This is a genomic window from Janthinobacterium foliorum (assembly GCF_978021625.1).
On the sequence record NZ_CDXDQE010000010.1, the window covers coordinates 55,627 to 267,611 of the forward strand.

The 211,985-nt window shown below is 60.7% G+C and carries 196 protein-coding genes, 1 tRNA gene and 1 rRNA gene (1 of these 198 running past the window's edge); 139 read left to right on the forward strand and 59 right to left on the reverse strand.

Annotated elements, in window-relative coordinates; genetic code table 11:
* Positions 1–314, reverse strand: the beginning of a protein-coding gene (locus tag ACZ92H_RS19630; protein ID WP_465050705.1) for a DODA-type extradiol aromatic ring-opening family dioxygenase. It extends 490 nt beyond the left edge of the window; only the first 314 of its 804 coding nucleotides appear in the window; its start codon is at positions 312–314; its stop codon lies beyond the left edge, outside the window.
* A 114-nt stretch (positions 315–428) separates the two neighbouring features.
* Here ACZ92H_RS19630 and ACZ92H_RS19635 point away from each other — a divergent pair, with 114 nt between their 5' ends.
* From ACZ92H_RS19635 to ACZ92H_RS19655, 5 genes are all read left to right on the forward strand, one after another.
* Entirely contained in the window at positions 429–1,319 is an 891-nt protein-coding gene (locus tag ACZ92H_RS19635) for a LysR family transcriptional regulator (RefSeq protein WP_465050706.1), read from the forward strand.
* Between the two features lie 151 nt (positions 1,320–1,470).
* Positions 1,471–3,039, forward strand: coding sequence for a TonB-dependent receptor domain-containing protein (locus ACZ92H_RS19640; protein WP_465050707.1), 1,569 nt, complete (start codon positions 1,471–1,473; stop codon positions 3,037–3,039).
* A 180-nt stretch (positions 3,040–3,219) separates the two neighbouring features.
* On the forward strand, positions 3,220–3,891 hold the full coding sequence (locus ACZ92H_RS19645; RefSeq protein WP_465050708.1) for a thiol:disulfide interchange protein DsbA/DsbL: 672 nt from the start codon (positions 3,220–3,222) through the stop codon (positions 3,889–3,891).
* A gap of 13 nt (positions 3,892–3,904) precedes the next feature.
* Entirely contained in the window at positions 3,905–4,129 is a 225-nt protein-coding gene (locus tag ACZ92H_RS19650; RefSeq protein WP_465050709.1) for a hypothetical protein, read from the forward strand.
* Positions 4,130–4,211: 82 nt separating this feature from the next.
* A complete protein-coding gene (locus ACZ92H_RS19655; protein WP_131373847.1) occupies positions 4,212–4,958 on the forward strand; it encodes an SDR family oxidoreductase in 747 nt (248 codons plus the stop codon).
* 11 nt (positions 4,959–4,969) lie between these two features.
* Here ACZ92H_RS19655 and ACZ92H_RS19660 read toward each other — a convergent pair whose 3' ends face one another.
* The 6 genes from ACZ92H_RS19660 to ACZ92H_RS19685 all read right to left on the reverse strand — a co-directional run bounded on the left by ACZ92H_RS19660 (position 4,970) and on the right by ACZ92H_RS19685 (position 10,708).
* Complete coding sequence (locus tag ACZ92H_RS19660) at positions 4,970–5,860, reverse strand: efflux RND transporter periplasmic adaptor subunit (RefSeq protein ID WP_465050710.1); 891 nt, start codon at positions 5,858–5,860, stop codon at positions 4,970–4,972.
* Between the two features lie 41 nt (positions 5,861–5,901).
* A complete protein-coding gene (locus ACZ92H_RS19665) occupies positions 5,902–6,102 on the reverse strand; it encodes a DUF1656 domain-containing protein (RefSeq protein WP_070224633.1) in 201 nt (66 codons plus the stop codon).
* Positions 6,092–8,236 carry an FUSC family protein gene (locus tag ACZ92H_RS19670; protein ID WP_465050711.1) on the reverse strand — a complete coding sequence of 715 codons (2,145 nt, stop codon included), beginning with the start codon at positions 8,234–8,236 and terminating at the stop codon, positions 6,092–6,094. Before ACZ92H_RS19670 ends, ACZ92H_RS19665 begins: the two co-directional genes overlap by 11 nt.
* 10 nt (positions 8,237–8,246) lie before the next feature.
* On the reverse strand, positions 8,247–8,753 hold the full coding sequence (locus ACZ92H_RS19675) for a MarR family winged helix-turn-helix transcriptional regulator (protein WP_131373844.1): 507 nt from the start codon (positions 8,751–8,753) through the stop codon (positions 8,247–8,249).
* A gap of 73 nt (positions 8,754–8,826) precedes the next feature.
* A complete protein-coding gene (locus ACZ92H_RS19680; RefSeq protein WP_465050712.1) occupies positions 8,827–10,239 on the reverse strand; it encodes an efflux transporter outer membrane subunit in 1,413 nt (470 codons plus the stop codon).
* Between the two features lie 154 nt (positions 10,240–10,393).
* On the reverse strand, positions 10,394–10,708 hold the full coding sequence (locus tag ACZ92H_RS19685; protein WP_465050713.1) for a DUF4148 domain-containing protein: 315 nt from the start codon (positions 10,706–10,708) through the stop codon (positions 10,394–10,396).
* Positions 10,709–10,994: 286 nt separating this feature from the next.
* On the opposite strand from ACZ92H_RS19685, the gene ACZ92H_RS19690 reads away from it, so the two are divergent.
* From ACZ92H_RS19690 to ACZ92H_RS19700, 3 genes are all read left to right on the forward strand, one after another.
* Positions 10,995–11,324: a hypothetical protein gene (locus ACZ92H_RS19690; RefSeq protein WP_465050714.1), complete on the forward strand. Its 330-nt coding sequence runs from the start codon at positions 10,995–10,997 to the stop codon at positions 11,322–11,324.
* Positions 11,325–11,464: 140 nt separating this feature from the next.
* Positions 11,465–11,770 carry a hypothetical protein gene (locus ACZ92H_RS19695; protein ID WP_465050715.1) on the forward strand — a complete coding sequence of 102 codons (306 nt, stop codon included), beginning with the start codon at positions 11,465–11,467 and terminating at the stop codon, positions 11,768–11,770.
* Positions 11,771–11,849: 79 nt separating this feature from the next.
* The gene (locus ACZ92H_RS19700; RefSeq protein WP_131373839.1) at positions 11,850–12,320 is read left to right on the forward strand and encodes a DUF2244 domain-containing protein; all 471 of its coding nucleotides are present in this window, start codon (positions 11,850–11,852) and stop codon (positions 12,318–12,320) included.
* Between the two features lie 9 nt (positions 12,321–12,329).
* On the opposite strand, the gene mgrA is transcribed toward ACZ92H_RS19700, so the two are convergent.
* Complete coding sequence (gene mgrA / locus ACZ92H_RS19705) at positions 12,330–13,370, reverse strand: L-glyceraldehyde 3-phosphate reductase (RefSeq protein ID WP_131373838.1); 1,041 nt, start codon at positions 13,368–13,370, stop codon at positions 12,330–12,332.
* Between the two features lie 141 nt (positions 13,371–13,511).
* Here mgrA and ACZ92H_RS19710 point away from each other — a divergent pair, with 141 nt between their 5' ends.
* Positions 13,512–15,083, forward strand: a complete 1,572-nt coding sequence (locus ACZ92H_RS19710) for a CYTH and CHAD domain-containing protein (protein ID WP_465050716.1) — start codon at positions 13,512–13,514, stop codon at positions 15,081–15,083.
* Positions 15,084–15,122: 39 nt separating this feature from the next.
* Here the strand turns inward: ACZ92H_RS19710 and ACZ92H_RS19715 are convergent, their stop codons facing one another.
* The 5 genes from ACZ92H_RS19715 to ACZ92H_RS19735 form a co-directional block, all read right to left on the reverse strand.
* The gene (locus ACZ92H_RS19715) at positions 15,123–15,989 is read right to left on the reverse strand and encodes a Kdo hydroxylase KdoO (protein WP_465050717.1); all 867 of its coding nucleotides are present in this window, start codon (positions 15,987–15,989) and stop codon (positions 15,123–15,125) included.
* A gap of 80 nt (positions 15,990–16,069) precedes the next feature.
* Positions 16,070–16,441, reverse strand: a complete 372-nt coding sequence (locus ACZ92H_RS19720; RefSeq protein WP_465050718.1) for a lysozyme inhibitor LprI family protein — start codon at positions 16,439–16,441, stop codon at positions 16,070–16,072.
* A 114-nt stretch (positions 16,442–16,555) separates the two neighbouring features.
* Positions 16,556–19,498, reverse strand: coding sequence for a sensor histidine kinase (locus tag ACZ92H_RS19725; RefSeq protein WP_465050848.1), 2,943 nt, complete (start codon positions 19,496–19,498; stop codon positions 16,556–16,558).
* Between the two features lie 150 nt (positions 19,499–19,648).
* The gene (gene sodB, locus ACZ92H_RS19730) at positions 19,649–20,227 is read right to left on the reverse strand and encodes a superoxide dismutase [Fe] (protein WP_071078930.1); all 579 of its coding nucleotides are present in this window, start codon (positions 20,225–20,227) and stop codon (positions 19,649–19,651) included.
* 185 nt (positions 20,228–20,412) lie between these two features.
* Positions 20,413–21,432: a LacI family DNA-binding transcriptional regulator gene (locus ACZ92H_RS19735; RefSeq protein ID WP_131373833.1), complete on the reverse strand. Its 1,020-nt coding sequence runs from the start codon at positions 21,430–21,432 to the stop codon at positions 20,413–20,415.
* Between the two features lie 588 nt (positions 21,433–22,020).
* Here ACZ92H_RS19735 and ACZ92H_RS19740 point away from each other — a divergent pair.
* The 6 genes from ACZ92H_RS19740 (at position 22,021) to ACZ92H_RS19765 (ending at position 30,261) form a co-directional block, all read left to right on the forward strand.
* On the forward strand, positions 22,021–23,352 hold the full coding sequence (locus ACZ92H_RS19740; protein WP_465050719.1) for an extracellular solute-binding protein: 1,332 nt from the start codon (positions 22,021–22,023) through the stop codon (positions 23,350–23,352).
* Positions 23,353–23,395: 43 nt separating this feature from the next.
* Entirely contained in the window at positions 23,396–24,391 is a 996-nt protein-coding gene (locus ACZ92H_RS19745) for a carbohydrate ABC transporter permease (protein ID WP_131373832.1), read from the forward strand.
* A complete protein-coding gene (locus ACZ92H_RS19750) occupies positions 24,388–25,236 on the forward strand; it encodes a carbohydrate ABC transporter permease (protein ID WP_465050720.1) in 849 nt (282 codons plus the stop codon). The genes ACZ92H_RS19745 and ACZ92H_RS19750 overlap by 4 nt, the downstream gene beginning before the upstream one ends.
* A gap of 37 nt (positions 25,237–25,273) precedes the next feature.
* Complete coding sequence (locus tag ACZ92H_RS19755; protein ID WP_465050721.1) at positions 25,274–26,638, forward strand: GH1 family beta-glucosidase; 1,365 nt, start codon at positions 25,274–25,276, stop codon at positions 26,636–26,638.
* Position 26,639: 1 nt separating this feature from the next.
* Positions 26,640–27,692 carry an ABC transporter ATP-binding protein gene (locus ACZ92H_RS19760; protein ID WP_465050722.1) on the forward strand — a complete coding sequence of 351 codons (1,053 nt, stop codon included), beginning with the start codon at positions 26,640–26,642 and terminating at the stop codon, positions 27,690–27,692.
* Between the two features lie 106 nt (positions 27,693–27,798).
* Positions 27,799–30,261, forward strand: a complete 2,463-nt coding sequence (locus tag ACZ92H_RS19765; protein ID WP_465050723.1) for a TonB-dependent receptor — start codon at positions 27,799–27,801, stop codon at positions 30,259–30,261.
* Positions 30,262–30,381: 120 nt separating this feature from the next.
* Here the strand turns inward: ACZ92H_RS19765 and xseA are convergent, their stop codons facing one another.
* Positions 30,382–31,743 (reverse strand): exodeoxyribonuclease VII large subunit, encoded by a 1,362-nt coding sequence (gene xseA, locus ACZ92H_RS19770; RefSeq protein WP_465050724.1) that lies wholly within the window; start codon positions 31,741–31,743, stop codon positions 30,382–30,384.
* A gap of 314 nt (positions 31,744–32,057) precedes the next feature.
* Entirely contained in the window at positions 32,058–32,189 is a 132-nt protein-coding gene (locus ACZ92H_RS19775; RefSeq protein WP_465050725.1) for a hypothetical protein, read from the reverse strand.
* A 902-nt stretch (positions 32,190–33,091) separates the two neighbouring features.
* On the opposite strand from ACZ92H_RS19775, the gene ACZ92H_RS19780 reads away from it, so the two are divergent.
* The 9 genes from ACZ92H_RS19780 to ACZ92H_RS19820 all read left to right on the forward strand — a co-directional run bounded on the left by ACZ92H_RS19780 (position 33,092) and on the right by ACZ92H_RS19820 (position 40,580).
* Positions 33,092–33,697, forward strand: coding sequence for a MotA/TolQ/ExbB proton channel family protein (locus ACZ92H_RS19780; protein WP_131373826.1), 606 nt, complete (start codon positions 33,092–33,094; stop codon positions 33,695–33,697).
* Positions 33,694–34,137, forward strand: coding sequence for an ExbD/TolR family protein (locus tag ACZ92H_RS19785; protein WP_465050726.1), 444 nt, complete (start codon positions 33,694–33,696; stop codon positions 34,135–34,137). Before ACZ92H_RS19780 ends, ACZ92H_RS19785 begins: the two co-directional genes overlap by 4 nt.
* 112 nt (positions 34,138–34,249) lie before the next feature.
* Positions 34,250–35,305, forward strand: a complete 1,056-nt coding sequence (gene lpxK, locus ACZ92H_RS19790; protein ID WP_465050727.1) for a tetraacyldisaccharide 4'-kinase — start codon at positions 34,250–34,252, stop codon at positions 35,303–35,305.
* Positions 35,286–35,462, forward strand: a complete 177-nt coding sequence (locus ACZ92H_RS19795) for a Trm112 family protein (protein ID WP_092798445.1) — start codon at positions 35,286–35,288, stop codon at positions 35,460–35,462. The genes lpxK and ACZ92H_RS19795 overlap by 20 nt, the downstream gene beginning before the upstream one ends.
* A 2-nt stretch (positions 35,463–35,464) precedes the next feature.
* Positions 35,465–36,220 carry a 3-deoxy-manno-octulosonate cytidylyltransferase gene (gene kdsB / locus ACZ92H_RS19800; protein ID WP_465050728.1) on the forward strand — a complete coding sequence of 252 codons (756 nt, stop codon included), beginning with the start codon at positions 35,465–35,467 and terminating at the stop codon, positions 36,218–36,220.
* A gap of 242 nt (positions 36,221–36,462) precedes the next feature.
* Positions 36,463–37,119, forward strand: coding sequence for an adenylate kinase (adk, locus tag ACZ92H_RS19805; protein ID WP_102298947.1), 657 nt, complete (start codon positions 36,463–36,465; stop codon positions 37,117–37,119).
* Between the two features lie 184 nt (positions 37,120–37,303).
* Positions 37,304–39,427, forward strand: a complete 2,124-nt coding sequence (locus ACZ92H_RS19810; RefSeq protein ID WP_131373822.1) for a sodium-translocating pyrophosphatase — start codon at positions 37,304–37,306, stop codon at positions 39,425–39,427.
* 201 nt (positions 39,428–39,628) lie between these two features.
* The gene (locus ACZ92H_RS19815) at positions 39,629–40,063 is read left to right on the forward strand and encodes a hypothetical protein (protein ID WP_465050729.1); all 435 of its coding nucleotides are present in this window, start codon (positions 39,629–39,631) and stop codon (positions 40,061–40,063) included.
* A 16-nt stretch (positions 40,064–40,079) separates the two neighbouring features.
* Positions 40,080–40,580 (forward strand): glycine zipper family protein, encoded by a 501-nt coding sequence (locus ACZ92H_RS19820; RefSeq protein WP_131374365.1) that lies wholly within the window; start codon positions 40,080–40,082, stop codon positions 40,578–40,580.
* Between the two features lie 3 nt (positions 40,581–40,583).
* On the opposite strand, the gene ACZ92H_RS19825 is transcribed toward ACZ92H_RS19820, so the two are convergent.
* Positions 40,584–42,644: a TonB-dependent receptor domain-containing protein gene (locus ACZ92H_RS19825; RefSeq protein WP_465050730.1), complete on the reverse strand. Its 2,061-nt coding sequence runs from the start codon at positions 42,642–42,644 to the stop codon at positions 40,584–40,586.
* Between the two features lie 271 nt (positions 42,645–42,915).
* Between ACZ92H_RS19825 and ACZ92H_RS19830 the strand changes: the two genes are divergently transcribed.
* The 27 genes from ACZ92H_RS19830 (at position 42,916) to ACZ92H_RS19960 (ending at position 76,709) form a co-directional block, all read left to right on the forward strand.
* Positions 42,916–43,356: a hypothetical protein gene (locus ACZ92H_RS19830; protein ID WP_465050731.1), complete on the forward strand. Its 441-nt coding sequence runs from the start codon at positions 42,916–42,918 to the stop codon at positions 43,354–43,356.
* 167 nt (positions 43,357–43,523) lie between these two features.
* Positions 43,524–44,282 (forward strand): 3-hydroxyacyl-CoA dehydrogenase, encoded by a 759-nt coding sequence (locus ACZ92H_RS19835; RefSeq protein WP_465050732.1) that lies wholly within the window; start codon positions 43,524–43,526, stop codon positions 44,280–44,282.
* Positions 44,283–44,492: 210 nt separating this feature from the next.
* Positions 44,493–46,277 carry a gamma-glutamyltransferase gene (gene ggt / locus ACZ92H_RS19840; RefSeq protein WP_465050733.1) on the forward strand — a complete coding sequence of 595 codons (1,785 nt, stop codon included), beginning with the start codon at positions 44,493–44,495 and terminating at the stop codon, positions 46,275–46,277.
* 41 nt (positions 46,278–46,318) lie between these two features.
* Positions 46,319–47,488, forward strand: coding sequence for a patatin-like phospholipase family protein (locus tag ACZ92H_RS19845; protein ID WP_131373817.1), 1,170 nt, complete (start codon positions 46,319–46,321; stop codon positions 47,486–47,488).
* Between the two features lie 106 nt (positions 47,489–47,594).
* On the forward strand, positions 47,595–51,806 hold the full coding sequence (locus tag ACZ92H_RS19850; protein WP_465050734.1) for a hybrid sensor histidine kinase/response regulator: 4,212 nt from the start codon (positions 47,595–47,597) through the stop codon (positions 51,804–51,806).
* 86 nt (positions 51,807–51,892) lie between these two features.
* A complete protein-coding gene (locus tag ACZ92H_RS19855; RefSeq protein ID WP_131373815.1) occupies positions 51,893–52,603 on the forward strand; it encodes a response regulator in 711 nt (236 codons plus the stop codon).
* Positions 52,604–52,696: 93 nt separating this feature from the next.
* Positions 52,697–54,316 carry an AMP-binding protein gene (locus ACZ92H_RS19860; protein WP_465050735.1) on the forward strand — a complete coding sequence of 540 codons (1,620 nt, stop codon included), beginning with the start codon at positions 52,697–52,699 and terminating at the stop codon, positions 54,314–54,316.
* Entirely contained in the window at positions 54,313–56,688 is a 2,376-nt protein-coding gene (locus ACZ92H_RS19865) for a bifunctional salicylyl-CoA 5-hydroxylase/oxidoreductase (protein WP_465050736.1), read from the forward strand. The genes ACZ92H_RS19860 and ACZ92H_RS19865 overlap by 4 nt, the downstream gene beginning before the upstream one ends.
* Position 56,689: 1 nt before the next feature.
* On the forward strand, positions 56,690–57,493 hold the full coding sequence (locus tag ACZ92H_RS19870; RefSeq protein ID WP_131373812.1) for an SDR family NAD(P)-dependent oxidoreductase: 804 nt from the start codon (positions 56,690–56,692) through the stop codon (positions 57,491–57,493).
* Between the two features lie 25 nt (positions 57,494–57,518).
* Complete coding sequence (locus ACZ92H_RS19875) at positions 57,519–58,034, forward strand: MarR family winged helix-turn-helix transcriptional regulator (protein WP_131373811.1); 516 nt, start codon at positions 57,519–57,521, stop codon at positions 58,032–58,034.
* 10 nt (positions 58,035–58,044) lie between these two features.
* Positions 58,045–58,899, forward strand: coding sequence for an enoyl-CoA hydratase family protein (locus ACZ92H_RS19880; RefSeq protein ID WP_465050737.1), 855 nt, complete (start codon positions 58,045–58,047; stop codon positions 58,897–58,899).
* Position 58,900: 1 nt separating this feature from the next.
* On the forward strand, positions 58,901–60,052 hold the full coding sequence (locus ACZ92H_RS19885) for an acyl-CoA dehydrogenase family protein (protein WP_465050738.1): 1,152 nt from the start codon (positions 58,901–58,903) through the stop codon (positions 60,050–60,052).
* 17 nt (positions 60,053–60,069) lie between these two features.
* Positions 60,070–60,462, forward strand: a complete 393-nt coding sequence (locus ACZ92H_RS19890) for a RidA family protein (protein WP_131373808.1) — start codon at positions 60,070–60,072, stop codon at positions 60,460–60,462.
* Positions 60,463–60,584: 122 nt separating this feature from the next.
* A complete protein-coding gene (locus tag ACZ92H_RS19895; protein WP_465050739.1) occupies positions 60,585–61,319 on the forward strand; it encodes a PEP_CTERM-anchored TLD domain-containing protein in 735 nt (244 codons plus the stop codon).
* 70 nt (positions 61,320–61,389) lie between these two features.
* Positions 61,390–61,464, forward strand: a tRNA-Arg gene (locus tag ACZ92H_RS19900).
* 172 nt (positions 61,465–61,636) lie between these two features.
* Positions 61,637–63,529 carry an ATP-binding cassette domain-containing protein gene (locus ACZ92H_RS19905; RefSeq protein ID WP_131373806.1) on the forward strand — a complete coding sequence of 631 codons (1,893 nt, stop codon included), beginning with the start codon at positions 61,637–61,639 and terminating at the stop codon, positions 63,527–63,529.
* 176 nt (positions 63,530–63,705) lie between these two features.
* Entirely contained in the window at positions 63,706–64,368 is a 663-nt protein-coding gene (locus ACZ92H_RS19910) for a CAAX prenyl protease-related protein (protein WP_465050740.1), read from the forward strand.
* 40 nt (positions 64,369–64,408) lie between these two features.
* The gene (gene epsL / locus ACZ92H_RS19915; protein ID WP_465050741.1) at positions 64,409–65,680 is read left to right on the forward strand and encodes an XrtB/PEP-CTERM-associated polysaccharide biosynthesis outer membrane protein EpsL; all 1,272 of its coding nucleotides are present in this window, start codon (positions 64,409–64,411) and stop codon (positions 65,678–65,680) included.
* An 8-nt stretch (positions 65,681–65,688) separates the two neighbouring features.
* Positions 65,689–67,071 (forward strand): undecaprenyl-phosphate glucose phosphotransferase, encoded by a 1,383-nt coding sequence (locus tag ACZ92H_RS19920; RefSeq protein WP_131373804.1) that lies wholly within the window; start codon positions 65,689–65,691, stop codon positions 67,069–67,071.
* Positions 67,072–67,690: 619 nt separating this feature from the next.
* Positions 67,691–68,695, forward strand: a complete 1,005-nt coding sequence (locus ACZ92H_RS19925; RefSeq protein ID WP_465050742.1) for an EpsD family peptidyl-prolyl cis-trans isomerase — start codon at positions 67,691–67,693, stop codon at positions 68,693–68,695.
* A 42-nt stretch (positions 68,696–68,737) separates the two neighbouring features.
* On the forward strand, positions 68,738–69,526 hold the full coding sequence (epsE, locus tag ACZ92H_RS19930; protein ID WP_465050743.1) for a polysaccharide export protein EpsE: 789 nt from the start codon (positions 68,738–68,740) through the stop codon (positions 69,524–69,526).
* A gap of 65 nt (positions 69,527–69,591) precedes the next feature.
* Complete coding sequence (epsF, locus tag ACZ92H_RS19935; protein ID WP_131373803.1) at positions 69,592–71,007, forward strand: chain length determinant protein EpsF; 1,416 nt, start codon at positions 69,592–69,594, stop codon at positions 71,005–71,007.
* Positions 71,008–71,026: 19 nt separating this feature from the next.
* Positions 71,027–71,902: a chain length determinant protein tyrosine kinase EpsG gene (epsG, locus tag ACZ92H_RS19940; protein ID WP_131373802.1), complete on the forward strand. Its 876-nt coding sequence runs from the start codon at positions 71,027–71,029 to the stop codon at positions 71,900–71,902.
* A gap of 11 nt (positions 71,903–71,913) precedes the next feature.
* On the forward strand, positions 71,914–72,810 hold the full coding sequence (gene xrtB / locus ACZ92H_RS19945; protein ID WP_465050744.1) for an exosortase B: 897 nt from the start codon (positions 71,914–71,916) through the stop codon (positions 72,808–72,810).
* Positions 72,807–73,493, forward strand: a complete 687-nt coding sequence (gene epsI / locus ACZ92H_RS19950) for an exosortase-associated protein EpsI, B-type (protein ID WP_131373800.1) — start codon at positions 72,807–72,809, stop codon at positions 73,491–73,493. Before xrtB ends, epsI begins: the two co-directional genes overlap by 4 nt.
* 23 nt (positions 73,494–73,516) lie before the next feature.
* Positions 73,517–75,166 carry a hypothetical protein gene (locus tag ACZ92H_RS19955; RefSeq protein WP_131373799.1) on the forward strand — a complete coding sequence of 550 codons (1,650 nt, stop codon included), beginning with the start codon at positions 73,517–73,519 and terminating at the stop codon, positions 75,164–75,166.
* Positions 75,167–75,212: 46 nt separating this feature from the next.
* Positions 75,213–76,709 carry a hypothetical protein gene (locus ACZ92H_RS19960; protein WP_131373798.1) on the forward strand — a complete coding sequence of 499 codons (1,497 nt, stop codon included), beginning with the start codon at positions 75,213–75,215 and terminating at the stop codon, positions 76,707–76,709.
* 16 nt (positions 76,710–76,725) lie between these two features.
* Here ACZ92H_RS19960 and ACZ92H_RS19965 read toward each other — a convergent pair whose 3' ends face one another.
* On the reverse strand, positions 76,726–77,010 hold the full coding sequence (locus ACZ92H_RS19965) for a hypothetical protein (protein ID WP_465050745.1): 285 nt from the start codon (positions 77,008–77,010) through the stop codon (positions 76,726–76,728).
* Between ACZ92H_RS19965 and ACZ92H_RS19970 the strand changes: the two genes are divergently transcribed.
* From ACZ92H_RS19970 to ACZ92H_RS20030, 13 genes are all read left to right on the forward strand, one after another.
* Entirely contained in the window at positions 77,009–79,246 is a 2,238-nt protein-coding gene (locus ACZ92H_RS19970) for a heparinase II/III domain-containing protein (RefSeq protein ID WP_465050746.1), read from the forward strand. The two genes, ACZ92H_RS19965 and ACZ92H_RS19970, sit on opposite strands and share 2 nt — an antisense overlap.
* A 174-nt stretch (positions 79,247–79,420) precedes the next feature.
* The gene (locus ACZ92H_RS19975) at positions 79,421–80,596 is read left to right on the forward strand and encodes a glycosyltransferase (protein WP_131373795.1); all 1,176 of its coding nucleotides are present in this window, start codon (positions 79,421–79,423) and stop codon (positions 80,594–80,596) included.
* An 85-nt stretch (positions 80,597–80,681) separates the two neighbouring features.
* Positions 80,682–81,680 carry a glycosyltransferase family protein gene (locus tag ACZ92H_RS19980; protein ID WP_465050747.1) on the forward strand — a complete coding sequence of 333 codons (999 nt, stop codon included), beginning with the start codon at positions 80,682–80,684 and terminating at the stop codon, positions 81,678–81,680.
* Positions 81,681–81,726: 46 nt separating this feature from the next.
* A complete protein-coding gene (locus tag ACZ92H_RS19985; RefSeq protein ID WP_131373793.1) occupies positions 81,727–83,118 on the forward strand; it encodes a phenylacetate--CoA ligase family protein in 1,392 nt (463 codons plus the stop codon).
* Positions 83,119–83,124: 6 nt separating this feature from the next.
* Positions 83,125–84,195 carry a glycosyltransferase family 4 protein gene (locus ACZ92H_RS19990; protein WP_131373792.1) on the forward strand — a complete coding sequence of 357 codons (1,071 nt, stop codon included), beginning with the start codon at positions 83,125–83,127 and terminating at the stop codon, positions 84,193–84,195.
* Positions 84,192–86,195 (forward strand): heparinase II/III family protein, encoded by a 2,004-nt coding sequence (locus tag ACZ92H_RS19995; RefSeq protein WP_465050748.1) that lies wholly within the window; start codon positions 84,192–84,194, stop codon positions 86,193–86,195. Before ACZ92H_RS19990 ends, ACZ92H_RS19995 begins: the two co-directional genes overlap by 4 nt.
* A gap of 17 nt (positions 86,196–86,212) precedes the next feature.
* Positions 86,213–87,523 carry a nucleotide sugar dehydrogenase gene (locus tag ACZ92H_RS20000; protein ID WP_131373790.1) on the forward strand — a complete coding sequence of 437 codons (1,311 nt, stop codon included), beginning with the start codon at positions 86,213–86,215 and terminating at the stop codon, positions 87,521–87,523.
* Positions 87,504–88,766, forward strand: a complete 1,263-nt coding sequence (locus tag ACZ92H_RS20005) for a glycosyltransferase family 4 protein (protein WP_465050749.1) — start codon at positions 87,504–87,506, stop codon at positions 88,764–88,766. Before ACZ92H_RS20000 ends, ACZ92H_RS20005 begins: the two co-directional genes overlap by 20 nt.
* A 50-nt stretch (positions 88,767–88,816) precedes the next feature.
* Positions 88,817–89,971 (forward strand): nucleotidyltransferase family protein, encoded by a 1,155-nt coding sequence (locus ACZ92H_RS20010; protein ID WP_465050750.1) that lies wholly within the window; start codon positions 88,817–88,819, stop codon positions 89,969–89,971.
* A 20-nt stretch (positions 89,972–89,991) separates the two neighbouring features.
* On the forward strand, positions 89,992–91,446 hold the full coding sequence (locus ACZ92H_RS20015; protein ID WP_465050751.1) for a mannose-1-phosphate guanylyltransferase/mannose-6-phosphate isomerase: 1,455 nt from the start codon (positions 89,992–89,994) through the stop codon (positions 91,444–91,446).
* A gap of 181 nt (positions 91,447–91,627) precedes the next feature.
* A complete protein-coding gene (locus ACZ92H_RS20020) occupies positions 91,628–92,185 on the forward strand; it encodes an FxDxF family PEP-CTERM protein (protein ID WP_131373786.1) in 558 nt (185 codons plus the stop codon).
* An 84-nt stretch (positions 92,186–92,269) separates the two neighbouring features.
* On the forward strand, positions 92,270–92,848 hold the full coding sequence (locus tag ACZ92H_RS20025; protein ID WP_465050752.1) for an FxDxF family PEP-CTERM protein: 579 nt from the start codon (positions 92,270–92,272) through the stop codon (positions 92,846–92,848).
* A gap of 140 nt (positions 92,849–92,988) precedes the next feature.
* A complete protein-coding gene (locus ACZ92H_RS20030; RefSeq protein ID WP_465050753.1) occupies positions 92,989–94,011 on the forward strand; it encodes a TIGR03790 family protein in 1,023 nt (340 codons plus the stop codon).
* 55 nt (positions 94,012–94,066) lie between these two features.
* Here the strand turns inward: ACZ92H_RS20030 and ACZ92H_RS20035 are convergent, their stop codons facing one another.
* Positions 94,067–94,804, reverse strand: coding sequence for a PEP-CTERM sorting domain-containing protein (locus ACZ92H_RS20035; protein ID WP_465050754.1), 738 nt, complete (start codon positions 94,802–94,804; stop codon positions 94,067–94,069).
* 462 nt (positions 94,805–95,266) lie between these two features.
* Between ACZ92H_RS20035 and ACZ92H_RS20040 the strand changes: the two genes are divergently transcribed.
* The 4 genes from ACZ92H_RS20040 to ACZ92H_RS20055 all read left to right on the forward strand — a co-directional run bounded on the left by ACZ92H_RS20040 (position 95,267) and on the right by ACZ92H_RS20055 (position 100,490).
* Positions 95,267–98,263, forward strand: a complete 2,997-nt coding sequence (locus tag ACZ92H_RS20040) for an ExeM/NucH family extracellular endonuclease (RefSeq protein WP_465050755.1) — start codon at positions 95,267–95,269, stop codon at positions 98,261–98,263.
* Positions 98,264–98,273: 10 nt separating this feature from the next.
* The gene (locus ACZ92H_RS20045; protein WP_465050756.1) at positions 98,274–98,912 is read left to right on the forward strand and encodes an NF038129 family PEP-CTERM protein; all 639 of its coding nucleotides are present in this window, start codon (positions 98,274–98,276) and stop codon (positions 98,910–98,912) included.
* A 193-nt stretch (positions 98,913–99,105) separates the two neighbouring features.
* The gene (locus tag ACZ92H_RS20050) at positions 99,106–99,819 is read left to right on the forward strand and encodes a winged helix-turn-helix domain-containing protein (protein WP_131373781.1); all 714 of its coding nucleotides are present in this window, start codon (positions 99,106–99,108) and stop codon (positions 99,817–99,819) included.
* Positions 99,816–100,490: a LuxR C-terminal-related transcriptional regulator gene (locus tag ACZ92H_RS20055; RefSeq protein WP_131373780.1), complete on the forward strand. Its 675-nt coding sequence runs from the start codon at positions 99,816–99,818 to the stop codon at positions 100,488–100,490. The genes ACZ92H_RS20050 and ACZ92H_RS20055 overlap by 4 nt, the downstream gene beginning before the upstream one ends.
* Here ACZ92H_RS20055 and ACZ92H_RS20060 read toward each other — a convergent pair.
* On the reverse strand, positions 100,481–100,927 hold the full coding sequence (locus tag ACZ92H_RS20060; protein WP_465050757.1) for a protease inhibitor I9 family protein: 447 nt from the start codon (positions 100,925–100,927) through the stop codon (positions 100,481–100,483). The genes ACZ92H_RS20055 and ACZ92H_RS20060 overlap by 10 nt on opposite strands.
* Positions 100,928–101,419: 492 nt before the next feature.
* On the opposite strand from ACZ92H_RS20060, the gene ACZ92H_RS20065 reads away from it, so the two are divergent.
* From ACZ92H_RS20065 to rdgC, 6 genes are all read left to right on the forward strand, one after another.
* Complete coding sequence (locus ACZ92H_RS20065; protein ID WP_465050758.1) at positions 101,420–101,704, forward strand: hypothetical protein; 285 nt, start codon at positions 101,420–101,422, stop codon at positions 101,702–101,704.
* 737 nt (positions 101,705–102,441) lie between these two features.
* Positions 102,442–102,750: a hypothetical protein gene (locus tag ACZ92H_RS20070; protein ID WP_465050759.1), complete on the forward strand. Its 309-nt coding sequence runs from the start codon at positions 102,442–102,444 to the stop codon at positions 102,748–102,750.
* 124 nt (positions 102,751–102,874) lie between these two features.
* Positions 102,875–103,138 (forward strand): hypothetical protein, encoded by a 264-nt coding sequence (locus tag ACZ92H_RS20075; RefSeq protein ID WP_465050760.1) that lies wholly within the window; start codon positions 102,875–102,877, stop codon positions 103,136–103,138.
* 12 nt (positions 103,139–103,150) lie between these two features.
* Positions 103,151–103,327 (forward strand): hypothetical protein, encoded by a 177-nt coding sequence (locus ACZ92H_RS20080; RefSeq protein WP_465050761.1) that lies wholly within the window; start codon positions 103,151–103,153, stop codon positions 103,325–103,327.
* Between the two features lie 50 nt (positions 103,328–103,377).
* The gene (locus tag ACZ92H_RS20085; protein ID WP_465050762.1) at positions 103,378–103,686 is read left to right on the forward strand and encodes a hypothetical protein; all 309 of its coding nucleotides are present in this window, start codon (positions 103,378–103,380) and stop codon (positions 103,684–103,686) included.
* 398 nt (positions 103,687–104,084) lie between these two features.
* Positions 104,085–104,303, forward strand: a complete 219-nt coding sequence (rdgC, locus tag ACZ92H_RS20090) for a recombination-associated protein RdgC (protein ID WP_465050763.1) — start codon at positions 104,085–104,087, stop codon at positions 104,301–104,303.
* Positions 104,304–104,393: 90 nt separating this feature from the next.
* On the opposite strand, the gene ACZ92H_RS20095 is transcribed toward rdgC, so the two are convergent.
* Genes ACZ92H_RS20095 through ACZ92H_RS20105 form a run of 3 tightly spaced genes read right to left on the reverse strand, consistent with a single transcriptional unit; the run spans position 104,394 to position 106,348 of the window.
* Complete coding sequence (locus ACZ92H_RS20095; protein WP_465050764.1) at positions 104,394–104,960, reverse strand: hypothetical protein; 567 nt, start codon at positions 104,958–104,960, stop codon at positions 104,394–104,396.
* 9 nt (positions 104,961–104,969) lie between these two features.
* Positions 104,970–105,323: a hypothetical protein gene (locus ACZ92H_RS20100; RefSeq protein ID WP_465050765.1), complete on the reverse strand. Its 354-nt coding sequence runs from the start codon at positions 105,321–105,323 to the stop codon at positions 104,970–104,972.
* Positions 105,324–105,331: 8 nt separating this feature from the next.
* Positions 105,332–106,348 carry a hypothetical protein gene (locus ACZ92H_RS20105; protein ID WP_465050766.1) on the reverse strand — a complete coding sequence of 339 codons (1,017 nt, stop codon included), beginning with the start codon at positions 106,346–106,348 and terminating at the stop codon, positions 105,332–105,334.
* 602 nt (positions 106,349–106,950) lie between these two features.
* Between ACZ92H_RS20105 and ACZ92H_RS20110 the strand changes: the two genes are divergently transcribed.
* From ACZ92H_RS20110 to ACZ92H_RS20125, 4 genes are all read left to right on the forward strand, one after another.
* Positions 106,951–108,180, forward strand: a complete 1,230-nt coding sequence (locus ACZ92H_RS20110; protein ID WP_465050767.1) for a TraI domain-containing protein — start codon at positions 106,951–106,953, stop codon at positions 108,178–108,180.
* 32 nt (positions 108,181–108,212) lie between these two features.
* Positions 108,213–110,090, forward strand: a complete 1,878-nt coding sequence (traD, locus tag ACZ92H_RS20115) for a conjugative transfer system coupling protein TraD (RefSeq protein WP_465050768.1) — start codon at positions 108,213–108,215, stop codon at positions 110,088–110,090.
* 105 nt (positions 110,091–110,195) lie between these two features.
* Positions 110,196–110,705, forward strand: a complete 510-nt coding sequence (locus ACZ92H_RS20120) for a hypothetical protein (protein ID WP_465050769.1) — start codon at positions 110,196–110,198, stop codon at positions 110,703–110,705.
* Between the two features lie 5 nt (positions 110,706–110,710).
* Positions 110,711–111,325, forward strand: coding sequence for an IncC plasmid conjugative DNA transfer DtrJ family protein (locus tag ACZ92H_RS20125; protein WP_465050770.1), 615 nt, complete (start codon positions 110,711–110,713; stop codon positions 111,323–111,325).
* 28 nt (positions 111,326–111,353) lie between these two features.
* Here the strand turns inward: ACZ92H_RS20125 and ACZ92H_RS20130 are convergent, their stop codons facing one another.
* Together ACZ92H_RS20130 and ACZ92H_RS20135 are read right to left on the reverse strand one after the other, a co-directional pair.
* A complete protein-coding gene (locus ACZ92H_RS20130) occupies positions 111,354–111,821 on the reverse strand; it encodes a hypothetical protein (protein ID WP_465050771.1) in 468 nt (155 codons plus the stop codon).
* A gap of 29 nt (positions 111,822–111,850) precedes the next feature.
* Positions 111,851–112,465 carry a hypothetical protein gene (locus ACZ92H_RS20135; RefSeq protein ID WP_465050772.1) on the reverse strand — a complete coding sequence of 205 codons (615 nt, stop codon included), beginning with the start codon at positions 112,463–112,465 and terminating at the stop codon, positions 111,851–111,853.
* Between the two features lie 1,314 nt (positions 112,466–113,779).
* Between ACZ92H_RS20135 and ACZ92H_RS20140 the strand changes: the two genes are divergently transcribed.
* Entirely contained in the window at positions 113,780–113,905 is a 126-nt protein-coding gene (locus ACZ92H_RS20140) for a hypothetical protein (RefSeq protein WP_465050773.1), read from the forward strand.
* Between the two features lie 285 nt (positions 113,906–114,190).
* Entirely contained in the window at positions 114,191–114,727 is a 537-nt protein-coding gene (locus ACZ92H_RS20145) for a hypothetical protein (RefSeq protein WP_465052367.1), read from the forward strand.
* Positions 114,728–115,227: 500 nt separating this feature from the next.
* Here the strand turns inward: ACZ92H_RS20145 and ACZ92H_RS20150 are convergent, their stop codons facing one another.
* Positions 115,228–115,425 carry a hypothetical protein gene (locus ACZ92H_RS20150; RefSeq protein ID WP_465050775.1) on the reverse strand — a complete coding sequence of 66 codons (198 nt, stop codon included), beginning with the start codon at positions 115,423–115,425 and terminating at the stop codon, positions 115,228–115,230.
* Complete coding sequence (locus ACZ92H_RS20155) at positions 115,418–115,576, reverse strand: hypothetical protein (protein WP_465052368.1); 159 nt, start codon at positions 115,574–115,576, stop codon at positions 115,418–115,420. The genes ACZ92H_RS20150 and ACZ92H_RS20155 overlap by 8 nt, the downstream gene beginning before the upstream one ends.
* Positions 115,577–115,630: 54 nt before the next feature.
* Here ACZ92H_RS20155 and ACZ92H_RS20160 point away from each other — a divergent pair, with 54 nt between their 5' ends.
* The 20 genes from ACZ92H_RS20160 (at position 115,631) to ACZ92H_RS20255 (ending at position 137,772) form a co-directional block, all read left to right on the forward strand.
* Positions 115,631–115,984, forward strand: a complete 354-nt coding sequence (locus tag ACZ92H_RS20160) for a hypothetical protein (RefSeq protein ID WP_465050777.1) — start codon at positions 115,631–115,633, stop codon at positions 115,982–115,984.
* 315 nt (positions 115,985–116,299) lie between these two features.
* Complete coding sequence (locus ACZ92H_RS20165; RefSeq protein ID WP_465050778.1) at positions 116,300–117,190, forward strand: hypothetical protein; 891 nt, start codon at positions 116,300–116,302, stop codon at positions 117,188–117,190.
* A 437-nt stretch (positions 117,191–117,627) separates the two neighbouring features.
* On the forward strand, positions 117,628–118,614 hold the full coding sequence (locus ACZ92H_RS20170; protein WP_465050779.1) for a TadA family conjugal transfer-associated ATPase: 987 nt from the start codon (positions 117,628–117,630) through the stop codon (positions 118,612–118,614).
* Positions 118,583–118,957, forward strand: a complete 375-nt coding sequence (locus ACZ92H_RS20175) for a TrbC/VirB2 family protein (protein ID WP_465050780.1) — start codon at positions 118,583–118,585, stop codon at positions 118,955–118,957. Before ACZ92H_RS20170 ends, ACZ92H_RS20175 begins: the two co-directional genes overlap by 32 nt.
* A 17-nt stretch (positions 118,958–118,974) precedes the next feature.
* Positions 118,975–119,283, forward strand: coding sequence for a hypothetical protein (locus ACZ92H_RS20180; RefSeq protein WP_465050781.1), 309 nt, complete (start codon positions 118,975–118,977; stop codon positions 119,281–119,283).
* Between the two features lie 2 nt (positions 119,284–119,285).
* Complete coding sequence (locus ACZ92H_RS20185) at positions 119,286–121,754, forward strand: VirB4 family type IV secretion/conjugal transfer ATPase (RefSeq protein WP_465050782.1); 2,469 nt, start codon at positions 119,286–119,288, stop codon at positions 121,752–121,754.
* Positions 121,755–121,766: 12 nt separating this feature from the next.
* Entirely contained in the window at positions 121,767–122,489 is a 723-nt protein-coding gene (locus ACZ92H_RS20190) for a hypothetical protein (RefSeq protein ID WP_465050783.1), read from the forward strand.
* Positions 122,490–122,536: 47 nt separating this feature from the next.
* Positions 122,537–123,661: a type IV secretion system protein gene (locus ACZ92H_RS20195; protein ID WP_465050784.1), complete on the forward strand. Its 1,125-nt coding sequence runs from the start codon at positions 122,537–122,539 to the stop codon at positions 123,659–123,661.
* 24 nt (positions 123,662–123,685) lie between these two features.
* Positions 123,686–124,543 (forward strand): OmpA family protein, encoded by an 858-nt coding sequence (locus tag ACZ92H_RS20200; RefSeq protein WP_465050785.1) that lies wholly within the window; start codon positions 123,686–123,688, stop codon positions 124,541–124,543.
* A 119-nt stretch (positions 124,544–124,662) separates the two neighbouring features.
* Positions 124,663–125,379: a VirB8/TrbF family protein gene (locus ACZ92H_RS20205; RefSeq protein ID WP_465050786.1), complete on the forward strand. Its 717-nt coding sequence runs from the start codon at positions 124,663–124,665 to the stop codon at positions 125,377–125,379.
* Entirely contained in the window at positions 125,376–126,206 is an 831-nt protein-coding gene (locus ACZ92H_RS20210; protein WP_465050787.1) for a TrbG/VirB9 family P-type conjugative transfer protein, read from the forward strand. The genes ACZ92H_RS20205 and ACZ92H_RS20210 overlap by 4 nt, the downstream gene beginning before the upstream one ends.
* 4 nt (positions 126,207–126,210) lie before the next feature.
* Positions 126,211–127,623 (forward strand): TraB/TrbI/VirB10 family type IV secretion system protein, encoded by a 1,413-nt coding sequence (locus ACZ92H_RS20215; protein ID WP_465050788.1) that lies wholly within the window; start codon positions 126,211–126,213, stop codon positions 127,621–127,623.
* Between the two features lie 391 nt (positions 127,624–128,014).
* Complete coding sequence (locus ACZ92H_RS20220) at positions 128,015–128,743, forward strand: TcpQ domain-containing protein (RefSeq protein ID WP_465050790.1); 729 nt, start codon at positions 128,015–128,017, stop codon at positions 128,741–128,743.
* 16 nt (positions 128,744–128,759) lie between these two features.
* Positions 128,760–130,511, forward strand: coding sequence for a type II secretion system protein GspD (locus tag ACZ92H_RS20225; protein WP_465050791.1), 1,752 nt, complete (start codon positions 128,760–128,762; stop codon positions 130,509–130,511).
* Positions 130,512–130,524: 13 nt separating this feature from the next.
* Complete coding sequence (locus ACZ92H_RS20230; RefSeq protein WP_465050792.1) at positions 130,525–131,817, forward strand: hypothetical protein; 1,293 nt, start codon at positions 130,525–130,527, stop codon at positions 131,815–131,817.
* The gene (locus ACZ92H_RS20235; RefSeq protein ID WP_465050794.1) at positions 131,807–132,493 is read left to right on the forward strand and encodes an NUDIX hydrolase; all 687 of its coding nucleotides are present in this window, start codon (positions 131,807–131,809) and stop codon (positions 132,491–132,493) included. Before ACZ92H_RS20230 ends, ACZ92H_RS20235 begins: the two co-directional genes overlap by 11 nt.
* Before the next feature lie 8 nt (positions 132,494–132,501).
* Positions 132,502–134,331: an ATPase, T2SS/T4P/T4SS family gene (locus ACZ92H_RS20240; protein ID WP_465050795.1), complete on the forward strand. Its 1,830-nt coding sequence runs from the start codon at positions 132,502–132,504 to the stop codon at positions 134,329–134,331.
* A 2-nt stretch (positions 134,332–134,333) separates the two neighbouring features.
* A complete protein-coding gene (locus ACZ92H_RS20245) occupies positions 134,334–135,542 on the forward strand; it encodes a type II secretion system F family protein (protein ID WP_465050796.1) in 1,209 nt (402 codons plus the stop codon).
* Position 135,543: 1 nt separating this feature from the next.
* Complete coding sequence (locus ACZ92H_RS20250; protein WP_465050797.1) at positions 135,544–136,125, forward strand: type 4 pilus major pilin; 582 nt, start codon at positions 135,544–135,546, stop codon at positions 136,123–136,125.
* Between the two features lie 105 nt (positions 136,126–136,230).
* Positions 136,231–137,772 carry a hypothetical protein gene (locus ACZ92H_RS20255; protein WP_465052369.1) on the forward strand — a complete coding sequence of 514 codons (1,542 nt, stop codon included), beginning with the start codon at positions 136,231–136,233 and terminating at the stop codon, positions 137,770–137,772.
* A gap of 658 nt (positions 137,773–138,430) precedes the next feature.
* Here the strand turns inward: ACZ92H_RS20255 and ACZ92H_RS20260 are convergent.
* The gene (locus ACZ92H_RS20260) at positions 138,431–139,507 is read right to left on the reverse strand and encodes a CAP domain-containing protein (protein ID WP_465050799.1); all 1,077 of its coding nucleotides are present in this window, start codon (positions 139,505–139,507) and stop codon (positions 138,431–138,433) included.
* Positions 139,508–139,702: 195 nt separating this feature from the next.
* On the opposite strand from ACZ92H_RS20260, the gene ACZ92H_RS20265 reads away from it, so the two are divergent.
* Positions 139,703–140,173, forward strand: a complete 471-nt coding sequence (locus ACZ92H_RS20265) for a lytic transglycosylase domain-containing protein (RefSeq protein WP_465050800.1) — start codon at positions 139,703–139,705, stop codon at positions 140,171–140,173.
* A gap of 225 nt (positions 140,174–140,398) precedes the next feature.
* Here the strand turns inward: ACZ92H_RS20265 and ACZ92H_RS20270 are convergent, their stop codons facing one another.
* The 3 genes from ACZ92H_RS20270 to ACZ92H_RS20280 all read right to left on the reverse strand — a co-directional run bounded on the left by ACZ92H_RS20270 (position 140,399) and on the right by ACZ92H_RS20280 (position 142,905).
* Positions 140,399–140,680 carry a hypothetical protein gene (locus ACZ92H_RS20270; protein ID WP_465050801.1) on the reverse strand — a complete coding sequence of 94 codons (282 nt, stop codon included), beginning with the start codon at positions 140,678–140,680 and terminating at the stop codon, positions 140,399–140,401.
* A gap of 804 nt (positions 140,681–141,484) precedes the next feature.
* Positions 141,485–141,853, reverse strand: a complete 369-nt coding sequence (locus ACZ92H_RS20275; RefSeq protein WP_465050802.1) for a hypothetical protein — start codon at positions 141,851–141,853, stop codon at positions 141,485–141,487.
* A gap of 869 nt (positions 141,854–142,722) precedes the next feature.
* Complete coding sequence (locus tag ACZ92H_RS20280) at positions 142,723–142,905, reverse strand: hypothetical protein (protein WP_465050803.1); 183 nt, start codon at positions 142,903–142,905, stop codon at positions 142,723–142,725.
* Positions 142,906–142,972: 67 nt separating this feature from the next.
* Here ACZ92H_RS20280 and ACZ92H_RS20285 point away from each other — a divergent pair, with 67 nt between their 5' ends.
* Entirely contained in the window at positions 142,973–143,527 is a 555-nt protein-coding gene (locus ACZ92H_RS20285; RefSeq protein WP_465050804.1) for a DsbC family protein, read from the forward strand.
* Here ACZ92H_RS20285 and ACZ92H_RS20290 read toward each other — a convergent pair.
* Complete coding sequence (locus tag ACZ92H_RS20290; protein ID WP_465050805.1) at positions 143,510–144,220, reverse strand: EAL domain-containing protein; 711 nt, start codon at positions 144,218–144,220, stop codon at positions 143,510–143,512. The genes ACZ92H_RS20285 and ACZ92H_RS20290 overlap by 18 nt on opposite strands.
* A 107-nt stretch (positions 144,221–144,327) precedes the next feature.
* On the opposite strand from ACZ92H_RS20290, the gene rnc reads away from it, so the two are divergent.
* Together rnc and ACZ92H_RS20300 are read left to right on the forward strand one after the other, a co-directional pair.
* Positions 144,328–144,996 (forward strand): ribonuclease III, encoded by a 669-nt coding sequence (gene rnc / locus ACZ92H_RS20295; protein ID WP_465050806.1) that lies wholly within the window; start codon positions 144,328–144,330, stop codon positions 144,994–144,996.
* Positions 144,993–145,583 carry a YcbK family protein gene (locus ACZ92H_RS20300; RefSeq protein WP_465050807.1) on the forward strand — a complete coding sequence of 197 codons (591 nt, stop codon included), beginning with the start codon at positions 144,993–144,995 and terminating at the stop codon, positions 145,581–145,583. Before rnc ends, ACZ92H_RS20300 begins: the two co-directional genes overlap by 4 nt.
* 715 nt (positions 145,584–146,298) lie before the next feature.
* Here the strand turns inward: ACZ92H_RS20300 and ACZ92H_RS20305 are convergent.
* On the reverse strand, positions 146,299–146,859 hold the full coding sequence (locus tag ACZ92H_RS20305; RefSeq protein WP_465050808.1) for a hypothetical protein: 561 nt from the start codon (positions 146,857–146,859) through the stop codon (positions 146,299–146,301).
* Positions 146,856–147,431 carry a hypothetical protein gene (locus tag ACZ92H_RS20310; protein ID WP_465050809.1) on the reverse strand — a complete coding sequence of 192 codons (576 nt, stop codon included), beginning with the start codon at positions 147,429–147,431 and terminating at the stop codon, positions 146,856–146,858. Before ACZ92H_RS20310 ends, ACZ92H_RS20305 begins: the two co-directional genes overlap by 4 nt.
* A gap of 458 nt (positions 147,432–147,889) precedes the next feature.
* Here ACZ92H_RS20310 and ACZ92H_RS20315 point away from each other — a divergent pair, with 458 nt between their 5' ends.
* The 5 genes from ACZ92H_RS20315 (at position 147,890) to ACZ92H_RS20335 (ending at position 150,843) form a co-directional block, all read left to right on the forward strand.
* A complete protein-coding gene (locus ACZ92H_RS20315; protein ID WP_465050810.1) occupies positions 147,890–148,282 on the forward strand; it encodes a hypothetical protein in 393 nt (130 codons plus the stop codon).
* Positions 148,239–148,673, forward strand: coding sequence for a hypothetical protein (locus ACZ92H_RS20320; RefSeq protein WP_465050811.1), 435 nt, complete (start codon positions 148,239–148,241; stop codon positions 148,671–148,673). The genes ACZ92H_RS20315 and ACZ92H_RS20320 overlap by 44 nt, the downstream gene beginning before the upstream one ends.
* 117 nt (positions 148,674–148,790) lie before the next feature.
* Positions 148,791–149,003: a hypothetical protein gene (locus tag ACZ92H_RS20325; RefSeq protein WP_465050812.1), complete on the forward strand. Its 213-nt coding sequence runs from the start codon at positions 148,791–148,793 to the stop codon at positions 149,001–149,003.
* Positions 149,004–150,136: 1,133 nt separating this feature from the next.
* Complete coding sequence (locus ACZ92H_RS20330) at positions 150,137–150,334, forward strand: hypothetical protein (RefSeq protein WP_465050813.1); 198 nt, start codon at positions 150,137–150,139, stop codon at positions 150,332–150,334.
* 62 nt (positions 150,335–150,396) lie between these two features.
* A complete protein-coding gene (locus tag ACZ92H_RS20335) occupies positions 150,397–150,843 on the forward strand; it encodes a hypothetical protein (protein WP_465050814.1) in 447 nt (148 codons plus the stop codon).
* A gap of 63 nt (positions 150,844–150,906) precedes the next feature.
* Here the strand turns inward: ACZ92H_RS20335 and ACZ92H_RS20340 are convergent, their stop codons facing one another.
* From ACZ92H_RS20340 to ACZ92H_RS20350, 3 genes are all read right to left on the reverse strand, one after another.
* Positions 150,907–151,197 (reverse strand): protease inhibitor I9 family protein, encoded by a 291-nt coding sequence (locus ACZ92H_RS20340; RefSeq protein ID WP_465050815.1) that lies wholly within the window; start codon positions 151,195–151,197, stop codon positions 150,907–150,909.
* Positions 151,198–151,331: 134 nt separating this feature from the next.
* Positions 151,332–154,496 carry a S8 family serine peptidase gene (locus tag ACZ92H_RS20345; RefSeq protein WP_465050816.1) on the reverse strand — a complete coding sequence of 1,055 codons (3,165 nt, stop codon included), beginning with the start codon at positions 154,494–154,496 and terminating at the stop codon, positions 151,332–151,334.
* Between the two features lie 43 nt (positions 154,497–154,539).
* Positions 154,540–155,295, reverse strand: a complete 756-nt coding sequence (locus ACZ92H_RS20350; protein WP_465050817.1) for an NF038120 family PEP-CTERM protein — start codon at positions 155,293–155,295, stop codon at positions 154,540–154,542.
* 473 nt (positions 155,296–155,768) lie between these two features.
* On the opposite strand from ACZ92H_RS20350, the gene gspG reads away from it, so the two are divergent.
* From gspG to ACZ92H_RS20410, 12 genes are all read left to right on the forward strand, one after another.
* The gene (gene gspG, locus ACZ92H_RS20355) at positions 155,769–156,212 is read left to right on the forward strand and encodes a type II secretion system major pseudopilin GspG (protein WP_131373776.1); all 444 of its coding nucleotides are present in this window, start codon (positions 155,769–155,771) and stop codon (positions 156,210–156,212) included.
* Positions 156,213–156,247: 35 nt separating this feature from the next.
* A complete protein-coding gene (locus ACZ92H_RS20360) occupies positions 156,248–157,453 on the forward strand; it encodes a type II secretion system F family protein (protein ID WP_465050818.1) in 1,206 nt (401 codons plus the stop codon).
* Entirely contained in the window at positions 157,450–159,156 is a 1,707-nt protein-coding gene (locus tag ACZ92H_RS20365; RefSeq protein ID WP_465050819.1) for a GspE/PulE family protein, read from the forward strand. The genes ACZ92H_RS20360 and ACZ92H_RS20365 overlap by 4 nt, the downstream gene beginning before the upstream one ends.
* On the forward strand, positions 159,149–159,985 hold the full coding sequence (locus ACZ92H_RS20370; protein WP_465050820.1) for a hypothetical protein: 837 nt from the start codon (positions 159,149–159,151) through the stop codon (positions 159,983–159,985). The genes ACZ92H_RS20365 and ACZ92H_RS20370 overlap by 8 nt, the downstream gene beginning before the upstream one ends.
* Positions 159,986–160,458: 473 nt before the next feature.
* Positions 160,459–161,007: a hypothetical protein gene (locus ACZ92H_RS20375; protein WP_465050821.1), complete on the forward strand. Its 549-nt coding sequence runs from the start codon at positions 160,459–160,461 to the stop codon at positions 161,005–161,007.
* A complete protein-coding gene (locus ACZ92H_RS20380; RefSeq protein WP_131373771.1) occupies positions 161,004–161,603 on the forward strand; it encodes a hypothetical protein in 600 nt (199 codons plus the stop codon). The genes ACZ92H_RS20375 and ACZ92H_RS20380 overlap by 4 nt, the downstream gene beginning before the upstream one ends.
* Positions 161,600–162,121 carry a hypothetical protein gene (locus tag ACZ92H_RS20385; RefSeq protein WP_131373770.1) on the forward strand — a complete coding sequence of 174 codons (522 nt, stop codon included), beginning with the start codon at positions 161,600–161,602 and terminating at the stop codon, positions 162,119–162,121. Before ACZ92H_RS20380 ends, ACZ92H_RS20385 begins: the two co-directional genes overlap by 4 nt.
* A complete protein-coding gene (locus ACZ92H_RS20390; RefSeq protein WP_465050849.1) occupies positions 162,121–164,154 on the forward strand; it encodes a secretin GspD/PilQ domain-containing protein in 2,034 nt (677 codons plus the stop codon). Before ACZ92H_RS20385 ends, ACZ92H_RS20390 begins: the two co-directional genes overlap by 1 nt.
* The gene (locus tag ACZ92H_RS20395; protein ID WP_465050822.1) at positions 164,151–164,642 is read left to right on the forward strand and encodes a type II secretion system protein; all 492 of its coding nucleotides are present in this window, start codon (positions 164,151–164,153) and stop codon (positions 164,640–164,642) included. Before ACZ92H_RS20390 ends, ACZ92H_RS20395 begins: the two co-directional genes overlap by 4 nt.
* Before the next feature lie 3 nt (positions 164,643–164,645).
* Complete coding sequence (locus tag ACZ92H_RS20400; protein WP_131373767.1) at positions 164,646–165,038, forward strand: type II secretion system protein; 393 nt, start codon at positions 164,646–164,648, stop codon at positions 165,036–165,038.
* A 5-nt stretch (positions 165,039–165,043) separates the two neighbouring features.
* Entirely contained in the window at positions 165,044–165,709 is a 666-nt protein-coding gene (locus ACZ92H_RS20405; protein ID WP_465050823.1) for a type II secretion system protein, read from the forward strand.
* A gap of 226 nt (positions 165,710–165,935) precedes the next feature.
* Positions 165,936–166,433: an FxDxF family PEP-CTERM protein gene (locus tag ACZ92H_RS20410; protein ID WP_131373765.1), complete on the forward strand. Its 498-nt coding sequence runs from the start codon at positions 165,936–165,938 to the stop codon at positions 166,431–166,433.
* A gap of 549 nt (positions 166,434–166,982) precedes the next feature.
* On the opposite strand, the gene murJ is transcribed toward ACZ92H_RS20410, so the two are convergent.
* Entirely contained in the window at positions 166,983–168,530 is a 1,548-nt protein-coding gene (gene murJ / locus ACZ92H_RS20415) for a murein biosynthesis integral membrane protein MurJ (RefSeq protein WP_465050824.1), read from the reverse strand.
* Between the two features lie 297 nt (positions 168,531–168,827).
* On the opposite strand from murJ, the gene rpsT reads away from it, so the two are divergent.
* On the forward strand, positions 168,828–169,094 hold the full coding sequence (gene rpsT / locus ACZ92H_RS20420) for a 30S ribosomal protein S20 (RefSeq protein WP_010395935.1): 267 nt from the start codon (positions 168,828–168,830) through the stop codon (positions 169,092–169,094).
* A gap of 152 nt (positions 169,095–169,246) precedes the next feature.
* Here rpsT and ACZ92H_RS20425 read toward each other — a convergent pair whose 3' ends face one another.
* The 3 genes from ACZ92H_RS20425 to ACZ92H_RS20435 all read right to left on the reverse strand — a co-directional run bounded on the left by ACZ92H_RS20425 (position 169,247) and on the right by ACZ92H_RS20435 (position 170,869).
* On the reverse strand, positions 169,247–169,690 hold the full coding sequence (locus ACZ92H_RS20425; protein WP_465050850.1) for a DUF192 domain-containing protein: 444 nt from the start codon (positions 169,688–169,690) through the stop codon (positions 169,247–169,249).
* 178 nt (positions 169,691–169,868) lie between these two features.
* Positions 169,869–170,195 carry a hypothetical protein gene (locus tag ACZ92H_RS20430; RefSeq protein ID WP_465050825.1) on the reverse strand — a complete coding sequence of 109 codons (327 nt, stop codon included), beginning with the start codon at positions 170,193–170,195 and terminating at the stop codon, positions 169,869–169,871.
* 110 nt (positions 170,196–170,305) lie between these two features.
* On the reverse strand, positions 170,306–170,869 hold the full coding sequence (locus ACZ92H_RS20435; protein ID WP_131373762.1) for a pseudouridine synthase: 564 nt from the start codon (positions 170,867–170,869) through the stop codon (positions 170,306–170,308).
* Between the two features lie 327 nt (positions 170,870–171,196).
* Here ACZ92H_RS20435 and icd point away from each other — a divergent pair, with 327 nt between their 5' ends.
* Complete coding sequence (gene icd / locus ACZ92H_RS20440) at positions 171,197–172,450, forward strand: NADP-dependent isocitrate dehydrogenase (RefSeq protein ID WP_465050826.1); 1,254 nt, start codon at positions 171,197–171,199, stop codon at positions 172,448–172,450.
* 89 nt (positions 172,451–172,539) lie between these two features.
* Here the strand turns inward: icd and cspE are convergent, their stop codons facing one another.
* On the reverse strand, positions 172,540–172,743 hold the full coding sequence (gene cspE / locus ACZ92H_RS20445) for a transcription antiterminator/RNA stability regulator CspE (protein WP_010395943.1): 204 nt from the start codon (positions 172,741–172,743) through the stop codon (positions 172,540–172,542).
* Positions 172,744–173,064: 321 nt separating this feature from the next.
* Here cspE and clpS point away from each other — a divergent pair, with 321 nt between their 5' ends.
* From clpS to ACZ92H_RS20460, 3 genes are all read left to right on the forward strand, one after another.
* The gene (gene clpS, locus ACZ92H_RS20450; RefSeq protein ID WP_034751577.1) at positions 173,065–173,367 is read left to right on the forward strand and encodes an ATP-dependent Clp protease adapter ClpS; all 303 of its coding nucleotides are present in this window, start codon (positions 173,065–173,067) and stop codon (positions 173,365–173,367) included.
* On the forward strand, positions 173,364–175,664 hold the full coding sequence (clpA, locus tag ACZ92H_RS20455; protein ID WP_092798507.1) for an ATP-dependent Clp protease ATP-binding subunit ClpA: 2,301 nt from the start codon (positions 173,364–173,366) through the stop codon (positions 175,662–175,664). The genes clpS and clpA overlap by 4 nt, the downstream gene beginning before the upstream one ends.
* A 232-nt stretch (positions 175,665–175,896) precedes the next feature.
* A complete protein-coding gene (locus tag ACZ92H_RS20460; RefSeq protein ID WP_465050827.1) occupies positions 175,897–179,253 on the forward strand; it encodes a S41 family peptidase in 3,357 nt (1,118 codons plus the stop codon).
* Positions 179,254–179,258: 5 nt separating this feature from the next.
* On the opposite strand, the gene ACZ92H_RS20465 is transcribed toward ACZ92H_RS20460, so the two are convergent.
* The 5 genes from ACZ92H_RS20465 to prpR form a co-directional block, all read right to left on the reverse strand.
* The gene (locus ACZ92H_RS20465) at positions 179,259–179,969 is read right to left on the reverse strand and encodes a LytR/AlgR family response regulator transcription factor (RefSeq protein WP_465050828.1); all 711 of its coding nucleotides are present in this window, start codon (positions 179,967–179,969) and stop codon (positions 179,259–179,261) included.
* A complete protein-coding gene (locus ACZ92H_RS20470; RefSeq protein ID WP_465050829.1) occupies positions 179,966–181,018 on the reverse strand; it encodes a sensor histidine kinase in 1,053 nt (350 codons plus the stop codon). The genes ACZ92H_RS20465 and ACZ92H_RS20470 overlap by 4 nt, the downstream gene beginning before the upstream one ends.
* A gap of 9 nt (positions 181,019–181,027) precedes the next feature.
* Positions 181,028–181,900: an alpha/beta fold hydrolase gene (locus ACZ92H_RS20475; protein WP_465050830.1), complete on the reverse strand. Its 873-nt coding sequence runs from the start codon at positions 181,898–181,900 to the stop codon at positions 181,028–181,030.
* A 90-nt stretch (positions 181,901–181,990) separates the two neighbouring features.
* Positions 181,991–182,917 (reverse strand): phytanoyl-CoA dioxygenase family protein, encoded by a 927-nt coding sequence (locus ACZ92H_RS20480; protein ID WP_465050831.1) that lies wholly within the window; start codon positions 182,915–182,917, stop codon positions 181,991–181,993.
* 27 nt (positions 182,918–182,944) lie between these two features.
* The gene (gene prpR, locus ACZ92H_RS20485; RefSeq protein ID WP_131373756.1) at positions 182,945–184,570 is read right to left on the reverse strand and encodes a propionate catabolism operon regulatory protein PrpR; all 1,626 of its coding nucleotides are present in this window, start codon (positions 184,568–184,570) and stop codon (positions 182,945–182,947) included.
* 211 nt (positions 184,571–184,781) lie between these two features.
* Between prpR and ACZ92H_RS20490 the strand changes: the two genes are divergently transcribed.
* Positions 184,782–188,444 carry a sensor domain-containing protein gene (locus ACZ92H_RS20490; RefSeq protein ID WP_465050851.1) on the forward strand — a complete coding sequence of 1,221 codons (3,663 nt, stop codon included), beginning with the start codon at positions 184,782–184,784 and terminating at the stop codon, positions 188,442–188,444.
* Here ACZ92H_RS20490 and xth read toward each other — a convergent pair.
* Complete coding sequence (gene xth / locus ACZ92H_RS20495) at positions 188,441–189,205, reverse strand: exodeoxyribonuclease III (RefSeq protein WP_465050832.1); 765 nt, start codon at positions 189,203–189,205, stop codon at positions 188,441–188,443. The genes ACZ92H_RS20490 and xth overlap by 4 nt on opposite strands.
* Before the next feature lie 605 nt (positions 189,206–189,810).
* Here xth and ACZ92H_RS20500 point away from each other — a divergent pair.
* The 4 genes from ACZ92H_RS20500 (at position 189,811) to ACZ92H_RS20515 (ending at position 191,475) form a co-directional block, all read left to right on the forward strand.
* Positions 189,811–190,182 carry a phiTE_015 family protein gene (locus tag ACZ92H_RS20500; RefSeq protein WP_131373754.1) on the forward strand — a complete coding sequence of 124 codons (372 nt, stop codon included), beginning with the start codon at positions 189,811–189,813 and terminating at the stop codon, positions 190,180–190,182.
* Between the two features lie 10 nt (positions 190,183–190,192).
* Positions 190,193–190,381 carry a DUF1653 domain-containing protein gene (locus ACZ92H_RS20505; protein WP_065306721.1) on the forward strand — a complete coding sequence of 63 codons (189 nt, stop codon included), beginning with the start codon at positions 190,193–190,195 and terminating at the stop codon, positions 190,379–190,381.
* A 69-nt stretch (positions 190,382–190,450) separates the two neighbouring features.
* Complete coding sequence (locus ACZ92H_RS20510; RefSeq protein WP_092798512.1) at positions 190,451–190,921, forward strand: CreA family protein; 471 nt, start codon at positions 190,451–190,453, stop codon at positions 190,919–190,921.
* 11 nt (positions 190,922–190,932) lie between these two features.
* Entirely contained in the window at positions 190,933–191,475 is a 543-nt protein-coding gene (locus ACZ92H_RS20515; RefSeq protein WP_465050834.1) for a hypothetical protein, read from the forward strand.
* Positions 191,476–191,682: 207 nt separating this feature from the next.
* On the opposite strand, the gene ACZ92H_RS20520 is transcribed toward ACZ92H_RS20515, so the two are convergent.
* Positions 191,683–193,176 (reverse strand): leucyl aminopeptidase, encoded by a 1,494-nt coding sequence (locus ACZ92H_RS20520; protein ID WP_465050835.1) that lies wholly within the window; start codon positions 193,174–193,176, stop codon positions 191,683–191,685.
* Positions 193,177–193,243: 67 nt separating this feature from the next.
* On the opposite strand from ACZ92H_RS20520, the gene lptF reads away from it, so the two are divergent.
* Genes lptF through ACZ92H_RS20540 form a run of 4 tightly spaced genes read left to right on the forward strand, consistent with a single transcriptional unit; the run spans position 193,244 to position 196,927 of the window.
* Positions 193,244–194,389, forward strand: a complete 1,146-nt coding sequence (gene lptF / locus ACZ92H_RS20525) for an LPS export ABC transporter permease LptF (RefSeq protein ID WP_131373752.1) — start codon at positions 193,244–193,246, stop codon at positions 194,387–194,389.
* On the forward strand, positions 194,386–195,555 hold the full coding sequence (lptG, locus tag ACZ92H_RS20530) for an LPS export ABC transporter permease LptG (RefSeq protein WP_131373751.1): 1,170 nt from the start codon (positions 194,386–194,388) through the stop codon (positions 195,553–195,555). Before lptF ends, lptG begins: the two co-directional genes overlap by 4 nt.
* Positions 195,555–195,962, forward strand: a complete 408-nt coding sequence (locus ACZ92H_RS20535; RefSeq protein WP_465050836.1) for a sirohydrochlorin chelatase — start codon at positions 195,555–195,557, stop codon at positions 195,960–195,962. The genes lptG and ACZ92H_RS20535 overlap by 1 nt, the downstream gene beginning before the upstream one ends.
* On the forward strand, positions 195,959–196,927 hold the full coding sequence (locus ACZ92H_RS20540; RefSeq protein ID WP_465050838.1) for a Stealth CR1 domain-containing protein: 969 nt from the start codon (positions 195,959–195,961) through the stop codon (positions 196,925–196,927). The genes ACZ92H_RS20535 and ACZ92H_RS20540 overlap by 4 nt, the downstream gene beginning before the upstream one ends.
* Here ACZ92H_RS20540 and ACZ92H_RS20545 read toward each other — a convergent pair.
* The 8 genes from ACZ92H_RS20545 to ACZ92H_RS20580 all read right to left on the reverse strand — a co-directional run bounded on the left by ACZ92H_RS20545 (position 196,924) and on the right by ACZ92H_RS20580 (position 204,694).
* Positions 196,924–197,571, reverse strand: coding sequence for a hypothetical protein (locus tag ACZ92H_RS20545; RefSeq protein WP_131373748.1), 648 nt, complete (start codon positions 197,569–197,571; stop codon positions 196,924–196,926). The genes ACZ92H_RS20540 and ACZ92H_RS20545 overlap by 4 nt on opposite strands.
* Positions 197,572–197,819: 248 nt before the next feature.
* Positions 197,820–198,587: a uroporphyrinogen-III C-methyltransferase gene (gene cobA, locus ACZ92H_RS20550; protein ID WP_465050840.1), complete on the reverse strand. Its 768-nt coding sequence runs from the start codon at positions 198,585–198,587 to the stop codon at positions 197,820–197,822.
* 28 nt (positions 198,588–198,615) lie between these two features.
* Positions 198,616–199,932, reverse strand: coding sequence for a sulfate adenylyltransferase subunit 1 (locus ACZ92H_RS20555; protein ID WP_465050841.1), 1,317 nt, complete (start codon positions 199,930–199,932; stop codon positions 198,616–198,618).
* Positions 199,932–200,843, reverse strand: a complete 912-nt coding sequence (cysD, locus tag ACZ92H_RS20560) for a sulfate adenylyltransferase subunit CysD (protein WP_071324787.1) — start codon at positions 200,841–200,843, stop codon at positions 199,932–199,934. The genes ACZ92H_RS20555 and cysD overlap by 1 nt, the downstream gene beginning before the upstream one ends.
* A gap of 40 nt (positions 200,844–200,883) precedes the next feature.
* A complete protein-coding gene (locus ACZ92H_RS20565) occupies positions 200,884–201,600 on the reverse strand; it encodes a phosphoadenylyl-sulfate reductase (RefSeq protein WP_465050842.1) in 717 nt (238 codons plus the stop codon).
* Positions 201,601–201,611: 11 nt separating this feature from the next.
* The gene (locus tag ACZ92H_RS20570) at positions 201,612–202,172 is read right to left on the reverse strand and encodes a DUF934 domain-containing protein (protein WP_465050843.1); all 561 of its coding nucleotides are present in this window, start codon (positions 202,170–202,172) and stop codon (positions 201,612–201,614) included.
* The gene (locus ACZ92H_RS20575) at positions 202,165–203,853 is read right to left on the reverse strand and encodes a nitrite/sulfite reductase (RefSeq protein WP_465050844.1); all 1,689 of its coding nucleotides are present in this window, start codon (positions 203,851–203,853) and stop codon (positions 202,165–202,167) included. The genes ACZ92H_RS20570 and ACZ92H_RS20575 overlap by 8 nt, the downstream gene beginning before the upstream one ends.
* A gap of 67 nt (positions 203,854–203,920) precedes the next feature.
* Complete coding sequence (locus ACZ92H_RS20580) at positions 203,921–204,694, reverse strand: sulfite exporter TauE/SafE family protein (protein WP_131373742.1); 774 nt, start codon at positions 204,692–204,694, stop codon at positions 203,921–203,923.
* Between the two features lie 159 nt (positions 204,695–204,853).
* Here ACZ92H_RS20580 and ACZ92H_RS20585 point away from each other — a divergent pair, with 159 nt between their 5' ends.
* The 3 genes from ACZ92H_RS20585 (at position 204,854) to ACZ92H_RS20595 (ending at position 207,704) form a co-directional block, all read left to right on the forward strand.
* Complete coding sequence (locus ACZ92H_RS20585; RefSeq protein WP_092798526.1) at positions 204,854–205,795, forward strand: CysB family HTH-type transcriptional regulator; 942 nt, start codon at positions 204,854–204,856, stop codon at positions 205,793–205,795.
* A gap of 60 nt (positions 205,796–205,855) precedes the next feature.
* Complete coding sequence (locus ACZ92H_RS20590) at positions 205,856–206,506, forward strand: class I SAM-dependent methyltransferase (RefSeq protein ID WP_131373741.1); 651 nt, start codon at positions 205,856–205,858, stop codon at positions 206,504–206,506.
* 199 nt (positions 206,507–206,705) lie between these two features.
* Positions 206,706–207,704, forward strand: a complete 999-nt coding sequence (locus ACZ92H_RS20595) for a porin (RefSeq protein ID WP_131373740.1) — start codon at positions 206,706–206,708, stop codon at positions 207,702–207,704.
* Positions 207,705–207,754: 50 nt separating this feature from the next.
* Here the strand turns inward: ACZ92H_RS20595 and ACZ92H_RS20600 are convergent, their stop codons facing one another.
* The 3 genes from ACZ92H_RS20600 to ACZ92H_RS20610 all read right to left on the reverse strand — a co-directional run bounded on the left by ACZ92H_RS20600 (position 207,755) and on the right by ACZ92H_RS20610 (position 211,241).
* Positions 207,755–208,936, reverse strand: a complete 1,182-nt coding sequence (locus ACZ92H_RS20600) for a PAS domain-containing sensor histidine kinase (protein ID WP_465050845.1) — start codon at positions 208,934–208,936, stop codon at positions 207,755–207,757.
* Positions 208,937–209,117: 181 nt separating this feature from the next.
* Positions 209,118–209,876 (reverse strand): LytR/AlgR family response regulator transcription factor, encoded by a 759-nt coding sequence (locus ACZ92H_RS20605; protein ID WP_071324779.1) that lies wholly within the window; start codon positions 209,874–209,876, stop codon positions 209,118–209,120.
* 63 nt (positions 209,877–209,939) lie between these two features.
* Positions 209,940–211,241 carry a sensor histidine kinase gene (locus tag ACZ92H_RS20610; RefSeq protein WP_131373738.1) on the reverse strand — a complete coding sequence of 434 codons (1,302 nt, stop codon included), beginning with the start codon at positions 211,239–211,241 and terminating at the stop codon, positions 209,940–209,942.
* Between the two features lie 627 nt (positions 211,242–211,868).
* On the opposite strand from ACZ92H_RS20610, the gene ACZ92H_RS20615 reads away from it, so the two are divergent.
* Positions 211,869–211,985 (forward strand): 16S ribosomal RNA (locus ACZ92H_RS20615); the annotation flags it as partial.

Below are 211,985 nucleotides of genomic sequence, written 5' to 3' on the forward strand. Positions count from 1 at the left end.
TCGAGCAATTGTTTGACTTGCGCCGCCAGTGCCGGCGCGCCCGGCGCCGGGTACCGGATCTGATAGGTGTGCGGCGGAAAGCCCGAATAGTCGTAGATCATGCCCGGCCGCGGGCTGGCCGAGACGAGAAATTGCGGGCCTTCCCAATGCGCCGTCACGACGAGCACGGCCTGGGGACGCGCGCCGATCTGGCGCGGGATATCCTGCAGCGACGCTTCGAGCACGTCGTAGCGGTCGCCGAACTGTTCCTTCATGAACGGCCAAGGGCCGCCGCCGTGCGACAGGAAATAAGTGGGAAAGGTGTGCTCTTGCATGGCGGCTCCTGGTGGAATGGCTGATGATGAAAGCCATGATAGTCATGCCCGCTCAGTTGATCAAGATCGCTATTATTGATATATCATTTCCATTTTGTTGATGATGGGGATGCCATGGATACCTTGCGCAGCATGCGCGTGTTTCGCGCCGTCGTGGAGCTGGACAGTTTCGTGCGCGCCAGCGAGCGGCTGGACCTGTCTCCGGCCATGGTCAGCAAGCACGTGATGCACCTGGAGCGCCACCTGGGGGCGCGCCTGCTGAACCGCAGCAGCCGCCACCTGAGCCTGACGGAAATCGGCAAGGTGTATTTCGAGCAGTGCCGCGACATGCTCGACAACCTCGACGAAGTGGAAGCGACGGTCGGCCGCACGACCGTGGTGCCGCGCGGCATGCTGCGCCTGAGCGCCCCCGTCTGGTTCGCCAACGCCATCTTCACGCGCACCCTGGTGGCTTACCGCGAACGCTTTCCCGAGGTCACGTTCGACATCGACTTGAGCGGGCGCGTCGTCAACCTGGTGGAAGAGGGCTTTGACCTGGCCCTGCGCGTGAGCCAGGCGCCGGCGCCCAGCCTGATCGCGCGGCCCATCGGCAGCATCGCATTCCACCTGGTGGCCGCGCCCGCCTATCTGGCCCGCGCGGGCCATCCGGCCGCGCCGCAGGACCTGGCGCAGCACGCCATGATCAGCTATTCATTGTTGCTTAATGGCAACGAATTGTTGTTCGACGGACAGCAGGGGCGCGAGACCGTGAAGTTTGCGCCCGTCCTGCAATGCAATAACGAAAGCCTGCTGCACGCGGCCGCCCTCGACGGCATGGGCATCGCGCTGCTGCCGTCGTGGCAGACGGAAGCGGACCTGGCGGCGGGGCGGCTGGTGCGCCTCTTCGACGATTATCAACTGGCGGGCGGCACGGTCTATGCCGTGTACACGAGCCGGCGCTACCTGTCGTCGAAGGTGCGCACCTTCATCGACTTTCTTGCCGACGAGGCGCGCCTGGGAAGCTGACGGCGCCGGCGCGCCGGTGGCGCGCGATGGCAGGCGGCCGGGGCTGTGCTTGCGGTGCCACCCGGCGTGCGTATAATGATTCGCTTTTGTCATCCCCATATTTCACCACGCCGTGCGCCCGCGCCGCGCCGCCGCACTCAAGCCAGCCGCCATGATGCCTGTTCCCTTCGCCCTGACCATTGCCACGCGCACCGTGCTGCTGTGCGCCCTGGCCATGCCGGCGTGCGCGCAGGAAGCGCAGACGGCGAGCGCTGGCGTGCCCGCCGCGCCGCCGGGCGTCCTGCATGGCGACCTGTCCAGCGAACTGGCGCAGGGCGGGCAGCACAGCGTGCGTGGCGCCCTGGCCTACGACCGCGACGGCATGGCGCTCGATGCCGCGATGGATGAATTGCGCAATGGCAATTACCGCGATGGCAGCGTCTTCCACCAGCGCGGCTTCAACGGCGGCGCGGAGTGGAAGCTGCGGCAGGGGCGTTTCGGCTTCACCGTTGACGAGTTGAAGCAGGATACGCGCTACCCGGCGCCCGAGGCGCCCTACCTGGCCATGCTGGCGTCACGCCCGGAAGACCTGTACCGGTACGAGGCACGGCGCGCCAGCGCCTTCGTGCAGCGCTACGTGGGCAACTTCGAGCTGGGCGTGGAGTTGTCGCAACGGGAAAAGCGCGCCGATGCCCTGTACGCGGGCGAGGAGGGCAGCGCCGAATCGTCGTACCGCAGCCGCTGGCGCCAGCTGTCGCCCCGCCTGCGCCATTACGGCAAGCTGGGCGGCGTCGGCACGGATACGGAAGTGGGGCTGGACCTGACGCAATGGGAACGCCGTTCGGGGCGCGCGGCGCTGGGCCGGGACGGCAATGCGCAGCGCCGCCAGAATGCGCGCGCGCTGCTGCTGCGCGAAGAGCTGGCCTTCGGCGGCGTGCTGGCACCGCGCTTGCTGCTGGGACTGCGGCATGAACAGATCCAGCTCGATGCGGCCGACATGCCCTTCGGCGGCAGCGACTGGGAAAACCAGAATGCCTGGGACGTACAGGGCAGCTTGCAGCTGCGCCCGCGGCTGAGCGCGTATGCCAAGGCGGCGCGCAGCTACCACATCGATGACGATGGCTACACGAGCGCCGGCTATCGTCCGCTGACGGGCCAGGAACGCCGCGAAACGGAGCTGGGGGTCACGTATGGCGACGCCGCGCGCAGCGCCTCCGTGCGAGTGTTCAGCGAGCGCCTGAGCAACCAGATCGTCTTCGACCAGAGCCTGGGCCAGCTGGGCTTTGTCGGCAACCTGGAACCGTCGCGGCGCGACGGCATCGCCGTCGAGGGCAGCGTGGCGCTGGCGCGCGACTGGCGCCTCGACGGGCAGGTGCGGCAAGTGCATGCGCGCTACGACGATTACGCCTACGATGGCCCGGATATCGCGCTGGTGCCGAAAACCCTGGCCAGTGCGCGCCTGTACTGGACGGGTCCGCGCGGCGCCAGCGCCGACCTTGGCGTGCAGTGGCTGCGCGCCTTGCGCTATGGCCCGGACTTCGGCAACAGCTGCCTGGCGCAGGTGCCCGCGTTCGCCACCGTGGACGGGCGCTACGTGCGCAAGCTGGGCGCCTGGGAACTGGAACTGGCCGGCAGCAACCTGGCCAACCGCCGCCATTACGGCGACGCGCCCGGCTGCCGTTCGAGCATTTACCAGAATGACAAACGCCGGCTGCGCGTGTCGGCGCGCTACCATTTCTGAGGCCGATGGGCGGCGCCGCCGCGCCTGTGGGCGACGTGGGCTCAAGTTGGGCTTAATCCGGGCTTAATCGGGCGCAAGGCGCGGCAATAAACGTGCCTTTTTTCCGCCCGGTGTACATTGGGGGGCGCAAAAAGTGGTAATCTCGCCCCGTTCTCGACCACTTTATGATGAAGGATTAATATGCGTTTTCTGCGTTTCTTGCGTCCCCTGCTCGCCGCTGTCACCCTGGTCGCGGCCACGGGCGGCGCCATAGCTGCCGATACCGGCTTTACCACGCTCCCGACGCCAGTGCGTTCGGAGACGGGCGGCAAGGTGGAAGTGGTGGAATACTTCATGTATTCCTGCCCGCATTGCTACGCGCTCGACCCGCTGATGCATGACTGGGTCAAGAAGCAGGGCGACAAGATCGCCTTCCGCCGCATCCACCTGGCCTTCTCCGGCCCGAAGGACCCGCAGGCGCATGCCTACGTCACCCTGGAGGCGATGGGCCAGCTGGACCAGTTCCATGACAAGATCTTCCGCGCCATCCACGTCGAACGCAACCGCCTGAACCGCGATGACGCCATCCTCGACCTGCTGGTGAAAAACGGCATCGACAAGGCGAAATACCTGGACATGTTCAATTCCTTCGGCGTGCAGACCAAGCTCAAACGCAATGAGCAGCTGATCGCGGCCAGCAAGATCGACAGCGCGCCGACCATCGTCATCGATGGCCGCTTCGTCACCTCGCCGGCGCAATTGTCGCGTCCCGGCCAGTCCGAGCGCCAGACGCAGGAGGCCACCCTGGTGATCATGGATGGCCTGGTGGCCCGCGCGCTGAAAGAGCGCGCACCGGCGCCAGCCAGGAAGTAAGCCGGAGATCGTCATGAAACAGCTGCCCTGGACCCTGTGCGTGCTGGCCGTCGCCCTCGTGGCCTGGCTGGCGCTGGCCGTCGTCAACGTGGAAAACCAGCGCAACGCGCTGGCCAGCAAGGCGTGCGTGGACCCCGCCTTCAAGAACGAGGTCGATGCGAAGTGCCTGGCCAGCGTGCAGACGCGCGATCACTGGTGGCAGCATCTGGGCTATGCCATGACGCATTTCCGGAACTGATGCACCTCCGCTCGAAAAACCCGCCTTGCGCGGGTTTTTTTTTCGTCCGCGTATCATGGGGCCACAACCACGGGGAGGGGCAATGAAGGAAGTGATCCTGATTACGGGCAGCAGCCGCGGCATCGGCGCGGCGACGGCCTTGCTGGCGGCGCGCCAGGGCTATGCCGTGTGCATCAACTATGTGCGCGATGCGCAGGCGGCCGACGCGCTGCGCGCGCGCATCGTCGCCGAAGGGGGCGAAGCCATCGCCGTGCAGGCCGACGCCGGCGACGCGCAAGACGTGGCGCGCCTGTTCGCCGAGACCGATGCGCGCCTGGGCAGCGTGACGGCGCTGGTCAACAACGTGGGCGTGCTGGAGCAGAAATGCCGGCTCGTCGACATCTCCGTGCCGCGCCTGGAGCGCGTGCTGCGCACCAACGTGATCAGTTACTTTTTGTGCTGCCAGCAGGCCGTGCGGCGCATGTCGACGGCGACGGGCGGGCAGGGCGGGCGCATCGTGAACGTCTCGTCGGCGGCGGCGCGCATCGGTTCGGCGGGCGAATACATCGATTATGCGGCTTCGAAGGGCGCCGTCGATACCTTGACCATCGGCCTGGCGAAGGAAGTGGCGGCCGAAGGCATCCGCGTGAATGGAGTGCGGCCCGGCATCATCTACACCGAGATTCACGCCTCGGGCGGCGAGCCGGGACGGGTGGCGCGCCTGGAGTCGGGCGTGCCCATGCAGCGCGGCGGCCAGCCGGAAGAGGTGGCGGACGCCATCCTGTACCTGCTGGGGCCGGGCGCCAGCTACGTCACGGGCAGCATTCTCGACGTGGCGGGCGGGCGCTAGCCCTTGTCGCTTTACGCCTTTGCCGGCGCCGTCCTGGCGGGCGCGGAATGGGGCGTCACCACCACGGTGCAGGTGGTGCCCGCCACCAGCAGCTGCCCCTTCGGCTGTTCATCGATATGGATGCGCACGGGCACGCGCTGCGCCAGGCGCACCCAGTTGAAGGTGGGGTTGACGTCGGCGAGCAGTTCGCGGCCCGTGGCGGCGTCGCGGTCGGTGATGCCGCGCGCGATGCTTTCGATGTGGCCGTGCAGGGTGCCGCCGCTCATCAAGTTCATTTCCGCCTTGTCGTCCTGCGCCAGCATGCCCAGCTTGGTTTCCTCGAAGTAGCCGACGACGTAGTACGAGGCGCTGTCGATGACGGCCAGCTTGGCCGCGCCGACGGCGGCAAAATCGCCCTTGTGCACGTTCAGGTTGGTGACGTAGCCGCTGACGGGCGCGCGCACGGTGGTGCGCTCCAGGTTCAATTGCGCCAGGGCGCGGGCGGCCAGCGCGGCCTGCACTTGCGCGTTGGCCGAGGTGGCGGCATACGCCGCGCTTTCGCGGCTTTCCGTGGAGATGATGCTGGCGTCTAGGCCGGCGCGGCGCTGCGCTTCCTTGCCGCGGCGGCCCAGTTCCGTCCTTTGCGCGGCCAGCACGGCATCGGCCTGAGCCAGCGCGCTGACATAGCGTTCCTTGTCGACGACGAACAGCACGTCGCCCTTCTGCACCACCTGGTTGTCGCGCACCAGCACCTCCGTGACAGTGCCGGCCACGTCGGCGCTGATGTTGACGATGTCGGCCTTGATGCGGCCGTCGCGCGTCCATGGCGATTCCATGTAGCGGTCCCAGACGGTCTTGCCGATCCACAGCGCCGCGGCCAGCAGCAGCAGGGTGATGGCATAGCGGGTCAGTTTGGTTACCATGTCGGTACCCCTTCCTAAAGATGGTTGAACAGTTTTTTTAATTATTTGTACAGCGACAGGGCCAGCGCGCCGAAGATGGCGATGAAGATGCACAGCCGCGCCAGCGACGGGTGCCACACCATGCGGTACACGCCCAGCCAGCCCAGCACGCGGTCGAGCAGGGTTTGCAGGCCGATGCTGAGGATGAACAGGGGCAGCAGGGTGGGAATCAGAATTCCGAACAGGGCGAATTCACGCGGCATGGTGGTCTCCGGCGCCAGGCGCCATTTGGTCGAGTAATGAGGTGTAGATCGAATGCAGGTCGGCCAGCGCCGTCTGCAGGCGCGCGCTGCGCTCCGGCGTGGCATCCGTCTCGGCTTGCGCGGCGCGCACCACGGCGCCCGCCTGCAGGGTGGCGGTAAGCGCCGCCTGCAATTGCGCGTCGGCGCGCGTGCGCAGCCAGGCGGCGATGTGGTCCACGCACTGCTGCAGGGCGTGGCGCGTGGCGCCGGGGCGGGCGCTGGCGATCAGTTCGCGCAGTTCGATCACCGAGTGGCCGATTTCCAGCAGATTCAATGCCTGGCGCACGACGGCGCGCGTGGCTTCGCCGGGCGCCGGCCCCGCCGCCGCGTTGAGCTGGCTGAGCAGGTCGCGCACGCGGTTGTCGAAGCGGTGCTTGACCCTGCGCACGGGCGCCGTGCAGGCATGCAGCGCCTCGCGCCACAGGGCCGGGCCCACATGGTCCCTGTGGCCCATGGTGTGCTCGGGCAGGAGCACGGCAAACACCAGGGCGGCCAGCATCAGGCCGACGATCAGCGCCATGCCCGTGTTGAGAAAGCCCGCGCCATCGACGCGCATGACGTTCAGCGGCGCCATCTGCGTGATGAAGGTCGATACGCCCAGGCCCACGCCCAGCTTGGCGGGATTGGTCATCAGGTACAGGCCGACGGCGAGGAAGGGCGCAAAGCTCAGCACCAGCATGGGAAAGCCGTCGCCGTGCAGCAGCACGAAGTACACGCACACGAGCGACAGCGGCATGGCGATCAGGAAGCCCGTCAGCACCTGGCGGATCATCATGATGGGGCGCGGCGAGGACGAGGCCAGCGCGCAGAACACGGCCGCCATCAGCATCGCCGTGCTGGCGTAGGGCCAGGCCAGGAAGTACGCGCCCAGGGCCAGCAGGGCCAGGCTGATGCCGGCGCGCGCGCCGCTGGCGATCACCAGCGCGGGCGGCGTTTTCGGCGCGTAGGCCTGCGGCGTGCTGATGTCCAGCGGGGTGTCGTGGGCCAGGCTGAAATACACTTCGTGGAAGCGGCTCATGTCGCGCGCGAAGCGTTCCAGCAGCTCGCAGACGGTGTCGAAATCGATGCGCTGCGCATGCGCGATGGCGGCGCCGTCGATCTCCGCGCGGGCCTGCGCGAGCGCCGTTTGCAGATGCTGCTGCATGGTGTCGAGCGAGTCTTGCGACGGCGTCGTCTGCAGCGCTTCGGCAACGATGGCGTACAGGGGCGCGCACGCCTGCATCACCTGGGTTTCGCCGTCGCGCTGCAATCGGTCGAACAGGCGGTGGAAGGTATAGAAGGTGGTCAGCGCCGTCATGAAGGTGGCATTGAAGGCGTGCAGCTTGCGGTTTTGCGCGCGTACGTGGCTCACTTTGCTGGTCACTTCAAACAGGGCGGCCGAGCGGCCCAGCTCCAGCGCCGCCACGTCGGCGGCAAATTGCAGGTGCGTCAGTTCCACCTGGGCCGGCGTGAGCTTTTGCTGCAGCACGTCCTGGCAGAAGGCGAGGAATTTGCCATAGCGCGCCTGCACCGTGCGCATCACCTGCGTGCCCTGATGGCGCGGCAGCAGCACGCTGGAGACGGCGGCCGAGCAGATGATGCCCAGGCCCACCTCGGCCACGCGCGTGACGGCCAGCGCGAACACCTGCGTCGGCTGTTCGATGGCGGGCAGCACGATCATGCAGGCCGTGTAGCCGGCCAGCACGTACACATAGGACTGGGCGTTGCGGTGCAGCGCCGAGCCGCTGGTGCACAGGCCCACCCACAGGGCCAGGCCGGCGAACAGCAGCACCGGCTGCTGCGGGAACAGGCCGATCAGGGTCAGCGCGGCCGTGCATCCCAGCAGGGTGCCGCACAGGCGGTAAAAGCTTTTTTCCAGCACCATGCCGCTGCTGGGCAGCGCCAGGATGATGGTGGTGGTCATGGCCGTGCTGGGCGAATCAAGGCCCAGGCGATAGGCCAGCCACAGCGCGCAGAACGAGGCGATGAGGGTCTTGCCGACGTAGATCCAGCGTTCGCCTTCCGTCGTGCGCCAGTCCTGCAGCGCCAGCGCCAGCCAGCGGGCCGCCCGCGTGAGGGGGCCGGGGAGTGATTTTGTTGCTGTGGCTGGCGTCATCGATAGGCTATCAGTTCTGGTTGTTGAGATTGTTCAAGTTGCGCAACTGGCGCACGTACAGCTTGTCGAGCACTTGCAGTTCTTCCGGCGTAAAGCCTTCGTACAGGGCCGAGGTTTCCTGGTACACGTCCGGCAGCGCCGTCTCGATCAGGGTGCGGCCCTTGTCCGTCAGCGAGATCATCACCGAGCGGCGGTCGCCGGGGCGCGTGCCGCGGTGGATCAGGCCACGCGTTTCCAGGTCGTTGCACACGCGCGTCAGGTTGGCCGGCTTTTCATGGCAGGCCATGCCCAGGGTGCAGGCGTTCGAGGTTTCATCGTCCGTGCCGTACAGCACGGCCAGCACCATGTAGCTGGCATCGACCAGGTCGTGCTTTTTCAGCGCGGCATTGGTGAGATCCTTCATGCCTTTTTGAATGTGGTACGTCATGCGCAACAGGCGCATCAGTTCCATGGGGAAGCCTGGCATGCGCGTGCGGATGTTTTGCAGCCGCTTGGCGGTAGCGTCAAAAGCGGTCATGTCGTGTTCCTTCATGTGTGAATAAAGTTCCGATTGTATCTTGTCGAGCTGCAGCAACGCGAACATTGGCAGCCTAGATCCCGCCTCCCAGTGCATTCATCAAGGAAACGTACAGATCGAGTTCGCGTGCCCCATTTTGCGCCTGCTGCTGTTCTTCCGCCAGCAGCGCCACTTGCGTGTTGAGCATGTTGATGGCGTCGCTCATGCCCGCCTTGTAGGCCTTTTCCGCCAGGTCGCGCGCGCGCTGCGCCGTGGCCAGCGCCTGCACGGTCAGGCGGCGCTGCTTGTCCAGCGACTGCGCCTTGGCGACGGCATTGGCCACGTCCGACATGGCGTTGATGACGGTGGCGTTGTACTGCTCCACGGCGCCGTCGTACTGCGCCGTCTGGCTGCCCAGCTGGGCGCGCAGGCGGGCGCCGGCAAAGATGGGCAGGCTCAGCGCGGGCGAGGCGCCGCGGATCTCCGAATTGGCATCGAGGAAATGGCTGAAGCCAAAGGCCTGGAAGCCGGCGAATGCCACCAGGTTGACGTTCGGGTAAAACTCGGCCTTGGCGGCGTCGATGCGCTGCGCCGCCGCTTCCACTCTCCAGCGCTGGGCGGCGATGTCGGGACGGCGGCCGATCAGGTCGGCCGGCAGGGCGGCGGGAATGGCCAGCGGCTGGTCCAGGCGCAGCACGGGGCGCGCGAGCGCCGCGCCGGCGCCCGGTCCCTTGCCCGCCAGGGCCGCCAGCTGGTTGCGCAGCAGGGCCAGCGATTCGGCCGACTGCTCCAGCTGGCGGCGTCCCGCGGGCAGGGTGGTTTCGATTTGTGCCACGTCAATGTCGGTGCCGATGCCGGCCGCCTTGCGCTGGCGCGTGATGTCGAGGATGCGGGCGCGCTGCGCCAGGCTGCGTTCAATCACGTCCTGCAGCTGGAATTCATACGACAGCTGGATGTAGGTGCGCACCAGCGCCGTTTCCAGCGCCAGGCGGGCCATCTGCGATTCCGCCGAGGCCATCTGCACGTCGCCCAGCGCGGCGGACAGGGCGGCGCGGTTGCGGCCCCACAGGTCCAGGTCGTACGAGGCCGTGACGGTGGCCTGGTTGCGCCAGGCATAGTTGCCCGCCAGCGGCGCCGGCGTGCTGCCGTGCAGCGAATACAGTTCGCGGTTGATCGAGACGGCCGCGTCGGCTTGCGGGCGGGTCTTGTCTTCTGCCGCGCCGGCCAGCGCCTCGGCCTGGCGCACGCGCGCCTGGGCGCCGCGCAGGGTGGGGCTGTCGGCCAGCGCCTGCTCCATCAAACGGTTCAATTGCGGGTCGTGCAAGTCTTGCCACCACTGCGTGCGCGGCCAGGCGATGGCGGCGCTGGCGGCGGCATCCATGGCCTTGCTGCCTTGCAGGGCATTGGCGTCGAGCATGGCCGATTGCGGCGCGATATGGCCCATGTCGGCGCAAGCGCTCAAGGCAAGGATCAGGCTGGCGGCAAGCAATCGGCGGTGCAGGGACATGCAGGAACTCCGGGAGTGGATAGTGTCGGGGGTGAGGCTGGAAAAAATCACGGCTCGCCGCGGTGAGCGCCGGGAGTGGCCCGGTCGGGGGTGGCCCGAATGCTGCGCCGCAACTGAGGTGTTACTAACTTACAGAAACCGGCTGACTGGTTTCTTATTTGACGACGTGCTTGGTCGTTTGCGCGACATCAAAGTCGGCTTCCGTTTGCGGGATCTGGCCGGCCTTGCGGGCCGCGTAGAACTCGGCCATGACTTGCTCGCGCGTGACCTTGCTGGCGGCGGTGGCCGGCGCTTTCGGGTAGTCGGCCACGCTGGTGGCGATTTCGCCGGCGTTGCGGGCACGGATGTATTCGGCCGTGGCATCGGCGCGCGTCAGTTGCTGGCTGGCAGCCGGTGCGGCGCTTTGTGCGAAAGCCGTGCTGGCGGTGGTAATGGCAAACAATGCTGCAATGAGTGATTTGGCTTGCATGGTAATACTCCAATAGATGCATGATGGCTGGGTGGATGGGCCGGATCGCCACGTACCGGTCGGTTTGACAGCGCGGCGCGGTGTAAGCGCGGTGCTGTCAATGAAGCATTTCTGGGTGAGAAGCTGCTTACTTGAATTAACTATAGCAATGAATAGTACATTTGTGAAGTAAATTCTGAAAATATTTGTGCGACGCCGCATTTTCTTGACGGAAATACACGTGCAGGCGTGCGCCGTTGGCACGGCGAGACGCGTACCATGGTTTTTTAATTAATGGGAGTCAGCCATGAGCAGCAGCAGCCTCGATCCGGATAATTTACCCGTCACCCCCGACCGCGTGCTCGGCAGCGGCCATGGCAAGGGCGCGCTCGGTCCCAGCGACAGTTCCGACAGCGGCAGCGACATGCAGGGCGTGCCGGGGCAGGACGCCGATGCCCTCGACAGCGACAGCGATGCGGCCGGCACGGGCGAGCGGGCCGGCGTGGAGCCGCAAAATGCGGCGCCCGATGGCGGCGACATCGACGTCGACCATGTGGAAAGCATGGCGCCCGTGCGGCCGGCCGACGGCGACGATGCGGAGTTCCGCGCTCCCCAGGCGCCAGTGCCGCATCCCTGATCCGGTTTGTCCGTCGCGAATTGCTGCCACGATTTACGCTCTCTCCTGCGCCATCAGCGTAAAATGCGGGCAAGGCGGCGTGCCCGCCGCCAGGGCCAGCCGGCCGGCACAGGATAGGATGTCAGAGGATGCAAACGCAGATGTCGGAAGATAAAGAAAAAGGCTTGATGTCGATGTACCGCGAGACGCGGCCGCGCGAGTTTGTCGCCGAAAAAAGCACCACCAATCACCTTGCGTGGAGCTTGCTGGTGATCTTGCTGGCATTGGCGTTCTGGGTGGCCGTGGCGCTGATCGCCGCGGAAAACCAGCGCTACGCCCTGGAAACGGGCATGTGCCAGGATCATGTGTTTCCAGCGGAAATCGACACTTCTTGTCTGAAGCAGGTCAGGTCGCGCGATCACTGGTGGCAGCACCTGGGCCATGCGCTCGTGCACCTGGGCAGTTGAGAAGGGCGGCTGAACTGAGCCGCTGAACGGCGGGCACCGGCTCCGTGAGGAGCGGTAGGAGGATATTGCGGGAGGCGCCATGCCACGCGATGATTCACGCGAGCAGCCGCACTGGCTGTTTGCGCGCCACAGGGCCTTGAGCACGCGCCAGTTGCTGCGCGCGTATGCGGTGCTGTGCCTGTTTTCCGCGACGATCGCCGCCGCCTTCGCGCTGCGCGGCGTGTGGTATATCCCCGTGTTTTCCTTTGCCGAACTGAGCCTGGTGGCGCTGGCCTTGCTGTATTACCTGCGCCACGCGCGCGATTACGAGCACATCGCCTTGCGCGACGGCGAATTGATCGTCGAGCAGGTGCGCGCCGGCCGTTGCCGGCGCCACCATTTTGCCCCCTGGCGCACGCGCATCGTGGTGCCGCAGGGTGCGCGCCAGCTGATCCGCATCTGCGACCTGCGCGCCGGCGGCACGCAGGTGGCGGTGGGCGCCTTGGCCACGCCAGAGCGGCGGCGCCAGGTGGCGCAGGAACTCAGCGCGCTGCTGCCGTCGCCGTTCTGAGCGGCGCGCTTACGTCGCCCGCGATGGTCCCGCCCACAGGTTGATATTGCCTTCGCGCGCCTGCACGTCGATGGCGGCCAGCTCGTCGGCCGTGAACGCCAGCTGCTGCAGCGCCGCCACGTTTTCGCGGATTTGCGCGCTGCTGCTGGCGCCGATCAGGGTCGAGGTGACCCGCGGATCGCGCAACACCCACGCCAGCGCCATCTGCGCCAGGGTCTGGCCCCGCCGTGCGGCGATCTCGTTGAGGGCGCGCACGCGGGCCAGGTTTTCCGCGCTCAGGTGTTTCTGCGTCAGCGAACCACCGCCTGGGCGGTTGACGCGCGCATCCTGCGGCACGCCGTCCAGGTATTTATCGCTGAGCAAACCCTGCGCCAGCGCCGTAAACGTGATGCAGCCGATGCCTTCGTCCTGCAAGGTATCGAGCAAGCCGTCTTCCTCGATCCAGCGGTTGAGCATATTGTAGGAAGGCTGGTGGATCAGGCACGGCACTTTCCACTCCTTCAGCAGCTTGGCCGCCTCGGCCGTCTTTTGCGGCGAATATGAAGACAGGCCCACGTACAGCGCCTTGCCCTGCTGCACGGCAGTGGCCAGCGCGCCCATGGTTTCTTCCAGCGGCGTCTCGGCGTCGTAGCGGTGCGAGTAGAAGATGTCGACGTAATCCAGGCCCAGGCGCCGCAGGCTCTGGTCGAGGCTGGCCAGCACGTATTTGCGCGAGCCGCCGCCCTGGCCGTACGGACCCGGCCACATGTCCCAGCCTGCCTTGGTGGAAATGATCAGTTCATCGCGGTAGGGCAGAAAATCGTCGCGCAGCAGCTTGCCGAAATTGCTTTCTGCGCTGCCATACGGCGGGCCATAGTTGTTGGCCAGGTCGAAATGCGTGATGCCCAGGTCGAAGGCCGTGCGCAGCATGTCGCGCTGCGCGGCCAGGTTGCTGCTGTCGCCAAAGTTGTGCCACAGTCCCAGGGACAGCAGCGGCAGTTTCAGCCCGCTGCGCCCGCACGTGCGGTATTGCATGCTGTCATAGCGGTTGTCGGCGGCGTGGTACGTCATGGCATCTCCTGATTATATGAATCGCTTATTTTCGCGCAAAATCAAGGACTGCGCGCGGAAGCGCGTCCGTGCCGCTTGCGCCATGCGTGGCGCGCCTTACAATACCTGTTCACGAGTGGGGGCTACGCGCAAGGAGCGGTCATGGAAATCGAATTGAAATTGTTGTTGGCGCCGGAAGACGCCGCCCGTCTGCGCGCCCATCCGCTGCTGGCGCAGTATGCGGACCAGCAGCAAGGGGCGCCGCAGGTGCTGGCCATGCAGGATATCTATGTCGATACGCCCGATCTGCAGCTGTGCCGCCACCAGGCGGGCTTGCGCGTGCGCCAGGTGGACGGGCGCTGGGTGCAGACGCTGAAGGCGGGCGGCAATGTCAGCGGCGGCTTGCACAGCCGTCACGAATGGGAGGGCGACGTTGCGGGTCCGCAGGCAGACCTCGATGCGCTCGACGCGGCCATCGGCCGCAAGCAGCCGATTCGTGCGCTGCTGCGCCAGGATGCCATCCGCGAGGGCTTGCAGCCCGTGTTTACCACGCGCATCGAGCGCACGGCCTGGCAGTTGCGCACGCCGCAGGGCGACCACATCGAATGCGTGCTGGACCAGGGCGTGATCGAGAGCGGCGAACCTGGCGCGGACGGCGCCGCGCGCAGCGTGCCTGTCAGCGAAATCGAACTGGAACTGAAGCAGGGGCAGGCGACCGGCCTGTTCGACGTGGCGCTGGCCCTGCTGCAAGACGTGCCGCTGCGGCTGGGCCACATGAGCAAGGCGGAGCGGGGCTACCGGCTGGCCGCCAGGCAAGCCGTGCATGCCGTCAAGGCGCAGCCCTTGCGGCTCGATGCCGGCATGACGGTGGAGCAGGTCTTCCTGGCCATCAGCGGCAATTGCCTGGAACAGGTCAGCGGCAACCAGGACGGCGTGGCGGCAGGCGACGACGTGGAAAGCGTGCACCAGATGCGCGTGGGGCTGCGCCGCCTGCGTTCCGCGCTGGGCATGTTCAAGTCCCTGCTGGTGCTGCCGGATGCCTTGAAAACGGAGCTCGACTGGCTGGGCGCGGCGCTGGGCGAGGCGCGCGACTGGGACGTGCTGGCCGGCCATACGCTGGCGCAGCTCGACGGCGAAGCGCAGGCCGATGCGGCGGCCCTGGTGCAGGCGGCCCAGGAGCAGGCGCGCCTCAAGCATGCGCAGGTGGCGCAGGCCGTCACCTCGACGCGCTACACAGCATGGATGCTGGGGCTGCAGCGCTGGCTGCAGGCGCGCGACTGGCGCGACGCGGCCACGGCGCGCCAGTTGCGGCAGCTCGATGCGCGCGTGTCGCCATTTGCCCGCGCCACCATCCGCAAGGACCAGCGGCGCCTGATGAAGCGCGGCAAGCGCCTGCCGCATGCGACGCCACAGCAGCGCCACCAGGTGCGCATCGCGGCCAAGAAGACGCGTTACGCCACGGAATTCTTTGCCTCGCTGTTTGCCGCGCGTGCCGTCAAGCCGTATGTGGGACGCCTGTCGGTACTGCAGGATGAACTGGGCTGGCTCAACGACGTGCGGGTGGCGGACCGGCTGCTGCAGCAATTGCCCGATGGCCAGCCTGACCACGCCGAATTGCGTTTGCACGCGGCCTTCCTGCGCGGCTACCTGGCGGCGCGCGCGCAATCGCAAGGCACGGATGGCAGCATGCACCGCGCCTGGCGGCGTTTCAAGGCGGCCCGCTTGCCCGCTTAGGCGGACAGGGCGAGCGTGTAGCGGCAGGAGAGCCGTCCGCTACACGAGCGGGCGGCCCAGCTGGCGCTCGAGGATGGCCAGCGGCGCTTTTACGGGATCGGCCATGGCGTGCACGGGCAGCAGCCAGGTTTGCTCCAGCGCATGCTGTCCGCGCAGGGCCGCATGCGATACCACGTCGCTGAAGACGATCCAGGTCTGGCCTGGCGCGAACGCATGGGTGTGCTGTTCCACTTGCGTCTGGTAAACGGGATCGGCCTTCATGGCGTCGTGCAGCTGCAGCATGTAGTGATCATAGGGCGTGCGGCGCGATTTGGTGACATTCAGCCACTGCAGCAGGGGGGCTACCCCCGGCCATGGCCGCCTCGCCGCTGGCAGGAAGCGCTGCGCCACCTGCTCGAAAGGGGGGCCGAGTTTCCACACGCGGGGCGCGTCGTGCGGGTGGATGTTGGTAAACACGCGCAGGATGCGCTTGCCCTGCGTGGGCGAGGCGGGGAAACTGTCGACATGCAGGCGCGTGTCGTCCTTGCGCCAGGACGTCACCCTGCCGGCGATTTCCACGGGGCGGAAGCTGCCCTTGCCCTGTTGCAAGTGGGGTTGATAGCGGGGTAGCAGGCTGGCCAGCAAGCGGTGCGTGTGCCGCGCATAGCGCTGCATCAGCGCGGCCAGCAGGGCCGCGTCATAGGCGTTGCCATGGCCGCGCACGCCGCGCGCGGCATCCCAGCTGATATTCTTGGCGCTGCCGCCCACGCCGTTGAGGAGCGGGAATTCTTCTGATTGCAAAGGAAAAGCCAGGCCGGGCAGCCGTACCAGCTGCCCGTCTTCGAGCGCCTGCAGGGCCGCCGTCTGCTGCGCCGGACTGGCGCTGGCGTTCCACTGGCTGAGAGAAATGTCGACAAGCTGGCTCATGGACATAAGGGGAGTAAAGAAGCGGAGCCGCCAGTCTAGGCGCTTGCCGGCCACGCCGTTTGCGCTGGCGCAGGAAGTCCTTACAGTTTGCTGTTCTGGCAGCCGGCGCTCGCGCATTCGCGCACGCGGTCCTGCAGGAACTGGGCCCGTTCGATGGTGGTCTGGGTGGCGCAATCGAGATTGACATAGAAGCCCGAGGATTCGCGCTTCGAACAGTTCTTGTTGCGCTTGTCGATCCACGCCAGCTGGCCCGATTTCAAGGTTTGCTTGCCATTGGCATCGAGCTTGGCGGCCAGGGCCTTGTAGTTGGCGTTCAATTCCTTGTCCGCTTCCTGGTACACCTTGTTCAGGCAATACAGGCCGTCGAAGTCGTTGCGCGGCGTGTCGCAGGCGGAGTTGGCGAAGGCGGACGTGCAGGCGGATACCAGCAGCGCAAGTATCAGTTTTTTCATGGCGTGCTTTCTGAAAGGGCGCAGTGAGATGGGCGAGCATGACGAGCTCCCGCACATCGTACGACATTTTCCATCCAGGGGGCGGACGCTTGCGCAGCCGCTCCGCCAGCGCCGTCAGTAGGCCAGGCGGCCCGGCACGCGCACTTCGATCTGCGTGCCGGCGCCGGGCCGGCTGTCGATGCGCAGGCTGGCCTCGATGCCGGCGGCGCGCTCGCGCATGCCGACCAGGCCCCAGTGGCCGGGCCGCTGGCCCGTTTGCGCGACGGCGTCAGCGAGGCCGCAGCCGTCGTCGCGCACGCGCAGCGTGAATGCCGGTTCCGCATAGTCCAGCTCCAGCACGATGTTTGCCGCCTCGGCATAGCGCGAGGCGTTGAATAGCGCTTCGCGCGCGATGGCATAGATCTCGTCGTGCACGCGCGGCTGCAGGCGCCGGCAGATGCCGCCGACATGCACCGTGAAGGCGTGCGCGCGGTGTTCGGCCAGCCCCTTGCCGAATTGCTGCAGCGCCAGCCGCAGTTCGTCCGGTTCGGCCGCAGTGCGCAAGTCCATGATTTGGTCGCGGCCCTCGATCAGCAGCTGGTCTGCCAGGTTGAGCGTGCCATCGAGGCGCGCCCGTTCGCGCGTGCCCTTGGGCAGCAGGTCCGCATGCGCATGAAAGGACAGGATCAGGCCTTGCACGCTTTGCAGCAGGGTGTCGTGCAGCGAACGGGCGATGCGCGAGCGTTCGGCCAGGCGCTCCTGCAAGCGCTCCTGCAGCCGCTCCTGCATGTTGTGCGTCAGCCGCCGGATGCGCAGCGCGTAACCGCCGTACAGCAGCAGCGCGCCGCCCAGCGCCAGCAGCAGCACGAACCACGGTGTCTGCACGAAGGTGGGCGAGATGACGATATCGAGCTGTGCTCCCTGCGTATTCCAGACGCCGTCTTCGTTGGCCGCCGTGACGTCGAAGCGGTAGCTGCCGGGGGCGAGATTGGTGTAGTACGCTTCGCGGCGTCCCACCGCCTCTTGCCAGCCGGCGTCCACGCCCGCCAGACGGTAGCGCAGGCGCACGCGTTCCGGCATCGACAGGCTTGGCGCCGTGAAGCCGATCTGCAGGTTCCGGCTGCCTTGCGGCAGGCGCAGCGCCTTGCCGTCATGCAGCGCGTAGTGCACGCCATCGGCCAGCAAGCTGTGGATTTGCACGGGCGGCGGCAGGCGGTTGCGGCGGATGTGCAGCGGATCGAGCATGGCGATGGTGGCCGAGGTGGAAAACCACAGCTTGCCATCGGGCGCATGGATCAGCGAGGGCACGGGGCGCAGCTGCGAGGCATGGCCCTGCAAGCCGTCGAGCGCATCGAAGCGTTCCGAATCGACTGCGCTGCCGTCATGCATCCACGCGGCCAGGCTGGCGGCGCCGATATGGTCGATGCCGTCCGCGCCATGCAGCCACAGGTCGCCATCGGGCAGGCGCACGATGCCCGACACGCCGCGAAACGCGGCGCCGCGCGCGCCGCGCAGCATCTGGAAGCGCCCGGCGCGGTACAGTGCCACGCCGTTTTCGCCGCCCGCCCACATCATGTCACCATCGCGGTACAGCTGCAGCACGGTGCCCACTTGCAGGCCGTCAGGCGCGCCGATACGCCTGACGGCGCCGGCGCGCTGGCCGTCGGCAACCAGGCTGAGTGTATTGTCGGCGTGGCCCAGCCAGACGGTGCCGGCGCCGTCGATCGCCATGGCCGTCGTCAGCGCCGTCGGCAAGCCGGACAGGCCGCCATTCGCCAGCCACTGTCCGTCGCTGAGGCGAAACAGGCCGCCGCCCGAGAAGGAGGCCCACAGGTCGCCTGCGCGGTCCTGCTGCAGCGCCTGCGGATCGAGTCCCAGCACGGGCGGCACCACGCGCGTCATCGCGCCGTTGCGCGCGCGGTGATGCAGCTCCCGCTCGTTGCCCAGCCATAGCGTGCCATCGGGCGCCCAGTGGCTGGCCGCCAGCGTCCCTTTCAGTACCACCTTTTTCACGCCGTCGGCGGTAAAGCTGCGCACGTCGCCCACGTAGTCGCCGATCCACACGTCGCCATCGGGTCCCGGCAGCATGCCGGGATGGTCGAAGGGCACGGCGACGGGCAAGGTCTGCAGGCGGTTCGGCCGCAGCCGGTCCAGGCCCGTCGAAGTGCCGAACCACAGATTGCCTTCGCGGTCCTGGAACGACGATTGCGGCAGCGGGCCGCTGATGCCGTTCTGGCGCGTCAGGCGCTGCGCCGGCAGGCCGGGGCCGGAAGGATCGAGCTTGCGTTCAATGCCGTCGGGCTGCATCAGCCATGTGGTGCCGGCGCGGTCGAAGCGGATGCTGTTGCCCCTGGCGTCGGGGCGGATGGGCGCATCGCCGCGCGGTGCGCTGGTGCGCACGCGGTAGTAATTGCTTTGCGTGTCGACCGCCCAGATGGCGCCATCGGGCGCCTCGTCCATGCTGGTGAGCATGGTGCGCGGCCAGGCCCGGGAAAAGCGCGCCTGGCCCGGCTTGCGGAAAAAGGCGCCATGCATGGTACCCATCCACTGCGTGCCGTCGCGTCCGAACAGGATCTGGTACACGCGCTTGTCCGGCAGGCCCACGTTGGCGGCCTGCGCTTCGAAGCGGTCGGCGCCCGGCGCCAGGCGCGCCGCGCCGTCGCGCGTGCCGACCCAGATGGCGCCGTCGGGCGCCGCCTCGATATGGAACACGGCGCCTGACGGCAAGCCGTCCGCTTCCCGGTAGGTGCGCGCGCCATCCGGGCGAAAGACGCTGACGCCCCCCAGCCGGTAGCCGACCCAGACGGCGCCGTCCGGCGGCGTGGCCAGCCCCAGCACATTGCTGGACGGCAGGCGGTGCCCGTACACGCTGTCGACGCGGTCGAAGCGCACGCCATCGTAGCGGTACAAGCCGGTGGCCGTGGCGATCCACAGCCATCCATCCTTGCCCTGGGCGAATTTCAGCACATCGACGGGCGCACCTTGCAAGGCGCCCCAGGCGTTGTGGGTATAGTCGGACAGCAGGGGAGAGAGAGTGGCCGGGCACGCGTGCAGGTGCAGCGCCAGCAGGGACAACATCAACAGGCGGCGCAACAGGCGAGCGGGCATCGGGGCAGGGCGAGGTGGGAAGATGCTGATTGTAGCGCAGCGCCCTGCCGTGCAGCGGACAAAAAAAAAGCCTGCGCGGTGTGGCGCAGGCTTCTTTTTGCCCTACGTTGTCAAGGTCGCTTACGCGAAGTTCTTGGCAACGAATTCCCAGTTGACCAGGCCCCAGAACGTCTCCACGTACTTGGCGCGCAGGTTGCGGTAGTCGATGTAGTAGGCGTGTTCCCACACGTCGCAGGTCAGCAGCGGCTTGTCGCCGGTGGTCAGCGGGCAGCCGGCGTTCGAAGTGTTGACGATGTCGACCGAGCCGTCGGCTTTTTGCACCAGCCAGGTCCAGCCCGAACCGAAGTTGCCCACGCACGACTTGGTGAATTCTTCCTTGAACTTGTCGAACGACGACCATTTCGCGTTGATCGCGTCAGCCACCGCACCGGTAGGCGCGCCGCCGCCGGCTGGCTTCATGCCGTTCCAGTAGAAGGTGTGATTCCACACCTGGGCCGCGTTGTTGAAGATGCCGCCCGACGATTTCTTGATGATCTCTTCCAGCGACAGGTTCTCGAACTCGGTACCCTTGATCAGGTTGTTCAAGTTGGTGACATACGCCTGGTGATGCTTGGCATAGTGGTATTCCAGGGTTTCTTTCGAAATATGCGGCGCCAGAGCGTCCATTTCATACGGCAGTGGTGGCAGAGTATGTTCCATGTGATGTCCCTTTGTGGTGAGTGTTCGGAGTCTTCCAGCCTGCGGCCGGAGGGTTGAGCCTTGCGTGCTTGAACCAAGCATTCTTGCTGAACGAGCCACTATTGTAAAGCGGATGCGCCATTGCTGCAGATTCCGGCATGCGTTGGCGGCGCGCTTCGCGTAGTGATTCTCGTTCAGCGCCGGCCCTAGCGAAAACGGCGCGTCGTTTCCCGGACGATCAGGGCCAACGGCGGAATGGCGGCCTGCACGGCTTCGCCATTGATCAGCCCCAGCAGTGCCTCCGTGGCGATGCGGCCGATGTCGTACAGGGGCTGGTGGATGGTGGTCAGCGGCGGCGTCGTGTAGGACGAGCCGGGCAAGTCATCGAAGCCCACCAGCGAGATGTCGTCGGGCACGCGGATGCCCTTGCGGTACAGGCACAGGCGCACGCCATAGGCAGACAAGTCGTTGGCGGCGAAGACGGCGCTGAACTGCTGATGCGTGTCAAACAACTGGTTCATGGCCAGCATTCCGCTTGCCTCGTGGAAATCGCCTTCCACCATCAGCTTTGGATCGATGGCGATGTCCGCCTCGCGCAGCGCGCGCCGGTAGCCTGTCAGGCGTTCGGCCGCATCCGTGTTGTTGGCGGGGCCGGCGACAAAGGCGATGCGCCGGTGCCCCAGTTCCACCAGGTGGCGCACGGCCAGGTAGGCGCCGTATTCGTTGTCGAGCTTGAAGCCGATGGCGCTTTTCGTCGCGAGCAGGCGGCCTGTCGAGACAATGGGCCGCTGCTGCGAGAATTCGAGCACGCTCGCGTCCGAAATGCGCCCCGACAGCAGGATGATGCCGTCGACCTTGCGCGCCAGCAGCAGGCGGATGCGGTCTTCCTCTTCCTGCGCGTTCCAGTGGCCGCTGACGATGACGGACGCATAGCCCGTGCCCTTCAATCCATCGTCCACGCCGCGCAGGCTTTCATCGAAGAAAGGGCTGGAAATATCCTGCACCACGATGCCGATGGTCATCGAGCGGCCCTTCTTCAGGCCCTGCGCCATCTGGTTGGGCGCGAATTTCATCTGCGCAATGGCTGCCAGCACGGCGTCGCGCTTGTCGTCGGACACCTTGGCCGTGCCGTTGAGGATGCGCGAGACGGTGCTGGGCGACACGCCGGCCTGGCGGGCGACGTCGAGCAGGGTGGAGGGAGGGGCGGCGTGGGCGCTATCGGTCAAGGCGGTTCCTGGGTATCGAGAGGACGGGCCTTCAGTGCTCTGAAAACCTTTTCAGTGAAAGATTACCATAAAAGGACGCTCCCGCCGCAGACCGGGCGAGGGCGGCGCTGGCGCAGATGGGGCGCGACCGCTGCAGGCATGCGTTGGCCGGCGTTGGTCGGCGTTGATCGGGATAGGCGTAGGTCGGCTTGGCCCGCAGGGCGTAAGCCGACATTGCGGCGCTGGCCCCTACGCCGCCCAGCCCAAGCCCAGCCGGCGCCGCATCGGCCGCGCCGCGCTACGCCGCAACAATGCGCCAGTCCCGAGCCCCTAGCCGCCAACAATGCGTCGGATTACGCGCGTAGCGTTAATCCGACCTACGCCGGCGCGCACGTGAAAACGTTTTCATAAAAAACAACAGCCTTCAGGGCAGCGCATTTTCGCGGCTTTTCATAGGAGAATCCGCGCACCGGCGCCCGTCGTGCCGCGATGACGTCGATAAAAATGACAACTTTTCTGATTGACTTCATTTTCGATGCGGTGTTAAATGGATACATGCTGTGAAAACGTTTTCAAGATAGAAGACGCTCAATAATCGGAGATGAATCAATGAAGTCAAGCACCCTTGGCGCAGCCTTGCCTGGCGCGTCCCTGCTGTCCGCGCTGACCCTGGCCACCGGCATGGCCTGCGCCGCATCAGCCGCCGCCGCCGCCGCCGCTCCCGCCACCGCGCCAGCCGCGCCGGCGTCCCCCGCACTGGCGCCCGCCACCATCACCGTCGCCTCGTTCCCCGACCTGGACCGCGCCGTGAAGACGGCCTTGCCCCTGTGGGAAAAGCTGTATCCGCAAGTGAAGGTCAAGCTGGTCAGCCTGCAGATCGACGACCACCATAACTCGATGACGACGGCGCTGGCCGCCGGCGCGCGCCTGCCCGACGTGATGGCCATCGACTTCCGCTATGTCGGCAGCTTCGCCGAATCGAAGGGCATGGAAGACCTCCTGCAGGCGCCGTACGGGGCAGGGCAGTACCGCGCCCAGTTCGTGCCGTTCACTTTCGTGCAGGCCACCAGTTCGCGCGGCACCCTGGGCGCCATGCCGGCCGACCTGGGGCCGGGCACCCTGTTCTACCGCAAGGATCTGATGGACAAGGCGGGCATCAAGGAGGCCGACCTGACGCAATCGTGGGAGTCCTACATCGCCGCCGGCAAGAAGCTCAAGGCCGCCACGGGCACCTATCTGCTGGCCGGCGCCAGCGACCTGGCCGACATCGTTATCCGCGCCAACCTGAAGGATGGCGAGGGCATATATTTTGGCGACAAGGGCCAGGTGCTGGTCGACTCGCCCCGCTTCGTGAAAGCGTTCGAACTGGCCAAGGCGGCGCGCGTGGCCGGCATCGATGCGCGCACCGTGGCGTGGACAGGCGAGTGGGCCGAAGGCTTCAAGCGCGACAAGGTAGCCAGCCAGATGATGGGCTCGTGGCTCAGCGGCCACCTGGCCAAGTGGCTGGCGCCCGATTCCAGGGGACAGTGGCGCGCGGCGAACCTGCCGGCCGGCGCGCTGGCGTCGTACGGCGGCTCCTTCTACGGCATCCCGAGAAAGGCGGCAAATAAAACCCAGGCGTGGGAATTCATCAAGTTCATGACGGTGAACAAGGACATCCAGCTGCATTCGCTGAAAGAAATCGGCGCCTTCCCGGCCCTCAAGGCGGCCTATGCGGACCCGATGATGGACGAGCCGCAAGCGTATTTCGGCGGCCAGAAGACGCGGCTGCTGGCGCGCGAGACGGCGGCAAGGATACCCGTCATCCGCGTCGACAAGTTCGATGCCGTGGCACGCGATATCGTCAACATGGAACTGGAGAGCGTACTGGCGCAAAACAAGGACATCAAGACGGCGCTGGCCGACGCCAAGGCCCTGATCACCCACCGCGCGCGGCGCTAGGAACCGGCATGAAACCTCATCAAACGCATGGCGGAGGCCGTCCATGAGCGCACCCTCCGCATCGCTGGCGCAAGGCGCGCCTGCCACGGCGCGGCCCGTCAAGAAGCGCTTCAACATGAAGAAGTGGGCGCCGTACATTTTCATCAGCCCTTTTTTCATCCTGTTCGCCGTCTTCAGCTTGTTCCCCCTGCTGTTTTCCATCTACCTGTCCTTCAACCAGTGGGAGGCGGCCAGCGGCGTGGAAGCCATGCAGTGGGTGGGGCTGGACAATTACAGGTACGCGCTGAGCGACCCGTGGTTTTTGCGCTCGCTGGGCAATACGCTGTGGCTGGCGCTGGCCTCGGGCGTGCCGCAGCACCTGGTGGCCATTCCGCTGGCGGCCTTCATCCACAACAGCTTCAAGCGTTCGCGCAACCTGGTGATCGGCATTTACTTTTTACCGTTCATCACCTCCAGCGTGGCCATCGCCATGGTCTTCAACACCCTGTTCTCGCGCGACTACGGGCAGATCAATGTGCTGCTCCAATGGTGCGCCAGCCTGCCGCTGGTCGGCGCTCTGTTCCCGGCCGAATCCATCGACTGGCTGGGCAGCTCGCTGTTCATCAAGCCGGCCGTCGCCTTCGTGATTTTCTGGCGCTACCTGGGCTGGAACCTGGTGCTGTATCTGTCTGCCTTGCAGGTGATACCGAAGGATCTGTACGAAGCGGCCACCATCGATGGCGCCTCGAAGCGCCAGCAGTTCTGGCACATCACGCTGCCGCAGCTGCGGCCCATGATCTACCTGGCCGTGACCCTCACCATCATGGGCAATTTGCAGCTGTTCGAGGAACCGTTCGTGCTGGTGGCCGAGTCGAGCGGCGTGAGCCAGTCCGTGATGACGACGGCCATCTTCGTCTACAAGACGGCGTTTTCCTCGGGCGACTTCGGCACGGCGTCGGCCATTTCCTGGCTGCTGTTCCTTATCATCGCCAGCACTACCTGGGTGAACAACCGCATCTTCAGCCGCAACGAACGGCAGGAACGCAAGGAGGCCAAATGAGCACATTGACCCACCACCATGCCGGCGCGGCCAGCACCCGCTGGACGGCCTACGCCATGGTGGCCGTCGGCGCCCTGATCATGGTCGCGCCGTTCTATTTCATGTTCGTCTTCGCCACGCACACGAGCGCCGAGATTTACAGCCTGCCGCCGCCGCGCTGGTTCGGCACGGCCCTGCTGCACAACCTGGAACTGCTGCAGGAGCGCCTGCCATTCTGGCGCAATATCGGCATCAGCCTGTACGTGGCCCTGATGACCACCGTCTTGACCTTGTTCTTCTGTTCGCTGGGCGGCTATGCCTTCGCCATGTACGAGTTCCGTTTCAAGCGGCCCCTGTTTACGCTGGTGATGGCGTCGATGATCATCCCCTCCTTCATGAACATGATTCCGACCTTCATGCTGATGGATTTCCTCGGATGGCTGGACCAGCCGCGCGCCCTGTACGTGCCGGGTGCGGCCGGCGCGCTGGGCATTTTCCTCATGCGCCAGTACATCGGCACGGCGATACCGAAGGATTTGATCGAGGCGGCGCGCATCGACGGCTGCGGCGAATTCGCCATCTACTGGAGAGTCGTGCTGCCGCTGATCGGCCCCGCCATGGGCACCCTGGGCCTGATCACCTTCATCAATTCCTGGAACAATTTCATCACGCCGCTGGTCGTCATGCGCTCGGTCGAGAACTACACGATCCCGCTGGCCCTGCGCAGCATGCAGGCGCCGAACAACACGGAGTGGGGCGCCTTGATGACGGGTGCCGCCATCGCCGTGCTGCCGCTGCTGCTGATGTTTTTTGTCGCCTCGAAGCGCCTGATCGAAGGCCTGACCCAGGGCGCCGTGAAGGGTTAAACCCATCTTTTAAACCACTGACACTACACAAACCACCATGCATAACGACGACATCGACACCAACTTTCCCGCCACCTTCACCTGGGGCGTGGCCACCAGCGCCTACCAGATCGAGGGCGCCGCCGCCATTGACGGCCGCGGCCCGTCCATCTGGGATACCTTCAGCCACACGGACGGCAAGATCATCGACGGCAGCAACGGCGACGTGGCCTGCGACCACTACCACCGCTACGCGGACGATGTGGAATTGATCGCCGCGCTGGGCGTGAACGCCTACCGCTTTTCCATGTCCTGGTCGAGGGTGCAGCCCGCGGGTTCCGGCGCCTGGAACGAAGCCGGCTTCGATTTCTATGCGCGCCTGCTCGACGCCCTGGCCGCCAAGGGGCTCGATGCGCACCTGACCCTGTACCACTGGGACTTGCCGCAAGCCCTGCAGGACGAGGGCGGCTGGCTCAATCGCGCCACCTGCTACCACTTCGCCGCCTATGCGGCCGAGGTGGCGCGCCGCTTCGGCCACAAGGTCGCCAGCATCGCCACGCACAACGAGCCATGGTGCACGGCCGTGCTGGGCCACGGCACGGGCCAGTTCGCGCCCGGCATGGCCGACCCCGCCGCCGCCGTGCAAGTGTCGCACCACTTGCTGCTGTCGCACGGCCTGGCCATGCAGGCCATGCGCGCCGTGAACGCGCCGGCCAAGCTGGGCATCGTGCTCAATCAGTGGACGGCCACGCCCGCCACCGACAGCGCCCAGGACCGCGAACTGGCCGAGCTCGAATATGCGCGCTCGGTGCAGTGGTACATGGACGCCATCTTCAAGGGCCGCTACCCGGCACTGGCCCTGAAACACGCCGACGCTTCAGCTTTGGCTATCTTTGAAAACGATTTCACAGATATCAAGCAGCCCATCGACTTCCTCGGCGTGAACTATTACACGCGCGCTTTCATGAGCGCCGAGACGCCGCCGCGCAAGCCGGAATGCAAGCTGGGCGTCAACGACATGGGCTGGGAAACCTATCCGCAAGGCTTGACGGAACTGCTGGTGGGCCTGCACCGCGAATACCGGCTGCCGCCCGTCTACATCACGGAAAACGGCATGGCCGTCAACGACAAGCTGGTCGACGGCAAGGTGCACGACGAGGCGCGCATCGAGTACGTGCAGCTGCACCTGGACGCCTTGCGCGCCGTGATCGCCCAGGGCATCGACGTGCGCGGCTATTTCTACTGGAGCCTGATGGACAACTTCGAATGGAACTCGGGTTACGCCAAGCGCTTCGGCATGCTGTACGTCGACTACGCCACGCAGCAGCGCAGCTTCAAGGACAGCGCCCTGTGGTACCGCGACTTCATCGCCGCGCAGCGCGCCGCGCATGCCGATGCGCCTGTCCTGGCAGGGGCGCGCTGACATGGCCGCCATCTCCCTGCGCGGCATCCGCAAGACCTACGGCGACGGCCCGGAAATCATCAAGGGCCTGGACCTCGACATCCTGGATGGCGAATTCATGGTCTTCGTCGGCCCTTCCGGCTGCGGCAAGTCGACCCTGCTGCGCATGATCGCGGGACTGGAAGACATCAGCGCGGGCCAGCTGCGCATCGGCGACCTGCTGGCCAACGACGTGGCGCCGGCCGAGCGGGGCATCGCCATGGTCTTCCAGAGCTACGCCCTGTACCCGCACATGTCGGCGCGCGACAACATGGGCTTTGCCTTGAAACTGGCGGGCAGGCCCGAAGCCGAAGTGCGCGCGGCCGTGGGCAAGGTGGCGGAGATCCTGCAGATCACGCACCTGCTCGACCGCAAGCCGAAAGCCCTGTCGGGCGGCGAACGCCAGCGCGTGGCCATCGGCCGCGCCATCGTGCGCCAGCCCAAGGTCTTCCTGTTCGACGAGCCGCTGTCCAACCTCGATGCCTCGCTGCGCGTGCAGACGCGCATCGAGCTGGCCAAGCTGCACCAGGAGCTGGGCACGACCATGATCTACGTCACCCACGACCAGGTGGAAGCCATGACCCTCGGTGACCGGGTCGCCGTCTTCCACGGCGGCCACCTGGAGCAGGTGGCCGCGCCTTTGGAGCTGTACCGCCATCCGGCCAGCCGGTTCGTCGCCGGTTTCATCGGCGCCCTGCGCATGAACTTTTTGCCGTGCGCCGCCGTGCCGGCCCTGGCGCGCCAGCTGGGCGGCGCAGCCGGCATGCTGGTCGGCATCCGCCCCGAGCACCTGCGCCTGGTGCCGCGCGGGGAGGGCTATGGCGCCACCGTCACCCTGATCGAGCAGCTGGGCGACGCGCAGATCATCCACGCCACGCTGGACGAGCGCATTGACGGCAGCGCGCACGCGGTGGCCATCAAGCTGCACGGCGAGGCGCGCCACAGCCTGGCGCAGGGCAGCGGCATCGGCTTCGCGCCGGAAGAGGGCCATGCCTATTTGTTCGACACGGGCGGGCGCGCCGTGGCCACCCACTGACCCGCACGGAGGCCCCATGACCCGAGCTTGACACCCAAAAAATGTGCAGCAGTAGCCACAGAGCTATGTGATCATCATTCAACCAGCGGTACAGGAGACAAAAAAAATGCAACAGCTTAAACGCAATACCATCGCCCTCAGCCTGGCGCATGCGACGTTCGCCCAGTTCATCCTGCTGGGCAGCGCCGCCGCGCTGGCGCAGCCAGCCGATACGGCCACGGCGCCTACCGAAACGGCGCAGTCCGGAGGCGAGCAGATGGACCGCATCGTCGTCACGGCCACGCGCCGCAACACCTTCGTGCAGGAGACGCCGCTGGCCGTCACCGCCTTCAACCAGGACACCCTGCAAAACAACCAAGTGAAAGACCTGGCGTCGCTGGCCACCATGGTGCCCAGCCTGGTCGTCGAGCAGCATGGCGATTCGGGCGGCGTGCACGTCTACATGCGCGGCGTGGGATCGGCCAACCACACGGAGCTGGGCGATCCGGCTGTCGCCTTCTATGTCGACGGCGTGTACTCGCCGCGCCCTCAGGGCGCCACGGCACTGATGTATGACCTTTCCCACGTGGAGGTGGCGCGCGGACCGCAGGGCACCCTGAATGGCCGCAATTCCACGGCGGGCGCCGTCAACCTGGTGTCGGCCGCGCCGAATACCTCCAAGTTCATGGGCTCGGCCGGCATCACCGTGGGCGACTACCGCCACCTGCAGACGCAGGGCATGATCAACATTCCGTTTTCCGACGACGTGGCGCTGCGCATCGCCGCCATCAAGGATAGCCACGACGGCACGGTGGACTTCCGCCGCGGCTCGAACGTGATGCCCGGCACGGCCAAGTATGGCGCCGGCGACCAGATGGGCGTGCGCGCCTCGCTGCTGTGGAAATTCACGCCGCAGCTGCGCGGCACTTTCATCGCCGATTACTTCCTCGACCAGGGCGCCGGCAATGTCTTCCTGGCGGCCGAACCGAAGCCCGGCGAAAAACTGCGCTCGGCCCTGATCGACACGCCGGGCACCCTCGACCAGTCGATTTTGACCTACAAGGGCAAGCTCAATTACAAGCCGACGGAGTCGCTGGACTTCACCTACCTGGGCAGCTGGAGCCGCTACAAGCGCCAGAACAGCAACGACGCGGACGCGGGCCTGTTCCCCGGCTTCAAGTCGGAAAACCGCACGGACTGGGCGCAGTTCGACAGCTATTCGCACGAGCTGCAGGCGCGCTCGGACGACGAGGCGCCATTCCAGTGGGTGGCGGGGCTGTTCCTCTTCAATGAGAAGAACAAGGTGCGCTTCGATATCGACCGCAGCCAGATTTCGCAGGCGGCCGTGCAGCAGGATATCGCCAACGGCGCCGTGATCTTCGTGCAGCCCACCGTGGGCCAGTATGCCTCGTCGATGTCCTTCATCCAGGGCGACCGCCAGCTGAAATCAAAGGCCGTGTTCGGCCAGGTCAGCCAGCAAGTGACGGACCAGGTCAAGCTGACGGCCGGTGCGCGCTACACGAAAGACCATAAATTCGACATCGGCGGGCAGAACTGGGCTTGCCCGAACTGGCCCGCAAATACGCCGCTGGGCACCACCGTGCTCACGCCGGACCAGATGGCGCAGCTGGTCACGCCAGGCACGGGCCTGGCCAACACGCACAATATCGGGCCGGGCGGCGCCATCACGGCGGCCACCTGCGGCAACACGCCGGGCGACAACACGGCGGACCTGAAGTATGGGCAAGCCACGTGGCTGGGCCGCATCGAATACAAGCTGCGCCCCGATATCCTGCTGTTCGGCTCCGTGACGACGGGTTTCCATTCGCCCGCCATGGGCGACGGCGGCGCCACCACCAAGCCGGAAAAACTGACCAGTTATGAAATCGGTTTCAAGTCGGACTTGCTGAACCGCGAACTGACCCTGAACCTCGATGCCTTCGTGATGAAGTACAAGGACAAGCTCGAATCGCAGGTGGTCAACAGCGTGCTGGCCAACTTCAACGCGGCCGGCGCCACCGTCAAGGGACTGGAAGCGGAATGGGTGTGGCGTCCGACGAAGGTCGACCGCCTGACGGGCAACGCCACCTGGCTCAAAGCCGTGTACGACGATTTCCTCTCGTGCGACGTGGATGCGGCGCGCGCGAATGGCCAGGCCTGCGGGTCGACGGCGCCGCTGGTGAACGTGGGCGGCAGCACCATGAAGCATGCGCCGAAGTTCTCCACCACGGTGCAGTACGAGCACGACTTCAACGTGGCCGGCGGCCAGCTCACGCCGCGCGCTTCCGTGCACTATGAAACCATGTCGTACGTGGGAGCGGGGGCTTTCAACGGCGACGTGCCGGGCCACGCCGGCGTCAAGCGCCAGGAGGCGTACACCACGCTGGACCTGAGCCTGCGCTTCCAGCCGGCCAACAAGGCCTACACGGTGGAAGCGTTCGTGCAGAACGCCACCGACAAGGCCGTGAAGCTCGACGTGCTGGAGCTGTGCACGGACGTGGGCATGCCATGCCAGCCCACGCAGCAGATCTACGGCGCCTTCTATAACGCGCCGCGCACGGTTGGCGCGCGCGTGTCGATGAAGTTCTGATGGCGTAGCGTGAAAGAGCAGTCGCAGTTGCAGTCCACTCAGTAGGGCAGGTGTTGGGCCGGGGGGCTTCCCCGGCCTTTTTTGCTATGTCAACGGTTATTCCAGCGCTTATTCCAGCGCTTATTCCAGCGTGGCCTGCACGCTGGCGATGCCGACCTGCGCGCTGCCTTCGGCCAGGCGCACGTTGACGTTCTGGCGCGCCTGCAGCTGCGCGGGCGAGCGCACGATATGGCCCTTTTCATCGCGCACGATGGCGTAGCCCCGCTCCAGGGTGCGCTGGGGATTCAATAGTTCCAGCTGCGCCGCCAGGCCATCGAGGCGGTGGCGCCGCTGCGTCAGCAGCTGGGCCATGGCCGCGCCGCTGCGCCGCTGCGCTTCCGCCAGGCGCGCGCGCGGCACCGTGACGTCGGGCCGCAGGTTGGCCCAGCGCGAGCGCAGGCGTTCCAGCGCGTAGTGCGACTGGTTCAGCGGCGCGCGCGCCGCGTGCGTCATGGCCGTGGACAGGGCCAGCAGCTGCAGGCGCTGCTGCTGCAGCTGCGCCTTGGGGTTGAGCAGGCGGCGGCTGTGGCGGTCCAGGGTCTGCGCCGCATCGTCGAGGCGGCGGCGCATGGCGCGGCGCAGGTCCGTGGCGTCCGCGCGCAGGGACGCGAGCCAGTCGGCGCGCGGCGTGGCCGCCAGTTCGGCCGCCGCCGTCGGCGTGGCCGCGCGCAGGTCGGCCGCGAAGTCGGCGATGGTGAAATCCGTCTCGTGGCCCACGCCGCTGATCACGGGCATGCTGCAGCCGGCGATGGCATGCGCGACGGCTTCATCGTTGAACGACCATAAGTCCTCGATGCTGCCGCCGCCACGGCATACCAGCAGCACGTCGCACTCGGCCCTGGCCGATGCCGTGCGGATGGCGTGCGCGATCTTTTCCGGCGCCTGCTGGCCCTGCACGGGCGTGGGGTACAGGATGATGGCCACGTGCGGCGCGCGGCGCTGCAAGGCCGTCAGCACGTCGCGCAGGGCCGCCGCCTGCGGGCTGGTGACGATGCCGATCGTGCGCGCGAACATGGGGATGGCGCGCTTGCGCTCGGGGTCGAACAGGCCTTGCGCGGCCAGCTTTTCCTTCAGGCGCTGGAACGCTTCATACAGGGCGCCCACGCCGGCGCGGCGGATGGCTTCCACGTTGATCTGGTAGTCGCCGCGCGCGCCGTACAGGGTGACGAGGGCGCGCACTTCCACCTTGTCGCCTTCGCGCGGCGTGAAGCCCGCGTACTGGGCGCGGCCGCGGAACATCACGGCGCGCACCTGGGCGCCATCGTCCTTGAGCGTGAAATACCAGTGGCCGGAGGCGGCCCGCGTGAAGTTGGAAATCTCGCCGGCGATCCAGGTCAGCGGGAACGAGCGTTCAAGCAGGCGCGCAACGGCCTGGTTCAGGGCGCTGACGGTCAGCACGGGCGGGGCGGCAAAGCCGCTGTCAGTCGGGTTGTCGGTCATCATGAAGCGGGAGAGGAAAGGATCTGTCCACAAATTATCGGCGAGGTAATGCTTATGTCATATATCCTGCAAAACAACAAGTTCTATTTCTAAGTATTTGATTTCATGATGAATTTCCAGATGCTTGATTTGCGTGCACAGGGAAAAAGTCCTTTAATATCAAGCACATCAGTGAAGCGCATGCCACTTACGCACAAAGTTATCCACAGAAAGTGTGCGGAACTTTTTGTCCTGTACAGGGCCGCTGGATTTCTGCCCTGCCGTGGATAAAAAATGCCCTGCTACATTTTTACGCATGGAAATAAAGCGCCTATGAATCAAGGGCTTAGTATCGCATGCATGCCCTTGCGCACAATCTTATCCACAAAAAATGTGCAGAACTCCGCCACGCCACCGCGTGTATCCACCGCCGGGCCGATGGCAAGGCTTGCCTGATTTTTGCGCAGCATAAATAAGTCCATATAAATCAATGACCTAGCGTGCAAGCGTGCGCCTTGCTCACAATCTTATCCACAGAATGTGTGTAAAACTGCATAAATCGTTTCGCTGTTTGGCCGGCTTTTCCACCGCCATGCCACGTCATCTGTCTGCCTTATTTTTCAGCATTGAAAAAAAGTCCTTTAAAATCAAGGATCTTGCAGGGAGTCAATCGGCTTGCTCACAATCTTATCCACACTTTATGTGTGGAACTGCATGGACGGTGGAAAACTGTCGTAATGGCCCCGTATTTGACCGCAAAGATCCCCCATTACGGCCCTTGCCACATTTTTATGCAGAGCAATAAAAACGATATAAATCAATGTACTTAGCGCTTATCTTTGCGCTTGCACACAATCTTGTCCACAGATTGTGTGCAGAACTTGATGGGTTGCCGTTGTCATGCGGAATGCCACGCTGCCACATTTTTACTCATCTAAATAATGCCATTGTAAATCAATGACTTATGTGAATTCCATGGCCTTGCGCACAATCTTGTCCACAGTAAATGTGCAGAACTTTTGTTTTGTTGATTTTGTGACATTGACTCCGCACGATTAGCTGCTATGCCTGTATTTTGCGCACTGCGATAATCTCGTTGTAAATCAATTGCTTAGCTTTGTATGTTCATGCTTGCTCACAATCTTATCCACATAAAATGTGCAAAACCGGGGTCTTCAAGCCGGGGCATGATGGCAGGCTGTGCATCAGGCGCGCGCGGGCGCCACTTGCCGACGGCGCGCCAACGCGCTACATTGCGCCATTCCGCCGCCGGTGCGCAATCGGGCGTCGGCACCCGGCACAACGCTGGGTACAATACACGCTGTTCCATACTGTTCCATATAGACCGCCTTTCCCTTACCAGGAGTTTCTTTTGCTCGCTATCTTCCAGGCCGCTGGCTGGCCCATCTGGCTGTTACTGATCGCTTCCATCGTGGCGCTGGCCCTGATCATCGAGCGCTTGCTGTATTTGCGCCGTGCCAAGATCCTGCCCCGCAAGCTGTTCGATGAAGTGGTGCAGGTGTATCGCAGCGGCAAGATCACCCCGGATACGGTGGCCAAGCTGGAAGCCAATTCGCCGCTGGGCGTGGTGCTGGCCGCCGCGCTGCGCAACGTGGACGCGCCGCGCGACGTGATGAAGGAATCGATCGAGGAGGCGGGCAGCGGCGTGGCCCACGTGCTGGAGCGCTACCTGACCACCCTGGGCACCATCGCCACCCTGGCACCCTTGATGGGCCTGTTTGGCACGGTGGTGGGCATGATCGAGATCTTCGGCTCGCAAAACGCCAGCGGTTCGAATCCGGCCCAGCTGGCCCACGGCATTTCCGTCGCCCTGTACAACACGGGATTCGGCCTGGCCATCGCCATGCCCACCCTGGTCTTCTACCGCCACTTCCGCGCCCTCGTCGACAGTTTTGTCATTGACATGGAGCAGCAAGCGGTCAAGTTCGTCGACATCGTCCACAGTGGCCGCAAATGAACTTTCGCAAAGGCAAGGGGCGCGAAGACCCCGAAATCAACCTGATCCCGTTTATCGACGTGCTGCTGGTGATCCTGATCTTTTTGATGGTCAGCACCACCTACAGCAAATTTACGGAACTGCAGATCACCTTGCCGACGGCCGACGCCGAGCAGGCCAAGGACAAGCCGCAGCAGATCGATGTCACCATCGATGCCAAGGGTAATTACACGGTCAACCGCGAAGCCGTCTCGTTCCGCGACGTGGCAGGCCTGGCCGATGCCTTGCAGGCGGCGGCGAAGGCGGCCAATGGCGGCAAGGCGCCCGCGCAGACGCCCGTGGTGGTGGTCAACGCCGACCAGTTCGCCATGCACCAGATGGTCATCCACGTCATGGAAGCGGCGCGCCTGGCCGGCTATGAAAAGCTGACGTTCGCGGCGCAGGCGGGCGGCAACAAGTAGGTCGGCTTAGCCGGAACGGCGTAAGCCGACACAAGCCGCAGCCGAGCATGTCGGATTACGCTGCGCCTGACGGCGCCGCTAATCCGACCTACACTATTTTACGTCTTCCTTCATGCCCACATCCTCCCCCGCCAAGCTTGAAACCACTCTCACCCGCGCCTGGCTGCGTCGCGGGCCGCTGGCGTGCGCCCTGTGGCCCGTCTCGCTGCTGTTCGGCGCCCTGAGCGCCGTGCGGCGCGGCCTGTACCGCGCCAACCTCCTGGCATCCGCGCGCCTGCCCGTGCCCGTCGTTGTCGTCGGTAATATTTTCATTGGCGGCACGGGCAAGACGCCGCTGACGATCTGGCTGGTGCAAGCCTTGCGCGACGCGGGCCTGCGTCCTGGCGTCATTTCGCGCGGCCACGGCAGCGCCGACCGGCTGCCGCGTGCCGTGACGGCCGAGTCCACGCCGCAGCAGGTGGGCGACGAGCCGCTGCTGATCTTCCAGCGCGGCGGCTGTCCCGTGATGGTGGGGCGCGACCGCGCGCAAGCGGGCAGGGCGCTGCTGGCCGCGCACCCCGACGTCGACGTGCTGGTGACGGACGACGGCTTGCAGCATTACGCCTTGCAGCGCGACGTGGAAATCGTGCTGTTCGATGGCCGCGGCGCCGGCAATGGCTGGCTGCTGCCGGCGGGCCCGCTGCGCGAATCGCCGCGCCGCCGGCGCGACGTGACGGTGATCAATGCGCCGGAGCTGTCGCCGGCGCTGGTGGCGCAGGTGGCGCCGCCCGGCGCCCTGGTGGTGCAGATGCGCCTCGATGGCGGCGTCGCCGAACGCCTGGCGGAGCGCGGCGAGCGCCTGCCCCTGGCGGCCCTGGCGGCCGGCGGCCGGCGCATCGTGGCGGCCGCCGGCATCGGCAATCCGCAGCGCTTTTTCAGCATGCTGCGGGGTGCCGGCTTGCAGTTTGCGGAGCTGCCGCTGCCCGACCATCACGACTTCCTCGACCAGCCTTTCGCCGCGCTCGACACGGATGTGATCTTGATCACCGAGAAGGATGCAGTAAAATGTGCGCAAATTGAACATCTCAAAGATGACCCGAGACTGTGGGTCGTCCCGGTCAGCGCGCGCATCGATAGCGCGCTGGCCCAACAAATTGTGGAGAAATGTCGTGGACGCTCGACTGCTTGATATCCTGGTCTGCCCTGTTTGCAAGGGCCCGCTTGAACACGATAAGAAGGCGCAGGAATTGATTTGCCGCGCCGACCGCCTGGCCTATCCGATCCGCGATGGCATCCCCATCATGTGGGCGGATGAAGCGCGCACCCTGCTCGACGCAGTGGAATAAGGATGGCGTTCATCGTCATCATCCCGGCCCGCCTGGCCTCGACGCGCCTGCCCAGCAAGCCGCTGGCTGACCTGGGCGGCAAGCCCATGGTGGTGCGCGTGGCCGAGCAGGCGGCCCTGTCGGGCGCGGCGCGCGTCATCGTCGCCACCGACCACGAAGACATCCGCGCCGCCTGCGCCGCGCATGGCGTGGAAGTGTGCATGACGCGCAGCGACCATCCGTCGGGCACGGACCGCATCGCCGAAGTGGCGCGCACGCTCGGCTTGCCGCCGGACGCCGTCGTCGTCAACCTGCAGGGCGACGAACCGCTGATCGACCCGGCCCTGCTGGCCGCCTGCGCCGCGCAGATCGGCAGTGCCGTGCCCATGGCCACGTGCGCCCATCCGCTGCATGACGTGGCCGACGCCTTCAACCCGAACGTCGTCAAGGTCGTGCTGGACAAGAACAGCCGCGCGCTGTATTTTTCGCGCGCCACCATCCCGTGGCACCGCGACGGCTTCGCGCAGTCGAAAGACAGCCTGCCGGCGGACTACGTGCCGCTGCGGCATATCGGCTTGTATGCCTACAGCAATGCGTTCTTGCAGGAATATCCGCAATTGTCCGCCTCGCCGCTGGAAGCCATCGAGGCGCTGGAGCAGCTGCGCGTGCTGTGGCACGGTGTTGCCATCGCCGTGCACGTGACCGATAGCGCCCCGGCCGCCGGCGTCGATACGCCGGAAGACCTGGCCAGGGTTCAGGCGCACTACCGCGCCCTGTAAGCGCTACCTGCAAAACGGCAGGCGTGCAAATAAAATTTGTGCGTCTGCAGCAAAAACCACATTTTGAAACGTCCGCTTCGATAATTGCTGGCTTTGATCAATCAGGGCATAGCAAATCGACAGCAAACTGGCGTTCCGGGGATTTTTTGTGGTAAGTTTCGTAGGGAAAGATAGCCATAGCAACACCATCTAAAAAAAATTACACATACCACCATCCAAAATCTGTTTTTTAGGAACTTTCAATGCGTCTGATACTTTTAGGAGCACCCGGTGCCGGCAAGGGCACCCAAGCTAATTTCATCAAAGAAAAATACAATATTCCACAAATCTCCACGGGCGACATGCTGCGCGCGGCGATCAAGGAAGGCACCGAACTGGGCCTGGCAGCGAAAAAAGTCATGGATGCGGGCGGCCTGGTGTCGGACGACATCATGATCGGCCTGGTCAAGAACCGCCTGCAGGAAGCCGATTGCGCCAATGGCTACCTGTTCGACGGTTTCCCGCGCACCATCGCGCAAGCGGACGCCATGAAAGACGCCGGCATCAATGTCGATTACGTGCTGGAAATCGACGTGCCCGATGAGTCGATCATCGAGCGCATGGATGGCCGCCGCAGCCACCCGGGTTCGGGCCGCGTCTACCACGTCAAATTCAATCCGCCGAAAGTCGAAGGCGTCGATGACATCACCGGCGAGCCGCTGATCCAGCGCGACGACGACAAGGCGGAAACCGTCAAGAAACGTCTGGACGTGTACCACAACCAGACGAAAGTCCTGTTGGGCTACTACAATGACTGGGCCAAGTCCGGCCTGCCAGGCGCGCCGAAATACCGCCGCATCGCCGGCGTCGGTCCGGTCGAGCAAATCCGCGACAGCGCATTTGCCGCCCTGGCGGAATAAGCAGTTTTTGAAAAGCGGACCTGAGTGTCCGCTTTTTTTGTGCCCGCTTTTCGCCGGCGGCGCCGTTTCGTTTCTTTTGGCGGTAGCAGTTTTTTGCAGGTCGTGTTTTCCTGGCTGCGCGTGCCTACCCGGTGCGGTCTGCGGCTGTTGGCAATGACGTCGGATAAAAACAGAAGGGGACGATATGGCAGCCAGTTTGTGGTTTGCGGTAGCCTGCGGCGTGGTCGCCGTGGTGTACGGTTTGGTGTCGCGTAGCTGGATCCTGCGCCAGGACCCCGGCAACGCGCGCATGCAGGAAATCGCCCTGGCCATCCAGCAGGGTGCGGCCGCCTACCTGGCGCGCCAGTACCGCACCATCGCCATCGTCGGCGTGGTGCTGCTGATCGCCATCTATGCCTTGCTCGGCCTGCACACGGCGCTGGGCTTCCTGATCGGCGCCGTGCTGTCGGGCGCCTGCGGCTTCATCGGCATGAACGTCTCCGTGCGGGCCAATGTGCGCACGGCGCAGGCGGCCACCCACGGCATCAACCAGGCCCTGAACGTGGCCTTCAAGGGCGGGGCCATCACGGGCATGCTGGTCGTCGGTCTGGGCCTGCTGGGCGTGACCCTGTTCTACTGGCTGCTGGTGACGACGGGCGCGCCCGGCCTGACCCAGCATGACCTGATCAAGCCTTTGATCGGCCTGGCCTTCGGCGCCTCGCTCATTTCCATCTTCGCGCGGCTGGGCGGCGGCATCTTCACCAAGGGCGCCGACGTGGGCGCGGACCTGGTGGGCAAGGTGGAGGCAGGCATTCCCGAGGACGATCCGCGCAACCCGGCCGTCATCGCCGACAACGTGGGCGACAACGTGGGCGACTGCGCCGGCATGGCGGCCGACCTGTTCGAGACCTATGTCGTGACCCTGATCGCCACCATGCTGCTGGGGGCCCTGCTGATGGCCGAGGCCAGCAGCGTGGCCATCATCTACCCGCTGCTGCTGGGCGCCGTCTCCATCCTCGCTTCCATCGTCGGCTGCTCGATGGTGAAAACGGCCCCCGGCAAGAAGATCATGTCGGCCCTGTACACGGGCCTGTGGTGGGCGGCCGGCCTGTCGCTGGTCGGCTTTGCGGTGGTGACGTGGCTGCTGTGGCCCGACGACGCCATGCGCTACAAGATGCTGGGCGCCACCGTCGTCGGCATCGTCCTCACGGGCCTGATGGTGTACATCACCGAGTACTACACGGGCACGGATTTCAAGCCCGTGCGCCACATCGCCGAAGCGTCGACGACGGGCCATGGCACCAACATCATCGCCGGCCTGGGCGTGTCGATGAAGTCCACCGCGTACCCGGTGCTGGCCGTCTGCATCGCCATCCTTGTCTCGTACCAGCTGGCGGGCCTGTACGGCATCGCCATTGCCGCCACGTCGATGCTGTCAATGGCGGGCATCATCGTCGCCCTCGACGCGTATGGCCCCATCACGGATAACGCGGGCGGCATCGCCGAGATGTCCGGCCTGCCCGATTCCGTGCGCGCCATTACCGACCCGCTCGACGCCGTCGGCAATACCACCAAGGCCGTCACCAAGGGCTATGCCATCGGCTCGGCGGGCCTGGCCGCGCTGGTGCTGTTCGCCGACTACACGCATGCGCTCGAATCCGTGGGCCAGCACATCACGTTTGATTTGTCGAACCCGATGGTCATCGTCGGCCTGTTCATCGGCGGCCTGATACCCTACCTGTTCGGCGCCATGGCGATGGAAGCCGTGGGCCGCGCGGCCGGCGCCGTGGTGGTCGAAGTGCGGCGCCAGTTCCGCGACATCAAGGGCATCATGGAAGGCACGGCGAAGCCGGAATACGACAAGGCCGTCGACATGCTGACGGCGTCGGCCATCCGCGAAATGATAGCTCCCTCGCTGCTGCCGGTGGTGGTGCCCATCGTCGTCGGCATGCTGCTGGGGCCCGCGGCCCTGGGCGGCCTGCTGATGGGAACCATCGTCACGGGCCTGTTCGTGGCCATTTCCATGACCACGGGCGGCGGCGCCTGGGACAACGCCAAGAAATACATCGAGGACGGGCATTTCGGCGGCAAGGGTTCCGATGCGCACAAGGCGGCCGTCACGGGCGACACCGTGGGCGACCCGTACAAGGATACGGCGGGCCCGGCCGTCAATCCCCTGATCAAGATCATCAATATCGTCGCCCTGCTGCTGGTGCCGCTGCTGCCGGCCACGGGCTGGCTGGCCGTGGCGGCGCCTGCCCCCATCCACGCGCCGCTGCCGCCGATCCTGGCGCCGGCCACGCCCGTGCAATCCTTGCCCGGCCAGTAAGCCGCCGGGCGCCAGCCCTTGTTCCTCGACAGCCCCGCGGTCCGCGCCCCGGGGCTGTTTTCTTTTGCGCGGGTGAAACTTTCCTGCCGTCCATATCCCCGGCGTATAAAAGGTGAGCAATTGTTACGGCAGCTAGGATTGTGCGGCCGGCCTGCCAATAATGAATCGAGCTTCACTGATGTTGTCGCGCGGGAGGATGTCATGGACGGCAATCGCAAGGGACGCGGCGCGCGGCTGGCGCTGCTGCTAATGGGGCTGGCGCTGGGAGCGGCCGGTAGCGTGGCCTGGGGCGCACCGGGCGGCCATGGCGGCCACGGCGGTTACCATGGAGGCCATGGCGGTTTTCACGGCGGCCACGGCCACTTCCATGGCCGGCCGCACGTGGGCGTCTGGCTGGGGTCTTCGTGGGGCTACGGCTACGGGCCGGGCTGGTATGGCGATCCCTGGTATGGCTACCCCTATGGCTACCCGTACGGGCGCACCGTCATCGTGCAACCGCCGCCCGTGTATATCGAACAGGGCGGCGTGCCGACGGCGCAGATGTGGTATTACTGCGCGCGGCCGCAGGGCTATTACCCGTACGTGAAGAACTGCGGCACGGCCTGGCGTGCCGTGCCGCCGAACAGCGTGCGGTGATGCGCGGGAGAACATGATGAATACGACAGCGTTATCCAGGCGTGCCGGCGTGCTGGCGTCCCTGCTGCTGGCCGCCTGCACGGTGATGCCGGACGGGCCGTCCGCCATGGTCTTGCCTGGTTCAGGCAAGAGTTTCGAACAGTTCCGCAGCGACGACCTGCAATGCCGCGGCTATGCGCAAGGCCAGCTGGGCGGCGGTTCCGCGCAGCAGGCCAGCGTCGACAGCGGCGTGCGCAGCGCGGCCCTGGGCACGGTGCTGGGGGCGGCGGCCGGCGCCGCCATCGATGGCGGCCATGGCGCCGGCGTGGGAGCGGGCACGGGCTTGCTGTTTGGCGCGCTGGCCGGCACGGGCGCGGCGGACACTTCGGCCTACGGCATGCAGCGCCGCTACGACTACGCCTACCAGCAATGCATGTACGCCAGCGGCCACAAGGTGCCCGTCGCGGGGCAGATGCTGGGCAGCGTGCCGGCGAACGCCGCCACGCCGCCGCCCGATACGCCGCCGCCCCGCTATTGACCCCTAGAAGCGCGACGTCAGGCCCACGAACATGCGCCGTCCCGGCACGTAGTAGTCGACCTTGCCATCGGCCAGCGGGCCTTTCTTGAACAGGTTTTCCACGCCGCCGCGCAGCGTCCACTGCGGCGTGACCTTGTACGAGACGACCGTGTCGACGATGGTGTAGGCCTGGTTGGCCGCCTGGCCCGCGTCGAGTTCCTTGCCCGTGTACTGGGCCGACACTTCGCCGAACAGCTGGTCGTTCACTTGCCAGCCCAGGGCCGAATACCATGACAGCTTCGGCGTCGACAGCAGGTTGGCGCCCGTGGTCAGGTTTTTTGCCTCGGCCATATAGGTGACGTTGTTACGCCAGTTCAGGTTTTTCGTCAGGGGCACGGTGGCCGTCGCTTCCACGCCGCTGGTGCGCGCTTTCTGGATATTCGTCATCTTGGTCCACCACTGCTTCTGGAAAAAGCCCAGCGGCGCGTAGTCGATCTTGTTCTTGAAATCCGTGTGGAACCAGGTCACGCCCACATCCCAGCCATTCTGTTCCCACGCCACGCCGATTTCGCCGGCCGTGCTGGTTTCCGGCTTCAGGTCCGCATTGCCGGCCATGTAGCAGCCGCCCGTGATGTAGCCCAGCGGTTTCAAACTGCCGCAACCGCGTCCGCCCGACTGCGTGGCCGCCGCCGGCGAATTTTCCTTCAGGCTGGGCGCGCGGAAGCCTTGCGACACGCCGCCCTTGATGGTCCAGGCAGGAAGCGGGTGGTACACCAGGTACAGGCGCGGGCTGTAGTGGTTGCCGAACTTGCTGTGGTGGTCCAGGCGCAGGCCCGCCGTGGCCGTCAGGTTGTCGCGCAGGAACAATTGATCTTCCGCGAACAGGGCCGAGGTGGTGCCGGACAGGGTGGCGCCGCTGACCGGGTTGCCCAGGTAATCGGTGGGGATGGTGCCGATGGTGTCCGTATTCGTCAGTTCCTGGTGTTTCCACTGGCCGCCCATCACCAGCATCTGTTCGATGCCGCCCCAGCCGATGCGTTTTTCCAGGCTGGCGTCAAGCGTGCTGTCCTTCGACTTGGCCACCGTGCCGACCACTTCATTGTCGAAATCGTTGTGGTACAAGTTGACGGTCGCCTTGCCGAAGTCCCAGCGGCCTTCATAGCCGAGGCTGACGCTCTTGCGCACCAGCTTGCTGGCGCCCCAGGCGCCGAACACGGGGTAGCCGTCGGCATCGAGGGTGGTCGAATCCGTGGCTTCCTGCTTGCCATAGCTGGCGTCCAGCGACAGGTTCTGCTTCTTGCCCACGGCCCAGTTCAGCTGGCCCGTGACAGTCTGGTTGCGCTCGCCGCCGATGCCGCCCGACTTGCCGATGACTTTTTCATCGGCATTCTGCCGCGTCTGGCCCACGCCCAGGCGCATGCCCACGCTGTCCGACAGGGGGCCGGCCAGGTTCACGCCCAGTTGGTGCGCCGTGCCGCGGCCGCTGTCCTGCGGCTGCGTGTAGTTGGCCGTGGCCGAACCGTTCCACTTGCCCGGCACCTTGCGCGTGATGATGTTGATCACGCCGCCCATGGCGTCCGAACCGTACAGCGAGGACATGGGGCCGCGCACCACCTCGATGCGCTCGATCATGTCGGGCGAGATCCAGTTCAAGTCCTGGCGGCCCAGGTCGGGGCGGTAAGCCGTGTCGGCCGAGCTGCCCACGCGCTTGCCGTCGACGAGGATCAGGGTGTATTTGTCGGGCAGGCCGCGCAGCTTGATCTTCGATTCCTCGCCCACGGGGCTGGTGCCGCCCGTCACGCCGGGGATGCGGCGCAGCAGGGTGTTCAGGTCATACACGGGCTGGCGCTCGATTTCCTCGCGCGTGATGACGCTGATGCTGGCCGGCGCATCCTTGATATCGATGGCCGTGCCCGACGCGGTGACGACCACCGTGTTCATGGTGGCGTCGGCAGCCACATTGCCTTCGGCCCAGGCGCTGCTGACGGCCAGCGACAGCAGGCAGGGCAGGAGCAACGTGGCGCGCAATGGATGGGTGGGGCGGGTGACGGAGGGTGTGGCGAAAACTGGACTGCGGTTGGACATGGTGAGCTTTCCCGAATGTTGTTATTTCCTGGCTGCCTGTCGGGTGGCTTGGGTATGAAGTAATAAACTGCAGGGTTGAATTTGTGAATGAGAATAAGAATCGTTCTTATTATAATGCCATCCTGGCAAGAAAGAAAGTGCTAGCCGGAAATAAAACGCCGTTCTCAGTGCGCCCGCCCCGCGCAAACGTGAAAAATTGTTACGCGCGCTGGTATCCTCGGCCGTCTGTGACAATAATGAAGCGGGCGTCTTTTCACCGGAGGAGGGCAGCATGCACACCGCGATAACAGGAATGTTTCGGGCCGGCGCCGCGCTGGCAGTTGCCGTGGCCGTCATGGCAAGCAGCCATGTCGGCGCCGCCGACCCCGCCGCGCCGGAAGACTTGCCCGTATGCCGCCTAGATCCGCACGACAGCAACAAGCTGGCCGTCGAACCGTGCCGCCCGGCGCCGCCCGTGCAGCCGCGCCGCGCCGTGGAGCAGGTGATCGGCCGCATGCCGGCGCAGCGCATGGCGCCGCCCGTCGTGGCCATGCGGCCCTTGCCGCCCACGCCCGCCGTCCCCATGCCCAGCCTGCCGCAAGCGCTTGGTTCCTGCGACACGGGCGGCTGCCGCGACACATCCGGCGCGCGCTACAACGGCGCGGGCAACGCCACCCTGGACGCCAACGGCCGCATCTGCCACCGCAACGGGGCATTCGTGCAATGTTTTTGAGTTTTCCCACGCCGGGCGGCTTCAGTTTTTGCTGAACCGTCCCAAAGTGGCTACAATTGCCGCTGATGTTACGTTTACGTAAACGTAAGTGGACGGCAGCTCTGTGGCATCATGCGACATCCAATTCATTCGGGCCGGGCACACGGCCATACCATTCAGGAGACTTCATGCAGATTCAGGACAATGTATTCATCATCACGGGCGGCGCATCGGGCCTGGGCGCGGCCACGGCGCGCATGCTGACGGCGGCGGGCGGCAAGGTCGTGCTGGCCGACGTGCAGACCGAGGCGGGCCAGGCGCTGGCCGCCGAACTGAACGGCGTGTTCGTGCAGTGCGACGTGACGTCCGAAGAAGATGGCATGGCCGTGGTGGCGGCAGCGGGCAAGCTGGGCACCCTGCGCGGCCTGGTCAACTGCGCCGGCGTGGCGCCGGCCGTGAAAACCGTGGGCAAGGATGGGCCGCACCCGCTGGCGCTGTTCCAGAAAGTCGTCAACATCAACCTGGTGGGCACCTTCAATATGTGCCGCCTGGCGGCCGACGCCATGGCCAAGCTGGACGCGACGGCCGAAGGCGAACGCGGCATCATCGTCAACACGGCGTCCGTGGCCGCGTATGACGGCCAGATCGGCCAGGCGGCGTATGCCTCGTCGAAGGCGGCCGTGGTGGGCCTGACCCTGCCGATGGCGCGCGATTTGTCGCGCAACGGCATCCGCGTCATGACGGTGGCGCCCGGCATTTTTGAAACCCCGATGCTGCTGGGCATGCCGGCCGAAGTGCAGGATGCGCTGGGCAAGATGGTGCCGTTCCCGTCGCGCCTGGGCAAGCCGGGCGAATACGCGCAGCTGGTGAAAGCCATCGTGGAAAACGTCATGCTCAACGGCGAGACCATCCGCCTGGACGGCGCCATCCGCATGCAGCCAAAATAAGAGCACCTGGACAATGCCCACGGCGTTGTTGCATGGCCCGGGCCTGCCATGTCCCGGGCTATTCGTACTGTCTCCGGCCGCGCGCCTGGCCCTGGACATCGCCAGGCACTCTGATGAGGGCAGCGCCCGAATGGGCATTTGATGTAGGATACCCCCGTATGGGGCGTACGGCCTTGCCTGGCTGTGCGCCCTTTTTTTATCGGAGAATCCATGAACACATTGAAGCCGCTGGCGCTGAGCCTGACCTTGCTGGGCGCCTTGCTCGCCAATCCCGCCACCTTCGCCTTTGCCGAAGTGCCCCAGAAGGCGCCGGAAATCGCCACCGCGTATGCGGAAAAAAGCGGCTGGACGTCGCAAAAGTTCATGGTGGCGGCCGCCAATCCGCTGGCTGCCGACGCCGGCTACCAGATGCTCAAGCGCGGCGGCAGCGCCATCGACGCGGCCATCGCCACGCAGCTGGTGCTGACCCTGGTCGAGCCGCAATCGTCGGGCATCGGCGGCGGGGCGTTTTTGCTGTACTCCACGGCCAAGGGTGTGCAAGCCTTCGATGGACGCGAAACGGCGCCCGCCGCCGCCGATGAACACCTGTTCCAGAATCCCGACGGCAGTCCCGTCTCGCGCGCCACGGGCGTGGTGGGCGGGCGCTCCGTGGGCGCGCCGGGCGTGCTGCGCATGCTTGAACTGGCGCACAAGGAGCACGGCAAGCTGCCGTGGGCGACCCTGTTCGGCCCCGCCATCAAGCTGGCGCAGGGCGGCTTTCCCGTCAGCCAGCGCCTCAACGGCTTGCTGAACTGGGACCAGGCCCTGAAGCGCGACCCCGTCGCCGCCGCGTATTTCTATGACGAGGACGGCAAGGCCTGGCCCGTCGGCCACGTGCTGAAGAACCCGCAGCTGGCGCGCACCCTGCGCGAGATCGCCCGCGGCGGCGCCGACGCCTTTTACCAGGGCCGCATCGCGCGCGATATCGCCGCCAAGGTGGCGTCGCACCCGACCAATCCGGGCAAGCTGACGGCGGCCGACATCGCCGGCTACCGCGCCAAGGTGCGCGAACCTGTCTGCAGCGACTACAAGGCCTGGACCGTGTGCGGCATGCCGCCGCCATCGTCGGGCGGCATCGCCATCGCGCAGATGCTGGGCATGCTGGAAGTGAAGGATATCCGCCCGTACCCGCCCGTCGACGGCGTGCTCGATGCGCACGCCATCCATTTGTTCTCGGAAGCGGGGCGCCTGGCCTACGCGGACCGCAACCGCTACGTGGCCGACACGGACTTCGTGCCGCTGCCCGGCAATGGCATCGCCTCGATGCTCGATAAAACCTATCTGGCGCAGCGCGCGTCGCTGATCGGCGACAGATCCATGGGCAAGGCCACGCCTGGCACGCCGCCCGGCATGCAGGTGGCGTGGGGCATGGACAACGCCTTGCAGCGGCCGTCGACGTCCCACCTGGTGGCCGTCGACGCCTTCGGCGGCGGCCTGTCGATGACCACCAGCGTGGAAGACGCCTTCGGCTCGCGCCAGATGGTCGATGGCTTCCTGCTGAATAACCAGCTGACGGATTTCTCCTTCGATTCGCGCGACGCCGATGGCCCCATCGCCAATCGGGTCGAAGCGGGCAAGCGTCCGCGCAGCGCCATGTCGCCCACCCTGGTATTTGAAAAGGGCACGCACAAGCTGGTGCTGGCGACGGGGTCGCCGGGCGGCTCGTCCATCATCAACTACGTCGCCAAGGTGCTGGTCGGGACCATGGACTGGGGCTTGAACGTGCAGCAAGCCATCAGCCTGCCGAACTTCGGCAGCCGCAACGGCCCGACGGAACTGGAGCAGGGGCGCGCGCCCGCCGCCCAGGTCGAGGCGCTGCAGGCGATGGGCCACGAAGTGCGCGTCATCGAGCAGAACTCGGGCTTGCAGGGCATCATGCGCCTGAATGCGCACGGCCAGGATTTCTGGTTTGGCGGTGCCGATCCGCGCCGTGAAGGCATGGTCAGGGGAGATTGAAACTTTTCCACAAAGCATCCAGACCCTGCTAATCTGCCGGCATGGGAATGCAAAATAAAACCGGCCTGATACTCACGGGAGGAGGCGCCCGTGCCGCCTACCAGGTGGGCGTGCTGCAGGCAATTTCGGCGATTCTGTGGGAAGCGGGCTGGGCGCCGGCGCGCAATCCCTTCGACATCATCTGCGGCACCTCGGCCGGCGCCATCAACGCCACGGCCCTGGCCTGCCGCGCCGATAACTTTGGCGAGGGCGTGCAAAAGCTGCTCGACGTGTGGCAGCACATCGAAGTCGAGCAAGTCTACCGCGCCGATTCGCTGGGCGTGATCCGCTCGGGCGCGCGCTGGCTGTCGCTGCTGTCGTTCGGCTGGCTGCTGCGCCAGTGGCATGCGGCGCCGCCCAATTCCCTGCTCGACAATACGCCGCTGGTGAGCCTGCTGCACCGCATGCTGGACTTGCCGCGCCTGGACGCCGCGCTGGCCGACGGCCTGCTGCATGCGCTGGCCGTGACGGCCTCGTCGTATTCGGGCAGCCGCCACATGACGTTTTACCAGACGGCCGAGGATATCGCGCCGTGGGTGCGCACGCAGCGCCTGGCCTTGCCGGACCAGATCGGCGTGGAGCACTTGCTGGCCTCGGCCGCCATTCCCTTCATCTTTCCCGCCGTGCCCCTGTATGTGGGCGGCCAGCGCGAATACTGCGGCGACGGTTCGATGCGCCAGCTGGCGCCGATCTCGCCGGCCATTCATTTGGGCGCCAACAAGGTGCTGGTGGTGGGCGCGGGGCGCATGACGGAGCCGGCGCCGGGCGCGGCCGAATCGGCGCGCTATCCCAGCCTGGCGCAGATTGCCGGCCACGCGCTGTCGTCGATCTTCCTCGATGGCCTGGCCGTCGACATCGAGCGCCTGAACCGCATCAACCTGACCTTGTCGATGCTGCCGCCCGAATTGCTGGGCAAGACGGCCCTGCGGCCCGTGGAGCTGCTGGTCATCGCGCCGTCCGAGCGGCTCGACGCCATCGCCAGCCGGCATATCGGCAGTTTGCCCCGGCCCATCCGCACCATGTTGTCGGGTATCGGCGCGGCCGAAGCCCGCGGGGCGGCGCTGGCATCGTATTTATTGTTCGAATCGACGTATACTAACGAGCTGATCCGTCTTGGACAGCGCGATACGCAGGCCCGCAAGGACGATGTACTGGCGTTTTTCGGTTCTTGAGACGGCCCTCCGGGAAGCGTTCCCGGAGTTTTCGCGTTTTTTTGACAGGACGATTGTGCTGGTATTCCGACGTGCTTGCGATGTGATGTTGTTATTCAGTCTACTGTTGAGTAGCTGGGCCGGGGCCGCGCCTGCGCCCACCCTGCGTTTCGACCAGCTCAGCGTCGAACAGGGCCTGGCGCAGGAATCGGTGCTGGCCATCGCGCAGGACCGGCAAGGCTTCATGTGGTTCGGCAGCCAGTCCGGTCTGAGCCGTTTCGATGGCTACCGCATGGTGGTCTACAAGAATATCGAGGGCGACAAGACCAGCCTGGCCGATAACTGGGTGGGCCAGCTGCATGTCGATAGCCAGGGCCAGCTGTGGATCGGCACGGACAATGGCCTGGACCGCTTCGATGCGGCCAGCCAGACTTTCATCCACTACGGACTGGCGGAAAAGAGCCGCCGCGGCAACGGCAACCGGCATATCCGCGCCATCCTCGACGATGGCGCACGCGGCTTCTGGATCGCCACGGCGGACGGCCTGCAGCATTTCGATCCCGCCACGGGCCGTTTCCGCACCTGGCACCATGAAGAGGGCAACCCGCACAGCCTGGGCGACAACGAGATCAAGGCCCTGGCGCTGGACGCGCAAAAGCGCCTGTGGATCGGCACCGTCACGGGTCTGGACATGCTGGCGCCGGGCAGCGAGCGCTTCGAGCATTTCGCCATCGATGCGGATGCCGCCTCGAAGTACAACGTGATCCAGTCGCTGCTGGTCGACCGCCAGCAGAATCTGTGGATCGGCACCATGGCCGGCGTCGAGCGCTGGCGTCTCGGCGGGGCGGACCAGCCGCCGCAGGCGCGCGTGCGCTTCGGCGAGAAGCATGGCTTTTCCGCCATCCGCGTGGCCAGCCTGTACCAGGATGTCGATGCCACCATCTGGCTGGGCAGCAATGCCGACGGCCTGTTCCGCTGGCTGCCCGAGAGCGACTCCTTCCTGCAGTACCGCCACCAGACGGGCGACAAGTTCAGCGTCGCCGACAACCAGCTGTCGTCGCTGTACCGCGACCGCGCAGGCACCTTCTGGGTCGGTTCCTGGTACAACGGCGTGAGCCGCGTCGACCTGGGCAGCGGCGGTTTTTCGCGCATGGCGCGCGCGCCGGGCGACGTGGGGGCGCTGGCGGACAAGAAGGTGCGGGCGGTGGCCGACGCGGGCAACGGCAAGCTGTGGCTGGCCACCAAGGGCGGCCTGAAACTGTATGACACGCGCGACGGCAGCTCGCAGCTGTTCGATCTGGGCAGCGCGCCCGGCATGTCGCGCGACGAGCAGGTGACGACCTTGTACAAGGCGCCGGACGGCACCTTGTGGGTGGGCGGCTCCACGGGCTTGCACCGCTTCGACCCGGCGCTGCGGCGCTTCTTTACCACGCGTTTCGCCGCCAGCGATCCGAACAGCGATACCATCCGCAATGTCGTCAGCGACCGCAGCGGCATGCTGTGGGTGTCCACGCGCGGCGGCGTGCATCACTTCGACCCGGTTAGCAAGCGTTTCACCACCTACCGCCACGATCCTGCCAATCCCAACAGCCTGTCCGACAACATGGTGCGTCCCGTGCTGGAAGACCGCAAGGGCCAGCTGTGGATCGGCTCCTTCCACGGCCTCGATTTGCTGGACCGCGCCACCGGCCATTTCCGCCACTACCGCCACGATCCGCAAAACCCGCATAGCCTGAGCCACGACGAGGTGCATTTCCTGCACGAGGACAAGCGCGGCGTGCTGTGGGTGGGCACGGCCAATGGCCTGAACCGCATGGACGTGGGGGCGAAGGGCGAGATCCGCTTCCGCCGCTACCTGCGCAAGGATGGCATGGCCGACGATGCCGTCGCCAGCATTCTCGGCGACGACAACGAGCAGCTATGGCTCAGTACCAACAGCGGCATCACGCGCCTCGACACGCGCAGCGGCTTGTTCCGCAATTACGACAGCGCCGACGGCACGGTGGAAGGCTCGTACTTCGACGGCGCGGCCCTGCGCGCGGCCGACGGCACCATGTATTTCGGCGGCTTTAACGGCATGACGGCATTCATGCCGCAGGATATCCACGACAACCGCGTGCCGCCGCTGGTGGCCATCACGGAACTGCAGATCTTTAACAAGCCGGTGGGCATCGGCCGCGGCGAATTCGCGCAGGTGCTCAAGACGGCCATCGACCATACGCGCACGCTGAGCCTGACCAGCCGCGAGAGCGTCTTTTCGCTGGAGTTCGCGGCCCTGCATTTCGCCGCGCCGCAACGCAATGTGTTCGCCTACCGGCTCGAAGGCTTCGACCAGGACTGGGTCATGACGAATGCGGGACGGCGCTTCGCCACCTACACCAACCTCGATCCGGGCAATTACGTGTTTCGCGTGAAGGCGGCCAACAAGGACGGCGTGTGGAACGAGAGCGGCGCCACCCTGGCCATCACCATCCTGCCGCCGTTCTGGAAAACCTGGTGGTTCCGCACCCTGGTGGCGGCGCTGCTGCTGGGCGCCGGCTATGGCATCTACCGCCAGCGCATGCGCGCCGTGCGGCAGCAGCAAAATGAGCTGGAAAAGCAGGTCAGTGAACGCACGGCCGAGGTGTCGCAAAAGAATGCCGAGCTGCAGATCAAGGAAATCGAGGTGCTGGCGCAGTCGGACGAGCTGGCGCAAGCCAACAGCAGCCTGAAAAAGAACGAGGAAAGCCTGCGCCAGGCCAAGCGCAAGGCAGAGGATGCGACGCGGCAGAAGTCGGAATTCCTCGCCAACATGAGCCATGAAATGCGCACGCCGCTGGCCGGCGTGATCGGCATGCTGGGCTTTGCCCTGCGCGACGAACAGCTGCACGACGCCACGCGCGAGCAGATCCTGCGCGGCCAGGCCAATGCCCAGTCGCTGCTGGTGATCATCAATGACTTGCTCGATTTTTCCAAGATCGAAGCGGGCAAGCTGAGTATTGAAAACATCGACTTCGCGCTCGGCGCGGCGATCGAGAATGTCGTCAGCCTGTTCGAGGAGCAGGCGGCCGCGCGCAGCATCGGTTTCGCCATCGATTTCGCGCCCGACCTGCCGCCCTTCGTGGTGGGCGACCCGACGCGCTTGCGCCAGGTGCTGGTCAACCTGGTTGGCAATGCCTTCAAGTTTACCCAGCGCGGCGCCGTCAGCGTCTGCGTCGAGCGCGCGGGCCTGGCCAGCAGCCATGGCGGACGCCAGGTCAACCTGATCCGCTTTACCGTCAGCGACAGCGGCATCGGCATCGACGCCGATGCGATGGTGCGCCTGTTCCAGAAGTTCGAGCAGGCCGACGCCAGCACCACGCGGCGCTACGGCGGCACGGGGCTGGGCCTGGCGATCTGCCGCCAGCTCGTCGAGCTGATGGAGGGCGAGATCGAAGTGGCCAGCACGCCGGGGCAGGGCAGCACGTTCAGTTTCACCTTGCCGCTGGCCGATGGCGTGGCGCCGCCGCTGGTGCCGCAGGTGGCGCTGGCGCCGCACAGCCACCAGCTGCGCGTGCTGTGCGCGGAAGATTTTCCGACCAACCAGATCATCATCCGCGTCATGCTGGAAGAACTGGGCCACCGCGTCGACGTGGTGGCCAATGGCATGCTGGCCGTGGCGGCTTGCGTGCATACGCGCTATGACCTGATCCTGATGGACGGGCGCATGCCGGAGATGGATGGCGCCACGGCGACGCGATTGATCCGCGTGGGCGGCTGGCCGGACCAGCCGGTGCGCGACCAGGAACTGATGATCGTGGCCCTGACGGCGAATGCCAGCGAAGAGGACCGCAGCCGCTACCTGGGCGTGGGCATGGATGATTTCCTCAGCAAGCCGGTGGACGAGGCGGCGCTGCATGGCTTGCTGGCGCGCGCCATCGAGCGCCAGCTGCAGCGCGGCTTCATGCTGCCGCGCATGCCGTCCAGCGTGCCGCGCAACGTGGCGCGCGGCCAGGCCGAACTCGATGCGCTGTTCGGCGTCGCGCCCAAGGCGCGCACGGTGCCGCTGTCGTCGTCACCAACCCAAGCCGGCCGCGGCGGCGACCTGCAACGCCGCATCCGCGTCGCCTTCGTCGCCGATCTGGAAGGACGCCTGCTCGAACTCGATGCCGCCCTGGCCGCGCAGGACCAGGATGGGGCGGGGCGCCTGCTGCACGGCTTGAAGGGCAGCGCCGCCTATCTCGACGAGACGGAACTGCACATGCTGTGCACGGAAATGGAGGAAGCGGCGGACGCCGGACGCTGGACGCAGGTGGCCTTGCACCTGCCGCACCTGCGCGCACTGCTGGCGCAAATCGCCATTCCCGGCAAGGAAATGTAAAATAGGCAAGTTCAGTCATGGGAAATGGCGGGAAACTGGGTAGAATACGCGGCAGGCATCCGATAGTGCCGGCAATGGAGACTGGAATGAAAGTACTGGTGGTTGACGATGATGTCGTTTCGCGCATGGTGCTGATGCACCTGATCGACAGCTGTGGCGTGCACGATATCGTGGAGGCCGAGGATGGCGCGGCCGCGTGGGAGCAGCTCGAAGGCGGCTTGCGCCCGGCGCTGTGCTTCTGCGACTTGCGCATGCCGCGCCTGTCGGGCATGGAGCTGCTGCAAAAGATCCGCTCCGACAGCGCCCTCGATGCCATGCCGCTGGTGCTGGTGTCGTCGGCGAACGATCACGATACGGTGCGTGACGCCGTGCAGGCCGGTGCCGCCGGCTACATCGTCAAGCCCTTCCAGCAGGAGCAGGTGCGCCAGCATATCGACGCCTGCTTCGACGTGGCGCCATTGCCGGCCGAGGCGCCACTGGCGACGGCGCAGCGCCTGGGCATCGACGGCGAGCGCCTGCTGGCCTATCTGACGGGCTTCCAGGGCCAGGTCGGCGTGGCCGAAGAACAGGTCGAAGCCTTGCTGTCGCGCGGCGAACCGGTGCTGGCGCGCCAGCAGCTGGAACGGCTGCACCTGGGCTGCCGCACCCTGGGGCTGCACGGCGCGGAGGCTGCCATGCTGGCCCTGCTGCAGGCGAAGGTGCTCGATGGCGGCCAGATGCAGATGGCGCTGGGGGCGGTGGCACGCAGCGTGGCGCAGCAAATGCGCCTGCTTGGCGAGCAGGACGGCGCTGACTGAATCCGCTGTTTTCCCCTTGCCGGAAAAATACTTTAGGTTTAAAGTATCTGCTTCCGGGCCGCTTGCACTCGCCCGCCACCAGCCAGGATGAGCATGAGCAGCGACCCTTCGCCTACCACCGCCACGCCCCAGGATGACTTTGCGCGCGCGCACCTGCCGCCGCGCGCGCTGTGGCCAGAGCTGTGCTTCGACCTGCCGCAGCTGCAGTACCCGCCGCGCCTCAATTGCGTCGCCGCGCTGCTCGACGCGGCGGTCGCCGGCGGTGGCGGCGAACGCACCGCCATCCATGCCGGTGGCCAGCGCTGGAGCTATGCCTGCCTGCTGCGCCAGGTCGACCGCATCGCCCACGTGCTGCGCACCGATCTGCGCCTGATCCCCGGCAACCGCGTGCTGCTGCGCGGCGCGAATACGCCCATGATGGCGGCTTGCCTGCTGGCCGTGCTGAAGGCCGGCTGCATCGCCGTGCCCACCATGCCGCTGCTGCGCGCGCGCGAATTGTCCACCATCCTGGCCAAGGCCGAAGTCAACGCCGTGCTGTGCGCGCAAGGCTTGCGCGCGGAACTCGATGGCTTGCCCGGCTTGCCGCCGATGCTGTGCTTTGGCGCCGATGGCGCGCCGCTGGAGCAGCGCATGGCGGCCCACGACACGCCCTTCACGGCGCACAACACGGCGGCCGACGACGTCTGCCTGATCAGCTTTACCTCGGGCACGACGGGCGTGCCAAAAGGCACGATGCACATGCACCGCGACCTGCTGGCCATCTGCGACTGCTTTCCCCGCTCCATCCTGCAGGTGCGCCCCGACGATATTTTCATCGGCACGCCGCCGCTGGCGTTCACTTTCGGCCTGGGCGGCTTGCTGTTGTTCCCCTTGCGCTTCGGCGCGGCCACGGTGCTCCTGGAAAAGCTCACGCCGGATACCCTGCTGCAGGCGATCGACGCGTACGCCGCCACGATCTGCTTCACGGCGCCCACTTTTTATCGCCAGATGGCGCCGCTGGCCGCGCAGCACGACTTGCGCAGCCTGCGCCTCTGCGTGTCGGCCGGCGAGGCGCTGCCGCTGGCCACGCGCGATGCCTGGCAGGCGGCGACGGGCCTGGCCATGACGGATGGCATCGGCGCCACCGAGATGCTGCACATTTTTATTTCCGCCACCGGCGACGGCATCCGCCGCGGCGCCATCGGCAAGGCCATTCCCGGCTATCAGGCTTGCATCGTCGACGATGATGGCGTGGCGCAGCCGCCTGGCGTGACGGGGCGCCTGGCCGTGAAGGGCCCGACCGGCTGCCGCTACCTGGCCGATGCGCGCCAGGGCGAGTACGTGCAGCATGGCTGGAACCTGACGGGCGACACCTTCGAGATGGATGGCGACGGCTATTTCTATTACCGGGCGCGCAGCGACGACATGATCGTCTCGGCCGGCTACAACATCGCCGGTCCGGAAGTGGAAGAGGCGCTGCTGCGCCATCCGGCCGTGGCCGAATGCGGCGTGGTCGGGCGCGCCGATGACGAGCGCGGCCAGATCGTCGAGGCGCACGTGGTGCTCAAGGATGGCTGCCGGGCCAGCGAGGCGCTGGCGGCCGAACTGCAGGCCTTCGCGCGCCAGCAGATCGCCCCGTATAAATATCCGCGCGCCATCCGCTTCCTGCCTGCGCTGCCGCGCACGGAAACGGGCAAGCTGCAGCGCTTCAAACTTCGCACGGATATCCCATGAATATTGTCTGCATCGGCGGCGGCCCCGCCGGCCTGTATTTCAGCCTGCTCATGAAAAAGCAGGACCCCGGCCACCGCATCACGGTCATCGAGCGCAACCGTCCATACGACACGTTTGGCTGGGGTGTGGTGTTTTCCGACCAGACCCTGGGCAACCTGGCCAATGCCGACGACGCGACGGCGCGCGCCATCCTGCAGGCGTTCAACCACTGGGACGATATCGAGATCCATTTCAAGGGCGAGACCGTGCGCTCGGGCGGCCATGGCTTTTGCGGCATCGGCCGCAAGCGCCTGCTCAACATCCTGCAGGCGCGCTGCGAGGAACTCGGCGTGCAGCTCGTCTTCGAGACGGAAGTGCAGGACGACCAGGCCATCGCGCGCGAATATGGCGCCGACCTGGTGATCGCCAGCGATGGCTTGAACAGCCGCATCCGCACGCGCTATGCGGCCAGCTACCAGCCCGAGATCGACCAGCGCCATTGCCGCTTCGTCTGGCTGGGCACGCGCAAGCGTTTCGACGCGTTCACGTTTGCCTTCCGCCAGACGCCATACGGCTGGTTCCAGGCGCATATCTACCAGTATGACGGCGACACCTCGACCTTCATCGTCGAGACGCCGGAACATGTGTGGCGCGCGGCGGGACTCGACACCATGAGCCAGGAAGCGGGCATCGCCTTTTGCGAGGCGCTGTTTGCCGAGGAGCTCGATGGCCACGGCTTGCTGAGCAACTCGCCGCACCTGCGCGGCTCGGCGCAGTGGATTACCTTCCCGCGCATCGTTTGCCGCCAGTGGGTGCACGTACACGATGGCGTGCCCGTGGTGCTGATGGGCGATGCGGCGCACACGGCGCATTACTCGATCGGCTCGGGCACCAAGCTGGCGCTGGAAGATGCCATCGAACTGGCGCGCTGCTTTGGCCGGCATGCCGGCACCGGCGATGCGCTGGCTGCCTACCAGCAGGCGCGCGCCGTGGAGGTGCTCAAGATCCAGAGCGCGGCGCGCAATTCCATGGAATGGTTTGAAAACGTGGAGCGCTACAGCGCCATGGAAGCGCCGCAATTTGCCTATTCCATGCTTACACGCAGCCAGCGCATCTCGCATGAAAACCTGCGCCTGCGCGACCCCCGCTACGTGGCCGGCTATGAGGGCTGGCTGGCGCGGCGCGCCGCCGAGCAGGCTGGCGTGGACCTGCCGCAGCAGCCCGTGCCGCCCATGCTCACGCCGTTCAAGCTGCGCGGCGTGCTGCTGAAAAACCGCATCGCCGTCTCGCCGATGGCGCAGTACAGTGCCGCCGACGGCGTGGCGGGCGATTACCATCTGATGCACCTGGGCGCACGCGCCATGGGCGGCGCCGGCCTGGTGTTCGCCGAGATGACGTGCGTCTCGGCCGATGCGCGCATCACGCCCGCCTGTCCCGGCATGTACAGCGAAGCGCACACGCAGGCGTGGCGGCGCATCGTCGATTTCGTGCATGCCGGCAGCGACGCGAAGATCGCCCTGCAGCTGGGCCACGCGGGCGCGAAAGGCTCGACGCGCCCCATGTGGGACGGCATCGACCTGCCGCTCAGGGAGGGCAACTGGCCGCTGCTGTCGGCGTCCGAACAGCAGTACCTGCCGGGCGTGTCGCAACTGGCGCGCGCGGCGACGGAAAGCGACCTGGCGCGCATCGAGCAGGACTTCGTGCGCGCCACCCTGGCCGCCGCCGTCGCCGGTTTCGACTGGCTGGAACTGCATTGCGCGCACGGCTATCTGCTGTCGAGCTTTATTTCGCCGCTGACCAACCGCCGCACGGACGATTACGGCGGCAGCCTGGAAAACCGCTGCCGCTATCCGCTGCGCGTGTTCCGCGCCATGCGCGCGGCCTGGCCGCAAGATAAACCCATGAGCGTGCGCATTTCGGCCCACGACTGGGTCGAGGGCGGCATCACGCCCGACGACGCGGTGCTTGTCGCGCGCCTGTTCAAGCAGGCCGGCGCGGACCTGATCGACTGTTCCTCGGGGCAGGTCAGCAAGCTGGAACAGCCCGTGTACGGACGCATGTTCCAGGCGCCGTTCGCCGACCGCGTGCGCAACGAGGCGGGTATCGCCAGCATGGCCGTCGGTTCCATTTTCGAGGCCGACCACGCCAACAGCATCATCGCCGCCGGGCGCGCCGACCTGTGCGCCGTGGGCCGGCCGCACCTGGCCAACCCGGCCTGGACTTTGACGGAAGCGGCGCGCATCGGCTACAGCGGCGCCGGGGCCGCCTGGCCAAAACAGTACCGGCCGGCGCAGCTGCAGCTGGAACGCAACCTGGCGCGCGAACGCCAGCTGGCCGCCGCCAGCACGGGATTGACCCCGCAACAGGTGGCCGCGCGGCTGCTGGAAGGATGAGATGAAGACGCAAGACAGGAAGACGCCGGCATTGATGGACCGGCACGCGCTGGTGACGGGCGCCGGCAGCGGCATCGGCCTCGCTTGCGCGCGCGCCTTGCTGGACGCGGGCGCCAGGGTTACGCTGGCCGGGCGCGATGGCGCGCGCCTGGCGCGGGCGCGCATCGCGCTGGAGGAGGAAGGACACGCGGGCAGGGTCGCCATCTGCGTGCTCGACGTGGCCGTGGAAGCGTCCGTGCAGGCGGGCTTTGCGCAGGCGGGGGCGCATTTCGGCCGCATCGATATCCTCGTCAATAATGCGGGCCAGGCGCATGCGGCGCCGTTCGGCAAGACGGATACGGCCATCTGGCAGCAGATGCTGGCCGTGAACCTGACAGGCGTGTTCCACTGCTGCCAGGCCGCCATGCCTGGCATGCTGGAAGCGGGCTGGGGACGCATCGTCAGCGTGGCGTCGACGGCGGGCCTGAAAGGCTATCGTTATGTCAGCGCCTATGTCGCCGCCAAGCATGGCGTGATCGGCCTGACGCGCGCGCTGGCGCTGGAAGTGGCGCCGCGCGGCGTGACCGTCAACGCCGTCTGTCCCGGCTACACGGAAACGGAGATGGTGGCGCAGGCCGTGCAGAACATCGTGCGCAAGACGGGCCGCAGCGAAGACGCGGCGCGCGCGGAACTGGCGGCCGCCAACCCGCAGCAGCGCCTGGTGCAGGCGCAAGAGGTGGCCGATGCGGTGGCGTGGCTATGCCTGCCCGCCTCGTCGGCCATGAACGGACAATCCGTCGCCGTCGCCGGCGGCGAAGTAATGTAACTGACTGAAGCAACAACGGAAGATCATGGATAAAGACAGCGCCAACGCGCAAGAACCACCGGTGCTGGACCTGGCCAGCCGGCTCACGCAAGACCATCACCAGTCGCTCAAGCTGTGGCTGCGCATGCTCTCGTGCACGGTGAAAATCGAGAACGAGGTGCGCACGCGCCTGCGCGCCACCTTTGGCATCACCTTGCCCCGCTTCGATCTGATGGCGCAGCTCGAGCGCTTTCCCGACGGCTTGCGCATGGGCGAACTGTCGAAGCGCATGATGGTCACGGGCGGCAATATCACGGGCATCACCGACCAGCTGGAGCAGGAAAAGCTGGTGGCGCGCGTGGTCGACCCGAAGGACCGGCGCTCGTACAGCGTCAAGCTGACCGCGGCCGGCCGGCGCGCCTTCGACGAGATGGCCAAGGTGCACGAAGGCTGGATCACGGAACTGCTGCAGGGCGTGGCGCCGGACGAGAAAAGCCAGCTGATCGAGCTGTTGTCGCACATGAAGCAGCAGCTCAATGACACCATCGATAAAGATAAATAAAGGAAGCACCATGCGTCATCTCCCCGGCCAGCCGCAAGACCTGCCAGGCAACCGAGCCAGTCTGGCCGGCTATGCGGCGCGGCATTTCCTGTTTTCCGTCGACGGCGGCGTTGCCACCTTGACCCTGCACCGGCCCGAGCGCAAGAATCCGCTCACCTTTGATTCGTACGCGGAATTGCGCGAGCTGTTCCGCGCGCTGGCCTGCGCCGACGACGTCAAGGCGGTGGTCATTACCGGCAGCGGCGGCAATTTCTGTTCGGGCGGCGACGTGCACGACATCATCGGCCCGCTGACGCAGCTCGACATGCCAGGCCTGCTGGCCTTTACGCGCATGACGGGCGACGTGGTGAAAGCCATGCGCGCCTGCCCGCAGCCCATCATCGCCGCCATCGACGGCATTTGCGCGGGCGCCGGCGCCATGCTGGCGCTGGCCTCCGACATCCGCCTCGGCACGGCGCGCAGCAAGACGGCCTTTTTGTTTACCCGCGTGGGCCTGGCCGGCTGCGACATGGGGGCGTGCGCCTTGCTGCCGCGCGTGATTGGCCAGGGCCGCGCCGCCGAACTGCTGTATACGGGCCGTTCGCTGGGCGGCCAGGAAGCCGAACGCTGGGGCTTCCTGAATCGCCTGGTCGAGCCGGAAGAACTGGCCGAGGCGGCTGGCGCGTTCGCCGCCGGCCTGGCCGGCGGACCCACCTTTGCGCATGGCATGACGAAGAAAATGCTGCAACAGGAGTGGAACATGGGCGTCGATGAAGCCATCGAGGCGGAAGCGCAGGCGCAGGCCATCTGCATGGCCACCAACGACTTCCACCGCGCCTATCACGCCTTCGTGGCGAAGCAAACACCGCAGTTCGAGGGCAACTGACATGCGCGATACCAGCTATCTGGACTGGCCGTTTTTCGCGGCGCACCATGGGGAACTTGAGCGCGAACTCGACGCCTGGGCAACGCAGCACCTGGGCGAGGGGCACGGCAGCGATGTCGATGCGGCGTGCCGCGCGCTGGTGGCGCAGCTGGGGCAGGGCGGCTGGCTGGCGCATGCCACGAGCGCCGATGGCCGCATCGACACGCGCGCCATTTGCCTGATCCGCGAAACGCTGGCGCGCCACGACGGCCTGGCCGATTTCGCCTTTGCCATGCAGGGCCTCGGTTCCGGCGCCATCGGCCTGTTCGGCAGCGCGGACAACAAGGCGCGCTACCTGCCCGACGTGGCCAGCGGCAAGCGCATCGCCGCGTTTGCCCTGTCCGAGCCGCAAGCCGGTTCCGACGTGGCGGCGATGCAGTGCGCCGCGCGCCTGGAGGGCGACGCGTATGTGCTCGATGGCGAAAAGACGTGGATCTCGAACGGCGGCATCGCCGACTTTTACGTGGTGTTTGCGCGCACGGGCGAAGCGCCGGGCGCGCGCGGCATCAGCGCCTTCATTGTCGACGCCGACAACCCTGGCCTGGAAATCGCCGAGCGCATCGCCGTCATCGCCCCGCATCCGCTGGCGCGCCTGCGTTTCAAGCAGTGTCGCGTGCCCGTTGCGCAGCGCCTGGGCGAGGCGGGACAGGGCTTCAAGGTGGCGATGGCGACCCTGGACGTCTTCCGCACCTCGGTGGCCGCCGCCGCTCTGGGCTTCGCGCGGCGCGCCCATGCCGAAGCGCTGCGCCACGCCATGGCGCGCCAGATGTTTGGCCAGACCCTGGCCGACTTTCAGCTGACGCAGGCCAAGCTGGCGCAGATGGCCACCGGCATCGACGCTTGCGCCTTGCTCACCTACCGCGCCGCCTGGCAGCGCGACCAGGGCCGCAAGGTGACGAAGGAAGCGGCCATGGCCAAGCTGACGGCCACCGAAACGGCGCAGCAGGTGATCGACGCGGCCGTGCAGCTGTTTGGCGGCATGGGCGTCGTCAGCGACCATCCGGTCGAACGCCTGTACCGCGAAATCCGCGCGCTGCGCATCTATGAAGGGGCCAGCGAGGTGCAGCAGCTGATCATCGCGCGCGAACTGCTGCGCGAGGCGGGCCGCGCATGAACAACCAGGAGAATACGATGCAAGTGCTGCAACCAGCAGGATGGGCCAGGCCGCGCGGCTATGCGAATGGCATCGCCGCCAGCGGGCGCACGGTGTACGTCAGCGGCATGATCGGCTGGGATGCGCAGGGACAATTCCACACGGATGATTTCGCGGGCCAGGTGCGCCAGGCGCTGCAAAACATCGTCGCCGTGCTGGCCGAGGCGGGCGCCTTGCCGGAACATATCGTGCGCATGAACTGGTACGTGCTGGACAAGAAGGAATATGTGGCGGCGTATCCACACATCGGCGTGGCGTACCGGGACATTATCGGCAAGCATTTTCCGGCCATGACGGCGGTGCAGGTGGCGGGCCTGATCGAGGACAGGGCACGGGTGGAGATCGAGGTGACGGCGGTGCTGCCCGACTGAATTTCAGCGATGAAATGTTGCATACTGGCATCCAAATAATAAATATAAAAACATTATCTATCGTGTTATATTTGGCAACCGGAACGTAGGCCGGTTTTAAATACTGACAGTCGAGGTAGAGGATGCAAAACAATTTCAGGGCAACAAGAAACTTGGCGCTGGCAGTGGCCGGCATATGCGTTTGCCTGGGCGCCCGGGCGGATGCGGGGCCATCGCTACTGACTTCCAGCCAACAGGCGCAACTGCAGACGTGGCTCGGCGAAGGGCCTCTCGCACTGACGAATATTTACACCAAGGCGGCGGGCGATACCTCGCTGGATTTTCACAAGGCGTCCGATGGCAAGGGGCGGACCTTTTCCATCATGGAAGCGACCAATGCTGCGGGACAAACCTGGCTGGTCGGCGGCTACAATCCGCAAAGCTGGAGCTCGACCGACGGCATGCATGTCACCATGGATGACAGCCAGCGCACGGCTTTTTTGTTCAATCTGACGGCGGGCTTCATGCTGCCGCAACTGAAGCAGTACTTCAACGGCGACGGCATCGGCAAGGACCAGACATACAACCGGGCCGACTTCGGCCCCACTTTCGGCTACGGGCATGACTTGTACGTGCCGCAGGATTTGACGAACGGCGGCAGTTCCTTCCTCTACACCTATAACTATCTTGGCCAGCCGTCGACGGGTGTCAGCCTGCTCGATGGCTCCATTTGGCAGGGTAACAACGTGACCTTTGGCGCGATCCAGGTTTTCACGATCAGCGCGGTGCCGGAACCGGCGACGTATGGCCTGCTGCTGGCCGGCATGGGCGTGCTGCTGGCGGTCCGGCGCCGCCAGCGTCCGGATACCCTCGCCTGAACTTCCCGCCGCGCGCCCGCTTGCCACGCTGTCAATGCCGGGCGCTTGCCTGTATAATGCCGCTGCGCGTGTCGCCATCGTACAATGGATAGTACAAGGTCCTCCTAAGACTTAAATGCAGGTTCGATTCCTGCTGGCGACACCACGTTTCCACGCAACGCGCGTCGGCGGCCTGTGATCATCCAGGCGGTAGTTACCGGTCGATGGCGATTGAAGTCCGAGTTATCGGTACAATGCGTGCTTCATTCATCCAATCGGCGGCTGTTTTGCGCACCACGCGGTGTGCAGGGGACGGCGCCCGAGCACTCTTACTCATTATGGCTGTCATTTCTCTTTCATCGGCGCAACTTGCGTTCGGTCACGTCGCGCTGCTCGATCACGCGGAATTTTCACTGGAAACCTCGGAACGGGTCGGCTTGATTGGCCGCAACGGCACGGGCAAATCGTCTTTGCTGAAAGTCATTTCGGGCAAGTTCAAGCTGGACGATGGCTTGCTGGTCATGCAGCAAGGCATCAAGATCGCCTATGTGGAGCAGGAACCGCAATTCGACCCGGACATGTCCGTGTTTGACGCCGTCGCGTCCGGCATGGGCGAATCGCAGGCGTGGCTGAAGGAATACGATGCGCTGACGGGCCAGTTTGGCCAGGGCAATGACGACGAACTGATGGAACGCATGCACGACATCCAGGTCAAACTCGATGCGGCCGACGCGTGGAGTTTGCCGAACAAGGTGGAAACCGTGCTCGACCGTCTGAATCTGACGGGCGACATGGCCATGAAAACCCTGTCGGGCGGCATGCAGAAGCGCGTGGCGCTGGCGCGCGCGCTGGTGTCGGCGCCGGACGTGCTGTTGCTCGATGAACCGACCAACCATCTGGATTTCAGCTCCATCCTGTGGCTGGAAGGCTTGCTGCGCGACTTCAAGGGCAGCGTGCTGTTCATTACCCATGACCGCTCCTTCCTCGACAACGTTGCCACGCGCATCATCGAACTGGACCGCGGCCGCTTGCTGTCGTATCCGGGCAACTTCACGGCGTATCAAGTGCGCAAGGCCGAGCAGCTGGAAATCGAGGAAGTGGAAAACGCCAAGTTCGACAAGTTCCTGGCGCAGGAAGAAGTGTGGATACGCAAGGGCGTCAAGGCGCGCCGCGTGCGCGACGAAGGCCGCGTGCGCCGCCTGGAAGCGTTGCGCCTGACGCGCAATGCCCGCCGCGAACAGCAGGGCCAAGTCAAGCTCGACGTGTCCGCCGGCGAACGCTCGGGCAAGATCGTGGCGGACCTGGAAAACGTCTCGAAGATCTACGGCGACAAGGTCATCGTCAAGGATTTCAGCGCCACCATCCTGCGCGGCGACAAGGTCGGCCTGATCGGCGCCAACGGCGCCGGCAAGACCACCTTGCTGAAGATGATCCTCGGCGAAGAACAGTCGGACACGGGCACCATCCGCCTGGGCACCAAGCTGCAGGTGGCGTACTTCGACCAGATGCGCACGCAGCTGAACGAAGAGGCGAACCTGATGGAAACCATCGCGCCAGGCAGCGACTGGGTCGAGATCAATGGCCAGCGCCGTCACGTGATGACGTACCTGAACGATTTCCTGTTCGCGCCGGAACGCGCCCGTTCGCCCGTCAAGTCGCTGTCCGGTGGCGAACGCAACCGTTTGCTGCTGGCGCGCCTGTTCGCCAAGCCGGCCAACGTGCTGGTGCTCGACGAGCCGACCAATGACTTGGATATCGATACCCTGGAATTGCTGGAAGAGTTGCTGGAAGAATACACCGGTACCGTGTTCCTGGTCAGCCATGACCGCACCTTCCTCGACAACGTCGTTACGCAAGTGATCGTGGCCGAAGGCGAAGGCAAGTGGCGTGAATTCGTCGGCGGCTACACGGACTGGGAGCGCGTGCGCACCTTGCCGATCGCCACGGCGCCGGCCAGCAAGCCTGCCGTGAAAGTCGAAGCGGCCGCGCCGGCCGCCAAGCAGAAAAAGCTCAGCTACAAGGAACAGCGCGAGCTGGAAGAGTTGCCGAAACTGATCGCCAAGCTGGAAGACGAGCAATCCGTGCTGGCGGCCGAGCTGTCGCACCCGGACTTCTACAAGAAGACGCCGGCCGAAGGCAAGCGCCTGAACGCCCGCGTGGCGGAGATCGAAAGCGAACTGCTGGAAGCGCTGGAAAAGTGGGAGCAGATCGAGGCACGCGCCAACGGTTGATTGTTTTCCCCCTCTCCTGTTGTAATTAAGTTAGGATTACTTGCCACGGCAACCGTCCAGCTTGATATAATTATATAATTATATTTTTTACATCGGGGGATGCATGTTTGTTATCATAAACACGCGATCCGGACCAAGGCGTCCGGCGCGCCAGTCCGTCCCGGGTGCGGCGCACGATGTTTGACCGTGCCGCCTTGCCCCGGGTAGCGCCATTCCTGGCCTACCTCTCCTTTATCGTTATCGCCGACATGCTGGGCCGGGCGGGCTTTGCCGCGCAGGAGCTGCGCTGGCTGTATGCCGTCAAGATCGGCGTCGTGCTCGGCATGCTGCTGTACTGGCGCCGCAGCTATACGGAACTGGCCCGGACGCCGCTCGGTGCGCGCGCGCTGGCCGTGGCGCTGGCCACGGGACTTGTTGTTTTTCTGTTGTGGATTAATCTCAGTGCCGACTGGATGACGATCGGCACTTCCGACGGCTTCGATCCCCGCAACGGCGGCCAGATCGAGTGGAGCCTGGTCGTGCTGCGCATTGCCGGCGCGGCCCTCGTGGTGCCCGTGATGGAAGAGCTGTTCTGGCGCTCTTTCCTGCTGCGCTGGATCGATGCCCCGGATTTCCTCACATTCAATCCACGCCTGGCCAGTGCCAAGGCTTTTGTTGTCAGCGTGGTATTGTTTGGCTTTGAACATAACCTGTGGCTGGCCGGCATCGTTGCCGGCGCTGCATATAGCTTGTTGTACATGCGCAGCCAAAACCTGTGGTCGCCCATCCTGGCGCACGGCGTGACGAATGGCGTGCTGGGTCTCTGGATTGTTTCCGGCGGCCATTGGACTTACTGGTAATATTGCCAATCAACTGTTTGCTCTCTCAAAGACAATGCCCATGTTGACTTCACCGTATCATTGCCAGGTCCGTACCGGCCAAGCCGGAATGCAGCGCAAGCGCCTGGCCTCGGCCCTGGCGCGCATCTTGCCTACATCGCTGTTGCTTGCCGGCGGGGTCGCATGCACTCTGCCAGCCAGCGCCGCCATCAGCGATACGATCTCGCCTTTCATCGCGACCTCATACTCCTATGATGACAATTTGTTCCGGCTCGATGACAAGGTCCCCGGTTTTGACGGGCAGCGCTCCGATACCTCGCGCCAGGTGCAGGCGGGATTCCTCATCAATCGCCCAATTGGCCGGCAACTGCTGACGGGTCAGGTAAAGTGGTCGCGCGTCTACTTCGATCATTTTGACCAGCTCGACTACACGGGCAAGGATTATCTGGCGGACCTGGAATGGCATATTGCCAATCACCTCGAAGGCCACGTGGGCGCCAGTTATTCGCAGACCCTGACACCATTCAGCGATCTGCAAAGCTCCGACCGTAACTTGCGCACGATACGCCGCGAATATGTGAATGGCGGCTGGCGCTTTCATCCCAGCTGGCGGGTGCGGGGTGGGTTCTCGCGCGACAAATATACCTATGATTCGATTGCGCAAAAAATTTCTGATCGGCAAGAGGATGCCACCGAGCTGGGGGTCGACTATTTGCCAGCCAGCGAAAGCCGGATCGGCATACAACTGCGCCATTTGAAAGGCACGTATCCGAACCGGGCCAACCTGGCCGCGTTTGGCATCGAACAGGGTTATGAGCAGGACGAGGTGAAGGCCAACATCTATTGGCGTTTCAGCGGCGTGACACAAGTGCAACTGCTTGGCGGCTGGGTGCGGCGCAAGAACGATCTGTTTTCCGGGCGCGACTCCAGTGGTGCCAATGGCCGGGTCACCGTGTACTGGGCACCGCTCGGCAAAGTGCGTTTTACGGGCAGCCTGTGGCATGAATTTGCCGCCGTGGAAAATTCCCTGATCACCAGCAGCTTGAACAATGGTGCCAGTCTGGCCGCGGCCTGGGATATTTCGGCCAAGGTGCGCATGGATGCCCAGGTGCGGCGTGAAAAACGCGATTTTTCCGCCGCCAGCGGCCTTGTGCTGCCAAACGACGTGAGCGATACGACGCGCACGGCCAGCATCGGCCTGACGTACGCGCCGCAGCCGAACATCCAGTTGGGCATCAATGCCTTCCAGGATACGCGCAAGGGCGCTCCGATTATCAATACAGGCAGCTACCGTGCCAAAGGCGCATCCCTTAGCGCCAGTATCCAGTTCTGAAGAGTATTATGACGGTCAATGATATACCCCTGATTTCGTTTTTCCAGCGCATCCTTGATCCCTTGATCATCATGGGCACGCTGTATCTGCTGTCAATCCTGTCCGGCTCGCCTTTCACCGGGTATTCGCTGGTGCTGATGATCCTGGCGTTTTTTATCTCGTCGTCGGTGTTCCAGTATGTCGACCCCTACCGTACATGGCGCAGCGGCCGCATGCTGGCCTATGCCCGCGATGTTTTCGTCAGCTGGAGCATCACCGCCCTGATCCTCGTCTTTCTCGGTTCGGCGACGGGGCTGGCGTTCCATTTTGACCGTGAACTGGTGCTGGCGTGGCTCCTGCTGACGCCATTCATCTTGTTGCTCAGTCATCTCGCCGCGCGGCGCATGGTGGCCGATCCCGGCCGGGATAGCGAAGTACGCTCCGTCGTCATCATTGGCGCCAATGATGCCAGCCTGAAATTTGCCGCGACCGTGGAGCGCAATCCGAATCTGTTCATGAGCGTGCGCGGTTTCTTTGACGACCGTACCGATGACCGCTGGCCGGAAAAAATGCGCGAGCCGATGTTGGGCAAGATGGCGGATATCGCTGCGTATGTGCGCGAACACAATATCAAGATGATATTCATCAGCCAGCCCATTTCCGCCCAGCCGCGCATCCGCAAGATGCTCGACGAATTGCAGGATACGACGGCGTCAGTGTACTTCCTGCCCGATATTTATATTTTCGACCTGATGCAGGCGCGCTTCGACAACGTGGGCGGCATGCCCGTCATTGCCATCCGCGAATCGCCGTTCACGGGCTTTAACAGCATGGTCAAGCGCGGCAGCGATATCGTGCTGGGCTTGTTGATCCAGATTATGCTGCTGCCAGTGATGCTGGTCATCGCCATCGCCGTCAAGATGACCTCGAAGGGCCCCGTGATTTTCCGCCAGCGCCGCTACGGCTTGTATGGCGAGGAGATTATTGTGTATAAATTCCGCTCCATGACGGTCAGCGAGGATGGCGACAAGGTCGTGCAGGCGAAGAAGAATGACCAGCGCGTCACGCGCATCGGCGGTTTCCTGCGCCGCAGTTCACTCGATGAGTTGCCACAGTTCATTAATGTGCTGCAGGGACGCATGAGCATCGTCGGGCCGCGTCCCCATGCGGTGGCGCACAATGAGCAGTATCGCAAGTTGATCAAAGGCTACATGCTGCGCCACAAGGTCAAGCCAGGCATCACGGGATGGGCGCAGGTGAACGGCCTGCGCGGCGAGACGGAGACTCTGGACAAGATGGAGGCGCGCATCCATTTTGACCTCGACTACCTGCGCAACTGGTCACTCTGGCTGGATCTGTGGATTATCATGCGCACGGTGAAAGTCGTGCTCAAGCGCGACAATGCCCACTGAATGCAGTGGACAAGCAACACTGTAGGGAATTTGTTTTGCGTCAGATCAATACGCGTTAAAATGAGGCAAGCATTCGAAGTACGGGTCCCAGGCCCGTGCCGGGCAAACCAGGCGGTAATGCAAAGTAGCATATGAGACAGGCGCGACAACATCATGTGACGGCGGGTGCGGCGCGTGCTTTGCGCCAGATGTCAGGCAGGATGCCCGCCGGCGTTGCCTTGCCCATGTGCTTGCCCATGCCGCGCTCCAGACTACGGCCCCATCCTCGCCGATCCTGCGCAGGCACGCGTCACGACAGCGTGCCCGCGTGGAAACTTCAATCGTACCCAGCACAAGAACTGCTATGTTGTTCAAGCTGCATGCAGAGGATTCATGGCATTGGCTGTAAGTTTTCTTGGAAACAGTTGTTTTTAAACCTTCTTAATGGATTTTTAAGCAAATACTTTCCGACTACTCTTGTACATTGTGTATCATATTTATAATATTGACAATTATGTGGTCAAGCAGCATAATTTCGCGGGAAATTTGTGTTTTTTGCCAATGTTTTTATGCGTAAATATTGCTTCAATGTTTATCGCTGGCGGCACCCGATTTCCTTACCTGAACTGAAGGAGCAATTTTGAACCATACGCCCATCGCACGTTTGATCGCGCCCATCTCCGTATTTTCCCCGCGTTTGCTGTGCGCGGGCCTGGTCTTGCTGACGGCGGTCAGCTTGTCTGCTTGCGGCGGCAAGGAAAAAAAACCTGGCCAGGCCCTGGCCAGTGTGAACGGTGAGGAAATTACCGTGTTGCAGCTCAATGAGGAGTTGCAGCGCGCCAACGTTCAAGCTGCTCAGCAGGAAACGGCCAGCAAGCAGTTGCTGGAGTCGCTGATCGACCGCCAGTTGCTGTTGAATGAAGCCGTCAAGGAAAAAGTGGACCGCGATCCGAAGGTGGTACAGGCCGTTGAACGCGCCAAGGCGCTGATCATTGCGCAAGCGTACATGCAAAAACGCATCGGCACCATCGCCCGGCCGACGAAAGAGGAAGTGGAAGACTACTATAACAAGAACCCGCAATTCTTTAGCCAGCGCAAGCAGTTCGACATGCGCGAACTGGTGATCGCCAGCGCCGACATGAATGACCAGTTGAAGGCAGCGATGGACGCCGCCAAGTCGCTGGACGACGTGGCCGCCTGGCTCGACAGCAACAAGGTCAAGTATGCTCGCACGCAATTGTCGCGCACCAGCGCCGACCTGGCGCCGGAATTGAGCGCGAAGCTGCTGACGATGCCGAAGGGGCAGCTGTTCATCATTCGCGAAGGCGACCGCACCTTGCTCATTTCATTGGCAGACATTCGCGACAATCCGGCCAGCCTGGCACAGGCGGCACCGCAGATCGAGCAGTTCCTGTTCAATAAGAGAACCAAGGATAGCGCCGATGCCGAGCTGAAGCGGCTGCGTGCCGCCGCCAAGATCGACTACCTGAACAAGGATGCCGGCGGCAAGCCTGCCGCCAGTGCTCCAGCGGCGGCGGCAGCGAGCGCTCCGGCGCCAGTCAGCGCGCCGGTCCCTGCGGCCCCTGTGCCGGCAGCGTCCAGCTCCTCGGAAGCGAATGATCGTGGTGTTGCGGGCTTGAAATAAACCGCGGCTTTTACTGAGTACTCTTTTGAAAATGAACCAATCATGAAACGACTGTCAATGTGGTGCATGGCCCTCCTGCTGACACTGAGCGCCGGCTTTGCCGGTGCTGCCGATGTGCTGCTGGGACCTGGCGACGTGCTGAAGATTTCCGTATACGGCAGTCCCGACCTGGCGCTGGAGACGCGCGTCAGCGAGGCGGGAGAAATTACTTTCCCGCTGGTGGGGAACGTCACCCTGGGCGGCCTGTCTGTCTCCGCGGCGGAAAAGAAACTTGGCGGCTTGCTGGAAGGCGGCGGTTTTCTGCGCAAGGCGCAGGTCAACATCATCGTGACTTCGCTGCAGAGCCAGCAAGTGTCCGTGCTGGGCCAGGTAAACCGTCCGGGACGCTACCCGCTGGAAGGCAAGCGCAGCGTGATGGATATCCTGGCGATGGCCGGCGGCATCGCTGGCGACGGCAGCGAGACGGTCAGCCTGATCCGCAAGCGCAACGGCCAGTCCACCAAGGAAGAGATCGACATCGTCGCCATGGTGCGCGATGCCAACCTGAACCGTGACTTCGATTTGGCGGGCAACGACGTGATTTATGTCGAACGCGCGCCGCGCTTCTATATTTATGGCGAAGTGCAGCGCCCTGGCGCGTTTCGCCTCGAACGTTCGATGACGGTATTGCAGGCCCTGTCCGTGGGCGGCGGCCTGACGGCGCGCGGCACGGAGCGCGCCATGCGCATCAAGCGCCGCGATGCCGATGGCAAGATCCAGGTAATTACCGCTAAGCATGATGATTTGCTGCAAGTGGATGACGTCGTGTATGTCCAGGAAAGTCTGTTTTAAGCAGCGCCTGTTTGCCAGCGTTGCCGTCAGCGTGTATGGCTATTTAATAGAATGAGAGTTTAAAGATGAATTTTTCACAATTTCTGCTTGTCCTGAGAGCGCGCCAGCGGATCGTCTTTATTACGCTCTTGCTGACGGTGGCCACCACGTTGATCGTCAGCTTGATCTTGCCGAAGACGTATAAAGCCACCAGTTCGCTGGTGTTGAACTACAAGGGCGTCGATCCGCTGACCGGGCTGACCATGCCGGGGCAGCTGTTGCCCGGCTATATGGCCACGCAGATCGACATCATCAGCAGCAAGAACGTGGCGCTGCGCGTCGTCGACCAGCTGCACCTCGCCGACAGCCCGGCCGTGATGGCCCAGTTTCGCGAAGCGGCCGACGGCCGCGGCACGATCCGCGACTGGCTGGCCGACCTGCTGCTGAAGAAGCTGGAAATCGTGCCGTCGCGCGAGAGCAGCGTCGTCGACATCAGTTTCAAGGGCGCGGACCCGCAATTCGTGGCGGCCGTCGCGAATGCTTTTGCCGATGAGTATCAAAAGATCAACGTGCAGTTGAAGGTCGAGCCGATGAAGAAGGCCGCGGCCTACTTCAGCGAACAGACCAAGCTGCTGCGCGACAATGTCGAGACGGCCCAGAGCCGCCTGTCGAAATACCAGCAGGACAATGGCATCGTCAGCCTCGACAACCGGCTGGACGTGGAATCGAACCGCCTCAACGACCTGTCGGCGCAACTGGTGGCGGCACAGGGCCAGTTGATGGAAGCGTCGTCGCGCCAGCGCATGGCGCAAAGCATCAACGGCGCGGAGTCGCCGGACGTGGCTTCCAATCCCCTGATTCAAAACCTGAAAATCGGCCTGGGCGCGGCGGAATCGAAATTTGCCGAAGTCTCGCAGCGCCTCAGTTCGAATCATCCGCAATACCAGAGCGCGAAAGCGGAAGTGGACAAGCTGCGCGCGGACTTGCGCGATCAGCTGCAGATAGCGTCGCGCAGCGTCGGCGGCAACGCGCAGATCTTTGCCCAGCGCGAAGCGTCGATCAAGTCGGCCCTGGCGGCGCAGAAAGCGAAAGTGCTGGAGCTGAACCGTACCCGGGACGAGATGAATGTGCTGAACAAGGACGTGGAAAGCGCCCAGCGCGCGTTCGATGTCGCGTCGCAGCGCTTCTCGCAGACGAAGATCGAAGGACAGTCGGACCAGTCTGATATTGCTGTTTTGAATCCGGCCGTGCCGCCGATCGAGCCGGCAGGGCCGAAAGTCCTGCTCAACACGGTACTGTCCGTTTTCCTGGGCGTGCTGCTGGGCCTTGGCCTGGCCATGCTGGCGGAAATGCTGGATCGCCGCGTGCGCTCCGAAAGCGACTTGTCCGATTCGGTGCAGATTCCCGTCCTGGGTTCGATCGCCTGGAATGCGACGAAACGTCCCCGCTCACGGTCGCGCCTGTTGCGCGCCATTCTTCCCCGCCGCCTGCGGTTGAATTAATTTTATTATGGATCTGACGATGAATCATCCCGCACTCCCCATCCCGCCGGCCGGCTTGCCGAAGCGTGGCGATTCGAGCATCGGCGGCCTGCTGCTTGAGTCAGGCAAGATCACGGCAGAAAACGCCGAGCGCGTGCTGCGCATGCAAAAGGAACTCGGTATCCGCTTTGGCGAGGCGGCCCTGCGCCTGGGGCTGATCACGGAAGCCGACATCCAGCAGGTGCTGGCGCAGCAGTTCGAATATCCCTACCTGCAGCCGGGCGAATCCAATTTTTCGCCGCGCCTGGTGGCCGCCTTCGATCCGTTCAGCCCGCAAGTGGAAACGCTGCGCGCCGTGCGGAGCCAGTTGATGCTGCGCTGGTTCGCCCGCGGGCGCAAGGGCCTGGCCATCGTCGCCGTCGATTCCGGCGATGGCGCCAGCCTGTTCGCGGCCAATCTGGCTGTGGTCTTTTCGCAGCTTGGCGAACAGACCCTGCTGGTCGACGCCAATTTGCGCCAGCCGCACCAGCAGGATATCTTCGATTTGAAAAGCCGGCAGGGCCTGTCGGACGTGCTGGCGGGCCGTGCCGACCTGTCCGTGGTCACGAAGATCGACTCCTTTGTCGATCTGTCCGTGCTGTCGTCCGGCACCTTGCCGCCGAATCCGCAGGAACTGCTCAGCCGCAGCTCGTTTGGCAACCTGAATGCGCAGCTCGAGTCGCGCTACGACGTGGTGCTGTACGATACGGCGGCCTTCGCCACGGCGGCCGATGCACTGGCGATCGCGGGCCGGGTCGGCGGCGTCCTGTTGGTCGTGCGCAAGAACAAGACCCATCTGGACGACATCATGACCATGTGCGACCAGGTCACCCACGCGGGTGCTGAAGTGGTGGGTTCCGTGCTTGTCGACTTTTGATGGACAGCACCATGAATTCGGCGATGCTGCAAAAAATTCCCGCTTTTCACAAAGTGGAGGAATGGTGGCCGATCGCGCTGGGCATGGCGATCCTGTTCGTGCCGACATTCTATGACTTGATGCATGGCATCTGGGCGACCGAGGAACAGGCGCACGGCCCGATCATCCTGGCGTTGTCGCTGTGGCTGCTGTATCGCCAGTGGCCGCGCATGACGCAGGACCCGGTGCGCGTCAAGAGCGCCTCTGGATGGGTCTTCGTTGCCATCGGCCTGCTGCTGTACGTCCTGGGACGCTCCCAGCAGGTGCTAGCGTTCGAGATTTCCTCCTTCATCATTCTGCTGATGGCCATCGTGCTGCTCAATTTCGGCTGGCGCGGCTTTGCCAAGGTGTGGTTTCCCTTCTTCTTCATGCTGTTCATGGTGCCGTTGCCAGGCCAGGTGGTGAGCCTGCTGACGATGCCGATGAAGATGGCCGTGTCGTACGTCACCGAGCACATTCTGTTCTGGGTCGGTTATCCGATCGCGCGCACGGGTGTCATCTTGCAAGTGGGCCAATACCAGTTGCTGGTGGCCGATGCCTGCGCCGGCCTGCAGACCTTGCTGACGCTGGAAGCGCTGGGCCTGTTTTATCTGAACGTCGTGCGCCATACGGCCGTGCTGCGCAATGTCGTGCTGGCGTTGCTGATCATCCCGATTTCCTTTACGGCCAATGTCATTCGCGTCATCGTGCTCACGCTCATCACGTATCACTTTGGCGATGCTGCCGGACAAGGATTCCTGCACGGCTTCGCCGGCATGGTGCTCTTCCTGACGGCGCTGTCGCTGATTCTGGCGACCGATAGCCTGCTGCAGTGGATCGTCCGCCGCCGTGCCCGCCGCGCCACCCCATTGAGTGAGGGTACACCATGAAAAAGCCATTGCTGACGAGTTTGATACTGGGTGTCCTGATGGCCGGCTCGGCGGTCCTGACCAAGGCCGTCACGCCTACGGTTAAGATTGCCGACCTGCAGGCGAAATTCAATCTCGAAACGATGATCCCGGAACGCTTCGGCGACTGGCAGGTCGACCGTTCGATCGCGCCGCTGCAGATCGATCCCGAGGTGCAGGCAAAGCTGGACAAGATCTACAACCAGACGCTGTCGCGCACATACATCGATAGCCAGGGACGGCGGGTGATGCTGTCGATGGCCTATGGCGGCGACCAGGGCGACAACATGGGCGTGCACAAGCCAGAAATCTGCTATGGTGCGCAAGGCTTTGAAATCACGAAGGAAAGCAATGAACGCCTGCAGACGACGTATGGCAGCTTGCCGATCAAGCGCCTGATGGCCGTCAATGGCAGCCGCAACGAGCCGATCACGTACTGGATCACGATCGGCGACAAGGCCACCAAGCCGGGCATGGAGCAGCGTCTGCAGCAATTGCGCTACGGTTTGAGCGGCACCGTTCCCGACGGCATGCTGGTGCGCGTGTCCAGCATCGATACGGACCGCAGCGCTGCCTATCAAATGCAGGACTTATTCGTCAATGAAATGTTGAGTAGCTTATCACCGGCATCCCGCACCAAACTGGTTGGCGTGTTCAGCGGCTAGTGGCTGCGTAGAAGAGAGTAATCATGAAGATGCCATTTTTCGCTGGCCGCGCCAGGGCAGGCGCCGCGCCTGCGCCTTTTGCCAAGCGCAAGGCGGACAACACGCGCCTGTCGCTGCTGTTGCTGTTTCCCCTGCTGTTCCTGGCCTTGCTGGTGGGCGCCGTTGCCGGCCTCGATTCGCCGGTGCTGCTGGTGATCGTCAGCGGCGCGATCTTTGCCATGTTGGCATTTTTCCTGGTTAACGCGAATCTCCTGCTGCATCTGTTGTTCCTGGTCACTTTTGTCATACAGGGTTCCGCGCTGTATTTCTTTGGCTTGCGCTCGGCCACCTGGATCGCCGTGGGGATGGCCGGCCTGTTCGGCATGCGCACCTTCATGGATCTGGTTGTCAAAAGCCGCCAGCAGCGCAGGGGCGCGGCGCGGGAGGGGCGGCCGGTGACGCTGGTCATGCTGCCTTTCTTTGCCTACCTGTTGTGCTACATGGTATCGATCGTCCTGAACCGCCCATCGGCCGGCCAGTTGATGTCGGCCCTGAAGTCGAACTTGCCGGTGTTTGGCGTGCTGCTGTCCTTCTACTGGTTTGCCTGGCGCCCGGTGACGCTGGAGCGGCTGTGGCAGTCGCTGATCTGGATTGGCGTACTGCAATTGCCCGTGGTGCTGTACCAGCATTTTTTCGTCTCCACAAAGCGCGACAATGGTTTTGACTCGGTCGTCGGGACGTTCGGCGGAACGCCGCTCGGCGGCGGACTCAGTTCGATGCTGGTATTGTTTATCGTTGCCGTCAGCGTATATGCGCTGGCGCGCTGGAACCGGGGTTTGATGTCGCGCCCGCTGGCATTGCTGGTGTTTGCGATAGGCCTGGCCGTGATCCTGCTGGGCGAGGTCAAAGCGGCGTTCATCTGGCTGCCGCTGGGCGTGTTCATCGTCTTGCGCCAGCGCATCATGAAGAACCTGTTCTCCGTCATCGCCTACGGCATCCTGGCGGTCGCCATGCTCGGCAGTATTTATTTCGTGTACAACGCGCTGTACTGGGGGCAGACGCTGAACCACAGCAAGGGGCTGGAAGGCAAGCTCGATGCGGGCGGCGGCTATTTTTTCGATACCCATAACGTCAACTACCTGACGGGGGAAATCAGCCGCGGCGCCTCGCTGGCGCTGTGGGCCAAGGATGCCACGGCAAGCATACCCAAGCGCCTGCTGGGTTATGGCCCGGGCGCGAGCAAGTCCAGCAGTTCCATCGGCGGCAGCGGCGTCATTGCCCGCCGCTTCGCGCCGCTGAACGTGGATGCCACCGCCCTGGCCGTGCTGCTCTGGGACGTGGGCGTGCTGGGGGCCGCCGCCTACAGCATGATGGCCGTGGGCGGCGTCATCCTCGGCTGGCGCTACATGCGGCGCGGGCAGGGCAGCGCGGCGCAAATGGCCATCGTCGAGGCCAGCGTGGCAGTGCTGGTGATTTATGTCTCGCTGCTGATCTATAACCGCACCATGCTCGATGAGCCGACCGTGCAACTGCTGTATCTGTTTTGCCTGGGCAGCGTCGTCCAGGCTTGCCGGTATGGCCAGGAGACAGCCGAGGAGCCCGCCGCTCAAGCGCAAGCGGACGCGCCCGCACAGCCGCGCAGGCGCGTGGCCGCCGCGGCTGGCGCCATGCGCTGGAGCACGCATGGGGAATAATCCATACGTTGCTTCCCGTATGGTTTCGCAAGCAAAATGGTTCGCCTTGGCAAAGGTTGGGGTTGCCATTGCTTCGCTGCTGACCCAGTTCGTGCTGGTGCGTAACCTGGGCGTGGATGATTACGCGGCCTATACGATTTTCGTCGCCGGCACCGCCGTGCTGGTCTTCGTGACCATGTTCGGCATGGACCGGGTCGTGTATCGCTTCATGCCGCCCCTGCGCGAAGCCGTCAAATGGCGCGAATTGCTGCTGCTGATGCTGGGCCTGATATCGGCGCGCCTGGCGCTCATGCTGTTGCTGCTGCTGGGCCTGTATTTCTTCTCGTCGCTGCTATTGCCGCAGCAGATCATCGAACAGTCTTCCTCCATTCCCCTGCAATACATCGCCTATGGGCTCAGCTCGGCCTGCAACGATAGCCTGCTGATCTTTTGTAACAGCCTGGGCTTGCAGAAGCGCCAGGCCATGCTGTTCATGCTGGCGGGCTGCGTGCGCTTGGCCGGTTTGTCCAGCCTGGTCTTCGTCCATGATCTCGGCGTGGTCGATGTCGCCAATGTCTTTGCCGGCACCGAATGCGTGCTGTCGCTGGCCTTGCTGCTGGTGCTGGCGCGTGAATTCGCCCACCTGCGGCACAATGCGCCGCCGCCGATGCCGCTCAGTTTTGGTTTTTCCTTCCGCACACTATGGCGCGACAGCCTGGGCACGCAGGCGGCATACATGCTGGGACTGCCGTTCCGTGGCGCGCTGCTCAAGCTGATCGTCGGCGCAGTGGCCACGCCCCTGGTCACGGCGTCATTCGGTTTCTTCCAGACCTTGTCGGACCGCGCCTACCAGTTCATGCCCATCTTCCTGGCCAAAGGCATTGTCGAGCCGGCGCTGGCCAGCGATTACAGCAAGCACCACGATATCGAGCGCATCCGCTCTGCCGTGTCGCTGCTGCTGCGTTTCAATTACGTAATCATCGGCCTCGGCATTGCCAGTCTGATCGGTTGCGGCGAACCCTTGATCAACTGGGTGACCCATGGCCGTTATGGCGGGGAGATGTTGCTGGCGGTGTTGATCGTGCTGCAGTTGGCAGGGATGAGCCTGGGCGAATCGCTGTTTCTCAGCTTGAACCCCATCGGTCGCATTTCGCACCATAACCGCCTGTGGCTGTGGTTTTCCTTGCCCTTCCTGGGCTTGCTCGGTCTGTGTGCCTATTTGCGCAGCCCCCTCCTGCTGGTGCTGGTGAGCACGATGCCGTACTACATCATCTACGGCTGGCTGCGCTGGGTGAACCGGGAACCGAGCCTGCAACAGGGACTGGGTATCGGTTTGCCAGTCTTGCTGCGCCTGGTCGCGGCCGTCGCTGGCGCGGCGCTGGCCGCTCGCCTGGTCCTGTTGCTGCCGGGCGGTAATGTCGTCATCGTCCCCGCGCTGCTGGCCTGCGTGGCGGCCTACCTGCTGGCCCTGCGTTTCGTCGGTTTGTTCAAGCGCACGGAACTCCCCGCTCTGGCGCGCATCTCGCCCCGTTTTGCCCGCCTGCTGGAACCAATTTCATCATAATAACATTATCCTAAGTTCATGTAATTTCTTCGATAATATTGTCAACTTCTTCAAAATCGGCGCCTAATGTCGTTACGCAACAAATCGCAAGGGTTTTGATTTTTTGTTTTTGATGATCATTCCCTTTCCTGTATAGTTGCTTCAACGCAGGAAGATTTGTGCTGCATCGTTCGCACCGAGCATGCCAGACGAAGCTTTTCCAGCTTTCCATTTTTGACTGATTTGCACGGCAATAGTTCAGGTATGGTGCAGCGTGCCGCCTGGTGCGCTTTTGGTTTTCCTTATTTGGAGCTACTTTCATGACGTTTCCTACAGCGACGCTGGTTCGCTTGCTCATCCTTGCCGGTTTGAGTGTCAGCGGCGGCAGCCGCGCAGACTGGGTCATCGCACCCGATATCGAGGCGGTCAAGCCTCTGCCCAGTGATAATCTGCGGCAGCCACAGAATCCCCCCAGCTTTTCCTGGTCCCAGCATAAAACGCGGCCGGCATCGTATGTGCTGGAAGTGAGCTTGAACGGCAACGTCGTGTATACCTACACGACGGCGCGCAACTGGTTCTTGCCGACGGCCGCATATGCGCCAGGCAGCTATTCCTGGCGCGTGCGCCCGGCCACGACGACGGAATGGTCGACGCCGCGCAATTTCACCATCGACAGTGCCTCCACCCTGTTCATCGTGCCTGACACCAAGGCGGTCAGCGACAGCGTCAAGCGGCATGCGCGGCCGCGCATGCTGGCGCCGGGCTTCCTGATGGCATCCCAGTGGCCGGCGGCCATGCGCGCCGAGCGCGCCACGCCACTGGCCAACATGGTCAGTGAAGTGACCTACAAGATGAGCAGCATGCGCGCAGTGCAGGACACCGATTGGCCGCTGATGAACACGGGCGTGGCGACGGCGGCACTGAGCGCGCAGAACGCGGATATCCGCACGCGCATCAACACGACGGGGCGCCAGCTGGAATCGGCGGCGTTGCTGTACCGCCTGACGGGCGAGGCGCGCTACCTGAACGAGGCATTCGTCCGCGGCGACCAGTTCGCCCGCCTCAATGCGGCCGGCCCGACCAGCTATGCAAACCAGGACCAGGGCACGCGCGTGATCGCGCTGTCGCTGATCAAGGCGATCGACTTCCTCTCCGCCGAAATCGATGCGCCGCGCCGCGCCGCGTGGCTGAACGCCGTCAACCTGCGCACGACGGATATCTACAACGATTTGAGCGGCAGTAACAACCGCCTGGACCAGTATCCGTATGACTCGCACGGCGGCACCAATCTGGGTTTCCTGGCGCTGATCTCGACTCTGGCGCTGGGCGAATTACCGCAGGCCGACACCTGGTTTGATTTCTCCTTCCGCTCGTATGTCAATACTGTGTATGCATGGAGCGGCCCGGAGGGCGGTTTCGCCAATGGCACAGCGTACGGGCAATATACGGCCGATTACGCCTTGCAGATATGGCAGCCATTGTCGGAGGCGACGGGCGTGAATATCTTCGCCAAGCCCTGGTCCACCGGCTTCCTGCAGTTCTTCGCCCATTTCGTGCCGCCGGGCGCCGTGACCCACGCCTTTGGCGATGAAAGCGAACTGGCGCCTGATTTCCGCTTCATGAAGGCGTATGCCTCGCGCTTCGCGACGCCGGCGGCAGCCTGGTATGCGCGCAATATCGTCGGCGACGAGGATTTTCTTACCCTGCTGCAAGCGCCGTATCCGCTGCCGTACACGCGGGCATCCACGTCGGCCGCGCCGCCGAATGCCGCCCTGTACCAGAGCATCGGCTGGGTTGCCATGCACAGCGATCTGGCGGATCGCGCCCGCACCTCCGTGTATTTCAAGTCCAGCCCGTTTGGCTCCTACAATCACAGCCATGGCGACCAGAACAGCCTGCTCCTGTCCAGCGGCGGGCGCCCCTTGCTGATCGAGTCCGGCTACATGGATTGGTACGGCTCGCCCCTGTTCAATTCCTGGTACCGCCAGACCCGGGCACATAACGCCATCACTTTCGATAGCGGCGTCGGCCAGTTGGTTGACGGCAATACCATCAATCTGGGACGCAATGGCAAGATTCTCAGTTTCGCCACGACGCCAGCCCTGGACTATACGGCCGGCGACGCGATCAACGCCTATGGTAGCGTGCTGAGCAAGGCGGTGCGCAAGGTCTGGTATTTCCGGCCCAAGAACGTGGTGGTGGTGCAAGACCTGCTGGCCGCACCGGCGCCGCACAAGTTCGAATGGAATCTGCACGCGGCCGCGCCTATCGTGCCGCAGGCAGATGGCTCCGTTTCCATCCTCAACGTGGACCGCAAATTGTGTGCGCGCTCCATCTCCACCGAGCCGGCGACCTATGAAGCGCGCAGCGGGCCGCCGCCGCAGGCGGGCAAGTTCGAAGCGCATGGCGCCTTCGTCAAGCCAGCCGCGACGAGCGGCGAATTCCTGGTGCTGCTCGACGTGGGTTGCAAGAATTTGCCCTACACGCTCAGTGCGCCGAGCGCCACCGGACGCACGCTGACGGTTGACGGACAGTCAATTGTGATTCCAAATAACTAATTTTTATTAACAGAAAACGGAGCCGCGGTTATCATAAGCGTGCTCCTCGCGAGCGATGGCTGATTTTCAGCCATCGCTTTTTCTTTTGTGCGCCCGTTTTGTGCGGGCCAGTCATGGTGTCTTATTTTGAAACCACACAGCGTATTTCGTTTGTTGCAATTGGTGCCAGAGCCGTTGCCGACTTTTCGTGCCGATGTCGCGACCCTGTTTGGGAAATATCTGCCGCGCCACGACGTGCTTTGCGACATCGTCGGCAAGGCCGGCGAAGGCGAACTGCTCGACGGTGCGTATGCGAGCCAGGCGCGGCCCCCCGCGCATGCTGGCCGGGCGCGCCGTGAATGGGCGTTTTTCAAGCTTTGCCTGCGGCGCGTGGCTGTCGCCCGCAAGCAGGATTGCGACTTGATCCAGGTGCGCGACATGGTGTCGATCGGCCTGTTCGCCATGCTGCTGGCGCGCTGCAAAGGCATTCCGTTTGCCTACTGGGTGTCATTCCTGATGAGCGAAGGGCGCATCGCGCGTGCGCGCGCCGAAATCGCGGCGGGCAGCGGCAGCCGCTACCGTATTGTCTTGCTCAAGGGCCTGGTCGAGCGTTTCCTGTTGTACAAGGTCGTGCTCAAGGGCGCGAACCATGTCTTCGTGCAAAGCGAGGCCATGAAGGCGCTGATGGTGGCGCGTGGCATTCCGGCGGCAAAGCTGACGGCCGTGCCGATGGGCGTCGACATGGAAATCCTGCGCGCCGATGCCATTGCCCCGCGCCGCCTGGCTGGCTGGGAAGCGGTTCCCGTGCTGGCTTATCTCGGCACGCTCGACAGTTCGCGCGAACTGGGCATGCTGCTCGACGCCTTGCTGCTGTTGCGCCGCAACCAGCCGGCTGCACGCCTGCTGCTGATCGGCGCCTCCCCGACCGCCGCCGACGTGCCGGCCTTGCTGCTCCATGCCAAGCGGCTGGGGCTGGAGGATGCCGTGCATGTGACGGGCTGGCTGCCATCGCTGCAGGCACTGGCGCTGTTGCGCGGCGCCGATGTGGCGTTGTCCTATGTGCCGCGCGGCGCGTTGTTTGATTACAGCTCGCCGACCAAGCTGCTTGAATACCTGGCGCTGGGCATGCCCTGCGTCGGCAACGATAGCCCGGACCAGGAAAACGTGCTGTGCGCCAGCGGCGCTGGATGGCTGAGTGCCAGCAGCGCCGAGGCGCTGGCCGAGCAGCTGGGCGCCATTCTTGCCGACTTGCCGGCGGCCCGGCTGCGCGCTGCCCATGGCCCGGCCTTCATCGAGGCGCACCGCAGCTACCGCGTCCTGGCGCAGCGCCTGGCCTCCACGTACATCGAAAAAATCGCAAAAAATTCATAATGGCTAATAATTCTGTGCACTGCAGCAAAACTGTGGACGATGTCGCTATGCTATGTGATAATGTTTTTTTGAAAATGTTTTTCTGATGATTCAAATAATCCTTTCACAAGCTGGCGGTTATCAGGATGTTGTTGCCTATCTGCAGCAGCAGGGCGCCAGCGTCTGCAACATGGGGCCTGAGCGGGGCCGCGGCTCATCGTTTCGAGGCAAGCTGTCGATCCTGGGGGCCATGGTCTCGCCCAAGCTGTGGGGCGTGCGCAAGCTGTGGAACAAGGATAGCCAGCATGCCGTGGTGCTGCTGATCGGCTGGCAGGCACTGCCGATCCTGGCGATGATACGCTGCGGCCTGGTCCGGCGCCCGCGCAAGTTGCTGGTGATGGCGTGTTTCGTCCATTCCATGCGGGCACGCCGCTGTATCAACCTGGTCTGGCGCGCCTTGCGCTTTCCCGGCATGGGCTTCATCGCTTTCTCGAAAGGGGAAGGCGAAAATCTGATCCGGGAGGTGGGCATGGCGGCGCAAGACGTGCATTTCCACCTGTGGCGGCAGGAGCTGTACGGTTTTGGCGGCGCTTCCGCCGCTGTCGAGGGCGATTACGTCTTTGCCGGCGGCTATTCCAACCGTGACTATGATTTGCTGCTGCAGGCCATGGCGGGTGTGGATGCGCCGCTGGTGGTGGTGGCTGCGGAGCGCAATCATGTGGTCGTGCCTGCGCAGGCCCGGGTGAGCCTGCAGCTGGATTTGCCCGAGGCGCAGTTCGAGAGCCTGCTTGCCGCCAGCCGCGTGGTCGCCATGCCCTTGAAAAGCCAGGGCGAAGCGTGCGGGCAAAGCGTGCTGTTGCGCGTATTGCGCAATCGCAAACCACTGGTGGCGACGCGCCACGAGGCGATCGAAGCCTATCTGGGCAGCGATTACCCGGGCTTCGTGCCGCATGATGATGTCGACGCCATGCGCGCCACGCTGCAGCGCGCCATCGCGGATGACGCGTTCCGGCAGCTACTTGGCGAGGCGATCGAGCAGGCAGAGCACCGTCTGGCCAAGAGCGGCAGCCCGGGCGAAGAAATTCACCGTTTCCTGCTGCTCTGATGTCTTGCCTCCCTTTCTTACCAGAAGTCCCGTTGTGGGAGCCACTGTGACTATGTCTTCGATCAAGCACGAATTACGTTTTGGCATGCGCGCCATGCTGCGCGATAATTTTCTGTTGCAGCGGGCGATGCGGCGCCTGGCATCGCATGAGCGCATGAGCGTGGATGAGCTGGCGCACGATTCACAGCTGCGCCTGCATGCCAGCATGCAGCATGCCATCCGCACGCTGCCTTATTATGCGGCCATGCCCGGTGGTTTTACGCCGGCGCAGGCGGCTCAGGTGCTGCGCGAGGACTTTCCCGTGATTGACAAGGCGACCCTGCTTGCCCAGCGCGGCGCGCTATATCCGAACCAGGGGCGCAAGCGGCCGTGGCAGGCGGCGGGACAGACCAGCGGCACCACCGGCACGCCGTTGACGATCTTTCGCAGCATGCAGTCGGTGCTGATGGAAAATGCCTTTATCCAGCGCCATTGGAGCTGGTCCGGCTACACGCCGCAGATGACGCGCGCCACATTGCGTGGCGACATGGTTGCCGGCATCAACCAGAACACGCCGCCGTTCTGGTTCTGGAACCGCTACAACCGCCAATTGCTGCTGTCGTCGCGCCACCTGACCGAGGCGCACGCCGATGCCATCATCGACCGCCTGGAGCAGGCGGCGCCGGCGATGTTGCAAGCCTATCCCTCGACGGCGTATACCCTGGCGGGATTCCTGCAGCGGCGCGGCCGGCGGCTGTCCATCCCCTACGTATTTACGGCATCGGAGCCGCTGTATCCGCACCAGCGGGCGCTGATCGTCGAGCAGCTGGGCGCCACCATCATGGACATGTACGGGATGGCCGAGCGCGTGGCCTTCGCCACGGAATGCGAACATGGCAACTTGCATGTGAACAGCGATTATTCCCATGTCGAAATCGTCGACGAGCATGGCGTCCCGACGGATGGCGAAGGATTCGTGGTCGGTACCACCTACCATAATCTGGCGATGCCGCTGCTGCGCTACAGGCTCAGCGACCGCAGCCGCTGGAAGCCGGGGCGCTGCGCTTGCGGCAGGCCATTTCCCATGATCGAACCCGTGACGGGGAAATTCGAGGACAGCATCACCGGCAGCGGTGGCGCCGTGATCAGCCCGTCGGTGCTGACGTTTGCGTTCAAGGGCGTCGACAATATCCTCAAATCGCAGGTGGCGCAGATCGGCGCGGCGCACTGGGAAGTGCGCCTGCTGCCGGGCGCCGCCTTTGCCGATGCCGACAAGTTCAAGCTGATTGAGAACATACGCACCATGGTCGACGCCGGCGTCAAGGTGGACGTGGTGCTGAAAGACGCCTTGCCGAATACGGCGGCGGGAAAATTCCGTTGGGTGGTCAACGAGACGCAGGCGCGGGCAAGCGGCCAGACAGCGCCCCGCCCTGTGGCGGCCGACGGACACATTAGCTGAGTCGAGATGAAAAAAATTCTGATGGTCGGTACCAGCCTGAACACCATGGGCGGCATTGCCGCCGTGGCGCGGGTCTACGAAAGCACGGGCCTGTTCGAACGCTTTCGCGTGCATTACCTGGCCACGCATTGCGATGGCGGCCCTCTGGCCAAGCTGCGCATCATGCTGTGCGCGTATGCGCGCTTCGCGGGCATGCTGCTGACGGGCCAGGTGGGCCTGATCCATGTGCATGTCGCTTCGCATGCCAGTTTCTGGCGCAAGTCGGGTTTTTTCCTGCTCGCTTTCCTGTGCCGCGTGCCCAGCATCCTGCACTTGCATGGCGGTGGCTTTGCCGTCTTTTATGGGCAGCAGTGCGGACCGCTGCGGCGCGCGTATATCCGCTACGTCTTCAATCACGCGTCGCGCGTGCTGGTGCTGTCGGGCGGCTGGCAGGCCTGGGTGCGCAGCATCAGCCGCAATCCGCACGTCGAGACCATGTTCAATCCCGTGGCGCTGCCGGACAGTATCGCGGCCTGGCCGTCGCGCGCGGCGGGGAGCGTCCTGTTCCTGGGGAAGCTGGGCAAGGCCAAGGGCGTCGATGACCTGTTGCTGGCGTGTGCCGAGCTGAGCGAGCGATGTCCTGCGCTGCACCTGGCGCTGGGCGGGGACGGTGACCGCGGTGCCGTGCAGCGCCAGGCCGATGCGCTTGGCGTAACGCGGCACGTCGAGTTGCTGGGCTGGGTGCAGGGTGAACAAAAGACGCGCTTGCTCAACAGCTGCCGCATCTACGTCCTGCCTTCGTATTTCGAGGGCTTGCCGATGAGCATACTGGAAGCGATGGCATGCGGCGTGCCGGTGATCGCCACGGCTATCGGCGGCATTCCGGAAGCCATCGAGGATGGCGTGGAGGGATATTTGCTCGCTCCCGGCGATGTGGCCGGACTCGCCGAACGGATCGAAAGGCTGTTGTCTGACGATGCGCTGGCGCAAAGAATGGGGGCGGCGGGGCGCCGCAAGGTGGAGCGCCAGTTTGCCACGGCGGCAGTCATGCCGCGTCTCGAAAAAATGTATGCCGACTTGGGAATGCCTGCTGTATGACAACTTTAGGGTGGAAAATCAATCGCTTGAAACTGATGGGCGCGCCGGAAATCAGCTGGCGCGTGCAGCAGTTGCTGCAGAAAAAGGCCAGCAAATTCGGTATCGGCTTGCTGCGTGGAGTGCCGGCGCCGCAGTGGAGCGGTCCCCGGCCCGCGTTTCTGGCGGGCGACGGCAGCGATACCGATGTGGCCGCCTTGCGCGCCGCCGCCGATGCCGTGCTGGCGGGCCGCTGGAACGTGTTTGCGCTGCGTGGCGTGGAACTGGGTTTTCCGCCGCAATGGAACCGCGATCCGAAGACGGGCACCGTGGCGCCGCTGACTTTGGGCAAGCAGATCGATTACCGCAGCGAACAAGTGGTGGGCGACATCAAGTACCTGTGGGAGCCGAACCGGCACCTGGAACTGGTGGCGCTGGCGCAGGCATGGCGGGTGACGGGCGAGCAGCGTTACGCGGACGGCGCGCGCACCTTGCTGCAATCGTGGTTTGAGCAGTGCCCGTATCCGCTGGGCGTGCATTGGACCAGTTCGCTTGAACTGGCGCTGCGCCTGCTGAACTGGGCTTGCGCCTGGGAATTGCTGGGCGGCCTGGCCTCGCCGCTGTTCCAGGGGGCGGCGGGCCAGCGCTTCCAGCGCCAGTGGCTAGATGCCATCTATCAGCATAGCCACTTTATCGCTGGCTACTTTTCGCGTCATTCGTCAGCGAACAACCATCTGTTTGGCGAGTACATGGGCTTGTTTGTCGCCAGTAGCGTATGGCCTTGCTGGCCCATCAGCAAGCAGTGGCAGGCACTGGCGCGCAAGGGCCTGGAAGAGGAAGCGCTCAAGCAGAACACGCCCGATGGCGTGAACCGCGAGCAAGCCGTCTACTACCAGCATGAAGTGATGGACATGATGCTGCTGTGCCAGCTGATCGGGCGCGCGCATGGCGCTGGCTTTTCCGCCGCCTACCTGGAGCGCCTGGAGCGCCTGGCCGATTTCATCGCCGCGCTCATGGACGTGGCGGGCAACGTGCCCATGACGGGAGATGCCGATGACGCACAGATGGTGCGCCTGGCGCACGACGCGGGCTGGCATCGCTACCGTTCGCTGCTGGCCAGTTGCGCCGTGCTGTTCGGCCGCGCCGATTTCAAGCGCAAGGCTGGCGAGTTTGACGACAAGAACCGCTGGCTGTTTGGTGTGGCAGGCTTGCAACAATGGCAGGCGCTCGATGCCAGCGGGGCGGAAGCGCCCGTGATGGCGTTTCCCGAAGGGGGATATTTCCTGCTTGGCAGCGATTTTGGCACGCCGGATGAAGTACGCATGGTCGTCGACTGCGCTCCGCTCGGCTATTTGTCGATCGCCGCGCACGGGCATGCCGATGCGCTGGCGTTCACCCTCTCGGCAGGCGGGGAAGAGCTGCTGACCGATCCCGGCACCTACGCCTACCACACGCAAAAAAAATGGCGCGACTACTTCCGCAGCACGCCGGCGCACAACAGCGTGTCCGTCGACGGGCTGGACCAGTCGGAGATCGGCGGTAATTTCATGTGGCTGAAAAAAGCCAACGCGCGCATGATTGCGCATGAAACGAATTCTGATGTGCAAGTTTTTGAGGGGCAGCACGACGGCTACGGCCGCCTGGCAGATCCCGTGCTGCACCGGCGTCGTATCGAGTTCAACTTTAATAATAAATGCATTGTTGTAAAAGACATATTACAATGTACAAATGTACATGATATTGCCGTGCATTGGCAGTTCGGCGACGACTGCGTGGTGACGGCCGCCGGCGGGCAATTGCTGGCACAGGGACAGCGCTCCGGCTTGCGCATGCGCTGTTCGCATGGTGCGCCGGACATATTGCGTGGCAGCGACACACCGCCCGGCGGCTGGATCTCGCGCCGCTTCGACGAGAAGGCGCCGATTGCCAGCGCCGCCTGGCGCGTGCAAGTACAGGGAACAACTGAAATCGTGACGCACATCGAGCTGATGCCGCTCGCATCGCCGGCTGATTCGCCAGCTTAATCATTAAGGAGCATATTTTGAAAATCAGTATTTTTGGCCTCGGCTACGTAGGTGCCGTCTCGGCCGGTTGCCTGGCGACGGATGGCCATGAAGTGATCGGCGTCGATCCCAACAAGACCAAGGTGGACCTGATCAACCAGGGCACCACGCCCATCATCGAGAAAGACATCGGCGAGATGATCGCCGCCACCGTGAAAAGCGGCCATTTGCGCGCCACGGCAGACGTGCGCGACGCCGTCTTCGGCTCGGACATGTCGCTCATCTGCGTGGGCACGCCGTCGCAGCTGAACGGCAACCTGGACTTGAGCCACGTGCGCAAGGTGTGCCAGGAGATTGGCGCGGCAATTGCCGAAAAAGATACCTTCCACGTCGTCGTGGCGCGCTCGACCATGCTGCCCGGTTCCATGCGTTCGCTGGTGATCCCCACCCTGGAAGCGGCCTCGGGCAAGGTGGCCGGCGTCGATTTCGGCGTCTGCAACAATCCGGAATTCCTGCGCGAAGGCACGGCCGTCTACGACTATTACAATCCGCCGAAGACGGTGATTGGCGAGTCGGACGAAAAGGCCGGCGCGCTGCTGGTGCAGCTGTATGAAAAGATGGACGCGCCGCTGGTGCGCACGGACGTCGAGACGGCCGAGATGGTCAAGTACACGGACAATACCTGGCATGCCGTGAAAGTGGCGTTCGCCAATGAAATCGGCAACATCTGCAAGGCGGTCGGCATCGACGGCCACAAGGTGATGGAGATCTTCTGCCAGGATACCAAGCTCAACCTGTCGCCGTACTACATGAAGCCGGGCTTCGCCTTTGGCGGCTCGTGCCTGCCGAAGGACGTGCGCGCGCTGACCTACAAGGCGCGCAGCCTGGACCTGGACTTGCCATTGCTCAATTCGATCCTGCCATCGAACCAGCGGCAGGTGGAAAAGGGCATCAAGATGATCTCCGACAAGGGCGCGCGCAAGGTGGGCATCCTGGGCTTCTCGTTCAAGGCCGGCACGGACGATCTGCGCGAGTCGCCGCTGGTCGATGTCATCGAGCACCTGCTGGGCAAGGGCTATGAACTCAAGCTGTACGACAAGAACGTCAACCTGGCGGCCTTGACGGGCGCCAACCAGGATTACATCCTGAACCACATTCCGCATATCTCCAAGCTGATGGTGACGAACATGCAGGACGTGCTGGACTTCGCCGACACCATCGTCATCGGCAACGGCGCGGCCGAATTCAAAAGCGTGCCAGGCAGCCTGAAGCCGCATCAGCACATCGTTGATCTGGTGCGCATCAGCAAGGAACAAAGTGGAGAGCAATATGACGGCATCTGCTGGTAAGAACGTGGCAGGCGCGCCGCGCCGCGTGCTGATCCTGGTGGAAAACCTGCCTTCGCCATTCGACCGGCGCGTATGGCAGGAAGCGACCACCCTGCATGCGAACGGCTACGAAGTGTCGATTATCTGTCCCACAGGCAAGGGTTACGAGTCGCGCTACGAAGCCATCGACGGCATCCACATCTACCGCTACAACCTGCCGCTGGAAGCGGAGGGCGCGAAGGGCTACCTGGTGGAGTATTCGCTGGCGCTGTTCCACACTTTCCGCCTGGCGTGGAAAGTGCATTGCGCGCGCGGTTTCGATGTCATCCATGCCTGCAATCCGCCCGATTTGCTGTTCCTTATCGGCGGCTTCTTCAAGCTGACGATGGGCAAGCGTTTCCTGTTCGACCATCATGACATCAATCCGGAACTGTACGAGGCCAAGTTTGGCCGGCGCGATTTCTTTTATAAACTGATGGTGCTGTTCGAGCGCTGGTCGTTCCAGAGCGCCGACGTGTCGATCGCCACCAACGAGTCGTACAAGAAAATCGCCATCGAGCGTGGCGGCATGGACCCGAACGACGTGTATGTGGTGCGCAGCGGTCCCAAGCTGGACCGCCTGCGCGTGCTGCCGCCCGTGCCTGAACTCAAGAAGGGCCGCACTTACCTGGTCGGCTATGTGGGCGTGATGGGCGCGCAGGAAGGCATCGACCTGCTGCTGCAGGCGGCGCAATACATCGTGCAGACCCTGGGGCGCCAGGACGTGCAGTTCGGCCTGGTCGGCGGCGGCACCTCGCTGGAGCAGATGAAGCAGATGGCGCAGGACATGGGCATCGCCGACTACGTGACCTTCACGGGGCGCGTGCCGGACCAGCAGTTGCTGGAAATGCTCAACACGTCCGATGTGTGCGTCAATCCCGACGTGGCCAACGACATGAACGACAAGTCGACCATGAACAAGATCATGGAATACATGGCGCTGGGCAAGCCGATCGTGCAGTTCGACCTGGTCGAAGGCAAGGTTTCGGCGCAGCAGGCATCGTTGTATGCCCTGAAAAACGATCCCGTCGACATGGCGCGCAAGATTGTCGAGCTGCTCGATGATCCTGTCCGGCGCGAACAGATGGGCGCGTTTGGCCGCCACCGCGTGATCAATGAACTGGAGTGGGAATATGAAGCGCCGAAGCTGCTGGCCGCGTATGCGCGCCTGTTTCCCGGTGCCGTGCCCGCCACGTCCGTGACCTTGAGCAAGGACGGCCGCTGAGATGCGCCGCCCGGCCCGCCATCCCCAACCCTGATGGAGCAAGCCCGACGATGAAAGCGATGATATTAGCGGCAGGCAAGGGCACGCGCGTGCGGCCCCTGACCTACGATTTGCCCAAACCCATGATCCCCATCCTGGGCAAGCCCGTGATGGCGTATCTGGTGGAGCACCTGGCCCGGCACGGCGTGACCGACATCATGGTCAACGTCAGCTATCTGCATGAAAAGATCGAGGAATACTTTGGCGAGGGCCACCAGTTTGGCGTGCAGATCGGCTATTCCTTCGAAGGCTATACGAATGATGCGGGCGAGGTCGTGCCGCAGCCGCTCGGTTCGGCCGGCGGCATGAAGAAGATCCAGGAATTTGGCGGCTTCTTCGATGAAACGACGATCGTGCTGTGCGGCGACGCCTTGATCGACCTGGACCTCGACGCGGCCCTGCGCGAGCATCGCCGTTCCGGCGCGCTGGCCTCCGTAATTACCCTGGAAGTGCCGTGGGACAAGGTATCGAGCTACGGCGTGGTGGTCAGCGATGGCGATGGACGCATCCTTGCTTTTCAGGAAAAACCCGCGCGGGCCGACGCCTTGTCCAATTGCGTCAGCACCGGCATCTATCTGTTCGAGCCGGAAGTGCTGGACCTGATACCCTGTGACCGCCCCTTCGATATCGGCGCGGAACTGTTTCCCCTGCTGGTAGAGAAGGGCTTGCCCTTCCATGCGCAAAAACGCCAGTACAGCTGGATCGACATCGGCAGCGTCAAGGATTACTGGGAAGTGCTGCAAGGCGTGCTGATGGGAGAAGTGGCCCAGCTGCACGTGCCTGGCACCCAGATCGCCGATGGCGTGTGGGCCGGCCTCAATACCAGCATCGACTGGGGCGGCGGCACGCGGATCGAAGGCCCCGTCTACATCGGCTCGGGCTGCCGCATTGAAGCGGGCGCCACCATCATCGGACCCACCTGGATCGGTCACGGCAGCCATGTCTGCAGCGGCGCCGAAGTGGTGCGCAGCGTGCTGTTCGAATACACGCGCGTGCTGCCTGATGTACTGCTCGATGAAATGATCGTCTTCAAGGATTACAGCGTCGACCGCGCCGGCGAGATGCGCCATGTCTCCGATTACGCCACCGATGCCTGGGGCAATGCGCGCGACCGGCGCAGCCTGCGCCGCACGGAAACGCCGCCGGCCCGGTACGCTACCCAATAAACTGTTTACGAAGTGAAACCATGAAAATTTATCCAGTGATCCTGTCCGGCGGTTCGGGCACCCGTCTGTGGCCGCTGTCGCGCGCCGTGTTGCCCAAGCAGCTGCTGCCGCTCGTGACAGACAAGACCATGTTGCAAGAGACGGCGCTGCGCGTGCACAGCCTGCCCAACCGCCGTGCCGGCGACAGTGCGCTGGCCGACTGCGAGATCATGGCGCCGCTGGTGGTATGCGGCAACGAGCACCGCTTCATGGTAGCCGAGCAGTTGCGCGAGATCGGCCTGGCGCCGCTGGGCATCCTGCTCGAGCCGGTCGGCCGCAATACGGCGCCGGCCGTGGCGGTGGCGGCGCACTACCTGCTGGCCATCGATCCGCAAGCGCTGATGCTGGTCTTGCCGGCAGACCACGTCATCACGGATGTCGCCGCGTTTCATGTTGCCATCGCCGAGGCGGCGGCGCTGGCCGGCGCTGGCGCCCTGGCCACCTTCGGCATCGTGCCGACGGCGCCGGAAACGGGCTATGGCTATATCCGCAGCGGCGCAGCCGTCGCAGGGGCAGGGCAGGGTCGCCGCGTCGAGCGCTTCGTGGAAAAGCCGGACCTGGCCACGGCGCAGTCGTTTGTCGCGGCAGGCAATTACTACTGGAACAGCGGCATGTTCCTGTTCCGCGCCGAGCGCTACCTGAGTGAGCTGGGGCAGTTCCAGCCAGCCATGCTGGCCGCTTGCGAGCTTGCCGTGCGCGACGGCTACCGTGACCTCGATTTTTGCCGCTTGGAAGAAAAGGCCTTTGCCGCCTGTCCGTCGGACTCGATCGACTATGCCGTCATGGAGCATACGGCGCATGCGGTGGTGGTGCCGGCCGCCATAGGCTGGAGCGATGTCGGTTCCTGGTCGGCCCTGTGGGAAGTGCAGCCAGGTGACGCCAGCGGCAACGTGGTGCGTGGCGATGTGTACCTCGATGGCGTCAGCAATTGCCTGGTGCGCGCCGAGAGCCGCATGGTTGCCGTGCTGGGCGTGCAAGACCTGGTGGTGGTGGAAACGGACGACGCGGTGCTGATCGCGCACAAGGACCAGGTGCAGCGCGTCAAGCAGGTGGTCGACCATTTGAAGCAGGCCGGCCGCAGCGAGCACCAGCAGCACCGCAAGGTGTACCGCCCGTGGGGCAGTTATGAAGGCATCGATATCGGCGAGCGCTTCCAGGTCAAGCGCATTACCGTCAATCCGGGCGGCAAGCTGTCCTTGCAGATGCACCACCACCGCGCCGAACACTGGGTGGTGGTCAGCGGCACGGCCAGTGTGACTTGCGGTGACAAGGTGACCTTGCTCACAGAAAATGAATCGACGTATATCCCCATCGGCATGACGCACCGGCTGGAAAATCCGGGCAAGCTGCCCCTGCATCTGATCGAGGTACAGTCGGGCAGCTATCTGGGCGAGGATGACATCGTCCGGCTGGAGGATGTCTACCAGCGCGTGTGATATCGGTTTTAGCCATGTTCCGGAAGGTGGAAACTATTGGTTCTTGGAATGATGCTATAAAGTAACTTTCCATTGGAAAATAGTTAACACTAAAGATTGCTTTATGCTATGATTCTGCCTGGTTTGATCAGATAAATCATGTGGATGCAAGCGCGTCCGCACTCACGCTCGGTGGAGTCGCATGAAGAAAAATACGTATTCGGCGCTGGCTGCGCTGGCCTTTGCCGGTTCAGTTTTATTTTCGCAGGCGGCGATGGCTGCGCCTGTCGACATCAGTTCCACGCCTGGCGCCGTCAATCTGGCCGCGGGCGGTTCGCTGACGTTCGGTGACAAGTTCAAGAACAATCAAAAAAGTAATTTTTTCAATGATCTGTTCACGTTCAATGTGGCGCAGGCCAGCGATCTGAGCGTGGTATTGAGCTCGCGCAGCAGCAGCGCCGCAAATGGCCTGAACTTGACGGGGTTCGGCCTGTACAGCAGCGTGGGCAATACCTTGCTGCTGGGCGGTGACCAACTGCTGACCGGCATCGATGACAAGTGGACCCTGTCGTATGCCAACCTGGCCGCCGGTTCCTACTACTTGAAAGTCAGCGGCAACGTGGTGTCGAACACGGGCGCAGCTTTCAGCGCGAATGGCAGCCTGGTATCGGCCGTGCCTGAGCCCGGCACCTATGCGATGTTGCTGGCGGGCCTGGGCCTGCTGGGCTTCATGGCACGCCGTCGCCAGAAGGCGGCTTGAGCCCGGCCTGGCTGATTGGCATCCTCGTTTGCGTTTCCATCCCGCAACCGGCCTGAGCCGGTTGCAGTCATCTTGGTGAAAAGTATGAAAAAATTCCTGAAATCCCTGTTTGTGGCCGCCATGTTTGCCGGCAGCAGCCTGGCAGCCCATGCTGCGCCGGTTGACATCAGTCACGCGACGGTGGATCTGACGCAAGACTTGCTCGATTATTCCAGCAGCGAGCTGCTGGGCTCGTTTTCGCTGGCACCGGGCCAGCTGGCTGGCGCGGGCAATAATTTTTTCAGCGACAAGTTCACGTTCAGCGTGACGGGTTTTAACGACCTGAGCGCATTGGCCACGTCGCTCAAGCCGAGCGCCAACTCCGGCCTGACCCTGACGGGCTTTAGCCTGGGTAATGCCAGCGGCATCCTGTTTCATGGCGCCCTTGACCTGATTAATTTCACGGCGCAAGACCAGGCGTGGTCGCTGCAGTCCGGTTCCACGCCTTTGGCTGCTGGCAATTACTTCCTGCAAATTGATGGTTACGTGGCCTCGCCAACTGGCGGCAGCTACAGCGGCATCCTGGCGGTCACGCCGGTACCGGAACCGGAAACCTACGGCATGCTGCTCGCAGGCCTGGGCCTGATCGGTTTCATGGCGCGCCGCCGCAAGCTGCAAGCCTGAAGACTCAAATTCTGTAGATGAAACGGAGGCTGCGGCCTCCGTTTTTTTTTGCCGCGTGCCGACATGGGGCTATAATCGGCCGGCACAGTGGGTGGCTGCGGCATGGCTGCCTGGATATTCCCCAACGACGATATTGACCATTGCATAAATCTCTCTGCTTTTCGCTGGCGCTGGCCGCCGGCATGGCGCACGCCGATGCGCCTTCCATGCCGCCAGGGGTACATGCCGCGCAATTGGCCATCGTGATCAATGATGCGGAGCCGAACAGCGTGGAAGTGGGGGAGTATTATCGCCAGGCGCATGGCGTCCCCGCCGCCAATGTCGTGCACGTGACGATACCGAACCGGCCGAAAAAGCTCAGCGCGGACCAGTTCGCGCAGCTGAAGTCGCGCATCGATGCCCAGCTCAAGCCGGAGATCCAGGCGGTGCTGATGGTGTGGAGCGCGCCTTATGCGGTCGAATGCAATTCCATCACGGCCGCGTATACTCTGGGCTACGACGCTGCGCAGTGCGCCAAGACCTGCAATGCCGGCAAGCCGAGCACCTATTTCAACAGCACTGTCCACCAGCCGTTTGCGCAGATGGGCATGCGCCTGTCGATGCTGCTCCCCGTGGATTTCGTGGACGAGGCCAAGGCGCTGGTGGACCGCGGCACGGTCAGCGGTTTTTCCGTGCCGGCCGCCAGCGCCTACTTCCTGACCACCAGTGAAGGCGCGCGCAATAGCCGTGCGCCCTTTTTTCCACCCGCCGGCGTGGTGCGCCAGCGCAAGCTCACCATTAAGAACATCAAGGCCGATTCCCTTGAGGGAGTGCAAGACATCATGATTTACCAGACGGGCATGGCCAAGGTGGCCAAGCTTGATACCCTGCGTTTTCTGCCGGGCGCCCTGGCGGATCACCTGACCTCGTTCGGCGGCGACTTGCAGGGGACGGCCCAGATGAGCAGCCAGCGCTGGCTCGAGGCGGGCGCCACGGCCAGCTATGGCACCGTCAGCGAACCGTGTAACTTCTGGCAGAAATTTCCCAATTCGACAGTCTTGCTGCGCCGCTATCTGGGCGGGATGACGGCGCTGGAAGCGTATTGGGGCAGTGTCGCGTGGCCGGCGCAAGGTTTGTTCATCGGCGATCCGTTGGCGGCGCCGTATCTGGCATACCGGCGCTGAAGCGCGGATGTAGGGATTTTGTGGACAAAAAAAAGGCTCTTGCGAGCCTTTTTTCTTATGCCTGGCGGCCGGCCTTGCGGCGCCTGGCCAAGGCCAGCAAGCCGAGCCCTGCCATCAGCATGGCCCAGGTTTCGGGTTCCGGCACGGCAGGCGTAATGGGAGGCACAATGGCTCCGCCGCCCGTGCCATTGCTGCCGCTGTCGATGCCGCCGCCCGCGCCGCCACCGCCCACGCCGCCGTTGCCTGCGGGAGCGCCCGTGTCAAAGCCAGACGACGTCAGCAGAGGTGCATAGACGCTATCGGCGCCAGCAAAGGCGCGGCCGGTGCCGCGGTAGCCAGCAGCATCGTCGATTACGGGCTGGTCTTGCGCGGCGATAAAGTCGCGCGTACCGAAGCTGTAACCGCCGCCCGCATTGCCAGTGCGCGCGCCGGCGCTGCTGCCAGCATCGTCTTGTTGTCCCAGCAAATTGGCCAGGCGGTGTCCCTGGTTGCCAAATTGCGGATGGCGTAATACCTGGCTCGATTCGCCTTCGCCAAATTCCGGCGTCTGGCTGCTGCCATCATTGGTGCGGGCGCCAAAGCCGATGAAGCCATTGACGAGGCTGCAGGCGCTGTAGGTGCCGTCGAGGTCGGCGTCGCTGGCCTTGCCATTCGTGCCAGTGGTGCTTGCCTGGCATTTGTTGTCATTCGCATTCGATGCCGGCGGCGCATTTTGCGCCTGGGCGGCGCTGCCGCACAGTGCTGCTGCAAGGATCAGGGCGCTCGCAGGGAGCCGTGGGAGGGGTGTAAACATGGCTGATCTCTTCGAATATATCCGGGCCTGGCGGATGCGCACAGACCTGCGGAATAGGATTTCTGCCGATATCGGGCGATGCGGCCTTTGTGGGCATCGTCAGACTGGCAACTCAAGGTGCAGGCGTGGATGGAGCCTGCTCCTGCGTTCGTTCGCATTGCTTTAAAGCATTAATATATTGCAAATATTAAAACTTATTTGCATGAAATATATCATATTTTCCCCTGTGATGCTTTCCTTTGAGTGAAAAAAGGAATGTATGTTGCCAAGAAGCCACTCCAATCCACCGCGGTGGCGGCGCCTCCGCGCGTCATTTACTCCATTCGGCTTAATCAAATGTCATCAAGTCGTCATCCTGGTTCTTTAATATGCAAATAACAAGTCTGCAACCATTTTGTTAATTGTGGTGCGCCGGCCCGCCGATTCGGGTTGGCGCCATTTTTTTTACTGACCGGGATCTCCATGCACACTTCGCTTTCCTCCCTGCGCGCGCCTTTGCGCCTGACCGTCATGGCTGCCATGCTGGCCAGCCTGTCCTTGCCGGCACTGGCCGCTTCCGATATCGTCATCAGCCAGGTATATGGCGGTGGCGGCAATAGCGGTGCCTTGTACACCAACGACTTCATCGAAGTGTTCAACCGAGGCGCCAGCCCGGTGAACGTGAGTAACTGGAGCGTGCAGTACGCATCCGCCGCAGGCACCACCTGGGCCGTGACGGCTCTGCCGGCGATCGATCTGCAACCTGGCCAGTATCTGCTGGTCCAGCAAGCCAAGGGCGCGGGCGGCACGGAAGCGCTGCCGACACCGGACGCCACGGGCAGCGTGGCCATGTCGGGCACGGCGGGCAAAGTGTTGCTGAGTAATAGCAAGACGGCGCAAACGGGCGCCAATCCCGCGGGTGCGGCCGTCATCGACCTGGTCGGTTTTGGCACGGCCAACGGCTTCGAGGGCAATGTGGCGCCGGCGCCATCGAATACCCTGGCGATCCTGCGCGCGAATGGCGGCTGCGGCGACACGGACGACAACGGCGCCGACTTTGCCACCGGCAGCGTGACGCCGCGCAACACGGCCACGGCCTTGCATGCCTGCGGCGGCCCCGTGGTGCACCAGATCATCACCAGCTGCCCCGCCAGCCTGGCCCTGGCCGTCGGCAATGGCGGCAACGCCGTGCTGCGCGCTTCCGACGTCGATGGCGTGGTGAATGCCGCCAGCCTGAGTTCGCCCGCCGTGGCCGGCATCAGCCTGGCCAATTTCAGCGCCGCCGGCGTGGCCGGCGAGAGCGCGACGGTGAACCTGCTGGTGGCAGCTGGCGTGCCAGTCGGCAATTACCCTGTGATTGTGAATTTCAGCAACGACCAGCAGCAAAGCGCCAGCTGCAAGATCGATGTCGCCGTGCAAGGTCTGGCCGCCATCAGCCACACGATTCCGCAAATCCAGGGCAGCGGCGCGGCCAGCCCGTACGCCAATTCCGTGCAGACGACGCAAGGTGTCGTCACCCTGAAAGTGGGCACCGGCTTCTTCATCCAGGATGCGGCCGGCGATGGCGACCCGTCGACCTCGGACGGCATCTTCGTCTACACGGGCAGCGCTGCCACCACCGTGCAGCCGGGCGAACTGGTGCGCGTGACGGGCACGGTGTTCGAATACACGCCCACGGGCGCAAAAAATTCCTACACGGAATTCAAGGACGTGACGGCCATCCTTACGCAAAGCACCGGCCACAGCATCGTGCCGACGAACGTGACCTTGCCGAATGACAACCTGGCCGCCGTCGAAGGCATGCTGGTGCGCTTCACGCAGCCCCTGACCGTGTCGCAGAACGCCTACCTGGGCGCGCGCGGCGAGCTGACCCTGTCGGCCGGCCGGCGCGAAGTGCCGACCAACCGCCATCCGGCCGGCTCCGCCGAGGCGCAAGCCCTGATCGCCGCCAATGCGAACAACCTCATCGTGCTCGATGATGGCATCTTTGTCGCGCCGCCGACGATCCCCTACATCGGCCAGGATGGCACCGTGCGCAGCGGCGACACGGTGGCCGACCTGACGGGCGTGGTGGACTTTGGCGCCATCGGCGGCGGCGGCGCCGCCTACAAATTGCAGCCGACGCAGACGCCGCAGTTTTCGCGCGACAACCCTCGCACGGGCAGCCCGGCACTGCCAGCCGGCAACGTCAAGGTCGCCAGCGCCAATGTGCTGAACTTCTTCACGACCTTCACGAATGGCAATAACGTGTTTGGCCAGACGGGCCAGGGCTGCACCCTGGGCAGTTCCAGCAGCAAGAGCAATTGCCGCGGCGCCGACAACCTGGCCGAATTCGTGCGCCAGCGCGACAAGATCGTGGCCGAGCTGCAAGCCATCGATGCGGACGTGGTGGGCCTGATGGAAATCCAGAACAATGGCGAAACGGCCGTCACCTATCTGGTCGACCAGCTCAACGCGGCCATCGGCGGCGTCACGTATGCCGTGGTGCCGAAACCGGCCGCCACGGGCACGGACGCCATCCGCGTGGCCATGATCTACAAGCCTGCCAAGCTGGGCCTGGTGGGCGGCGCCTTGTCCGATGCCAACGCCATCAACAACCGTCCGCCAATGGCGCAAACCTTCAAGGCGGCGAACGGCGAGAAATTCTCGCTGATCGTCAACCACCTGAAGTCGAAGGGCAGCTGCCCGTCCGGCGCGGGTCCCGATGCGGACAACAACGATAGCCAGAGCTGCTGGAATGCCACCCGCGTACAGCAGGCGCAGCGCCTGGTCGGCAGCTTCGTGCCGCAAGTGGCGGCCGCCGCCGGCGACACCGACGTGCTGGTCATTGGCGACTTGAATTCGTATGGCGCGGAAGATCCGATCCAGGTCATCACGGGCGCCGGCTTCGTCAACGAACTCGAGCGCTTCGTGCGGCCATCGGGCATGCCGTATTCGTATGTGTTCGGCGGCCAGAGCGGCTATCTCGACCATGCGCTGGCCAGTGCTTCGCTGAGTGCGCAAGTGGCGGGCGTGGCCGAATGGCATGTGAATGCGGATGAACCGGAGGTGATCGACTACAACATCGATGCAGCCAAGCCGCAGGACCTGTACAACGCCTTGCCGTACCGCGCCTCGGACCACGATCCCGTCGTCATCAGCCTGGATTTGCAGCCGGCCTACCGCGACATCACGGCCGCCGTCTCGACGGCCAGCTCGGGCCTGACGTTCAACCGCGCGACGCAAAAATACACGGGCACGTTTGCCTTCACCAACACGGGCACGACGGCCATCAACGGCCCGTTCCAGGTGGTGTTCGGCGGCTTGCCTGCCGGCGTGGCCCTGGCCAACGCCAGTGGCAGCCATGCGGGCGCGGCCTTCGTTACCGTCAACGCGGCCAGCCTGGCGCCGGGCGCGACCGCCTCGTTCGCCGTCAGCTTCACCAATCCGTCGAAAGTGACGATCAATTACTCGGCCAGCATTTTTGCCGGCAACTTCTAAGGACACCATCATGTTGACAACGAAACTCAATCTCACCCTGCGCCGTGCCGTGCTGGCCGCCTTGCTCGCTGGCAGCAGCAGCCTGGCGCTGGCGGACCCGCTGGGCTACCACGTGGAAATCGACACGAGCGCGTTTTCCGGCGCCGGTTTCCTTGACTTCGCGTTCATCGCCGGCAATAGCCCCGCACCGGGCGCCAGCGCCATCCTGAGCAATTTCTCGGGCGCCTTTGGCGCGCTGGAATCGCTGGAAGGCAGCGTCAGCGGCAGCGCACCGGGCACCTTGACCTTCGGCAACGCCGGCGCCTACAACGACTGGTTTCAGAATGTGACCCTGGGCGGCAAGTTCGGCTTCAACATCGTCTTTGGCGGCGACTTCCTCACCACTGCCGGCAATGCGGGCACGACCTTCGGCGTGGGCTTGCTCGACGCCACGGGCATGTCCTACCTGGGCAATGTGAATGGCAACCTGCTGCAGTTCGAGCTGACGCCGCTCAATGGCGGTGTGCCGGCCAGCATTGCCGGCAGCACGTATGCCAGCATCGCTTCCATTTCGGCCGTGCCGGAAGCGTCGGAGTGGATGATGCTGACGGGTGGCCTGGCGCTGATCGGTTTTGCCTTGCGCCGGCGCCAGCTCGTCACGCCAGCGTAAATAGCCGTTGTCCAGCCTGAACACAGCGTGCCTCGGTGCGCTGTGTTTTTTTTCGCCTATTTATTCGGAATAGCTATAAATCTGGAAACTAAATTGTATTAGTCAGCGGTTAACGCTTGATGCATAGTCAAAAACTTGTCGAGCCGTCTAGTTTCTCAGGGAGGGCCGCCAACCTTTTTGGGAGGATGCATCGATGCGCCGTCATATTCTGGTGCTGGACCCTGCGCCAGCCACGCAAGCCTTGCTGGTGCATAACCTGGAAGGCGCCGCCTACCGGGTCAGCTGCGCGCTGGATGCGCGCGGCGCGCTGGCCTTGCTGGCGGCGCAGGCGCCCGACTTGCTGCTGCTGGAGTGGGAATTGCCGGACCTTTCCGGCATCGCGCTGCTGCACCAGCTGCGCCAGGATAACGTGCTGTGCGAATTGCCCATCATCATGGCCAGCGTGCGCGACAGCGAGCAAGACAAGGTGCTCGCGCTGGAAAGCGGCGCCGACGATTACCTGTGCAAGCCCTTCGGCCCGCGCGAGATGCTGGCCCGCGTGCATGCGCTGCTGCGCCGGCGCGCGCCGGCGGGCTGGCGTGGCGGCGCCGGCGCTGCGGCTGGGCCGGCGGCGCTGCGCCTCGATCCGCACACCTTGCGCGTGACGGCCGGCAGCGTGCCCGTCAACCTGGGCCGCGTGGAATTCAAGCTGCTGCATTTCCTGATGGACCATCCCGGGCGCGTGCACAGCCGCGCGCAGCTGCTGGACCAGGTGTGGGGCCACGCCGCCTACCTCGACGAACGCACGGTGGACGCCCACGTGGGGCGCTTGCGCCACGCCTTGCAGCCCGGCGGCTGTGGCCACCACATCGAAACCGTGCGCGGCAGCGGCTACCGCTACCTGGCGTCCGGCGCCGTCTGCGCATGATGCTGCTGACGGCCAGGGAGCAGGAATATTTGCTGCACGCCATTGTCGGTGCGCATGGCATCGCCGCGCGCAGCGATTTTTTCCTGTGGAGCCAGGGGCCGCTGCAGGCGCTGCTGCCGCACGCCGTCCTTGTCTGCGCGCAACTGGGCGCCGATGGCGCCGTGCTGCGCAGCGAGGCGTGGCATAGCGCCGTGCTCGATCCGCGGCAGCTGGCGCGGCACGAGGAACAGGTGGCGCCCCTGGCGCGGGCCTGGCGCGCGGCTGGCAGGCAGGCACGCCTCATCGATCAGGTATTGGTGCATGGCAACCTGTCGTCCAGTGGCGGCAGCCTGTTTGCCCTGTCTGCCATGCCCATGCCGGAGGCGGACGCGGCGCGCCAGGCGTATCTGCTGGAATTGCTGCTGCCTTATCTGCAGCTGCACTGGCTGGCCTTGCCAGGCAGCAGCCAGCCGCTCGCCGCCGCGCCGCGCGCGGCCAGCGCCCGCGAACTGGAAATATTGCGCTGGGTCAGTATCGGCAAAAGCAATCAGGAAGTGGGGCAGATTCTCGGCATCAGCGGCTGGACCGTGAAAAGCCACTTACAGCGCATTTATAAATTGCTGGGCGTAAGCAACCGCACGCAAGCCGTCACGCGCGGCATGGCGCTGCAGTTGATCGGGCATCAGCGCTGATTGCCTGGCTGCAGCTTGCCGCTGCCGCCATCCACCTGTTCCATCGTGCTGAGCGACACTTGCAGCACGTCCGGGCTGGCTTGCAGGCGCGCCGCTTCGTCCGCGGTCAGCAGGGCGGCAAAGCCGTTGAGCGTCACGGTGTAGCGGTATTGCACGGGCGCTCCGGCCACCAGCGCCAGCACGGCGCGCTGCTTGTCTTCCAGATAGGCCGTGTAGCGCCGCGCCGCCTCGCTGCCCGTGTCGAGGCGCTGGCCCTGGGCGATGGTGGGCGCCAGGCCCGGCACGCCGCCCGTGTAGGCGGCCAGCGGCGCATCGGCCAGCTGCACGATGTAGGCGCGCCGCGTTTGCGCGGCGGGCGCCTGCCCGTCCGTTTGCACGGCGCCGGCCATGCCGGCGGCACTGGCGAGCAGGGCGAAGGTCAGGGTGTGTGTCGGCATGTCGCTTCCTTTCATGCGATGCAACAAGGTGATTGTACTCCCGCCGCAGGACGGGGCGGCAGCGCTGCGAAGTGAAATGTCGGCATCGAATACTCTCCCCGTAGATCGCGCAAATTCAGGAGCACATCGGCATGACAATTGCCGAGGTGTCGTTCTTGGAGACGTCCAAGCGACAAGACGTTCTCGCGGCCGTGTTGGATAACCTTGAGTGATGCGGTAAGAGCGCAGTACATAACGAAGGGACCGATATGGTCAAGATTAATCGGAAATATCAGTTTTCTGGCGACAAATGCTGTGCCGAGGTATTGCCCACCGCAAGGAAAATTTCGGAATTCTGCCGCTAGACACGCTGAATAAGTTGCTGTACATTAACGATGTCGGTTCACGGCATTGTTTTTCCCCAGCCACTTACCTATGCCTTCATCGGTAAGTGACGTAAGTCGCTAACTCCTTTTTAACCCGCAATGCGGAATCTATTAGGAGTAGTGCACCATGACAATTTTGACACAATCGGCAATCGCAGCTCACCAGGCTAAACTGGATCAACCCCAAGAAGGGCAGCGCTATTCCCAATACCCCGTTCATGCGGTGGAGTTTTGGAGTAAATTGTTTGCCTTCGCCAAAAATCAGGCAACTGCTAAGCAGGTGTTGGCTGAAATCGGCGATATCGAAAACGAGCCTTGCATCGAAAATGAACGTGTATTTCGCAACGTTCAGCACGCTCGCAAAACTGCAAAGCTCGCCTTACTTAATTCATCAGCGAAGATCAAGCGCTAAACATTTGCTGGCAGGACTCCGGGAACCCGGGGTTTTGTCGGCCATTGCGAGTGCCATGTTGGCAACGTCAACAAGATCGTATGCCTTTGCTGCAGGATGCATTTCGCATATCGTTCCGCCGAGCAGGCTTGCCAGCTTCTATTCCAATGTCACGTTTGAATCACTCATCACTCATCTTACTCGCGTCCAGCAACTGGCGCTAATAAGTTTCATCAAATACAGAGTTAATAACTAATGTCATAAATTTCATTACGTAGTAATGCTCCGATTAGAGGTGCACTATGACGCCGCGTAAAGCACTTTTCCTGTCCCATGGTATCTTCCATGAAAAATAATATAACCTAATCGGGAAGAACGTTTTTAGAATCTCGATGGGATTTGATAGATGAAAAAATTATGGCAGCGAGTGAAGTGCATGATGTTCCTGTCGTCCTGTCGCAATCCCGCTCGCATGGATTGATCCAGCAGTTGTAGTAATGACCAGATGGTTTTTTTGGGGATCTGTCTCTTATTCATATTTTCAATAGTGTAAAATTATCGTTGTCGGCAATCGGCATTTTTGTATAAATCAACGTGCTTTCCATAACGCAAAAAATGCAGCATCGGCTGCATCCAACGCAATACTTCCCCTCCCCAGCCTATCAAGGTAACTTTCCGCTTACCGACCTACATCGGCAAGCCGCGCTTGCTTACTCCTTTTTTCTCACCGCCTAGCGGGATTTATTAGGAGCTTCATCATGCAAAACAATTATCAAATGGCTTTCCGTGACCAAACCACCGGTTGGGATCCATCGTGCAACGATGTTAATGCAAAAAATGGTTTTGGGATGTTACCAGCGGAAGTGGCATTGCAGGCTGGTGATATCAAGGAGTTCTCTGCAATCATTTCGCATTCGGAGTTCAAAACAGAAAGCCTCGGTCGCGTATATACTTTTCTCGCCATCTGCCGCCATGATTCTGAAAAAACGTATCAAGCAATTTTCAGCTATTTTCTTGATCGTTTTGAATTCAATGAATCCATCGATCAATTTGTGAAAATTAATTAAAAAAATCTCTGGTGTGCCATCCATGTTCGCCAGTATTAAATTCGGTAAATTTTATTTCAATTTGTAATTAATCGATTCTTAAAAACATCACGTCTATTCTCTCAATTCAGTACTCAGGAACATCATGAAAATTCCATCTAAAAATATCGATAATCCGTACATTTACATCGTTTCCTTTCTCGTAGCGTTACCTGTCTGCGCTGCAATCTGGACTTCGAAAAAAATTATCTGGCCATTGTTGTGCGTTTCCGCAAAGGCTGCGTTCAAACAAATTCGTAAACGTGCTGTGAAGAAGAAAATCGCTACACCAACGACGCAGTTGCCGACGCCCGACATCTTCAAGGACGCTCCAAATCTGGCACGCGCCCGGTCGTTCGTTTCTAAATAAAATCAATTTGCAATGACCTATCAATTGATAGGTCAAAACGCTGCAACAGAAAATATCATGCAAGAATTTCTCTCGCAGGTAGTCATTTTTGCCGTTGCTGCAGCAGCTTCGTTTGGCGTTTTCGCGAAAGATGTGATGGCTAACCTCGCCAATGTGACCCCAGTCTATTCGGACCGGGTGCAGCAGTGAAATGGTCTACGAGGACTCACCGCAGAAGGTTTTTGCGGTGAGTCCAGGTAGTGCCATCGCCAGCCTTGCTGGTTGCATTACTCGGTAGCCAGCTTGGTGGCGGTAACGGTCGTTTAGCCATGACAGCGCTCGGAGCAGTTACGGGAGCCGTGAGCGGCGACTTTATGGCGCAGCAACAGCGGAATATGCAGCCTCAGCAAGTATGCCGTGGGGTGCAACGTTCTGAACAGTACATCGGCAGCTATAGCGTCACCTATGTTTCTCAGCGTGATACGTTTCAATCTTTTCAGTTCTACGACCCCAGCCGGGGCGTTGCTGTAAAGGCAATGTCGGTTCAGATGACCCTGAGCATGCATTAAGCATCTCTGGCATTAAACCGCTTTGTGATTTGCCCGATCGTGCCGCAAGCGACGGTCGGGAATTTTACGTTTACGCTCAATACTCGGCTTGACAGGCCAAGTTCATTCCCAGAATTTTTCTATATTTGTAGCTGATTTCATCACCCCGGACTCATTTCAAGTTGTGATAAATCTTCTGACGGTAAAACATCGCACCACGCTGCGGATCTTGCCGGCTACGGAAAAGAAATTACTGTCCGCCACCGTCATCAACAGGGGAACAGGGCATGCGACACCGAGGTGGAGGAAGCGCACGGTTTTGCGCCTGGCAAGAAGGCCACGAAGGAATTGAAAGGACGTCGCCGACGGACTGCTGGCATGCACCTTCAGTATCCGCAGCAAAGGCTGGATGCGGATCGATGCCGTGGAACGACCGGATTTCGTTCGTGCTGACGGAGTCCTTGGCCATCAAGAGCGTCAAGCCGCTGGACGTGATCAAGGAAATGGAATCGAGCACGAAGAACGACGAAGAGTGTTTCGACGGCGACGTGATGTTGATCACGGGTGAACTGAGCAAATTGGTGGCCGATGTGGTTGAAGTGCTGCGTGATGAAGCCAAGAGCTCAACCTTAGCGTAAGGCCAACCGGATCGGAATTCGCTAACGAGGTCCCCCAAAAGCCCCCATGTCTGAATATAGGAGGCTTTTAAGTTGGGTAAGGGGAGCAGATTATGCCTTCGGTTCTGCGAGGCATTCCGTGCAAGTGTGCCGAACAAAGTGCGCTTCGACCAGGTGTGGCAAGCGGCACTTCCTGCAGCGCATGACTTTCACATTATCGCGCGGGAATTTTGATGCTCCGCCGCGAGCTATTTCGCGCCAGCCGATACTATATCCATTGCCGGCCAAGAGCGCGAACCGCTCAGGACTGATCAATGCAGCACCCATGCACAATCCAAGGTAATTGTTGTAGCTCAGTGTGAAGGCAATACCGTGAGCATCAGGGAGCGGCTCATGTTTCTCACGGTAGGCCGCATACATCAGCAACAGCAAAGCTGAATGTAAACGCAAGGTGCGGCTACCCAGGAACCATTCGTGGTTCGTCGGCGTTTGACCGGATTGTGATTGCGTACCTGTGACGGTCTTGTAAATTGCTCGGGAATCGGCCGGCTTTGTCCGCGCAACCGAAGTAAGGGTGACTGCCCGTGCACCCATGCCGGCCAAGGCCTGTGAAATTGCCACTTTCGAGGCATAAGAAACACTGGCCTTGTGATCCAAATTGCCTGTCGTGTTCTGCATGCTCGATCCTTAAAGTGAGGTGATAGGTAGCTGCTCTGAATACGACCCGAGCATGGCGCGAAGTAGTACGTCCTCGCTACCCGTACCTTCAAGGGCTGACTTAAATTCAGGACTGGCAATTCGCAGCAAGAAGATGGGCAGGCCCGTCATTAAAAGCGCGTTCAGCTTCGCTTTATCCATGCCGGCCAGCTTTCCCAGGGTTTCAGCATTAGCTCCGAAGACCGCGGGCGCGAGTGGGTCCTGATACTCGACCATAGCTACCAATGCTTCCACCACAGCAAAGTTTGCCGTTTCAATTTTTTTGCGCACGACGCTGTGCGTGTCGAAGATTGCCTTTGCAACTGGAATGTTATTGTCGCTCACAATACCTCCTATGCCCCGGCCTTGGCCAACTGCTGACCAAAAAGAACGAACGTCTCACCAAGGGAAGAGATCGCAGCCTTTACAGTTTTATCCTTTTCCGACAGTGACTTAAGCAGTGCGATCGGGAATTGGGCGATCAATGCGTCGGCTTTTACTTTCATTGCCAGGAACTGGGAGGTGCCCGCACTGGTCTCTTGGATCGCCTCTTGTAACTTTTGCTGTTGATCAGCGAGGGTTTGAAGTTCAATCGATACTTCATCGCGTCGCGTAGCCAGTAAAGCCAGTTCCCGTTTTTTTTCGTTGATCGCCTCTTCAACACTAACAAACCCCGCTGGTAATACTTCCCTGGTCTCGAAACGTACTTGAGTTTCTTGGGAATTCAGCTTCTGGATTTGTTCTTCCAGATCGCTCCGGCGCTGCTCTCCGCGGCGAATCATTTCTGCCTGGCTTTCCTGCTCGCGCTGGTTCCTTGCCTTATCTAATTCCCGTTGACGCTGCTCATCCTCGAGTTGGCGTGTCTTTGCGGATAAGTCGGCCTGAGCACTTGCTAGTTGCGCTGCTGCATCGGCTTCGGCCTTATGCATTGCCTCCATCACCACATGGTGGTCAATAGTCTTCCCCTGCGATGCAATTACTCGCAACTCATCTACGACGTGGGAGTCTGTGGTGGGGGAGAGTAGTGCAAGGGCCCTCTGGGTAAATGCGTTGGCCTCTGAAAGGTCGACTTGGCCGTTATGGGAAAAATGGGCCTTGAGTACTTTATTGATGTGCATGTACCGGGAAATCATGCGATTTCCGAGGTCCAACTCACTTTGGACAAAGGAGCGAAAACCGGCACCCAATATTTCTTGCATGACGCAGAGTTGCTGGGTCATTACGTAAAGTTCGCCGATCAGTCGACGGCCGGAGGAGCGAAATTCGCTCACAGACATACGCAGGCGAATTAAGCTATCACTAGACAAATCTGCAAGTACCGAGGTTGAGTCTGTGCATAGTGCGTTTGTATCAAGTAAAGCTGGAGTCATGTGTAACATTGCTAGCCCAAAATAACAGTTCGAGTGACGTGAAAAAGTATGCCCGTTTTCTTAGCGGCACCATTTATAAAACGGTTGGACTTTTCTGTAGGACTCGCTGAGCAGCGCAGTTACATCGTTTCCCCGTTGGGGAGTTCCAATAAGACCGTATGGAAAAAGCAACAAATGATTGTTTCTTCTCAACCCGCAAGCGTAGGACTCTTCCTACTTTCCGTCAACGAAAAAATGTATCCCATGGGCAATTACTTGCTATTTAGCGTCGTTTTTTCGGTAAACATGACGAAATAATACTTTCTGATAATATTTTATAAATTTTCGTATAAGAGGCAGTGCAATAAAAATAATCTTATGCGCGCCCGGTGAAAAAGTGGGCCAAAATATGCGGGATGCCTGATGGTGTTTCCTTTCACTTCATCAAGTTAGGTATGATTTACTATGGACGCGGTGTCCGAATGTCTCACATCGATGGCACCTGAAAAACGTCCTCCGTAAAGCCTTTCGGTCAGGGAGTGAGGCACATCCAAAACGACTGGTTGAAATAATATTTGAATATTTGTATGTAACTCGTCTTGGCGGGCCAAGATAATTCCATCATGGATATTATGTTGCTCCCCGTTCTGCACACCGACCTCTTCGCCAAGTCGCGCGAAGCCATTGATGCAATCAAAACCGCAGCAGGCCTGACTGATGCACAGTTCGCCGCCCTATGCATGCCCATACTTCGGGCGTATGCCGATCATGTGCAAAACCTGCCCTTGACCATAACTGCATTTGGCTCGCCTCGCGGCGCCTGGGAGTTTGGCCTGACAGCTGCAATGGTGGCCTATCGATACGCAGGAACAGTAATATTCTTCCCGACACTGGGATCGGAAGAGAGAAGGCTGCTGGAGCCCCAGTGCCGATATATGGCATTTTTGGCCAGTTTGGCAACCGCGGTCACTACGGTTGCAGAATCCAGTATTTTGATTTCAGGTGATGATGAGTACCATCCACTTAACGTGGACAGTACTCTTTATGCCTGGTTATCTGAGCATCGAGATGTTCAATTTAAATGGCGCGCACCAGCCACTCCGTTGTGCGCGCAGGCTGGTGCTGCGATCGCGGCGGGATTTATACCCAAGCGGTTGCTGGCAAACTTTGACATGCGCGTCGTACTGATGATGTACGAAGCAATCAACCCCAAGACGACATTGAACGGTGTTGAATCTACCCTTGCAAAAGTGGTTCGACAGGCAGTGCAGGGGGTTCTTGACCATTACCGTACGAAACAGGCCGGGACCTTTGTAGCGGAACCTAACCAGCAAATTGTTTCAACAGTCGAAGCGGAAATGGTCGCAAAAAAGATGATCAATACCGCGAACCCTGCAAGACGTGCAAACCCTTTGACTGTGCCTGCTGCCGAGCAATATGCCAGTGCATCGCCGGAAACCCCTCCGAACCGTAGTGAGGGCCTACAACAGACTCATGGGGAACTGCAGCAAGCCATGGCTTCATTCCCCTCGGTGACGATTTCAGCTGGGATCTCGCCGCCAGTACAGGAAGGAAGGAACGATGCCGAGGAAAAACTTGCGTGTGGTCATAAAGTATTGCAAGAGTGGTTCGACGCGCTAAAACAACATCCGCAATTTCCCGCTCTGAAAGACCAGCTTGTAATGACGGCCGAGGGCATCGAGGTACCCGTTTCGATGTTGGGCATGTTCGGAATCTCAGGAGCCACGATCCGGAAAATGTTGGATGACGCAGGACTAATCCTAAGGCGATCAGATAACGCCAGGGGAGTGATCCTTCATCCGGGCCTGCGCAATCGCTTCATCGCACAATAAATAAAGTAACTTTTAACCCAACACATCATTCAATGTCACGCACCTATCACGACATGTTTCGGCCCGTGTACGAACTGCCATCATTTCTTTCCTGGGCGGCATCGTCAGCCTTACTCGTAGCACTCAATCCACCGATGTGGCCAGTGGCTTCCCTTGCCGTAGCCATAGCGTCAGCCTACCGGGGGAAACAGGCGATAGATTTATATCGATTCCGAGCGTCGCTTTCGGCATTACGTGTCGAAACGATCACTATTGACGATGCTCTCACGATATCCCGTCGGCATTTGAAAATGGACGGAGCCAAGCGAAAAGAAACAGACGGTAAAGGTGGCTTCTGGCTGGGACGTGGATTCCGCTGGACACAGCAGCATGCGGAAATTTCCCGCCAAATCATGTACCGTAGTCCCGGTGAAATTCAGGGACCCCCAAGCTGGCTTCCGGCACCTATTCTCAAAGCGATCCAGCCCAAGAACTTTGTCCCTCTTAAGGAGGACAGCGTTGGCGTGTCTTGGATTCATGGCATAAGTCCCGATGAAGAAGAGCTATCGCTCCCAATTGAAGCGTTATCCGGGCATACCCTTGTCGTAGGCACGACACGAGCCGGTAAAACTCGCCTGTACGAGTTGCTGGCAAGCCAGATCATTCATGCCGGAAAAATCCTGTTTATCATTGATCCAAAGGGCGATAAAGATCTGGAGCGGCGAGTTCGACAAGAATGCAATCGTGCCGGTCGAAAGTTTTTATACTTTCACCCAGCCCACCCCTCTAAGTCTATTCGCATGAACCCTCTTGCAAACTGGAATACAGTGGCAGAGGCTGCGACACGGATTGGCCAGCTTGTTGATGCTGAAGGAACTTTTGGCGCGTTCGCTTGGAAAACGCTTTTCCGAGTAATGCGTGCGCAAGTTGCGGACGGCATGCGTCCAAACATCAAAACCGCGAAAGACTACATCCAGAACGGTGTGGAACCACTGTTGGAAAGTCTCCTGAAAAAAACTCTTTATGAACGACAAGGCGGCGCATGGGACCGTGATCTCGACGCATTCGTCGAGAAGCAAGCGCGCGGAAAGACCTCCCCGTTCAAGACTGAGCGACTAGAAGGCTTGACCGGAAAATTCCTTTCCTTGAAAATCAAGGATGAAGCCATCGAATCATTGATCGCCATGGTCAATCACTCGAAGGAGCACTACAGCAAGATGATTCAGGTTCTCGAGCCGATCCTTGAAATGCTTGGGTCCGACGAGCTGGGCGCCATGCTTTCACCTGATGCTCTGGATCTAAACGACACGCGCCCTATCTACGACACGCAAAAAATTATCGAAGAGAAGGCTGTCTTGTACGTTGGGTTGGATTCGCTATCGAATAAGATTATCGGCAGTGCAATCGGCTCGATCCTGCTGGCAGACTTTGCCAGCGTTGCAGGAGCGATCTACAACTTCAAGGAGAAACCAGAGGATATTTATCTGTTCGTTGATGAGGCTGCGGAAGTCATGAACGAGCAAGGAATTCAGATCTTAAACAAGGGTGGGGGAGCCGGCATCAAAGCGTTTATCGCGACACAGACCATTGCCGACTTCGACGTCATATTTGGATCAAGCGCGAGAACGGGCCAAGCTCTGGGTAACTTAAACAACGTCATTTGCCTTAGGGTCAAAGATCCAGCGATGGCAGACTGGATCGCGACATCCTTTGGAAAAACTGCGGCGCGAGATGTACGCGTTACTCATACGACCGGTTCGGGCTCCTCGAAGTCGTTTACAGAATTCAGCGGATCAACAGCAAGAGCATTGAGCGAAGTGGAGATACCCTTTGTAAGCCCGGACCTTCTGACGCGCTTGCCAGGCTTGCAGTATTTTGCGTTCTTGGCTGGAAGTACGTTGTATAAAGGAAGGTTGCCGTTGCTTCAATAAGACGATTTGATAACTTAAATAACTGCACTGAGTAATTCAATACAGACAATCACGCAATAAAATGTAATGATTGGTAAAGTGTAAAGGTTTACCCCAGAGGGCCAGATGGAAAAAAAACAACTATTAACTGAAGCTGTAAAAGCCGCTGGCGAGCAGTCAAAAGCAAAACAATTATGGGTAATCGATCCAATGATCGAGAACATTGCAGTGGCCTTCGCCGATTACGTCGGCATGGTATCGCTCGATCACGAGAGAAAACCATTATTAGTCGGTGCGATCAAACGTGCGATTAACGCATACGATTCGTACGAGCACTCGCCGCGAGCTGCCCGCGCTGCCTTCGTGCGTTCACTTCTGGCAAACAGTCAGGAATTATTTGCACAGCAGGTTATCGTGGAGACACCTCGTGGCGCAATCGCATGGATGCCGTTCGTTTCGAGCGTCTCCGAGTTTCTCAGCCACTACCCGGGGGCTGATGTAGAGGTAGAGCGACAGGTATGCGTGATTCCCGAACAGATCAGTAGCACCTTTCTGATGACCAAAATAATTCCGGCTGCATTACTCGACCAGGCATCACTGGCTGAACTTATCGGTGACCCGAACGGACTCACTTAAATCTCATGGCTATTCATCCTGTTAATGTTCAAAACACATTTGGTAGTCACTTCATTCTTTGGTCATTCTTTTTGCCATTGATGGCGTTAATCTTCGTACCGCTGGTGTTGCCGGACCAAACCTTGGCTCAGTCTGAGGTTGAAATGGTAGCATCGTTAGGTGTCGACATCGCCGATATGACGAAAAAGGTTGATCATCACTTCGCCGCATTTTTTATTGACTCCGGACTGATGGAAAAGACGCAGGGTTTTTTCACCGGTGACAAGGGATGGTCGCTCGATTTCGCTGGTAACTGGGTCCATGGCGTCTGGCTAATGCTTTACAAAGCAACTTGGAGATTTTATGCGCTCAAGTCGATCTTCTTGCTGCCATTGCTAGTATTGGTGATTCCTGCTGCGATTGATGGATTTATGGTGCGATCGACTAAGAAATATCGATTCGAGAGTTCCAATCCAGTTTTCTTTTATTCATCAATGCACACAATGGTGCTGATGTTCGGAATTTTTGCTTTTCTTCCACTGGCGCCATTTAGCCTTTCAGCGACGGCCCTGCTGGCAATTGTCATATTGCTCATTGGCGGAGTATGGTTAACGACCTCAAATTTCCAGACCGGAGCTTAATAAGAGAAGGCGCCTAGGGCGCCTTTTCTTATTTGTGGGTTATTTCGGAAATCTTTCTCCTTTCCAGCGCGCTACTCGTGGCGTCGGAGAAAGATAGCCGTGGGTTAACCGCTATCTCGATAGAAATGAGACGAAGTGATTCTTGCATCTCTTCCCCACATAGCATTTGTAGTGCAACAATCATATCGAGTTGTTCTTTGCCAGTAACATCGGCATGAGTGTACGCTGCCGACGATGACGATTCCATATCCTGCTGTTCTTCCAATCCATTCTCATCACCCACCTCAGGCCTTATCAGGCTGCGAATTTTACCCCAAGATAAATAGATCGAAAAACCAGTCAACATCAATACCGTTGATACCCAGCTGAGTAGCGAGCCATCTGTGGAATTGCCTGCCAGTTTAACAAAAACGAGACCCGGCAAGAAACACACGACCATCCTGAACCACTGGCTCTCGTCCATTTTGGTAAGAAAATTGGCAATACTTTGATACATGATAGATATCCTGGTTCTTTTTTAAATTTTTAGGTGCGAGGTTTACGAGGTTTTTTCACAGTAAAATTGATAGATTCCGCGTACATTTTCATTTCTTTGTCGGTGAGCGTAGCTGCTAGATACGGCACCTCCAGAAAATCGAGTTTTCCGGTATTCGTTGCAACGGTAAATACTCGCAAGAGCATAGACGCCAATCCGGCCGGGTTGATGTCGTAAGATCGTTGTAATGCGTCCCACATTGCCTTGTCACCTTCATGCAGTGTTAGTTTTAACCTTGTTTTAGTCGAAGCGGCCGTTGCCCACCGATTGGCATTTTGCGTATGAATCATTTTCAACAAAGCTTCTTGGAATGGACGGGAGTAGTTGTACCCAGCCGCTTCGAGAATTACTTTCAGCTCCCTTGGCTTAGGAGCGTAGTCGAACTTGTTTCCGATCTGATCACAGAGCGACTGCATGACATCCGTGCGTTCAGCAGCAAGCATCTTGCGTACTTCACGTGCTATCTCTACAGTAGGCGGCTCACCAACCACGTCTGTGAATGCATCCCTTAATTCTGCATTGGTAATGATGAACTTGAGTTCAATTTTTAGTCTATTCACAACTTCTTGCAAATCGCTCGTTTTAAAACCACGCAACTTCTTCATTGGTGTCTTTTGAATAAGTTAAGGCATCGCCCAGATGAGCGGATTTTAGCCCATCTGAGCGACTGGTAATGAGTGAATTACCCTCATAACTCTGCAGTAATGGCGTTCAATTCTGGCGGTACTCGTTATCGGCGCATAGAACCGGCGCCAACTATCAACAAAAACCAGGCAGCAGTCAACCGTGAGATGGTGCCTTGCTTGAGAAAGAAAAAGTTGGCGTATGGAAAAAAATGCGTTAAAGTAGCGAGGTCGCCAAGCGGCATTGTTCGCCCACCCCCTCCACTGCAAGAAATATCTCTCCGTATTGCAGCTTCCCCAGTATTCAATTATTGGCATGGCTTCCAAACTTCCTCCATTTCACATCGCCGAATTCGGCCAAGAAAATGGCTTGCTTCCTGCTCTCCTTAAGTGCCCGAGGGGCAGACACGGAATACTCGAGACGTTCCTTCCAAGTATTGCTGTCGGTGATTCCGATGCCGCTAGTGAAATATCGAAAATCGCAATCATGTGCTTTACCGTGGCAAAATTAACTTTCTTCCAGCAATCGTCTCCCCTCGTTACAAGGAAGTATAACCAAAGCAAGTCTTGGGATTCTTTCTTGATCTGCTGGAAATGAACGGATTCAATCTTGAAACTGCCGGCACGATGAAGGCGGCCGTCGTTTTTTGGGAAGTGGAATGAGCACTTCTTCAAGGCGCTTTCAAAGCAGGGAAATAGCCCGACCCTGACGGTAAATTTCTCCGGCAAGGAGGGTTTAACGTTTTTTTCGGTATGCAAGCCTACAAGATACAATTATTTTGTCGCCTCGCGGCATTTTAGTGCCCAGTCAAATTTCTCAATTTCGCCCTACTGCCAGCGTCGCTGTACCTCTGCGCATTGGTACTAAAGAGCTGTCTGACACGCTCACTCCACCTTCCCGCTCATTCTTGTCACACCTTCAATGAGCCCTGCTCAAACAATTAATCGTCGCTTTGCGGCATTGATTTGAACGCCTTCGGGCTCTGCAACCACTATCCTGGAATTCACTGGAGAAAGGATATTTAAAGGTGTGATGAATGAAGCAAAAAAAGGAAGTTTGGTACTACATCATCTTCGAACTGGCTACTCACCTTATCGTTGGGCTAGCCTGTTTCTTGGCCGTGATGTTGCCAGCAGTAATTATCTATAAGGTCAATGAATGGCTGTCTATTCACGGGATTAAAGGCATCACGATGACCGTGTTGTACTGCCTTGAGACAGTTCTGCTGTTGTTTGATTTTTGTAGCGTCTGCAGGTATATTTACTGCAAGACTAAAGGACATTAAGGAGCATGACATGAGCGCACTCATACAGCACATTAAAAAAATTGCAATCGCGGATGCACGGTTGTACTTCGAGCCGATTGTTGCTTTGTACAAATTCATCAAGAATGATTTTACCTCTTCATCGGTGAAACGCTGATGTACTGACAAGAATCGAGACCCTGTTTCGATGCGTATAGACGGCCCCTTTCAGGGGCCGTTTGTTTTTTTACCTTCGCCTTTTACCACCCTGCGACAAGCCTAATTGCAATTCCATGCTTGTGCCGCCTTGCGCCAATGAGTGGTGATGCACATGCAAACACAACAAACCCTCTGCAAATTGGATCGTCCAGTCGTCCAGGAACCGTGGCGTGTTGTCACCGGACTTGCTATGTGATCACTGTAGGGACCTGGTCCGGGGGCATCCCGAGGCACCGTGACGTGGATGGCTAAGGCCTGCTTCATCCGTTTCAGGATACCGAATGGCGAGCCTGGACCGGACCGAGGTGCTGGTTCGGTACTGGATTTTGGCGTCCAGGCTGCTCCCGCTCGTCAGCGCGAACCGCTACGGAGTCAAGCTTCGTCCATCCCTGTTGACCAGGAAATTAAGGACGATCGTGCAGCAGAAGCGGAAGACTGGTTTCTCAACAACGTCGAACCTATATTCGCCGTGCTTGAAGCCGTCGCTAACTTGTTTGCACTTACCGTCAAATGGTTGCAGTACAGCGATGACACTATTTACCACGTGCAAGGCCATCGGTTGTCGGAGAACCCAGAGCAAGCGGTACAGTTGCTGGGAACCGGAGAATCCTGGGGAAAGGTGAATCCCTTTACCACATTCGCAGCACGAGTGAGCGAGGTGGACTCTACATCGTTGAGTAAACGCGCCAAGAAAACTCCCACATTTGCTCTATACCACCTAGAGCATCGAGCCTCCATGGCGCAGCTTACTTTCCGGCGAGTTTCGCCAATAGGCAGCTGACTGCCAGTTCACGTGTAGAGTCGTTTGCGATAAATAGGCAGCGCCTACGGCGGCGTAGTACATAAATCAAAGCAGGTAGGACAACCTCGCGCTCTGAATGCAGGCCAGGGATCCATAACCTCTTGGTAGTCTCGTTACGGTATGCAAGGCGTTGTAGACGAAGGTGCATTGGTGTCCAGACAACACAGATCACCGCATCGACGGGCAGCAGCTCAATGTGCTCGATACTTGAGGGGAAGCCGTCAAGCACTGCGTGATGGGATTTAGTTGCGTAGTCGATCAATTTCCTTGCAGTGGAGATGCTCATGGGATTGCCGGCCCGTTCCCTGCGCATTGCCATCATCAGCGCTGCAGGGACATCCGAGGGAAATTGGGCGGATTGAGCCAACCGGCGAAGCATTCCGACGCTGGTATGTTGAAAATTATGGGCGACTAGGTTAGATCCAATGGTGGACTTGCCACTACCGTGGCGGCCAAGCAGGCATAAAAGTGTCATACTGCTACTCAGGCAAGCGCCGACCTGAAGCTTGCATCAAATCCTTGGCCAAATGCAGATGCGAAGTTGCCTGCGAAAGTTCACTTTCAAGATCAGGAAAGTTTTTGCCAACTCGCCGGATTGTCTTGATCGCTTCGGCCAGGTTGTCTTGTGCATCTAATAAATGTTCTTTTGCAACGCTGATGCCAATGGTGCTAGTCATGGTCTTTATCCTGCAATATCAATTCGGGGGTGTTTTCTAACGCTTCCTGGAAGGCAGCACTGATCTCCTTGATGGAGCCAACTGCGGCACCCATGATGGAAACCACGTCCGTAGCCACCAATAAATAGGTCAGTCCAAGGATGAATGCCACTACACGCAAGCCGATAACGCTACGCGGCGCGCTACGCAGGCGCCGAAAAATCATTTGGCGTCACCGATCAACTGGACTTCAAGGCGCGGCCCATCAGGAGTTTTCGCAGCACTGACTTTTGTCGATGTCGATGTCGATGTCGATGTCGATGCTGATGCTGATGCCGATGCCGATGCCGATGCCGATGCAGGTGACTGTGATTTCAGTTCGTTCATCAGGGTTACGCTCATGAGACTTTTTGATTCGACGCCGGATGCTTGTTTCGTACCTGGATGTGAAAGCGTATCTGGAAGAGGAAGTACTTGCCCAATTGGCGAGGGCATCACCGAGAGCGAAGTCGGGAATGGTGCAGATATGGAGGAGGCTGACCGCGGCACTAGCGATGATGTCGGCTGCGAGTCCAGCTGAACCTGCAATACGTACATGTCGCGCTTGAGTTGCGCCAAATCGCGCTTGGACTGATTCACGGCGTCCACAAGGACGCGCACATGTCGGTAGCTTTCATTTGTTAACAGTACGAGTGCAATGATCGCTATTGCACCTGTCGCATGTGGCAAAAACCTCTTTATGTTCACGACCCCTCCTATATCAGTGGCGCGACTGTAGCAGCGAGCCGAAACTGATACATACCAAAATGTCCTTCAAATTAATACGTAATCAAGCTCTACAACTGTTACGCCATAACGCCTCCACGAGCTGGGCTTAATTCTTTCAAGAAATCGCATGGCTTTCATTGGCATCGCATACGCAACGCAGGTCAGCATATTGTTTCCGAACACTTTTACCCATGAGGAAACAATGGACACTGCTGTAGATGATTTGACTACTGACGCTGCGCGCATTGCTATTGCTGAAGTCGACGCGGCGGCAAACATGGCGGTACAAGCACTGGACGACTCCTGTCCTGCTCCGTCCCAAGACTCTGTAGATGAGCAGGTGCTGGATGCAGTTGCAGCCGTCGATGTCGACATGCTGCGCAACAAAGCAAAACGACAGCGCGATAAGGGGATTGAGAATCTGGCACGCCGTCACGATGGTGTCGCGTCGGTCATCGCTACCGTGCGGTTGAACGAACGCGTAGTTGCTTCGGCCTTCGAACGCTACTTCGCCACTATCGAGATGGGTATCCATGTCATCAACAAAAGCGGCGTAATGTTCGTCGGCGAAAAGGCTGCGGCACTCTTGATGGAGTCCATTGTCGAGAGCATCGAAAACATGGAAAAACGGATCGACGGCGAGCTCCAGCGCATCCGCGTATCGCTGGCAGTCCACGCGTCGCGCGAAGACTGGCTCAAGCCTACATATACGCGGCCTGCGGCCGATCACGAAGTGCAGCTGCGTACGCGCCTGGCTAACCGTGTACTCGCGGTCTTCCGTAAGCAAGACGAATTTATCGTTGCGCTGAACCAGCTCTGCTGGAACGATGAAGCTGACATGGACGCGATCGAAATGGAAGAACTGAACATTAAGAAGGAAATGCGCGGCTTGGCACAGTTCATCAACCGCACCCTGCGTGGCATGCGTAATCGTGTAGCGCCGAAGGAGGGCGAGCCAGCAACTTCGCCACGGCAGGACAACGTCGGAACTGCATCGATCGAGCCACTGGCAGCGTGAAAAACATCCTTTTGGGATTTGATCCTCAGCAGCGCGAAGTAGCGCTGCATCCGGGATCGTATGTCGCGATCGCGTGGCCGGCATCTGGCATGACAATGATGCTGGCAAGAAAAGCCGCGACCCTACTGAATTAGGGCGAGGTTCGTGCAATGACACGCGCTCGCGAGCTGTTTTTCTCTCAGGTTCAAATGAAACGAAACGGAGCATGTTCCTAGCGGAAGCAGCTGTCTGAGTCGGCCGATTCGGGGCCTCTATTTCGTCAGCTCGAAATAATTACCTTCATTTTTTCAAGGACTTGCGAAAGTACGTGACGGGACGTCGTGTCCTTCGCCAGTTCCCATACAGCAACAAATAGCCTCAATTATCACTGTGCTTTTGGCAATGCAGCTACTCAGGTGTACACGACAATTTAATGATGCTGAAAATAGAAGATTCTGATGCTGAAAATTGAAGAAATCCAACGAGTACTCGCAACCCAACTTTCCCCGGTTAAGCAGTATATGGACCGGAAAGATGTAACGGAGTTGATGATAAATCCTGGCGGTCACGTGTACGTTGAAGCAAACGGAATTATTACCTACGAAGGCCAACTGCTTACTTCTACGTCGATTGACATGGCACTTACTGCTGTGGCGAAGTACGTCGGCCAGGATGCACTCGCCGGCACAAAGTCGGCACTGGTTGGCGCCAGTATCGAAGACATGCGTATCGCCGGAGCCAAAGCGCCAACTTGTCCGGATGGATCGTTCCTCACTGTGCGTAAGCACCAGGATAAAGGGGATCGCCCGACGCTGGAACGTCTCATCGAAATGGGGGCACTCACCAAAGAGCAGGCAGAAACGTTAGTTGATCTCGTGATTCTGCAGCGGAAAAACTGCATCGTAGCCGGCGCCACAGGGGCGGGGAAAACAACGTTACTCAACGCGCTGTTGAGCCATATTTCACCGAACGAACGCCTCATCACCATCGAGGATTCTCGCGAGATGCAGCTGGCGATCCCGAATGTGATCAACCTGCTGTCGAATCCATCCAGCGATATCCACGCGCGAGACCTTGTCCAGCTCGCTATGCGACTCAGGCCTGACCGCTTGATTCTTGGAGAAACGCGTGGACATGAAACTTACGACCTGATCCGTGCATTCAATTCTGGTCATCCGGGCTCTGTATCAACCATCCACGCAGACTCAGCTGAACAGGCGTTGGATGCACTGGAAATGCTTTACCAAATGAGCTTGCCCGCGAACGCCACGATGCCACCGGAACTGGTTAGGAAATACATAGCCAAGTCCGTGCATGTAGTTGTGTTTGCGGGGCGGCGCAATGTCCCGGATGGGGCAGTCACTAAAGTGGTTCGACGTATCGAACAAATTTGCTTAATAAAGGGAGTGCAAGATGGAGAATATGATTTCGAAAATGTGGCTTAAGACGAGGGCGCAGCATGCTGTATTGTCGCACGCTTACCAAAATATGCCTCATACGACGAAGGCTGCGTTCAAGGCAGCTGCTGTAGGCGCAGTGTTGATGTCGCCGCAATTAGCATTTGCCGCGAACGCAACAGACTTCTTCTGTTTTATTTCGGACTACTTCAAAAGCATCGTTGGCGGCGCTGCCCTGGTGGCGCTTCTGATGTGGGCAATCGAGCACATCTTTGGCGTCGCGAAATTGCACGATATGGTTATCAAAGTCGGTATTGCTGCAGCCATCGTTATCGGCGCCACTACGATCATCGCCAAATCTGGCCTCGCGCCTCCAGGCTGCGCTCTGTGAGGGTATCGGCTGTCAACATGGCGCTTTTGGCGCCACGCCTGAACAATGGCATTACCAACAAAGCCCTCGGGCTTTGCTGGGGGCCAGGCGCGTTTGTCGCTTTTCTTTTGGCATCAGAAGTAAACGTCTGGTACGCAGCCATCCCCATCGCATTCTCTGCATCCGCCCATGCTGCACTGAGATGGGCGTTCAAAAAAGATCCGCTGATTTTCGCCATGTACACGCAATACGCGATCATGGCGAAGCGCTACCACCCTGACTCTCGGGAAACCCTGCCTGCACCGTATGAGCGACCTCACAAGGTCGGTCGCGGTCTGCGAATGTAACTATGCTGAAAATACGATTTCGTGAAAAGGACGAGGCTGACGTCCATCCGCTGCAGGCATTGTGCCCGTGGCTTAACCACATAACGCCTGGCCTGATTTTGAATAAGGATGGTTCACTGTTGGCTGCGTTCGAATACCGTGGCGTTGATCCAGATGACCTTTTCGAAGAACAAGTCGATTCGTATACCGAACAAATGCAGAAGGTGTTCTCCCGTCTGGATAGTCGTGTCACCGCTTGGTGGATCGTCGACAAGCGTCGAGACTACGGCTATGTGCAGGGCGGCTTCCAGAATCAGACTGCCTCTGATCTGGACGACATCTATTCCGAACGGTTCAAGGGCGGCAATCACTTCACGACCCGTTACACTCTTTATCTCTTGTATAGCGGCAGTACGGGCAGTGACAAGTTCTTCGACCGGGTCGCACGTATCCAAACAGAGAAGGGGGTAGCCGTATCCTCTGCATTGATGTCAGCGCTGAAAGAATCACTGTCTGGGCGCAAAGCGTTCGCGCGCGATGTCGGCACTCTTCGAGATAATATTATCTCATTTGAGCGCATCATCGCTGCATTCAGCAGCGCAGTTCCAATCCGGTTGAATCGACTGGAAAGCAACGCATTTACGTCAGCGCTGGGCGCGATTTTGAACCGGGCAAGCAACGCTACGTCAATGCGGAAACCGGCAGACGCACTGCTCGACTCCTGGCTTCCACGCAACTACGTAGCGGCCGGCCCGGACTTGATTAAGTTCGATGGAAGTCAACGCTCAACCTTCATGGGCGTAATTGGGATCAAGGGATGGCCTTCTTCAACGTCCCCCATGCTTTTCGAAACACTTGCAGCGATGGATCTGGAGATGACAATCTGCCAGATCGTCCGATTCCTCGACGCTGGAGAGAGCTCCGATACAATCAATCCAGCGATTGAATATTATCACCTGACGCAATATGGCCTCATCGCTCATGCCCTCGCCAAGGCGGGAGGAAGTGAGCCAGAGGCCAAGCCAGGCAAGGAATCGATGCTTTACGCCTGTAAAGAAGCGCAGGAGCGAATCGGCGCCGAAGGAATTACCTACGCATACATGGCAATGTCCGTTTTTGTTTACGGAGAAACTAAAAGCGAACTCAAACGCAATTGTGATCGCGTGGTAACCAACCTCGAAAATAACCATTTCACAGCCGACCGTGAGCGGATCAATGCCATGCCGGCATTCGCCGCACTTTTACCCGGACAGTGGGCGACGCAGTCACGTTATGACCTTGTTTCCGTTGAGAATGTGGCAGATGCGTGTCCAATCTATACGATGGACGAAGGTCGAAGCGAGCATGCATTTTTCTCTAAGCAAGTATTCCGCAAGCCAGTACCGCAGCTGGCCGTGTTCGGCAATCGATATGGAGGACGTTTCAACTTTTCCTCACACGTCGATCAAGTGGGGCACATGCTTATCATTGCACCGACAGGTAACGGTAAGTCTACATTCGTGAACTTTTGCTTGTCGCAATTCCAGCGCTATGGTGCCGGCGTGCGTACCATCGTGTTTGATCGCAACCGAAGCTGTGAAGTGGTAACTAAATTGCATGGTGGAAAGCATATCGATCTCAAAAAGCGGAATACCCGCTTAAATCCGCTGTCTATGATGCGTGATGGTACAGAAGACGGCCGCACTTGGGTTCGGGAATTCATTTTGCGTCGATTTGAAGAAGGCGGTTTTATAGCCGACACTGAAGATCGTCAAAATCTCGACGGCGCCCTTGAAAACCTTTGCCGCGGCGATGGCCCCGTAAGTATGAGCAAGCTGGCAGTGCTTGTATCAAAACGTCTCGAAGCCCAGCTCGCCGAATGGCTCCAAGGCCGGCCATTTGGCATGTTCGATAACGAGGAAGACGACCTTTCTCTTTCAAATTGGACGACTATCGAAATGTCATCGATCTTGTCTGTGGATCGTATTGCGCGCGCTTTCATTGACCTCGTGTTCCGCAAGATCTATACCCAGCTCGACGGTACACCAACCTTTATTTACATCGAAGAAGCGTCGTTCCTTGTGAACGATTCGCGCTTTGCGCCCATGATTTCCGAATGGCTTAAGGCAATCCGATCGCGCAATGGATTTCTGTGGATGTCGATTCAGTCGCCTGAATCGGTCACGAATGCCGAAATGTCGGCGACCATCCTCGACAATATTTACAGTTTCTTACTGTTACACAACAAAAAAATCGAATCGCATCGCAATCACTACCGTGACAATTTTGGATTCGAAGACCATCAGATCAACATGATCGCTCAGTTGCAGCCCAAGCGCGACTACCTGCTTGTGCAGGATGGCCATACGCGTGTGATGACCACCGAATTTACATCGGCTGCACTGGCATATCTCCGATCGGAGAAGGCTGTTCTTAACGTGTTCGACAAGCACGAAGCTGCAAACGAGGCCGGCTGGCAAAAAGCCTACCTCACCGAAGTTCAGTCAATGTAAAAAATGGAGAAAATGATGAAAATGAAAAGTTTGAAGCAACTGGCACTTTGTCTGGCTCTCGGCATAACCGGAGTGCCAGCGCTGTCAATTCCAGTTTTCGATCCAACTAATTTTGTGCAGAATTACACAAGCGCAGTTGCTGCAGTCAAACAAGAAATAACCGCTGCGAAGCAACTCATCCAAGAAACGCAATCGGCCATCAACATGGCCAAATCAGTCAAGTCGATTGTGAATTTGGAAGGAATCGCCCAGGTTAAAGAAGCCTTAAACCTCTACAAGCAGCTCAAGGCAGTAGATAGCCGATTGGAAAACGATTTTCAACAATCGGCAGACCTGACCGAACGGATTTCAGCCAAGTATGGCGCTTCGGGAATGTCTTGGAGTGATTACCTGAATTCTCGTAGTCAGCTGGAAAAACAGCAACGCGATACGGCTGCTCAACGCTACCGCGCTATTAATGCTTCCCTGGAACAGACCGCGCAACAGCGTCAGGCTATCGTGAGCAAGCTGGGAAGCGTGCAAGGGCAAACTGAAGCCATGCAGGCGCTTGGCGCCTCAATTGATGTCCTGATCGGTCAGAACCAACAAATCATCTCAATTCTCGCGTCCACAAATCGCACTAATGAAATGAAACAAAATGACAAAGCAACCGATGACGCATCCAGAGAAGAGGAAGCAAACAAGCAGATGAATAGCTATCAACAGAGTCTGCGTGATGCAGCAAAGAAATACTAACTGCCATCACCATTAAATCATCGATTAACTCCAGACTGATACCTTGAATGAATATTTTGAAATTCTTTGTCGCCGCACTCTTATTCGCGCTGATGGCGACGCATGGGGTCAGTGCGGCTGAACCGGCCAAGAAATCCGACGCCGGCGGATTTTTTGACAGCATGGATGGTGCTGTTCGTGAAGTTGGGAGAAAGGCGGGATCCAATCTCACCGCAACCATGAAAACCACAGGCTATAGCATTGCCACGAAGCTGAACCCAACTGCATTAGTGATTGCAGGCAGTCTGGGTCTTATATATCTTCTTTATGAAGTGATGCAATTTCTCAGTGGAAAAACTAAATCCATGCTTGTAGTAATTTTTGATGTTGGTATTCCATGTGTGTTTGCTGCTGCTTTCATCACGGCCTACCCAACTCTGCTTCCCAAGTTTGAGGGCGTCCTTGATGTTTTTCGTACACTCGGTTCAGATGGGCCCAGCGCATCGACACCATTCGATGGAATCCTCGACGTATACGGTTCGGTCTTCGCGCATATTTCTGCAGCGATTAAAAGTGCCTTTGGTGAAAACCTTAAGTTCGCGAATTTAGTGACCCAACCGTCTAAGTTCATGGTCCAAATTGTCGATTTGCTCATAATCGTATTATTCTGCCTTGCGATTGTCGTTATCCTCCTAACAGGCATTGCGGAAGCACTTGGCTTGTTGTTAATTGGTCCATTTCTTTTTTCTGTCGGCGTGGCTTTCGGTCCAGTCATGATCGCAGGACTTGTTACACCATGGACTCGGGACTATTTCACGAAATGGGTGCAATTTCTTGTCATATCCGCTGGCCTCCAGGGAGTAATCAACGTTATTTTCACGATTGCCTACAAGTTGATGCAAACGGTTGGTGTGTCTCAAAACACTGGCCAGGGGACAGCTGTTGGCCTGGTGATCGTTGCGATTTTGCTTCTTACAATCAATAGTATGGTCAGCCAAGCCCCATCCATTACAAACGCACTGTTCCCCGGCCATGTCGGTGTAGCAAAGAGTAGTGGTGCTGGAATGAAGGACGCTGTGTCGAAAGGTGCTAAGGGAACTGGAAAAGCGGTAGCCAATACGCTGAAAGGTGGCGTCAGTGGAGTAAAACAAGGCATTAAGTTCGCAAAGTGGGCAGGTGGCAACAAGAAATAAGGGCTAATACGCACATCAATGAATATGAAAAATTTAAAACTTTCTCTCCTGCCTTTCGTCATGGTTGCCGTGCTGACGGGGTGCTACACCTCAGCCTCTTCGACCGCGATCGGGTTTAACTACGCAGTTGATAATGGGAAAGCGAACGGGATTGTGCAGGTCTTTGATCTAAGCGGAAATACCGTCGTTCAGGTTCGAGACCTAAACCCGAAAACTACGCAGTTCCTGGATGGAAAAAACAAGCCCATTGCGTTCAAGGTGGTTGGTGAAAACGTCGTCTTGGCAGGGATGCATCCGTTCTTCACCGTTTCGACTTCGATAGCGGCTTCGCGCGTAATACGCAACGCTGCTGCCCAAGTGGAGCAGCCGAGAGCCGTCGCAGCGGATGCCTCATTTAAGCAGCCAGATCCAGTGGATTCCGACGCGGCAATCGTGGCTGAGATTACTCGTATACGGAAAGAGCTTGCGGATCTTAAAGCTATGCTTGCGGGCACAGGAGCTATTGATGCGGCGCCTATCGCTCCTCCCGTTGCCGCCGAAGACCGGGACACTTCTCCTGATCCAAGCGTTGTAATTGTTCCGTTCTCCAACAATAGTCGCCAGTTCAATCCAGCTCAGGGCCAACGAATGCAACTGGAAGCACTTTCTCAGAGCGCTAAAAATATTTCGGTACGTGGCTTTACAGATAGTGATTCCCCGACCGCTGGGAGCAAGGCGCTTGCCAAGGCCCGAGCCGAAGCGGCCAAGCGCTACCTCGTATCGATGGGCGTTGCCGCAGCCAAAATTGTGGTCGAATTTGACGGGGCTGGAAATTTTATTGCTGAGAACCGAACCGCTGCCGGTCGTGCCGCTAACCGTAGGGTCGAAATAGGGGGCACATAAAGCCTGTCTCGTGGTACATATTCCCAACCCGCTTCGGCGGGTTTTTTTTGTTCGAATCGCATCAATTTCTCACAACCAATCATCACTTGTTTATTGGAAACATTAGAGAAAATGGCTGCATGAAAATTCAGTCTAAAACCCCTACCAAGCAGACATCGTCTGGTGGCTTGCCTCCTGATTTCGCACCTGGTCCATTGGCCAAAGATACCGAGGTTGAATACTTTGAGCGTGGAGCTCGCCCAACGCTTGAGCGAAACCGCATGTTCTTAATTGCTGTTGTGCTCGCTGCAGGCCATGTCGTCAACGGCATCGCCTGGAATATTTTCCTGCCAATGAAAAGCGTGGAGACGTACCAGGTCAATAAGGTAGACGGGGGGCGCCTTGTGGCCGACGGGACAGCCGTTGGTAACTGGGCTCCTGACAGCGATTCGATTGCCTACTTTCTTAATAAGTGGGCTAACAGCGTATTCGATGTAAACCGCGCAACTATCGATGGCACGTTGACGGAAGCTGGCGGCTTGGTAATTGGTTCGGCAAAGGCTCAACTTTCGGAAATGCGCCGCAAGGACAACCCGCTTGTTTCACTTCGGGATTACCCTCAATACAGCCGGACGTACGACTTTACCACGCTCAATTTCATTAAAGACGATGTCGCGTTGCTCCGTTTCCGGACAATTACCCGCCTCACACCGGAATCGATCCCGATGATCGTGACATATGCGATGACTGTCTCCTTCACGCGCGTGAAGCCAACGACCCGCGCGGAAGTAATGAAAAATCCAGCCGGCCTTTTCATTACCAACATCAACATCACCGAGGAATCCGTTTCAAAATGAAACTCAACAAGATAGCCGCTTGTATGGCGTTGATGATCCCTGTCTTTACGCATGCAGCGCCTGCAACGAAAAAGGGTATACCCGCATCGAAAGACATGTCGGCTGACATCGCGGCACAAGCTATTCCAGTGCCGAAAGAAAACCGGATCGTTCGCTATACGTATTCACCGGACGTAATTTTTCGCATCATGTCAGTGCCGAATCTGACCACACACCTTGAACTCGGCGAAGACGAAGGCGTTAACGAAACGCCTGCCATTGGTGACCAAGCACAGTGGATAGTCACTGGCGGCCCACGCCATCTCTTTATCAAACCATTGCGCTTCGATCTGGAAACCTCTCTTACGATCGTCACGAACAAACGGACATATCAGTTTCAACTGATAGCGGGGAAATCCGCTAGCGCTCCGGTGTTTCAAAAAGTCAGTTTTTTGTATCCCGACCGCGAACTCGAGGTGAAGCTGCGCAAGGAAACAGAAACCGCAGTGGTCGACGCTGAAAAGAACCGACTGGCCGGCCAAGTTGTGGCAACCGACATTGATCCGGCCACGCTTGATTTTGGTTTCAAAATTGAAGGCGACGGCAGGTTCAAGCCTTCCGCTGTATACACAAACGGCAAATTCACTTTCCTGGTCATGCCGAACACTCAAGACAGTCCAGCTATATTCCTGCTTGATGATGACGATAATCCGTCCTTAATTAATTATCAAGTTAAGGCGAACATGATCGTTGTCGAGCGTGTAGCCACCAAACTGCTGCTAAAACTCGGCAGTGCAGAAGTAAAGGTCATAAAGCGCGGCCAGTACGACACAAAGCGGGGACTTTAACATCATGGCGAAAGATCCGTTTGCAAGCCTCCCGGCGATTGAGCCAGAGGATCGGCTTGAACCAGACATGGCAGTACCCTCTGATCATGTTGAGTCAACAAGCGACGTCTCAGCAGGTTCACCGCCGCGCACGCTCCTTAAAACGGCCACAAAGTGGTCAATGCCTCTAATGGCGCTCGGCCTCTGCGTTTGGCTTTTTGTGCCAGACAATAAGCAGCAAGCACTTCGTGCAGCTCCAGCGCCTGTTGAAGTCGATACAGCTCGGCAAGCAGATGAAACCGTGGCGATGATGAGAGGCTTGAAGGATGAAGCGGCTAAGAAACCGCCAGTCACGGTGCCGGTAATGCCTGGCTCAATGCCAGCTAAAACTTCAGTGGCCAATGCTCAAGCTACTTCCGATGGCGCCCCATCTGCTGCTGGCAGCTATGATCCCGCTTCCTCGCATTCACTCAATAAAGGTGTAGCAACTGGTGCGCCGGTGCCTCAACCTGCTGGGGAGCAGAACGACAAAGCGGCGCAGGCATATGCGGCAGCCGTTGCACGTCAAGAGGAAATCCGGGCTTCAGCAATTGAAGTTACTAAGGTAAAGCTCATCGGCCAGTCCGGCAGCGTCGAGCATACGAAACCAGCCGCCCTCGCAGGTCTGCAAGGCGATATTGCAGATGCTGAAAAATCAGATGCTCTCCGCGCGCAAAAGGCAATGCAGGATAGTCTTATGGTTGCGATGGGACAAAAGGAACCGGTCCGGAGCAAGAGCGCGAATGACGACTTCCTCACGACAAACGCAGCAGCGTCAAACTCAAGTCCGAGTCTTACACGCCAGATGTCACCACAAGCACCAACCATCGTGAGCGAAGGACATGTTATTCGTTCGGTATTACTCACGCGAGTCAACAGCGATCTTCCCGGGAGGGTGTTGGCCCGTGTCACTTCGGATGTCTACGACAGTAAGCAACGATACGTGGTCATACCTAAAGGAAGTCAGCTCATCGGTGTTTACAGCAGCCAGGTCGTGGTGGGCCAGGAACGTCTGCTCATGGCAATGAACAGGCTTATATTGCCAAATGGAAACTGGATCTCGCTTTCTGGCGCCAGCGCAGCTGATATGGCGGGGATGTCAGGCATAAAAGCAAACGTAAACAATCATTTTATGAAGATGTTCGGTACCAGCCTTGTTCTGGGTGCCTCAACGCTTCTTCTTCCAAGTACAGACACGACGGTAAGCACCTTGCAAAGCATGAATGGCAATGCCAGTGCAGGCACGGCTGGTTCAATATTTGCCACTTCATTTAACGACGTACTCAAGTCGCTTCTTGAAAGGAATAGACAAATTCCTCCTACGCTTAGCCTGCAGGAGGGGGAGGAGTTCCTCTTCATGGTAGCCCAGGACATGGCAATGGTGCCCTACCAGCCATAACTGCTGGACACTGAGTCCATCCGAAAAGTCATCTAAACCATTGATTGTTAATAGTTTGCTTTCCATAAATTGCAAAAACTGAGCCCTGGTTTTGTAGCTCAACAGAGGATTTTTGCGATTTCTAGGAAGGCTGTTGATGCTGAGATTCTGCTAGGAACAACAAAATGCATTCCTTCGAAAATGCATGTCGCTTGGCAGAACATCAAAGTCACACCTGAACAAGCATTGACCGATGATGGGCGGGCTTTTCGTCATACGCCAGGTTTCATTCCATCAAATTGCATTGCTAAATCATGTCGATTTAAAAGTATCTCTTATTCAAGTGCCTGCACATCCTTGACTCAAAATCCAGCATACGGCTCGACCATCTACCAGGAAATCATCTACTCACATGAAACCAATTTACGCCTTCACTGCGGTTGCACTAATGTTGACGTCGATTGCTGCTCACGCTGCAACTGATAGCAATTATTACATTGCAGATAAAACAATCAATCAACAGTTCCGCACGTATAGCGACGGTAAAAATACTTTCATCGATGCTGTCCCTGGACTTGTTGTCCTTGGCGCAACTGCGGACGGTGACTCCTACGTACTGACGGGCGAACCGCATGAAATTAAGATTCAAATGAATGGCCGTGCGACAACGCTGATCCGCGGGAGCAAAGCTGCTGTCGCACCTTTGCCGCCGAGCGCCAGTTTGCCCAATGCCGCCATCCTGGCGAAAATAAATCAGCTTGAAGGCCGGCTGAAGCGGACGCAAGAATCCGGTCGGACGACTGACGGCACTCCATATATTTCTGACGACGACATTGCACAGAGCGACACAGCAACCATTCAAGATTGGGTGGTACTACCTGGCGATGTTCGCCTGGCCGCGACATTTGATCGATGGGCAAAGTCCGCCGGCTGGCGTGTTCAATGGGATGCGAACAAGCATTTGCTCATTGACAGTACTTCGACCTTCTCAGGGTCGTTCGTGGACGCAGTCAAGGCTGCATTAATGACACCAGGCATCCGCTTCGGTTCCTACCCACTCGAAGCATGTGTCTATGCGAACACGCCACCATTAATTCGCATCACGCGTCAAGGCGAGCAATCGCAAGAATGCCCCGACTAACTCGATAAAGATAATCATGAAGAAGATCATTCCACTTGCTGCCCTTGTGCTGACAGCATGTACTTCACCCCAGCTGCAACGCGCTGCAACAGATGAGGTCAGCAACGCTTTGACCAAGGCAACAATGGGAACTGGTAGCGTTGCAGCCACGGCAAGCTCTGCAACGCGCGGATCAGCCGAGTACGCGAACAAACTCGCCGCCGAACAGGCCAATATGCCAGTCTTGCGCCGTTCAAAAAAGGCGTGGCTGGGATCCCAAATGGTACCCGTCACAAATGATGACAAGTTGCCCTCAGTCTTCAAAACGAAATACTGGCTTGAATTCAATGACAAGAAAGAAAACCGCTTCGTATCGCTCAGCACGGTAGGAAAACGCCTCACCGAATTGACGGGTGTGGCCGTTCGCATCCAGCCGGACGCCCTCGAAAGCTGGGGCCGTAGCGACGATGGAAGTGTGCCGCGTCCTGTGGCGCCCGTATCGTTTAATCCGCAAGCGCTGCCACCAAGCCCATTGCCGATGATCCCCAGCAGCTTTCAACCAGCAGCAACGATGGGGCCGCAGGTAATGGTTGATTCACTTGAAATGAAATGGAACGGCACTCTTGTCGGATTCCTGAACCACCTGACCGATCGCCTTGGCCTGGCATGGGAATTCAGGGATAACACGGTGGTGATCATGAAGTACGTGACCGAGTTTCACGAAGTCGCGGCGTTCACCGGGAAGACAAGTTATTCCATGACGACAGGTGGCGCGTCCACTGGTACGTCCGGTACTTCTGGAGCGGGCGCATCGCAATCGGCGTCAACGCAGCTCGAGGTAAAAGAAAGTGACAAGGAACTTGATGCGGTTGAATCCATTCTTGCTGCGGTGAAGCAGATGATTCAATCTGTTCCTGGCTCCACTGTCACCCGCTCCGAAGGAAGTGGTCGGATGGTAGTAAAAACGTCGCGTGAGATGCAAGGCCAGGTCCGCGACTTCCTTAAGTCCGAAAATACCTCCATGCTTCGCCAGGCGCAGATCCAGTTTGACATCTATTCTGTCCGAACCGCCGACAGCGACGAGCGTGGACTGAACTGGTCGGCTGTGTTCAATACTCTTTCCGGAATCTACGGCGCAAACATCACTTCCCCGTCAACCTTGACGGGCGCCACGAGCGGAAGTGTGGGCCTCAACATTCTTAATACTGGCGATGGCAACAATTCGAATACCAGTGCGCGGTTCGGCAATTCATCGGTAATCGTGAATTTGCTCAAGCAATATGGCACCAGCGTTCAATACCGGCCAGTATCGTTGCTTGCGTTGAATCGAACCTGGGCGAAGAAATCCCGATTGTCGACAGAAGGGTACTTGGCTGAAACGACGCCAGGTCCCGCTAGTTCGACGGGAGTCGGTGCGCCTGGTCTGAAAACAGACAAGATTACCACCGGCGATCAATACGTTGCGCTCCCTCAAATTCTCGACAACAACACTGTCCTGTTGAAGTTTGGCGTTTCGCTGTCCGATTTGTTGGGACTGTTCGATGTGACTGTCGGCAGTGGCCTGACCATCCAGAAGGTACAGACTCCTCGCGTCACCAGTGTCAACGACCAATATACCGTCGCGCTGAAACCGGGCGAGGTTATTGCAATCTCTGGCCTCTCGCGATTGGTGACAACCACTGATCAGCGATCGCTAGCGGAGGGGGCATCGATTGGTTGGGGGGGGAGCCGAAAAATCGAGATGCAACGGGAAAACTTCGTGATTTTCGTTCGCCCAGTCATCCTCTAAGACTGCACCTAACATGACACAAGTAATTTTCAAAAACAAAAAACGCGCGGTTATTGCTGGCTTGGAATGGAATGTACTTGGCCATTATCATTCCAAGAATGGCATCACGCCAGAGGTGCGCGCTTATGCTACAGCACACGGCGCCGATCGCCTTATCGTGCATGTGGCGAACGTAGATGGTGCCTTGCACGCTACCGTCGGCACGACGAGTATTAGCGAATTGGATGAATCCGTCGGCAGCGAACAGCATGCGCTCGGCGCCCTTTTTGCACGCTCTCATGCAGAAAATGCCAATATGGTTCTGGCATGGTGCTTCGAAAAGACCGCGACTATGGTAGTTGTGCAAAATGGGTTGCCGGTCGTCGACCAGCTAATGCCTATCGAGAGCGTCGGGGACTTCCTTGAAAAAGTCGTTGCAGGGCTTTTCAACGCACGTGGCCACGCTATCTATAGCAACGATACCAGTGTGCATCCGTTTGCAGAACTGATCAGTGAAGGTGATTTGTGGGCAGCAGCCACCAAATCAACACGTCTGAGAAAAATTCCATTTAAGAAGTCGGTTATCGCGGTGCTGCTGGTTGCCTGTGCCGTTGTTGGCGGTGGATTTCATCATTATCAACAACTGCAGGTAGATGCCAAATTGGCGGCTACGCAAGCCACTCTGGCGGCTGAAGATCCACTGCCTTCATACCGCACTGTATTGGAAGCCAGCATCGGCAATTTAGGATTTGACCGGACATCGATAAAACTTACTTTGCTACAGCTGGAACATTATGCTGTCTGGCAGGATGGCTGGCTTCTTCGTCAAATCGACTGTGATATGGCTCGATGTACTTCGACCTGGGATCGAAAGGGCGGTACAACGAAGTCAATTATTGCCGCACGTCCGCAAGAAACATATCTGCAGGAAGAGAGTTCCGAGGAAGTTTCGATTTTTGCTTGGACTTCGCGACTCAAGCCAACCGGGCACACCTCCATATCACATCTCGACATCGAGGAGAGCGCGAAGGCCGACAGCCGCAACGTCTATCAGGTCTGGCGTAATGCTGGACTTTTGGTCCAGGAACAATCAAAGGAATTTGCTGTTTGGCCTACCCCGCCAAGCGGCAATGCATCGTTACTCCCGCGGGCATCATCTGCGCTCGCTCGCCCTGTCTCTGTTACTGCGCGGTACCCGTTCGTTCAAGATCTGATTGACAGCACTCCTGCGGCCGTGTGGTGGCAGAGCTTCTCCATTTCATTTACACCCGGCGGCAAAGCTGACCAACTCACAATAACGTTAAAAGGTACATCTTATGTTCGCTAAATTGCTTTCAACTTTGGTGCTTATGGGCATAGTCACAGCAGGCTCTGCGCAGCAAATGCCTATGCCATCGACCAACAGCAATGTCGTCTCTCAAGCAACAAAAGCCATCCCAGTGCCGGCGGCGCCGGCGACAGCCGTCAAGGTGGAGCCAACAAAAAATGATGCAGTGACGGCTACAGCAGCATCCAAGGCGGAACCTGGCCGATCTGGCGCGGCACCAAACACAACAGGAAACCCAGTCAGCGTTCCCAAGACTGGCGCCCAAGAACTGATTACACCAACCGGGGCATTGTCGATCAAACAGGTCGCTGAAGCACAACGGGTACAGCTGGCCGCTGAAACTGCTCAAAAATTGGGGTTGATGAGTCCGGTTCCGCAAACGCCATTGCCGGCTGTGGACTTTGTTAAGCCGTACAAGGCACCCAGACAGTACCCGAAGATCGAATATATCGCAGGTACTGTTGGCGCGGAAAAAGTTGGTTTCAGAATGCCCGATGGTGAATTGTTAGCACTAGAAGCCGGCAACACCATCCAGCAGTGGCGCATCAAACAAATTGTAAATGGAAATGTCTTCCTGGAATTGCCAACAAAAAAATATTCGGGCAAAGCTGTAAAAAAACGCAAGGCAAAAAATTCGATTACCCGAACCATGACTATTGGTCAATCACTGAAGTAGGCTCACAAATGCTAACTCTTTTTGGCAGCTCAAAGACCACAGAACACGTTGTCAGTACTCGTGCGCTGACGCATGCCAGTGGACAAGGCAGACGGATTAATCATGGGCAGTGGGAAACAGACAGGTCTGATTCACATCAGGCAGACCGGCGCTCGACGATTGAACACCTGGATCAACTTGGGGGCGAAAAAATCGAGTTGATCAGTGGAGGAGATCAGCTTGGTCAGTTCAAAATCCCTAAGAACCATGAGCATGCGGTCGCTGCCATCGCCACGAGTAAGAACACGGCGAAGATCCTTGTCGACCCGGAATTTAGCGGAAACTTGAATGCGACTCTCACCAACTTGCGCACCAGGTTGGCCAGTCATGGATTCGACATCGAACCGGGCGAAACTCCGTGTGCTGCAGGTGTCATCAGGTCATTGGTCGAAGATTACCAAAGCCGTGCTTTGGCACGTGGCTCAATTGATACATCCGCTGCATCGGAGGGCAAGGCCCTGTGGGAATTGATCGGTGATCTAGCCATTCGAGCTGGCGCATCAGACATCCATCAAGTTTGCGAAAATGAGCGCGGTACGGTCTTGATACGGGTAGACGGAGAGCTGGAGCCGCTGCCTGGCAGAGACCGTGGTGTATTTACAGCTACACAATTGCGCGCAGCAGTGAGTTGGGCTTACACGAATAATGTACAAAGTGGATCCAACACTGAGTCCCAATTTCAAGATGACGTAAACGCGAGCGCCATGATTAAAAGCCGTGTCGTCGATGGGAAAAAAATCGCGATGCGCTATCAGTCATTTCGCAGCCCAAGCGGCCCGAAGATCGTATGTCGCCTGTTGCATACGGATAATGATGCACCGCCCCGGACGTACCAACAACTGGGATATTCCCCAGACCATATCGAACTCTTTTCTGAAGTCCCTTACGGTCCGCCCAGGATCAATATCCTCGCGGGCATTACTGGCTCAGGAAAAACGACGACTGCTCAAACTTTTTGGGACAGCCATCCTGGCAATGGTACACAAGCGTTCTACGCCATCGAAGATCCGATCGAGTTGATACTTAAGGGAGTTCATCAGATCAGTTTCCAGCGCAATTTGCAGGACCGCGCAGCAAGTGAGCGTGAGTTCGACGGCATTGTCATGGATCTGCTGCGTGGAGACTTGGACGCCGCATTTATTGGAGAAATCCGGGATCGATCCAGCGGTGCGGCCGCTCAAGAGATCGTGTTTACGGGGCACATGGCCATGGGCACGCTCCACGCGCAGTTCATATCTGGCATTGTTCCTCGATTAACGGACGAAAGCATAGGATTAAAGCGCAGTGTTTTGACCGCCCCCAACGTGCTTGGATTGCTCTCATATCAAGCGCTGGTGCCGGTTCTATGCGTGCATTGCAGGATACCCGTAGACGATGTTCATGAGACTTTCCACGCACATCACTTGGGAGAAGTGCGTTCCGGTTCTCATATGATTCAGAAGCGGATTTATTCGGATTTATCCATATTGGAAAAGCGCTTTGGACTCGCCCGCAATAAATTTTTCGTGCGTCGGCAAGGTGGCTGTCCAGAATGCAAGCAACGGGGAATTAAGGGGCAAACCGTGGTAGCTGAAATGATGATCCCAGATGAACAATGGCTTGAACTTACCCGTGACAGCCGCGACATAGAGGCCGCCAGGCATTTTCGATCATTTTCGGACGGGCGCGTTGATACGGAAAACATGCACGGTAAAACCGTATTTGAGCATGCGTTATTCAAAGCACTCCAGGGCCAGATCGATCCACGTTATGTCTCTCGCTTTGGCTCATTCACAAAATTTGCAATACCGGGAATTTAGAGATGTTCAATTTTTTTAGAAATAGTCATAAACAATTTCAGTTATTTGAATTTCACTTGAATAGAAGTGAGTTTTATAGAGAGCTTGCAAAGTCTATTCGAAAAACTGAGCCAATACGGCAATTCGTAGAGGCCGAACTTGTCGTAGCAACTAACCCAGCAACAGGCTCAACCTCAAAGGCACATGCTATGCGGGGTGCGCTCCGGCAGTTAAGCATAGGCCGGGAGCACTCGATTACGGCGACGATCGGTGCAATCATGCCGAGCAGCGACAAATTGATGCTCGGCGCAGTTGATCGCTCGAGAGACCAACCCGCAACTCTGGAAGTTTTGGCAAATGCAATTGATGACCAAATGGTTGCTAAAAAAGCGATTTTCATTGCAGTAACAAAACCGTCTCTGTATCTCGCTGGCGCGGCTGCCCTCGCGTACATGATCAGTACTGAGGCCATCCCAGCTATCGAGAAGACAGCGCCTGCTGAGGTATGGACCCCATTCAACGACGCAGTCCGGATTGTCGCAAACGTCATCAATAACTATGGCGTTTTGATCTGCGTCGTAGCAATGTTGCTTGTATTGTTCTTTGTTTTACAACTTCCAAAGTGGAGAAGCTCACTTCGTTTAAAGATGGAGCGATGTAATCCAACGCTTGCAATATGGTTAACTCCAATAGCACCCTGGATGTTGCCATTAGCAATGTATCGAGACTTTCAAGCGGGGCTGGTTTTGTCGGCCCTGGCTGTCTGGTTGGGCACTGGTAGAAATTTGAAAGAATCGCTCGAAGCAATTTTGGAAAACTCTTCTCCATATTTGAAGTCCCATATTCGGCGTATTTTGAATCATTTGAATGCAAAGCCCACGGAATATGTTGAGGCATTTTCCAGGGGGCTTATATCACAACGGCTCTTGGCAAAAATGGGAAGCTCCATTAGGAATTCTCCAAGTTTTAGTGATGTGATTATCGAAATCGGCACGAAGGGAAACCGGGAAGCACGTGACCAAGTAACAAAAAATGCAGCGGTAATGAATTTTACTTTTGTCGGTATTTTCGTCAGCATCGTAGTGTTTTTATATGTCGGGCTGATGAATATAAGTAGTTCGATGCAAATGGAAATGAATCCAGTGCGTCAAATTCAGAGGGAGATGGAAAAAAAATCACATAAGTTGCCTGTCTCAAATATCGTCAGTCCAATTCAAAAAATGAAAGGTTAATATGATCGTAGATTTTCACAATGTATCAAACAAGGGAGGGATCCGTAATCGCCGCCGCCAAGCCGGTGATTTCATGCTCTCTCTGGTCGTCGCCTTAATCGTGGTCGCAATTATTCTCGGCAAGGTTTTCATGAATTACCGTGATTCCACTCGTAATGAGCAAAACAGCGCTTTTGCCAGTACGGTCACTACCATCGCTGGCGCACTCCAAAAGAATTTTGGACAGAATAACTTATACGGCTCGTTGACCACCGCAATCGCGGTAAAGTCTGGCGCCTTCCCACGAAATCTTCGCGATGGCACCGCCGACACGGCATCGAACCTGTGGGGCGGTACCTTGACAGTTGCTCCCGGCACGATTACCGCCAATAACGACGTGGCAAGCCTGGCGGCCACGAAGGTTTCATCCGCTCAGTGCTACGACATCGTGTCAGCGACGCAATCGGTCGCCCGTCGAATTACAGTCGGCTCCTCGACCGTCAAGGCAGCGGACGCGACGCTGGATGTCGCCGCGCTTGCCACAGCATGTGAAGCAGCTTCAGATGTGACTGTTACCTGGTCCATTGGCCGTTCCGGCACCTAATCAACTTGGGGCAGGCAGGCGTGCAGCCTGTCTGGCTCTGTCCCAGCGAAACCCATTATGATTCGAACTGATTTGTATCGCCGAAGGAAGCAGGATGGCTTCGCGATGATTGATGTGATGCTCGCCTTGATTGTTACAGCTTTAGTAACCACGGGGGCTATCAAGTCTGCGGCGATTGCGAACAAATTAAATTTTGCATCGTCGCAGGGCGGGGCTTTAGCAATCGCCCGAAATGCTGGTGAAATTTATGCGCAAGAGAATTATCTAGCACTTCAGCAAGGTGGCGCAATCACCAGGAACGGTTACACCGTGAGCGCCGGTGGCATGGCCGGTCAGACAATGCAGCCGAGCATTGAAAACCTCATCAAGCTTGGCTACTTGCAGAATGGATTCTCGGAAGACTCATTTTTCAGCAATGGACAAGCACCTGGCAAGTTCAGGTTTGAAGTCGAACGTACGCCGGATGGATGCTGGTTGGCCGGTGCAGGCGAGCAGTGCGATGTAGGCGGTCGGGTATATATCGATAGACCGATCCAATCGGCAGGCACCAATGAGGCTGATGGTCCTGCCATATCTGCTATGACAGATAAAATTGGCGTCAACGCCGGCTTTTCTATCTTGCCAGATACATCCAGGATCACTTATTTAGGTGGCTCGGGCTCCACTGTAAATCCCCTGCCGGGCAATCCAGCAGGTGTCGTCGTCGCACGCTTTGGCTACGGTGCTTCAGGGCTTAGCCAGTTCGTACGTATCAACGACAACCGCGATCCCAGCCTACGCGGTGAACTTTCCGTTGCTGGAAAAGGTACTTTTGGCAAAGAGATTACCTCGCGCGAATCCGTCGGTGCCACGGACGTCGAAACGTGTCTCCGCGCAGCAATGCAAAAAAATGGGGAGATCCTTACCCGTGCATCCAACTGCTTGGTACGCGCCTTCCTCGACCCAAACTCCGCTGCAATCGGTGTGACAGACAATAGCGGAATCACCAACGCACAACTCGACGGCACGACCGGCCGAGTATCCGGTTCTCTCTTGAATTCGGCGGTCCAAGCTGCTCCAGGCGGCGCTTGCTCAATGGAAAATGACATTGCTAATACGCAACCTACTAATACTGCGGCCGGCTTACTGGTTTGCCGCGGAGGAAGCTGGCGGAATCCTGCACTCGTTACAAGTAATCGTGGAGCTGCTTGCTCAGTTGAAGGTGGAATAGCAGTTAATTCCGCAAATCAAGAGACATTGGTTTGTCAGTCAGGGATTTTTGTTCCACTCACCAACTTCACAAAAACATCTGTCGTTGGATCGAGTTGCAGCCCTGAAACTGCGATATCTCAAACGTCAGCCGGATCCTCGCTTATATGTCAGGGTGGGATTTGGGTGGATCTGGTAGGGCGTATGGGTAAATTTGCCTTTCAGGCAGCAACAATGGTGACCGTCTCGGAAACAAGCCAGGGGGCTTTCGTTCAGGCACCAAGTTGTTTAGCAAACGGTGTTCCGAAAATTTATCTTATCCCGAAAAGCGAAGAACAAATTGGCTATATCAATCATTTCGCAACTGGATCAGGGCCTTGGAACGTGTATGTTCAAGATGGTATTGGCAAGCCAGTACAAGGCATCATGATCGCTCAGACTTATTGCTATTACTTATAACTCGAAAGTCATAAATATGTATCAAAAAAATATATTAGTCATTTTTAGCACCTTATCAATTATTGCGGTGCCGATAAACGGCGGTGCTCAGGCAGTGGATTCTACCGGCACAGATAGATTGATCGGGGTCAGTAATCGCGTTGAGGCAGCGCTTCCACCAGCCATTCCTGGCCCGGCAGGTCCTGCAGGACCAGTTGGACCCACCGGATCGACCGGTTCGTCAGGATCTGTTCCGCAAGGTACAATGTGTGGCTTGGTTAAATTGATTGACACTTTGAGTTCCGGCGGTGCAAATGGTGTTGGGTCAACAACGACACGGCTGGAATCTAGCTGCCAAGGGTTCAAAATTATAACCATATCTTCCGATGCATACGGAAGAAAAATATTATCTAATTGCCCTGCAGATTATGCAACTTATTTAATTAGTCAGGCTAGCATTAACAATGGGCAAGAGGGTAGCACAAATTCAACATCGACAACGTTCACCTATTCCTGCCTAAAAATCTAGATTTTTTTTGTGATATTTTCATAAATAAAAGGAAATAAAAATTAAGAAATGCCCAAGTGTTTATCTTGGGCATTTTATTTACTGAAAGTCGATAAATATCATAGTATAAATCTTCTCAGTGTTTGTTGAATTTATATTGTTGTGTTGAAATTAATAATTGCCGGTGTTGAATGTGAAGGAAATTGAGATACTATTGTCGTTGTTCGTTCCAGTCGATTTGAAATCGTAGGAAGAGTTTTTTTGCAATGGCACCAATGGCATTAAAATTGCCACAGAGTCCACTTTAATAGTTCTGTTCTGATCGTTCTCCTTTGTGAGTATTTGTAATGGAATATCAATCTCAGTTCCAGTCTTGCGCAGTATGTACCCGCTTAGAATTAACTTATTTCCATCGCGTACCTTCACATAAATAGGATGACCGATTGGATTGCCAATAAGATTGCGTCCAGCGATGGGAGAAGGGATTTCATCCGTATAACTTTTTGTCAATACGTCGGTTGTTCCTGAACATGGATAGGTAATAACTTTATCTCTTGAAATTTGTTGAGGCGTGCGATTCGAGGTAGAACCGGTATTGATTACAATACGCGAATACTCATTAATATTTTCGAAGCCGATGCCTATATCACGCTCACCGTCCAATATTCCGTTTCCATGATATGGATTTGTAAATAGGTCCATCACAGATGACTGTCCAAGTGTAGACCCATATGAACTGTAGAAGGCATATGGATACGGGGTGGAAATAACTTCCGCGCCGCTGATTACTGGATAATTCGCTGTCATCATTCGATCATTCAGTCGGCTACCTGTGAATCCGACTGGGAATGTGATTTTATCCTGGTAGTGGCTTACCAAATGATTTACAGACAAATAATTTGCATGGCCCTGCGCCGAAATATCGAGATTCACATCCTGCTGCAACAAACCAAATCCACAAGCCAGTCGCTGGGAATTCAGGTAATTATAAGCATTTCTCTGCTCGGTGCCGGCTGCATATGTAGCTGCAACTACGCTGGTTTGGATTGAAGAGGCCTCTGGCGCCGGCGTTTCTGGCGGCGTAACTGGCGGAACTACCGGTGGAATCACTGGGGGCGTTACTGGTGGCGTTACTGGTGGCGTGACGCCGATCGAACCGTTAGCTTCGGACCCGCTATCGCCTCCGCCACATGCGACCAACAAAATTGCAACTGCTGCAGCGAAGATGTTTGTTTTAAAAGCTTTCATTTTGTTCCTAGAAAAGTTGAATATATATTTAGAATACCGTCTGAAATCACTGATGCAAGCGTGAAAGCTATCAGGAAGAGGGTATTCAAGAGATTTTATGGGTAAAATTTTTACGGCATAGATTTGAAGTGTGGAAATTGTAATTATTCTTCACAAAGCGTCCTCAGAGGACTAATACGAAAGAAAACGCAAGCGATGAAAAATATAGTACTAATGACTAACTTTGGATTGTTGAAGAATTTAGTGCTTTTTGTTCTTCTTTCTGCAGCGTTCGATGTCGCCAACGCTGATTGTTTTGATGACGCAGGTCTCTACCAGCAAGTCAATCCATGGATCCTGAGGGCTATTGCTGCCGAGGAGTCCAGTTTCAGGTCCGGCATCGTGAATAACAATACCAACCGTTCAGTTGATCGAGGTTTGACGGGGACAAATAGCGTGCACCTGCCCGAATTAGCCAAGTTTGGAATTGCCGCAAACGATTTATTTGACCCGTGCAAGTCGATTTACGTCGCTGCATGGCTACTTAAAAAGAAAATAACGAAACACGGTAACAACTATATTGCTGTCGGCGCTTACCACAGTGAAACGCCGGAAAAACGTGACATTTATGCGAATAAGATTCGTAGGCGGATATCCGAATGGACCGCACGTGGTTGGATTCCCTGACATTCTTCATGGTCGAGGAAGAGCCATGGATGTTGCTGTGCAAACTACGACGATTAGGCATGCAGGACTTGTCGATGCTTGTGAGCGAGTACGGTGTCGGTAGACGTTGTATGTTCAAATAGGCTATTACGCCTGAACGCGGTATTACGATTTTCGAGATTTGAGCAGGGGGATCGGCGTCGCCGATGATAATACTTGGAAGGGAAGTTTCGAGTGTTTGATGTCCTAATCTCGGACACTTAAGAAGAGCAGGAGGCATGCCATTTCCTTGCCGCGGTGCGGCTGTTTGAAATGGGTAGGGCTATTTTGAAGCCACACTAATAGCTTGATATTAGTAAAGCTGCAATACTGAAGGAAGGTTTTTGCAGTGGGGGTAGAAACAATGCCGCATGGCGACTTCGCTACTTTAACGGATTTTTTGTCGTACGCCAACTTTTTTTCAACCAAGGCACCTTGTGACAAGTGACTATTGCCAGATTCATGTTGATACTCATCGTCCTGTTTCATGCTAAATTGACAACGTCGCAAGAACTGCATGCCATTGCGCCAAAGATATCAGTGTCATTTGTTAATCAAACTAACTCAGTGCTGGAGAGCATCGCCGCACCATTAAACCGTGACTCTGCCCCTAAAACAGTCGCTTCTAGTGAGCTAACGCCACTGGTATTCGGATCGATTTCGGCATTTGTGGCAGAAAGCGGTATAAAAACCTCTTCGCGATACTGGCCGCAGTGCCCGGACATAATTTGGGTTTGCTCCCTTACACACCCATCGCCAGGAAAATTTTTTCCCAGTATGGCGAAACCTCGAGAAGCAGGCAGATTCGTCTTTAATTGCGAAGAACTTTATTCCAGCGTAATGTGTCTTGCGCTATCAACGTACCGCCATCCTTTGGGAGGAGGGGCGTTGTCAATCTGACTCACGATGATGTGCGAGTTTACATCAGTGGTCAAAATCACGGATGAAAGTTTTACGAGTTGCTTTCGGCACGCCGGCGTGCTGAATGTCAGCGACCGGACTCGGGACAGTTTCCCCAATTTTAATCGCGCTTGTGTTATTGCATGATGGAAGTTGTGAAACGAATACGGCGCTCGCTTAAGGAAGGCGCTTGGAACGACCATGAGACAGATCGTACTGTGAAGGTTTACCAGGTAGCCGCAGATCAGCCTTATCCGACGTGTGGGTGTGTATCGACCGCCGGTCTGCGTTTAGGGCATTACTATCCAGCTGTTCGACGCTGTGTCCATCACACACTTAAGCCTTTTGGAGTACAGCGAGCGAAGCATGGTAAACCGTTTCAAATCGTCTTTTTTATGCGGCCGAGATCGGTCGCGCCAAGATCCGTTGGCCATGGGGAAAGTAACAACTAGTTTTTTGTTGGATATGCGGCTTAGCAGGGTGCTTTGCACTAGGACCTGTGTTCTCGCGGTAGTCGCCCATCAAGGTGCGCAACTCACGCAGGCTGAGACCTGTTTCCTCATGCATACAGATCAACAAAGCAGGCGTAACTGGTACCCGGCGTTTCCGTATCTTGCAAATTTGGGGGGGCTGGACGCCAAGGCGGGTGGCCAGCTGCCTGTCGTTCTTTGCACATAATAATCGCATGACCGTGTTGAGCAGTGATGCCGGATCGTAGTGCGGGTTGTCATTTTCAACAGTTTTTTGGGTGAACTTGTACATACTGATGCTCCATAGCGGCTAGTTTTGTTCTCGCGACATTGTTGCGTCGCGACGCACAACACGGTGGGTGGACAAATAAGGCGATGCTCCACATCGATCATTTCGCCAGTGCCCACACATCATCCGAACGAGTCTGGATCAATTCGTTTGATTGTGGCTGCTGCCTCGAGTAGCTTTTCGGCATGGCGCACCTTGGCGCCGATCGCGAGCGGATGTTTCTCCTCAGCATTGGCACGAATAACCAGATCGGGACCGGTGCAACACGTGGCAAACTCGGCAGCGGTTGCTCTCGCCGTGGCCTTCAACTACTCTTCAAACCACAACGTGTCGAGCACAGAAGAATTTTTTTTGAGATTCACTCATGTAGTGGACGTCGTCCATCTCAAATTTGCAGTGCAGTCGAAGGGCGTGCTTGTCGTTACCCACGAATGCCACTGCGAAGCCACGTTTGGCCATCTTTTTAATCGTCCGTGAGAGAGTGTTTGGGGGGTAAAGAATTGTCCCACCCCATGTCGAGAGACTGAAACTCAATCATGTGAAAAAAAGTGACTTTTCGCGCAGAGGGTGGTCGTCGAGAGTCTCAGCAGATTCAAACTACTTTGACGCATATCACGTCGCCTGATGTAAAACTACAGGCCCCCCACTCAAGTATCTACGCCAAGAGCGACGTACATCCGGTCGCCATTGCCCTCAACGAAATAGTAAGAACGTTTCAGCAAATTTTCAAACCGATTCAAAGTTTTCGAACGGCTGCCAATCGACATTAAAAGCGGTATACGGTCACGTAAAACTGCGCTGCGGTTACGCTGACAAGTATCCCGCCTATCTCCGTGGCTCGATGGAATATCCAGGCTGCGGAGTAGCGCAATTCATTCATCATGATTAACATTTGATGGGTGCCAACTGGCGTTCGCGTAGTCGCTGCGGTCGTCATAGTCTACCTTGCTCGATCCGGTACCGAGCAGGACCAGAAATACCATCCCCGCCACGATGCGATGGGCCGGGCTAGGTTCGGTCTGGTCCAGGTTCATGAGTGCGGTAATAATTTGCATTGCTTTAACGCCCTGTTTAATTGACCGGTAAAGTACGATTGACAAGTCTATAGTACCTGCGAATCTCATGGCCCAAGTCTTCAACTCCCCCTCCCGGATGGCACTGATTGCAGGCGCTACCCTTCTCGCCGCCGCAGTAATTGGTGCCAACTTGTTTTCAAATCCTGCGGCCGTAACGCAGCTCGATGAGCATGCATTGAGATCACTGACAACAGATGGCTCATTCAAATCAGTCCAGGGTGATGGTTCTCGTTCGATCCACGTATTCCTGAGCACTGATTGCAAGTTCTGCCGCCAGATCGAGCCCGAGTTTGACCAGCTGAAAAACGTGACGGTATACCGGCATTTGCTTCCTGGTCATACCAAAGCAGGGCGGCTCAAGGCCATCGATGTGTGGTGCTCGGATAACCAGGTAAGGGCATGGAAGAATATCGGCGCTGGCCTGATGACACAGTCGGTGACGTGTAGCGATGCGGCCGCGATTGAGCGAAACCTGGCGCTCGCAAAACGATTAGGGCTTACGAGCACCCCAAGTATCGTCTACGAAGATGGGCATGTCTCAGCTGGAATGCTGTCGAACAGCGACATCGCGGCGCGGATCGCCTTATCTGCATCTCGGTAGTCGAGTTCCCGCGCTTTCGGTCACCAGTTTCATGCCAACCAGGCTATCAACGAACCAGCCTTGCACAAGATCGACATCCAGTTCACGTGCGAAGGTGAACATTGCCTCGTTTTCCACTCCTTCGGCGATCGACTTTACTCCCTCACTACGCCACAGATTAATCAGCATTCGCAGCATACGGCGGGCATCGGGCCGTTGCATACATGTCAGCATGAACTCGCGGTCGATCTTCACTGCTGATGCACTGCGAATTGAGTAAAGTCGCTCCAACCCATCCCGTCCGGCCCCAAAGTCATCGAGCGCTACTCGTGCGCCGACGTCAATCATCCGATTCACTTTTTCAGCGATTGCAAAGCGATCCATGTAGCCAGACACCGCTTCGCTTAACTCGAAGGTCACATCATTTGCAGATGCTGCCTGAGCAAGGTCACACGTATTGAGCGAAATGAGAATCTCATTCGACAAGTTGACGAACACGGCCGGTAACCCGGGCTGAGGCGTGGATAAAAAATTGAGCACGGCATTGTCGACCTTTACCCACTCAATATGCCTCGGCCCTCTATAAAGCAATTCGTAAGCCATCACACGCCCGTCGGACACTTGAAGAATTGGCTGCATCTCAAAAAGGAAAGTAGCACTGGCGGCCTCACCTGACGGTATTTCCAGGTGATGAAAGATCGGTCGTGCGGTCATATTGGGATCCTTGTTGATGCGCTGCGATTGTTCCGGCAAATGCCAAGCCTTTCGGACTATTTCTCCGGCAGCAAGGTCCTAGAATGGAATTTAACGGAGAATAAAACATGCAAGATCAGAAGCACTTTTCATTGCAAGGCAATATAGGCCATCATTTCGACGACGTAAGCCTGTTGCTCAAGGCCTTGAGACATAAAAGCATGGGGGGGGCATCCAATGAGCGCCTTGAGTTTTTTGGCGATGCCATCCTGAACTACACTGTCGCCGAAATGTTGTATAAGCGCTTTCCTAGCTTGCCAGAGGGCGATCTTTCGCGCGTTCGCGCTGCGATGGTATGTCACGAGTCGCTACTCAAGATCGCCAGTCGAATCGGGATCGCCGATGTGTTGGAGGTGGACCAGACGCATCGAGTCGAGAAATCAAAAGATTCAATTCTCTCGGATGCGCTAGAGGCGATTTTCGCTGCAGTGCAGCTCGATGCCGGGCACGATGTCGCGAAGAAAGTGATCCTCCACCACATGGAAATTCTGCTTGCGCGCGGAGAGGTTTCGTTAGGTAAAGATTCCAAGACAGCGCTGCAGGAACACTTGCAGGCTCGCGGCATCCCAGTACCGACTTACTCGGTGCTGAGCCAGGGAGAGCCAGGCGAACGCACGTTTGAAGTGCAGTGCGACGTCCCCAGGTTCCATCTCACGATGACAGGAAAAGGCACAACCCGCAAATTAGCCGAAAAGGACGCGGCGGCTAAAGTGCTGAAGAAATGTGCATCGCTATGACCCTTATACCTGCAACTGGTGAGTCCGATATCCTTGTCCCTGGGCGCCGTCGTTTCCTACAACAACTGGCCGGTGCGACAGCGTGCGTTGCTCTGCCTGCGTTCGGTCAGCCATCCGACTTTTGGTCGCTGCCTCGCGAATTATGGCTTTACCGGCCTGCGGGAAAAGGCCTGCCAAGAGCTGAACAAATTCGTGTAGTGTACTGGGCGGATGGAAAACTCATTCCAGAGGGCTATCTCCAGCTATGTCAGATTCTGCGAGACGTGCAGGCCGGCCAAGCGGTCCAGTTCGACTTGGTTACCCTGGATATTGCCAGGGGGGTTTATGGATGGCTTCGTGCGAACGGCATAGACAAGCCGTTGATTATCAACAGCGGATACAGGAGTCCGCGTACGAACGCCAATGAGGGCGGAGTACGCAACAGTCTGCATACTCGAGCACAAGCGCTGGACTTACGAATTGAAGGGGTTAGTGCCGATGCTTTGAGCCGGTTCGGACGATATCTGGCGGGAGGAGGGGTTGGATACTATCCTGGTAAAAACTTCACGCATCTTGATCGCGGCCGTGTGCGGCACTGGGTTGGTTGAGGCGTTCAAAGTTCAAACACTGAATCTGTGGGACTGCGTAACTTGGTGGCCCCCAGCCGTCAAGGGCAGGGATCACCGGTCCCTCAGAGTGGTCAGACTTCAATTCCTGAGGGTAACGATGGCTGAAACGTCTGTAATCAGCGGACGGCCCGCGGCAGCCAAACGTTTATTTGCGATTGGAATGGCCAACAAGCGGGTGTGTCCATCGAAAATGTAAATGCGGTTCCTGCCGCGGGCATCACGATGTAAAGGCTGGTCATTGGCTTGTAAAGGACGTCCCCTTTATTCAATATCGAATCAGCATATTTTCGACCATCGCCGAGTATTTGTGGGCGCGGATGTGAAAGCCTACGATGATCAACAATTCAGAAAAGGGTATTTTCCACGCATTTCCGGAGGTCGCGCCCATCGATTCCAATACGTCTTTGAGAGTGCCAAGGTTGATTTCGGCAGTAAATTTAGATTCCAGTTGGACCAGGTTGAGCGCGAACGCATCTCCAAAAGGGAATACATATGTAGATTACAGTAAACGTGGACGGTGGCAATCGACCATGAAGGACGGAGTGACCGAATCTTGGGCCCAGAATTGCTGGCCAAGTTACAGGACTCGATGATTATCAAGAGCTTACTTTGTGATTTTAGTGGACACCGTGTCCGCGAACCGACAAGGCTCATAGGGGACCAGGGTAATCCAAAACAAAGGCCAGGTTGCTGCCTAGTCAGTGCTGTTTCCTTGGCCTGATGCGCGTTGACGTTGGTCGTCGGTGAATCTGAATACCTCTTTGCGGAGCAAGGTGAACACGCGCAGGAAGGGTCCCATATTCTCTTCAGCAACCTTTGCCAGGGGGCTATGCATCAACGTATGAAGTGCACGGTCAGCCTTAACCAAGGCATGAAAAATTAACTCTGCTTCCTCCGAAACAATTCTCATCGTACAAGTCGCGGCCGGGGTGCCTTCTGGCATGTCGTAGGGACGGGCCATGTCTTCAAGGCGTTCTGCCTCGCCAGTCAACTTATGCAACATTGACCGCGCATGCAAACGACGATGGAATCCTTTGGTATACCAGAATAACTTTACGCTTGTGAAGTTGAAGTCGCGGCGCATGACGCGACTCAGGAGATGCGAGTACAACTCGGCGTCCAGCCGAATGTCGTCGCCCGGGAGAATAATCGACTCGATCCTTTCCACCCCTTTGATAACGAGTGGGTTACCGGTATTTTTTCCGACTTCGGGAGTTGTGTGGATCGTACCTGTAAGAGCCTGGCCATCCATCATGCTATCCCGCCGGCTTCGGCAAGTTCTCGCGCCGACTTTTCCTGCTGGTTTCGTGTGGAACAATACAGTTTCAGATCGGAGAAGGCATGCTCAAAAGGCTGAGTGTAGGCGTGAACCATATTTTCTGCCAGCTTACTGCCATCAACAGCAAAGTTGAGTTTCGCATATGCGGTATCGACTAACTGGAATGCCTTGAACAAAGCAGCTGCCGTTGGTGAAAAGAGTCGAAGAGGTACCGATCGGCCATTGGTCTGTGGCGGGGCTTCGAAGGATTTGCACTCGATAACCAGAAGATCTGCCTGCACTCGCACTTCAGCGAGCAGGCTACGCACCTGCTCTCGCCCGCCCTTTCGATGCTCACGATGAAACAACTTGGTAGCGACGAAATTAAAATCGCGGCGCACCACCCGGCAAGCCTGCCAGGAATAGAATAAGGCTTCAACTCGGTTTTCGAGACGTACGTTTATGATCTCAACGGCGTCGGTGCCTTTTAAGGCCAGGCCGTCTGCTGTAAGAACGGTACCATTATCGAGAATGGTAATATCGGATGGGGAGGTGTGCGGAAATTCCATGGCTGTGAGCTTAATTCTGTGTTGCGATGCCAATGCGGCGAATGCTATGGATAAAAATCAACGTTTCTCACTGACGACGGGTAAAGCTCAAGTGTAAGGTTATCGCCTATGGGCTGTCATGAACGAGCGCTCGCACGTGCCCTAAAAATCGTGATAATATGAAACGTCGATATTTGACGTGGCCGGCTACCGGCATTGCCATACCCAATTCTCGGGTACTCATCTCACGATTCACTGCAACCGTGAGCTACTAGAGCTAGATGATTTTATTTCGCATAGCGGACCTCATCTGAACTCATACTACAATTTCCAGTATTTTTGCCAGCTGCATCGCACACATGGCTCGCTGTATTGACAATGCCGCACCCAAATACAGAAAATCAGACCTTAATTTTTCATCGACCATATCGTTTCGATTAATCGGCATCGACAGGGCAATCATAACCATTAGGAGCTTCATGACCGATCACCCGAAAGAAAATCACCTGGAGCCTACTTCCATAGGAATCAGCACATCTTTCAAAATCGAACTGGACCAATACAACAGCGCTTTCGGCATCTCGGCTGAAACGTTGTTTCTATTGGCGGCCAGCTACAACGTAACACCTGAAACGTTGATCAACCGCGCGGTGACCATGTGGGCGCAGGCAGTGATTCCAGGCTTGGATCTGGATACGCCATACCTCATACCTGAGCAGATCAAGTTTTTGGAACAGCCTCGGCAACTCGCTGATGTCAAAACATTTCAACCACTACAAACGCTTGCTGAAGCGTTCAAAAAACTTCTAGAGGGCAAAGAAACCAACCATGAAAATGCAGAATCCAGCCCTCGAAATGGGGGACATCCTTAGAGCTTGGGTGCCATATGATGACAAACCAAACGTAGCCGGTCCGAAATTTCGACCGGTTATTTTTTTGGGCGAAACAGTTATCCACGGCATCAAGAACTGGGTAGTTGCCTACGGCACGACTCAAATGGACTCCAACAAAGAATCGAAAAATGGTGCTGACTTCATCGTACGCTGCATGAATGACCGCAGCATGGTACTGAACAGTGACACCCGCTTCGATTTCAACAGGCTTTTCGCCATCCCTGCAACCCCCGAGTTCTTCTCGTCAGACAAAAGCAGCTGTCTTATTCGCAAAACTCAAATTCCTGCCCAGGATCTGCCACAAGTTGTGGCCTGCATGCAGGCTGCAAAAGTTGGTCTGGCACTCAGTCGTTTGGGTGTCAGACTATAAAAAGGAGACTTAGTTCAGACAACCTTCCCCGCTTGGGGCGGGTTGTCTCTTGTGCGCTTTCTAACGAGAACGTACCAGGGACAACCCGTCCATTTACCTTTTGAGGAAAATAATTGTATGAACACTTCTGCCGCTCCGAAGCAACTTCAGTGGATGATCAACGTCGGAGTCAGCCGGGCCGATGTACACTGGCTTGAGCGCATGGATGGATCGGTTGATCTGCACATGCCTGGTAATCGTGAACGTATCGAACGTATTTATACGGAAGCCTACGCTCTCATTCTGAAGAGTAGTACGCCAGAGCTCTACCTGAAACAGTCACTGAACTAATGTACCGGGAGGCGCTATACGACTAGCGCCGACCATCCCAAAGATATCAATTCCCAATTTCAGATAGCAGTCGCCAAGTGAGAGGGAAATAGTCGAGAACTTGCAGAAGCAGAATTGGCTCTCGCGGAAAGCGTTGGCATGGCAGCCGCACAAGTGGTGAACTTCAAGGGTGCGAAGTCAACGTATGCTGTGAAGACCCTGGCGCCGCGATACCGGCATCCAGATGCTCCAGAAATATAGTTGACTAGCCGAGGCCGTAAACGCCGCTGGATCCAGGGATATATCAAGTTTACTGGCAAGTAGCTTGATTCGCTGCTGAACAAGTAAATTGAATGGCATCGGCCGCGACCAACACCACGCTATCCGCTCTGCAGGAATTGCTATGACAGAGAAAAAGTGATGAAATGCTACTTCCACGGCCTCAGCACCCTGTGCACCGGGCACACCAGCCTGCAAGAAAAAATTGTTAGTATGGATTTGATTTGTCGCCTCTCGGCATTATCGTGTTTCTCACTTATTCATGTACCTTTGTATTGACGAATTAAAATAGCCTTCACTTTTTTGACAACTTCCTTGCGGTTCAGCTGCTCGTATTCGAAAATCACTCCCCGCTTCAATAAGTCATGTCGCCGCAACTTCCTCCGGAGCGAATGGCAACTTCCACACGCATCCGGGCGAGTAAAATGAAATTAAAATGGCTTATCTCCTGCTTACGGACAGGTTAATCACCCCTTTAGCCTCCGGAATGATCTTCAAGTACGGCCTGCGCGAGCGTACGAAAAAGTATCTATTAATCGAACAGTATTTCAAAGACCTTCTGCGGTTCATACGCAAAGAAATTCCTCCGCATTTCTCTACCTTACGACTATGCACATCGTGCTTAAAACTGTTATTGCCATCCACGGTATGATCCTGACCGGCTCCAATTACATGGAACGGACACTGTCGCACGCGTAGGGGCAGTGCGAAGGAGATTTGCCACGCCTAGTGCCGACGTTAAAACGTACGGCGAAATGCGGCTGAGATAGCAACACCGAATACACAGGAGCGCATTGACGCTTCGCCTCAACTCTCTACCACCCGGGTGAACCTTCACCAGTGGGGCAGGTTCGTCCTCGTTTCAAGGATTAAACATGCTCCAAAAGACCACGATTAAGCAAAACATCACCTTTGCAGTTGAAGCGGCCGGCTTTACGCCCATCGCCTCCAACTTGCCTTTTAGCCACCATGCTGCATGGTGGCACCCGATGCTCGTACACGCTCGTACCAGGATCGAAGACTCTCTCGCCGGCCTGGCCGGTGCCACAAACCAAGCGCGTGCTGCCTTATGAAGACTGCCAAAGAGCTCCAAGCTTCGTTCGGACGGCGTAAGCCTAATCAGCAGGAAGTGGCAATGCTCCATCAACTGCGTCAGCAAGACGTTGAACGCCTCCTGAAGAAAGAACTGATCACCATCAACTGCATCATTGGTTTAGACTGGGGGGGACGATTCGCCATCGCAAACAGACACTTCGACAAATGTGACGATGCCGCAAAGCATGCACTTCTACACGACCAGCATCACGCTGTCCGTGCAGCGGCATCCCTGTTCAAACCGCCTGTGAAATTGGCAAGTGTCAGTGCGGTAGCACTGGCGATTATGGATGGGAAGCAAAACATAGACACGCTAAATGGCACAAAGTCACTGGGTGGCATTGAAGACTTAATTATTTCAACACATCCGTTGTCCGTCCTTGAAGCTGCCGAAAAGTTTATTGCGGGCTTCGAAAATGACACCACGCAGGTGGGAGTTGGGGAGCTGCTCGCCCAGCTGCGAGCCTCCCTCAATTCCATCCGGTAAATCACCAAGACACACAGCCTTGTCCTCATCCACGGCAAGGCGGGTGTTCTTTCCGGCCTCGCGTCAGTTACGCGTGACGGCGGCCACACCGGCCGTGCCTTGCGGGCGCTGGGCTTCATTCGGCATCAGCGTGGCGGCAAAACCCTTGAATACCAGCTGGTAGCGGTACAGCACGGGCACCGAAGCCACCAATGGCTGGATGGTATTTTGCTTGCTGCTCAAATAGCTGGTATAGCCTTGCTCCTGGCTGCTGGCCAGGCTTTGGCTCAGCTGCTTGCCGGCAGCCGGCTTGTTGGCGCCCAAGCCGGGCGCGCTGCCCGAACAGGCGGCGACGGAGGCATCTGTCAATTGCACCAGGTTAAGCCAAGCGTGTCGCGCCGGCCATATTAGTGGCGTGCGCTTCAGGGCGCGGGAAAAAGCAGCGGGAACTGAGCCCCCAAAAAAAACGCGCCCCGCAGGGCGCGTTGTGTGGCTTCAGAACGAGGCCGTTACAGCTTGGCGTCCAGCTTCACGTCGCGTTGGCTCGGTGCGGCCAGTGGCAGCGGGCTGTTGGTTTCCACCGACAGCACGGTGGTGGAGCCTACCGCGTTGTTGGCATCGAGGAAGGCCACGCCGCCCAGGTAGCGTTTGCCGGTGTCCAGCGCCGACCAGCTGATGCCGGCCGTGGCGCTGCCGCCCACATATACTTTGCCTGGCAGGGTGACTTTCAGGTTGCCGCCCTTGTCGGCCGTCGTCACGACTGCCGACGACAGGCCGAAGCCGGTCGACACGCCATTGACCACCGAGTAGCCCACCACGCATACCTTGTAGTTGCCGGCGGCGGGCGTGGCCAGGGTGACGGACTCGTTGGAACCGTCGTTGAGCGAGGCGCCAACGGCCGTGCCGGCGCTGTTGAGCACCAGCAGGTCGAGGTCGTTGCCGCCGCCTTCGGTCGTGTCGCGGTCGAAGGTTTCGAAGCGCGCCACCACCGTATTGGCGGGAATGGCCACGTTCACCACGCGCACGCCATTGCCGCCTGCCTTGCAGGCAGCCGTCGACAGCACGGTGGAGCCGACGGTGCCAGGCGTGGCCTGGCCCACCGTTTGCGCGGTGCGCACGACTTCCTTCAGGCCGGCCGTGGCCGCGCCGATCTTGCCTGCAAAGCCCGTGCTCAGGTTGATCTGGCGCAAGCCGCTGACCCGGTCGGCCTGCAGCAGGGCCGGCGATTGCACCGCGCGGCCGGAACGCGCCGTGACGGGGCTGCGCACCGTGTGCACGCCATCGCTCCAGACCAGTGCGCCGTACTGCCAGACATTGTCGGCCGCCGTGGTGCGCGTCAAGGTCACCGTGAAGGACTTGGTTTCACCGGGCGCCAGCGTCAGCGAGGTGGGGGCGACGGCGATGCTGTAGCCGCTGATCGAGGCGCTGGCCGTGTAGGTGGCGCTGCTGCTGCCCACGTTGGTGACGCGGCGCGTGACCGTTTGCGTGCCCAGCACGTTGGCGATGGTGATCGACGGCATGTTCAGGTTGTAGCCCGCCAGGGTGCCGCCAGCGCACTCGGCTGTCATGCCGACGCCGCACATGTATTTCTTGTAGTCGGCCAGGCTGGCGTCGTACACGAGGCCCGGATCGCTGGCCTTGTTCGGCGTCACGTGGCCGGCGCCCTGGCCCCATGGCAGGATGCCGCGCGCGTCGCCCGCCTGGACATCGGGCAGGGTGGTGCTGCCTGTGGTCATCAGGGCGGACTTGATGGCGGCCGGGCTCCACGTCGGGTGCTGCTGGCGCAGCAGGGCGGCCAGGCCGGCCACGTGCGGGCTGGCCATCGAGGTGCCTTGCAGGAAGATGTAGGCTTGCGCCGGCACCAGGCTGCCATCTTGCACGGCATCGCGCTGGGCGCGCGACAGGGCTGGCGTGCCGCCGGCCAGGATGTCCACGCCAGGCGCCGTGACGTCCGGTTTCAGCAGGTTGGCATCGAACAGGTTCGGGCCGCGCGAGGAGAAATCGGCCACCACGGGAGCGGCCGGGCCGTTGCCGTTGGTGACGAAACGCGAGATGGCGGCCGTGGCCGCGCCCGTTTGCGCCTGGGCGTTGATCAGCGCGCCATCGGCGGCGCTGACATGCACGGCGGGCAGCACGTGCGGGTCGGCGACCAGGCCGATGCCCGTATCGACCAGCACCATGCCGACACCGCCCGCTTCCAGCACGGCCACGCCCTTGTCGGTGCGCGCCGTGGTGCCGCGCAGGCAGCTGACGACCTTGCCGGCAACCTTGGCCGGGTCCAGCAGGGCCACGCCGCCGTTGTCGCCTGCGCGGTAGCACAGGGCCAGTTTTTGCGCATCGGCGCCGGCCAGGCCCGCATCCTGCGCGCGGATCAGGGTAGTGGCGGGCAAGGGGGTGTAATTGAGCGACGAACCCGTGTACTTGGCGCCATTGCCCAGGGTGACGGTGGCCTGGTTGGCACGGTTGTGCGTCGACGCCGCCACGGTGGTGATCCATGGGCTGACGTGGGCCACCGTATTTGCCGGTCCCGCATTGCCGGCAGAGGCGGCAACGAAGACGCCCGCGTTCGAGGCATGCAGGAAGGCCTGTTCCACGGGGTCATTGACGACGCCGCCGCCGCTGATCGAGTAGTTGATCACGTGCACGCCATCGCGCACGGCCTTTTCGATGGCCGCCACGCTGTCGCCGCCGTAGCAGCCGTTCTTCGCGCCCGTGGCCTGGGTGGCCAGGTTGTACGACCAGCACACCTTGTAGACGGACAGGCGCGCGCGCGGGGCGATGCCGGAAATGGCGCCCAGCGGGGTGCCGTTGGCGCTGGCGGGCACGCCGCTGTTGCCGCCCGCGGTGGACGAGGTGTGCGTGCCGTGGCCGCCTTCACCGCTGGGGTCGCCCACGGAATCGCGCGGCGACGTGAATTCGCTCCAGTGCTGGATCTTGTCCGTTTCGGTCAGGCGCACGGCGTTGAAGTACTGGGCACCGATCAGCTTGTTGTTGCAATGGGCTTGCGTAAAACCTTCGCCCGTCTGGCAGGTGCCGTCCCAGCCGGCCGGCGGCGGACCGTAGGCCAGGGTGGCGTTCGCATCGAAGGTGGGGGTGCCGCTGGCATCGACCTTGTCGGCATACGACAGGTTTTCCGGCCACACGCCGCCATCGACGATGCCGATGATGATGTCTTCGCCCGCATGCTGCTTGCCGCCCAGCTGGTTCCACAGGCCGCCCGGCTGGTCCAGGCCCAGGAAGGTGGGCGTGTAGTTCGTTTGCAGCGCGCGCGGCTCGTCCGGGGCGATGCTGGCCACTTCGCCGCTCGCCTGCAGCTGGCGCACTTCGGCGTCGGTCAGCAGGGCGGAAAAGCCGTTGAGCACGATCTTGTACTGGTATTGCACGGGCGCGGCGGCGATGATGGCTTGCACGCGGGCCTGTTTCTGGTCGAGGTAGTCGCCATACAGCTGTACTTCGCTGCTGGCCAGGTCGAGGCGCGCGCCAGCCGCCGGCTGGGTGGCGTTCAAGCCGTCCACGGTGCCGGCGTAGGAGGCGATCGGTTGATCGGTGAGCTGCACGATGTAGGGACGGCGCAGGTCATCGGCGTGCGCGTTAAGGCTCAGGCTGGCAAACAGGCTGAGGATGGCCAGCGAGAGGGGACGCAGAGTCGGACGCAAGGTCGGGCGGAATGTCATGAATGGTTTCCTGGTAACGGTAGCGGGATCGGGATGGAACGCTTCAGGCTTGCTGGCGGCGGCGCGCGGCAAAGCCCACGGCGCCCAGGCCCAGCAGCAGCATGGCGTAGGTCGATGGTTCCGGCACCGAGGCGACGATATTGTCGAGCGCGAACTGGCCCTTGTTGGTGCTGAAGGCGCTGCAGCTGCCTGCCGTGTTGCAGCTGAAGCCGAAGAAGGCGACCGAGGCGAACTGCTGGCTGCCGAAGCTGGCGCTGGTGTCGTAATGCTGGAACTGGAAGTTGCCGCCGATGGGGCCGCCGAGCTGGTAGGTTTCGTACACGGAACTGCCGTCGGCGTAGAAGCCTTGCAGGCGCAGCAGGCCCGAGACGGCCGGATACGAGATGCCCTGGGCGTGGCCGATGAAGCTCGCATCGAAGCCCTGTACGCTGACCAGGCCGCCTGGCTGGCTGGCCTCCAGGAACAGGATGCCGTCGTTCAGCGCCGCATAGTAGTTGCTGCTGTTGTTGGTCGGGCAGGCGATATCGCAGGAATAGCGGTCGCTGCCGTCCAGGACGGCACCGACCAGGTCGCCAGGATTGGCGCCGGCGACGTTGGACTCGCCCGTCAGGCGAAAGCCGCCCGTCTCGAAGTAATCCGTGTGGCCGACAAAGGTATTGTCGAAATTGTTGAAGTCGATCACGCCGGCCATGGCGGCCGGGGCCATGCCGGCAGTCAGCGCCAGCAGGGTGGCGGCAGCGATGTGCTTGAGGGGGAACGTGGCCGGACGGCCTGATTGCGATTGCACGATACGAGTCATGGATCTTCCCTTGGTAGTTTTAAGGATGCAATATGTTTTGCGTCTTCTTCAATCCCTTGCCGTTGGCCGGATAAGACCAATCGGCAAAAAATTGATTTTTACTATAGCAAAAGATGCAATTCTGTTGTGCAATATTCTTTCAAATATAATTTGAAGGTTACAAATTTTGAATGAATAAAATTTATCTTTTACTATGAGAATTGAAACCGATAGTTACTTGTTTCCCAATTGAAAATAGTTGATTCCAGCTTGCCGGGTGCCGTTGGCGCACGCATCCTGCGGCACCGCCGCCACGCTGGCGCTGCGATGGTTTCCCGTGGAATTAGTTGTTCACAGTACAAATAAAAAGATTGTATTATCCATAAGCGGCATGGTAGGCTGGCGAGCATCAGGCAAGCGTGCGCCGCCTGTGCGTGGCCACCAGCCATGCACGTGGGCGCAATGTATTGAAGGCTAGTAAAAGGGGTATCCGGATGCATGCAGCACACAGGCAGGATTTCACGGCGGCGCGCCAGGCGCGTGGCTTTACATTGCTCGAACTGTTGGTCGTCATCGTCATCATCGGCTTGCTGGCGGCGTATGTCGGGCCCAAGTATTTCGCCCAGCTGGGCAAGTCCGAAGTCACGGTGGCCAAGGCGCAGATCGAGGCGTTTGAAAAATCGCTCGATACCTACCGTCTCGACGTGGGCCGTTATCCGACCACGGAAGAGGGCCTGGCCGCGCTGCTGGTCGCGCCCCCCACCGCCGGCACGCGCTGGAATGGCCCGTACCTGAAAAAAGCCGTGCCGCTCGATCCGTGGGGGCATGCGTACCAATACCGCGCACCCGGCAGCAAGGGCGAATACGATATCGTCTCCATGGGCAAGGATGGCCAGCCAGGCGGCAGCGGCGAGAATGCCGACATCAGCTCGCAATAACGCCAGCGTCACTTTTTCTCTACGGATACGCCATCATGCAGTTTGAAGTGCGCGCGCTTTCCACCGACCAGGCGGTGTCGACCCTGTCGACCTGCGTGATCGATGGCCGCGACGAAGCCGATGCGCGCCGCCAGGCCGAGGCGCGCGGCCTGTTCGTCAGCGCCATCCGTCCCGTGCGCGCCACGCCGTTCAGCGCCGCCGGGCGCCAGCGTGCGCGGGCCCTGCCGCTGCTGCTGTTCAGCCAGGAATTGCTGGCCCTGCTGAACGCCGGCCTGGGCATCGTCGAGGCGCTCGAAGCCCTGCTGGAAAAGGAAGGCGCGCCGGCCACGCGCAGCGTGCTCACGCGCCTGCTGGAAGGCTTGCGGGAAGGCAAACGCTTCTCCGCCGTGCTGGCAGAGCAGTCCGAACTGTTCCCGCCGCTGTACATCGGCATCGTCAAGGCGGCCGAAGGCACCAGCGACCTGCCGCGCGCGCTGTCGCGCTACATCGACTACCAGCAGCGCATCGATATCGTGCGCAGCAAGATCGTCAGCGCCGCCATCTATCCCGCCATCCTGCTGGCCGTGGGCGGCGGCGTCAGCGCTTTCCTGATCAGCTACGTGGTGCCCCGTTTCGCCGAGGTGTATCAGGGCGCGGGCCGCAACCTGCCATGGATGTCGCAAGTCATGCTCAGCTGGGGCCAGTTCGTCACCGAGCATGGCGTGCTGCTGCTGGCCGGCGTGGGCATCGCCGGCAGCGTCGTGGTCACGGCCGTGCGGCGCGTGCTGCGCAACGGCGGCGTGGCGCGCCTGCTGGCCAAATTGCCCGGCATCGGCGAGCGCGTGCGCATCTATGAATTGTCGCGCCTGTACCTGACCCTGGGCATGCTGTCCGAAGGGGGCATCACCATCGTGCAGGCCATTTCCACCGTGCAGGCGATGGTTTCACCGCGCATGCAGGCATCCCTGCAGCAGGCGCGTGGCGCCGTGGAGGCGGGCCAGCCCCTGTCGTCCGCGTTCGAGCAGCACCAGCTGACGACGCCGATTTCCCTGCGCATGCTGCGCGTGGGTGAGCGCACGGGCGACATGGGCCCCATGCTGACGCAGTCGGCGGCCTTTTATGACGGTGAAATCAGCCGCTGGATCGACCGTTTCACGCGCACCTTCGAACCCCTGCTCATGGCCGCCATCGGCCTGGTGGTGGGCGCCATCGTGATCCTGCTGTACATGCCCATCTTTGACCTGGCCGGCGACATTTCATGAACCAGATTTCCTCCCTGCCGGCGGCCGCGATCGACCCTGCGCTGATACAGCGCGCCCGCGTCCTGAGCCAGCAATCGAAGCGCAGCCTGGTCGAGGAATTGCAGCAGCTGAGCGGCGTCGATGCGCGCCAGGTGGTGCGCGAGCTGGCGCTGCCCTTCGGCCTGGACATGCTGGAAACGGCGGACATGCTGGCCATGGCGCCGGCGTTCGACCTGCTGCCGCTGTCGCAGGCGCTGGCGCGCCACAGCGTGCTGCTGCGCGCCGCCGACGGCCAGCTGCTGGGCGTGATCGCCGACCCGTTCGATCTCGACCTGCAAACCTGGCTGGCCGCCCGCGCCGGGCAGGGCGCGCTGGGCGTGCGCCTGGCGCTGCTGGCCGACATCGACGCCTATCTGTCGAAGCAGGAAGAGTCGGTGCGCGCCGTCGACAGCCTGCTGCCGGGCGCCGCCAGCGAGAACGGGCAAGCTCGGCGCGACGGCAAGACGGCCGCCGTGCTGTCGTTTGCCAGCGTCTCGGAAGCGGCCAGTCCCGCCGTCAAGCTGGTCAACTCGACCCTGTACGACGCGCTGAAGGCAGGAGCCTCGGACATCCACCTGGAAAGCACGGCCGGCGGCCTGGCCGTCAAGTACCGCGTCGATGGCGTGCTCGATCATGCCACCTCGGTCGACGGCATCGAAGTGGCGGAGCACATCATCTCGCGCCTGAAAGTGCTGGCCGAACTCGATATCGCCGAGCGCCGCGTGCCGCAGGACGGCAGCTTCCGCGTCGAGGCGGGCGGGCGCGACATCGACCTGCGCGTCTCCATCATGCCCAGCATCCATGGCGAGGATGCCGTCATCCGTATTCTCGACAAGCGCGCCATGATCGAAGCGTATGGCGCCCTGACGCTGGAAGCGCTGGGTTTTGACGCACCCTCGCTGGTGGCCTTGCGCACGCTGGCGCAGGAAGCGTATGGCATGCTGCTGGTGACGGGGCCGACCGGCTCGGGCAAGACCACCACCCTGTACGCGGCGCTGACGGAAATCCACAACGGACGCGAAAAGATCATCACCATCGAAGACCCCGTCGAATACCAGCTGCCCGGCATCCTGCAAATTCCCGTCAATGAAAAGAAGGGACTGACGTTTGCCAAGGGCTTGCGCTCCATCCTGCGCCACGACCCCGATAAAATCATGGTGGGCGAGATCCGCGACCGGGAGACGGCGGAAATCGCCGTGCAGTCGGCCCTCACGGGCCACCTGGTGCTGACCACCGTGCATGCGAACAATGTGTTCGACGTGTTCGGCCGCTTCACGCACATGGGCATCGATCCGTATGCGTTTGTCTCGGCCCTGAACGGCATCTGGGCGCAGCGCCTGATCCGCACGAACTGCCCCCATTGCGCCACGGAGTACACGCCGGACGACAGCGAACTGGCCAGCGTGGGATTGACGCGCGCCGAAGTAGCGGACTACCAGTTCAAGCAGGGCGCCGGCTGCGGCGACTGCCGCGGCACGGGCTACAAGGGCCGCCGCTCGATCGCCGAAATTCTCGTGCTGACCGATGAAATCCGCGAGCTGATCGTCGACAAGAAGCCGATCCGCCAGATTAAGGCGGCGGCGCACGCGAACGGCACGCGCAGCCTGCGCCTGGCGGCGCTGGAACTGGTGAAGCGGGGCGCCACCACCATCACGGAAATCAAGAGGGTCACCCTGCATGCGTAGAGGCTTGGGAAAATTGCGCGTGGGGCAGGGGCTGCGCCTGGGCGTGGCATCGGGCAGCGTGAGCCTGTGGCGCACCAGCCGCTGGCGCGCGCCCGCCTGGACCTTGCTGGCCGAACTGGCATATGTGCCGCAGAACGGCTTGCATGGCGATTTTGCGGCGATGGGACGAGCCCTTGAACAGCTGCTGCCCGAGGGCGAATACGCGGGCTGGCCGTTGTCCGTGGTGCTCGACGATGCGCTGGCGCGCCTGTGGCAGGTGGACCTGCCGCAGGGCGCCACGCGCCTGGCCGATATCGAGGCGGCCGCCGCGCTGCGTTTCCAGTCGCTGTATGGTGACGCGCCCGGATTGTGGCAAAGCGGCGCTGCTTGGACGCCGCGCACGCCCTTCTTTTGCGCCGTGCCGCGCGCGCTGCTGGCGCAGATCAGCCGCGTGGCGGCGCAGCGCAAGCTGGCGCTGATGTTCATCACGCCGCAATTTGCGCGCCACTGGAACCGCTGGCATGGCGCACTGCAGGCCGCGGCCTGGCTGGGACAAGCGCACGACGGCATGCTGACCCTGGGCGTGGTGCAGGACGGCGCCTTGCGTGCCGTGCGCGCGCTGGCCGTGCCGCCTGGCGCCGGCCCGGACTGGCTGGAGCAGACGCTGGCCCGCGAGGCATTGCTGCAAGGCGTGCCTGCGCCCGCCGCGCTGCAGTTGTGCGGCATGGCGCCTGCCCCCTGGCTGGCGCCGCGTCCTGCCGCGAAAGTGACTTGTTCGGCATTGCTGCCGGCGGCCGATGGCGCCTTGTCGCCCGCCGCGCTGCTGGCACACAGCGGGGGCATGGCATGACGCGCCCCGACATCGATTTCGCGCAACCCGGATGCGACGGAGGCCGGCAATGGCGCGTTTCGGCATCGATTTCGCGCACCCCGGATGCGGCGGAGGCCGGCCATGACGCGTTTCGACATCAATTTCGCGCAACCCGGATGCGGCGGAGGCCGGCCATGACGCGTTTCGGCATCGATTTCGCGCAACCCGGATGCGGCGGAGGCCGGCCATGACGCGTTTCGACATCGATTTCGCGCAACCAGGATGCGGCGGAGGCCGGCCATGACGCGTCTCGACATCGATTTCGCGCAACCCGGATGCGGCGGAGGCCAGCCGTGACGCGCCTCGACATCGATTTCGCGCAACCCGGATGCGGCGGAGGCCGGCCGTGACGCGTCTCGACATCGATTTCGCGCAACCCGGATGCGGCGGAGGCCGGCCATGACGCGTTTCGGCATCGATTTCGCGCAACCCGGATGCGGCGGAGGCCAGCCGTGACGCGTCTCGACATCGATTTCGCGCCGCCTGGCTGGCGGCGCAGCCTGTACCGCGTGCCGGCCTGGGTGTGGGTCTGTGGCGCGGCCGGCCTGGCATTGTGCGCGGCGGCCGCGTACGGCGGCAGCGCCGCGCTGCAGCGCCAGCACGTGCGCGAGGAGCAGCTGCTGCGCGCTCAGGAGCGCGTGGCGGCACTGGCGCAAGGGCCGGCGCCGGTGGCCGTCACGCCGATCGCGCCGGCACAGGCGGCGGCCGTGAACGCGGCCATCCAGCAATTGAATCTGCCGTGGCGCGACTTGCAGGATGCGCTGGCCAGCGCCACGCCGCCCGACATCGCGCTGCTGGCGCTGGAACCGGATGCGCGCAAGCGCGTGCTGAAGATCACGGCGGAAACGAAGAGCAGCGACGCCATGGTCGCCTACATCGCGCAGCTCAAGCAGCAGGAGCTGTTCGCTGGCCGCGCGCGGCTGCTGCGCCATGAAATCAATGAACTCGATCCGAACCGGCCATTGCGCTTTCAGGTCGAAGCCAGCTGGGGAGCGCCATGACAGCCATCGACATGAGCGCGCTGCGCCTGCAGGCGCAATTGCTGCTGCGCCGGGCCGGCGCGCCCGCCTGCATCGCCGTGGCGCTATGCGTGCTGGGCGTGGCCGGCGGCGTGTGGGCCTGGCAGCAGCGCGCCGTGGCGGCGCGGATGGAGGCGCGGCCCTTGCCCGCCCCGCCGGTGGGCGTGGTGGCCGTGGCGCCGGCGGCGACGGCAAACGACAACCTGGCCCGCTTCTATGCCACCCTGGGGCCGCAGCGCCACGCGGAACAGCAGGTCAAGCAGCTGTTCGACCTGGCGGCGAAGCATGGCCTGGTGCTGGCGCAGGGCGAATACAAAAGCAGCTACGACAAGGCCAGCCGCGTCGCCGCCTACCAGGTGACGTTGCCGCTGAAGGGCAGTTACGCGGCCGTGTGGCAGTTCGCGCTGCAGGCGCTGCGCGCCATGCCGTTCGCGTCGCTCGATGAACTGAGCTTTCGCCGCGAGCAGATCGCCGACACGCAGATCGAGGCGCGCTTGCGCCTGACGTTTTATTTGTCCGATGGATTGTCGGATGCATTGACCGACGCGCCTCCAGGCAGCGGGGGAGACGCGCCATGACGCCGCGGCATATCCTGATGCTGGCCGGCGTGCTGGGCGCGGGCGCCTTGCTGCTGTTTGGCGAGCGCCAGCCCGTGGCCGAGGTGGCCGAGGCGGTGGAGCGGGCCGTGGCGCCCGCGCGCGCGCGCGATGCCAGGCCGCAGGCGGCGCAGCCGGCCATCCTGGCGCTGCTGCCGCGCGGCGAGGTGGCGGGCGAGGATGGCGACACCTTTGGCGGCGCCGACGGCGTCTTCCAGAGCCAGAACTGGACCCCGCCCCCGCCGAAGACGGTGGCCGTGGCCGCCCCCCCTCCGCCGCCGCCGATGGCGCCGCCCCTGCCGTTCGTCTACCTGGGCAAGGCGGCCGCCGACGGCGCCTGGGAAGTATTCCTGTCGCGCGCCGACAAGACGTATATCGTGCGCGCCAATACCGTCATCGATGGCGCCTACAAGGTCGTGGCGATCGCGCCGCCTGTCATGACGCTTACTTATCTGCCGTTGAACCAGGTTCAGCAGCTCAACATTGGAGTACTCGAGTGATGTCCCGTTCCTTTTCATCGGCGCTGCTGCTGGTCCTGCTGGCCGGCTGCGCCGGGCAGCAGGCCTACCGCGACGGGCGCGAGCTGATCGCGCAAGACCAGGTGCCGGCCGGCCTGCAAAAACTCCAGGAAGCGCTGCAGCAGGACCCCGGCAATGCGCAGTATCGCAGCGCCTATCTGCAGGCGCGCGAGCGGGCCACCGGCGCCCGCTTGCAGCAGGCCGAGCGCCAGGCGCAGGCCGGGCAGGGCGAGCTGGCCCGCGCGTCCTTCCTCAGCGTGCTGGAAATCGATGCGCAGAACGAGCGCGCCAACAGCGGCTTGCGCGCGCTCGAGCGCGAACAGCGCCAGGGCAAGCTGCTGGCCGAAGCGCGGAACGACGTCGAGGCCAAGCGCTATGACCCGGCGCGCCAGCGCCTGAACGCCATCCTCACCGAGCAGCCCAGCCACGCCGGCGCGCGCGCGCTGCTGCGCGACGTCGACGAGAAAACCGCGCCGCCCGTGGTGGAGTCGGGCCTGGCCAAGTCGTACAAGCAGCCGATCACCATCGAGTTCCGCGACGCGCCGCTAAAGCAGGTGTTCGAGCTGATTGCGCGCCGCTCGGGCCTCAATTTCGTCTTTGACAAGGACGTCAAGGCGGATGCGAAAACGTCGATCTTCCTGAAAAACAGCACGGTGGAATCGGCCGTCTACTTCCTGCTGGTGACGAACCAGCTGGAACAGCAGGTGATGGATGCGAACACCATCCTGATCTATCCGAACGTGGCGGCGAAATTGAAGGAGTACCAGGAGGTCCTGGTGAAAACCTTCTTCCTGGCGAACGCGGACGCCAAGCAGGTGGCCAACACGCTCAAGACCATCCTGAAGACGCGCGACGTGGTGGCCGATGAAAAGCTCAACCTGGTCATCGTGCGCGACACGCCCGAGGCGATTCGCCTGGCCGAGCGCCTGATCGCGCTGCAGGACGTGCCGGAAGCGGAGGTGGTGCTGGAACTGGAAATCCTCGAAGTCAAGCGCAGCCGCCTGCTGGAGCTGGGCGTGGCCTGGCCGACGAGCCTGACCCTCACGCCGCTCTCCACCTCGGGCGGCGCGGGTCTGACGATCAATGACTTGAATAACCTGAACCAGCGCACCATCGGCGTGAGTGACCTGTCCGTCACGGCGAACGCCAAGAAGACGGATGGCGATGCGAATATCCTGGCCAATCCGCGCATCCGCGTGCGCAACCGCGAAAAGGCGAAATTCGTCATCGGCGACAAGGTGCCCGTGATTACCACCACCATTTCGCCTGGCACGGGCGGCTTCGCCTCCGAGTCGATCAGCTACCTGGACGTGGGCCTGACGGTCAATGCCGAACCGACCATTTATCTGAACAACGAAGTGGGCATCCGCATTTCGCTCGAGGTCAGCAACCTGGGCGCGGCCACCATCACCAAGAGCGGCTCGACCCTGTACCAGATCGGCACGCGCCAGGCGTCGACCATGCTGCAATTGAAGGATGGCGAAAACCAGGTGCTGGCTGGCCTGATCAACAATGAAGAGCGCAGCGCCGGCAACAAGGTGCCGGGCCTGGGCGACATTCCCGTGCTGGGCCGCCTGTTCGGCAGCAGCAAGGATGACAGCCAGAAGACGGAAATCGTGCTGTCGATCACGCCGCACCTGGTGCGCACGGTGCAGCGTCCGGAAGCGAAGGAATCGGAATTCTCGGCCGGTACGGAAGGCAGTTTCCGCCGCCGTCCCGACATGGCGGCCAAGGCCCCCACGCAGATGCCGGGCACGGTGATCGTGCGTTCCGGTCCGTCCGCCGTCGGCATGCAGCCGGCGCCGCCGCAGCCGATGATGACGCCGGGGCAGCTGCCCGCGCCGCTGCAGCCGCAGCCGCAAACGGTGCCTGCGCCGGAAGTGTCGCCCTCGCCATCGCCCGACGCGGCGTCGCCCCTGCCGATATCGTCCGGCCAGCCGGTGCCGCTGCAAGCGGCGCCGTTGCCGCTGTCGTCAAGCCAGCCCGTGCCGGTGGCGCAGCCGCCCGCCAAATGAGACTGGCGCATGCACAGCGGGGGCGGGGCGGCTTCACCCTGATCGAGCTGCTGGTGACGCTGGCCATCCTCGGCGTGCTGGGCACCCTGGTGGTGCCCGTGACGCAGGTGGCCATGCAGCGGCGCCAGGAGCAGGATTTGCGCCGCGCGCTGCGCGATATCCGCCAGGGCATCGACGCGTACAAGCGCGCCGGCGACGAGGGGCGCATCGTGCGCTCGCCCGACGCCAGCGGCTACCCGAAAAGCCTGGACCTGCTGGTGGCCGGCGTGGCGGAGCAGCGCAATCCCAAGCGCAGCAAGATATTCTTCCTGCGCCGCGTGCCGCGCGACCCGTTCAATGCGGATGCCAGCCTGACGGATGCCCAGACCTGGGGCAAGCGCAGCTACGCCAGCGAGGCGGACGAGCCGCGCGAGGGAGACGATGTGTACGATGTGTATTCAACGTCCGGCAAGACGGGCTTGAATGACGTGCCTTACCGCAAATGGTGAACCATGCCTGCCCATGACCGCAGCGCCCGCGTGCGCGGCTTTACCCTGATCGAACTGCTGGTGGTGCTGGGCATCGTGGCTTTGCTGCTGACCCTGGCCGTGCCCCGCTATTTCCCCAGCCTCGACAAGGCCAAGGAAACCGTACTGATGGACAACTTGCGCAATCTGCGCATGACCATCGACCAGTACCACGGCGATACGGGCCGTTACCCGGAGTCGCTGGAGCAGCTGGTGGAGAAGAAATACCTGCGCGCCATGCCCATCGATCCCATCACGGATAGCGATGCCAGCTGGGTCATCGTGCCGCCGCCCGACGATACGCCGGGGCAGGTGTATGACGTGAAGAGCGGCGCGCCGGGCAAGGACCGCAGCGGCGTGCCATTCGCCGACTGGTAGCGGCAATGCATGCTACTGCACGCCGCCAGCGCGGCTTCACCTATCTTGGGCTGATCATCCTGGTGGCCATCCTGGGCCTGGTGGGCGCGGCCGGCCTGAAGATGGGTTCGCTGCTGCAGCGCCAGGCTGCCGAGCAGGAGCTGCTCGATATTGGTGCGCAATTTTCCGACGCCCTCTATAGCTACGCCGCCGCCACGCCGGCGGGGCAGCCGCAACAGCCGCCGAATCTGGCCGCCTTGCTGCGCGATCCCCGTTTCCCCCAGGTGCGCCGGCATTTGCGCAAGCTGTTCGTCGATCCCATCACGGGGCGCGCCGAGTGGGGTCTGGTGTACCAGCCCGGCAGCAATGGCATCATTGGCGTGTACAGCCTGTCGAAGGCGGCGCCATTAAAAGTCGGGAACTTCGAGGCGCGCTTCACGGGTTTTGAAGGCAAGGCGCATTTTTCGGAGTGGCACTTCATGCTCGACGCGCAGGCACAAGCCGCGCAAGGGGCCGCCGCGTCCACCGTGCCGGCAGGGGAAGTGCCAGCCGACGCGCCTGTCGTGCAGGCGCCATCGTTGTTTTCCAGGCCTGTTGCTCCACCGCAAGAAGAGCCGCCGCCAGAGCCCGTTGAACAGCCTGAACCGCCAAATCCTGCCGAAAACGTGGCCGAGCCTGCGGTTTTGCCATAAAAACGGGCAAAAAACTGATCAATGCCTGAGTAACTATTTTCGGTGGGAAAGTAGCAGCGCTAGGCAAATATTTCGCATTGAAAATAGTTATCCCAAACGAAACTTCGATAAAATATTTATAAGTAATTTGATGCATTTATGCTACCATCCTCATCAGTACTTCCGGTACTAAAACTATTGGTGGCATGCGCATTGCAGCCATAAATTACTTTTTGAGGGATAAACTATGAAATTGAAATTTATCGCTGCAGGCATTCTGGCAGCAGCATCGTTCAGCGCGTCGGCAGCAACCTACGACTTGGGCATCCTGGACCCAACCGGTTCCGATACCCTGTCGGCCATTACGACGAAGTTTGCCGCGAATTCCGCGGTAGATGATTTCTGGACCTTCACGCTGATCACTCCATCGTCGGCCTCGTTTGGCGCACTGCAAACGTTCTCCGTCGTCGAAGGCGCCATCAAGGATTTCTCGGCAACCTTGCTGGGCTACGGCAACCTGACGAACACCAGCTCGGCTGGCATCCAGAGCCTGAGCTGGGATGGCCAGTTGAACGCCGGCTCGTACACCGTGCACGTCACGGGCCTGACGGGTCTGAAAAATGCAGCCTACCTGGGTTCCGTCTCGGCACTGCCAGTGCCAGAGCCAGAAACCTACGGCATGCTGCTGGGCGGCCTGGCGCTGGTTGGCGCCGTGGCCCGCCGCCGCGCCAAGAAAGCTGTTTAAGCTTTCCGCGTCATGTAAAAAAAACCCGCCTCGGCGGGTTTTTTTTCGTCTGACTCATCCGGGCAAGGCAAGGCCCTGATAAGTCAGGATGCCAGTACGGCGAGACGCTGTGTCATAGACAGCATGCGCAGGGCCAGGCGCCAAATCGAGGACGCTACGTCAGCACGGCAAGCCGCTGGCGTCATCGGCGGCGCCTTATACAGCATGGGCAGGGCCAGGCGCCAAGTCGAAGATAGTACGCGAGTACGGCAAGACGCTGGCGTCATCCGCGGCGCCATAGACAACATGCGCAAGGCCAGGCGCCAAGTCGAAGACAGTACGCGAGTAAGGCGGGACGCTGGGCAAGCCGCTGGCGTCATCGGCGGCGCCTTACACAGCATGGGCAGGGCCAGGCGCCAAGTCGAAGACAGTACGCGAGTACGGCAAGACGCTGGGCAAGCCGCTGGCGTCATCGCCAGCGCCATAGACAACATGCGCAGGGCTAGGCGCCAAGTCGAAGACAGTACGCGAGTACGGCGAGACGCAGGCAACAACGCCCTGCGCATGTTGTCAGGCGCTGCGCTTGAAGTCGCGGAAGCGGAAGCCACCAATGAACAGCGTGGCAAAGTACGCCGCGCCGCACAGGGCCACCACCAGCGCCAGGGCGCCGGCCCGCAGCAGCGGATGGGCTTGCATGGCGATCCAGTCGATGCGCGTGGCGCCCAGGATGGCCACGCCGCCCATCACGACGAGTGCCGGCAGCAGGCGCAGGAAGAACTTGGCCCAGCCCGGTTTCGGCTGGTAGATGCCGCGCTTGCGCAAGCCCCAGTACAGGAAGCTGGCGTTCAGGCAGGCGCCCAGGCCGATCGACAGGGCCAGGCCGGCCACGGCGATATACGGCACGAACAGCAAATTCATCAATTGGGTGGCGATCAGCACGCCGATGGCGATCTTCACGGGCGTGCGGATGTCCTGGCGCGCATAGAACGCGGGCGCCAGGGTTTTCACGAGGATGATGCCGATCAGGCCCAGGCTGTAGGCCACCAGCGGCTGCGTCGACATGGTTACGGACTCGGCCGTGAACTTGCCATAGTGGAAGAGGGTGGCGATCAGCGGCGTGGCCAGCGTCGCCATGCCGACGGCGGCGGGCAGGGCTAGCAGGAAAGTCAGGCGCAAGCCCCAGTCCAGCAGGGCCGAGTATTCCGTCTTGTCGCCATCCACGTTCGCCTTCGACAGGCTGGGCAGCAAGATGGTGCCCAGGGCCACGCCCAGCATGGCCGTCGGGAATTCCATCAGGCGGTCCGCATACGACAGCCAGGAAATGCTGCCTTCAGCCAGGCGCGAGGCGATGCTGGTATTGATCATCAGGCTGATCTGCGCTGCCGAGACGGCGAACACGGCCGGCCCCATTTTCTTCAGCACGCGGCGCACGCCGCCGTCTGACAGGCCGATGGCGGGATTGATCGACAGGCGCGGCAGCATGCCGATCCTGATCAGCGCGGGAATCTGCATGGCCACTTGCAGCAGGCCGCCGGCGAACACGGCGATCGCCATGGCATAGATCGGCTGTTTCAAGTGGGGCGCCAGGAACAGCGAGGCGGCGATGAACGACAGGTTCAGCAAGACGGGGGTGAAGGCGGGAATCTTGAATTCGCGCCAGGTGTTCAAGATGCCGCCGGCCAGGGCCACGAAGGACATGCAACTAATATAAGGGAACATCAGGCGCGTCATCCACACGGCCGCATCGAATGCGCCCGGGTCCTTGTTCAGGCCGGTGGCGATCACATACACGAACCACGGCGCGCCGACGATGCCGATGGCCGACACGAGCAGGGTGGCCCAGACCAGGGTGGTGGCCACGTGGTCGGCCAGCTGCTTGCTGGCTTCCTGGCCATGCTGGTTCTTGTATTCCGACAAGATCGGCACGAAGGCTTGCGAGAATGCCCCCTCGGCAAACAGGCGGCGCAACAGGTTGGGGATGCGGAAGGCAACAATGAAGGCGTCCGTGTAGGCGCCGGCGCCGAAAGCGCGGGCGAACAGGCTTTCACGCAATAAACCGGTTACACGGGACAGCATGGTCATGCTGGAAATGGCGGCGAGGGTTTTAAGCAAGTTCATGGGGGCAGATTATAGCCGGGCGCGGTGCCGGGAAACGGTTAAAATATGGTAACAATTGCTGCCGATTCCCCCTTGCCAGCCCCATTTTCACGTGTTTTTGGCGTGACACACGGTTTTTTGATTTGCCCCCGCTTGAAAATATCGCTATAATCGAAGGCTGTACAGAATTCTGTTACGCAGACACTAATGTTTGACAGGCACTGGTTTGGCACACATGGTTCGGCAGACGCACAGAACGCACCGGTTGGCAAACACTAATGTTTGCAAACGCACTTTGACCCTGTTTTAGGAAATTCCATGGCAAATACCGCACAAGCGCGCAAACGCGCTCGTCAAGCAGTTAAGCAAAACGCACACAATTCGTCCCAACGTTCGACCTTGCGCACGGCTATCAAAGCTGCTCGCAAAGCGATCCAGGGCGGCGACAAGGCAGCTGCTGCTGCAATCTTCCAAGCATCCGTGTCGACCATCGACCGTATCGCTGACAAGAAGATCATCCACAAAAACAAGGCAGCTCGCCATAAGAGCCGTCTGGCAGCTGCTTTGAAAGCACTGTCCGCTTAATATTCGCCAGCAGGCAAGCCGCCAAGGCGGTCTTGTCTGTGCCGGTACGCTGGCACTGGTTGAAAAGCAAAAACCCGCAGATTCATTCTGGCGGGTTTTTTCGCGTGCGCGCACGCTTTTCATGGCCGCGCGCGGCCACGCGACATGTTTGCCTAGCGGGCCGCCGGCAAATTGCCGATATTCATGCCCGGCTTGATATTGCGCTGCTTGAACCAGCCCAGGTGCATTTCCAGCGCATAGCGCACGGGCACGGTTTTGCTCGAGCAATGGCTGTCGAGGGTGTGCGGCTGCATGTCCTCGATATTGACGATCTTGCCGCTGGCATCGATAAAGGCCACGGACAGGGGCAGCGGCGTATTCTTCATCCACATGCATTGCGTGGCCGGCGCGCCGAAAACAAACAGCATGCCCGCATTCACCGGCATTTTTTCGCGGTACATCAAGCCTTGCTCGCGCTGCTCTTCCGTGGCAGCCACTTCCGCCTGGATCAGGTGCATGCCCGCCGACAATTGCAGATTTTTGCCGGGCTGCGCCTGGGCTTGCGCCTGGCTCATGCCGGTGCAGGTCAGCACGGCGACGGACGTGCCGAGATACATACCGAGATTGCTGAGGAGATTTTTCATGGGGCTGGGCAATGGCAATCGAAGCGGCGATTAAGCCATGCTGGTGCGCGCCAGGTCAAGCACGCCGCCCGGCGGCAGGGAAAGCGTGGGGTGGCAGCAACAAGCACGCCGCCGTCACCCACGCAATAAGAAGCTTGCTTCGCTTGCTTGCCTACTTCGCCGGTTTGGCTTCGTCGGCGGCTGGCTGTTTCGCCTTGCGTGCCTGAGGAATCAGGCGCTGCGGCGCATCGGTGGCGGCGGAGGCCTTGGTCGAGGCGGCTGAACGCGCGGCATCCGTCGCGGCGGAGGCCGCGCTCGTCGCCGAGGCTGGAGGTGCCGGCTTGCTGGCGTCAGTGGCGGCCGATGCATGGCTGGCAGCCGATGCCGGGGATGGCTTGCTCGCGTCCGTCGCTGCCGAAGCGTGCACTTGTGCGCCCGATTGTGCGAACGCGGCGCCGGCCAGCAGGGTTGCCGCCATGGCCAGGATTGCTTTTGTCATCATCGTTCCTTTTTACTAAGTGAAGGTGGAATGATTTTAATGCATTATCTAAAAATAAATAATGCTTATTGGCAAAAGCCGGCATGCATGGCTGTTTTTTTTTGCGATATTTACGCCTTGCCGATGCCGTCGACGGGCACTTCGCACCATTCGCCGGGCAGCAAGGGGTGGCTGGCCAGCGAAAACGGGCCGATGGCGCTGCGCACCAGGCGCAAGGTGGGCAGGCCGACGGCCGCCGTCATGCGCCGTACCTGCCGGTTTTTTCCTTCCTTCAGGGTGATCGCCAGCCATGACGTGGGCTTGTCCGCGCGCGCGCGGATGGGCGGATGGCGGGGCCACAGCCAGTCCGGCTCGGCGATGCGCACGGCCTTGCACGGTTTCGTGATGAAGTCGCCCAGGTCCAGCGGCGCTTGCAGGCGCGCCAGGCTGGCCGCATCGGGCACGCCATCGACTTGCACCAGGTAGGTTTTCGCTTCCTTGCGGTCCGGGTGGCTGATCTCGTGCTGCAGGCGGCCGTCGTCCGTCAGCAGCAGCAAGCCTTCGCTGTCGGCGTCGAGCCGGCCGGCCGGGTAGATGCCTGGAATGGTCAAATGGTCGGCCAGGGTGGCGCGGCCTTCCTGCGGCGAAAACTGGCACAGGACCTGGAATGGTTTATTGAAGAGAATGAGTGGCATGCGGATGACGTGTTAGTGAGGCAAGCAATAAATGGCGAATGGCGAATGGCGGCTGGGCGGCGCCGCAAAAGCGTGGCGCCTAGTAGGATACTGGTGCATAATATGAAATGTTTTGTCTTATATCTTATAGAAGACTGCAGCGACATGGCGATCCGCTTCCTTGATGCGGCGGCCGGCATGGCGATACGCATGGCCCGGGTGTGCTTTCCCTGCTAAAGTGCGTTGTTGCCGCCATGTCCGCACTTGTTTTTTGTAAACTCTGCAACCGCAGAGCGCGCTGCCGGCCCGTGTCGCCTGCCTGCGGTGTGTCCCACTTCGGAGATCACGATGTATCAACATATCACTGTACCTGCTGACGGCCAAAAAATCACCGTCAACGCCGATTTTTCGCTGAATGTACCAGATAATCCAGTCATTCCCTTCATCGAAGGCGATGGCACGGGCATCGATATCAGTCCGGTCATGATCAAGGTGATCGACGCCGCCGTGGCCAAGGCCTATGGCGGCGCGCGCAAGATCAGCTGGATGGAAATCTATGCGGGCGAGAAATCGACGACAGTGTACGGTCCCGATGTGTGGCTGCCGGAAGAAACGCTGGACGTGCTGAAAGACTACGTCGTCTCCATCAAGGGGCCGCTGACCACGCCCGTCGGCGGCGGTATCCGTTCGCTCAACGTGGCGCTGCGCCAGCAGCTGGACCTGTATGTCTGCCTGCGCCCCGTGCGCTACTTCACGGGCGTGCCGTCGCCCGTGAAAGAGCCGGAAAAGACGGACATGGTGATCTTCCGCGAGAACTCGGAAGACATCTATGCCGGCATCGAATACCAGCAGGGTTCCGAGGGCGCGAAAAAACTCATCGATTTCCTCGTCAAGGAAATGGGCGTGTCGAAGATCCGCTTCCCGAACACCTCCGGCATCGGCATCAAGCCCGTGTCCATCGAAAGCACGGAACGCCTGGTGCGCAAGGCCATCCAGTATGCGATCGACAATGACAAGCCGTCCGTGACGATCGTGCATAAAGGTAACATCATGAAGTACACGGAAGGCGGCTTCCGCGACTGGGCGTATGCGCTGGCGCAAAAGGAATTCGGCGCCGAGCTGATCGATGGCGGCCCCTGGTGCAAGTTCAAGAACCCGAAGACGGGCCGCGATATCCTCATCAAGGACTCCATTGCTGACGCGTTCCTGCAACAGATCCTGCTGCGTCCGGCCGAATACAGCGTCATCGCCACCCTGAACCTGAACGGCGACTATATTTCCGACGCGCTGGCGGCGCAAGTGGGCGGCATCGGCATCGCGCCCGGCGCCAACCTGTCCGATTCCGTCGCCATGTTTGAAGCCACGCACGGCACGGCGCCGAAATACGCGGGCAAGGATTACGTGAACCCCGGTTCGCTGATCCTGTCGGCGGAAATGATGCTGCGCCACATGGGCTGGCTGGAAGCGGCCGACCTGGTGATTTCCGCCATGCAGAAATCCATCGCCTCGAAGCGCGTCACCTACGACTTCGCGCGCCTGATGGAGGGCGCCACGCAAGTGTCGTGCTCGGGCTTCGGCGAAGTGATGATCGAGCACATGTAGCAGCAAGTCTGCAGGGCGCCGCGCGCCCTGCGGGCGAAAAAAAACCCCGTTTGACAACGGGGTTTTTCACATCTGAGGGCCGGCGATGCTTAGGCTGCTTGGATGTTGGAAGCTTGCTTGCCTTTAGGGCCTTGCGTGACTTCGAATTGAACTTTTTGACCTTCTTTGAGGGTCTTGAAACCGTTCATGTTGATTGCGGAGAAGTGAGCAAACAAATCTTCGCCGCCGTCATCTGGGGTGATGAAGCCAAAACCTTTGGAATCATTGAACCACTTAACTGTACCTGTTGCCATAAAAAGAACTTTCAAAATTAAAACAAATCACACGAGCCATAAAAGCAAGAAGCTTCTTGCCCCCTCCTCGACGTCTCACTTCTTATCAAGCTGTACATTACTGCAACAGTCGATACAGCATTGTTGGCGGAATAAATAATGAAGTCAAGCGCTTTTCCATCGATATTGCCAAATTCTTCACGACGACCAAAAAAGCAACTCTTGATTTTGACAGCAAGGTCGCCATCTGCGCAGTATTAAGAAAACGCGTAAGATTGAAAACAATTGGAAAGGCGTAGATATTGCGCATGACAACCACTGTGAAAGCATTAGAATAAGCGTATGGCAACCAAGCACGACACAGAAACCCTGCTGGAGCGGCAGGTGCTGAAGCCGCCACCGCTCTACCAGGTGGCCTTGCTCAATGACGATTACACCCCGATGGAATTTGTGGTGGCGATCATTCAGGAGTATTTCAACAAGGACCGTGAAACGGCGACGCAAATCATGCTCAGTGTTCATCGCTACGGCAAAGGAGTGTGCGGCGTGTTCTCTAAAGATATAGCGTGTACCAAAGTGGAGTTCGTTTTAACGCATGCGCGCAAGGCGGGGCACCCCCTGCAGTGCGTGATGGAGGAAGTATGATTGCGCAGGAATTAGAAGTAAGTTTGCACATGGCGTTTGTCGAAGCTCGGCAGGCACGGCACGAATTCATCACGGTTGAGCATTTATTGCTGGCACTGCTGGATAATCCCTCCGCAGCTGAGGTATTGCGTGCCTGCGCGGTCAATATTGAAGACCTGCGCAAGACCCTCACCAATTTCATCGGCGATAACACGCCGACCGTGCCTGGCACGGGCGAAGTCGACACTCAGCCGACGCTTGGTTTCCAGCGCGTGATCCAGCGCGCCATCATGCATGTCCAGTCCGCCTCGAATGGCAAGAAGGAAGTTACCGGCGCCAACGTGCTGGTGGCCATCTTCGGCGAAAAGGATTCGCACGCGGTCTACTACCTGCACCAGCAGGGCGTGACGCGCCTGGACGTGGTCAATTTCATCTCGCACGGCGTGCGCAAGGACCAGTCGACCGAAAGCGCAAAAGCTTCCGAAGGCGTGGAAGAAGCGCCCGTCGACGGCCAGCCGAAGGAAAGCCCGCTCGACCAGTTCACGCAAAACCTGAACAAGGCGGCTGCCGAAGGCAAGATCGACCCGCTGATCGGGCGCGAGGACGAAGTCGACCGCGTGATCCAGATCCTGTGCCGCCGCCGCAAGAACAATCCGCTGCTCGTCGGCGAGGCGGGCGTGGGCAAGACGGCGATCGCCGAGGGCCTGGCCTACCGCATCACGCAAAGCGATGTGCCGGAAATCCTGCAGAATGCCGTCGTGTATTCGCTGGACATGGGCGCCTTGCTGGCCGGCACCAAATACCGCGGTGACTTCGAACAGCGCCTGAAAGCCGTGCTGAAACAGCTGAAGGACAATCCGAACGGCATCCTGTTCATCGACGAGATCCACACCATCATCGGTGCGGGCTCGGCCTCGGGCGGCACGCTGGACGCATCCAACCTGCTGAAACCGGCGCTGGCGAACGGCCAGCTCAAGTGCATCGGCGCGACCACCTACACGGAATTCCGCGGCGTGTTCGAGAAAGACCATGCGCTCTCCCGCCGCTTCCAGAAAGTGGACGTCAACGAACCGACCGTCGAGCAAACCGTGCAGATCCTGCGCGGCCTCAAGTCGCGCTTCGAAGAGCACCATGGCGTGAAATACTCGGCCTCGGCCTTGTCGACGGCGGCGGAACTGGCGGCGCGCTTCATCAACGACCGCCACCTGCCCGACAAGGCGATCGACGTCATTGATGAAGCGGGCGCGGCGCAGCGCATCCTGCCGAAGTCGAAGCAGAAGAAAACCATCGGCAAGGCCGAGATCGAGGACATCATCGCCAAGATCGCCCGCATTCCGCCGCAAACGGTCAACCAGGACGACCGCAGCAAGCTGCAGACCATCGACCGCGACTTGCGTAACGTGGTGTTCGGGCAAGATCCTGCCATCGACGCACTGGCTTCGGCCATCAAGATGGCCCGTGCCGGCCTGGGCAAGACGGACAAGCCGATCGGCTCCTTCCTGTTCTCCGGTCCTACCGGCGTGGGCAAGACCGAGGTGGCGAAACAGCTGGCTTTCATCCTCGGTATCGAGCTGATCCGTTTCGACATGTCGGAATACATGGAACGCCACGCCGTCAGCCGCCTGATCGGCGCGCCGCCGGGCTACGTCGGCTTCGACCAGGGCGGCCTGCTGACGGAAGCGATCACCAAGAAGCCGCATGCGGTCTTGCTGCTCGATGAAATTGAAAAAGCCCATCCGGACATTTTCAATATCCTGCTGCAAGTGATGGATCATGGCACCTTGACGGACAACAATGGCCGCAAAGCCGATTTCCGCAACGTGATCATCATCATGACGACGAATGCCGGCGCGGAAAGCTTGCAAAAGACGTCGATCGGCTTCACCAACTCGAAGCAGGCTGGCGACGAGATGGCCGACATCAAGCGCATGTTCACGCCGGAGTTCCGCAACCGTATCGATGCGACCATCAGCTTCCGCGCGCTGGACCAGGAAATCATCCTGCGCGTGGTCGACAAGTTCCTGATGCAGCTGGAAGAACAGTTGCACGAGAAAAAGGTCGAAGCGGTCTTCACGGAGAAGCTGCGTACCTTCCTCGGCAAGAAAGGCTTCGACCCGCTGATGGGCGCGCGTCCGATGGCGCGTTTGATCCAGGACATGATCCGCAAGGCGCTGGCCGACGAACTGTTGTTCGGCCGCCTGGTCACCGGCGGCAAGGTCACGGTCGACCTGGACGACAAGGACCAGGTCTTGCTGGAATTCCCGGAACCGCCTGACGCGGCGCCAACGGCTGCACCGGAAACGGTGGAAGTGGAGTAATCGCTGCAGCCCAGACGCCAGGCAAAAAAACCCGCCCACGCAAGTGGCGCGGGTTTTTTTACGTCCGTACATCCGGCAATGTGCATGAAACTGTTGTGTAAATAGCCTTGTTTAAAAATAGGTATTGCTTTTACGTAAGCTATGCAAGAATCATGTTCGCGATGTCGGCCACGCTCCACGTCGTTGCGTTTCCACGACCATTCATAGCTTGTTTTGAAGACAGACTGCTCACATGAAAATTTCCCGTACTCTCGCTCTCCTGTTGTGCTCCGCCGGCTTGCTGGGCAGCGCCACCGCTGCGCCTGCCGCCGCCGGCAGTTATTTCCGCTTTCCTGCCGTGCGCGGCGATACCGTCGTATTTACCGCCGAAGGCGACCTGTGGAAAAGCAATCTCCATGGCGGCGCGGCGCAGCGCCTGACCACCCATCCCGGCTATGAAACGAACGCGGCGATTTCGCGCGATGGCCAGTGGCTGGCATTTTCGGCTTCCTACGAGGGCGCGCAGGAAGCGTATGTGATGCCGCTGGCAGGCGGCTTGCCGCGCCGTATCTCATATGACAATGGCGGCGTGCTGGTGCTGGGCTGGACGGCGCAGGGCGAAGTGCTGGTGAGCACGCAAAATACGGATGGTCCTGCCTCGCGCCGCATCGTCGCCGCCATCGATCCCGTGAAGCAGACGCGCCGCGTGTTTCCCGTGGCTGACGCGAACGACGCCGTGCTCGACGATGCCGGCACCACCCTGTACTTCACGCGTTTCGGCCTGGCCATGACGAACGACAATGTGCGCAATTACCGCGGTGGCGCGCACGCCACCCTCTGGCGCTATGACCTGGGCGGCAAGGCTGAAGCCGTGCCCATGCACAAGGATGCCGCGGTGTTGGCCGGCAACAACAAGCGTCCCATGTGGTGGCAGGGCCGCGTCTATTACATCAGCGACGAGGGCGGCAGCGACAATCTGTGGAGCATGCTGCCCGACGGTTCCGATCGCCGCGCGCTGACCGCGCACACGCAGTGGGACGTGCGCAATGCATCCCTGGGCGACGGCAAGATCGTCTACCAGCTGGGGGCGGACTTGCACGTGCTCGACCTGGCCGCACCGGCGGCGGCAGCCACCTCGCAGCCGCTGGCCATCAGCCTGGTGTCCGACTTCGACCAGCAGCGCGCGCGCCAGATCCGCTCGCCGCTCGATACCTTGAGCAATGTGCAGCTGTCCGGCAAGGATGAGCGCATCATCCTCACCGCCAGGGGCCGTGTCAGCATCGCCGGCACGGGCAGCCAGCGCAGGGTCGACATCGCCATACCGGAAGGCGCCCGCGCGCGCGACGCGGTTTTCTCCAGCGATGAAAAATCCGTCTTCGCCATCGTCGACACGAGCGGCGAAAATGAAATCTGGAAGTTTGCCGCCGACGGTTCCGGCAAGGGCGAGCAGCTGACGACGCAGGGCAACAACCACCGCTGGAAACTGTATCCGTCGCCGGACGGGCGCTGGCTGGCGCACACGGACAAGAAGGGCCGCTTCTGGCTGCTGGACCTGGCGACAAAAGGCAACCAGCTGATCGATGACGCGGGCAAGGCGGGCGTGGACAAGCACGACGAAGTGCAATGGTCGCCCGACAGCCGCAACCTGGCCATCGTGCGCGTGGCCAGCAACGAGCAGCGCGAGCAGATCGGCGTGTACAACCTCGCCGCGAAACAGCTGCAGTTCGTCACCAGCGACCGCTACACGTCCGGCTCGCCCGTGTTTTCGCCCGACGGGCGATGGTTGTACTTCATGTCGGCGCGTAATTTCCAGCTGGCCAACGGTTCGCCGTGGGGCGACCGCAACATGGGCCCCGTGTTCGACAAGCGCATCGGCGTATATGCGCTGGCGCTGCAGCCGGGTAACCGTTTTCCGTTTCAGCCCGACGATGAACTGAGCCGTCCTGGCGTCAAGCCGGCCGAGACGGACGATGAAAAGGCGGCCGAACTGGCAGCCGAAAAAGCCCTGGAGAAAGCCGGCGGCAAGGCAGCCGTGAAAAAGGCCCCCGCCAGCCTGCCGGACATCGCCCTCAAGGGCCTGGCCGAGCGCCTGTATGAGGTGCCGCTGCCGCCGGGCAATTACGATGCGCTGGCCGTCGATGACAAGCGCCTGTATTTCCTCGAGCGCGAAGGCAGCGAGCGCAAGTTCAGCCTGAAGACCTTGGCGATCGGCAATACCGGCTCGAAACCGGAACAGCTGGTGGCCAATGTGCGCGAATTCGACCTAGCCCAGGATAAAAAGCATTTGTACTACCGCACGGCGGCGGAAAACGGTCCGGGCGAGATGCTGGTCATCGAGGCGGGTGCCAAGCTGCCGGCCGACTTGAGCAAGGCCAAGGTCAAGGTCGACGACTGGACCTTCGTTTCCAATCCGCGCCTGGAATGGAAGCAGATGTTCAACGATGCCTGGCGCCTGCACCGCGACTTCCTGTACGACGCGAAGATGCGCGGCGTGGACTGGAAGGCGGCGCGCGACAAGTATGCGCCGCTGGTCGAGCGGGTCACGGACCGCGCCGAACTCAATGATGTGCTGGGCATGATGGTGGCTGAAGTGGGCGCACTGCATTCGCAGATTCGTCCCGGCGAATTGCGCCGCACGGAGCAGGAAGGCACGCCGGCGGGCCTCGGTGCCGTCCTGGCGCGCACGGCTGGCGGCTACAAGGTCGAGCATGTCTACCGCAGCGAAGCGGAGCTGCCATCGGCGCGCGCGCCGCTGTCGCGCCCCGACGTGGACGTGAAGGAGGGCGACGTGATCACGGCCGTGAATGGCCGCGACGTGCTGGCCGCGCGCGACATCAGCGACCTGCTGCTGAACCAGGCCGACAAGCAGGTGCTGCTGCAGGTCAGGCGGGGCAATGGCGCGCCGCGCGCCGTCATCGTCAAGCCCGTCAACATGGCGAAACAGACGGCGCTGCGCTATGGGGACTGGGAGCTGAGCCGCGCCGAGCAGGTGGCGGCCGCCTCGCAAGGGCGCATCGGCTACCTGCACCTGCGCGCCATGGGGCCCAACGACATCGCCTCGTTCGCGCGCGACTTCTACGCCAACATCAACCGCGAAGGCCTGATCATCGACGTGCGGCGCAATAACGGCGGCAATATCGACAGCTGGATCATCGAGAAACTGCTGCGCAAGGCCTGGGCCTACTGGGCGCCGCCGGGCGTGCAGCCGTCGTCGAACATGCAGAACACCTTCCGCGGCCACCTGGTGGTGCTGGTCGACGAGCTGACCTATTCGGATGGCGAGACCTTCGCCGCCGGCATCAAGGCCCTGGGCCTGGCGCCGCTGGTGGGCAAGCGCACGGCGGGCGCCGGCGTCTGGCTCAGCGACAATACGCGCCTGGCCGACAACGGCATGGCGCGCGTGGCGGAAAACGGCCAGTTCGGCATCGACGGCCAGTGGCTGATCGAAGGCGTGGGCGTGGTGCCGGACGTGGAGGTGGAGAACCCGCCGCACGCCACCTTCAACGGCGCCGACCGCCAGCTGGAAGTGGCCCTGGAGATGCTGGCGAAAAAACTCAGGGAGCAGCCGCGCCCGGCCTTCCAGCCGCAGGCGATTCCGGCGCTGAAGTAAGGCCGCTACAGGCCGGCGACGGCCTTGAAATGCTGCGCGCGGCGGCGCGACACTTCCACCACGCTGCCGTCCAGCAGGCGCAGGTCGAGGCCATCGGCCGCATTCGGGGCCACTTGCTCCACCTGCGCCAGGTTGACGATCTGGCGCCGGTTGGCGCGGAAGAACTGCGCCGGATCGAGGCGTTCTTCCAGCTGGTTCAACGAGCGCAGCATCAGCGGCTGCTGCGCCGCGAAAAACACGCGCGTGTAGTTGCCTTCCGATTCCAGCAGGCGAATGGCATCGAGCGGGACAAACCAGCAGCGCTCGCCATCCCGGATGAACACCTTGCGCGGCCTCGGCGCCGGCGCCGCCTGCACGCGGGCGCCGGCGCGTGCCAGCGCCGTTGCCAGGCGCGCCGCCTGCACGGGTTTTTGCAGGTAGTCGAGGGCGCTTACTTCGAATGCCTGCAGCGCGTACTGGTCGAAGGCCGTGCAAAAGATGACGTCGGGCGCGTCGTCGAGCGCGGCCAGCAGGTCGAAGCCGGAAGCGCCCGGCATCTGCACGTCGAGCAGCAGCAGGTCCGGATGCAGCTTGCCGATCTGCGCGACGGCTTCCGCGGCGCTGGCCGCCTCGCCGACGATATCGACCTGCGGGTGCGCCGCCAGCAGGCGCCGCAACTCGGCGCGCGCCAGGCGCTCGTCGTCCACCAGCAGCACGGTGATGGGGCGCACGCTCATGGCTGCTCCGGAAACTGCATCGTCGCGTGTACCCAGCCGGCCTGTTCGTGCAACTCCAGGCTGGCGCTGTCGCCACACAGCAGCTGCAGGCGCTGGCGCGCATTGCGCAGGCCGATGCAGGTCGAGCCCGAAGCGCTGCGCAAGGCACCCGTGTTGGCCACGTCGATGTGCAGCATGGCCACGCCGCCGTCGCGCACCCGTCGCACCGTGATGCGGATGTCGCAGCCGCCGCCGTGCGCCTCGACGCCATACTTGACGGCGTTTTCCACCAGCGTCTGCATGGCCATGGGCGGCACGCGCAGCGCTTCCAATCCATCCGTGATATCGAAGGTGACGCGCAGGCGTTCCTCGAAGCGTATCAGCTCGATGGCCAGGTAGGCGCGCACGGCCTCCAGTTCGGCCGCCAGCGGCACCAGCGCGTGCTGGCCCGACTGCAGCGCATGGCGCATCAGGCTGGCCAGCTGGTCGATCATGTGCGCGGCCGCATCGCGGTCTTCATACATCAGCGCGCGCATGCTATTGAGGCTGTTGAAGAAAAAATGCGGATTGACCTGCGCCTGCAGCGCACGCAGCTGGGCGTCCTTGGCCAGGATTTCCAGGCGCAGCGCTTCGGCTTCAAGGCGGTTGGCGCGGCGCAGCGACTGCGCCATCAGGTACAGCAGGGTCCAGACGAGGAAAGTGCCGGTCCACGAGGCCAGGGCTGACGGCAGCCAGTCGACGCCGCGCACGTTGCCGAAGGGCTGCAGCACGACATACCCCAGCGCCACGAGGACCGTTTGCAGCACGCCCAGCGTCACGACGGCCGGGACGATGCGCCACCACTCGGCATGCCGGCCCACCAGCTGCTGGCGGCGCAGCCGGCGCCGCCAGGCAATGGACAGCGCCAGGCCGCTGGCCGCGCCCCAGAAGCTGGTGCCGGCGATGGCCCAGCTCACGCCGTTGAAGCTGAGACTCTGCAGGGTCAGCAGGCCGATCCCACTCCAGCCGGCCAGCTGGAAGAGCCAGTACCAGCGCAGCCGGGCGAGCAGAGGGGGGCGTGCCTGCCGCATGGCGCGCGCCTAGTCGAGGAACTGTTCGATGCGCCCGAGCATCCAGTCCGGCTCGTCGTACATGATGAAGTGGCGCGCCGTGTCGGCCAGCGCGATCTGCACGCCCGGCAGCCGCTGGTACTGGGCATGGAAAGTGTTTTCCACGGCGGCGCGGGTGGTGTAGTCGCGGTACGCGGCCCAGGTGCCCAGCACCAGGGTGGGCGACTGCACCTTGGCGACTTCCTGGCGCAGGTCCGTTCCCATCAGCGTGGCCATGGCGTCGATCACGCTGTTCCTGTCCGAACGCCGGCCCCAGTCGAGGATGCGCGCCACGTCTTCCGGCTTGCCGGCCATGCCGGCGACGCTGCGCCGCTGGCCTTCCGCGAACGATGCCGCATCCTGGCCGTGCATGGCGGTGCGCATTTGCGCGGCCATGTCCTGCAACTGCTGCGGCGTGATGGTAGGCAGCTGCAGCGCGCCCAGCGCCGGCAGTGCATCGACGATCACCAGCTTGCCCGTCTGGCCGGGATGGCCGATGGCCATTTTCAGGGCCAGGAAGCCGCCCAGGCTATGCCCGATGATGGCGGGCTGGCCCAGTTTTTTCGCGGCGATGTAGCCAGCCAGCTGTTCTTCGGCGCGTGCCAGCAGGTCGCCATCGACGGGGGGCACGCCGGCAAAGCCGGCCAGGGTCAGCACGTGGCACTGGCGTCCGGCCTGCGGCGCGCACAGGCGCGCCACCGTGCCTTGCCAGACTTCGCCCGACGAGGCCAGGCCGGGAATCAGGATCAGCGGACGGCCCTGGCCCGTCACCTCGACCGTGAATGCCCTGGGCGCGGCGGCCTGGCTGGCGCCGGCCAGCAGCGCCGTCGCGAGCAGGATGCAAGTGTGCAGCGTTCGTTTCATGGGTGTTTCCTCCTTGACGACCATGCTAGCCGTGCCGGAGCCTTGCTGCCAGCGCCTTGGGATGAACGGCGGCAGGCAGGGATGGGCGGTTCAGATCCATTCGGCGTGATCCGGGCAGTGCTCGGGCAGGTAGGTCAGGTACTGCACCATACGCGGCGCCGTACCGTGGTTGGGCGTGGCGCAATGGGGCAAGGCCTGGTGCCACAGGATGAAGTCACCGGCCTTGCCTTCGACGGGTATCGGCTGCAGCTGTTGCACCGCCCACGCGCGCGGCGGATGACCGGCAGGCACGCCTTGCAGCCACTCGGCGATGCGGTGCTGGAAGCCGGGCACGCAGTGGAAGGCGCCATGCCGCGCAGGGCAGTCGCTCAGGTATAGCATGCCCTGGAGCTTGAACGGAATCGGCAGCTGCAGGCTGACGTCCCAGTGCAGGTCGCTGCCGGCGAAGCGGTACTGCGGCGTTTGCGGCGGATTGAAGCTCACCTTGTCGATGCTGGGATAAATGCGCGTGCCGCTGCCGTACAGCTGCTGGAAGGCGTGGCGGATGTGCGCGCAGTGGCGGTTTTCCTCGAGCGCGGGATGGTCGGAAAACTGCAGCATCAAGCCCCGCTTGCCTGGGTGCGGCTGGTACCACGATGCGGGCGCATCGGCGCTGGCGCCCAGGTAATCCCAGATGGCCTGCCGGGCAGCTTCGCAGCGCGCCGGCGGCACCACGCCGCGCAGCACCAGGTAGCCGTGCTCTTCGAAATGGCGCAGTTCGCCGGCCGACAGCACGTCCTCGTGCGGGCTGCTGGCGTGGGCCGGGCGCGGGCGCGTGCGAACGGCCAGCCAGGCCGCGAATGCTTCCAGCGTGGGCCGCTGCTGGTACAGGAACAGCAGCGCGTCTTCCATCGAGATGCCGCGCGCGTACAGCGCCCGGATGTCCTGGTTGTCGTGCGCCAGTCCCTGCGCGCCGGCTGCGCCGGAAGGCTGGGTACAGCGTTGCCACAATGCCAGCAAGTGAGGCCAGTCGTCCATGGTATCGTCCAGAAAGGTAGATAAAAATCAGCTGCCGCGCAGGCGGCGCCACAGCGTGGTGCGGCTGATGCCCAGGTAGCTGGCCGCCGCGTCGCGGCGTCCGCCGAAACGCGCCAGCACGGCGCTGGCGCTTTCCTCTTCCAGGCGCGGCGCGAGGATGGCCGCTGGCGCATCCGGGGGCGCCTCCGCGATCGTGTCGTGGGCCAGTTCCGGCGCCACGCCCAGCACGAAGGCGGGCGTCAGCGCCTGCAGCGGTTCGGCGGCCAGGAACAAGGCCAGGCGTTCGGCCAGGTTGCGCAATTCGCGCACATTGCCGGGCCAGGCGTAGCGGCGCAGCAGCGGTGCGCAGCCGGTAATTTCCGCGTGCAGGTTCGGATGGGGACGCGCGCCGAGCGCGGCCAGCGCGTTTTTCAAGGACCATTCGGCCAGTCCGGGAATGTCGCTGGCGCGTTCGCGCAAGGCCGGCAAATGCAGGCGCAGCACGGCCAGGCGGTAGAACAGGTCGGCGCGGAAGCGGCCTTCGCGGATGCGCTGCTCCAGGTCGCAGTGCGTGGCGCTGATGATGCGCACGTTGATGGCGATGGGCCGCGTGCCGCCCACGCGCACCACTTCGCGCTCTTCCAGTACGCGCAGCAGCCGCGTTTGCAGGGCCAGCGGCATTTCGCCGATTTCATCGAGGAACAGGGTGCCGTGGTTGGCCGCTTCAAACAGGCCAGCATGGCCGCCCCGGCGCGCGCCCGTAAAGGCGCCGTCTTCGTGGCCGAACAGCTCCGATTCCAGCAGCGATTCGGCGATGGCACCGCAATTGATGGCGATGAAGGGGCGGTTGGCGCCCAGGCTGCGCGGGCTTTCGCGGTGGATCGCCTGCGCCACCAGTTCCTTGCCGCTGCCCGTCTCGCCCTGGATCAGCACCGTCGCCGGCGAGCGCGCATACAGCACCACCGACTGGCGCAGCGCTTCCATCGCCTCGGATTCGCCGCGCAGGTCGTGCAAGCCGTGCCGCGCGCGCAGGGTATCGGCGACGACGGCGCGCCGGCCGCGGCCAGATTCGAGCTGGGTCAGGCGCGCCAGTTCCAGCGCGTCGTCGAAGGCGCGCCGGATGGCGGTGGCCGAATACACGAAGACGGCGTCCAGCCCCGCTTCCTCGGCCAGGTCGGTGACGAGGCCCGCGCCGACGATGGCCTTGATGCCGGCAGCCTTGAGTTCATTGATCTGCGCGCGCGCGTCTTCTTCCGTGGCATACGTGCGCTGCGAGATCCGGAAGCCGAAGGTGGCGGCAAATTCGGCCAGTTCCGGCATCGGGTCCTGGTAGGTGACGACGCCGATCTGCGGCGAGATGCGCCGCGCGCGCGCCAGCGCCTGCATCACGTCATAGCCGCTGGCCTTGGCGATGATGACGGGCACCGACAGGCGCCCCTTCAGGTAGGCGCCGTTCGAGCCGGCCGCGATGACCGCGTCGCAGCGCTCCGTGGCCATGCGTTCGCGAATATGGCGCACGGCGTCGTCGAAGCCCAGGTTGATCGGCTCGATTGTCGCCAGGTCATCGTATTCGAGCGTGATGTCGCGGAACAGGTCGAACAGGCGCGAGACGGAAACGGTCCAGATGACGGGCTTGTCGCGGTGGTCGAGCGGGGGATGGGTGGGGCGGCGCATGCTTTATTCTAAACGATTTGTTTCATATTTTTGTCCTGCAACATCATTGCAACAGGCGCGTTGCAAGTGGTCTGTGGCGTTTCAGTTATTGCCAATAAGGAATATGAAAAAACCCGCGGAAACTGGTTTATGATCTGACAGCACCATGATGCCTGAGAGAATCTTTGCCCAGGCGCATGCTTACTTTGCCTTTAACCGTCCCATGGTGTCCATGAACCGCGTTCCGACCAGTCCCGATTTCATCACCGATGCCTTGCAGCTGATCGCCTTGCCCGCCTGTGCCTGCGACGCCTGCGGCGTGGTGGTGGCGGCGAATGGCGCGCTGGCGTCCTTGCTGGGCATGGATATCTCGGGACGCCTGCTGGCCGACTGTTTCAGCGAGGCTTACCGCGCATCGAGCAGCAGCATGCTGCGCGGCGCGCTGGGCGCGGCCGGACGCGAGCGCCACTGGGACAGCAGCCTGCAGGGGCGCGGCATGCATATCGCCGTGCAGGTGTGGGCCAAGCCGCTGCCGGTGGACGATGGCTTGCCCGGCGCGACCCTGGTGTTTGCCGATATCAGCGTGCAGCAGCGCGACCAGCAGGCCTTGCGCAAGACCCTGCTGGAACAGCAGGCCATCCTGGAAAGCGCGGCCGTCGGCATCGTGTTTTCCAAGGGCGGTTTCATCGAGGAGTGCAATATCCGCGCCGCCGAAATGTTGGGCTACGCGCGCCACCAGCTGACCGGATTGCCGGGCGCGGTGCTGTACCGCTCCGCCGCCGACTGCCGCGCCCTGGGGCTGGAAGCGGCGCCGCTGCTGTCCAAGGGCAAGCCGTTTCGCGCCGAACTGGAATTGCGGCGCCAGGATGGGTCGCTGTTCTGGAGCCGGCTGCACGGGCGCGCCGTCGACCCGCTCAATACGCATGACGGCACGGTGTGGATCATCGAGGATATCAGCGACCACCGGCGCGACGAGGACCAGCTGCGGCGCGCCATGCTGGAAATGCAGGCCGTGATGGACAACGCGCCGCTGGCCATCGGCTTCCAGCGCGACAAGGGCGTGCTGCGCTACAACCGGCGCTTCGCCGAATGCTTCGGTTTTGATGGCGACAGCGGCGTGGGCTTGCCCGTCGCCGACCTGTATCCGTCGCGCGCCGCCTACGAAAACGTGGTGCGGCAGGCGGCGCCCCTGCTGCGGCGCGGCTTGCCGTTCCGCGGCGAGATGGAAATGCGCCGCCGCGATGGCTCGACCTTCTGGGCGCTGGCTTATGGCTATGTGCTCAATCCCGAACAGCAGCCGGACCGCGCGCTGCACGACACGATCTGGCTGTTCGATGACCGCAGCGCGCAAAAGGCGGCCGAGGAGGCGACGCGCCAGCTGATGCTGGAGCAGCAGGCCATCCTCGACAACGCTTCCGTCGGCATCCTGTTTTCCCGCTCGCGCCTGGTCCTGCGCTGCAATCCCCGCTTCGCCGCCATGTTCGGTTATACCCAGGAAGAGATGACGGGTTTGCCGGCCGCCGCACTGTTTCCCTCGCCCGCCGCCTACGAGGAATTTGGCGTGCAAGCGACGCCGCTGCTGGGCCAGGGATTGCCGTACGAGCAGGACGAATCGCTGTTCCGCCGCCGCGACGGCAGCCTGTTCTGGTGCCGCATCCGCGCCAAGGCCGTCGACCAGGAGCACAGCGAGCAAGGCACCATCTGGATACTCGAAGACGTCACGGCCAGCCGCCAGACGCAGATGGAGGTGGCGGCCATCATGACGAATGCCTCGGTGAGCATCCTGTACACGAAGAACCGCCAGATCACGCGCTACAACCTGGGCTTTGCCGCCATGTTCGGCTATAGCGGCGACGAGGCGCTGGGCCTGCCCGGGCGCGCGCTGTATGTATCGCAGCAATCGTATGAGCTGCTGGGCGCGGCCGCTTTTCCCTTCCTCTCCGTGGGCAAGCCGTTCCAGACGGAAGTGGAGATGATGCGCCGCGACGGCACGACCCTGTGGGCGCAGCTGATCGCCTATGTCGTCAATCCCAGCGATCCCGCCGCCGGCACCATCTGGATCATCGAGGACCGCACGGAGGCCAAGCGCGCGGAAGAATCCCTGCGCAACGCGCTGCTGGAAAACCAGGCCATCCTCGACAGCGCCGTGCTGGGCATTTCGGTGGTGGAGGGCGGCTTCAATTTGCGCAGCAACAGCAAGATGGAAGAGCTGTTCGGCTATGCGCCCGGCGAAATCAACGGCCTGTCGGTGCAGGCGCTGTACCCGGACATGGCGGCCTGGAAGGCGGCGCGCAGCGAGACGGCACGCGATTTCGAGGCGGGCAGGGTGCACATGTCGGAATACCAGCTGGTGCGCAAGGATGGCAGCCGCTTCTGGGCGCGCCTATCCGGGCGGCCGTTCGACCTGGCGCATGCGCATGGCCGCTCCGTGTGGCTGGTCGACGACGTGACGGCGCGCCGCGAGGCGGCCGAAGCGGTGCGCCGCGCGCGCGATGAACTGGAATTGCGGGTGCAGGAGCGCACGGCGGAACTGGCCGGCGCCAATCTGCTGCTGCAGGGCGAGATCGTCGAGCGGCGCCAGGCCGAGGCGCGGGTGCACCACATGGCTTACCACGATAACCTGACGGGCTTGCCGAACCGCGCGCTGCTGTCGGACCGCCTGGAGCGGGCCATGCTGGCGTCGCAGCGTTCCGGGCGCAAGCTGGCCGTGATGTTCATCGACCTGGACCGTTTTAAAACCATCAACGATTCGCTGGGCCACATGACGGGCGATTTGCTGCTGAAAGAAGTGGCGGGGCGCCTGTGCCGCGCCGTGCGCGCCAGCGACACGGTGGCGCGCCTGGGCGGCGATGAATTCGTCGTGCTGGTGCCCGGCATCCGCGGCGCCGATGAAGCGGCGCGCGTGGCCGAGAAAATCATCGAGGCGCTGACGCCGGCCTTTCCCCTCGACGGCCATGTGCTGCACGTGACGCCGTCGATCGGCATCTGCGTGTATCCGGACGATGGCGGCGATGTCGACGCGCTGATGCGCCATGCCGATGCGGCCATGTACCACGCCAAGGGCAATGGCCGCAATAACTACCAGTTCTTCACGCAGACGATGAACCAGGCGGCAGCCCTGCATTTTGACCTGGAAAGCAGCTTGCGCACGGCGCTGGCGCTGCAGCAGTTCGAGCTGTTTTACCAGCCCGTGATCGACATCGCCACGCGGCGCCTGCACGGCATGGAAGTGCTGCTGCGCTGGCGCCGTCCCGGCCACGGCCTGGTGCTGCCGGACCGCTTCATTCCCATCATGGAGGAAAACGGCTTGATCGTGCCGGTCGGCGAGTGGGTCATGCGGCAGGCGTGCGAACAAAGCATGGCCTGGCAGCGCCAGGGCTTGCAGCCGGTGCCGCTGGCGGTGAACCTGTCGCCGCGCCAGTTCATGCACAAGGGCCTGGTGGCGGCCATCGGCAGCGTCGTGCGCGAGACGGGCATCGCCCCATCGCTGCTGGAATTCGAGATCACGGAAACGGCGCTGATGCAGCACGGTGAGCATACGCTGGAGATTTTGCGGCAGATTAATGCGATGGGACTGCGCCTGTCGATCGACGACTTCGGCACCGGCTATTCCAGCCTGGCTTACCTGAAGCGCTTCCCCGTGAAGAAGGTCAAGATCGACCGCGCCTTCATCAAGGACCTGGAACACAGTGGCGAAGACCGCGCCATCGTGGCCGCCATCATCGCGCTGGCCGACAGCCTGCAATTGTCGGCCGTGGCCGAAGGCGTGGAGACGGAAGAACAGTTCGCCCTGCTGCAGGCGAACGGCTGCCGCTATGCGCAGGGCTATCTGTTTTCCGCCCCCGTGCCGGCGGCGAATGCGCAGGCCTTGCTGGAGCGAATCGCCGTCAGTTAATCGATCGTCGCCACGACGGGCGCGTGGTCGGACGGCTGTTCCCATTTGCGCGGTACGCGGTCGATGATGCACGCCGTGCAGCGGGCGGCCAGGGCCGGCGAGAGCAGGATGTGGTCGATGCGCAGGCCCTTGTTCAGGCGGAAGCCCAGCTGGCGGTAATCCCACCAGCTGAACGATTTTTCCGCCTGCTCGAACAGGCGGAAGGCGTCCGTCAGGCCGATGTCGAGCAGGCGCTGCAGTGCGGCGCGTTCCTTGTCCGAGACCAGTACCTGGCCTTCCCAGGCGACCGGGTCATGCACGTCGCGGTCGTCGGGCGCGATATTGTAGTCGCCGACGACGGCCAGCTGCGGGTGCTGCCGCGCTTCTTCCGCCAGCCAGTCGTGCAGGGCGGCCAGCCAGCCCAGCTTGTATTCATACTTGTCCGAATCGACGCTCTGGCCATTCGGCACGTAGGCGCAGACGACGCGCACGCCGCCGATGGTGGCGGCCAGGATGCGCTGCTGCGCATCTTCATAGCGCGGGTTGTTCTTGACCACGTCGGTGATCGGCAGCTTCGACAGGATGGCCACGCCGTTGTAGGTCTTCTGGCCGCTGAAGACCACCTGGTAGCCAGCCGCTTCAATGTCGGCGACGGGGAACTTGTCGTCCGTCAACTTGGTTTCTTGCAGGCAAAGTATGTCGACCGGGTTGTCGGCCAGCCACTGCAGCACTTGCGGCAGGCGCACTTTGAGCGAATTGACGTTCCAGGTGGCGAGTTTCATGGGAAAAATCCTTGCGTGATAGATAAAGACTGCGGCGATGACCGGAGTGTTGATTGCGTGTCGATAGGCGCGAATCTTACCGCATGCCTGCCGCTGGCGTCCTGCCCGGCTTGCCGAGCACCTGCTTTATTTGCTTGCAGGGAAAAAGAGTATAAAAAAAGTATTTATTTTTAACCAATCGTGGCGCATGAATATTATGTTTTTGTGTATGATTGATCAACCACTATGATTGATTTGGCATAAGTGGTTCGCGCGGCTTGCTGCGTATGGCCATTTAACACGACAAAGGTGTAAAGTTTCTCGCTAAAACGCGATAAAAACTACTAAAATGGCAGAATGTAACAACTGTGTCACACGGCTTTGTTACAGCCAAGTTAACACCCAGACAGGAAGCAGTTGTAATTAGTTGTAATTGCTATTCCGACTTACATGACCACTGTGCCCGGGGGCGGAATGACAATTCCTTCCCGGGCGCCGCCAGACTTGTTATATAAATTGCAGTACTATATCTATGAGACTGTTTTGCGACATCAATAGATGGTACTATTTTGAAATGTTGCAGTTTTAATAGTGAGACTTGCGCGTAGCATTTGCAAAGGAAGAAAATGCGAACTGCATTTGAAGCGTGGGCGCAGCGTGACGGCCACATTGTGCGGCGAAGAGAAGACAAACCGGACGAGTACCTGATTTTCGAGACCCAGCGCCGCTGGGTTATCTGGCAGGCGGCTCTGACGCATGGCAAGACGGCGACCAAGCCGCGGGTCAGTGCCGCTGAAAAAGCGGCCAAGGCACAGCGCGCCCTGGAAATGTCGTCCGATGAAGCGACCGTGCGCAACAAGGTGCTCAATGAAGTGCTTGACGCCTTCAGCGGCGCCGATGGCGCTGCCGGCATGGAAGGCATTTTGAAAGTGATCCAGAGCCTGAAAATGAAACAGAAGGCGCTGGCCGACGACAAGAGCGAAGATTCCACGGCTTGAGGGGACGGCGATGCGTTATCGGCACTACAAGGGCGGCATTTACGAACTGGTGTGCGAAGCCACGCTGGAATCGGACCTGACGCCGATGATCGTCTATCGCGCCGCTGACGGTTCGATCTGGACCCGGCCGAAAGACGTGTTCTTTCAGCTGATCGAGGTCGAAGGCGTCATGGTGCAGCGTTTTGCGCCCATCAACTGATGGCCGTGCCCGCACGCGCCAGCCAGCTTTGCTGGTTGGGTGCGCAGGCTTACTTCTATGAGTCTCCCGATGCATAAATTGCTGGCCGCTACACTGTTGCTGGGCGCTGCGTGCGCCACGGCGCAGGCCGAAACCATCGGCTCCGTCGATACCGTCTTCAAGCTGATCGGCCCCGACCACAAGATCGTCGTGGAAGCCTACGACGATCCCCGTGTCGGTGGCGTCAGCTGCTACCTGTCGCGCGCCAAGACGGGCGGCATCAAGGGCGCCGTTGGCCTGGCCGAGGACAAGGCGGATGCCGCCGTCGCCTGCCGCCAGGTGGGGCCGCTGCAATTCAAGGGCAAGCTGCCGCGCCAGGAAGAAGTGTTTACCGAGCGCGCCTCGATCTTCTTCAAGCACGTGCGCGTGGTGCGCATGGTCGACAGCAAGCGCAATGCACTGGTCTACCTGGTGTATTCCGACCGCCTGATCGAGGGCAGTCCGAAAAACAGCGTCACTGCCGTCGCCGTGCCTGGCGAGCAGCCCATCCCCGTCCGTTAAGCGAGTTTCCCATGCGTGGATCTTCGTCTGCCGCTCTTGCCGCCAAGGCGTTGCTGCTGTGTGGCCTGGGCGGCTGCGCCACCCTGACGGGCAACACCGACCAGATGGTGCTGGTGCAAACCATCCAGGACAACCGCGAGCTGACGGGCGCCGGCTGCATCCTCAGCAATGACGTGGGCAAGTGGTTTGTCACCACGCCGGGGCGCATCACCATCCGCAAGAGCCGGGAGCCGCTGAAGGTCGACTGCAGGAAGCACGGCTCGCCCGCCGTCGCGCAGGACAGCAGCATCGACCCCAAGCTCAATGGCAGTGTCTGGGGCAATGTGATCCTGACCCTTGGCGTCGGCTATTTCGTCGACCGCAACACGGGCGCCGGCTTCGACTATCCATCTGTCCTGACGATCGTCATGCAGGACCCGGCGCGCCTGGCGCCGCCGCCACCGCCCGTGCGCGTCGCCGCGCCGGCACCGGCCACTCCCGGCGAAGCGACGCCGCAAAGCGTGGTGCAGCCGAAAGTGGCGCCATTGCCGATTCCCGATCCGGTCGTCTATTAAATACTTCGTCTATTAAATACTGCGCAAGAATGCAAAAAACCGCCATGCTTATTGAGGCCTGGCGGTTTTTTTTGCGGCGTCAAGGCGCCTGATAAAACCGTTGCGGGCGGGAGCCGGTGGTGGCCGAGAAGCGCAGCCGTACTTTAAGTACGGCGCGCATCGGCGGCCGCCAACAGCCCCGCGCAGCAGCTTTGCTCTGGCGCTCCCTTACACGCGGTTGATCAGGAACGTGGTCAGCAAAGGCACCGGACGGCCGGTCGCGCCTTTGGAACCGCCCGATTTCCAGGCCGTGCCGGCGATGTCCAGATGCGCCCAGGTGTACTTCTTGGTGAAGTTTTCCAGGAACGCCGCTGCCGTCACCGAGCCGCCGCCTGGCGTGCCGATGTTGGCCAGGTCGGCGAAGTTCGACTTCAGCTGCTCGTTGTACGCCTCTTCGATCGGCATGCGCCATGCGGTGTCGCTCGCTTGCTTGCCCGCTGCCAGCAGTTCATTGGCCAGCTGGTCATGCGCCGCATCGCTGCGCGTGAACAGGCCGCTGTTGTGGTGGCCTAGGGCGATGACGCAGGCGCCCGTTAGGGTGGCGATATCGACCACGGCTGCCGGCTTGAAGCGTTCCGCATAGGTCAGCGCGTCGCACAGCACCAGGCGGCCTTCGGCGTCGGTGTTCAGCACTTCAATGGTCAGGCCATTCATCGAGGTGACGATGTCGCCCGGCTTGGTGGCGCGGCCCGATGGCATGTTTTCGCAGGCGGCGATGACGCCGATGACGTTCAGCTTCAGGTTCATTTCGCCGATGGCGCGGAAGGTGCCCAGCACCGAAGCGGCGCCGCACATGTCGTATTTCATCTCGTCCATGCCAGGACCGGCCTTGATCGAAATGCCGCCCGTGTCGAAGGTGATGCCTTTGCCGACCAGGACGACTGGCGCATCCTTGGCCTTGCCGCCCATGTGCTTCAGGACGATGAACTTCGGTGGCTGTTCGCTGCCGTTGGTGACGGACAGGAAGCTGCCCATTTTCAGCGCTTCGAGCTGTTTGCGGTCCAGCACTTCCACTTCAAACTTGTAATCCTTGGCCAGCTGCTTGGCCGTGTTGGCCAGGTAGGTCGGGTTGGCGATGTTCGCCGGCAGGTCGCCCAGGTTGCGCGTCAGGTCGGAGCCGTTGGCAATGGCGATGGCTTGCGCCAGCGCGCCGCGCGTGGCGGCGGTGGCCGGTGCCGACAGGACGATCTTGCGCACGCCTGCTGGCGCCGGGTCTTTTTTGCTTTTTTGCGAATCGCAGCGGTATTCGCCGTCATGGGCGGCTTGCACCACGCAACGGATTGCCCAATTTACGTCGCGCTCTTTCACTTCCGTCAGCGGTAATGCGATAATGGCGTCCGCAGCGCCGAGGGAGCCGAATGCCTTCAGCGCCGCTTGTACACCGGCGGCGAAGCTTTTTTCGCTGACGGTTTCATCGCTGCCCATGCCGACGAGCAGAACGCGTTCGGCGACGACGCCATCGACTGCGCGCAGCAGCAACGTGCTGCCCGGCTTGCCGCTGATATCGCCGGACTTCAGCGCAGCCGAAATCGCACCCTTGCTGTCCAGCGATTTTGCCGCTGGCGACAGTTTTTTGTTTTCGAATACCGCAACCGCGATGCATCCGCTTTTGGCCGTGCCGAGGGTGCTCTTGGTATCGAATGCTTTTATGCTAAAGTCCATTTGGTTCTCCGTTTTCATTTACTAGTAACGTGTTACTCAACTAACTGACCCGAATTATAAACTCCGAATGATCTTTCAACGCGCCCTTCGACGTGAATTGGCTAGTGCCGCCGGGGCCACCTTCACTGTTTTGTTCAGCATCCTGCTTACCTGGATGCTGATCGGTATCCTCGGCAAGGCGGCGGGCGGCAAGATCGCCTCGTCCGACGTCATGTCATTGATGGTCTTTTCCGCCCTGATGCAGCTGCCCACCATTCTCATCCTCACCGGTTTCATCTCGGTGCTGATGGTGGTCACGCGCAGCTACAAGGAGTCGGAAATGGTGGTGTGGTTTGCCTCGGGCCTGAGCCTGTCGCGCTGGATCTGGCCGGTCCTGAGCTTTGGCCTGCCGCTGGTGCTGGCCACCGGCATCCTCAGCCTGTACGCCACGCCGTGGGCGCAGATGAAAAGCGATGAATATGTGGCGCGCTTCGAAAAGCGCGAAGACCTGCAGAAAGTCACGCCGGGCCAGTTCCGCGAATCGGCCGGCAGCAACCGCATCTTCTTCGTCGAAGGCGTCAGCGGCGAAAAGAACGTGGTGCAGAACGTCTTCGTCAACACCGTCGATGAAAAAGGCAGTGCCGTCGTCGTCGTCGCCAAGGAAGGCGTGATCAATACCGATGAAAAGGGCCAGCGCTTCCTGGTGCTCAAGAGCGGCCGCCGCTACCAGGGCATACCGACGCAGGCGGACTTCCAGACCATGGAATTCGAACAGTACATCATGCGCATCGAGAGCAAGCAGCAGGAGCTGGGGGCGGAACTGGGCGTGCGCGCCATGAGCACCATGGCGCTGATCGCCGATCCGAATCCGTACACCATGGCTGAATTGCTGTGGCGCGTGAGCGCGCCGCTGATCGGCCTGATGCTCATCCTGCTGGCCATTCCGCTGGGCTTCGTGAACCCGCGCGCGGGCAGTTCGGCCAACCTGATCGTGGCCCTGCTGATTTTCTTCACTTACAGCAACCTGATCAAGGTCGTCGAAGCGAGCGTGAAACAGGGGCGTCTGACGTTCGGCGTGGCCTGGTGGCCGCTGCACCTGCTGGCGGCGCTGGCCGTCGTGGCGCTGTTTGCCTGGCGCCTGAATGTCAACCACCGCTACCATCCGCTGGTCCTGCTGGCATCGTTCAAGCGTGCGCGCTGCGCCGGCAAAACAAGTAAAGCGGCATCGAAATGAAGATTTTACAGCGCTATTTTGCCGTCTCGATTTTCCAGGCGGTGTTCTTTGTCCTGCTGGCCTTCCTGGCCTTGCAGGCGTTCATCGACCTGACGGGCGAGCTGCCGAAGGTGGGCAAGAACGGCTACAGCATCCAGTATGCGTTCCTGTACGTGCTGGTGCTGGTGCCGGGCCACGTGTACGAGGTGATGCCCATCGCGGCCCTGATCGGCACCATCTATACGATGGCGCAGTTTGCCGCCAGCTCGGAATTTACCATCATGCGCGCGTCGAGCATGTCGACGGCGATGGCGGCCGGCTTCCTGTTCCGCATCGGTATCGTCTTCGTCGTCATCACCTTCATCTTCGGCGAGTTGATCACGCCGCGCACGGAAACCCTGGCCGAGCGTCTCAAGCTGACTTCGCGCGGCGCGGCCGTCTCGAGCGAATTCCGTTCCGGCCTGTGGACCAAGGACATGGTCAAGAGCGATGGCCTGACGGGCACCGTCACCGGTTCGCGTTTCTTCAATGTCGGCGAAGCGCAGCCGGACGGCAGGCTGAAAAACGTCAAGCTGTACGAGTTTGACACCGACATGCGCCTGCGCACCCTGACCGTGGCCAAGGGCGCGACCTACCAGGGCAATAATGTCTGGCGCCTGACCGATGTGACGGAAACCGCGTTCTCGAACAGCGCTGCCGCCACGCCCGGATTCGAGCCGAAGCTGACAAACTACTATGGCCAGGAAACGAGCATGGTGCGCACCGTGCAAAGCGCCAGCAAGGACATGGTGTCCGAAGTGACGCCGAAGATCCTGACCGTGTCGGCGTCCGATCCCGAGCGCATGTCGGCCAGCGAACTGGCCGTGTACACGCGCCACCTGGCCGAGAACAAGCAGGAGACGGAGCGCTTCCGCATCGCCTTCTGGAAAAAACTGATCGACCCGCTGGCCATCTTCGTGCTGATGGCGCTGGCGCTGCCGTTCGCCTACATGCACACGCGCAGCGGCGGCATCAGCCTGAAAATTTTCATCGGCATCATGATCGGCGTGAGCTTCATGCTGGTCAACACCCTGTTCTCGCACCTGGGCCTGCTCAGCACCTGGCCCGCGTTCCTGACGGCCGTGGCGCCAAGCACCCTGTACCTGCTGCTGGCGCTGGGCGCCCTGTGGTGGGTGGAGCGGCACTGATGGAAACGGACGTGAAACAGGCGCTGGTCCTGTTCGCCCATGGCGCGCGCGCCGCCGCCTGGGCCGCGCCATTCGAGCGCCTGCGCGAGCTGACCCAGGCGCGCCTGCCCGGCACCGGTGTGCACCTGGCATTCCTGGAGCTGATGACGCCGCGCCTGCCCGAGCTGGTGCAAGGCCTGCTGGACGGCCTGCCCGCCGGCGCCCTGCTGGACGTCACCGTGGTGCCCGTATTCCTGGGGCAGGGGGGGCACGTGCTGCGCGACCTGCCCTTGTTGGTGGAAGAACTGCGCCAGCGCCATCCGCAACTACGTCTGAAGGTGGTCGAGGCGGTGGGCGAGAACGCCAGCGTGCTGGCCGCCATCGCCGATTACTGCGTGGCGGCGCCAGGTTCCAGCAATACCCCTTGAGCGGCATCGATATCGTCTACCTGTGGGTCGACGGCGCCGACCCGGCCTGGCGCGCGCGCCGGCAGCAGGCCTACGCCGCCTGGGCGCAGGTCCATCCCGGCCAGCTGGCCCTGCACGGCAATGTGGCGGGGCGCTACCGCGACAATGGCGAATTGCGCTACAACCTGCGCGCGCTGGAGCGCTTCTTTCCCGGCCATGGCCACGTCTACCTGCTGACGGACGGGCAAGTGCCGCAATGGCTGCGCGCCTCGCCGCGCCTGACGGTGATCGACCACGCCAGCCTGATGCCCGGCGCGGCGCTGCCCGTGTTCGACTCGGGCCATATCGAATCGTATCTGCACCATATCCCCGGCCTGTCCGAACGGTTTCTCTACCTGAATGACGACGTTTTTCTGGGCGCGCCGTTCGAGCCGGCCTTCTGGTTTGGCGAGGGGGAGGGCGGGCGCCTGAGCGCCTTTACGGAAAGCGCGCGGCAAGAGGCGCTGGAAGAGTTGCGCGACGACGTGGCGGCGCCTGTCAATTGCGCCACCTTGGCCAGGCAATGGCTCTCGGCGCAATACGCCGATTACCGGCACGCGGCGCATTTGTATGCGCACGCGCCGCGGCCCATGCTGAAAAGCGCGCTGCACGCGCTCGAGGCGCTGGCGCCGGCCATGTTCGCCGGCGTGCGCGCGACGGTGTTCCGTTCATGGCGGGTACCGGCATTGCTGCCCGACCTGGTGCCGCGCTGGATGGTGCATCAGGGTGTTGCGCGCGACAAGGTGCTGGACCCGCTGCATATCGCCAGCGGCGATGCGCATGCGCCAGAACAGCTTGCGGAACTGTCGGCGCGTTTTGGCAGCCTGCCGTTTTTCTGCATCAACGACACCTGCGACGAGGCCGAGGACGACGATCCGCGCCTGCTGCGCGTGGCGGCTGCCTTGCAGCGGCTGCTGCCGCTGCCTTCTTCATTTGAAACTGTCTAGCGCTTGCCCTTGGGCGCCAGGCTGATACGCGCGGCTGCCGAGCTGTCAGACAGCGAAGCGAGGAACAGCAGCAGGTAGGCGCCCAGTTCCAGCACTTCCTCGCCCAGCAGGGCATAAGCGTCGGGCATGCCATGGAAGACTTTCTTGTCGAACGGCCAGCCGGCCACCATCAGCAAGCCGCCAATGAGCGTCAGGATGGTGATGCGCATGCCGAAAATGCGCGGCGCCGCGGCGAACACCTTGCGCGCGCGCGGTGCAAAGAAGATCAGCAGGCGTATCAGAATCAGCAATTCCATGACGCGCAGGGCTTTTTCAGCCTGCGCCCAGGCGGGCGCCGTGCCGAACTGGTCGATGTCGAGTTCGCGCAGCAGGAAGCCGAACATCAGGGCGCATAAGCCCGCGTGCATGAGGAAGCGCAGCGACTGCCGGTCGGGTTCCTGCCAGGCGCGCACGCCGTGCACGCTGCAAGCGAGGGCCAGGAACAGCGCCTGCAGCCATTCCAGCAAATGGTTTTCGTCGTCGATATCGGGGAAGACCGTCCACAGGGCGATGGAGGCCAGCATGCTGAGGAGCACGGCGCTGGTGACGCCGGCATTGCTGCGGCTGAGCGAAGCCAGGGCTTCGCGCATGGAAGTGAAATTCATGTAGGGTGTGACGTTTCAAGTTGCGCGGCGCGGTATTGCGGCCTGCGGCGCAGCTTTTTTCGGGGAGGTTGGTGCGCGGTTCCCGTCAGCCGGGAGGCCGCACAGCAGACGCTATGGCAGGGTGAAGCGCGAGTTTCATTGCTATCGCACAATAACTTCTCGAGAAAAGATGCGTGAGCATCGTATCATGTTTTTTCTGAAGACGTCAGTTACTGACTTTAAAGTCGGTAAAATACGCTGTGTTTAATTCAGGCATGGCGGCGTTCCGGCACGCCCTGCGGCGCCTCGGTGGCCTGCTTGTCGCGCGTTGCCATGGCGGCGCCCAGCATCACCAGTACGGGACCATGGGCGTCGCCCAGACCGTGCGCCAGCGCGCTCAGCGGCAGGCGCACGATGCGCTGGTCGGGGCGGCTGCAGTTTTCGATCACTACCACGGGGGTATCGCCAGGGCGGCCCTGCGCCAGCAGGCGCTGCGCCGTGACGATGGCTTCGCGGCCACCCATGTACTGCACCAGGGTATCGCAGTCGGGGATGCGCGTCTGGTCCGGTTCCCCCGGCGCCGTGCTGGAAGTAAAGAAAGCGACGCTGCGCGACACGCCCCGCTTGGTCAGCGGCTGCTGCGTGGCCGCCGCGGCCGCCAGTGCCGTCGTGATGCCGGGCACCACTTCCACGGCGATGCCCGCTTCTTCCAGTGCGCGCAATTCCTCGTCGGCGCGGCCGAACAGCATGGGGTCGCCGCCTTTCAGGCGCACCACGACGGCGTGCTTGCGCGCATTGTCGACCAGTTGCTTGTTGATGAAGGCTTGCGCCGTCGACAGCTGGCCGCAGCGCTTGCCCACCAGAATCTTCTGCGCCTGGGGGCACAACTCCAGCATCTCTTCGGTGACGAGTGCGTCGTGCAGCACGACGTCCGCTTGCGCCAGCAGGCGCGCGCCGCGCAAGGTCATCAAGTCTTGCGCGCCGGGGCCGGCGCCGATCAGGTAGACCTTGCCGGGGAGAGATGGGGAGCTGTTCATATGGCTGCCTTTCCTGGACGATGTGGGGTTAGAGTCGGACCATGCCGGCCGCAACCGTCTGGTGGGTGACTTCATCGATCAGGATAAACGCGCCCGTGGCGCGGATATCGGCATATGCATCGGCCGCCAGCGGCTGCTGCACGTTCAGGCTGATGCGGGCAATATCGTTCAGCTTCAGGCCGTCGGCCGGGTGGCGCTGCTGCGTGTTGATGTCCAGGATGGAATCGACCGCCGTCACCTTGGCCGCCGTCTGGCGCGTGCCGTGCTTGATCCAGTACTTGCGGCGCAGGTCCAGCCCGTCTTCCGACAGCCAGCACACATCGGCCACCACTTGTTTCAGCAGGGTGGCAGGGCGATCGCTGCTGGCCAGCAAGTCGCCGCGCGAAATGTCCAGGTACTCGTTGAGCAGCAGGGTCACGGACTGGCCCACCACGGCCGTTGGCAGCGAACCGTCCAGGGTGACGATATCTTTCACCGTGGCCGTCTGGCCCGATGGCTGCACCACCAGGGTGTCGCCAATGCTGACCTTGCCCGCCTCGATGCGCCCCATGTAGCCGCGGAAGTCGTTGGCTTCGTGGCCGTTGTGGCGCGCCACCAGCTGCACGGGGAAGCGGAAGGGCGCGTCGTGCGATTCGTCGTAGACGGACAGGGACTCGAGCAGCTCGATCAGGGTCGGGCCCGTGTACCAGCCCAGCTTCTCGCCCCGTTCGACGACGTTGTCGCCGGTGAGCGCCGACAGCGGGATCGGCGTGATGTCTTTCAGGCCCAGCGACCGGGCGAATTCGCGGTAGGCGGCGACGATGCGGTTGTATACCGTTTCATCGTAGTCGACCAGGTCCATCTTGTTGACGGCGACGACCACGTGCTCGATCTGCAGCAGGTGGGCGATGGTCGAGTGGCGTTTGGTCTGGATCAGCAGTTCCACGCTGCCGTCGTCACCCAGCTTCACTTTAGACACGTCGATCAGGATGATGACGGCGTCGGCGGTGGACGCCCCCGTCACCATGTTGCGCGTGTATTGCTCGTGGCCCGGCGTGTCGGCGATGATGAACTTGCGTTTCGGCGTGGCGAAGTAACGGTAGGCGACGTCGATGGTGATGCCTTGCTCGCGCTCCGCTTCCAGGCCGTCCGTCAGCAGGGACAGGTCGACCGTGTCGCCCACCGTGCGCTTGTGCTTGGAGCGCGACATGGCGTCGAGCTGGTCGGCGAAGATGCCCTTGCTGTCGAACAGCAAACGGCCGATCAGGGTGCTCTTGCCGTCATCGACGGAACCGGCCGTGATGAAACGCAACATGCCGCGTTCGACGCTGTTGCTGAGAGTGGTGTTCTGGATTGCTGCGTTCATTAGAAATACCCTGCTTTCTTGCGTTTTTCCATCGAGGCTTCGGAAGTCTGGTCATCCATGCGGGTGGCGCCCCGTTCCGTGATTTGCGTGATTGCCGTCTCGGCGATGATGGCATCGACCGTGGCCGCGTCGGACGACACGGGGCAGGTGCAGGAAATGTCGCCCACGGTGCGGAAGCGCACGACTTGCGTTTCCACCGTTTCGCCTTCGCGCGGCGGCGTCAGGTCCGTCAGCGGCACCAGCAGGCCATTGCGCGGGATCACCTGGCGTTCGTGCGCGAAGTAGATCGGCGGCAGTTCCAGCTGCTCGCGGGCGATGTATTGCCATACATCCAGCTCGGTCCAGTTCGAGATGGGAAACACGCGCATGTTTTCGCCCGGATGGACGCGGGTGTTATACAAGTCCCACAGTTCCGGACGCTGGGCTTTCGGGTCCCAGGCGCCGAATTCGTCGCGGAACGAGAAGATCCGTTCCTTGGCGCGGGCTTTTTCCTCATCGCGGCGGGCGCCGCCGATGCAGGCGTCGAAGCCGTGTTCGGCGATGGTTTCCAGCAAGGTCACGGCTTGCGCCGCATTGCGCGAATCCGTGGCCGGGTTGCGCAGGCGCACGGTGCCCCGCTTGATCGAGTCTTCCACGGAGCCGACGATCAGGCGCTCGCCCAGCTGCGCCACTTTCTTGTCGCGGAAGGTGATGACTTCCGGGAAGTTGTGGCCCGTGTCGATGTGCACGAGGGGAAAGGGAAACTTGCCTGGGCGGAAGGCTTTCTCGGCCAGGCGCAGCAGGACGACGGAGTCCTTTCCGCCCGAGAACAGCAGGGCGGGGTTGGCCGATTCGGCCGCCACTTCGCGCATGATGTGGATGGCTTCCGACTCAAGGCTGTCGAGGTGGCGCTGGTTCAAAATGTTGCTCATATTGGATGCTTTCTTGTTCTGCTGCGTCTGTTATGTCTGTTCAGGCTGCCACGGATTTGATGCGTATGAGTTTGCCGTCCACCATGTGCAGGCCGCATTCCTTGGAATCCGGGTTTTCCCACCACCAGCGCCCGGCCCGCACGTCTTCGCCGGGCTGGACGGCGCGCGTGCACGGTTCGCAGCCGATGGATGGGTAGCCCTGGTCGTGCAGTGCATTGTAGGGCACGTCATTGGCGCGGATGTAGGCCCACACGTCGTCTTCCGACCAGTCGGCCAGCGGATTGAATTTCGTCATCGCGTGCGCCGCATCGTCTTCCTGCACGTGCAGTTCGGCGCGCGTGGTGGACTGGGCGCGGCGCTGGCCCGTGACCCAGGCCTTGTTGCCGGTCAGGGCGCGGCCCAGCGGCTCGACCTTGCGGATGCGGCAGCATTCGCGGCGCATCTCGACGCTGTTGTAGAACGCATTCAAGCCGTTCTGTTCCACATAGGCGGCCACGGCTGCCGGCTGCGGACGGTACAGGGCGATGTCGTGGCCGTAGTGCGCCTTGACCTTGTCGAGCACGGCCAGGGTTTCCTGGTGCAGCCGGCCTGTTTCCAGGGAAAAGATGCCAATCGGCAGCTTTGCCTTGAGAATCATGTCGGTCAGCACCATGTCTTCGGCTGCCAGGCTAGAGGCGAACACGGCCGGCGAAAAGTCCGCGGCGATGCGTGTCAGCGTTTGCTCGGTGGCGTCAATTAAAGTGGCGAGGTCGCTCATGGCTGTCTTTCTCAGATGCCGGCCGCGTTGTCGAGGTCAGGATTCTGGCCTTCGCGGTGGTGGCGGCGGAACAGCGGCGACTTCTGGTCCCACGAAGCCTGGTAGGATTCCGAAAAGACGGACAAGCCTTTCAGGGCGTCATGGATGCTGCGGTCCGGGCGCGTCGCATACGCATCGAAGCCGACACGGTGCATCGAGAACAGCTGGTCCCGCAGCACGTCGCCGATGGCGCGCAATTCGCCACGGAAACCCAGGCGGGCGCGCAGGTTGAAGGCGATGGAATAGCCGCGGCCATCCGTGAACTTCGGGAAATCCACGCCGATGACGGGCAGCTGCGCCACGTCGGCGGCCAGTTCTTCCGGGCGCTCGTCGCTGGCCAGCCAGACGCCGATGTCGGGCAGGCGGGCGGCCAGGGTCGCGCGCTGCGCTTGCCATACGGTCAGCGGCACGATGACCTTGCCGGCGGGCACGACGACGGTGTCCGGCGTCTCGTTTTCATCGAGGCGCAGCAGGCCCCAGTCATTCGGCACCACGGCGGCGTTCTTGATGATCTCTTCGCGTACTTCAAACATATTCGTCTTCTCCCACCAGGTTGCCGACCGTAATCGGCGTTGCATATACGTGTTCCTTGAACGGCGCCAGGCCCAGGCGCTGGGCCGTGTCGACGAAGCGCTCGCCTTCATGGCGCTCGCGCACGTAGACGTGCAGCAGGCGGCCGATGACTTCAGGCATCTGCAGGGAAGAGAACGATGGTCCGATGATCTTGCCGATGGCGGCGTTGTTGCCTTGCGCGCCGCCGATCGACACTTGATACCATTCGCTGCCATCCTTGTCGACGCCGAGGATGCCGATGCTGCCCACGTGATGGTGGCCGCAGGCATTGATGCAGCCGGAAATGTTCAGCTCGATCTCGCCGATGTCGTGCTGGAAGTCAATGCTGTCGAAGCGCTCCGCGATGGCGGCGGCGATCGGCAGGGACTTGGCGTTGGCCAGCGAGCAGAAGTCGCCGCCGGGGCAGCAGATCATGTCGGTCAGCAAGCCGATGTTCGGCGTGGCCAGGCCGTGCGCCTTGGCTTCCTGCCATAGCTTGAACAGTTTTGTCTGCTCCACGTCGGCCAGCACCAGGTTCTGTTCATGCGTCACGCGCAATTCGCCAAAGCTGTAGCGGTCGGCCAGGTCGGCCACGAAGTCGATCTGCTCTGCCGTCGCGTCGCCCGGCGGCACGCCCGTTTTCTTCAGCGACAGCACCACGGCCACGTAGCCGGGGCGCTGGTGCGGCTTGACGTTGCGCGCCAGCCAGTTCACATAGGCCTTGTTGTCCGCGTGTTCCGCCCGGTAGTCGAACTCGGGCAATGTGGCATAAGCGGGCGGATTGAAGAAGTCCGCCACGCGCTGCATTTCTTCCTGCGTCAGGGTTTCCGGGCCATCCTTCAGGTCGACCCATTCCGCTTCCACCTGGCGCGTGAATTCTTCCACGCCGATGGCTTTCAGCAGGATCTTGATGCGCGCCTTGTATTTGTTGTCGCGGCGGCCGTGCAGGTTGTACACGCGCATGATGGCCTGGATATACGTCAGCAAATGCTGCCACGGCAGGAACTCGCGCACGACGCTGCCCAGGATGGGCGTGCGGCCCATGCCGCCACCGGCCATTACCTTGAAGCCCACTTCGCCGGCCGCGTTGCGCACGGCCGTCAAGCCGATGTCGTGCACGGCGATGGCGGCGCGGTCTTCCTCGGCGCCATTGATGGCGACCTTGAACTTGCGCGGCAGGGCGATGAACTCGGGATGGAAGGTGCTCCATTGGCGCAGCACTTCCGCGTACGGGCGCGGATCGATGATTTCATCGGCGGCGACGCCGGCGTAGGGGTCCGATGTTGTATTACGGATACAGTTGCCGGACGTCTGGATCGCGTGCATTTCCACGGACGCCAGGTCCGTGAGGATATCGGGAGTCTGTTCCAGTTCGATCCAGTTGAACTGGATGTTCTGGCGCGTCGTGAAGTGGCCATAGCCGCGGTCGTACTTGCGCGCGATGTGCGCAAACATGCGCATCTGCTTCGACGACAGCAAGCCGTAGGGCACGGCGATGCGCAGCATGTAGGCATGGCGCTGCATGTACAGGCCGTTTTGCAGGCGCAGCGGAATGAATTCCTCTTCCGTCAGTTCATTGGCGATACGGCGCGCAACCTGGTCTCGGTACTGGGCGATGCGTTCTTTGATGATGAGGTGGTCGTACTGATCGTAATGGTACATATCAATTCCTAAAAAAGCCGGGGTGCTGGAAGATTGCCTGGGATTATGTTCTTGATACTGATGTTCTTTAATAGATTAGCTTTACTGCCACGCCGGTCAAGGTCATCGCCAGCAGCACGCGCAAAAACTTTTCCGGCACGGAGCGGGCTACCCAGGAGCCGAGCGTGATGCCGGGCAGGGAGCCGACCAGCAAGGAGGCCAGCAATTCCCAGTGGATGGAGCCGAGCCACCAGTGGCCCAGCGCGGCGATGGCCGTCAGGGGCACGGCGTAGGCGATATCGGTGCCCGCCACTTCGGCCGAGCTCATGCGTGGGTACAGCATCACCAGCAAGGTGGCGCCGATGGCGCCGGCGCCGATCGACGACACCGTCACGAGCACGCCCAGCACGGCGCCGGAAATAATGGTCGCGGCGGCAAGCTTGTTGCCTTGTAATTGTTTCTCTGGATGGGCGTTGATCCAGGCCAGCATGCGGCCCTTGAAGATCAGCGCCACCACCGTCAGCAGCACGGAGCCGGCGATGGAATAGCGGATGATCTGGCCGATTTCCGGCGACAGGGTGCCGAACGATTTCAGTGCCAGGGTGGAAATGACGGCGGCGGGCAGGGCGCCCATGCACAGGCGCTTGACGATATCCCAGCGGATGGTGCCGCGCAGGCGGTGCGTCAGGGTACCGGCGCTCTTGGTGATCGAGGCGAAGGCCAGGTCGGTGCCCACGGCCACGGATGGCGGCACGCCAAACAGCAGGGTTAATAGGGGCGTCATCAGCGAACCGCCGCCCACGCCGGTCATTCCTACGAGTAATCCTACGGCAAATCCTGAGACTATATAAGACAAAGTCATGCTTGCACCCCCAAAGTACCCGCAATAGTAATAAACTTAGCGTTTAATCCAAACTACTTAGTACGCATTTGCTTATATGCGATATGCGTATATGCATGAACGCAAAATCATGGGTGGTACGGAACTTCGGCAAATTACGGCAATTAGGGCAAACCAGCAATGAATCTCCATCAACTGCGCTTCGTGCGCGAAGCGGTCCGGCAGAATTACAACCTGACGGACGCCGCCAAGGCCTTGTTTACGTCGCAACCGGGCGTGTCGAAAGCCATTATCGAGCTGGAAGAAGAGCTCGGCGTGGATATTTTCACGCGCCATGGCAAGCGTATCCGCGGCTTGACGGAGCCGGGCCGCCTGGTGCTGGAGTCCGTCGAGCTGATCATGCAGGAAATCGACAGCATGAAGCGCATCGGCAAGGAATTCGCGGCGCAGGACAGCGGCAGCTTTACCATTGCCACCACGCATACGCAGGCGCGCTACACTTTGCCCAAAGTGGTGCAGGCCTTCATGCTGAAGTTCCCGAAAGTACGCTTGTCTTTGTTGCAAGGCAACCCCCGCCAGATCGCCGAGATGGTGCAGCGCGACCAGGCCGACCTGGCCATCGCCACGGAATCGATCGCCGCCATCGATGGCCTGATCACCTTGCCATGCTATCAATGGGAGCACGTGGTGGTGGTGCCGGCCGAGCATCCGCTGCTCAAATCGAAGTCCGTCACGCTGGAAGAAATTGCCGCTTTCCCCCTGATCACCTATGACAGCGCGTTTGCCGGACGCAACAAAATCGACCATGCTTTCGTGCTGCGGGGCCTGAAACCGGACATCTTGCTTGAGGCCATCGATGCGGACGTGATCAAGACTTATGTCGAGTTGGGCATGGGGATTGGTATCATAGCGGGTATGGCCTTCGATGCCGAGCGCGACAAGGGCTTGCGCGCCATCCCTGTCGGCCACCTGTTCGGCATGAATGTGTCGCGCGTGGCGGTCAAGCAAGGCGCGTATTTGCGCAGCTATATTTATACCTTTATCGAGTTGCTGACGCCGACCCTGAATCGCAAGCTCATCGAGCAGGCGATGAGCGGTGAAAAAGAGCACTACGAACTATAACAACGCAGGAACACGGCCGGGCAAGGTGCCCGGCCCAGCATATTTAAGAAGAGAAGAAACATGATTACCGATCAGCTTGCCAAATATTACGCCACCATCGCGCAGCAGTACGAGCGCGTCTATGACAAGCCCGAACGCCAGGAAGACCTGGAAGTATTGCGCGACAAGGTCGCCGACGCGCTGGAAGGGCACACCGTGCTGGAACTGGCCTGCGGCACCGGTTACTGGACGGAAGTCGTCGCCGAGACGGCCGAGTCCGTGTTGGCCACCGACATCAATGATGAAATGCTGGCGCTGGCCCAGGCACGCGGCTTGCCCGACAATGTCACCTTTGCCAAGCTCGACGCGTTCAATCTGCCCGATGACCTGCTGGGCAAGTTTACGGCCGTATTCGCCGGTTTCTGGTGGTCGCACGTGAAGCGCGAAGACCAGGATAAATACCTGAAGCAATTGCGCACGAAGCTGGGCAAGGACATCCTGCTGGTGCTGATCGACAATTCCTATGTCGATGGCAGCAGCACCGTGATCGCGCGTACTGACCTGGAAGGCAACACCCACCAGTTCCGCACGACGGATGGCGGCGAGCGCTATGAGGTGTTGAAGAATTTCCCATCGGATAGCCATCTGCGCAAGAAGTTTGCCCACTCGGCCCGTGAAATCCGCATGAAGCGCCTGGAGTATTACTGGCTGCTGAGCTGCCGCCTGAAATAAGCTGCCTGGCAGCGAGAGGAGCCGCCTGCGGGCGGTTTTTTTTCGTCTGTTGTTTTTATTTAACAAGATGTTGTGCCAAAAAACAACATCTTGTCGATGTCATATTGTTGAAGTATTTGGTTGGCATGATTCGGTTCAGCAGCTAAGCAGCTAACCAAGCAGCAGCACATCTTGTCCAACCTAATGTAGAGAATCTCAAGTGAAAAAAATTACTCTGGCAGCATTGATCATCGGCGCCTTCGCAGCAGCTACGGCACAAGCGCAATCGAACGTCACCGTCTACGGCGTGGTCGATCTGGGCATTGCCAAGACCACCGGCGGCGCGTTGCTGGAACGTGAAAATCAAGCGTCGCGCATTGGTTTCAAGGGCACGGAAGATCTGGGTAATGGCCTGAAAGCTATCTTCAACCTGGAAAGCGAATTCAAGGCTGACACCGGCGCGCAAGCGACTGCCAACACCCTGTTCGACCGCCAGGCATGGGTTGGCCTGACCGGTGACTTCGGTACCGTCTACCTGGGCCGCACCAAGGACCTGATCGACGGCACCCTGGCACGCGTTGATCCGTTCAACACCTATGGCGTCATCGGCAAGATCAATGAGCCAGTCATGCGCGGCGGCCAATCGCCAAACGGCGCGCAAGCCATTCCAAGCGCATCGGTGGTCGGCGCTTCGCGCGTCAGCAACGCCGTGACCTACAACAGCCCATCGTTCAGCGGTTTCGTGATCAGCGGTCAATACGTCGCCAGCGAAATCAAGGATGCGGATTCGGGCTTCAGTGTCGTTGCCACGTACGACCAAGGTCCAGCCAGCGCACACGCCGGCTACCAGAAGAAAGTACAGTCCGTTGCCAATGCAGCGGCTGAGCCAAAACTGTGGATCGTTGGCGGCGGCTACAAATTTGGCCCGGCTAAAGTCACCTTCGATTACTCGAAAGCCGATACCGATGTCGCTGCCACCGGCGAATTCAAGAGCTACCTGCTGGGTCTGGCGTATGACATCGGCGGCGGTGCCGTCAAGGTCAGCTACGTGAAACAGAAGCAGGACAGCAACACCGCGAACGGCAAGGAAACGGCCAAGGCCTTTGGCCTGGGCTACGACTATCCGCTGTCGAAGCGTACCGCTGTGTACGTCTACGGTGGCCGCGACCAGTTCAGCGAAAAATCGATGTACCAACTGGGCATGACCCACAAGTTCTAAGCAGACCGGATGGTTGCTGGAAGAAGGAAGGGCGCCTGCGGGCGCCTTTTTTATTGCATGGCGGCTTCCTCCACCTCCGCATGCATGGGCAGGGAGATCTCGATGCGGGTGCCGCCCAGCTCACTGTCGGCGCCGATTTGAATGCTGCCATTCAAGCCCCAGACCCGTTCGCGCATGCCCAGCAGACCCAGGGCCGTGGCTTTTTCCAGGTCGCGTTCGGCGATGCCGCGGCCGTCATCCTGGATCGTGATCGCCAGCGAGGAATCGATGCGGTGCAGGGCGATGGTGATGTGGCTCGCTTCGGCGTGGCGCGCGATATTCGTCAGTGCCTCTTGCACGATGCGATAGATGGCCGTGCTGCGCGCATCGTCGAGCACCAGGTCGGCCTCGTCGGCCAGCAAGTCAAAATGCACGGCGCGGCGTTGCAGGAAGTCATGGCGCAATTTTTGCAGTGCGAAATACAAACCCCCTTCGTCGAGCGCGCGCGGCCGCAGATTGCTGGCGATGCGACGCAGCGAGGTGATGGCCGTCACCAGCAAGCTGTCCATGCCGTACAGCAGCGCCTGCAATGGCAGGGTCGTGTCCGCGTGCTGGCGCACGAGCGTCAGGTCGACGCGCAAGGTGGCCAGCAACTGGCCCAGGTCGTCATGCAGTTCGCGCGCGATGTGCTTGCGCTCTTCCTCGCGGATGGTTTGCAGCGCACTCGATAATTCACGCAGTTGCGAAAAGGAGCGGGCCAGCTGTTCATGCACCTGCTTGCGCGCGCTGATGTCGCGCACGATGATGGTAAACACGCTGCGGCCATCTTCCTGCATGGCCGAGAGCGATCCTTCCAGGGGGAACATGAAGCCATCGCTGCGCCGGCCCGTCAAGGTGTAGTCGGTGGCGCGCCTGCCTGTCAGGCGCAGTTCCTGGCTGATGTTGTCAAATGGCGCATCGCCCTCGTGGCTGCCCAGGCTGCGCAAGTCGCGCAGGATGTACTGGCCCAGGCGCCGGCCGCGCATGCCGGCCGGCGTGTCGCCAAACAGCCGGGCTGCCGCCGCGTTCGCATGCAGGATGATTTGCCCGCTGTCGATGCTGATGATGGCGTCGCTGGCGCTGTCGATGATGGCCTGTCCCCGGGCCTGCCGTTGCCGGCTGGCTTTCAGTGGAGGGAATAGGCACAGCAGGAGTGCCGCCGCCATGCCCAAAGGCAGCATGCGCAACAGTGTGGAGCTGCCTCGATCAGGCATGGTGATCTCCTTGCGAACGGATTAACGAAGGCAGGCAGGATGGCGAATGACGGGCAGGGCTTTAGCTAGCCTATGCCTGCTGGCGCGGCGCGGCTTGATGTGGCGCAGGAGGTGAACGGAAGAGAATGATGCGCCGCGCCGGCAAGGGTCGGGCGGCGGCAAGATGGCGTATTTCCGGGACTTACATTTGCTTGAACAGGTGCAGGAAGCTGCGGCTCACTTCCAGTTTGTCGGATTTGCCTTTGATCAGCACCAGGTGGCGGCCGCGGATGTCGCGTGTGACGCCTTCGATGGCGTTCACATTGACCAGGGTGGCGCGGTGGATTTGCCAGAACAGCGAAGGGTCGAGCTCTTCTGCCAGGTCGCGCACGGGCTTGCGGATCAGCGCTTCATACTTGGCCGTCTGCACGCACGTATATTTTTCGTCTGAACGGAAGAACAGGATCTCTTCCACGGGAATCATGCGCAAGTCCTGGCCGATGCTGGCCTGTATCCATTGCAGGTAGGTGGGTTTGGCCGTGATTTTTTCCGCCAGTTGCGACAGCATGGCCGTGACGCTGCTGTTGACGTCCAGCGCCGGCTTGTTCAAATGGGTTTTCAGGCGTTCCACCGTCACCAGCAGGCGTTCATGCTCGGGCGGTTTCAGCACATAATCGACGGCACCCCGCTCGAAGGCCTCGACGGCGTGGGTGTCGTAGGCGGTCACGAAGACGATGTGGCTCTTGCCGCCGATCACCTGCGCCGCTTCCATGCCCGTCTTGCCCGGCATGCGGATATCGAGGAAGGCAAAGTCGGGCTTCAGCTGTTCCACCAGTTCGATCGCTTCGTCGCCATTCTTGGCTTCGCCGATGATTTCCAGTTCCGGCCAGGCTTGGCCCAGGCGCAAGCGCAGCTGGTCGCGCATCAGTCTTTCGTCGTCGGCAATAATAGCGGTAGGCATAGGTCTCAAGTGTGAACAGGCGAAGATTGATTATTCAATGATTTAGCGTTTTTATCAACTGCCTTATTTAGACAGCTGATATGGCACTTCGATCACGGCGCACACGCCGCTGGGCTGGTTCGGCGTGATGGTCAGGCTGCCCTGGTCGCCATGCAGCAGTTTCAAGCGCTCGCGGATGGTGGGCAATCCCAGCCCCGTGCCATCGCTGGGCACCACGCCAAAGCCCAGGCCGTCGTCAGTTACCGTCACGCGCAGCTTGCTGTGCGCCACTTCGGCCACGATGCGCAAGGTGCCGCCTTCCGGTTTGACTTCCAGACCATGCTTGATGGCATTTTCGACCATCGATTGCAGCATCATGGGCGGGAAGGCAGCGCTGCGCAGGCCGTCAGGAATCTGGAAGTCGACCGTCAAGCGCTCTTCCATGCGCATTTTCAGCAGGTTCAGATAGGCTTGCACCATGTCTGCCTCGCGGCCCAGGTTGGTAATCAGGGCGTTGTCTCGCATTTGCGGCAACACGGCGCGCAGATACTGGATCAGGCTGCGCTGCATCTTGGCCGCGCGGGGCGGATCGACCTGGATCAGGTGCTCGACGGAGGCGAGGGTATTGAACAGGAAATGCGGCTCGACTTGCGCCTGCATCATCTGCATCTTCGCTTCGCTGAGCTGGCGCTGCATGGATTCGCGCTCGGCCGCTTCATTCGCCGTCACGGTTTCCGCTTCGGCGCGTTTTTTTCCGCCGACCAGGGCCTTCATGGCGAACAGGGCCAATACCAGCAGCGAAACAAAACTCTTGAACCAGGTGGATGCTTGCTGGTGGTAGCGCGATACCTTTTGCTCGGCAGCATCATCCACCGCTTCTTCAATGGCGTTTGACAGCTCTTCGCCGATTTGTGGCGGCAGTTCAATATGCACTTCTTCGCCCGACGCATTGGTCGTGACTGGATAGCTGGGTTTGGCCGGTACCGCAGGGGCGGCCGGTGGCTCCGGCGGTTCCGGCGGCACGGCGTTGGCGTGCTCATCGGTCTCGGCGGCATCGGCCGGGTCGCTGGCCGCATCAGCGGTGCTGCTGCGCCGGTTCTTGCTATTGCGGGGATTGAAATGGATGCCCGTATCGTCGATCAGGATATTGGTCTCGCCCGTGCCCTTGCTGGCCCGCTTGTGCGACTTGATGACGACTTCTTCATTGGGGCTGGACGAGAACAGTTCGTCCTGCAAGATCGAGCCGGCGATCAAGGCCAGCGCCGCGAACAGAAAGAATTTCCACCAAGACAGTTGCGTGACCCACGTCGTGGTCGCGTCGAATCCCCGTTGCAACCAGGCGAGGATGGTTTTCAACAGTTGCGGCAGGTTGGAAATCGGGAGCATGTGGGCGCTTTCAAATACAAGATACGAGAGTTAATCGACGCGGCGGACAAGTTTAACCTGTTGTTGTGCCGTGTCAGAGTCTGATGTTGCCACTGTGCCTAAAGCCATGGCTTCGCACCAGCCGATTGCGACAGGCTGCACAAAATGACGCTTGAAGTGAAGGCCCGGCTTGCTGGGCGGTGAGCGGGTGCATTCGCGACTGGAAAATAGCCCTTGCGGGGCGTGCGCGGCTTGGCTATAATTCGCCCCCTCGCTGAACGACGCATGCAAATGCCGAGTGAAGTGGAGAAAAAGAAGGAGTTGACGGACGTAGCGAAATGCTTCATACTTTTCCTTCTTCGCAGCTGACAAACACAACGCTTTGTCGATAGCGCGAAAGCAGTAACCGAATACAGTTCTTTAACAATTAACAGTCGATAAGTGTGGACATTTGATGCAAGTGCAGCGTTGCTTCGGTAACGTCATACTTAAAATATCAAATGTTCACGAAGAAATAAATGAAATAGGATGCTTCGCAAGAAGCAGCCTGTCAGTTGTTTTTGAGTGAGCAAACACCTCGCAATGCGAGGGGTTTGAACTAGTTAAATAGTTCGACCATGCCGGTAAAACGGCAAAGTAACAGAGATTAAACTGAAGAGTTTGATCCTGGCTCAGATTGAACGCTGGCGGCATGCCTTACACATGCAAGTCGAACGGCAGCACGGAGCTTGCTCTGGTGGCGAGTGGCGAACGGGTGAGTAATAT

Bases quoted from the DNA above. Each gene is read 5' to 3' on its own strand.
- ACZ92H_RS19635 (WP_465050706.1), top strand. From the start codon at position 429: ATGGATACCTTGCGCAGCATGCGCGTGTTTCGCGCCGTCGTGGAGCTG.
- ACZ92H_RS19640 (WP_465050707.1), top strand. From the start codon at position 1,471: ATGATGCCTGTTCCCTTCGCCCTGACCATTGCCACGCGCACCGTGCTG.
- ACZ92H_RS19645 (WP_465050708.1), top strand. From the start codon at position 3,220: ATGCGTTTTCTGCGTTTCTTGCGTCCCCTGCTCGCCGCTGTCACCCTG.
- ACZ92H_RS19650 (WP_465050709.1), top strand. From the start codon at position 3,905: ATGAAACAGCTGCCCTGGACCCTGTGCGTGCTGGCCGTCGCCCTCGTG.
- ACZ92H_RS19655 (WP_131373847.1), top strand. From the start codon at position 4,212: ATGAAGGAAGTGATCCTGATTACGGGCAGCAGCCGCGGCATCGGCGCG.
- ACZ92H_RS19660 (WP_465050710.1), bottom strand. From the start codon at position 5,860: ATGGTAACCAAACTGACCCGCTATGCCATCACCCTGCTGCTGCTGGCC.
- ACZ92H_RS19665 (WP_070224633.1), bottom strand. From the start codon at position 6,102: ATGCCGCGTGAATTCGCCCTGTTCGGAATTCTGATTCCCACCCTGCTG.
- ACZ92H_RS19670 (WP_465050711.1), bottom strand. From the start codon at position 8,236: ATGACGCCAGCCACAGCAACAAAATCACTCCCCGGCCCCCTCACGCGG.
- ACZ92H_RS19675 (WP_131373844.1), bottom strand. From the start codon at position 8,753: ATGACCGCTTTTGACGCTACCGCCAAGCGGCTGCAAAACATCCGCACG.
- ACZ92H_RS19680 (WP_465050712.1), bottom strand. From the start codon at position 10,239: ATGTCCCTGCACCGCCGATTGCTTGCCGCCAGCCTGATCCTTGCCTTG.
- ACZ92H_RS19685 (WP_465050713.1), bottom strand. From the start codon at position 10,708: ATGCAAGCCAAATCACTCATTGCAGCATTGTTTGCCATTACCACCGCC.
- ACZ92H_RS19690 (WP_465050714.1), top strand. From the start codon at position 10,995: ATGAGCAGCAGCAGCCTCGATCCGGATAATTTACCCGTCACCCCCGAC.
- ACZ92H_RS19695 (WP_465050715.1), top strand. From the start codon at position 11,465: ATGTCGGAAGATAAAGAAAAAGGCTTGATGTCGATGTACCGCGAGACG.
- ACZ92H_RS19700 (WP_131373839.1), top strand. From the start codon at position 11,850: ATGCCACGCGATGATTCACGCGAGCAGCCGCACTGGCTGTTTGCGCGC.
- mgrA (WP_131373838.1), bottom strand. From the start codon at position 13,370: ATGACGTACCACGCCGCCGACAACCGCTATGACAGCATGCAATACCGC.
- ACZ92H_RS19710 (WP_465050716.1), top strand. From the start codon at position 13,512: ATGGAAATCGAATTGAAATTGTTGTTGGCGCCGGAAGACGCCGCCCGT.
- ACZ92H_RS19715 (WP_465050717.1), bottom strand. From the start codon at position 15,989: ATGAGCCAGCTTGTCGACATTTCTCTCAGCCAGTGGAACGCCAGCGCC.
- ACZ92H_RS19720 (WP_465050718.1), bottom strand. From the start codon at position 16,441: ATGAAAAAACTGATACTTGCGCTGCTGGTATCCGCCTGCACGTCCGCC.
- ACZ92H_RS19725 (WP_465050848.1), bottom strand. From the start codon at position 19,498: ATGTTGTCCCTGCTGGCGCTGCACCTGCACGCGTGCCCGGCCACTCTC.
- sodB (WP_071078930.1), bottom strand. From the start codon at position 20,227: ATGGAACATACTCTGCCACCACTGCCGTATGAAATGGACGCTCTGGCG.
- ACZ92H_RS19740 (WP_465050719.1), top strand. From the start codon at position 22,021: ATGAAGTCAAGCACCCTTGGCGCAGCCTTGCCTGGCGCGTCCCTGCTG.
- ACZ92H_RS19745 (WP_131373832.1), top strand. From the start codon at position 23,396: ATGAGCGCACCCTCCGCATCGCTGGCGCAAGGCGCGCCTGCCACGGCG.
- ACZ92H_RS19750 (WP_465050720.1), top strand. From the start codon at position 24,388: ATGAGCACATTGACCCACCACCATGCCGGCGCGGCCAGCACCCGCTGG.
- ACZ92H_RS19755 (WP_465050721.1), top strand. From the start codon at position 25,274: ATGCATAACGACGACATCGACACCAACTTTCCCGCCACCTTCACCTGG.
- ACZ92H_RS19760 (WP_465050722.1), top strand. From the start codon at position 26,640: ATGGCCGCCATCTCCCTGCGCGGCATCCGCAAGACCTACGGCGACGGC.
- ACZ92H_RS19765 (WP_465050723.1), top strand. From the start codon at position 27,799: ATGCAACAGCTTAAACGCAATACCATCGCCCTCAGCCTGGCGCATGCG.
- xseA (WP_465050724.1), bottom strand. From the start codon at position 31,743: ATGATGACCGACAACCCGACTGACAGCGGCTTTGCCGCCCCGCCCGTG.
- ACZ92H_RS19775 (WP_465050725.1), bottom strand. From the start codon at position 32,189: ATGCTGCGCAAAAATCAGGCAAGCCTTGCCATCGGCCCGGCGGTGGAT.
- ACZ92H_RS19785 (WP_465050726.1), top strand. From the start codon at position 33,694: ATGAACTTTCGCAAAGGCAAGGGGCGCGAAGACCCCGAAATCAACCTG.
- lpxK (WP_465050727.1), top strand. From the start codon at position 34,250: ATGCCCACATCCTCCCCCGCCAAGCTTGAAACCACTCTCACCCGCGCC.
- kdsB (WP_465050728.1), top strand. From the start codon at position 35,465: ATGGCGTTCATCGTCATCATCCCGGCCCGCCTGGCCTCGACGCGCCTG.
- adk (WP_102298947.1), top strand. From the start codon at position 36,463: ATGCGTCTGATACTTTTAGGAGCACCCGGTGCCGGCAAGGGCACCCAA.
- ACZ92H_RS19810 (WP_131373822.1), top strand. From the start codon at position 37,304: ATGGCAGCCAGTTTGTGGTTTGCGGTAGCCTGCGGCGTGGTCGCCGTG.
- ACZ92H_RS19815 (WP_465050729.1), top strand. From the start codon at position 39,629: ATGGACGGCAATCGCAAGGGACGCGGCGCGCGGCTGGCGCTGCTGCTA.
- ACZ92H_RS19820 (WP_131374365.1), top strand. From the start codon at position 40,080: ATGAATACGACAGCGTTATCCAGGCGTGCCGGCGTGCTGGCGTCCCTG.
- ACZ92H_RS19825 (WP_465050730.1), bottom strand. From the start codon at position 42,644: ATGTCCAACCGCAGTCCAGTTTTCGCCACACCCTCCGTCACCCGCCCC.
- ACZ92H_RS19830 (WP_465050731.1), top strand. From the start codon at position 42,916: ATGCACACCGCGATAACAGGAATGTTTCGGGCCGGCGCCGCGCTGGCA.
- ACZ92H_RS19835 (WP_465050732.1), top strand. From the start codon at position 43,524: ATGCAGATTCAGGACAATGTATTCATCATCACGGGCGGCGCATCGGGC.
- ggt (WP_465050733.1), top strand. From the start codon at position 44,493: ATGAACACATTGAAGCCGCTGGCGCTGAGCCTGACCTTGCTGGGCGCC.
- ACZ92H_RS19845 (WP_131373817.1), top strand. From the start codon at position 46,319: ATGGGAATGCAAAATAAAACCGGCCTGATACTCACGGGAGGAGGCGCC.
- ACZ92H_RS19855 (WP_131373815.1), top strand. From the start codon at position 51,893: ATGAAAGTACTGGTGGTTGACGATGATGTCGTTTCGCGCATGGTGCTG.
- ACZ92H_RS19860 (WP_465050735.1), top strand. From the start codon at position 52,697: ATGAGCAGCGACCCTTCGCCTACCACCGCCACGCCCCAGGATGACTTT.
- ACZ92H_RS19865 (WP_465050736.1), top strand. From the start codon at position 54,313: ATGAATATTGTCTGCATCGGCGGCGGCCCCGCCGGCCTGTATTTCAGC.
- ACZ92H_RS19870 (WP_131373812.1), top strand. From the start codon at position 56,690: ATGAAGACGCAAGACAGGAAGACGCCGGCATTGATGGACCGGCACGCG.
- ACZ92H_RS19875 (WP_131373811.1), top strand. From the start codon at position 57,519: ATGGATAAAGACAGCGCCAACGCGCAAGAACCACCGGTGCTGGACCTG.
- ACZ92H_RS19880 (WP_465050737.1), top strand. From the start codon at position 58,045: ATGCGTCATCTCCCCGGCCAGCCGCAAGACCTGCCAGGCAACCGAGCC.
- ACZ92H_RS19885 (WP_465050738.1), top strand. From the start codon at position 58,901: ATGCGCGATACCAGCTATCTGGACTGGCCGTTTTTCGCGGCGCACCAT.
- ACZ92H_RS19890 (WP_131373808.1), top strand. From the start codon at position 60,070: ATGCAAGTGCTGCAACCAGCAGGATGGGCCAGGCCGCGCGGCTATGCG.
- ACZ92H_RS19895 (WP_465050739.1), top strand. From the start codon at position 60,585: ATGCAAAACAATTTCAGGGCAACAAGAAACTTGGCGCTGGCAGTGGCC.
- ACZ92H_RS19905 (WP_131373806.1), top strand. From the start codon at position 61,637: ATGGCTGTCATTTCTCTTTCATCGGCGCAACTTGCGTTCGGTCACGTC.
- ACZ92H_RS19910 (WP_465050740.1), top strand. From the start codon at position 63,706: ATGTTTGACCGTGCCGCCTTGCCCCGGGTAGCGCCATTCCTGGCCTAC.
- epsL (WP_465050741.1), top strand. From the start codon at position 64,409: ATGTTGACTTCACCGTATCATTGCCAGGTCCGTACCGGCCAAGCCGGA.
- ACZ92H_RS19920 (WP_131373804.1), top strand. From the start codon at position 65,689: ATGACGGTCAATGATATACCCCTGATTTCGTTTTTCCAGCGCATCCTT.
- epsE (WP_465050743.1), top strand. From the start codon at position 68,738: ATGAAACGACTGTCAATGTGGTGCATGGCCCTCCTGCTGACACTGAGC.
- epsF (WP_131373803.1), top strand. From the start codon at position 69,592: ATGAATTTTTCACAATTTCTGCTTGTCCTGAGAGCGCGCCAGCGGATC.
- epsG (WP_131373802.1), top strand. From the start codon at position 71,027: ATGAATCATCCCGCACTCCCCATCCCGCCGGCCGGCTTGCCGAAGCGT.
- xrtB (WP_465050744.1), top strand. From the start codon at position 71,914: ATGAATTCGGCGATGCTGCAAAAAATTCCCGCTTTTCACAAAGTGGAG.
- epsI (WP_131373800.1), top strand. From the start codon at position 72,807: ATGAAAAAGCCATTGCTGACGAGTTTGATACTGGGTGTCCTGATGGCC.
- ACZ92H_RS19955 (WP_131373799.1), top strand. From the start codon at position 73,517: ATGAAGATGCCATTTTTCGCTGGCCGCGCCAGGGCAGGCGCCGCGCCT.
- ACZ92H_RS19970 (WP_465050746.1), top strand. From the start codon at position 77,009: ATGACGTTTCCTACAGCGACGCTGGTTCGCTTGCTCATCCTTGCCGGT.
- ACZ92H_RS19965 (WP_465050745.1), bottom strand. From the start codon at position 77,010: ATGAAAGTAGCTCCAAATAAGGAAAACCAAAAGCGCACCAGGCGGCAC.
- ACZ92H_RS19980 (WP_465050747.1), top strand. From the start codon at position 80,682: ATGATTCAAATAATCCTTTCACAAGCTGGCGGTTATCAGGATGTTGTT.
- ACZ92H_RS19990 (WP_131373792.1), top strand. From the start codon at position 83,125: ATGAAAAAAATTCTGATGGTCGGTACCAGCCTGAACACCATGGGCGGC.
- ACZ92H_RS19995 (WP_465050748.1), top strand. From the start codon at position 84,192: ATGACAACTTTAGGGTGGAAAATCAATCGCTTGAAACTGATGGGCGCG.
- ACZ92H_RS20005 (WP_465050749.1), top strand. From the start codon at position 87,504: ATGACGGCATCTGCTGGTAAGAACGTGGCAGGCGCGCCGCGCCGCGTG.
- ACZ92H_RS20010 (WP_465050750.1), top strand. From the start codon at position 88,817: ATGAAAGCGATGATATTAGCGGCAGGCAAGGGCACGCGCGTGCGGCCC.
- ACZ92H_RS20015 (WP_465050751.1), top strand. From the start codon at position 89,992: ATGAAAATTTATCCAGTGATCCTGTCCGGCGGTTCGGGCACCCGTCTG.
- ACZ92H_RS20020 (WP_131373786.1), top strand. From the start codon at position 91,628: ATGAAGAAAAATACGTATTCGGCGCTGGCTGCGCTGGCCTTTGCCGGT.
- ACZ92H_RS20025 (WP_465050752.1), top strand. From the start codon at position 92,270: ATGAAAAAATTCCTGAAATCCCTGTTTGTGGCCGCCATGTTTGCCGGC.
- ACZ92H_RS20035 (WP_465050754.1), bottom strand. From the start codon at position 94,804: ATGTTTACACCCCTCCCACGGCTCCCTGCGAGCGCCCTGATCCTTGCA.
- ACZ92H_RS20040 (WP_465050755.1), top strand. From the start codon at position 95,267: ATGCACACTTCGCTTTCCTCCCTGCGCGCGCCTTTGCGCCTGACCGTC.
- ACZ92H_RS20045 (WP_465050756.1), top strand. From the start codon at position 98,274: ATGTTGACAACGAAACTCAATCTCACCCTGCGCCGTGCCGTGCTGGCC.
- ACZ92H_RS20050 (WP_131373781.1), top strand. From the start codon at position 99,106: ATGCGCCGTCATATTCTGGTGCTGGACCCTGCGCCAGCCACGCAAGCC.
- ACZ92H_RS20055 (WP_131373780.1), top strand. From the start codon at position 99,816: ATGATGCTGCTGACGGCCAGGGAGCAGGAATATTTGCTGCACGCCATT.
- ACZ92H_RS20060 (WP_465050757.1), bottom strand. From the start codon at position 100,927: ATGCCGACACACACCCTGACCTTCGCCCTGCTCGCCAGTGCCGCCGGC.
- ACZ92H_RS20065 (WP_465050758.1), top strand. From the start codon at position 101,420: ATGACAATTTTGACACAATCGGCAATCGCAGCTCACCAGGCTAAACTG.
- ACZ92H_RS20070 (WP_465050759.1), top strand. From the start codon at position 102,442: ATGCAAAACAATTATCAAATGGCTTTCCGTGACCAAACCACCGGTTGG.
- ACZ92H_RS20075 (WP_465050760.1), top strand. From the start codon at position 102,875: ATGAAAATTCCATCTAAAAATATCGATAATCCGTACATTTACATCGTT.
- ACZ92H_RS20080 (WP_465050761.1), top strand. From the start codon at position 103,151: ATGACCTATCAATTGATAGGTCAAAACGCTGCAACAGAAAATATCATG.
- rdgC (WP_465050763.1), top strand. From the start codon at position 104,085: ATGCCGTGGAACGACCGGATTTCGTTCGTGCTGACGGAGTCCTTGGCC.
- ACZ92H_RS20095 (WP_465050764.1), bottom strand. From the start codon at position 104,960: ATGCAGAACACGACAGGCAATTTGGATCACAAGGCCAGTGTTTCTTAT.
- ACZ92H_RS20105 (WP_465050766.1), bottom strand. From the start codon at position 106,348: ATGACTCCAGCTTTACTTGATACAAACGCACTATGCACAGACTCAACC.
- ACZ92H_RS20110 (WP_465050767.1), top strand. From the start codon at position 106,951: ATGGATATTATGTTGCTCCCCGTTCTGCACACCGACCTCTTCGCCAAG.
- traD (WP_465050768.1), top strand. From the start codon at position 108,213: ATGTCACGCACCTATCACGACATGTTTCGGCCCGTGTACGAACTGCCA.
- ACZ92H_RS20120 (WP_465050769.1), top strand. From the start codon at position 110,196: ATGGAAAAAAAACAACTATTAACTGAAGCTGTAAAAGCCGCTGGCGAG.
- ACZ92H_RS20125 (WP_465050770.1), top strand. From the start codon at position 110,711: ATGGCTATTCATCCTGTTAATGTTCAAAACACATTTGGTAGTCACTTC.
- ACZ92H_RS20130 (WP_465050771.1), bottom strand. From the start codon at position 111,821: ATGTATCAAAGTATTGCCAATTTTCTTACCAAAATGGACGAGAGCCAG.
- ACZ92H_RS20135 (WP_465050772.1), bottom strand. From the start codon at position 112,465: ATGAAGAAGTTGCGTGGTTTTAAAACGAGCGATTTGCAAGAAGTTGTG.
- ACZ92H_RS20140 (WP_465050773.1), top strand. From the start codon at position 113,780: ATGAGCGCACTCATACAGCACATTAAAAAAATTGCAATCGCGGATGCA.
- ACZ92H_RS20145 (WP_465052367.1), top strand. From the start codon at position 114,191: ATGGCTAAGGCCTGCTTCATCCGTTTCAGGATACCGAATGGCGAGCCT.
- ACZ92H_RS20150 (WP_465050775.1), bottom strand. From the start codon at position 115,425: ATGACTAGCACCATTGGCATCAGCGTTGCAAAAGAACATTTATTAGAT.
- ACZ92H_RS20165 (WP_465050778.1), top strand. From the start codon at position 116,300: ATGGCTTTCATTGGCATCGCATACGCAACGCAGGTCAGCATATTGTTT.
- ACZ92H_RS20170 (WP_465050779.1), top strand. From the start codon at position 117,628: ATGCTGAAAATTGAAGAAATCCAACGAGTACTCGCAACCCAACTTTCC.
- ACZ92H_RS20175 (WP_465050780.1), top strand. From the start codon at position 118,583: ATGGAGAATATGATTTCGAAAATGTGGCTTAAGACGAGGGCGCAGCAT.
- ACZ92H_RS20180 (WP_465050781.1), top strand. From the start codon at position 118,975: ATGGCGCTTTTGGCGCCACGCCTGAACAATGGCATTACCAACAAAGCC.
- ACZ92H_RS20185 (WP_465050782.1), top strand. From the start codon at position 119,286: ATGCTGAAAATACGATTTCGTGAAAAGGACGAGGCTGACGTCCATCCG.
- ACZ92H_RS20190 (WP_465050783.1), top strand. From the start codon at position 121,767: ATGATGAAAATGAAAAGTTTGAAGCAACTGGCACTTTGTCTGGCTCTC.
- ACZ92H_RS20195 (WP_465050784.1), top strand. From the start codon at position 122,537: ATGAATATTTTGAAATTCTTTGTCGCCGCACTCTTATTCGCGCTGATG.
- ACZ92H_RS20200 (WP_465050785.1), top strand. From the start codon at position 123,686: ATGAAAAATTTAAAACTTTCTCTCCTGCCTTTCGTCATGGTTGCCGTG.
- ACZ92H_RS20205 (WP_465050786.1), top strand. From the start codon at position 124,663: ATGAAAATTCAGTCTAAAACCCCTACCAAGCAGACATCGTCTGGTGGC.
- ACZ92H_RS20210 (WP_465050787.1), top strand. From the start codon at position 125,376: ATGAAACTCAACAAGATAGCCGCTTGTATGGCGTTGATGATCCCTGTC.
- ACZ92H_RS20215 (WP_465050788.1), top strand. From the start codon at position 126,211: ATGGCGAAAGATCCGTTTGCAAGCCTCCCGGCGATTGAGCCAGAGGAT.
- ACZ92H_RS20220 (WP_465050790.1), top strand. From the start codon at position 128,015: ATGAAACCAATTTACGCCTTCACTGCGGTTGCACTAATGTTGACGTCG.
- ACZ92H_RS20225 (WP_465050791.1), top strand. From the start codon at position 128,760: ATGAAGAAGATCATTCCACTTGCTGCCCTTGTGCTGACAGCATGTACT.
- ACZ92H_RS20230 (WP_465050792.1), top strand. From the start codon at position 130,525: ATGACACAAGTAATTTTCAAAAACAAAAAACGCGCGGTTATTGCTGGC.
- ACZ92H_RS20235 (WP_465050794.1), top strand. From the start codon at position 131,807: ATGTTCGCTAAATTGCTTTCAACTTTGGTGCTTATGGGCATAGTCACA.
- ACZ92H_RS20240 (WP_465050795.1), top strand. From the start codon at position 132,502: ATGCTAACTCTTTTTGGCAGCTCAAAGACCACAGAACACGTTGTCAGT.
- ACZ92H_RS20245 (WP_465050796.1), top strand. From the start codon at position 134,334: ATGTTCAATTTTTTTAGAAATAGTCATAAACAATTTCAGTTATTTGAA.
- ACZ92H_RS20250 (WP_465050797.1), top strand. From the start codon at position 135,544: ATGATCGTAGATTTTCACAATGTATCAAACAAGGGAGGGATCCGTAAT.
- ACZ92H_RS20255 (WP_465052369.1), top strand. From the start codon at position 136,231: ATGATTGATGTGATGCTCGCCTTGATTGTTACAGCTTTAGTAACCACG.
- ACZ92H_RS20260 (WP_465050799.1), bottom strand. From the start codon at position 139,507: ATGAAAGCTTTTAAAACAAACATCTTCGCTGCAGCAGTTGCAATTTTG.
- ACZ92H_RS20265 (WP_465050800.1), top strand. From the start codon at position 139,703: ATGAAAAATATAGTACTAATGACTAACTTTGGATTGTTGAAGAATTTA.
- ACZ92H_RS20270 (WP_465050801.1), bottom strand. From the start codon at position 140,680: ATGAAACAGGACGATGAGTATCAACATGAATCTGGCAATAGTCACTTG.
- ACZ92H_RS20275 (WP_465050802.1), bottom strand. From the start codon at position 141,853: ATGTACAAGTTCACCCAAAAAACTGTTGAAAATGACAACCCGCACTAC.
- ACZ92H_RS20280 (WP_465050803.1), bottom strand. From the start codon at position 142,905: ATGCAAATTATTACCGCACTCATGAACCTGGACCAGACCGAACCTAGC.
- ACZ92H_RS20285 (WP_465050804.1), top strand. From the start codon at position 142,973: ATGGCCCAAGTCTTCAACTCCCCCTCCCGGATGGCACTGATTGCAGGC.
- ACZ92H_RS20290 (WP_465050805.1), bottom strand. From the start codon at position 144,220: ATGACCGCACGACCGATCTTTCATCACCTGGAAATACCGTCAGGTGAG.
- rnc (WP_465050806.1), top strand. From the start codon at position 144,328: ATGCAAGATCAGAAGCACTTTTCATTGCAAGGCAATATAGGCCATCAT.
- ACZ92H_RS20300 (WP_465050807.1), top strand. From the start codon at position 144,993: ATGACCCTTATACCTGCAACTGGTGAGTCCGATATCCTTGTCCCTGGG.
- ACZ92H_RS20305 (WP_465050808.1), bottom strand. From the start codon at position 146,859: ATGATGGATGGCCAGGCTCTTACAGGTACGATCCACACAACTCCCGAA.
- ACZ92H_RS20310 (WP_465050809.1), bottom strand. From the start codon at position 147,431: ATGGAATTTCCGCACACCTCCCCATCCGATATTACCATTCTCGATAAT.
- ACZ92H_RS20315 (WP_465050810.1), top strand. From the start codon at position 147,890: ATGACCGATCACCCGAAAGAAAATCACCTGGAGCCTACTTCCATAGGA.
- ACZ92H_RS20320 (WP_465050811.1), top strand. From the start codon at position 148,239: ATGAAAATGCAGAATCCAGCCCTCGAAATGGGGGACATCCTTAGAGCT.
- ACZ92H_RS20325 (WP_465050812.1), top strand. From the start codon at position 148,791: ATGAACACTTCTGCCGCTCCGAAGCAACTTCAGTGGATGATCAACGTC.
- ACZ92H_RS20330 (WP_465050813.1), top strand. From the start codon at position 150,137: ATGCTCCAAAAGACCACGATTAAGCAAAACATCACCTTTGCAGTTGAA.
- ACZ92H_RS20335 (WP_465050814.1), top strand. From the start codon at position 150,397: ATGCTCCATCAACTGCGTCAGCAAGACGTTGAACGCCTCCTGAAGAAA.
- ACZ92H_RS20345 (WP_465050816.1), bottom strand. From the start codon at position 154,496: ATGACATTCCGCCCGACCTTGCGTCCGACTCTGCGTCCCCTCTCGCTG.
- ACZ92H_RS20350 (WP_465050817.1), bottom strand. From the start codon at position 155,295: ATGACTCGTATCGTGCAATCGCAATCAGGCCGTCCGGCCACGTTCCCC.
- gspG (WP_131373776.1), top strand. From the start codon at position 155,769: ATGCATGCAGCACACAGGCAGGATTTCACGGCGGCGCGCCAGGCGCGT.
- ACZ92H_RS20360 (WP_465050818.1), top strand. From the start codon at position 156,248: ATGCAGTTTGAAGTGCGCGCGCTTTCCACCGACCAGGCGGTGTCGACC.
- ACZ92H_RS20365 (WP_465050819.1), top strand. From the start codon at position 157,450: ATGAACCAGATTTCCTCCCTGCCGGCGGCCGCGATCGACCCTGCGCTG.
- ACZ92H_RS20370 (WP_465050820.1), top strand. From the start codon at position 159,149: ATGCGTAGAGGCTTGGGAAAATTGCGCGTGGGGCAGGGGCTGCGCCTG.
- ACZ92H_RS20380 (WP_131373771.1), top strand. From the start codon at position 161,004: ATGACAGCCATCGACATGAGCGCGCTGCGCCTGCAGGCGCAATTGCTG.
- ACZ92H_RS20385 (WP_131373770.1), top strand. From the start codon at position 161,600: ATGACGCCGCGGCATATCCTGATGCTGGCCGGCGTGCTGGGCGCGGGC.
- ACZ92H_RS20390 (WP_465050849.1), top strand. From the start codon at position 162,121: ATGTCCCGTTCCTTTTCATCGGCGCTGCTGCTGGTCCTGCTGGCCGGC.
- ACZ92H_RS20395 (WP_465050822.1), top strand. From the start codon at position 164,151: ATGAGACTGGCGCATGCACAGCGGGGGCGGGGCGGCTTCACCCTGATC.
- ACZ92H_RS20400 (WP_131373767.1), top strand. From the start codon at position 164,646: ATGCCTGCCCATGACCGCAGCGCCCGCGTGCGCGGCTTTACCCTGATC.
- ACZ92H_RS20405 (WP_465050823.1), top strand. From the start codon at position 165,044: ATGCATGCTACTGCACGCCGCCAGCGCGGCTTCACCTATCTTGGGCTG.
- ACZ92H_RS20410 (WP_131373765.1), top strand. From the start codon at position 165,936: ATGAAATTGAAATTTATCGCTGCAGGCATTCTGGCAGCAGCATCGTTC.
- murJ (WP_465050824.1), bottom strand. From the start codon at position 168,530: ATGAACTTGCTTAAAACCCTCGCCGCCATTTCCAGCATGACCATGCTG.
- rpsT (WP_010395935.1), top strand. From the start codon at position 168,828: ATGGCAAATACCGCACAAGCGCGCAAACGCGCTCGTCAAGCAGTTAAG.
- ACZ92H_RS20425 (WP_465050850.1), bottom strand. From the start codon at position 169,690: ATGTATCTCGGCACGTCCGTCGCCGTGCTGACCTGCACCGGCATGAGC.
- ACZ92H_RS20430 (WP_465050825.1), bottom strand. From the start codon at position 170,195: ATGACAAAAGCAATCCTGGCCATGGCGGCAACCCTGCTGGCCGGCGCC.
- ACZ92H_RS20435 (WP_131373762.1), bottom strand. From the start codon at position 170,869: ATGCCACTCATTCTCTTCAATAAACCATTCCAGGTCCTGTGCCAGTTT.
- icd (WP_465050826.1), top strand. From the start codon at position 171,197: ATGTATCAACATATCACTGTACCTGCTGACGGCCAAAAAATCACCGTC.
- cspE (WP_010395943.1), bottom strand. From the start codon at position 172,743: ATGGCAACAGGTACAGTTAAGTGGTTCAATGATTCCAAAGGTTTTGGC.
- clpS (WP_034751577.1), top strand. From the start codon at position 173,065: ATGGCAACCAAGCACGACACAGAAACCCTGCTGGAGCGGCAGGTGCTG.
- clpA (WP_092798507.1), top strand. From the start codon at position 173,364: ATGATTGCGCAGGAATTAGAAGTAAGTTTGCACATGGCGTTTGTCGAA.
- ACZ92H_RS20460 (WP_465050827.1), top strand. From the start codon at position 175,897: ATGAAAATTTCCCGTACTCTCGCTCTCCTGTTGTGCTCCGCCGGCTTG.
- ACZ92H_RS20465 (WP_465050828.1), bottom strand. From the start codon at position 179,969: ATGAGCGTGCGCCCCATCACCGTGCTGCTGGTGGACGACGAGCGCCTG.
- ACZ92H_RS20470 (WP_465050829.1), bottom strand. From the start codon at position 181,018: ATGCGGCAGGCACGCCCCCCTCTGCTCGCCCGGCTGCGCTGGTACTGG.
- ACZ92H_RS20475 (WP_465050830.1), bottom strand. From the start codon at position 181,900: ATGAAACGAACGCTGCACACTTGCATCCTGCTCGCGACGGCGCTGCTG.
- ACZ92H_RS20480 (WP_465050831.1), bottom strand. From the start codon at position 182,917: ATGGACGACTGGCCTCACTTGCTGGCATTGTGGCAACGCTGTACCCAG.
- prpR (WP_131373756.1), bottom strand. From the start codon at position 184,570: ATGCGCCGCCCCACCCATCCCCCGCTCGACCACCGCGACAAGCCCGTC.
- ACZ92H_RS20490 (WP_465050851.1), top strand. From the start codon at position 184,782: ATGAACCGCGTTCCGACCAGTCCCGATTTCATCACCGATGCCTTGCAG.
- xth (WP_465050832.1), bottom strand. From the start codon at position 189,205: ATGAAACTCGCCACCTGGAACGTCAATTCGCTCAAAGTGCGCCTGCCG.
- ACZ92H_RS20500 (WP_131373754.1), top strand. From the start codon at position 189,811: ATGCGAACTGCATTTGAAGCGTGGGCGCAGCGTGACGGCCACATTGTG.
- ACZ92H_RS20505 (WP_065306721.1), top strand. From the start codon at position 190,193: ATGCGTTATCGGCACTACAAGGGCGGCATTTACGAACTGGTGTGCGAA.
- ACZ92H_RS20510 (WP_092798512.1), top strand. From the start codon at position 190,451: ATGCATAAATTGCTGGCCGCTACACTGTTGCTGGGCGCTGCGTGCGCC.
- ACZ92H_RS20515 (WP_465050834.1), top strand. From the start codon at position 190,933: ATGCGTGGATCTTCGTCTGCCGCTCTTGCCGCCAAGGCGTTGCTGCTG.
- ACZ92H_RS20520 (WP_465050835.1), bottom strand. From the start codon at position 193,176: ATGGACTTTAGCATAAAAGCATTCGATACCAAGAGCACCCTCGGCACG.
- lptF (WP_131373752.1), top strand. From the start codon at position 193,244: ATGATCTTTCAACGCGCCCTTCGACGTGAATTGGCTAGTGCCGCCGGG.
- lptG (WP_131373751.1), top strand. From the start codon at position 194,386: ATGAAGATTTTACAGCGCTATTTTGCCGTCTCGATTTTCCAGGCGGTG.
- ACZ92H_RS20535 (WP_465050836.1), top strand. From the start codon at position 195,555: ATGGAAACGGACGTGAAACAGGCGCTGGTCCTGTTCGCCCATGGCGCG.
- ACZ92H_RS20545 (WP_131373748.1), bottom strand. From the start codon at position 197,571: ATGAATTTCACTTCCATGCGCGAAGCCCTGGCTTCGCTCAGCCGCAGC.
- cobA (WP_465050840.1), bottom strand. From the start codon at position 198,587: ATGAACAGCTCCCCATCTCTCCCCGGCAAGGTCTACCTGATCGGCGCC.
- ACZ92H_RS20555 (WP_465050841.1), bottom strand. From the start codon at position 199,932: ATGAACGCAGCAATCCAGAACACCACTCTCAGCAACAGCGTCGAACGC.
- cysD (WP_071324787.1), bottom strand. From the start codon at position 200,843: ATGAGCAACATTTTGAACCAGCGCCACCTCGACAGCCTTGAGTCGGAA.
- ACZ92H_RS20565 (WP_465050842.1), bottom strand. From the start codon at position 201,600: ATGAGCGACCTCGCCACTTTAATTGACGCCACCGAGCAAACGCTGACA.
- ACZ92H_RS20570 (WP_465050843.1), bottom strand. From the start codon at position 202,172: ATGTTTGAAGTACGCGAAGAGATCATCAAGAACGCCGCCGTGGTGCCG.
- ACZ92H_RS20575 (WP_465050844.1), bottom strand. From the start codon at position 203,853: ATGTACCATTACGATCAGTACGACCACCTCATCATCAAAGAACGCATC.
- ACZ92H_RS20580 (WP_131373742.1), bottom strand. From the start codon at position 204,694: ATGACTTTGTCTTATATAGTCTCAGGATTTGCCGTAGGATTACTCGTA.
- ACZ92H_RS20585 (WP_092798526.1), top strand. From the start codon at position 204,854: ATGAATCTCCATCAACTGCGCTTCGTGCGCGAAGCGGTCCGGCAGAAT.
- ACZ92H_RS20590 (WP_131373741.1), top strand. From the start codon at position 205,856: ATGATTACCGATCAGCTTGCCAAATATTACGCCACCATCGCGCAGCAG.
- ACZ92H_RS20600 (WP_465050845.1), bottom strand. From the start codon at position 208,936: ATGCCTGATCGAGGCAGCTCCACACTGTTGCGCATGCTGCCTTTGGGC.
- ACZ92H_RS20605 (WP_071324779.1), bottom strand. From the start codon at position 209,876: ATGCCTACCGCTATTATTGCCGACGACGAAAGACTGATGCGCGACCAG.
- ACZ92H_RS20610 (WP_131373738.1), bottom strand. From the start codon at position 211,241: ATGCTCCCGATTTCCAACCTGCCGCAACTGTTGAAAACCATCCTCGCC.